At 69.3% G+C, this 226,248-nt stretch carries 198 protein-coding genes, 3 pseudogenes and 1 riboswitch (2 of these 202 running past the window's edge); of the genes and pseudogenes, 98 read left to right on the top strand and 103 right to left on the bottom strand.

Annotated elements, in window-relative coordinates; genetic code table 11:
• A protein-coding gene (locus CLV01_RS27945; RefSeq protein ID WP_099732703.1) for a short-chain fatty acyl-CoA regulator family protein crosses the window boundary here: on the bottom strand, positions 1-1,386 show its 5' portion. The gene continues 27 nt to the left of window position 1, outside the view; the window shows 1,386 of its 1,413 coding nt (coding positions 1-1,386); it begins with the start codon at positions 1,384-1,386; the stop codon falls past the left edge of the window.
• Positions 1,387-1,503: 117 nt separating this feature from the next.
• Between CLV01_RS27945 and CLV01_RS27940 the strand changes: the two genes are divergently transcribed.
• The 3 genes from CLV01_RS27940 (at position 1,504) to acnD (ending at position 5,775) form a co-directional block, all read left to right on the top strand.
• A complete protein-coding gene (locus CLV01_RS27940; RefSeq protein ID WP_012207660.1) occupies positions 1,504-1,902 on the top strand; it encodes an acyl-CoA thioesterase in 399 nt (132 codons plus the stop codon).
• The gene (prpC, locus tag CLV01_RS27935) at positions 1,899-3,086 is read left to right on the top strand and encodes a bifunctional 2-methylcitrate synthase/citrate synthase (RefSeq protein ID WP_099732704.1); all 1,188 of its coding nucleotides are present in this window, start codon (positions 1,899-1,901) and stop codon (positions 3,084-3,086) included. The genes CLV01_RS27940 and prpC overlap by 4 nt, the downstream gene beginning before the upstream one ends.
• Before the next feature lie 61 nt (positions 3,087-3,147).
• Positions 3,148-5,775: a Fe/S-dependent 2-methylisocitrate dehydratase AcnD gene (gene acnD, locus CLV01_RS27930; protein ID WP_099732705.1), complete on the top strand. Its 2,628-nt coding sequence runs from the start codon at positions 3,148-3,150 to the stop codon at positions 5,773-5,775.
• Here the strand turns inward: acnD and CLV01_RS27925 are convergent.
• Positions 5,763-6,677: a LysR family transcriptional regulator gene (locus CLV01_RS27925; protein ID WP_043821638.1), complete on the bottom strand. Its 915-nt coding sequence runs from the start codon at positions 6,675-6,677 to the stop codon at positions 5,763-5,765. The two genes, acnD and CLV01_RS27925, sit on opposite strands and share 13 nt — an antisense overlap.
• Before the next feature lie 144 nt (positions 6,678-6,821).
• Positions 6,822-7,388, bottom strand: a complete 567-nt coding sequence (locus CLV01_RS27920) for a TetR/AcrR family transcriptional regulator (RefSeq protein ID WP_099732706.1) — start codon at positions 7,386-7,388, stop codon at positions 6,822-6,824.
• A gap of 137 nt (positions 7,389-7,525) precedes the next feature.
• Here CLV01_RS27920 and CLV01_RS27915 point away from each other — a divergent pair, with 137 nt between their 5' ends.
• Genes CLV01_RS27915 through CLV01_RS27905 form a run of 3 tightly spaced genes read left to right on the top strand, consistent with a single transcriptional unit; the run spans position 7,526 to position 13,436 of the window.
• The gene (locus CLV01_RS27915) at positions 7,526-8,755 is read left to right on the top strand and encodes an efflux RND transporter periplasmic adaptor subunit (protein WP_099732707.1); all 1,230 of its coding nucleotides are present in this window, start codon (positions 7,526-7,528) and stop codon (positions 8,753-8,755) included.
• Positions 8,756-8,781: 26 nt separating this feature from the next.
• Entirely contained in the window at positions 8,782-11,937 is a 3,156-nt protein-coding gene (locus tag CLV01_RS27910) for a multidrug efflux RND transporter permease subunit (protein ID WP_099732708.1), read from the top strand.
• A 5-nt stretch (positions 11,938-11,942) separates the two neighbouring features.
• Positions 11,943-13,436, top strand: a complete 1,494-nt coding sequence (locus tag CLV01_RS27905) for an efflux transporter outer membrane subunit (protein ID WP_099732709.1) — start codon at positions 11,943-11,945, stop codon at positions 13,434-13,436.
• Positions 13,437-13,460: 24 nt separating this feature from the next.
• On the opposite strand, the gene CLV01_RS27900 is transcribed toward CLV01_RS27905, so the two are convergent.
• From CLV01_RS27900 to CLV01_RS27885, 4 genes and pseudogenes are all read right to left on the bottom strand, one after another.
• Complete coding sequence (locus CLV01_RS27900; RefSeq protein ID WP_225971012.1) at positions 13,461-14,138, bottom strand: glutathione S-transferase family protein; 678 nt, start codon at positions 14,136-14,138, stop codon at positions 13,461-13,463.
• A 58-nt stretch (positions 14,139-14,196) separates the two neighbouring features.
• On the bottom strand, positions 14,197-14,799 hold the full coding sequence (dsbG, locus tag CLV01_RS27895) for a thiol:disulfide interchange protein DsbG (protein WP_099732710.1): 603 nt from the start codon (positions 14,797-14,799) through the stop codon (positions 14,197-14,199).
• 473 nt (positions 14,800-15,272) lie between these two features.
• Positions 15,273-16,399: pseudogene (locus CLV01_RS29855) on the bottom strand (FecR family protein).
• A gap of 18 nt (positions 16,400-16,417) precedes the next feature.
• Positions 16,418-18,181: a methyl-accepting chemotaxis protein gene (locus CLV01_RS27885; protein ID WP_099732712.1), complete on the bottom strand. Its 1,764-nt coding sequence runs from the start codon at positions 18,179-18,181 to the stop codon at positions 16,418-16,420.
• Positions 18,182-18,428: 247 nt separating this feature from the next.
• On the opposite strand from CLV01_RS27885, the gene cobG reads away from it, so the two are divergent.
• From cobG to cobJ, 4 genes are read left to right on the top strand one after another with little or no spacing between them, the layout of a single operon-like run.
• A complete protein-coding gene (gene cobG, locus CLV01_RS27880) occupies positions 18,429-19,679 on the top strand; it encodes a precorrin-3B synthase (RefSeq protein WP_099732713.1) in 1,251 nt (416 codons plus the stop codon).
• Positions 19,679-20,308, top strand: a complete 630-nt coding sequence (locus tag CLV01_RS27875) for a precorrin-8X methylmutase (RefSeq protein WP_013800507.1) — start codon at positions 19,679-19,681, stop codon at positions 20,306-20,308. Before cobG ends, CLV01_RS27875 begins: the two co-directional genes overlap by 1 nt.
• Positions 20,298-21,068, top strand: coding sequence for a precorrin-2 C(20)-methyltransferase (gene cobI / locus CLV01_RS27870; protein ID WP_013800508.1), 771 nt, complete (start codon positions 20,298-20,300; stop codon positions 21,066-21,068). The genes CLV01_RS27875 and cobI overlap by 11 nt, the downstream gene beginning before the upstream one ends.
• Positions 21,062-21,886: a precorrin-3B C(17)-methyltransferase gene (cobJ, locus tag CLV01_RS27865; protein ID WP_099732714.1), complete on the top strand. Its 825-nt coding sequence runs from the start codon at positions 21,062-21,064 to the stop codon at positions 21,884-21,886. The genes cobI and cobJ overlap by 7 nt, the downstream gene beginning before the upstream one ends.
• Here the strand turns inward: cobJ and CLV01_RS27860 are convergent.
• Positions 21,829-22,614, bottom strand: coding sequence for a cobalt-precorrin-6A reductase (locus tag CLV01_RS27860; protein ID WP_099732715.1), 786 nt, complete (start codon positions 22,612-22,614; stop codon positions 21,829-21,831). The two genes, cobJ and CLV01_RS27860, sit on opposite strands and share 58 nt — an antisense overlap.
• Here CLV01_RS27860 and cbiE point away from each other — a divergent pair.
• The 5 genes from cbiE (at position 22,613) to CLV01_RS27835 (ending at position 26,392) form a co-directional block, all read left to right on the top strand.
• Positions 22,613-23,815 (top strand): precorrin-6y C5,15-methyltransferase (decarboxylating) subunit CbiE, encoded by a 1,203-nt coding sequence (cbiE, locus tag CLV01_RS27855; protein ID WP_180288462.1) that lies wholly within the window; start codon positions 22,613-22,615, stop codon positions 23,813-23,815. The genes CLV01_RS27860 and cbiE overlap by 2 nt on opposite strands.
• Positions 23,812-24,309 carry a cobalamin biosynthesis protein gene (locus CLV01_RS27850; RefSeq protein WP_099735035.1) on the top strand — a complete coding sequence of 166 codons (498 nt, stop codon included), beginning with the start codon at positions 23,812-23,814 and terminating at the stop codon, positions 24,307-24,309. The genes cbiE and CLV01_RS27850 overlap by 4 nt, the downstream gene beginning before the upstream one ends.
• Positions 24,306-25,184, top strand: coding sequence for a precorrin-4 C(11)-methyltransferase (cobM, locus tag CLV01_RS27845; protein ID WP_099732716.1), 879 nt, complete (start codon positions 24,306-24,308; stop codon positions 25,182-25,184). Before CLV01_RS27850 ends, cobM begins: the two co-directional genes overlap by 4 nt.
• The gene (gene cobF, locus CLV01_RS27840) at positions 25,181-25,999 is read left to right on the top strand and encodes a precorrin-6A synthase (deacetylating) (protein WP_099732717.1); all 819 of its coding nucleotides are present in this window, start codon (positions 25,181-25,183) and stop codon (positions 25,997-25,999) included. Before cobM ends, cobF begins: the two co-directional genes overlap by 4 nt.
• Before the next feature lie 63 nt (positions 26,000-26,062).
• Positions 26,063-26,392: a DHCW motif cupin fold protein gene (locus tag CLV01_RS27835; protein ID WP_013800515.1), complete on the top strand. Its 330-nt coding sequence runs from the start codon at positions 26,063-26,065 to the stop codon at positions 26,390-26,392.
• A gap of 69 nt (positions 26,393-26,461) precedes the next feature.
• Here CLV01_RS27835 and CLV01_RS27830 read toward each other — a convergent pair whose 3' ends face one another.
• Together CLV01_RS27830 and CLV01_RS27825 are read right to left on the bottom strand one after the other, a co-directional pair.
• Complete coding sequence (locus CLV01_RS27830; RefSeq protein ID WP_099735036.1) at positions 26,462-27,349, bottom strand: N-formylglutamate amidohydrolase; 888 nt, start codon at positions 27,347-27,349, stop codon at positions 26,462-26,464.
• 7 nt (positions 27,350-27,356) lie between these two features.
• Positions 27,357-28,382, bottom strand: a complete 1,026-nt coding sequence (locus CLV01_RS27825; RefSeq protein ID WP_013800517.1) for a Bug family tripartite tricarboxylate transporter substrate binding protein — start codon at positions 28,380-28,382, stop codon at positions 27,357-27,359.
• Positions 28,383-28,518: 136 nt separating this feature from the next.
• Between CLV01_RS27825 and CLV01_RS27820 the strand changes: the two genes are divergently transcribed.
• Positions 28,519-29,457: a LysR substrate-binding domain-containing protein gene (locus CLV01_RS27820; protein WP_013800518.1), complete on the top strand. Its 939-nt coding sequence runs from the start codon at positions 28,519-28,521 to the stop codon at positions 29,455-29,457.
• Between the two features lie 6 nt (positions 29,458-29,463).
• Here CLV01_RS27820 and CLV01_RS27815 read toward each other — a convergent pair whose 3' ends face one another.
• Positions 29,464-30,519, bottom strand: a complete 1,056-nt coding sequence (locus CLV01_RS27815) for an NAD(P)-dependent alcohol dehydrogenase (RefSeq protein ID WP_099732718.1) — start codon at positions 30,517-30,519, stop codon at positions 29,464-29,466.
• A gap of 141 nt (positions 30,520-30,660) precedes the next feature.
• Here CLV01_RS27815 and CLV01_RS27810 point away from each other — a divergent pair, with 141 nt between their 5' ends.
• The 3 genes from CLV01_RS27810 (at position 30,661) to CLV01_RS27800 (ending at position 33,772) form a co-directional block, all read left to right on the top strand.
• Positions 30,661-31,554, top strand: a complete 894-nt coding sequence (locus CLV01_RS27810; protein ID WP_013800520.1) for a LysR family transcriptional regulator — start codon at positions 30,661-30,663, stop codon at positions 31,552-31,554.
• 144 nt (positions 31,555-31,698) lie between these two features.
• Positions 31,699-33,144, top strand: a complete 1,446-nt coding sequence (locus CLV01_RS27805) for a chloride channel protein (protein WP_099732719.1) — start codon at positions 31,699-31,701, stop codon at positions 33,142-33,144.
• A gap of 115 nt (positions 33,145-33,259) precedes the next feature.
• Positions 33,260-33,772 carry an MgtC/SapB family protein gene (locus CLV01_RS27800; protein ID WP_012207634.1) on the top strand — a complete coding sequence of 171 codons (513 nt, stop codon included), beginning with the start codon at positions 33,260-33,262 and terminating at the stop codon, positions 33,770-33,772.
• A 176-nt stretch (positions 33,773-33,948) separates the two neighbouring features.
• Here CLV01_RS27800 and CLV01_RS27795 read toward each other — a convergent pair whose 3' ends face one another.
• The 3 genes from CLV01_RS27795 to CLV01_RS27785 form a co-directional block, all read right to left on the bottom strand.
• Positions 33,949-36,189, bottom strand: coding sequence for a TonB-dependent receptor (locus CLV01_RS27795; protein WP_099732720.1), 2,241 nt, complete (start codon positions 36,187-36,189; stop codon positions 33,949-33,951).
• A 123-nt stretch (positions 36,190-36,312) separates the two neighbouring features.
• On the bottom strand, positions 36,313-36,717 hold the full coding sequence (locus CLV01_RS27790; protein WP_099732721.1) for a hypothetical protein: 405 nt from the start codon (positions 36,715-36,717) through the stop codon (positions 36,313-36,315).
• 27 nt (positions 36,718-36,744) lie between these two features.
• Complete coding sequence (locus tag CLV01_RS27785; protein WP_099732722.1) at positions 36,745-37,407, bottom strand: MSMEG_1061 family FMN-dependent PPOX-type flavoprotein; 663 nt, start codon at positions 37,405-37,407, stop codon at positions 36,745-36,747.
• Between the two features lie 70 nt (positions 37,408-37,477).
• Here CLV01_RS27785 and CLV01_RS27780 point away from each other — a divergent pair, with 70 nt between their 5' ends.
• Positions 37,478-38,311, top strand: a complete 834-nt coding sequence (locus CLV01_RS27780) for an AraC family transcriptional regulator (protein ID WP_099732723.1) — start codon at positions 37,478-37,480, stop codon at positions 38,309-38,311.
• Between the two features lie 34 nt (positions 38,312-38,345).
• Here CLV01_RS27780 and CLV01_RS27775 read toward each other — a convergent pair whose 3' ends face one another.
• Together CLV01_RS27775 and CLV01_RS27770 are read right to left on the bottom strand one after the other, a co-directional pair.
• Positions 38,346-39,038 carry a GntR family transcriptional regulator gene (locus CLV01_RS27775; protein ID WP_043821684.1) on the bottom strand — a complete coding sequence of 231 codons (693 nt, stop codon included), beginning with the start codon at positions 39,036-39,038 and terminating at the stop codon, positions 38,346-38,348.
• 57 nt (positions 39,039-39,095) lie between these two features.
• Positions 39,096-40,874 (bottom strand): IlvD/Edd family dehydratase, encoded by a 1,779-nt coding sequence (locus CLV01_RS27770; RefSeq protein ID WP_099732724.1) that lies wholly within the window; start codon positions 40,872-40,874, stop codon positions 39,096-39,098.
• A 202-nt stretch (positions 40,875-41,076) separates the two neighbouring features.
• Here CLV01_RS27770 and CLV01_RS27765 point away from each other — a divergent pair, with 202 nt between their 5' ends.
• The gene (locus CLV01_RS27765; protein ID WP_099732725.1) at positions 41,077-42,105 is read left to right on the top strand and encodes a Bug family tripartite tricarboxylate transporter substrate binding protein; all 1,029 of its coding nucleotides are present in this window, start codon (positions 41,077-41,079) and stop codon (positions 42,103-42,105) included.
• A gap of 9 nt (positions 42,106-42,114) precedes the next feature.
• On the opposite strand, the gene CLV01_RS27760 is transcribed toward CLV01_RS27765, so the two are convergent.
• The gene (locus CLV01_RS27760; protein ID WP_063328454.1) at positions 42,115-43,383 is read right to left on the bottom strand and encodes an MFS transporter; all 1,269 of its coding nucleotides are present in this window, start codon (positions 43,381-43,383) and stop codon (positions 42,115-42,117) included.
• A 181-nt stretch (positions 43,384-43,564) separates the two neighbouring features.
• Between CLV01_RS27760 and CLV01_RS27755 the strand changes: the two genes are divergently transcribed.
• The 7 genes from CLV01_RS27755 (at position 43,565) to CLV01_RS27725 (ending at position 50,135) form a co-directional block, all read left to right on the top strand.
• Positions 43,565-44,338, top strand: coding sequence for an AraC family transcriptional regulator (locus CLV01_RS27755; protein WP_013800531.1), 774 nt, complete (start codon positions 43,565-43,567; stop codon positions 44,336-44,338).
• 153 nt (positions 44,339-44,491) lie between these two features.
• Positions 44,492-45,433 (top strand): AraC family transcriptional regulator, encoded by a 942-nt coding sequence (locus tag CLV01_RS27750; protein ID WP_099732726.1) that lies wholly within the window; start codon positions 44,492-44,494, stop codon positions 45,431-45,433.
• 130 nt (positions 45,434-45,563) lie between these two features.
• Entirely contained in the window at positions 45,564-46,148 is a 585-nt protein-coding gene (locus CLV01_RS27745; RefSeq protein WP_016448373.1) for a carboxymuconolactone decarboxylase family protein, read from the top strand.
• Positions 46,138-47,235: an acyl-CoA dehydrogenase family protein gene (locus CLV01_RS27740; RefSeq protein ID WP_013800534.1), complete on the top strand. Its 1,098-nt coding sequence runs from the start codon at positions 46,138-46,140 to the stop codon at positions 47,233-47,235. The genes CLV01_RS27745 and CLV01_RS27740 overlap by 11 nt, the downstream gene beginning before the upstream one ends.
• Positions 47,232-48,047, top strand: a complete 816-nt coding sequence (locus tag CLV01_RS27735; protein WP_099732727.1) for an ABC transporter ATP-binding protein — start codon at positions 47,232-47,234, stop codon at positions 48,045-48,047. The genes CLV01_RS27740 and CLV01_RS27735 overlap by 4 nt, the downstream gene beginning before the upstream one ends.
• A 97-nt stretch (positions 48,048-48,144) precedes the next feature.
• Positions 48,145-49,386 (top strand): ABC transporter substrate-binding protein, encoded by a 1,242-nt coding sequence (locus tag CLV01_RS27730; protein WP_047219193.1) that lies wholly within the window; start codon positions 48,145-48,147, stop codon positions 49,384-49,386.
• Positions 49,383-50,135: an ABC transporter permease gene (locus tag CLV01_RS27725; RefSeq protein WP_170962118.1), complete on the top strand. Its 753-nt coding sequence runs from the start codon at positions 49,383-49,385 to the stop codon at positions 50,133-50,135. The genes CLV01_RS27730 and CLV01_RS27725 overlap by 4 nt, the downstream gene beginning before the upstream one ends.
• A 21-nt stretch (positions 50,136-50,156) precedes the next feature.
• Here the strand turns inward: CLV01_RS27725 and CLV01_RS27720 are convergent, their stop codons facing one another.
• Positions 50,157-51,083, bottom strand: coding sequence for a LysR family transcriptional regulator (locus CLV01_RS27720; RefSeq protein WP_099732728.1), 927 nt, complete (start codon positions 51,081-51,083; stop codon positions 50,157-50,159).
• Between the two features lie 165 nt (positions 51,084-51,248).
• Between CLV01_RS27720 and CLV01_RS27715 the strand changes: the two genes are divergently transcribed.
• The 8 genes from CLV01_RS27715 to CLV01_RS27680 all read left to right on the top strand — a co-directional run bounded on the left by CLV01_RS27715 (position 51,249) and on the right by CLV01_RS27680 (position 61,069).
• Positions 51,249-52,265, top strand: coding sequence for a porin (locus CLV01_RS27715; RefSeq protein ID WP_012207617.1), 1,017 nt, complete (start codon positions 51,249-51,251; stop codon positions 52,263-52,265).
• A 36-nt stretch (positions 52,266-52,301) separates the two neighbouring features.
• Complete coding sequence (locus CLV01_RS27710; RefSeq protein ID WP_099735037.1) at positions 52,302-53,279, top strand: Bug family tripartite tricarboxylate transporter substrate binding protein; 978 nt, start codon at positions 52,302-52,304, stop codon at positions 53,277-53,279.
• Positions 53,280-53,290: 11 nt separating this feature from the next.
• Positions 53,291-55,150 (top strand): CocE/NonD family hydrolase, encoded by a 1,860-nt coding sequence (locus CLV01_RS27705; protein WP_099732729.1) that lies wholly within the window; start codon positions 53,291-53,293, stop codon positions 55,148-55,150.
• An 82-nt stretch (positions 55,151-55,232) separates the two neighbouring features.
• Entirely contained in the window at positions 55,233-56,045 is an 813-nt protein-coding gene (locus CLV01_RS27700) for an SDR family NAD(P)-dependent oxidoreductase (protein ID WP_082848312.1), read from the top strand.
• A 109-nt stretch (positions 56,046-56,154) separates the two neighbouring features.
• Positions 56,155-57,831 (top strand): VRR-NUC domain-containing protein, encoded by a 1,677-nt coding sequence (locus CLV01_RS27695; protein ID WP_099732730.1) that lies wholly within the window; start codon positions 56,155-56,157, stop codon positions 57,829-57,831.
• The gene (locus CLV01_RS27690; RefSeq protein ID WP_099732731.1) at positions 57,828-60,191 is read left to right on the top strand and encodes an ATP-dependent DNA helicase; all 2,364 of its coding nucleotides are present in this window, start codon (positions 57,828-57,830) and stop codon (positions 60,189-60,191) included. Before CLV01_RS27695 ends, CLV01_RS27690 begins: the two co-directional genes overlap by 4 nt.
• Before the next feature lie 68 nt (positions 60,192-60,259).
• A complete protein-coding gene (locus CLV01_RS27685; protein WP_099732732.1) occupies positions 60,260-60,613 on the top strand; it encodes an energy transducer TonB in 354 nt (117 codons plus the stop codon).
• A 66-nt stretch (positions 60,614-60,679) separates the two neighbouring features.
• Positions 60,680-61,069: a VOC family protein gene (locus CLV01_RS27680; RefSeq protein ID WP_012207608.1), complete on the top strand. Its 390-nt coding sequence runs from the start codon at positions 60,680-60,682 to the stop codon at positions 61,067-61,069.
• A gap of 33 nt (positions 61,070-61,102) precedes the next feature.
• On the opposite strand, the gene CLV01_RS27675 is transcribed toward CLV01_RS27680, so the two are convergent.
• The gene (locus CLV01_RS27675) at positions 61,103-62,887 is read right to left on the bottom strand and encodes a monovalent cation:proton antiporter-2 (CPA2) family protein (RefSeq protein ID WP_099732733.1); all 1,785 of its coding nucleotides are present in this window, start codon (positions 62,885-62,887) and stop codon (positions 61,103-61,105) included.
• Between the two features lie 145 nt (positions 62,888-63,032).
• On the opposite strand from CLV01_RS27675, the gene CLV01_RS27670 reads away from it, so the two are divergent.
• The 4 genes and pseudogenes from CLV01_RS27670 to CLV01_RS27655 all read left to right on the top strand — a co-directional run bounded on the left by CLV01_RS27670 (position 63,033) and on the right by CLV01_RS27655 (position 66,393).
• Positions 63,033-63,893 carry an ABC transporter ATP-binding protein gene (locus CLV01_RS27670; RefSeq protein ID WP_099732734.1) on the top strand — a complete coding sequence of 287 codons (861 nt, stop codon included), beginning with the start codon at positions 63,033-63,035 and terminating at the stop codon, positions 63,891-63,893.
• Between the two features lie 5 nt (positions 63,894-63,898).
• Positions 63,899-64,768 carry an ABC transporter permease gene (locus CLV01_RS27665; RefSeq protein WP_257221542.1) on the top strand — a complete coding sequence of 290 codons (870 nt, stop codon included), beginning with the start codon at positions 63,899-63,901 and terminating at the stop codon, positions 64,766-64,768.
• 5 nt (positions 64,769-64,773) lie between these two features.
• Positions 64,774-65,587 (top strand): annotated as a pseudogene (locus tag CLV01_RS27660) (ABC transporter permease).
• 335 nt (positions 65,588-65,922) lie between these two features.
• Positions 65,923-66,393, top strand: a complete 471-nt coding sequence (locus tag CLV01_RS27655) for a RidA family protein (RefSeq protein ID WP_012207603.1) — start codon at positions 65,923-65,925, stop codon at positions 66,391-66,393.
• Between the two features lie 23 nt (positions 66,394-66,416).
• Here the strand turns inward: CLV01_RS27655 and CLV01_RS27650 are convergent, their stop codons facing one another.
• The 8 genes from CLV01_RS27650 to CLV01_RS27620 form a co-directional block, all read right to left on the bottom strand.
• A complete protein-coding gene (locus CLV01_RS27650) occupies positions 66,417-66,626 on the bottom strand; it encodes an oxidoreductase-like domain-containing protein (protein WP_012207602.1) in 210 nt (69 codons plus the stop codon).
• Between the two features lie 97 nt (positions 66,627-66,723).
• On the bottom strand, positions 66,724-70,947 hold the full coding sequence (locus tag CLV01_RS27645; RefSeq protein ID WP_257221541.1) for an IPTL-CTERM sorting domain-containing protein: 4,224 nt from the start codon (positions 70,945-70,947) through the stop codon (positions 66,724-66,726).
• Positions 70,948-71,017: 70 nt separating this feature from the next.
• Positions 71,018-71,560 carry a phage tail protein gene (locus CLV01_RS27640; protein WP_099732736.1) on the bottom strand — a complete coding sequence of 181 codons (543 nt, stop codon included), beginning with the start codon at positions 71,558-71,560 and terminating at the stop codon, positions 71,018-71,020.
• 28 nt (positions 71,561-71,588) lie between these two features.
• Positions 71,589-72,089 (bottom strand): phage tail protein, encoded by a 501-nt coding sequence (locus tag CLV01_RS27635; RefSeq protein ID WP_099732737.1) that lies wholly within the window; start codon positions 72,087-72,089, stop codon positions 71,589-71,591.
• An 18-nt stretch (positions 72,090-72,107) separates the two neighbouring features.
• Entirely contained in the window at positions 72,108-72,629 is a 522-nt protein-coding gene (locus CLV01_RS27630; protein WP_099732738.1) for a phage tail protein, read from the bottom strand.
• Positions 72,626-73,093 carry a DUF6916 family protein gene (locus CLV01_RS29765; RefSeq protein WP_257221540.1) on the bottom strand — a complete coding sequence of 156 codons (468 nt, stop codon included), beginning with the start codon at positions 73,091-73,093 and terminating at the stop codon, positions 72,626-72,628. The genes CLV01_RS27630 and CLV01_RS29765 overlap by 4 nt, the downstream gene beginning before the upstream one ends.
• Positions 73,090-73,467, bottom strand: a complete 378-nt coding sequence (locus tag CLV01_RS29760; protein ID WP_257221539.1) for a GNAT family N-acetyltransferase — start codon at positions 73,465-73,467, stop codon at positions 73,090-73,092. The genes CLV01_RS29765 and CLV01_RS29760 overlap by 4 nt, the downstream gene beginning before the upstream one ends.
• A 291-nt stretch (positions 73,468-73,758) precedes the next feature.
• Positions 73,759-74,679, bottom strand: coding sequence for a LysR family transcriptional regulator (locus CLV01_RS27620; protein ID WP_099732740.1), 921 nt, complete (start codon positions 74,677-74,679; stop codon positions 73,759-73,761).
• An 83-nt stretch (positions 74,680-74,762) separates the two neighbouring features.
• Between CLV01_RS27620 and CLV01_RS27615 the strand changes: the two genes are divergently transcribed.
• From CLV01_RS27615 to CLV01_RS27595, 5 genes are all read left to right on the top strand, one after another.
• The gene (locus CLV01_RS27615; RefSeq protein WP_099732741.1) at positions 74,763-76,004 is read left to right on the top strand and encodes an alpha-hydroxy acid oxidase; all 1,242 of its coding nucleotides are present in this window, start codon (positions 74,763-74,765) and stop codon (positions 76,002-76,004) included.
• Between the two features lie 52 nt (positions 76,005-76,056).
• Complete coding sequence (locus CLV01_RS27610; RefSeq protein ID WP_047327856.1) at positions 76,057-76,734, top strand: RraA family protein; 678 nt, start codon at positions 76,057-76,059, stop codon at positions 76,732-76,734.
• Positions 76,734-77,774: a hydroxyacid dehydrogenase gene (locus CLV01_RS27605; RefSeq protein ID WP_099732742.1), complete on the top strand. Its 1,041-nt coding sequence runs from the start codon at positions 76,734-76,736 to the stop codon at positions 77,772-77,774. The genes CLV01_RS27610 and CLV01_RS27605 overlap by 1 nt, the downstream gene beginning before the upstream one ends.
• Before the next feature lie 66 nt (positions 77,775-77,840).
• Positions 77,841-78,836: a tripartite tricarboxylate transporter substrate binding protein gene (locus CLV01_RS27600; protein WP_043824367.1), complete on the top strand. Its 996-nt coding sequence runs from the start codon at positions 77,841-77,843 to the stop codon at positions 78,834-78,836.
• Between the two features lie 44 nt (positions 78,837-78,880).
• Positions 78,881-79,837 carry a Bug family tripartite tricarboxylate transporter substrate binding protein gene (locus CLV01_RS27595; protein WP_099732743.1) on the top strand — a complete coding sequence of 319 codons (957 nt, stop codon included), beginning with the start codon at positions 78,881-78,883 and terminating at the stop codon, positions 79,835-79,837.
• 77 nt (positions 79,838-79,914) lie between these two features.
• On the opposite strand, the gene CLV01_RS27590 is transcribed toward CLV01_RS27595, so the two are convergent.
• The 9 genes from CLV01_RS27590 to CLV01_RS27550 all read right to left on the bottom strand — a co-directional run bounded on the left by CLV01_RS27590 (position 79,915) and on the right by CLV01_RS27550 (position 88,654).
• The gene (locus CLV01_RS27590; RefSeq protein ID WP_232245255.1) at positions 79,915-80,919 is read right to left on the bottom strand and encodes a fimbrial protein; all 1,005 of its coding nucleotides are present in this window, start codon (positions 80,917-80,919) and stop codon (positions 79,915-79,917) included.
• Between the two features lie 285 nt (positions 80,920-81,204).
• Complete coding sequence (locus CLV01_RS27585; RefSeq protein ID WP_099732745.1) at positions 81,205-83,103, bottom strand: family 2A encapsulin nanocompartment cargo protein cysteine desulfurase; 1,899 nt, start codon at positions 83,101-83,103, stop codon at positions 81,205-81,207.
• Between the two features lie 12 nt (positions 83,104-83,115).
• On the bottom strand, positions 83,116-84,048 hold the full coding sequence (locus CLV01_RS27580) for a family 2A encapsulin nanocompartment shell protein (RefSeq protein WP_013800566.1): 933 nt from the start codon (positions 84,046-84,048) through the stop codon (positions 83,116-83,118).
• Between the two features lie 83 nt (positions 84,049-84,131).
• On the bottom strand, positions 84,132-84,404 hold the full coding sequence (locus CLV01_RS27575) for a helix-turn-helix domain-containing protein (protein ID WP_012207587.1): 273 nt from the start codon (positions 84,402-84,404) through the stop codon (positions 84,132-84,134).
• Positions 84,401-85,315, bottom strand: a complete 915-nt coding sequence (gene epsC / locus CLV01_RS27570; RefSeq protein ID WP_013800567.1) for a serine O-acetyltransferase EpsC — start codon at positions 85,313-85,315, stop codon at positions 84,401-84,403. Before epsC ends, CLV01_RS27575 begins: the two co-directional genes overlap by 4 nt.
• Positions 85,316-85,327: 12 nt before the next feature.
• Entirely contained in the window at positions 85,328-85,807 is a 480-nt protein-coding gene (locus tag CLV01_RS27565) for a rhodanese-like domain-containing protein (protein ID WP_099735040.1), read from the bottom strand.
• Positions 85,808-85,956: 149 nt separating this feature from the next.
• Positions 85,957-87,327 (bottom strand): Nramp family divalent metal transporter, encoded by a 1,371-nt coding sequence (locus CLV01_RS27560; RefSeq protein ID WP_099732746.1) that lies wholly within the window; start codon positions 87,325-87,327, stop codon positions 85,957-85,959.
• Between the two features lie 45 nt (positions 87,328-87,372).
• A complete protein-coding gene (locus tag CLV01_RS27555) occupies positions 87,373-87,591 on the bottom strand; it encodes a hypothetical protein (RefSeq protein ID WP_099732747.1) in 219 nt (72 codons plus the stop codon).
• Between the two features lie 91 nt (positions 87,592-87,682).
• Entirely contained in the window at positions 87,683-88,654 is a 972-nt protein-coding gene (locus tag CLV01_RS27550) for a ferritin-like domain-containing protein (RefSeq protein WP_034397170.1), read from the bottom strand.
• Positions 88,655-88,966: 312 nt separating this feature from the next.
• Here CLV01_RS27550 and CLV01_RS27545 point away from each other — a divergent pair, with 312 nt between their 5' ends.
• Positions 88,967-89,530 (top strand): fasciclin domain-containing protein, encoded by a 564-nt coding sequence (locus CLV01_RS27545; RefSeq protein WP_013800571.1) that lies wholly within the window; start codon positions 88,967-88,969, stop codon positions 89,528-89,530.
• A gap of 41 nt (positions 89,531-89,571) precedes the next feature.
• Here CLV01_RS27545 and CLV01_RS27540 read toward each other — a convergent pair whose 3' ends face one another.
• The 4 genes from CLV01_RS27540 to CLV01_RS27525 form a co-directional block, all read right to left on the bottom strand.
• Positions 89,572-90,531: a DMT family transporter gene (locus CLV01_RS27540; RefSeq protein ID WP_099732748.1), complete on the bottom strand. Its 960-nt coding sequence runs from the start codon at positions 90,529-90,531 to the stop codon at positions 89,572-89,574.
• 13 nt (positions 90,532-90,544) lie between these two features.
• Positions 90,545-91,165, bottom strand: coding sequence for a GlxA family transcriptional regulator (locus CLV01_RS27535; protein WP_013800573.1), 621 nt, complete (start codon positions 91,163-91,165; stop codon positions 90,545-90,547).
• 93 nt (positions 91,166-91,258) lie between these two features.
• Positions 91,259-92,062 carry a helix-turn-helix domain-containing protein gene (locus CLV01_RS27530; protein ID WP_099732749.1) on the bottom strand — a complete coding sequence of 268 codons (804 nt, stop codon included), beginning with the start codon at positions 92,060-92,062 and terminating at the stop codon, positions 91,259-91,261.
• Positions 92,063-92,070: 8 nt separating this feature from the next.
• Positions 92,071-92,598 (bottom strand): winged helix-turn-helix transcriptional regulator, encoded by a 528-nt coding sequence (locus CLV01_RS27525; RefSeq protein WP_099732750.1) that lies wholly within the window; start codon positions 92,596-92,598, stop codon positions 92,071-92,073.
• Between the two features lie 159 nt (positions 92,599-92,757).
• On the opposite strand from CLV01_RS27525, the gene CLV01_RS27520 reads away from it, so the two are divergent.
• Positions 92,758-93,564: an SDR family NAD(P)-dependent oxidoreductase gene (locus tag CLV01_RS27520; RefSeq protein WP_013800575.1), complete on the top strand. Its 807-nt coding sequence runs from the start codon at positions 92,758-92,760 to the stop codon at positions 93,562-93,564.
• 71 nt (positions 93,565-93,635) lie between these two features.
• A complete protein-coding gene (locus tag CLV01_RS27515) occupies positions 93,636-94,052 on the top strand; it encodes a tautomerase family protein (protein ID WP_013800576.1) in 417 nt (138 codons plus the stop codon).
• 15 nt (positions 94,053-94,067) lie between these two features.
• Here CLV01_RS27515 and CLV01_RS27510 read toward each other — a convergent pair whose 3' ends face one another.
• A complete protein-coding gene (locus tag CLV01_RS27510; RefSeq protein WP_013800577.1) occupies positions 94,068-95,057 on the bottom strand; it encodes a tripartite tricarboxylate transporter substrate binding protein in 990 nt (329 codons plus the stop codon).
• 234 nt (positions 95,058-95,291) lie between these two features.
• Between CLV01_RS27510 and CLV01_RS27505 the strand changes: the two genes are divergently transcribed.
• Positions 95,292-97,502, top strand: a complete 2,211-nt coding sequence (locus CLV01_RS27505) for a rhodanese-like domain-containing protein (RefSeq protein ID WP_099732751.1) — start codon at positions 95,292-95,294, stop codon at positions 97,500-97,502.
• A gap of 616 nt (positions 97,503-98,118) precedes the next feature.
• Here CLV01_RS27505 and CLV01_RS27500 read toward each other — a convergent pair.
• The 11 genes from CLV01_RS27500 to CLV01_RS27445 form a co-directional block, all read right to left on the bottom strand.
• On the bottom strand, positions 98,119-99,306 hold the full coding sequence (locus CLV01_RS27500; protein WP_099732752.1) for an IS481 family transposase: 1,188 nt from the start codon (positions 99,304-99,306) through the stop codon (positions 98,119-98,121).
• A gap of 332 nt (positions 99,307-99,638) precedes the next feature.
• Positions 99,639-100,862, bottom strand: coding sequence for a cystathionine beta-lyase (gene metC / locus CLV01_RS27490; protein ID WP_099732754.1), 1,224 nt, complete (start codon positions 100,860-100,862; stop codon positions 99,639-99,641).
• Complete coding sequence (locus tag CLV01_RS27485; protein WP_065347971.1) at positions 100,859-101,530, bottom strand: cysteine dioxygenase family protein; 672 nt, start codon at positions 101,528-101,530, stop codon at positions 100,859-100,861. The genes metC and CLV01_RS27485 overlap by 4 nt, the downstream gene beginning before the upstream one ends.
• Positions 101,531-101,555: 25 nt before the next feature.
• Positions 101,556-102,443: an amino acid ABC transporter ATP-binding protein gene (locus tag CLV01_RS27480; protein ID WP_099732755.1), complete on the bottom strand. Its 888-nt coding sequence runs from the start codon at positions 102,441-102,443 to the stop codon at positions 101,556-101,558.
• The gene (locus CLV01_RS27475; RefSeq protein ID WP_099732756.1) at positions 102,430-103,251 is read right to left on the bottom strand and encodes an amino acid ABC transporter permease; all 822 of its coding nucleotides are present in this window, start codon (positions 103,249-103,251) and stop codon (positions 102,430-102,432) included. Before CLV01_RS27475 ends, CLV01_RS27480 begins: the two co-directional genes overlap by 14 nt.
• Entirely contained in the window at positions 103,241-103,990 is a 750-nt protein-coding gene (locus CLV01_RS27470; protein WP_013800583.1) for an amino acid ABC transporter permease, read from the bottom strand. The genes CLV01_RS27475 and CLV01_RS27470 overlap by 11 nt, the downstream gene beginning before the upstream one ends.
• Positions 103,987-105,258, bottom strand: coding sequence for an aminotransferase class I/II-fold pyridoxal phosphate-dependent enzyme (locus CLV01_RS27465; RefSeq protein ID WP_099732757.1), 1,272 nt, complete (start codon positions 105,256-105,258; stop codon positions 103,987-103,989). Before CLV01_RS27465 ends, CLV01_RS27470 begins: the two co-directional genes overlap by 4 nt.
• Entirely contained in the window at positions 105,255-106,790 is a 1,536-nt protein-coding gene (locus CLV01_RS27460; RefSeq protein ID WP_099732758.1) for an FAD-binding oxidoreductase, read from the bottom strand. The genes CLV01_RS27465 and CLV01_RS27460 overlap by 4 nt, the downstream gene beginning before the upstream one ends.
• Positions 106,787-107,605: a transporter substrate-binding domain-containing protein gene (locus tag CLV01_RS27455; RefSeq protein WP_099732759.1), complete on the bottom strand. Its 819-nt coding sequence runs from the start codon at positions 107,603-107,605 to the stop codon at positions 106,787-106,789. Before CLV01_RS27455 ends, CLV01_RS27460 begins: the two co-directional genes overlap by 4 nt.
• Positions 107,602-108,516, bottom strand: a complete 915-nt coding sequence (locus CLV01_RS27450; protein WP_043823910.1) for a transporter substrate-binding domain-containing protein — start codon at positions 108,514-108,516, stop codon at positions 107,602-107,604. The genes CLV01_RS27455 and CLV01_RS27450 overlap by 4 nt, the downstream gene beginning before the upstream one ends.
• 102 nt (positions 108,517-108,618) lie before the next feature.
• The gene (locus CLV01_RS27445; RefSeq protein ID WP_047327838.1) at positions 108,619-109,479 is read right to left on the bottom strand and encodes a transporter substrate-binding domain-containing protein; all 861 of its coding nucleotides are present in this window, start codon (positions 109,477-109,479) and stop codon (positions 108,619-108,621) included.
• 233 nt (positions 109,480-109,712) lie between these two features.
• On the opposite strand from CLV01_RS27445, the gene CLV01_RS27440 reads away from it, so the two are divergent.
• Complete coding sequence (locus CLV01_RS27440; protein WP_099732760.1) at positions 109,713-110,126, top strand: lysozyme inhibitor LprI family protein; 414 nt, start codon at positions 109,713-109,715, stop codon at positions 110,124-110,126.
• A gap of 15 nt (positions 110,127-110,141) precedes the next feature.
• Here CLV01_RS27440 and CLV01_RS27435 read toward each other — a convergent pair whose 3' ends face one another.
• The 7 genes from CLV01_RS27435 to CLV01_RS27405 form a co-directional block, all read right to left on the bottom strand.
• The gene (locus CLV01_RS27435) at positions 110,142-111,335 is read right to left on the bottom strand and encodes a fimbrial protein (RefSeq protein ID WP_257221537.1); all 1,194 of its coding nucleotides are present in this window, start codon (positions 111,333-111,335) and stop codon (positions 110,142-110,144) included.
• Positions 111,336-111,571: 236 nt separating this feature from the next.
• On the bottom strand, positions 111,572-112,540 hold the full coding sequence (locus CLV01_RS27430) for an ADP-ribosylglycohydrolase family protein (protein WP_257221536.1): 969 nt from the start codon (positions 112,538-112,540) through the stop codon (positions 111,572-111,574).
• Positions 112,537-113,118, bottom strand: coding sequence for an NADAR family protein (locus CLV01_RS27425; protein ID WP_043791788.1), 582 nt, complete (start codon positions 113,116-113,118; stop codon positions 112,537-112,539). The genes CLV01_RS27430 and CLV01_RS27425 overlap by 4 nt, the downstream gene beginning before the upstream one ends.
• 28 nt (positions 113,119-113,146) lie before the next feature.
• A complete protein-coding gene (locus CLV01_RS27420; protein ID WP_099732762.1) occupies positions 113,147-113,758 on the bottom strand; it encodes an HAD family hydrolase in 612 nt (203 codons plus the stop codon).
• Positions 113,736-114,320: an RNA 2'-phosphotransferase gene (locus CLV01_RS27415; RefSeq protein WP_099735042.1), complete on the bottom strand. Its 585-nt coding sequence runs from the start codon at positions 114,318-114,320 to the stop codon at positions 113,736-113,738. The genes CLV01_RS27420 and CLV01_RS27415 overlap by 23 nt, the downstream gene beginning before the upstream one ends.
• Before the next feature lie 56 nt (positions 114,321-114,376).
• Entirely contained in the window at positions 114,377-115,309 is a 933-nt protein-coding gene (locus CLV01_RS27410) for a sugar kinase (protein WP_034367930.1), read from the bottom strand.
• Complete coding sequence (locus tag CLV01_RS27405) at positions 115,296-116,369, bottom strand: SPFH domain-containing protein (protein ID WP_034397141.1); 1,074 nt, start codon at positions 116,367-116,369, stop codon at positions 115,296-115,298. The genes CLV01_RS27410 and CLV01_RS27405 overlap by 14 nt, the downstream gene beginning before the upstream one ends.
• Positions 116,370-116,456: 87 nt before the next feature.
• On the opposite strand from CLV01_RS27405, the gene CLV01_RS27400 reads away from it, so the two are divergent.
• Complete coding sequence (locus CLV01_RS27400) at positions 116,457-117,191, top strand: NUDIX hydrolase (RefSeq protein ID WP_099732763.1); 735 nt, start codon at positions 116,457-116,459, stop codon at positions 117,189-117,191.
• Positions 117,192-117,216: 25 nt separating this feature from the next.
• Here the strand turns inward: CLV01_RS27400 and CLV01_RS27395 are convergent, their stop codons facing one another.
• Together CLV01_RS27395 and CLV01_RS27390 are read right to left on the bottom strand one after the other, a co-directional pair.
• Positions 117,217-118,179, bottom strand: coding sequence for a threo-3-hydroxy-L-aspartate ammonia-lyase (locus tag CLV01_RS27395; protein WP_099732764.1), 963 nt, complete (start codon positions 118,177-118,179; stop codon positions 117,217-117,219).
• A gap of 44 nt (positions 118,180-118,223) precedes the next feature.
• On the bottom strand, positions 118,224-118,865 hold the full coding sequence (locus CLV01_RS27390) for a helix-turn-helix transcriptional regulator (protein ID WP_013800599.1): 642 nt from the start codon (positions 118,863-118,865) through the stop codon (positions 118,224-118,226).
• A gap of 66 nt (positions 118,866-118,931) precedes the next feature.
• On the opposite strand from CLV01_RS27390, the gene CLV01_RS27385 reads away from it, so the two are divergent.
• The 11 genes from CLV01_RS27385 (at position 118,932) to CLV01_RS27335 (ending at position 133,574) form a co-directional block, all read left to right on the top strand.
• Positions 118,932-119,423 (top strand): YbaK/prolyl-tRNA synthetase associated domain-containing protein, encoded by a 492-nt coding sequence (locus CLV01_RS27385; protein ID WP_012207551.1) that lies wholly within the window; start codon positions 118,932-118,934, stop codon positions 119,421-119,423.
• 69 nt (positions 119,424-119,492) lie between these two features.
• Positions 119,493-120,374, top strand: coding sequence for a CHAD domain-containing protein (locus tag CLV01_RS27380; protein ID WP_099732765.1), 882 nt, complete (start codon positions 119,493-119,495; stop codon positions 120,372-120,374).
• Positions 120,375-120,412: 38 nt separating this feature from the next.
• Positions 120,413-120,693: riboswitch (cobalamin riboswitch) on the top strand.
• Between the two features lie 129 nt (positions 120,694-120,822).
• On the top strand, positions 120,823-123,063 hold the full coding sequence (locus CLV01_RS27375; protein ID WP_099732766.1) for a TonB-dependent receptor: 2,241 nt from the start codon (positions 120,823-120,825) through the stop codon (positions 123,061-123,063).
• Between the two features lie 10 nt (positions 123,064-123,073).
• Positions 123,074-124,015: an ABC transporter substrate-binding protein gene (locus CLV01_RS27370; protein WP_097201331.1), complete on the top strand. Its 942-nt coding sequence runs from the start codon at positions 123,074-123,076 to the stop codon at positions 124,013-124,015.
• On the top strand, positions 124,012-125,034 hold the full coding sequence (locus CLV01_RS27365; RefSeq protein ID WP_065348091.1) for a FecCD family ABC transporter permease: 1,023 nt from the start codon (positions 124,012-124,014) through the stop codon (positions 125,032-125,034). The genes CLV01_RS27370 and CLV01_RS27365 overlap by 4 nt, the downstream gene beginning before the upstream one ends.
• A gap of 115 nt (positions 125,035-125,149) precedes the next feature.
• Positions 125,150-125,797: an ABC transporter ATP-binding protein gene (locus CLV01_RS27360; protein ID WP_257221534.1), complete on the top strand. Its 648-nt coding sequence runs from the start codon at positions 125,150-125,152 to the stop codon at positions 125,795-125,797.
• Positions 125,798-125,801: 4 nt separating this feature from the next.
• The gene (locus CLV01_RS27355; protein ID WP_099732768.1) at positions 125,802-126,824 is read left to right on the top strand and encodes an LLM class flavin-dependent oxidoreductase; all 1,023 of its coding nucleotides are present in this window, start codon (positions 125,802-125,804) and stop codon (positions 126,822-126,824) included.
• A gap of 27 nt (positions 126,825-126,851) precedes the next feature.
• Positions 126,852-127,901, top strand: a complete 1,050-nt coding sequence (cobW, locus tag CLV01_RS27350) for a cobalamin biosynthesis protein CobW (protein WP_047327818.1) — start codon at positions 126,852-126,854, stop codon at positions 127,899-127,901.
• A 29-nt stretch (positions 127,902-127,930) separates the two neighbouring features.
• Positions 127,931-131,761 (top strand): cobaltochelatase subunit CobN, encoded by a 3,831-nt coding sequence (gene cobN, locus CLV01_RS27345; protein WP_099732769.1) that lies wholly within the window; start codon positions 127,931-127,933, stop codon positions 131,759-131,761.
• Positions 131,758-132,903, top strand: coding sequence for an ATP-binding protein (locus CLV01_RS27340; protein ID WP_099732770.1), 1,146 nt, complete (start codon positions 131,758-131,760; stop codon positions 132,901-132,903). The genes cobN and CLV01_RS27340 overlap by 4 nt, the downstream gene beginning before the upstream one ends.
• Positions 132,904-133,112: 209 nt before the next feature.
• Positions 133,113-133,574 carry a vWA domain-containing protein gene (locus tag CLV01_RS27335; RefSeq protein WP_082848303.1) on the top strand — a complete coding sequence of 154 codons (462 nt, stop codon included), beginning with the start codon at positions 133,113-133,115 and terminating at the stop codon, positions 133,572-133,574.
• 18 nt (positions 133,575-133,592) lie between these two features.
• Here the strand turns inward: CLV01_RS27335 and CLV01_RS27330 are convergent, their stop codons facing one another.
• Both CLV01_RS27330 and CLV01_RS27325 read right to left on the bottom strand, forming a co-directional pair.
• Positions 133,593-134,666, bottom strand: a complete 1,074-nt coding sequence (locus CLV01_RS27330; RefSeq protein WP_013800609.1) for an ATP-binding protein — start codon at positions 134,664-134,666, stop codon at positions 133,593-133,595.
• A 34-nt stretch (positions 134,667-134,700) separates the two neighbouring features.
• Positions 134,701-135,435, bottom strand: a complete 735-nt coding sequence (locus CLV01_RS27325) for a response regulator (RefSeq protein WP_175403331.1) — start codon at positions 135,433-135,435, stop codon at positions 134,701-134,703.
• A 383-nt stretch (positions 135,436-135,818) separates the two neighbouring features.
• On the opposite strand from CLV01_RS27325, the gene CLV01_RS27320 reads away from it, so the two are divergent.
• The 3 genes from CLV01_RS27320 (at position 135,819) to CLV01_RS27315 (ending at position 140,944) form a co-directional block, all read left to right on the top strand.
• Positions 135,819-138,959 (top strand): efflux RND transporter permease subunit, encoded by a 3,141-nt coding sequence (locus CLV01_RS27320; protein ID WP_043823907.1) that lies wholly within the window; start codon positions 135,819-135,821, stop codon positions 138,957-138,959.
• A gap of 3 nt (positions 138,960-138,962) precedes the next feature.
• Positions 138,963-139,169 carry a hypothetical protein gene (locus CLV01_RS29005; RefSeq protein ID WP_143289997.1) on the top strand — a complete coding sequence of 69 codons (207 nt, stop codon included), beginning with the start codon at positions 138,963-138,965 and terminating at the stop codon, positions 139,167-139,169.
• A gap of 149 nt (positions 139,170-139,318) precedes the next feature.
• Positions 139,319-140,944, top strand: a complete 1,626-nt coding sequence (locus CLV01_RS27315) for an ABC-F family ATP-binding cassette domain-containing protein (RefSeq protein ID WP_099732771.1) — start codon at positions 139,319-139,321, stop codon at positions 140,942-140,944.
• On the opposite strand, the gene CLV01_RS27310 is transcribed toward CLV01_RS27315, so the two are convergent.
• Positions 140,941-141,648, bottom strand: a complete 708-nt coding sequence (locus CLV01_RS27310; protein ID WP_099732772.1) for a Crp/Fnr family transcriptional regulator — start codon at positions 141,646-141,648, stop codon at positions 140,941-140,943. The two genes, CLV01_RS27315 and CLV01_RS27310, sit on opposite strands and share 4 nt — an antisense overlap.
• 126 nt (positions 141,649-141,774) lie before the next feature.
• Here CLV01_RS27310 and CLV01_RS27305 point away from each other — a divergent pair, with 126 nt between their 5' ends.
• The 3 genes from CLV01_RS27305 to CLV01_RS27295 all read left to right on the top strand — a co-directional run bounded on the left by CLV01_RS27305 (position 141,775) and on the right by CLV01_RS27295 (position 144,389).
• Complete coding sequence (locus CLV01_RS27305; RefSeq protein ID WP_099732773.1) at positions 141,775-143,436, top strand: adenylate/guanylate cyclase domain-containing protein; 1,662 nt, start codon at positions 141,775-141,777, stop codon at positions 143,434-143,436.
• A gap of 163 nt (positions 143,437-143,599) precedes the next feature.
• Entirely contained in the window at positions 143,600-143,959 is a 360-nt protein-coding gene (locus CLV01_RS27300) for a DUF4148 domain-containing protein (protein ID WP_099732774.1), read from the top strand.
• Positions 143,946-144,389, top strand: a complete 444-nt coding sequence (locus CLV01_RS27295) for a DoxX family protein (RefSeq protein ID WP_227468487.1) — start codon at positions 143,946-143,948, stop codon at positions 144,387-144,389. Before CLV01_RS27300 ends, CLV01_RS27295 begins: the two co-directional genes overlap by 14 nt.
• A 180-nt stretch (positions 144,390-144,569) precedes the next feature.
• On the opposite strand, the gene CLV01_RS27290 is transcribed toward CLV01_RS27295, so the two are convergent.
• The 4 genes from CLV01_RS27290 to CLV01_RS27275 form a co-directional block, all read right to left on the bottom strand.
• Positions 144,570-145,244, bottom strand: coding sequence for a GntR family transcriptional regulator (locus CLV01_RS27290; protein ID WP_012207532.1), 675 nt, complete (start codon positions 145,242-145,244; stop codon positions 144,570-144,572).
• Between the two features lie 71 nt (positions 145,245-145,315).
• Positions 145,316-146,371, bottom strand: coding sequence for a threonine aldolase family protein (locus CLV01_RS27285; protein ID WP_099732775.1), 1,056 nt, complete (start codon positions 146,369-146,371; stop codon positions 145,316-145,318).
• Complete coding sequence (locus CLV01_RS27280; protein WP_180288461.1) at positions 146,372-147,409, bottom strand: tripartite tricarboxylate transporter substrate binding protein; 1,038 nt, start codon at positions 147,407-147,409, stop codon at positions 146,372-146,374.
• 82 nt (positions 147,410-147,491) lie between these two features.
• Positions 147,492-148,658, bottom strand: coding sequence for an ABC transporter substrate-binding protein (locus CLV01_RS27275; protein ID WP_099732777.1), 1,167 nt, complete (start codon positions 148,656-148,658; stop codon positions 147,492-147,494).
• Positions 148,659-149,059: 401 nt separating this feature from the next.
• Between CLV01_RS27275 and CLV01_RS27270 the strand changes: the two genes are divergently transcribed.
• Genes CLV01_RS27270 through CLV01_RS27245 form a run of 6 tightly spaced genes read left to right on the top strand, consistent with a single transcriptional unit; the run spans position 149,060 to position 155,624 of the window.
• Complete coding sequence (locus CLV01_RS27270; protein WP_012207528.1) at positions 149,060-149,809, top strand: DUF969 domain-containing protein; 750 nt, start codon at positions 149,060-149,062, stop codon at positions 149,807-149,809.
• Position 149,810: 1 nt separating this feature from the next.
• A complete protein-coding gene (locus CLV01_RS27265) occupies positions 149,811-150,764 on the top strand; it encodes a DUF979 domain-containing protein (protein ID WP_043825613.1) in 954 nt (317 codons plus the stop codon).
• A gap of 16 nt (positions 150,765-150,780) precedes the next feature.
• Positions 150,781-151,449, top strand: a complete 669-nt coding sequence (pcp, locus tag CLV01_RS27260) for a pyroglutamyl-peptidase I (RefSeq protein ID WP_013800620.1) — start codon at positions 150,781-150,783, stop codon at positions 151,447-151,449.
• 34 nt (positions 151,450-151,483) lie between these two features.
• Positions 151,484-152,242 carry a LamB/YcsF family protein gene (locus CLV01_RS27255; RefSeq protein WP_012207525.1) on the top strand — a complete coding sequence of 253 codons (759 nt, stop codon included), beginning with the start codon at positions 151,484-151,486 and terminating at the stop codon, positions 152,240-152,242.
• Positions 152,243-152,251: 9 nt separating this feature from the next.
• Complete coding sequence (locus tag CLV01_RS27250) at positions 152,252-153,847, top strand: urea amidolyase family protein (protein WP_099732778.1); 1,596 nt, start codon at positions 152,252-152,254, stop codon at positions 153,845-153,847.
• 49 nt (positions 153,848-153,896) lie between these two features.
• Positions 153,897-155,624: an acetyl/propionyl/methylcrotonyl-CoA carboxylase subunit alpha gene (locus CLV01_RS27245; protein WP_099732779.1), complete on the top strand. Its 1,728-nt coding sequence runs from the start codon at positions 153,897-153,899 to the stop codon at positions 155,622-155,624.
• Positions 155,625-156,376: 752 nt separating this feature from the next.
• On the opposite strand, the gene CLV01_RS27240 is transcribed toward CLV01_RS27245, so the two are convergent.
• Positions 156,377-158,287 (bottom strand): bifunctional metallophosphatase/5'-nucleotidase, encoded by a 1,911-nt coding sequence (locus tag CLV01_RS27240; protein ID WP_099732780.1) that lies wholly within the window; start codon positions 158,285-158,287, stop codon positions 156,377-156,379.
• A gap of 148 nt (positions 158,288-158,435) precedes the next feature.
• Between CLV01_RS27240 and CLV01_RS27235 the strand changes: the two genes are divergently transcribed.
• Entirely contained in the window at positions 158,436-160,955 is a 2,520-nt protein-coding gene (locus CLV01_RS27235) for a heavy metal translocating P-type ATPase (RefSeq protein WP_099732781.1), read from the top strand.
• A gap of 155 nt (positions 160,956-161,110) precedes the next feature.
• On the opposite strand, the gene CLV01_RS27230 is transcribed toward CLV01_RS27235, so the two are convergent.
• The 3 genes from CLV01_RS27230 to CLV01_RS29270 all read right to left on the bottom strand — a co-directional run bounded on the left by CLV01_RS27230 (position 161,111) and on the right by CLV01_RS29270 (position 163,099).
• Positions 161,111-161,818 carry a riboflavin synthase subunit alpha gene (locus tag CLV01_RS27230; protein ID WP_097201347.1) on the bottom strand — a complete coding sequence of 236 codons (708 nt, stop codon included), beginning with the start codon at positions 161,816-161,818 and terminating at the stop codon, positions 161,111-161,113.
• A 100-nt stretch (positions 161,819-161,918) separates the two neighbouring features.
• The gene (locus CLV01_RS27225) at positions 161,919-162,794 is read right to left on the bottom strand and encodes a hypothetical protein (protein WP_043823815.1); all 876 of its coding nucleotides are present in this window, start codon (positions 162,792-162,794) and stop codon (positions 161,919-161,921) included.
• 155 nt (positions 162,795-162,949) lie between these two features.
• Entirely contained in the window at positions 162,950-163,099 is a 150-nt protein-coding gene (locus CLV01_RS29270) for a hypothetical protein (protein ID WP_013800628.1), read from the bottom strand.
• 196 nt (positions 163,100-163,295) lie between these two features.
• Between CLV01_RS29270 and CLV01_RS27220 the strand changes: the two genes are divergently transcribed.
• The 3 genes from CLV01_RS27220 (at position 163,296) to CLV01_RS27210 (ending at position 168,757) form a co-directional block, all read left to right on the top strand.
• Positions 163,296-163,979 (top strand): DUF2760 domain-containing protein, encoded by a 684-nt coding sequence (locus CLV01_RS27220; protein WP_016450853.1) that lies wholly within the window; start codon positions 163,296-163,298, stop codon positions 163,977-163,979.
• A gap of 2 nt (positions 163,980-163,981) precedes the next feature.
• Complete coding sequence (locus CLV01_RS27215; protein WP_071956844.1) at positions 163,982-165,847, top strand: Hsp70 family protein; 1,866 nt, start codon at positions 163,982-163,984, stop codon at positions 165,845-165,847.
• A gap of 117 nt (positions 165,848-165,964) precedes the next feature.
• Positions 165,965-168,757, top strand: coding sequence for an Hsp70 family protein (locus tag CLV01_RS27210; RefSeq protein ID WP_257221532.1), 2,793 nt, complete (start codon positions 165,965-165,967; stop codon positions 168,755-168,757).
• Between the two features lie 81 nt (positions 168,758-168,838).
• On the opposite strand, the gene CLV01_RS27205 is transcribed toward CLV01_RS27210, so the two are convergent.
• Positions 168,839-170,791, bottom strand: a complete 1,953-nt coding sequence (locus CLV01_RS27205; RefSeq protein WP_099732783.1) for a trypsin-like serine protease — start codon at positions 170,789-170,791, stop codon at positions 168,839-168,841.
• Between the two features lie 203 nt (positions 170,792-170,994).
• Here CLV01_RS27205 and CLV01_RS27200 point away from each other — a divergent pair, with 203 nt between their 5' ends.
• The gene (locus tag CLV01_RS27200; RefSeq protein WP_012207514.1) at positions 170,995-172,437 is read left to right on the top strand and encodes an NAD-dependent succinate-semialdehyde dehydrogenase; all 1,443 of its coding nucleotides are present in this window, start codon (positions 170,995-170,997) and stop codon (positions 172,435-172,437) included.
• Positions 172,438-172,494: 57 nt separating this feature from the next.
• Here CLV01_RS27200 and CLV01_RS27195 read toward each other — a convergent pair whose 3' ends face one another.
• The 4 genes from CLV01_RS27195 to CLV01_RS27180 all read right to left on the bottom strand — a co-directional run bounded on the left by CLV01_RS27195 (position 172,495) and on the right by CLV01_RS27180 (position 176,794).
• Positions 172,495-173,028: a GNAT family N-acetyltransferase gene (locus CLV01_RS27195; protein ID WP_099732784.1), complete on the bottom strand. Its 534-nt coding sequence runs from the start codon at positions 173,026-173,028 to the stop codon at positions 172,495-172,497.
• An 81-nt stretch (positions 173,029-173,109) separates the two neighbouring features.
• The gene (locus tag CLV01_RS27190; RefSeq protein ID WP_099732785.1) at positions 173,110-175,095 is read right to left on the bottom strand and encodes an FUSC family protein; all 1,986 of its coding nucleotides are present in this window, start codon (positions 175,093-175,095) and stop codon (positions 173,110-173,112) included.
• Positions 175,092-175,553: a MarR family winged helix-turn-helix transcriptional regulator gene (locus tag CLV01_RS27185; RefSeq protein WP_099732786.1), complete on the bottom strand. Its 462-nt coding sequence runs from the start codon at positions 175,551-175,553 to the stop codon at positions 175,092-175,094. The genes CLV01_RS27190 and CLV01_RS27185 overlap by 4 nt, the downstream gene beginning before the upstream one ends.
• Before the next feature lie 155 nt (positions 175,554-175,708).
• Positions 175,709-176,794, bottom strand: a complete 1,086-nt coding sequence (locus CLV01_RS27180; RefSeq protein ID WP_099732787.1) for a YeiH family protein — start codon at positions 176,792-176,794, stop codon at positions 175,709-175,711.
• 132 nt (positions 176,795-176,926) lie between these two features.
• Here CLV01_RS27180 and CLV01_RS27175 point away from each other — a divergent pair, with 132 nt between their 5' ends.
• Positions 176,927-177,832: a LysR family transcriptional regulator gene (locus CLV01_RS27175; RefSeq protein WP_099732788.1), complete on the top strand. Its 906-nt coding sequence runs from the start codon at positions 176,927-176,929 to the stop codon at positions 177,830-177,832.
• A 6-nt stretch (positions 177,833-177,838) separates the two neighbouring features.
• On the opposite strand, the gene CLV01_RS27170 is transcribed toward CLV01_RS27175, so the two are convergent.
• The 3 genes from CLV01_RS27170 to CLV01_RS27160 all read right to left on the bottom strand — a co-directional run bounded on the left by CLV01_RS27170 (position 177,839) and on the right by CLV01_RS27160 (position 183,155).
• On the bottom strand, positions 177,839-178,321 hold the full coding sequence (locus CLV01_RS27170) for a CreA family protein (RefSeq protein ID WP_180288460.1): 483 nt from the start codon (positions 178,319-178,321) through the stop codon (positions 177,839-177,841).
• Position 178,322: 1 nt separating this feature from the next.
• On the bottom strand, positions 178,323-180,896 hold the full coding sequence (gene cphA, locus CLV01_RS27165; protein ID WP_099732789.1) for a cyanophycin synthetase: 2,574 nt from the start codon (positions 180,894-180,896) through the stop codon (positions 178,323-178,325).
• A gap of 66 nt (positions 180,897-180,962) precedes the next feature.
• Positions 180,963-183,155 (bottom strand): cyanophycin synthetase, encoded by a 2,193-nt coding sequence (locus CLV01_RS27160; protein ID WP_099735044.1) that lies wholly within the window; start codon positions 183,153-183,155, stop codon positions 180,963-180,965.
• Positions 183,156-183,373: 218 nt separating this feature from the next.
• On the opposite strand from CLV01_RS27160, the gene CLV01_RS27155 reads away from it, so the two are divergent.
• From CLV01_RS27155 to CLV01_RS27145, 3 genes are all read left to right on the top strand, one after another.
• Positions 183,374-185,668 carry a cyanophycin metabolism-associated ABC transporter gene (locus CLV01_RS27155; protein ID WP_099732790.1) on the top strand — a complete coding sequence of 765 codons (2,295 nt, stop codon included), beginning with the start codon at positions 183,374-183,376 and terminating at the stop codon, positions 185,666-185,668.
• A gap of 3 nt (positions 185,669-185,671) precedes the next feature.
• Complete coding sequence (locus tag CLV01_RS27150; RefSeq protein WP_099732791.1) at positions 185,672-186,175, top strand: cyanophycin metabolism-associated DUF1854 family protein; 504 nt, start codon at positions 185,672-185,674, stop codon at positions 186,173-186,175.
• 155 nt (positions 186,176-186,330) lie between these two features.
• Complete coding sequence (locus CLV01_RS27145; protein ID WP_012207503.1) at positions 186,331-186,765, top strand: hypothetical protein; 435 nt, start codon at positions 186,331-186,333, stop codon at positions 186,763-186,765.
• 24 nt (positions 186,766-186,789) lie between these two features.
• Here CLV01_RS27145 and CLV01_RS27140 read toward each other — a convergent pair whose 3' ends face one another.
• From CLV01_RS27140 to gspG, 16 genes are all read right to left on the bottom strand, one after another.
• On the bottom strand, positions 186,790-187,269 hold the full coding sequence (locus tag CLV01_RS27140; protein WP_013800644.1) for an EF-hand domain-containing protein: 480 nt from the start codon (positions 187,267-187,269) through the stop codon (positions 186,790-186,792).
• A 62-nt stretch (positions 187,270-187,331) separates the two neighbouring features.
• Entirely contained in the window at positions 187,332-188,252 is a 921-nt protein-coding gene (locus tag CLV01_RS27135; RefSeq protein ID WP_013800645.1) for a 5'-nucleotidase, read from the bottom strand.
• A 16-nt stretch (positions 188,253-188,268) separates the two neighbouring features.
• A complete protein-coding gene (gene gspF / locus CLV01_RS27130) occupies positions 188,269-189,495 on the bottom strand; it encodes a type II secretion system inner membrane protein GspF (RefSeq protein WP_013800646.1) in 1,227 nt (408 codons plus the stop codon).
• Positions 189,496-189,639: 144 nt separating this feature from the next.
• Positions 189,640-190,284 (bottom strand): glutathione S-transferase family protein, encoded by a 645-nt coding sequence (locus CLV01_RS27125; protein ID WP_099732792.1) that lies wholly within the window; start codon positions 190,282-190,284, stop codon positions 189,640-189,642.
• Positions 190,285-190,372: 88 nt separating this feature from the next.
• Positions 190,373-191,062 (bottom strand): helix-turn-helix transcriptional regulator, encoded by a 690-nt coding sequence (locus tag CLV01_RS27120; protein WP_013800648.1) that lies wholly within the window; start codon positions 191,060-191,062, stop codon positions 190,373-190,375.
• A 4-nt stretch (positions 191,063-191,066) separates the two neighbouring features.
• Complete coding sequence (locus CLV01_RS27115) at positions 191,067-192,068, bottom strand: LLM class flavin-dependent oxidoreductase (RefSeq protein WP_016448739.1); 1,002 nt, start codon at positions 192,066-192,068, stop codon at positions 191,067-191,069.
• 432 nt (positions 192,069-192,500) lie between these two features.
• The gene (locus CLV01_RS27110; RefSeq protein WP_013800651.1) at positions 192,501-193,862 is read right to left on the bottom strand and encodes a GspE/PulE family protein; all 1,362 of its coding nucleotides are present in this window, start codon (positions 193,860-193,862) and stop codon (positions 192,501-192,503) included.
• Positions 193,863-193,876: 14 nt separating this feature from the next.
• Complete coding sequence (gene gspD, locus CLV01_RS27105) at positions 193,877-196,243, bottom strand: type II secretion system secretin GspD (protein ID WP_063328353.1); 2,367 nt, start codon at positions 196,241-196,243, stop codon at positions 193,877-193,879.
• Between the two features lie 3 nt (positions 196,244-196,246).
• A complete protein-coding gene (gspN, locus tag CLV01_RS27100; RefSeq protein WP_065346788.1) occupies positions 196,247-197,050 on the bottom strand; it encodes a type II secretion system protein N in 804 nt (267 codons plus the stop codon).
• A gap of 2 nt (positions 197,051-197,052) precedes the next feature.
• Positions 197,053-197,613 carry a type II secretion system protein GspM gene (gspM, locus tag CLV01_RS27095; protein ID WP_099732793.1) on the bottom strand — a complete coding sequence of 187 codons (561 nt, stop codon included), beginning with the start codon at positions 197,611-197,613 and terminating at the stop codon, positions 197,053-197,055.
• Positions 197,610-198,854: a type II secretion system protein GspL gene (gspL, locus tag CLV01_RS27090; protein WP_099732794.1), complete on the bottom strand. Its 1,245-nt coding sequence runs from the start codon at positions 198,852-198,854 to the stop codon at positions 197,610-197,612. The genes gspM and gspL overlap by 4 nt, the downstream gene beginning before the upstream one ends.
• Entirely contained in the window at positions 198,787-199,875 is a 1,089-nt protein-coding gene (gene gspK / locus CLV01_RS27085) for a type II secretion system minor pseudopilin GspK (protein ID WP_143344297.1), read from the bottom strand. Before gspK ends, gspL begins: the two co-directional genes overlap by 68 nt.
• The gene (locus CLV01_RS27080; RefSeq protein WP_099732795.1) at positions 199,872-200,579 is read right to left on the bottom strand and encodes a prepilin-type N-terminal cleavage/methylation domain-containing protein; all 708 of its coding nucleotides are present in this window, start codon (positions 200,577-200,579) and stop codon (positions 199,872-199,874) included. The genes gspK and CLV01_RS27080 overlap by 4 nt, the downstream gene beginning before the upstream one ends.
• Positions 200,580-200,978 (bottom strand): type II secretion system minor pseudopilin GspI, encoded by a 399-nt coding sequence (gspI, locus tag CLV01_RS27075; protein ID WP_063328348.1) that lies wholly within the window; start codon positions 200,976-200,978, stop codon positions 200,580-200,582.
• Positions 200,975-201,430, bottom strand: coding sequence for a GspH/FimT family pseudopilin (locus tag CLV01_RS27070; protein ID WP_034397088.1), 456 nt, complete (start codon positions 201,428-201,430; stop codon positions 200,975-200,977). Before CLV01_RS27070 ends, gspI begins: the two co-directional genes overlap by 4 nt.
• 82 nt (positions 201,431-201,512) lie before the next feature.
• Positions 201,513-201,989 carry a type II secretion system major pseudopilin GspG gene (gene gspG, locus CLV01_RS27065; RefSeq protein ID WP_012207486.1) on the bottom strand — a complete coding sequence of 159 codons (477 nt, stop codon included), beginning with the start codon at positions 201,987-201,989 and terminating at the stop codon, positions 201,513-201,515.
• A 22-nt stretch (positions 201,990-202,011) separates the two neighbouring features.
• On the opposite strand from gspG, the gene CLV01_RS27060 reads away from it, so the two are divergent.
• Complete coding sequence (locus CLV01_RS27060; RefSeq protein WP_034397087.1) at positions 202,012-202,485, top strand: type II secretion system protein N; 474 nt, start codon at positions 202,012-202,014, stop codon at positions 202,483-202,485.
• A gap of 6 nt (positions 202,486-202,491) precedes the next feature.
• Here CLV01_RS27060 and CLV01_RS27055 read toward each other — a convergent pair.
• The 3 genes and pseudogenes from CLV01_RS27055 to ilvA all read right to left on the bottom strand — a co-directional run bounded on the left by CLV01_RS27055 (position 202,492) and on the right by ilvA (position 205,486).
• Positions 202,492-203,093 (bottom strand): annotated as a pseudogene (locus CLV01_RS27055) (histidine phosphatase family protein).
• A complete protein-coding gene (locus CLV01_RS27050; protein WP_099732797.1) occupies positions 203,090-203,902 on the bottom strand; it encodes an adenosylcobinamide-GDP ribazoletransferase in 813 nt (270 codons plus the stop codon). Before CLV01_RS27050 ends, CLV01_RS27055 begins: the two are co-directional and overlap by 4 nt.
• Positions 203,903-203,932: 30 nt before the next feature.
• Positions 203,933-205,486 carry a threonine ammonia-lyase, biosynthetic gene (gene ilvA, locus CLV01_RS27045; RefSeq protein ID WP_013800662.1) on the bottom strand — a complete coding sequence of 518 codons (1,554 nt, stop codon included), beginning with the start codon at positions 205,484-205,486 and terminating at the stop codon, positions 203,933-203,935.
• A gap of 366 nt (positions 205,487-205,852) precedes the next feature.
• Between ilvA and CLV01_RS27040 the strand changes: the two genes are divergently transcribed.
• Positions 205,853-206,305, top strand: a complete 453-nt coding sequence (locus tag CLV01_RS27040) for an OsmC family protein (RefSeq protein WP_012207481.1) — start codon at positions 205,853-205,855, stop codon at positions 206,303-206,305.
• A gap of 108 nt (positions 206,306-206,413) precedes the next feature.
• Here CLV01_RS27040 and coq7 read toward each other — a convergent pair whose 3' ends face one another.
• Positions 206,414-207,031, bottom strand: a complete 618-nt coding sequence (gene coq7, locus CLV01_RS27035; protein ID WP_012207480.1) for a 2-polyprenyl-3-methyl-6-methoxy-1,4-benzoquinone monooxygenase — start codon at positions 207,029-207,031, stop codon at positions 206,414-206,416.
• 330 nt (positions 207,032-207,361) lie between these two features.
• Between coq7 and CLV01_RS27030 the strand changes: the two genes are divergently transcribed.
• The 3 genes from CLV01_RS27030 (at position 207,362) to CLV01_RS27020 (ending at position 211,109) form a co-directional block, all read left to right on the top strand.
• Entirely contained in the window at positions 207,362-208,417 is a 1,056-nt protein-coding gene (locus CLV01_RS27030; RefSeq protein WP_099732798.1) for a porin, read from the top strand.
• A 182-nt stretch (positions 208,418-208,599) separates the two neighbouring features.
• A complete protein-coding gene (locus tag CLV01_RS27025; protein WP_099732799.1) occupies positions 208,600-209,748 on the top strand; it encodes a porin in 1,149 nt (382 codons plus the stop codon).
• 134 nt (positions 209,749-209,882) lie between these two features.
• Positions 209,883-211,109: a M20 aminoacylase family protein gene (locus tag CLV01_RS27020; RefSeq protein ID WP_099732800.1), complete on the top strand. Its 1,227-nt coding sequence runs from the start codon at positions 209,883-209,885 to the stop codon at positions 211,107-211,109.
• A gap of 15 nt (positions 211,110-211,124) precedes the next feature.
• On the opposite strand, the gene CLV01_RS27015 is transcribed toward CLV01_RS27020, so the two are convergent.
• Positions 211,125-211,727: a TetR/AcrR family transcriptional regulator gene (locus CLV01_RS27015; protein ID WP_099732801.1), complete on the bottom strand. Its 603-nt coding sequence runs from the start codon at positions 211,725-211,727 to the stop codon at positions 211,125-211,127.
• Between the two features lie 206 nt (positions 211,728-211,933).
• On the opposite strand from CLV01_RS27015, the gene fabF reads away from it, so the two are divergent.
• A complete protein-coding gene (gene fabF, locus CLV01_RS27010; RefSeq protein ID WP_099735045.1) occupies positions 211,934-213,241 on the top strand; it encodes a beta-ketoacyl-ACP synthase II in 1,308 nt (435 codons plus the stop codon).
• 27 nt (positions 213,242-213,268) lie between these two features.
• Here the strand turns inward: fabF and CLV01_RS27005 are convergent, their stop codons facing one another.
• Entirely contained in the window at positions 213,269-214,114 is an 846-nt protein-coding gene (locus tag CLV01_RS27005; protein WP_016448717.1) for a MurR/RpiR family transcriptional regulator, read from the bottom strand.
• Between the two features lie 207 nt (positions 214,115-214,321).
• Here CLV01_RS27005 and tal point away from each other — a divergent pair, with 207 nt between their 5' ends.
• From tal to CLV01_RS26990, 3 genes are all read left to right on the top strand, one after another.
• Positions 214,322-215,275 (top strand): transaldolase, encoded by a 954-nt coding sequence (gene tal, locus CLV01_RS27000; protein WP_012207472.1) that lies wholly within the window; start codon positions 214,322-214,324, stop codon positions 215,273-215,275.
• Positions 215,276-215,279: 4 nt separating this feature from the next.
• A complete protein-coding gene (gene pgi, locus CLV01_RS26995) occupies positions 215,280-216,899 on the top strand; it encodes a glucose-6-phosphate isomerase (RefSeq protein ID WP_099732802.1) in 1,620 nt (539 codons plus the stop codon).
• Positions 216,900-217,130: 231 nt separating this feature from the next.
• Complete coding sequence (locus CLV01_RS26990; protein WP_012207470.1) at positions 217,131-218,030, top strand: transporter substrate-binding domain-containing protein; 900 nt, start codon at positions 217,131-217,133, stop codon at positions 218,028-218,030.
• Here the strand turns inward: CLV01_RS26990 and pdxR are convergent.
• Entirely contained in the window at positions 218,015-219,541 is a 1,527-nt protein-coding gene (gene pdxR / locus CLV01_RS26985) for a MocR-like pyridoxine biosynthesis transcription factor PdxR (protein WP_099732803.1), read from the bottom strand. The genes CLV01_RS26990 and pdxR overlap by 16 nt on opposite strands.
• A 242-nt stretch (positions 219,542-219,783) precedes the next feature.
• Here pdxR and CLV01_RS26980 point away from each other — a divergent pair, with 242 nt between their 5' ends.
• The 6 genes in view from CLV01_RS26980 to CLV01_RS26955 are tightly spaced (at most 19 nt apart) and all read left to right on the top strand, a layout consistent with a single transcriptional unit that may run on beyond the window.
• Positions 219,784-221,379: an ABC transporter substrate-binding protein gene (locus CLV01_RS26980; RefSeq protein WP_099732804.1), complete on the top strand. Its 1,596-nt coding sequence runs from the start codon at positions 219,784-219,786 to the stop codon at positions 221,377-221,379.
• 17 nt (positions 221,380-221,396) lie between these two features.
• Positions 221,397-222,374, top strand: coding sequence for an ABC transporter permease (locus CLV01_RS26975; RefSeq protein ID WP_012207467.1), 978 nt, complete (start codon positions 221,397-221,399; stop codon positions 222,372-222,374).
• A gap of 4 nt (positions 222,375-222,378) precedes the next feature.
• Entirely contained in the window at positions 222,379-223,287 is a 909-nt protein-coding gene (locus tag CLV01_RS26970) for an ABC transporter permease (RefSeq protein ID WP_043790046.1), read from the top strand.
• Positions 223,287-224,315: an ABC transporter ATP-binding protein gene (locus tag CLV01_RS26965; RefSeq protein ID WP_034397073.1), complete on the top strand. Its 1,029-nt coding sequence runs from the start codon at positions 223,287-223,289 to the stop codon at positions 224,313-224,315. The genes CLV01_RS26970 and CLV01_RS26965 overlap by 1 nt, the downstream gene beginning before the upstream one ends.
• Entirely contained in the window at positions 224,312-225,334 is a 1,023-nt protein-coding gene (locus CLV01_RS26960; RefSeq protein WP_016450885.1) for an ABC transporter ATP-binding protein, read from the top strand. Before CLV01_RS26965 ends, CLV01_RS26960 begins: the two co-directional genes overlap by 4 nt.
• Before the next feature lie 19 nt (positions 225,335-225,353).
• Positions 225,354-226,248: the 5' portion of an amidohydrolase gene (locus CLV01_RS26955; protein WP_099735046.1), read on the top strand. 770 nt of this gene lie beyond the right edge of the window; only the first 895 of its 1,665 coding nucleotides appear in the window; it begins with the start codon at positions 225,354-225,356; its stop codon lies off the right edge, out of view.

Raw genomic sequence — 226,248 nt, 5'->3', positions numbered from 1 at the left:
GCGGCTGGCGTTCTCATCCACATGCAGCGCCTTTCCCACATAGGGAAAGGCGCGCTGCGTGCACTGGTCGCGTTCGCAGACCTTGCAGCCCATGCCGATGGGCGTGGCCGATTCCGGATCGCCCAGGTCCAGCCCCTTGGCATAGACCAGGCGCGAGGCATGGCGTATGTCGCAGCCCAGGCCGATGGAGAAGGTCTTGCGCGGCGAACCATAGCCGCGCTGCCCATGCGAGACCGAGCGCGCAATCCACAGGTAGCGCCGCCCGTCGGGCATGCTGGCGAGCTGGCGCAGCACCTGGTCGGGCTGGCCGAAGGCCTCGTACACCGTCCACAGCGGGCAGGTGCCGCCCGTGCGGCTGAAGTGGAAATGCGTGGCCGACTGGCGCTTGGAGATATTGCCCGCGCGGTCCACGCGCACGAAGAAGAAGGGCACGCCCGGCGCGCCCGGCCGCTGCAGGGTGCTCAGGCGGTGGCAGACGGTTTCAAAGCCCACGCCAAAGCGCTGGCCCAGCAGGTCGATGTCGTATCGCAGTTGCTCGGCCGCCTCCAGGAACAGGTCGTAGGGTAGCAGCAGCGCGCCCGCAAAGTAGTTGGCCAGGCCCACGCGGGCCAGCTTGCATGACGCCGGGTCGCCCTGGAAGGCGGCGGTGGCGATCAGCCGGTCCAGCGTATCGCCCATCTCCAGCAAGGCCAGCTGCGTGCCCAGCTGGAAGGCCTGTTGCGCAGGCTCCAGCGCCGAGGACAGCCACAGCGAGCGCGTGGCCGGGTCGAAGCGGCGCTGGCTTTGCCGGGAGTCTTCCGAGCGATGCACCTGCACGCCGTGGCGCTGCTGCAGCCGCCGGACCAGCCAGTCCGCCAGATGGCCCGGGTCCGCGCGCGCCTCGCCGGCCAGGGCCTGGGCCGCGCGGTCCACTTCATCGAAGTAGTTCTGGTGCGCAAAGAAGAAATCGCGCACGGCCTCGAACGGCATGGTGCGCGCCACCGGCATGTCCGAGCGGTCATCGCCCAGCCTGAGCGACATGCTCTCGATGCGCTCCAGGGCTTCCAGATGGCGGCGGTGCAGCGCCATCACCGCACGCCCCAGCGCCGGCATCTGTGCGGCGACTTCCTGCAGCTCGGGCAGGGCAATGGATTCGGGCGCCTCGGCAAGGGCCTCGCGCAGGCCGGCGACCAGGCGCGCTTCCTCGTCCTCCGAGAACTGCTGGATATCGACGCCCAGCGCGCGGTTGAGCTTGAGCAGCACCGACACCGTCAGCGGCCGCTGGTTCTGCTCCAGCTGGTTCAGGTAGCTGGGCGACAGGCCCAGCGTGTGGGCCAGGGCGATCTGGGACAGGCCGTGCTCCGCGCGCAGTTTGCGCAGCTTGACGCCCATGAATGTCTTCTTCATGCCTGTTTCCTCGGATGGCTGTTATTCGCAGAATTCGCAATATCGTGGGATTCGTTTCGCAAGAATTCGCCTTTTCAGCCCTATGGCTGAGCCGCTATTTTGCGTAGATTGCGAAGCATGACAACACCTGCTGGAACCGCCGAGTTGCGCGAACTGGTATTGCCCGCGCTGGCCAACCACCACGGCACGCTGTTCGCGGGCCAGGGCCTGCAGCTCATGGCCAAGGCCGCCTTTCTCGCAGCGCGCAGCCTGGCGCAGCGCGAGGTGGTGATGGCCGCCGTCACCGGCATCGACTTCCTGGCGCCCGTGCCCGTGGGCCACGAGATCGTCCTGCGCGGCTGGGTCAGCCGGGTGGGGCGCAGCTCCATGACGGTCTGCGTCACCGCATCGGCCCAGGCTCCGGGCATTGCCTGCGAGGACGTGCTCAAGGGCCTGTTCGAGATGGTGGCTGTCGACCACAACGGCCTTCCCGCCGCCATTGCCCATTCCTATCTGAACCAGGAGACCCTTCCATGAGTACCACGATCATCGACGCGCCATCTGCGCCAACTGCACCATCTGCGTCCGCATTCAAGCCCAAGAAGTCCGTGGCCCTGTCGGGCGTGACCGCCGGCAACACGGCGCTGTGCACCGTGGGCCGCTCGGGCAACGACCTGCACTATCGCGGCTACGACATCCTGGACATTGCCGAGGTCTGCGAGTTCGAGGAAATCGCCCATCTGCTGGTGCACGGCAAGCTGCCCACGCGCCCCGAACTGCAGGCCTACAAGACCAAATTGCAGGCGCTGCGCGGCCTGCCGGCCAGCGTCAGGCAGGCGCTGGAGCAGCTGCCTGCCGGCGCCCACCCCATGGACGTGATGCGCACCGGCGTCTCGGCCCTGGGCTGCGTGCTGCCCGAAAAGGACGACCACAACCTGGCGGGTGCCCGCGACATTGCCGACCGGCTCATGGCCAGCCTGGGCTCCATGCTGCTGTACTGGTACCACTGGAGCAATTCGGGCCGGCGCATCGAGGTGGAGACCGATGACGACTCCATCGGCGGCCACTTCCTGCACCTGCTGCACGGCCACCGGCCGTCCGAAGGCTGGGTGCGCGCCATGCACACCTCGCTCAACCTCTATGCAGAGCATGAGTTCAACGCCTCCACCTTCACGGCGCGCGTGATCGCGGGCACGGGCAGCGATATGTATTCGTCCATCGCGGGCGCCATCGGCGCGCTGCGCGGGCCCAAGCATGGCGGCGCCAACGAGGTGGCCTTCGAGATCCAGAAGCGCTACGACACGCCCGACGAGGCCGAGGCTGACATCCGCCGCCGCGTCGATGCCAAGGAAGTGGTGATCGGCTTCGGCCACCCGGTCTACACCGTCAGCGACCCGCGCAACGTGGTCATCAAGGGCGTGGCCAAGCGCCTGTCCGACGAGGCCGGAACCACCCGCATGTACGACATTGCTGACCGGCTGGAATCGGTGATGTGGGAGGTCAAGAAGATGTTCCCCAACCTGGACTGGTTCAGTGCCGTCAGCTACCACATGATGGGCGTGCCCACGGCCATGTTCACGCCGCTGTTCGTGATCGCGCGCACCAGCGGCTGGGCAGCCCATGTGATCGAGCAGCGCCAGGACAACAAGATCATCCGCCCCAGCGCCAACTACACGGGGCCGGATGACCAGAAGTTCGTGCCCCTCGATGCGCGCGCCTGAGCCGCAGCTGTCCTGAACCTAGGCGGGCGGGCTGCAGGCCCGCCCGCATTGCATCCGCCCCATGAACCACACTCACAAGAAACCCCTGCCCGGCACCACGCTGCACTACATCGACGCCCGCGCCGCCGTCGATGCCCTCTCGCCCGGCTCCTGGGCACGCCTGCCCTACACCGCCCGCGTCCACGCCGAGAACCTCGTGCGCCGCGCCGATCCCGCGCAGCTGGACGGCTACCTGCTGCAGCTCATCGAGCGCCGCCGCGACATCGACTTTCCCTGGTACCCCGTGCGCGTGGTCTGCCACGACATCCTGGGCCAGACCGCCCTGGTGGACCTGGCCGGCCTGCGCGACGCCATCGCGGCCGAAGGCGGCGACCCGGCCCAGGTCAATCCCGTCGTTCCCGTGCAGCTCATCGTGGACCACTCGCTGGCCGTGGAGTGCGGCGGCTTCGATCCCGATGCCTTTGCGAAGAACCGCGCCATCGAGGACCGCCGCAACGAGGACCGCTTCCACTTCATCGAGTGGACGAAGAAGGCCTTCGCCAACGTGGATGTGATTCCCGCAGGGAACGGGATCATGCACCAGATCAATCTGGAGAAGATGTCCCCCGTGATCACCGTGCAGGATGGCCTGGCCTTCCCGGACACCTGTGTCGGCACCGACTCGCACACGCCCCATGTCGATGCCTTGGGCGTGATCGCCGTGGGCGTGGGCGGGCTGGAGGCCGAGAACGTCATGCTGGGCCGCGCCTGCTGGATGCGCCTGCCCGAGATCGTGGGCGTGCGCCTCACGGGCCGGCGCCAGGCGGGCATCACCGCCACCGACATCGTGCTGGCCCTGACCGAATTCCTGCGCCAGCAAAAAGTTGTCGGGGCCTATGTGGAATTCTTTGGCGAGGGCGCCAACAGCCTGAGCATTGGCGACCGCGCCACCATCTCCAACATGTGCCCCGAATACGGCGCCACGGCGGCCATGTTCTCCATTGATGACCAGACCCTGGCCTACCTGCGCCTGACCGGCCGCGACGAGGCCCAGGTGCGCCTGGTCGAAGCCTATGCGCGCACCGCAGGTTTCTGGAGCGACAGCCTGGCCGATGCCCAGTACGAGCGCCTGCTGCAGTTCGACCTGTCAACCGTGGTGCGCAACATGGCCGGCCCCTCGAATCCGCACCGGCGCCTGCCCACCTCGGCCCTGGCCGAGCGCGGCATTGCCGATGCCGCAAAACTGCAGGCCGCCCGCGCCCAGGAGACGCAAGGCCTGATGCCCGATGGGGCCGTCATCATTGCCGCCATCACCAGCTGCACCAACACCAGCAACCCGCGCAACGTCATCGCCGCCGCCTTGCTGGCGCGCAACGCCAACCGTCTTGGATTGGTGCGCAAGCCCTGGGTCAAGACCTCGCTGGCGCCGGGCTCCAAGGCCGTGGAACTGTATCTGAAGGAGGCCGGGCTGCTCAGCGAGCTGGAGCAGCTGGGCTTTGGCATCGTCGCCTTTGCCTGCACCACCTGCAACGGCATGAGCGGCGCGCTGGACCCCGCCATCCAGCAGGAAATCATCGAGCGCGACCTCTACGCCACGGCCGTGCTCTCGGGCAACCGCAACTTCGACGGGCGCATCCATCCCCAGGCCAAACAAGCCTTCCTGGCCTCGCCGCCGCTGGTCGTGGCCTATGCGCTGGCGGGCACGGTGCGCTTTGACATCGAGCAGGACGTGCTGGGCGTGGTGGACGGGCGCGAGATCCGCCTCAAGGACCTGTGGCCCGCCGACGAGGAGATCGACGCCATCGTTGACCAAGCGGTCAAACCTGCGCAATTCCGCGCCGTCTACGAACCCATGTTCGCCATCCGCAAGGACGATGGAGACAAAGCCTCGCCCCAGTACGACTGGCGCCCCCAGTCCACCTACATCCGCCGCCCGCCGTACTGGGACACCGAAGGCGTGGGCGCGCTGGCGGCCTTCCCGCGAACCCTCACCGGCATGCGGCCGTTGGCCCTGCTGCCCGACAACATCACCACCGACCACCTGTCGCCCTCCAACGCCATCCTGGCCGACAGCGCCGCGGGCGAATACCTGGCGCGCATGGGCCTGCCCGAGGAGGACTTCAACTCCTACGCCACCCACCGCGGCGACCACCTGACGGCCATGCGGGCCACCTTCGCCAACCCGCAGCTGGTCAATGAAATGGCCGTCATCGACGGCGTGCAGCACAAGGGCTCGCTGGCGCGCATCGAGCCCGAAGGCCGCGTGGTGCGCATGTGGGAGGCCATGGAAACCTACCTGAACCGCCGCCAGCCGCTGATCATCATCGCGGGCGCCGACTACGGCCAGGGCTCCAGCCGCGACTGGGCGGCCAAGGGAGTGCGGCTGGCCGGAGTCGAGGCCGTGGTGGCCGAAGGCTTCGAGCGCATCCACCGTACCAACCTCATCGGCATGGGCGTGCTGCCGCTGCAGTTCCTGCCGGGCACCGACCGCAGGACCCTGGCCCTGGACGGAACGGAGATCTATGGCGTGGAAGGCGAGCGCACGCCGGGCACCCAACTCACTCTGGTGATTGAACGAAGAAGCGGCCAGACGCTGCGCGTGGCCGTGACCTGCCGGCTGGACACGGCCGAGGAGGTATCGGTCTACGAGGCGGGCGGCGTGCTGCAGCGCTTTGCCCAGGACTTCCTGGCGCAGGCTCAGGCAGCCTGAGCAGGGAGCGTGCCAGCGGCCAGCGGCTGGCGCGCCAGCTCGATGAAGGCCTGCAGATAGTCGGTCTGCAGGTCCGCCACGCGCGCGCCCAGGAAGATCTGCTTGGCAATGCCCTTGGCGCCCAGGCGCACGGGAACCACGTCCAGCTTGCCCGCGTACTCCTGCACCAGCCAGCGCGGCAGGGCCGCCACGCCCCGGCCGCTGGCCACCATCTGCATCATGATGTCCGTGGTCTCTATGGCCTTCTGGCGGCGCGGCGTGATGCCGGCCGGCATGAGGAACTGGTTGTAGATGTCCAGCCGGTCCATGGGAACGGGATAGGTGATCAGCACCTCGGGCGCGAGCTGGGCGGCTTCCACGAAATCGGCCCCTGCCAGCGCATGCGCGCTGGAGACCACCAGCACCTGCTCGTAGTCGAACACGGGCACGAACTCCAGGCCCGTCTTGAACAGCGGATCGGGCGTGACCAGCAGGTCGATCTCGTAGCCGAACAGCGCGCCGATGCCGCCGAACTGGAATTTCTGCTTCACATCCACATCCACATCGGGCCAGCTCGCCAGATAGGGCGCGACGATCTTGAGCAGCCACTGGTAGCAGGGATGGCACTCCATGCCGATGCGCAGCGCGCCGCGCTCGCCCTGGGCGAACTGGCGCAGCCGCTCCTCGGCCAGGTCCAGCTGGGGCAGCACGCGCTGGGCCACGGCCAGCAGGTACTGGCCGGCCTGCGTCAGGCGCAGGCTGCGGCCTTCGCGCAGCCAGATGTCCGTGCCCAGCTGCTGCTCCAGCTTCTTCATGCTGTGGCTCAGCGCCGACTGCGTCACGCACAGCACACCGGCTGCTGCCGTCAGCGAGCCTTGTTTTTCGACTTCACGGACGATGGCGAGGTGGGTGCGTTCGAGCATTTTGGTGAGAAAAATTCATGGATTTTTGAACTAGAAAAATTCTAGTTCATTGATGCGAATCCATTCCATGGCTGCCTTCATCGATTGAAAGCAGTGCATGACCATCATTCATCACCTCGGTTTCCCCCATCGGCGCCCGGCGTGCTACGCGGCCGGTGCGCTGGGCTGCAGGGCGCCGTGCAGGAAGGACTGCTCCATCACGGCCGCCACGCTGGCCCGCGCAACACGGCCGCGCCGCTCCGCATCCAGCAGGCCCACGGCCATGGAAAGCCACAGCTCGGTCATGGCCGCGGCCGTGATGTCGATGCGGAACACGCCGGCCTGCTGGCCGCGCAGGAAAAAGGCATCCATGGCCGCCACCCATTCGCTCTCTATCTGGCCGACCACCGAGATGTCGGAGCGCCAGAAATACATCAGGAACAGCAGCAGCGTCTGGTGGTCCTGGCAGTGGGCGGTGAGGCGGCGCAGCGCCTCCAGCGGCGCGTGGCGCTCCAGCTCGGCCGCGTGCATGGCGCGCGACAGGGTGTCGGCCGCATGCCCGATGAGCCGGTCTATGAGCTGGTCGCGCGTGGGGCAGAAGCGGTAGAGCGTGGCCTTGCTGATGCCGATGGCGCGTGCCAGCTCCTGCAGATTGGCCTTGGGATCGTCCAGCAGCGCCAGTGCCAGTGCGCCCAGCAGCTTGCCTTCGTCCTCTTGCTTGGTGCTCGTCATCGCTTGTCATGCCTCCTTGGAAAGTGCATGGATTTTATCTGTTGATGTTTTAAAGCATCAAATGAATCGATGTTGACTCATTTGATTCGGATATGTACCATCGCGGCCTTCGTATCGAACTCAATCAGGTTGTGAATATGAGCATGCGTCTGAACAAGCGACGTGGCCTGCCGCTGGCGGCCCTGGTGCTGGCCGCCCTGGCCGCCCTGGCAACGGGCTGCGGCCGCAACGAGGCTCCGGCCGCAGCGGGTGACGCGCTGCCCGTGGTGCAGGCCGTCACCGTGCAGCCCGCGCCGCTGGCCCTGTCCAGCGAGCTGCCGGGCCGTATCGAGCCCGTGCGCGTGGCCGAGGTGCGTGCGCGGGTGGCCGGCATCGTGCTGCGCCGCCATTTCGAGGAAGGTGCCGATGTCCGGGCCGGCCAGGTGCTGTTCCAGATCGACCCGGCGCCCCTGCGCGCCGCCCTGTCCCGCGCCCAGGGCCAGCTGGCCAGCGCCGAGGCGGCCCTGCTCGATGCGCGTGCCGTGGTTGGCCGCAACGCGCCGCTGGTGGCGCAGGAGGCGGTCAGCCGCCAGGACTTCGAGGCCATGCAGGCCCGCCTGCAGGCGGCCCAGGCCGCGCGGCAGTCCGCCCAGGCCGAGGTGCAGGCGGCCGCCTTGAATCTGGAATACGCCACGGTCAGGGCGCCGATCGCGGGCCGCATCGGCCGTGCGCTGGTCACCGAGGGCGCCCTGGTGGGCCAGGGCGAGGCCACGCCCATGGCGCTGGTCCAGCAGCTCGACCCGGTCTATGCCGACTTCCAGCAGCCCGTGGCCGAAGCCCAGCGCCTGCGCGCGGCCCTGGCCGAGGGCCGCCTGGCACAGACGGCGGGCAAGGACGGCACGCCGGTTTCCCTGAAGGTGGACGGCACGGGCCTGCAGCGCACGGGGCAGCTGCTGTTCTCGGATGTGACGGTGGACCGCGGCACCGGCCAGATGGCGCTGCGCGGGCGCTTCGACAACCGCGACGGCATGCTGCTGCCCGGCATGTATGTGCGCGTGACCGTGGGCCAGGGCGTGGACCCTGCCGCCATCCTGGTGCCGCAGCGGGCCGTGCAGCGCAGCACCGACGGGCAGGCCCACGTGCTGGTGGTGGATGGCCAGGACACGCTGCAGATGCGCCCCGTGCAGACCGCGGCCATGCATGGCGCGCAGTGGCAGATCAGCGCAGGCCTCAAGGGCGGCGAGCGCGTGGTGGTGGGCCGCATGGCGGGCCTGCAGCCCGGGGCGCGGGTTCAGGTCACGGCCCTTTCCGATGCCGCGGCCTCCCCTACGGCGGGGCTGTCCGGCACCTTCAGCGCCTCCGGCAGCTCCGCCACGTCCAGCGACTGAGCCGGCGCCTGCCCAAGGAATAGACCATGTCCAAGTTCTTCATCAACCGCCCCAACTTCGCCTGGGTGGTGGCCATCTTCATCATGCTCGCCGGGCTGCTGGCCATACCGGCGCTGCCCGTCTCCCAGTTTCCCAACGTGGCGCCGCCGCAGATCTCGATCACCGCCAACTATCCGGGCGCCTCCGCCACCACGGTGATGGAGTCGGTGACCAGCGTCATCGAGGAGGAGCTCAACGGCACCAAGGGGCTGCTGTACTTCGACTCCTCCAGCGGCTCCACGGGCATGGCCGAGATCACGGCCACCTTCGCCCCGGGCACCGAGCCGGCGCTGGCCCAGGTGGAGGTGCAAAACCGCATCAAGAAGGCCGAGGCGCGCCTGCCCGCGTCCGTGATGCAGATGGGCCTGCAGGTCGAGCAGGCCAGCGCCAACTTCCTGATGATCTACTCGCTGACCTACAAGGACGGCAGCGGCGGCAGCGGCAACAGCGAGGTGGCCCTGTCCGACTACGCCGTGCGCAACATCAACAACGAGATCCGCCGCGTGCCCGGCGTGGGCAAGGTGCAGTTCTTCGCGGCCGATGTGGCCATGCGCGTGTGGGTCGATCCGAACAAGCTGCTGGGCTACGGCCTGTCGGTGGCGGACGTGAACGCGGCCATCGCCGCCCAGAACGCGCAGGTGCCGGCCGGCAGCTTTGGCGCCTCGCCCGCAGGGCCTGGCCAGGAGCTGAGCGCCACCATTGCCGTCAAGGGCACGCTGGCCTCGCCCGAGGAGTTCGGCCAGATCGTGCTGCGTGCCAGGGCCGATGGCTCGGCCGTGCGCCTGGCCGATGTGGCGCGGCTGGAGGTCGGCCAGCTGGACTACAGCTTTTCCTCGCGCGAGGACGGCCGCCAGGGCGTGGCCGCCGCCGTGCAGCTGGCGCCCGGCGCCAACGCCATGCAGACGGCCAAGGCCGTCAAGGCGCGCTTGGCCGAGCTGTCGCAGAACTTCCCTGCCGGCATCCAGTACGCCGTGCCCTATGACACCTCGCGCTTCGTGGAAGTGGCCATCGGCAAGGTCATCCAGACCCTGGTGGAGGCCGTGGCGCTGGTGTTCCTGGTGATGTGGCTGTTCCTGCAGAACCTGCGCTACACGCTGATTCCCACCATCGTCGTGCCCGTCTGCCTGGCCGGCACCCTGGGCGTGATGTATGCGCTGGGCTTTTCGGTGAACATGATGACCATGTTCGGCATGGTGCTGGCCATCGGCATCCTGGTGGACGACGCCATCGTGGTGGTGGAGAACGTGGAGCGCCTCATGGCCGAGGAGGGGCTGTCGCCTCTGGCGGCCACGGTCAAGGCCATGCAGCAGGTCTCGGGCGCCATCGTCGGCATCACCCTGGTGCTGGTGGCGGTGTTCCTGCCGCTGGCCTTCATGAGCGGCTCGGTGGGCGTGATCTACCGGCAGTTCTCGCTGTCGCTGGCCGTGTCCATCCTGTTCTCGGGCCTGCTGGCGCTGACCTTCACGCCGGCGCTGTGCGCCACGCTGCTCAAGCCCGTTGCCAAGGGCCACCACGCCGAGCGCAAGGGCTTCTTCGGCTGGTTCAACCGCCGCTTCGCGGCGCTGACCGAGCGCTTCGACCTGCTCAACCAGCGGCTGGTGCGCCGCGCCGGGCGCTGCATGCTGGTGTATGCCGCCATCGTGGCCGGGCTGGGCGTGGCGTACACGCGCATGCCCGAATCCTTCGTGCCCTACGAGGACATGGGCTACTACATCGTCGGCGTGCAGCTGCCGCCGGGCGCCACCACGGAGCGCACCAAGGCCATGGTCAAGGACATGGAGGACTACATCCAGGGCCGCCCCGCCACGGCCCAGGCCGAGTTCCTGATGGGCTACAGCTTCTCGGGCATGGGGCAGAACGCGGCCCTGGCCTTCGTCACGCTCAAGGACTGGTCGGTGCGCGGCGCCGGGCAGGCGTCGTGGGACGAGGTGCAGGCCTTCAACCAGCGCTTTGCCCGCCTGTCCGACGGCACCGTCATGGCCGTGGACCCGCCGCCCATCGACGGCCTGGGCAACTCCGGCGGCTTTGCGCTGCGCCTGCAGGACCGCGCCAACCTGGGCCGCGAGGCCCTGATCGCCGCGCGCGACCAGCTGCTGGCCAAGGCCAATGCCTCGCCCATCATTGCCTACGCCATGATGGAAAACCTGGAGGATGCGCCCCAGCTGCGGCTGGACATCGACCGGCGCAAGGCGCAGGCCCAGGGCGTGGATTTCAGCGCCATCAACACGGCCCTGTCCACCGCCTACGGCTCGGCCGTGATCAACGAGTTCCCCAACGCGGGCCGCCTGCAGCGCGTGGTGGTGCAGGCCGATGCCCAGGCCCGCGCGCGGCCCGAGGACATCCTGCGCCTGCACGTGCCCAACGCCGGCGGGCAGCAGGTGCCGCTGTCGGCCTTCGCGTCGGTGCGCTGGGAAAGCGGGCCGGTGCAGATCTCGCGCTACAACGGCTATCCGGCCTTCCGGATCTCGGGCGATGCCAGGCCCGGCCACACCACGGGCGAGGCCATGGCCGAGCTGGAACGCATCATGGCCGAGATGCCGCGCGGCATCGGCTATGAGTGGACGGCCCTGTCCTTCCAGGAGAAAGCCGCCGGTGCCCAGGCGCCCAAGCTGTTCGCACTGGCCATCGTGGTGGTGTTCCTGCTGCTGGTGGCCCTGTACGAGAGCTGGAGCATTCCCGCCGCCGTGATGCTGATCGTGCCCATAGGCGCGCTGGGATCGGTGCTGGCCACCTCGGCCGTGGGCCTGTCCAACGACGTGTACTTCAAGGTGGGCCTGATCACCATCATCGGCCTGGCGGCCAAGAACGCCATCCTGATCGTGGAGTTCGCCAGGGACCTGCATGCGCAGGGGCACAGCCTGGCGCAGGCCGCGCTGCAGGCGGCGCGGCTGCGCTTTCGGCCCATCGTCATGACCTCGCTGGCCTTCATCCTGGGTGTGGTGCCGCTGGCGCTGGCCTCGGGCGCGGGCGCCTCCAGCCAGGCCGCCATCGGCTTCGGCGTGATCGGCGGCATGCTGTCGGCCACGCTGCTGGGGGTGGTCTTCGTTCCCGTCTTCTTCGTCTGGGTGCTGTCCCTGTTCCGGCGCAAGGCGCCGGCCGGCACCCCGCCTGCCCTGCAGGCCCCGGCAACCCCCATCGAGTAAGCGCCATGTCCATGCACTTCTTCCCACGCGCCCTGTGTGCGCTGGCCGCCAGCCTGGTGCTGGCGGGCTGCTCCCTCGCCCCGGTCCACCAGCGTCCGCAGGCGCCCATTCCCACGCAGTGGCCGCAGCAGGATGCCGCGCCCGTGCTGTCCTCGTCGGCGGCCACGCTGGACTGGAACAGCTTCATCGCCGACCGCCAACTGCGCCAGCTGGTGGACCTGGCCCAGGCCCACAACCGCGACCTGCGCCAGACCCTGCTCAACGTGGAGGCGGCACGCGCCCTGTACCAGGTGCAGCGGGCCGACCGGCTGCCGGGCGTGGGCCTGCAGGGCGGCGGCACGCGCCAGCGCCTGCCGGGCGACATGAATGCCACGGGCCAGCCCCAGGTGCAGGGCAGCTGGCAGGCCGGCCTGGGGCTGGCCGCCTTCGAGCTGGACCTGTTCGGCCGCGTGCGCAACCTGTCCGAAGCCGCCCTGGGCGAGTACCTGGCCACCGAAGAGGCCGCGCGCGCCGCCCGCATCAGCCTGGGCGCCGAAGTGGTGCAGGCCTACCTGTCCCGCGACGGGGCCCTGCGCCGGCTGCAACTGGCGCAGCGCACGCTGCAAAGCCGTGAATCCTCGCTGCGCCTGACCGCGCAGCGGCGCCAGGCGGGCACGGCCACCGCCCTGGATCACCAGGACGCCCTGGGCCTGGCCGCCCAGGCCCGCGCCGACGTGGAGCGCAGCGAACGCGAGCTGCGCCAGGCCGGCAACGCCCTGCTGCTGCTGACGGGCGTGGAGGATCTGGGGCCGTACCTGTCCGCACGGTCCGCAGGGTCTGCACAGTCGGCAAAGTCGTCCGACCTGCCCATGCTGCTGCAGGATTTGTCAGCCGGCACGCCTTCCGAACTGCTCATCCACCGCCCCGACATCCAGGCGGCCGAGCACCGGCTGCGCGCGCGCAGCGCGGACATTGGTGCGGCGCGCGCGGCCTTCTTCCCGCGCATCTCGCTCACCGGCTTCCTGGGATCGTCCAGCGCCGATCTGTCCGACCTGTTCCGCTCGGGCCAGCGCGCCTGGTCGTTCACTCCCCAGGTCACGCTGCCCCTCTTCGACGGGGGGCGCAACCGCGCCAACCTCGACCTGGCCGTGCTGCGCAAGGACATGGCCGTGGCAGCCTACGAGCAGGCCATCCAGACCGCCTTCCGCGAAGTGGCCGACGCCCTGGCCGCCACCGACACGCTGCGCCGCGAGGAAGCCGCGCGCCTGGCGCTGCGCGACAGCAGCCGCGAAAGCCTGCGGCTGGCGCAGGCCCGTTACCAGGCGGGGGTGGACGACCATCTGCGCTACCTTGACGCACAGCGCAGCGCCTTCGCCAATGAAAGCGCCTACATCGATACCGTGACCCAGCGGCAGTTGGCGCTGGCCCAGCTGTTCCGCGTGCTCGGCGGCAGCTGGACTGCGCCGCCGCCACCACCACCATCACAGTCCCAGCCTGTGGCGGCCGTCCAGCAGCCCTGAGCACCGAGCAGCCCTGAGCCCCGGCTACGCCGCCTCCACCCGCGCGTTGTAGGCCGCCAGGGTCCGCTGCCAGGCGGGCCGGGCCAGGCATCTGTCGCGGTAGGCCACCACGGCGGGGCAGGGCGCGGTCAGCGTGCGGTCCGGGATGCAGGCGAGCACATGCGCCATCAGGATGTCGGCCACCGTGAATTCGTCGGTGGCAATGAAGCGGCGCCCGTCCAGCCAGCGCTCCAGGTTGCCCAGCATGCGATGCGCCCAGCCCACCAGGAATTCGCGGTGCTTGCCGCAGCTGCCATCGGCCGTCCAGTCCAGCACCATCAGGCTGAGCAGCGGCGGCTCCACCGTGTTCATGGCTGCAAAGCACCAGCGCAGCACCTGGGCCTCGCCGGTTGCATCGGAGGGCATCAGCCGGCCGCACTTCCTGGCCAGATGCAGCACGATGGCGGCCGACTCCGAAATCACCTGCCCGTCATCGTCCAGCGCCGGAATCTGCTCGAAGGGACTGAGCCGGCGGTAGGCCTCGGTGTTCAGGTCGTGCGCGGGATGGTCCATGCCCGCGATCTCGAAGGGCAGTTGCATCTCTTCGAGTGCCCACAGCACGCGCAGATCGCGCGTGCGGCCGCGCGCGCCGGCATTGACCCTGGAAAAACCATAGAGCTTGAGCATGGTGGCGTTCTCCGCAGTGGTGATCCTGCCGGCCATGCTACTCGTGGCTGCCGAGGTGTGGGCATCACCTGGCGTCCGGTTCACGGCAGCCCGTTCACAGCGCCCCGAACACCTCGGGCAGGGCCGCATCGCGCGGCATGCCGCCATAGCTCTTGGTGCCGCCCTGGCTGTCGATCACCACGATGCCCGGCGTGCCACGGAAGCCCAGGGACATCATCAGCTTGCGGTGGGCCTCCAGCGTCTTGCGCACGTCGGGGCTGACGCTGAAGGCGGGGGCTATGCCGCCCTGGGCGGACTTCTTCTCGTGCTCCATCAGTGCGGCCGCGCGGTCCGGGGCCTGCAGGATGGCGGCGGCCTTGGCCGGGCTGTCGTCCCGGATCACGCCCACCAGGATGTGGCGCAGCTGCACCTTGCCTGCGTCCACCCAGGGACGCGCGGCCTCCCAGAACTTGTGGCAGTACTTGCAGTTGGGGTCGGTGAAGGTATAGATCACGCGCGGCGCATCGGCCTTGCCGTCGGGCACCCAGTTGGAGGCCTCCAGCTGCGACTGCACGGTGTCGCCCGCCGGCTTGGCGGTCTGGGCCTTGGGCTGGGGGGCCTGGGCCGTGGCAGGGCCTTCTGCGGCCGTGGCCCATCCCGCCGCCAGAAAGAGGCTGGCAGCCATGCCTGCAAAAAGGACGGTGCGTTGAAGATGCATGGGAACTCCTTGAAACGGTTGAATGAATGAGGGTGCGGCGCTGCGCGACAAGGGTGCAGCGCCTGGTGCTGTGGCAACAGCGGCGGACTGTGTGAGTCGGAGTGCATGCGCCGCGTTCCATCGGTCCAGGAAATCGCTTGCGGCAATCTCGCACACGACGGCCGACCGACCACGCGCCGCTGTCGCTGCGTTGCAGCCCATGGGCTTCGCACGCCGCCGATTGTCATTGACACCCTTGCAGATGCTGCGCATCGGCGCTGGGCAGTCGTCATTGCAGACAGCCAGGGCGAGCGGGGCAGGGTGGAGGAGGGCTTGCGCCCGGCGCGGCAGGCAGTCTTGAAAGCGGTAGCGGTCTTGCATGGCAGTCATGGATGGATATGAAACCCACTACCCATGAAGACGCTCCAGCTTTTCAGAACTGCTCCCCTGCGGCCGGATTTTTTTGAAAGCGGGGGCCGGTCCCGCCTGCGTGCTCAAGGCGCAGCGGCAATCTCGGTCTGGCCATCGGGCCCGGCCACCAGAGTGACGGGCAGGATCTGGGCCAGCATGCGTGCGAACTCGGCGGGGCGGCTGGTCTGGTAGGTGCCGCCAATGCGCAGGGCTACCACGGCCGGGTCGTGCACCACCAGGCCGGTCGGCCCGTAGCGCTCCAGCTCGGCCAGGGCGTCGGCCAGGGGCGTGTTCTCGAAGCGGATCAGGCCCTTGCGCCACAGCGCAATGCTGCCGGGTGCCACGGCCGACACCGGACCGAGCACGCCTGCAGGCGACACGCTCAGGGCCTGGCCCGCGACCAGGTCGGCAGGCGTTGCCGCGCCTTGCGCACCGGCCACGTGCACATGGCCTTCCTGCACGGCTACCTGCACGCTGCCCGCCTCCATGCCCGTGGCGCGATAGCGCACGGAAAACCGCGTGCCGCCCACGGTGACGCGCGCCGGGCCGGCCAGCACATGAAAGGGCCTGGCGCTGTCGGGCGCCACGGCAAACAGGATCTGCCCTTGCGTGACGCGCACCTCGCGCCGGTCGCGGTACAGAGTTACCTGCGCCTGGGTATCGGCATCCAGGGATAGTGCGGTGCCATCCGGCAAGGTGATGGTCTTGGCCTGGCCGCGTGGGGTCAGGTGGCTGCTGGTGAAGGTGGGCTGCTGCTGCCACTGGTGCCAGCCCACGCCCACGGCCAGGACCATGGCTACCGTGCAGCACAGGGCCGCCAGGGCAGGGCGCGGCAGCAGGCGGGACCAGCTCCAGCCTTGGCGCTCTTCGGAGGACGGGCGCTGCGGGGCCGGTTCCGGGTGTGCGTGAGGCGCCGACTGCGAGCGCCGGCGTGCCTGCTCCGCGCGCAGGCGCGCCACCTGTTCGGGGGAGTGGACCGCGCTGCCGCCAGGCTCTGGCCCAGGTGGCGCAAGGCAGCCTCGTGCGCCGTGCTGGCTGCCAGCCATTCAGTGAATTCGGCTTCTTCCTCGGCGGTCAGGCCTTGCTCCATGCGCGTATGCCAGTCGGCCGCAGCGAGGTCGATGGGGTTTTGCCCGCGGAAGAACTCTTCCAGTTCGCGCACCTGCGCAGCCTTGTCCAGGGGCGCGGTGCAGGAGCGGTAGCGGCGCATGCGTGCGGATTCCCGGCCTCAGAAGCTGGTCCAGTCCTGCGATTCGGCGGACGGCTTGGCCGCAGCCAGGCGTGCAGGGCTTGCAGGGCGCGCGCCAGCTGCGGGTCGTGCCGGTGCCGGCCTGGCCGGTGCCAGCGCAGATGCCGTGGCCGCGCGGGTGGGCACGGACGCCGGCAGCGGCGCCTGCAAACGCGGCTGCTGTGCCGCGCCGTCCTGGTCGCCCAGGCGGAAGATGGCCACGGCCTGCACCAGGCGCTGGGCCTGGGACTTGAGGCTGGAGGCCGCCGCCGCGCTTTCCTCCACCAGGGCGGCGTTTTGCTGCGTGACCTGGTCCATCTGGCTCATGGCCTGCCCGACCTGGGCCACACCGGCGCTTTGCTCGTCGCTGGCATTGCTGATCTCGCCCATGAGGTCGGTCACGCGCTGTATGGATTGCAGCACCTCGGCCATGGTGGCTCCGGCCTGGTCGGCCAGCTCCGCGCCCTGGCTGACGCGCGTGGCGCTGTCAGTGATGAGCTGCTTGATCTCGCGGGCGGCCTGCGCGCTGCGCTGGGCCAGGGTGCGCACTTCGGCGGCCACCACGGCAAAGCCCTTGCCCTGCTCGCCGGCGCGTGCGGCCTCGACGGCGGCGTTCAGGGCCAGGATGTTTGTCTGGAAGGCGATGGAGTCGATCACGCCCACGATGTCGCCGATCTGGCGCGAGCTGGCATGGATGTCCTGCATGGCGCCCACGACTTCCTGCACCACGGTACCGCCCTTGGCCGCGATCTGGCTGGCGCCGCGCGCGAGCTGGTTGACCTGGCGCGCGTTGTCCGCGTTCTGCTGCACGGTGGAAGACAGCTCGTCCATGGAGGCTGCGGTTTCCTGCAGCGCGCTGGCCTGCTGCTCGGTGCGGCGGCTCAGGTCGGCATTGCCCTTGGCGATCTGCTCGCTGGCCACGGCCACGCTGTCGGCGTTGTTGCGCACATCGCTGACCACGCTGGCCAGGCTCTGGTGCATGGCGTTGAGCGAGGCCTGCACGCTGCCGGCGGGCGCTTCGCTGCGCACCAGTGCGGGGTCGAGGTTGCCGTCGGCGATCTGGCGGGCGACTTCACCGAGCTGGGCAGGCTCGGCCCCCAGCGCGCGTGTCAGGCCTCGCGCGATCAGCCGGCCCATGAGCAGGGCCAGCACGAAGGCGACCGCGCTCACGCCGATCTGCATGTTGCGTTGCTGCACATAGGACTGCGTGGCCTGCTCCACCATGACCTGGGCGTGCTGGCGCGTGAGCTGGCTGTACTCGTCGGTGGCCGCGATCAGCTGGGCCAGCAGCGGCCGGCACTCGCTGTTCATCTTGGCAATGGCCTCGTCCCTTTGCTGGCGCAGCGCCAGCGAAACGATGTCCAGCGCCACCGGGCCGTATCGCTGCTCTATCTGGTCGATGCGGGCGACCAGGGCGCGAGCCTCCTCGCCCACCCCGGGCAAGGCCACCAGGGCCTTGAGCTGGTCCAGGTGGGACTTGACCGCGGCATGGGCGGCGTACACGGCCGTTTTTTCCATGTCCAGATCGGCTGGCGTGTTCACCAGCACCAGGTTGCGCGCCGCGATGGCGCGGCTGTCCACGGCCGCGCGCACCTGCTCGGCCAGATGGGCGCGGGCGTTCACGCCGTCGACGAACTGCGTCAGGTTGCGGTCGGAACCGTCCAGCGCATGAAGGGCAGATACGGAAACCAGTGCGACCAGTAAAGCCAGGGCGGTAAAGGCGGCGTAGAGCTTGGTCTTGACGGTCCAGGTGCGGAGATTCATGGCGCTTTCCAGGTAGGTGGTGCAAGTATCAGTTTCTATCAAAAATAAATGATCAATTTGATAAAACCCTAAGGGTGAATTGTTAAATTTCAACTTGAATTGACAAATTCAGGCTAGATGGGTGTTAGGCGTCACCAGCCCGCTTCCCAAGCGGGCTGGATCAAGAAAGTCCGCATTTCATGAACGCATGCGGGTCTTGCACCTGGGATGCCGGGTGCGCCGGCGCTACAGTCGGGGCCCCTACCCCATGCATACCCCTCCCCACATCCAAGGCTGGTGCCCCGGCGCCTGGCAGCCCATGGCCTCCGGCGATGGGCTGGTGCTGCGCGTGCGCCCGCCGCTGGGCCGCCTGGCGGTGGCCCAGGCGCGGCGGCTGGCGCGCCTGGCCTGGGTGCATGGCAACGGCGCGCTGGAGCTGTCCAGCCGCGCCAATGTGCAGTTGCGCGGCATTGCGCCCGGGCGGCACGCCGCCGTGCTGCGCGCCCTGGCGGCCGTGGGCCTGCTGGACGCCGACGCGGGCCGCGAGCGCCGCCGCAACCTGGTGATCGACCCGCTGTGCCGGCCGCAGGAGTCGGTCCATGCGCTGGGCCAGGCCCTGCAGCAGGTACTGGATGCGGCCGAGGATCTGGCGGGCCTGCCGGCCAAGTTCGGCTGGTCGGTGGAAGGCGCGCCGGGCCGGCTGGCGGGCGTGTCCGCCGATATCCGCCTGCAGCGCACCTCCACCGGCTGGCAGGTGCAGCCCGATGGACGGCAGCAGGCGCTGGCCGTGGCCGATGCCCGCCAGGCCGTGGCCGCAGGCCTGGCGCTGGCGCGCTGGTTTGCCGGTCAGGCCTCCCTTCGCCGCGCCCAGGGCTTGCGGCCCGGGCGCATGGCCGCGGTGGCGGCGCAACTGCAGCCGCCCCCCGGACTGGACTGGGTGGAGACAGAAACCCCGGCCCACGGCGAAGGGCCGGCGCCCGGTGCCGTGCCCGGCGTGGGCTGGCTGCTGGGCGCGCCGCTGGGCCGCTTGCCGGCCGTGGCGCTGGCGCGGCTGCTGCGCGCCTTGCCTGAGCAGGCTTTTTTGCGTGTGACACCCTGGCGCATGCTGCTGGTGGAAGACGAAGACGCAGAAGCTGGCGCCGCCCTGCCCCGCTGGTGGGCGGCTGCAGGGCTGGACAACGCCGCTGACTGGATCACCCACGCCCATGACCCGCGCCTGCGCGTATCCGCCTGTACCGGCGCGCCGGGCTGCACCCAGGCCCTGGGTCCCACGCAGACATTGGCTCTTGAGCTGGCGCCGCAGGTGCCCCACGGCGCGCACCTGCATGTGACCGGATGCGCCAAGGGCTGCGCGCGGCAGGCGCCGGCCACGGTGGTGCTGCGGGCCGAAGGTCAAGACGAGGGCGAAGGCCCTGTCTATTCCGTAGTGCGCCACGGCCGTGCCGGGGATAGGGCGCAGGAGCAGCGGACCCTGGCCTCGGTGCGAGACAATCCGGGATTGCTGTTTTCAAAAGAATAATGCTGCACCGCTACGAAACCGATGGCGCCGAGATCTACCGGCAGTCCTTTGCCACCATCCGCCGCGAGGCGGCGCTGGAACGCTTCACGCCTGTCGAGGAACGCGTGGTGGTGCGCATGATCCACGCCGCCGGCCTGGTGGAGCTGGCCCCGCACGTGGCCTTCTCGCCCGGCATGGCCGAGGCCGCCGCGCAGGCCCTGCAAAACGGCGCGCCCGTGCTGTGCGACGTGCGCATGGTCAGCGAGGGCATCACGCGCTCGCGCCTGCCCGCCGCCAACCCCATCATCTGCACGCTGCAGGACGAGCGCGTGCCCGCGCTGGCCCGTGACATGGGCAACACGCGCAGCGCCGCCGCGCTGGAGCTGTGGCGCCCGCACCTGGCCGGGGCCGTGGTGGCCATCGGCAATGCGCCCACGGCCTTGTTCCACCTGCTCAACATGCTGCAGGACCCGGCCTGCCCCCGGCCGGCCGCCATCATCGGCTGCCCCGTGGGCTTTGTGGGCGCCATGGAATCCAAGCAGGCGCTGATGCAGGACCTGCCCGTTCCCTGCATGGCCGTGCATGGCCGCCTGGGCGGCTCGGCCATCACCGTGGCCGCCATCAACGCACTGGCCAGCCATGTCGAGTAGGCAGCCGCGTCCCAGCCAGGGCGGGCCCGGCATTGTCTGCGTGGGCCTGGGCCCGGGCGACCCCGAGCTCATGAGCGTCAAGGCCGACCGCCTGGTGCGCGGCGCCCGCCAGGTGGCGTTCTTCCGCAAGAAGGGCCGGCCCGGCAAGGCCCGCCAACTGGTGGACGGCCTGCTGGCCCAAGGCGCTGCCGAGCACGCCATGGAATACCCGGTGACCACCGAGCTGCCCGTGGACAGCCCCGCCTATGTGGACCTGCTGGCGCGCTTCTACGACGACTGGTGCCTGCGCCTGGAAGCGCTGGCGCAGACCGGGCAGGTGGTGGTGCTGTGCGAGGGCGACCCCTTCCTCTACGGCTCCTTCATGCATCTCTACACCCGGCTGCGCGAACGCGGCCAGGTGCCGCTGGACGTGGTGCCCGGCATTCCCGGCATGGTGGGCTGCTGGCACGCCACGGGCGAGCCCATCACCTGGGGCGACGATGTGCTCAGCGTGATGACCGGCACCCTGTCGGAAGACGAACTGGTGCGCCGCATGCAGACGGCCGAGGCCCTGGTCGTCATGAAGGTCGGCCGCAACCTGCCGCGCATCCGCCGCGCACTGCAGCGCACGGGCCGGCTTGACGCCGCCTGGCTGGTGCAGAACGGCACCACGGACAGCGAGCAGGTCGCGCGCCTGGGCGATGTGTCCGACGACGCCTGCCCCTATTTCGCCATCGTGCTCGTGCACGGCCAGGGCCGCCGGCCGGAGGCCGCATGGTGAGCGCCGGCCGCCTGACGGTGGTGGGGCTGGGCCCGGGCGCACTGGACCAGATCACGCCCGAAGCCGCAGCCGCCTTGCTCGCGGCCGACGATGTGGTCGGCTACCTGCCCTATGTGTCTCGCGCGCAGGCCCTGCTGGCGCAGGCGGGTCAGGGCCAGGCAGTGGCCTGGCATGCCTCGGACAACCGTGTGGAGCTGGAGCGTGCGCGCCAGGCGCTGGCGCTGGCCGCGCAGGGGCGGCAGGTGGTCGTGGCGTCCTCGGGCGACCCGGGCGTGTTCGCCATGGCGTCGGCCGTGTTTGAGGCCATGGAATCTGCCGATGCGGTGCAGGCCGCCGCCTGGCAGGCGCTCGATATCCAGGTGCTGCCCGGCATCACCGCCATGCTGGCGGCCGCCGCGCGGGCCGGTGCGCCGCTGGGCCATGACTTTTGCTGCATCAATCTCTCGGACAACCTCAAGCCCTGGCCGGTGATCGCGCGGCGCGTGGAACTGGCGGCCGAGGCCGACTTCGCCATGGCTTTCTACAACCCGCGCTCCAAGAGCCGGCCCGAAGGCTTTGTGCGCCTGCTGCAGCTGCTGCGCACCCGCTGCGAGCCGCAGCGCCTGCTGGTGTTCGCGCGCGCCGTGTCCACGCCCGAGGAACACTTGCACGTATGCACGCTGGCCGAGGCCACGCCCGAGATGGCCGACATGCGCACCGTAGTCCTGGTGGGCAACAGCGCCACGCGCCGCGTGGGCCGCTGGGTCTACACGCCACGCCACTACGGCATGGATGGCGGCGCGGGCGGTGCTGTCGGCTCCGTCGGCAGCACGCCATGAGCAATCCAGTGCAGCACCGCAGCCACCGACCCGGTGCGCTGGCGCTGCGGCAGCGCCGGGCGCTGCACCATCACCACGGGCAGGCCCAGGGCGCGTGCGGCATCGAGCTTGCCGCGCGTGGCCTCGCCGCCTGCGTTCTTGGCCACCAGCCATTCGATGCCGTGCGTGCGCAGCAAGGCTTCATCGTCGTCCGCGCTGAAAGGCCCACGCCCCAGAACCACCGTGGTGTGGGGCAGGGGCAGGCTGCCGGGCTCGGGCGCATCGACCAGGCGCAGCAGATAGTGGTGCTGCGGCTGGCCCGCAAAGGCCGCAAGCTGCTTGCGGCCCACGGCCAGAAACACCCGGGCGGCTGCCTGGGGCAGGGCGGCAGCGGCGGCTTGCATGTCGGGCACGTCGATCCAGGCGTCGCCGGCACTGGCCTGCCAGGGCTCGCGCTCCAGCGCCAGCAGCGGCGTGCCGGTGGCGGCGCAGGCCTGGCAGGCATTGCGGCTCATCTGCGCGGCAAACGGGTGGGTGGCATCGACCACATGGCTGATGGCCTGCCCGCGCAGGAATTGCGCCAGGCCCTGCGCGCCGCCAAACCCGCCCACGCGGGTGGGCAGGGGCTGGGCCACGGGCGACTGCGTGACGCCCGCATACGAGAACACGGCGGCAATGCCGGCGCGGTGCAGGGCCTGGGCCAGCTGGCTGGCGCCGCTGGTGCCGCCCAGCAGGAGAACATGGGGCATGACTGATCCCTGGTTGACATTGGTGGGCCTGAACGAAGACGGCCTGGACGGCCTCGCACCCGCCGCGCTGCGCGCGCTGGACGCGGCCGAGACCGTCTTCGGCGGGCCGCGCCACCTGGCGCTGGCCCAGGCCGGCGAGCGTGGACGGCCTTGGCCCGTGCCCTTTGACCTGGCGCCCGTGCTGGCTTGCCGTGGCCGGCCCACGGTGGTGCTGGCGTCGGGCGATCCGTTCTGGTTCGGGGCGGGCGGCAGCCTGGCGGCGCATCTGGCGCCGCAGGAGTGGCGCTGCCACGCCCAACCCTCGACATTTTCGCTGCTGGCGTCCCGCCTGGGCTGGAAGCTGGAAGACACGGTCTGCCTGGGCCTGCACGCCGGCCACGTGGAGCAGCTGCTGCCGCACCTGTCGCCAGGCCGCCAGTCGCTGGTGCTGCTGCGCGATGGCGCCGCCGTGGCCGCACTGGCGGACTGGCTGGTGCAGGAAGGCTGGGGCGACAGCCGCCTGGAGGTCATGGAATCCGTGGGCGGCCCGCGCGAGCGCCGCCGCGCATGGCGCGCCGCCGAAGCCGCCCAGGCCCTGGCCGCCGACCCTGCCTGCGCGCCCGTGGCCGTGGCCGTGCTCGCCCAGGGCGGCGCGGCCCTGCCGCTGGTGCCGGGCCGGCCCAACCACTGGTACGCCAACGACGGCCAGATCACCAAGGCCCCGGCCCGCGCGCTGACCCTGGCGGCTCTTGCGCCGCGCCACGGCGAATGCCTGTGGGATGTGGGCGGCGGCTCGGGCTCGGTGGCCGTGGAGTGGTGCCTGGCCGGTGGCTCGGCCATCAGCCTGGAGCAGCATGCGGCGCGTGCGGACAACATCCGCCACAACGCCCGGCGCTTCGGCCTGCTGGCGCGCCTGCGCGTGGTGCAGGGCGTGGCGCCCGAGGCGCTGGCCGGGCTGCAGGTGCTGGCCCGGCCCCAGGCCGTGTTCGTGGGCGGCGGCTTTGACGCGGCCCTGTTCGAATGCCTGCAGGCCCTCATGCCCGCAGGCTGCCGCCTGGTGGTCAATGCCGTGACGCTGGAGACCGAGGCCCTGCTGGTGCAACTGCAGGCCGAGCACGGCGGCCAGCTGCTGCGGCTGGAGATTTCCAGCGCCGAGCCGCTGGGCCGCATGCGCAGCTGGAAGGCTGCGCGGCCGCTGGTGCAGTGGAGCTGGCAGCGGTGAACCCGGACGAAACCATCCCCCACCGCTGCGGCGTGCTGGGCCTGGGCCTGCACACCGACGCACTGCCCCATGCGCTGCAGGCGCTGTGGCAGCGGGCCCAGGCGCAGCTGCCGGAAAGCGCAGACGCAGGCGCCTGCGCTCCCCAGCCCATCTGCGCCGTGGCCGTGCTGGACACCAAGGCCGGCCATCCGGCGCTGGCCGCCTGGATGGCGGCTGTCGTGCCCACCGCCGTTCTGGTGCGCGTGCCGCCAGGGCAACTGCCCGGGCAGCCCGTGGTCACGCAGTCGCCGCGCATGCTGGCGCGCTATGGCACGGGCAGCGTGGCCGAGGCGGCGGCGCTGGCCGCCGCAGGCCCGCACTCCGCCCTGAGCGTGACCCGCCTGGTCGCGGACGATGGCAGCGCCACCCTGGCCCTGGCCGTGGGCCAGGGCGGACCTCTGAACTGTTGCCTGGCCCACGCCAGCCAGGCCAAGAACCAAGGAGCAACGGCATGACCGTGCATTTCATCGGCGCCGGCCCCGGCGCCGCCGACCTGATCACCGTGCGCGGGCGCGACCTCATGGCGGCCTGCCCGGTCTGCCTGTACGCAGGCTCGCTGATACCGCGCGAGCTGCTGGCGCACTGCCGGCCGGGCGCGCGCATCGTCAACACCGCATCCATGAGCCTGGACGACATCGTGGCCGAGATCCAGGCCGCCGAGGCGCGTGGCGAAGACGTGGCGCGCCTGCACTCGGGCGACCTGTCCGTCTGGTCGGCCATGGGCGAGCAACTGCGCCGCCTGCGCGAGGCCGGCATTGCCTACACCGTCACGCCCGGCGTGCCCTCGTTCGCGGCCGCCGCCGCCACGCTGGGCGCGGAGCTGACCCTGCCCGGCCTGTGCCAGTCCGTGGTGCTGACGCGCACCTCGGGCCGCGCCACGGCCATGCCCGAGGGCGAGAACCTGGCCGCCTTCGCGGCCACGGGCGCCGTGCTGGCCATCCATCTGTCCATCCATGTGGCCGCCAAGGTGCAGTCCGAGCTGCTGCCGCACTACGGCGCCGACTGCCCCGTGGCCATCGTCTGGCGCGCCAGCTGGCCTGACGAAACCGTGGTGCGCACCACGGTCGGCAGCCTGACCGAGGCCGTGGCCACCCACATGGAGCGCACGGCCCTGATCCTGGTGGGCCGCAGCCTGCAGGCCGAGGACTTCGGCGAAAGCCGCCTCTACGCGGCCGACTACGACCGCCGCTACCGCCCGCTGGGCACCGAGCCGCGCTTTCCCGCCACCGATGTGCATGCGAATGCCGCGCTGGATACCGCGAGGGATACCTTGAGGGACACCGTGAGCGACCTCGGGAGCGACATGCCCCTCGGGAACCCCGCCCCATGAGCGCGGCCCTGCCGCCCGTGGCGCTGAGCCTGATCGGCATCGGCACGGGCAACCCCGACCACCTCACGCGCGAAGCCCAGGCCGCCATGCAGGCCGCCGACCTGATCCTGCTGCCGCACAAGGGCGAGGACAAGGCCGAACTCGCCGCCCTGCGCCGCGACCTGTGCGATGCCGTGCTCACTGCGCCCGGCCCGCGCATCGAAGGCTTCGACATGCCCGTGCGCCGCAGCCTGGGCGACGACTACCTGGCCCAGGTCGATGAATGGCATGCGGCCATCACGCGCTGCTGGCAGGCGGCCATCACCCGGTCCCTGGACGAGGGGCAGCAGCCGCGCAGCCCCGGCCAGCCCTTGCAGGTCGCCCTGCTGGTCTGGGGCGACCCGGCGCTGTACGACAGCACGCTGCGCATTGCCGCGCGCATGCAGCCGGCGCCGCACAGCGTGCGCGTGGTGGCGGGCATCAGCTCCATGCAGGTGCTGTGCGCCGCGCATGCGATTGCGCTCAACGGCATAGGCCAGCCCTTCGTGGTGACCACGGGCCGCCAGCTGCGCGAGCAGGGCTGGCCGCCCGGCGTGGACACGGCCGTGGTCATGCTGGACGGGCAGTGCAGCTTCACCGAGCTGCTGGACTCGGACGGCAGCGACATGGACGCCGGCCTGCACATCTGGTGGGGCGCCTACCTGGGCATGGACCGCCAGATGCTGGACAGCGGCCCGCTGGCCGAGGCCGCCCCGCGCATCGCGCAGGCCCGAGCCGCAGCGCGCGAGCGGCATGGCTGGATCATGGACATCTACCTGCTGCGGCGCGGGGGCTGAGGCCGAGGCTGCTGCCGACGCCGGCCCCCACGCTGTGCACCCCCTTCATCAAGGAATCCCGCCATGCAGATGGACAACATCCCCTTCAACACCACCGACTGGGCCGCCGTGGCGCCCACCGAGCATTCGGCCGAGGCCGGCCAGGCGTTCTGGCGCACGCAGAACTTCGGCAACATCCGCGTGCGCACGGTGGAGTACACGCCCGGCTATGTCTCCGACCACTGGTGCACCAAGGGCCATGTGCTGCTGTGCCTGGAAGGCGAGCTGGAGACCGAACTGGCGGACGGCCGCCGCTTCACGCTGACGCCCGGCATGAGCTACCAGGTGGCGGACAACGCCGAGCCGCACCGCTCGCGCTCGCCCAAGGGCGCCAGGCTCTTCGTGGTGGACTGAACCGCCGGACACCGTCGCCACGGCCACTGCAGCGCGCTGCAGTGGCGCACGGCGCGGGATACCAGGGGCTCACGCCTGGACCGTGGAAGGTCGGACTGACGCATGGCTCTCGAAGTACGCCGCCATGGTCTGGAGCAGCCCCGTGAGGTCCTGGCGCACGGCCTCGAAGCCGGCGTTGCGCTCGCGCGTGTCCTCATCCATGTAGATGGGCCGGCGGATCTCGATCTGCATGCTGTGCCGCTGCAGCGCGGGCTGGCCGATCCTGGCGATCAGCTGTACGCCCTTGTAGGGATCGTTGCGCGCCACGGTGTAGCCGCAGCCGCGCAGGTATTCCTCCACCAGGGCGACGAAGGCGGGCTCGCAGGTGCTGCCGTCGCGGTCGCCCAGCACGAAGTCGGCCAGAGGCCGCTCGCTGCGGATCTGCAGCCGCTCATAGGCGTTGTTGGGCATGGAGTGCAGGTTCAGGTGCCAGACCGCGCCAAAGCGCCGGTGCGTGTCCTCCACGGCCTGGGCCAGCGCCTGGTGGTAGGGCTGGTAGCAGCGCGCAATGCGCTGCTGCACCTCGTCCACGGGCAGCAGGCGGTCGTAGATGGGCTGGTTCTTCACGGTGCGCCAGATCAGGCCCGAGCCGATGCGCGTCTTCTCCCCGGGCGACAGTGGCGTGGGCCAGGGCGTGGCCAGCAGGGCCGGGTCTATGTCGTCGAGCGTGCGGTTCAGGTCCAGGTAGCTGCGCGGGAACAGCGCCTCCACCAGGGTGGCGCCGACTGCGGGCGCGGCGCCCCACAGGGCCTCGACATGGGTGTCCTCGGCCGCACGCAGCACGGAGCGCGGCACGGCGTGCCCGAAATCGCCGGGGTAGCGCACACCGCTGTGCGGCGAATCGCACACCAGCGGTATGGCGGCGCCCTCTGGCGGGTGCAGCACGTACAGGGCCTGGTCCTGGAGGGTGTCCTGCATCTTCATCTCACTCCGCGCTGATCTTGGCGACCTTGGCCACGGCGGCGTAGCGCGCCACGGCCTGCTCGATCTGGGTCTGGAACTGTTGCGGCGTGTTGGGGATGAGGGTGGCACCCGCGTCCTCCATCTTCTTGATGAAGTCCGGCTGCTTCATGGCCGCATGGATGGCCTGGTTGAGCCGGCGCACCACCGGCGCCGGCGTGCCTGCCGGCGCGACGATGCCGAACCAGCCGCCATTGCCCATCTGCGGAAAGCCGAGCTCGCCGTAGGTGGGCACGTCGGGCAGGGCGGGGGAGCGCTTGTCCGAGAGCACGGCCAGGGCGCGCAGCCGACCGGCCTGGATGTGGGTGAGGGCCGAGGGCAGGTTGTCCGTGATCGCATCCACCTGGCCGGCCACGGCGTCGTTGAGCGCCATGCCCGATCCCTTGTAGGGAACGTGCAGCAGCTCGATCTTCGCCAGGCTGGAGAAATACTCCACGTTGGCATGGCCCAGCGAGCCCATGCCGGGCGAGGCGAAGGTGATCTTGCCCGGCTCCTTCCTGGCCATGGCCAGCAGCTCGGCCATGGTCCTGGCGGGGAATTTGGCGTTGACGGCCAGCACGCTGGGCACGGTCGCCACGTTGCTGACGGGGGCGAAGTCCTTGACCGGGTCGTACTTGAGGCGGGCGCCGTAGGCGGCGGCGTTGGAGCCGTGCGTGCTCATGGTGGCCATGCCCAGGGTGTAGCCGTCGGGGCGCGACTTGGCCACCTGCTCCATGCCCAGCGAGCCGCCTGCACCGGCGCGGTTTTCCACCACGATGGCCTGGCCCAACTCGCGGGCCGCATATTCGCCGATCAGGCGTGCGGCCAGGTCGGTCGAGCCGCTGGCCGCAAAGGGCACGATGAGGCGGATGGGCCGGTCGGGAAACTCGGCACGGGCCGCCGTGGCGCCCAGCAGGGCGATGCCGGCGATGGCGCCAAGGGCGAGGACGGTGCTGCGGCGTGCACGAAGCGGTGCGCCAAGCGGTGAGCGAAGGGATGTGGGCGTGTTCATGACGACAAAGTGTCGGTGGCATGGCCCGTGCTTCCAAACGACAATTTGGCCGCTAGCATGACTGTTGCGCATGCTCGCACCGGCTTCGGGCGCGCCGTTGTGCTGTCCGTCAATGCCCGTTCAGGGTCTGTATTCCATGCGTCTGCACTCGCCTTCGATGTCCGAGCTTCATGCCTTCGCCACGGCGGCGCGGCTGGGCAGTTTTTCGCGCGCGGCGGCCGAGCTGTGCGTCACCCAGAGCGCGGTCAGCCGTGCCGTGGCACGGCTGGAGCAGCACTACGGCCTGGCGCTGATCAAGCGCAATGCGCATTCCCTGCACCTCACGCCCGTGGGCCGGGAACTGCTGGACGCCGTGCGCGAGCCGCTGGCCGCCATCGAGGAAACCAGCGCCCGCCTGCGCCTGGGCGCGGCCGACAGGCCGCTGAACCTGGCGGTGGTGCCCACCTTGGCCAGCGCCTGGCTGATTCCGCGCCTGCGCGCCTTCCAGCAGCTGCACCCCGGCATCCGCGTGAACTTCGTGCCCTACCGCAAGAGCGAGGATTTCACCGGCCCCACGCCCGACGCCGCCGTGCTCACCGGCCTGGGCCCCGAGGACTGGCCGCACTGCAGCTGCGACTACGTCATCGGCCGCGAGATGGTGCCCATCTGCCACCCGGCGCGCATGGCCCAGCGGCTGGCCCAGGGCGCCTGGCGCAAGCCCGGCGATCTGGCCACCGAGCCGCTGCTCTATCACACCACCGCCCCGGGCAACTGGACGCAGTGGCTGCGCGCGGCCGGCGCCGGCCGCAAGGCGCCGAACCTCGCCACGGCGTTCGATCAGGTGTCCATCCTGATCCAGGCCGTGATTGCGGACATGGGCCTGGCCCTGGTGCAGCGCTGCCTGGTGCGCGAGGAACTGCGGGCCGGCACCGTCGTGGTGCCTTTTGACCTGCCGGTCACGCTGCAGCGCGGCTATTTCCTGTGCGTGCCCGGCGACCGGCGGCCCCGGCCCGGCTTTGCCGAGTTCCGCCGCTGGCTGCTGGACACGGCGGCAGCCGATATCGCCGCCATGGGCATCCACCCGGCCGCCGCCTGAGACCCGTCACGGCGTCATTGCCAGCGTGGCGTTGTCGATCACGAAGCGGTACTTCACATCGCCCTGCAGCATGCGCTCGTAGGCGGCGTTGATCTCGTCGGCGCGGATCATCTCGATATCGGCCACGATGCCGTGCTGGGCGCAGAAATCCAGCATCTCCTGCGTTTCGGGAATGCCGCCGATCATGGAACCGGCCAGGCTGCGGCGCTTCATGATCAGGTTGAAAACCTGGGGCGAGGGATGGGGCGTGGCCGGCGCGCCCACCAGGGCCATGGTGCCGTCGCGCTTGAGCAGGGTGAAGAAGGCGTCCAGATCGTGCGGCGCGGCCACGGTGTTGAGGATGAAGTCCAGGCTCTTGGCGTGCGCCGCCATCTCGGCCGCGTTGCGCGAGACCACCACTTCGTCGGCGCCCAGGGCGCGCGCCGCCTCGCGCTTGGACTCGGAGGTGGTGAAGGCCACCACATGCGCGCCCATGGCGTGGGCCAGCTTGATGCCCATGTGGCCCAGGCCGCCAATGCCCACCACGCCCACCTTGTGGCCCGGCCCCACGCCCCAGTGGCGCAGCGGCGACCAGGTGGTGATGCCCGCGCACAGCAGCGGCGCCACGGCGGCCAGCTGCTCCTCGGGGTGGCGGATGTGCAGCACATAGCGCTCATGCACGACGATGCTCTGCGCGTAGCCGCCCAGCGTGTGGCCGGGCGCATCGGGCGTGGGGCCGTTGTAGGTGCCGACCATGTGGTCGCAATAGTTCTCCAGGCCCTCGTCGCAGTCCGCGCAATGGCGGCAGCTGTCCACGATGCAGCCCACGCCGACCAGATCGCCAGCCTTCACGCCCGACACATGGGCGCCCACGGCCGAGACGCGGCCCACGATCTCGTGGCCCGGCACGCAGGGGTAGAGCGTGCCCGTCCATTCCGAGCGCACCTGGTGGATGTCGGAGTGGCAGACGCCGCAGAAGGCGATCTCGATCTGCACATCGTGGGCGCCCGGTGCGCGGCGCGTGATGTCCAGGGATTGCAGGGGCAGGTCGCCCGCATGGGCTCCATAGGCTTTGACGGTCATGGGGTGTTCCTCGTGGGAGGCCTGGTGGGTGTGGAAAGGGATGCGGGCATTCTTGCCGCCGCCTGCCCTGCTGACTAGCTAATCAATGCTTAATGGGCTTATCAGCACAGCTAATCAATGGATGGCGCTAGGCTTGCAGCCATGGCAAGACGCAACCTCAATGACCTGCTGGCCTTCGTCACCGTGGCGCGCGAGGGCAGCTTCACGCGCGCGGCGGCTGCGCTGGGCGTCACCCAGTCGGCGCTGAGCCAGACCGTGCGAGCGCTGGAGGAGCGGCTGCAGATCCGCCTGCTCACGCGCACCACGCGCAGCGTCTCGCCCACGGCGGCGGGCGAGCGGCTGATGCAGGCCATCGGCCACCGCTTCGACGAGATCGAGGCCGAACTCGACGCCCTGACCGCGCTGCGCGACAAGCCCGGCGGCACGGTGCGCATCACCTGCGGCGACTACATGCTGCAAAGCACCCTGCTGCCCCGGCTGGCGCCGCTGCTGCTCGCCTATCCGGACATCTGCATGGAATTCGACGTGTACTACGGATTCCGCGACATCGTGGCCGAGCGCTTCGACGCCGGCGTGCGCCTGGGCAGCACCATCGACAAGGACATGATCGCCGTGCCCATCGGCCCGCCGCTGCGCATGGCCGTGGTGTCCTCGCCCGGGTATTTCGCGGAGCACGGCATTCCGAAGAATCCGCAGGACCTGATGGCGCACCGCTGCATCAACCAGCGCATGGTGACCTCGGGCGGCCTGTATGTGTGGGAGTTCGAGCGCCGGGGCCGCAAGATGAATGTGCGCGTGGACGGGCCGCTGATCTTCAACACCACCCAGCCCCAGATCGATGCGTCCCTGGCCGGGCTGGGCATCACGCTGCTGCCCGAGGACGAGGTCATGCCCTGGATCCAGAGCGGCCAGCTGCAGCGCGTGTTGGAGGACTGGTGCCCAAGATTCGACGGCCACCACCTGTACTACCCCAGCCGCAGGCAGCCCTCGCCCGCGTTCTCGCTGGTGGTCGATGCGCTGCGCTGGCGCGGCTGAGGCGCCTGGCCATCAACGCAGCGGCGAAGTAGGCATTGCCGCCGGCGACATACGCGGCCGGTCAGCTTGGGCACAATGAACGGCTTTCGCCAAGCCTCTGTCGCGGTCCTTTGACGCGACTCCTTCACGCGATCCCTTCACGCGATGCAGCAAGAACCCGACTTCCTCCACAACCTGAACCAGGAATTCCGGGACGGCAGGCGCTGGCTGGACCGCACCATCGTGCTGGCCTATGCGGCCGCCGCCGGGCTGTGCGTGGTGGCCTTCACGCTGATGGCCGACGCGGGCTTTGAACTCTTCGAGAGCATCTACCACTGGCAGGGCGGCTGGGCCGTTCTGCTGTGGATGCCTGCCGTCACGGCGGGCGCCGTGTGGCTCACGCGGCGCTGGGCGCCGGGCGCGGCGGGGTCGGGCATTCCGCAGGTGATCGCCACGCTGGACCCGGCGCTGGACCCCGCGCAGCGCGGGCGCTTCGTGTCGCTGTGGCTGTCCTTCGCCAAGATGGTCCTGGCCAGCGCGGGCTTTGCGGCGGGGCTGTCGATCGGGCGCGAGGGGCCTTCGGTGCAGGTGGCCGCCGGTGTCATGCACCATGCGCGGCGCTGGTTCGGGCCGCATTCGGGCATCAGCCACCATGCGCTGCTGGTGGCCGGCGGCGCGGCCGGCATTGCGGCGGCCTTCAACGCGCCGCTGGCGGGCGTGGTCTTCGCCATCGAGGAGCTGTCGCGCAAGCTGGAGTCGCGCTCCAGCGGCCTGATCATCGCGGCCATCGTGCTGGCCGGCCTGATGGGCGTGTCGGCCTTCGGCAACCTCAGCTATTTCGGGCGCATCCAGGTGCCCCACCTGACCTGGGACGCGCTGCTGCCCGGCCTGTGCGTGACCCTGGCCTGCGGCGTGCTGGGAGGCCTGTTCGCCAAGCTGCTGGCCGCTTCGCTGACCCGCACGCCCGAGCGGCTCAACCAGCTGCGTGCGCGCTTTCCCATCCGCTTCGCGGCGGCGATCGCGCTGGTGATCGCCGTCATCGGCATGGTCACGGGCGGCGCCACCTTCGGCGCGGGCTCGGAGGCCGTCAAGCACATGCTGGCGGGCCAGGCCGACGTGCCCTCGTTCTACGTCACCCTGAAGTTCATCGCCACCTGGCTGTCGGCCTGGGTGGGCGTGCCGGGCGGCATCTTCGCGCCCTCGCTGTCGATTGGCGCGGGCGTGGGCCACAACGTGGCCGGCCTCATGGGCGCAGACATCGCGCCCGCCCTCATCGCCATGGGCATGGCCGCCTTCCTGGCCGCCGTGACGCAGGCGCCGCTGACGGCCTTCATCATCGTGATGGAGATGGTGGACGGCCACTCCATGGTGCTCAGCCTCATGGCCGCTGCCATGCTGGCCAGCCTGGTCTCGCGCATGCTGGCCCGGCCGCTGTACGAGACGCTGGCCCAGCACATGCTGAGTCTGGTGCCTGCACCTGCTCCCGAGCCTGCACCTGCAACTGAGCCTGCACCGGCCGCCGCGCCGGAACCGGAGCCCGCCAGCGTACCTGCCAGCACCGCAGAGCCGGCTGCACCCCCCAAGGACCAGGACAAGCCCGCAGGCGCCTGAGCCGGGCGCGCTTGGCTGACAGGCAATGGCGAAGGGCGATGGCCTGGGCGCGCTGCACGCCACGCCATGCTCGCTTCCTGAGTCCTGACGCACAACCCGAGGAAAGGAACGCGCCATGTGGGAGGAAGTAACCAGCACCCTGGCCGAGGAATTCTCCAGCCTGCCCGATGCGGCCGAGGTCACGCGCGTCATGGTGCGCCTGCTGCTGGCGGCCCTGCTGGGCGGCATCGTCGGCTACGAGCGAGAACACAAGGGCAAGGCCGCCGGCCTGCGCACCCACATGCTGGTGGCCATGGGCGCGGCGCTGTTCGTGCTGGTGCCCGAGCGCGGTGGCATGGGCATTGCCGACATGAGCCGCGTGATCCAGGGCGTGGTGGCCGGCGTGGGCTTCCTGGGCGCGGGCGCCATCATCAAGCGCCACTCAGAGGAACAGGTGCAGGGCCTGACCACGGCCGCCGGCATCTGGATGACGGCCGCCATCGGCGTGGCCTGCGGCCTGGGGCGCGAGGCCATCGCGCTGCTGGCCACGCTGCTGGCCATCGTCATCCTCGTGATGCTGCCGCACGTGGTCAGTGCGCCGCCCCCGCAGGCGGACGCGGAGCCGGATACCAAGCCGCGCGAGACTTAAGGGCGGGCGGCGGCCTGAAGCCTGGCATTCCGGCTTTGTTCGCTTTTTCCTGATGTTCGTGCCACGTGAACATGGCAAACATCACGAACGCAGCCAGTGAGGCTTGCGAGGCTCTCGCCAACTACCGATAGGCAGTCACCTGCGTGCATGGCATCTCTGGCCATGCACGCATGCCATTAGAAATCCACACTCGCACTCAGCGAGAACGTGCGCGGACCGCCCACCGTCAGGTAGCCCGAACCCGGGTAGCCGCCCACGGAGGCCCAGTAGTTGCGATCCGTCGCGTTGTCCACGCGCAGACGCAGCGTGAGCAGCTTGCCCTGCACTTCGGTCATGTAGCGCACGCCCAGGTCCAGGCGGTTCCATCCGGCCACGCGCAGGGTGTTGACGTCGTTGGCGTAGCTGGCGCCGGTGTGCACCAGGCGGCCGTCCAGCGCCAGGCCGTTGATGCCCGGCACATCCCATTCCACGCCCGCTGTGGCCTGGAAGCGCGGCACGCCGATGACGCGCTTGCCGTCGGTGGTGGCGCGGCCCGTGCTTTGCTGCCTAGCGTCCAGCCAGGTGGCGCCGCCCAGCAGGCGCAGGCCGCGCATGGGTTCGCCGAAGACGTTGAATTCCACGCCCTGGTGACGGTCCTTGCCGGCCGAGGTGAAGAGGTTGCCGTCGATCAGCGAGCGCGGCTTGTCGGTGGAGAAGAAGGCCAGGCCGCCGCCCAGCTTGCCGCCGTCGTACTTGACGCCCACTTCCTTTTGCTTGGTCACGTAGGGCGACATCTGCTGGCCCGCGTTGGCGATGATGGTATCGCCCGACTTGGCCGGCGCCGTGTCGCCCTGGGCCAGTCCCTCGATGTAGTTGCCGTACAGCGATACCTGGGGCGTGAGCTTGAACACCGCGCCCAGCACCGGGCTGGTGCGGCTCTGGTCGTAGGCCGTGCGCACGCCGCCCTGGCTGGTGACGGCGCCGTTGCTGACGAGGCGGTAGCTCACCGAGTCGGTCTCTATCGTCTGGCGGCGCACGCCGGCCGTCACCAGCATGCGGCCGTCCATCAGCGACAGCGTGTCGCCCAGCGCAAAGCTGTTCAGGCGCGTGCCCCGGTTGTAGGCGGGGTTGGACAGGTCGTTGCCCAGGTAGTTGAGCGGCGTGATCGCGTAGTAGCGCGGGTCGTAGAGATTGGTGGCCAGCGTGTTGCTGCCCCCGCCGGTGCTCATGCCGTAGGCGTTGTAGACCTTGAGGTCGAAGGCCGAGTAGCTGGCCACGATCTCATGGCCCACGCTGCCCGTATTCAGGCGTGCGCGCACGCCCAGCTCGCCCGTGCTCACGCGGTCCTTGCGCGCGTTGTCGAAGCGGCTGGTGGTGGCCGCGCCATTGCCGGCCGCCGCCAGCGTGATGTTGGCCAGCGAGTTGTTTTCGGAGCTGCGGCGCAGGCCGTAGGCGGCCCAGGCCGTCACGTTGCTGTTGATGTCCCATTCGCCGCGCAGCGTGCCGAACAGGTCTCGCTCGTCGGAATAGGTCCAGGGCTGGGCCCAGTTGGAGGAAGCATCGGGCGCCGCAGGAATGGCCGCCAGCCCTGCGCCCGGCGTGACATTGGTGCGCGTGCGCTTGAGGCGGTTGTCCTGCCAGCCGATGTCGCCCGACAGGCGCACATTGCGGCTGCGCCAGTCCATGCCCACGGACAGCAGATCGAGCTTGGAGCTTTCCTGGTCGATGGCGGTATCGCCGCCCCGGTGCGCGGCGTTCAGGCGGATGCCCGTGGCCTGGTCGGGGCCGAAGCGCCGGCTCACGTCGGCCGCCACGAAGGCCTGGCCGCCGCTGGCAATGCCTGCCGTCACGCGCGACAGCGGATCGGTGCCCGCGCGCTTGGGCAGCAGGTTGATGTTGCCGCCCAGGCCGCCGCCATTGGGGCTGGCGCCCATCAGAAAGGCCGATGCGCCGCGCAACAGCTCCACGCGCTCGAACAGCTCGGTGGCGATGTACTGGCGCGGCAGCAGGGCATACAGGCCGTTGTAGGCCACGTCGTCCGAGCCCAGCACGAAGCCGCGCACGAAGTAGGACTCCTGGAAATTGCCGAAGCCGCGCGCCACGCGCACGGAAGGATCGTTCTGCAGCACATCGCCCACGCTCTTGGCCTGGCGGTCCTGGATCAGCTCGTTGGTGTAGCTGGTGATGGAGAACGGCGTCTCCATGTTGTCGCGCGTGCCCAGAATCCCGGCCCGCCCGCCGCGCGCCACCTGGCCGCCCGCGTAGGGCCTGGACAGGCCTTCAGCCGACGCATCGGCGCTGGCCTCCACGGTGACGGTGCCCAGCTCGGGCGCGGCCGTTGCCGTGGAAGGGGCAGGTTGGGCCCATGCGGCGCCAGCAGACAAAAGAAGGGCCAGGGCCCCGGCGATCGGGGTCAGCGTGTGGAGGGGGGAGTGCATGGAGAAAACGGGATGAGAATGCGGGATGAGAATGATTCCCAATAATTTTATCGATGCGCCTCCCCCGTATGGAGCTTGTAGGGAGATGTGTCTGTTTGTGCCCACACTCCGCCTGGCCCGCCTTCACGCATGTCCAAGCAGCTCCCACGAGCAGACCTGCGCCTCATCCTCCCCCTGCACGAACGCGACCCGCATGCCCAGTGCCTTGCCCATGCCTTGCACGGCCAGGCGCAGGGCGGCGGGCACGGCGCGGTCGCCCGTGATGACGACCATGCCCCGGCACAGCTGGCGCATGCGTTCGCGGTTGCGCTTGAAGAACAGGGCGCGCTGCTTGCGTTCTTCGTGGCTTTCCTCGGGGTGGTCGCCCGGCAGGTGGTCGGTGAGCAGCACGAAGTGCCGGCCCTGGTCGAGCAGGGATTCGATCTGGGCTTCGGCCGATGCGTCATTGCCGTTGCCTGCGTCTGCAGGTGCCTGCGCTTCGGGTTCGCGCAGGTAGACCAGGGGAAAGCGGGAGGTATCGATCAGCATGTCATGGTTCCTGGGAAAAGCAGGGCATCAGTACAGGTCGTGCCTGACCGCATGGGCGTAGTGGGCGTTGGCCTGCTCCTGTTGCGCGGCATCCATGGCGGGCGCCGTGGCATCGGCCAGCTGCGTGAGGGCGGCCATCATCTGGCCCACGGAGGGCAGGGCGGTGCGGTCCAGCTGGCTTGACGGGCTCCACAGGCCGGAGCGGTGGATGGCCTTGCCGCAGTGCAGCAGCACCTCGTCGACCAGGACCACGGTGGCGGTCTTGGGCGTGCCCCGGCCTTCGCTCAGCTCCTGCAGCAGATGGGGGTCGGTGGAGATGCGGCCGCGCCCGTTGATGCGCAGGAAGATGTCCAGCCCCGGGAACAGGAAGAGCATGGCCAGGCGGTCATCGGCCTGCAGGTTGCGCAGGGATTCGATGCGGTTGTTGCCGGGCCAGTCGGCAAAGGCCACGGTGCGCTCGTCCAGCACCTGCACAAAGCCGGGCGGCCCGCCGCGCGGCGAGGCATCCAGGCCGCTTTCGCCGGCCGTGGCCAGGCAAAAGAAGCTGGCCTGGCGCAGATAGGCCTCGTGGAAGTCGGACAGGCGGTCGCGCACGGCCTTCTGGATTCTTTCTGCAGGGGCGGCGTAGAGCGAGTCCAGGTCGATGGCCGGGCCTGGCGGCTCTGCAAGGGCGGTGTTGTCTGTGTGCATGGCACAAGCGTAAGAACAAAGGCGTTGGCGGCTGTAGACTGGATCAGCCAACAAATAGCTCAAAGACGCCATGCCCGATGCCATTCTTGAACTGGTCAGCCATGTGAACCGTGCCGATGGCCCCGTGCTGATCGCAGCCGTGGGCAGTCAGGACGAGGAGCTGGCCTCCGAGCCGCACCGGCACGCGCGCGGCCAGCTGTTCGGCTCGCTGCGCGGGCTGCTGTCGGTGGGCGTGGAAGACGCGGTATGGGTGGTGCCCGCCATCCATGCCGTGTGGCTGCCGCCGCACCAGCTGCATTCGGGCCGCTCCCATGGTCCCTTCCACGGCTGGAGCGTCTACGTGGCGGAGCCGGCCTGCGCCGACCTGCCGCAGCGGCCCTGCGCCATCCGCACCTCGGGCCTGCTGCGCGAGGCCGTGCTGCGCGCCGCCGGCTGGGGATGGCAGCAAGGCGTGCCCACAACGCAGCCCGTGCAACCAGGCCCTTCGGCGGTCCAGGCCCGCGCCCATGTGATGGCGGTGATCCTGGACGAGATCCGCACCCTGCCCGTGGAGCCCCTGGGCCTGCCCCTGCCCGCCGACCCGCGCCTGCAGCGCATCGCCCGCGCGCTGATCGCCGACCCGGCCGATGCCCGCGACCTGGAGGCCTGGGCACGCTGGGCCGCCGTCAGCTCGCGCACGCTGAGCCGGCGCTTTGTCTCGGAAACCGGCTTCAGCTTCACCGCCTGGCGCCAGCGCGCGCGGCTGATGCGCTCGCTGGAGATGCTGGCCGCCGGCGCGCCGGTAACGAACATCGCGCTGGACCTGGGCTACGCCACGGCCAGCGCCTTCATCGGCTTGTTCCGGCGCACGTTCGGGGAGACGCCTGCAGCGTACCGGGGGAGGCTGGGGACGGCTCGGGACTGAGGGGCTGCACTGCCCGCCCAGCTAAGGACTTCACCTACAACCGCTGCAACTGCGCATTCAGATATGCATCGCGCGAGGGCAGCAGGTGCTCGGCGCACAGGCGGACCAGGGCGTCGCGGTCCTGGGCGCGCAGGGCTTCGATCATTTGCCAGTGTTCCTGGCGTGCGCGCTCGCGGTAGTCGGCCGAGACCAGGGAGGCGAAGCGGATGGGGTGCGTCTGGCGCGCGTATTCGGTGATGGCCTTGTGCAGCGTGTCGTTGCCCGCCAGCGCAAACAGTTCCTGGTGAAAGGCCAGGTTGATGCGGAACACCAGGCGCGCGTTGCCTTCGGCCACGGCGGCGTCGTGCTGCTGCTGGATGGAGGTCAGGCGTTCGAGCCTCTCGGCCGGCACGGGCAGGGGGATCTTTCGGGCGGCCTCCACTTCGAGCATGCCGCGCAGCTCGTACAGCTCCTGCACTTCCTGGGTGGAGAAGGAGCGCACCAGGGCGCCGACGTTCTTGCGGCGCTCGATGAGGCCCATGCGGTCCAGCGCGGCCAGGGCCTCGCGGGCGATGTGGCGCTTGACGTCGAAGCGGGCCATGAGGTCGTCTTCGACCAGGCGTTCGCGCGGGTGCAGCCGGCCGAAGACCACGTCCTCTTCCAGCGCGGCCACCATGGCGCCCAGGGCGTCGGCTGCGGGGGCGGGTTCGGCATCCAGGGAAATCGGCAGTGAGGCGGCAGCGACCATCAAGACAGGCGGTTGGGACAAAAACGCCATTTTGTCCGAATTGACCGCCTGCGCCGACTATTCGCGCGGGCCGGGAATGGTGCCGCGTTCGGTGGCGCAGCGCAGGAAGTCGAAGTCCACGCCCTGGTCGGCCTGGTTCACGGTGGTGAGAAAGAGCTTGCGGTAGCCGCGTTCGGCCGTGGGCTCGGTCACCGGGTGGAGCCGGGCGCGGCGGGCCAGTTCCTCGTCGCTGACCTGCAGCGTGAGCTCGCGCCGCGCCACCGACAGCGTGATGCGGTCGCCGTTGTGCACATGGGCCAGCGGGCCGCCCACGGCCGACTCGGGCGTGACGTGCAGCACGATGGTGCCGAAGGCCGTGCCGCTCATGCGCCCGTCGGAGATGCGCACGATGTCCTTGACGCCCGCGCGGGCCAGCTTGCGCGGGATGGGGATGTAGCCGGCCTCGGGCATGCCGGGCGCACCCTTGGGGCCGATGTTCTTGAGCACGAGGATGTCGTCGGCCGTCACGTCCAGATCGTCGCTGTCGATGCGGCGGGCCAGGTCGGCCGCGTTCTCGAAGACCACGGCGCGGCCTTCATGCTCCATGAGCCGGGGATGGGCGGCCGACTGCTTGATGATGGCGCCGCCCGGCGCCAGGTTGCCCTGCAGCACGGCGATGCCGCCCTGCGGGTAGATGGGGTTGGAGCGCGGGCGCACCACGTCCTGCGCAAAGCCGGGGCCGGCGCGCTCGATCTCTTCGCCCAGCGTGCGGCCGGTGACCGTGAGGGCGTCCAGGTTCAGCAGGGGCTTGAGCTCGCGCAGCAGCGTGGCCATGCCGCCCGCGTGGTGGAAGTCCTCCATGTAGTGATCGCCCGAGGGCTTGAGGTCCAGCAGCACGGGCGTGTCGCGGCCCATGCGGTCCAGGGCCTTGAGGTCGATGTCATAGCCCATGCGCCCCGCGATGGCGGCCAGGTGGACGATGCCGTTGGTGGAGCCGCCAATGGCCAGCAGCACGCGCATGGCGTTTTCGAAGGCGGCGGGCGTGAGGATTTTGTCGATGGTCAGGCGCTCGCGCGCCATGCGCACGGCCTCGGTGCCGGTCTGCTCGGCGATGCGGATGCGGTCGGCCGTGACGGCGGGGGGCGAGGCGCCGCCGGGCACGGTCATGCCCAGCGCCTCGGCAATGCAGGCCATGGTGCTGGCCGTGCCCATGACCGAGCAGGTGCCCACGCTGGCCACCAGCTGGTTGTTCACGTCGGCAATCTCTTCGGCGTCGATCTCCTCGGCGCGGAACTTGCCCCAGTAGCGGCGGCAGTCCGTGCATGCGCCCACGCGCTCGCTGCGGTGCGAGCCGGTGAGCATCGACCCGGTGATCAGCTGGATGGCCGGGATGCCCGCCGAGGCCGCGCCCATCAACTGGGCCGGCACCGTCTTGTCGCAGCCGCCGATGAGCACGACGGCATCCATGGGCTGCGCGCGGATCATCTCCTCGGTGTCCATGGACATGAGGTTGCGCAGGTACATGCTGGTCGGCGCCGAGAAGCTTTCGTGCACCGAGATGGTGGGGAAGTCCATGGGCAAGCCGCCCGCCAGCATGACGCCGCGCTTGACGGCCTCGATCAGCTGGGGTGCGTTGCCGTGGCAGGGGTTGTAGCTGCTGCCCGTGTTGGCAATGCCGATGACGGGGCGCTGCAGCGCCGAGTCCGTATAGCCCGCGCCCTTGATGAAGGCCTTGCGCAGAAACAGCGAAAAGCCGCGGTCGCCGTAGTTGGTCAGGCCCTTGGAGATGCCCGTGGCCGCATCGGCGGGGGCGATGTCATGGCCTGGAGCGCCATCGGGAGTCTTGGGGTCGGTCATGGGTGGGGTGCTTTGCAGAGGGTCTTGGCGGGTCGGAAGGCAGGCGCTGCCTTGTCGAGAGGCAGGATAGCGGCGGATGCCGCAGATTATTATCGTCGTTATCACCTATATTATTAATAATCTATCTGACCAACCATGCAGCCGTGCCCGGTGTGCGTGCCGGGCATGTTTTTCCGACACAAGACAAAAGGAGGAGACACCCATGGTTGTTGCTGCATCCCGCATCCGTCGCATTCATGCGCCCAACCGGCGCGCCGCCCTGGCTGCGGCGCTGCTGGCCTCGCTGGCGCTGGGCTCAGGCCTGTCCACGCCCGCGCTGGCCGACGGCGCCTATCCGGCCCGGCCCATCAAGCTGGTCGTTCCCTACACGCCCGGCGGCGCCACCGACGTGATCGGGCGCGTGGTGGGGCAAAGACTCTCGCTGGCGCTGGGCCAGCCCGTGGTGGTGGAGAACCGGGCGGGCGCGGCCGGCAACCTGGGCGCCGCCGCCGTGGCCAAGGAACGGCCCGATGGCTATACGCTGCTGCTGGGCGCGCTGACCAGCCATTCCATCAACAGCGTGCTCATGGCGTCCACGGCAGGCTTCACCATGGACAAGAGCTTTGCGCCCATTGGCGTGGTGGGCCGCGTGCCGCTGGTGGTGACCGTGGGCCCGTCGGTGAAGGCGGCCAGCCTGGGCGAGTTCATCGCCCTGGCCAAAAGCCGGCCGGCCGGGCTGAACTACGGCTCCTCGGGCAATGGCTCGCCCCAGCATCTGGCGGCCGAGCTGTTCAAGCGGCAGGCCGGCGTGCCGCTGACCCACGTGCCCTACAAGGGCAGCACGCCGGCGCTCAACGATCTGATGGGCAGCCAGGTGGATGTGGTGTTCGACACCCTGCCCGCCACGCAGGGCTTCATCAAGGGCGGCCGCCTGCGCGCCCTGGCCGTGACCACGGCGCAGCGCGTGCCCTCCATTGCCGACATTCCCACCACGGCCGAGGCCGGGCTGTCGGGCTTCGAGGTGACGTCGATGTTCGGCCTGCTGGCGCCTGCGGGCACGCCCGCGCCCATCGTCGCCCGGCTCAGTGGCGCGCTCAAGGAGGTGATGGGGCAGCAGGAAGTGAAGGACGCCCTGGTCGCCCAGGGCGCCATGCCCACCTTCACCACGCCTGCCGAGGCGCGTGCCCAGATCGCCGAGGAGGTGGCGCGCTGGTCCGCCGTGATCCGGCAGGCAGGCATACAGCCGGATTGAGGCTGCGCCTCAGCGTCGCCGGGCCCGCGTTTCCGGCAAAAAGGCCGTTGCCAGCCCCAGCAGTGGCAGGTAAGCCACCAGGCTGTACACCCAGACGATGCCGTGGGTGTCGGCCAGGTTGCCCATGCCGGCGGCCCCCAGGCCGCCGATGCCGAACATGAGGCCGAACATCAGCCCCGAGACCAGGCCCACGCGGCCGGGCACGGCCTCCTGGGCGTAGACCACCAGCGCCGCAAAGGCCGAGGACATGACCAGGCCGATGACGATGGACAGCACGGCCGTCCAGAACAGGTCGGCATGCGGCAGCAGCAGCGCAAACGGCGCCACGCCCAGGAAGGACACCCAGATCACGGCCTTGCGCCCTATGCGGTCGCCCACCGGGCCGCCCGCGAAGGTGCCCGCCGCCACGGCCGCCAGGAAGGCGAACAGGTACAGCTGCGACTGCTGCACGGGCAGGGCAAAGCGCTCGATCAGATAGAAGGTGAAGTAGTTGGCAAAGGCCGCGATGTAGACGAACTTGGCGAACATCAGCACGCAGATCACGGTCACCGCGCGGATGACCTGCGAGCGGTTCAGCGCCGTCAGCGCATGCTGGCCGGCCGCCACCACCTTGGCCGGCGCGTGGTGCAGGCGCCAGTGCGTGATGCGCAGCAGCACCCAGATGGCCAGCAGCGCCACCAGCATGAACCAGGCGATCGCGTGCTGGCCAAACGGAATGACGATGGCCGCCACCATCAGCGGGCCGATGGCCGAGCCCGTGTTGCCGCCCACCTGGAAGGTCGATTGCGCCGTGCCGAATCGCCCGCCCGAGGCCAGCCGCGCCACGCGCGAGGCCTCGGGGTGGAAGGTGGACGAGCCCACGCCGATCAGCGACGCGGCGGCCAGCAGCATGGGGTAGCTGGTGGACAGGGCCAGCAGGCCCACACCCACCAGCGTCACCACCATGCCCAGCGGCAGCAGGTAGGGCTTGGGATGCTTGTCGGTGTACAGGCCGATCCAGGGCTGCAGCAGCGAGGCCGTGACCTGGTAGACCAGGGAGATCCAGCCGATCTGCGCGAAGCTCAGCGAGAACTCCGTCTTGAGCATGGGATAGACGGCCGGCAGCACGGCCTGGATCAGGTCGTTGAGCAGGTGGGCAAAGGCGGCGGCGCCGACGATGCGCAGCAAAAAGCCCTGCGCGGCATGGCTGGGTGCTGGATGGGCGGGCGCCGGATGGGCATGCGTTGCAGGCGCGCCCAGCTCGCCCGGGGCGCCAAGAGTGGTGGTGTTGCTTGTCATGGAGGAAAGGGCCCCGCAGGGCGGCACGGTCAGGGTCCGGCGTTGACGAAGGTCAATGGGCCGTGGGACCGAAGATAGGTGTTTGGTGCCCGTCTGTCTCTCTCTATACTGACTTCAATTGTCGAGATCGGGACAGAGAGCCGCATAGAACCGCATAGAACCGTACAGGACGGGAAGCCCCATGGCCGCAGAACTGCCGCGCATATACCTCAAGTACCACCAGACCGGGCGCCCCATGGCCGCCATGGAGGCCAACTGGGCGCATGGCACCAGCACGGGCTGGCACTCCCACCCGCGCGGCCAGCTGCTGTATGCGATCGAAGGCGTGATGTCCGTGCAGCTGCATTCCGGCTCCTGGCTGGTGCCGCCCAACCGGGGGCTGTGGATAGAGGCCGACGCCGAGCACGATGTGCGCATGTCGGGCGACGTGAAGATGCGCACGGCCTACATCGACGCCTCGGCCTTTGCGGACCTGCCCGCGCGCACCTGCGTGGTCAATGTGTCGCCCCTGCTGCGCGAGCTGGTGGTGGCCGCCGTCGGCGTGCCGCTGGACTATGCCGAAGGCAGCCGCGACGAGCGCCTGATGCACCTGCTGGTCGATGAGCTGCGCGCCGCCGAGGTGCTGCCCCTGCACCTGCCCCTGTCCGCCGATGCGCGGCTGCGCCAGGTCTGCGAGGCCCTGATGCGCGAGCCTGCCGACACCGCCACCGCCGAACACTGGGCGCAGCGCCTGGGCGTGAGCGCCAAGACGCTGCAGCGCCTGTTCGTGAAGGAAACCGGCATGCCCTTCGCCCAGTGGCGCGAGCAGGCGCGGCTGATGTTCGCGCTGGGCCGCATTGCGGCGGGCGAGCGCATCATCGACATCGCCCTCGATTGCGGCTACGCCAGCCAGAGCGCGTTCACGGCCATGTTCAAAAGGCATTTCGGGGTGCCGCCTTCGGGCTTCCAGCGCTGAGGCACGACCGGACCAAGGTCGGGCCGGGCGGCCTTGATGCAGATCCAGATATCGATTGCGGCACAAGCATATGCCCAAAGATTCGTTCCCCCGCGCCTGCATCGTGGCGATACTGGCCGGCCGCATTCCCTCCACTGCCTGGCCTGTACCACCGTGCTACCCGACCCAGTCCCCGACAGCGCGGCCGAAGCGCAGGTCGATCGCGTCATCGACGGCCTGCTCAACGGCCTGCAATGGCGCGCCAGCGTGTTCCATGTGGGGCAGTACTGCGGGCGCTGGCGGGCCTCCACGGCGGGGCGCGCGCGGGCCAGCTTTCACCTGATCCTGGACGGGCGCTGCTGGCTGCACCTGCCGGGCCAGCCCTCGGTGGAGCTGCAGCCGCGCGACGGCGTGTTCCTCTCGCGCGATGTGCCGCATTTCATCTCGCCCTATGCCGACCCGGACATGGCCTGCGCCCCGCAGGCCATGCGTCCCGCCACTGGCGATGCCGGCATCGGAGAGACGGCGCTGGCCTGCGGCTTCTTTACCTTCGAGGGGCCCATGCGCGGCCTGCTGGTCGATGCCTTCCCCGACCACCTGGTGCTGCGTGGCGACGACCATGCGATGAGCGGCGCCTCCATGCTGTTCGACCTGATGCGCGCCGAGGCGCAGCGCACGGGCACCGAGCCCTCGGCCGTGATGGACCGGCTGGTGGGCCTGCTGTTCTTCTACGGCCTGCGCCAGCTGGCGCATGGCGATGCGCGGGCGCGCGGCATCTGGAGCCTGCTGCGCCGGCCGGGCTTTGCGCCGCTGGTGGCCGAGCTGCTGCGCGAGCCGGCCCGCAACTGGAGCGTGGCCGACATGGCCGCGCGCGTGTGCCTGTCGCGCGCCACGTTCTTTCGGCAGTTTGCCGAGGCCTGCGGCCAGCCGCCCCAGCAATTCCTGCTGCTGCTGCGCATGCAGCTGGCCGCGCGCCGGCTGGCCCAGGGCGAGGCCATAGGCCAGGTGGCCGAGGCCGTGGGCTACGAGTCCTACGCGGCCTTCTCGCGTGCCTTCAAGCGCGTGATGGGCGAGCAGCCCGGCGCCTGGCAGCGCGCGCAGGCACGCTGCTGCTGAGCCGCCATCCGGGCCCGCCGCATCTGCCTGCGGGTTGACACGTTCGGGCATAAATCCGCGACGCGGCGGCATTGATGGCAAGGGGGGCGCGGCCGATCATGAAGGCATTCCTTCATTCCTGCAAAGCACCATGGCACGCCTGACCCTGCACACCCCGCAAACCGCTCCTGAAGCCAGCCGCCCCTTCGTGGAGCGCGCCCTGGCCGGCAACGGATTCCTGCCCAACCTGATCGCCATCCTGGCCAACTCGCCCCAGGCGCTGGAGACCTATGTGACCGTGGGCCAGATCAACGCGCGCGCCCAGCTCACGCTGGCCGAGCGCGAGGTGGTGCAGATCACGGCGGCGCGCATCCATGGCTGCGACTTCTGCGTGGCCGGCCACACCAAGCTGGCCTTCAAGCAGGCCGGCCTGACCCAGGCCGAGGTGGTGGCGCTGCAGGACGGCCGCGACACCGGCCAGCCGCGCCTGGACGCCGTGCGCCGCTTTGCCGAAGCCGTGATCGCCACGCGCGGCGCCGTGGCCGACGAGGCCCTGGCCGCCTTCCATGCAGCAGGCCTGAGCGAGCAGCAGGCGCTGGAGGTGGTGCTGGGCATCAGCCTGGCCACGCTGTGCAACTTTGCCAATAGCCTGGCGCAAAGCCCCGTCAACCCGCAGCTGCAGCCCTATCTGCCCGAACAGTTCCGACAACCGCAGGAGAACGCACATGCTGGCTGATTCGCTGCGGCAGTGGCTGGACGCCCATGCCGACTCCCTGGACGAAGGCCCTGCGCATGCGCACGAAGTGCTGCCCCGGCTGGCGCAGCACGGCCTGTTCGGCCTGGGCGTGCCCGTGGCCGAGGGCGGGCAGGGCGGCAGCCTGGGCGATGCGCTGGAGGCCATTGCCGGCGTGGCCGGGCATTCGCTGACGGCGGGCTTCGTGTTCTGGGCGCAGCGCGCCTTTGTCGAATACCTGCTGCAGTCGCCCAACGCGGCGCTGCGTCAGCGCTGGTTGCCGGGCCTGCTGCAAGGCACGCAGGCGGGCGCCACGGGCCTGTCCAACGCCATGAAGTACCTGGGCGGCATCGAGGCCCTGCAGGTCGAGGCCACGCCCGTCGGCGCTGTCGGCGCCGACAGCGCCGACGGCCTTGCACTGCGCGGGCGCGTGCCCTGGGCCACCAACCTGGTGCCGCCGGGTCGCTTCGTGGTGGCCGTCGCCGTCTCGCGCAGCGACGGTGCAAAGCCCTTCGTGGCCGCGCTGCCCGGCGATGCGGCGGGCCTGCAGCGCAGCGCCGACCTGGACCTGATCGCGCTGCGCGGCAGCCATACGGCGGCGCTGTCCATCGAGGGGCTGCAGATCGGCCCGGCCGATGTGATCCATGCCGACGCCAACCATTTCCTGCCGCGCGTGCGGCCCGCCTTCATGGGCCTGCAGTTGGGGCTGTGCATCGGGCTGGCGCGCGCCTCGCTGGCGGCGGCCTCGGCCCGTGCCGGCGCCGGGCGCGATGTGCTGGGCGGCCCGCTGCAGCAGCAGCGCCACGCGCTGGAACTGGCCACGGCCACGCTGCATGCGGGCCTGTCCGACGGGCGTTTTCTTGACCGACCTCAAGCCCTGTTCCGCCTGCGCCTGGAATTGAACGACATCGTGCAGCAGTCCCTGCAGCTGGAACTGCACGCCAGCGGCGGGCGCGCTTATCATCGCGACCAGCCGCTGGGATTCGCGCGCCGTTGGCGCGAGGCGGCCTTCATCCCCATCGTGACGCCCAGCGTCACGCAGCTACAGGGTGCGCTGGCTGGCGCGGCCCTGGCAACCACCAGTTCATGACCCAGACGGAAGCTTTCTCCCCTGACGCTCCCGCGCCCGTGCTGCAGGCACGCGGCGCGGGCTTTGGCTATGCGCCCGGCAAGGCCGTGTTCGAGGACATCTCCCTGAGCATTGCCCCGCGCGAGATCGTCTGCCTGCTCGGCGGCAGCGGCTGCGGCAAGTCCTCGCTGCTGCGCGTGCTCGGCGGCCTGGAGTCGCCGGACGGCGGCGCCTGGAGCCGGGGCGAGCTCCAGTTCCTCAGCCAGCCGCTGACCGCGCCGCACCCGCGCGCGGGCTTTGTCTTTCAGCAACCCAGCCTGCTGCCCTGGCTGGACGCGCGGCGCAACGTGGGCTTCGGCCTGGACTTCGAGCGCCAGCCGAAGCTGGAGGCCGAGGCCCGCCGCCAGCGCGTGGAGCAGGCGCTGCAGGCCGTGGGCCTGGGCGGCAGCGGCGCGCTTTACCCCTCGCAGCTGTCGGGCGGCATGGCCCAGCGCGTGGCCCTGGCGCGCGCCCTGGCGCGCGAGCCGCAGCTGCTGCTGGCCGACGAGCCGTTCTCGGCCCTGGACGCCATCACGCGCGCCGAGATGCAGGAGCTGATGGTGGACGTGGTCCACCGCTGGCACACGGCGGCGCTGCTGGTCACGCATGACATCGACGAGGCCATCCTCGTGGGCGACCGCATCCTGCTGATGGGCGGGCGGCCCGGCCACATCGTGCGCGAATGGCGCGTGGACATAGCGCGCCCGCGCGAGGACCAGGCCGCCGCCGTGACCGCGCTGCGGCTGGACATCCTCTCGGCCCTGCACGGCGTGCGCCATGCGGCCCAGGCCTGATCCGGCTCGCCTGCCTGCCTGCCTGCCTGCCCGCTCGCTCGCCTGCCGATCCGCCATTTCTTCGACTTCAACCATGCTCTTCTGAAAGGTCTTTCGCATGAGCTTCCAGGACCACCCTTCCTACACCCACATCTGCGCCTCGTCGGACTGCGGCTGCGGCCTCACGCGGCGCGACATGCTGCGCCTGGGCGCGCTGGCCACGGCCTCGGTGGCCGCGCCGCTGCTGGCCGCAGGCGATGCGCGCGCCCAGGCCTTCAAGGGCGATGACCAGCCCGTGAAGATCGGCTATCTGCCCATCACCGACGCCACGCCGCTGCTGGTGGCCCACGGCAACGGCCTGTTCGAGGCCGAAGGCCTCAAGGCCGAGGCGCCGCGCCTGTTCCGCTCCTGGGCCCAGATCGTCGAGGCCTTCGTCTCGGGCCAGGTCAACGTCATCCACCTGCTCACGCCCTCCACGCTGTGGGTGCGCTACGGCGCCAAGTTCCCCGCCAAGATCGTGGCCTGGAACCACGTCAACGGCTCGGGCCTGACCGTGCTGCCCGAGATCCAGAAGGTGCAGGACCTGGGCGGCAAGACCGTGGCGATCCCGTTCTGGTACTCCATCCACAACATCCTGCTGCAGGACGTGCTGCGCAAGGCCGGTCTCACGGCCGTGACGCGGGCGCGCGGCGGCGCCATTGCGGCCAACGAGGTCAACCTCGTCGTGCTGGCACCGGCCGAAATGGTCTCGGCCCTGGCCGGCAAGTCGATTGCGGGCTTCATCGTGGCCGAGCCCTTCAACGCCGCCGCCGAGATCGCGGGCGTGGGCAAGATGCTGCGCTTCTCGGGCGATGTCTGGAAGGACCACGCCTGTTGCGTCACCTTCCTGGCCGAGCGCGATATCGCCGACAAGCCCGAATGGGCGCAGCGCGTGACCAATGCCGTGGTCAAGGCCCAGCTGTGGACGCGCGACAACCGCCTGGCCGCCGCGCGCCTGCTGTCGAGCACCGGCGAGCGCCGCTACACGCCCCATCCGCAGCAGACGCTGTCCAAGGTGCTGGCCGCCACCGACTACGCCAGCTACGAGGCCAGCGGCGTGGTCGTCAACAAGGGCTGGCACCAGCGGCGCATCGACTTCCAGCCCTATCCCTATCCCTCGTACACCGAGCAGCTGGTGCGCGCCATCAAGGCCACCAAGGTCGAGGGCGACACGCGCTTCCTCGACAAGCTGGAGCCCAAGTTCGCGGCCACCGACCTGGTGGACGACCGCTTCGTGCGCAAGGCCATCCAGGCCGTGGGCGGCCCGCAGGTCTTCGGCATTCCGGCCGATTTCTCGCGCCGTGAAACCATCGTGGTGTGAGCCAGGTGTTGCGACGTATTGGATTGCCGCTGCTGGGCGCGGCCCTGGTCCTGGCCCTGTGGTGGGTGGGCGGCGCGCTGCTGGCGCGCAGCACGCCCGTGGCTGCGGCCTTCGCGCCCTGGCCTTCGCTGCAGGCGCTGGGCCAGCTGCTGACGGGCGCCGACATCTGGATGCACACCCTGCTGAGCCTGCAGCGCGTGGCCGTGGGCCTGCTGCTGGCCTTCGTGGTCGGCGTGCCGCTGGGTGTGCTGGTGGGCCTGTCGCGCGGGTTCTCGCAGGCGTTCTCGCCCGTGTTCCAGTTTCTGCGCATGATCTCGCCGCTGTCGTGGATGCCCATTGCCGTGATGGTGCTGGGCGTGGGCGACGCGCCCGTGTACTTCCTGCTGGCCTTCGCCGCCGTCTGGCCCATCCTGCTGAGCACGGCGGCCGGCGTGGCCCAGCTGGACCGCAACTGGCTGCTGCTGGCGCGCAGCCTGTCGGCCACGCGCACCGAGACCGTGCTGCGCGTGGTGCTGCCCGGCATCACGGCCCAGATCCTCACGGGCGTGCGCCTGGCCATCGGCATCATCTGGATCGTGCTGGTGCCCGCAGAAATGCTGGGCGTATCGGCCGGCCTGGGCTACTTCATCCTCGACACGCGCGACCGCCTGGCCTACTCGGAGCTGATGGCCGCCGTGGTGCTGATCGGCGCCCTGGGCTATGCGCTGGACCATGCGGCGCGCTGGCTGCACCAGCGCTGGATGCACTGAGCGGCCGGCATCACCGGGGCATCAGGCCTTCGGCATGTCGTCCACCGGGGCGGCATGCCCGGTGGCCACGATGGCCTGGACCAGCAGGGCGATCAGCGTGTCCTGCAGCGGCGACGGCACCGACGCCTCCAGCGAGGCAATGGCCAGCTGGTAGCGGATGCGCGGCCTGAACGGGCGGCTGGACAGGGCGCCGGGCTGGCAGTAGCTGGCCAGCAGGCCGTTGACCATGGACACGCCCAGGCCCTGCGCCACATGGGCGCAGGCCTCGCCCACGGAATGCACCTCCACGGCCACGCGCGGCTGCACGCGCGCATGGCGAAAGGCCATGTCGATCTCCTGGCGGATCTCGCGCTGGCGGCCCAGCAGGATCAGCGGGGCGTCCACCAGATCTGACGGCGTCACCTCGTCCAGCGCCTGCAGCGCATGGCCTTTGGGCATGATGCAGACGGCCTCGGACTCCAGGCAGGCCCGCGTGCGCAGGCCGGGCATGGTCATGGGCAGGCGCACCAGGCCGATGTCGGCGTCGCGGCTCAGCAGGGCCCGCTCGGTCTCGGTATAGGAGCCCGACAGCACTTCCAGCACCACGTCGGGATGCGCCTGCATGAACTGGTGGGCAATGGCCGGCATCAGCGAGGTGGCCAGGGTGCCGGGCACGGCCACCTTGAGCAGCCGGCGCTTGAAGCCGCCCAGCCGCAACTGCTCGGCATGGCGGCGAAAGCACTGGGCCGAATCCATGAGCACCTGGGCGTCGTGCAGCAGGGCCTCGGCCTCCTGCGTGGGCACCAGGCGGCCTTTTTCGCGGATGAAAAGCCGCAGGCCCAGGTCCTGCTCCAGCTGGGCCAGCAGGCGGCTGATGCCGGGCTGGGACAGCCCCAGGCGCTCGGCCGCACCCGTGGTGGAGCCGCTGAGCATGATGGCCTGGAAGGCTTCGAGTTGCTTGAAATTCATGGGTTGTACAGGCGGTGCTTGCATGATGGCAGCGTGGCCGGGGGCGCGCACGGCGCATCACGAATCGCATAGGGTAATACGCGTCCGTCATACCGTTGTGGTGGATGCGGGGGCTCCTGAGAATCGGCGGCGTCAGAACACGCACAACACAAGGAGCAAGATTCCATGAAGGCCCTGCCAAGCATTGCCGCCGTCTGCAGCCTGTCCATCGCGGCCCTGGGCCACCCGATTGCGCATGCGCAGGACATGCAGGTCTACGGCCAGATCCGGCTGACCGTGAACCACCTCAAGACCGGCAATGCCGGCTCCACCATGGAAGAGCGCGACAACGCCTCGCGCCTGGGCTTTCGCGGCAAGGAGGAGCTGGGCGGCGGCCTGCAGGCGCTGTTCGGCATGGAGATGGGGCTGGATGCGGACACGGGCTCGCTGACCACGCCGGCCTTTCGCAACAGCTACGTGGCACTGCGCGGCAGCCTGGGCACGGTGGCCCTGGGCCGGCTGGACTCGGCCAATCCCACAGGCTCGCCGCTGTACTCGCAGGTCACGGGCATCACCTCGTTCGCGGCCAATGACGCCGGGGCCACGGCCATCGGCACCTCCATGCTCAATGCGCGCAACCGCACCTCCAACTCGCTGGGCTACCAAAGCCCGTCGTGGGGCGGCACGGTGTTCCGTGCGCGCTACTACCTGCGCGGCGATGCCAAGGCCCCAGGGCTGGAGGACGACGCCAGATCGCTGGACCTGGGCCTGAGCTACGCCGCAGGCCCGTGGACGGCCGGCCTGGGCTACGCCAAGGACACGCGCGCCGGGGGCCTGCTGGCCAACGAGTTCGACAGCAAATGGCAGATGGGCCTGCGCTACAGCTTTGGTGCCATCGAGCCCTATGTGCTGCTGGGCCGCGACCGCTTCAACCACAAGCCCGGCGTCTCGCGCGCCGACGTGGACTACTGGATGCTTGGCACGCGGCTGCGCCATGGCGCACACGCCGTGGTGCTCAACCTGATGCAGCGCGACGTGCAGACCTCGCTGACCGGCAAGCGCAGGCGCCAGCAGCTGGCCTATACCTATGCGCTGTCCAAGCGCACCGAACTGCAGGCCTTCGTGGACCACGACGGCGTGGACTCCAGCCGCCCCAACGTGGCCGTGCGCGCCATCGGCGCGGGCGTGCGCCATGACTTCTGACCGTCCTGCACACCCGCATCAAGAATGGAGATTCCCATGACCCACTTCCAACGCTTCCTGTCCATGGCTTTCCTGGCACTGGGCCTTGCGCTGGGCCTGGCGCCCTTGCCCGGCCATGCGGCCGAATTCCCGGAAAAGCCCGTGCGCATCGTCGTGCCATTCCCCGCCGGTGCCGCAGCCGATGCCGCCATGCGCGTGGTGGCCCGCAAGATGTCCGAGCTGTGGCGCCAGCCCGTGGTCATCGACAACCGCCCCGGCGTGCATGGCTTCCAGCTGGTGTCTTCCGCGCCGGCCGATGGCTACACCCTGCTGCTGGGCGCGGGCTCGGGCATGGTGACGGCGCCGCTGCTGTCCAGCAAGCTGTCCTACAACCCCTCGCGCGACTTCGTGCCCGTGGGGCGGGTGCTGATCAACGTGCCCATCCTCACCACGCACCCCAGCCTCAATGTGAGCACCGTGCAGGAGCTGGTGGCGCTGGCGCGCAAGAACCCCGGTGCGCTGAACTACAGCTCCAGCGGCAACGGCACGCCAGGCCATCTGTCCATGGAAATGTTCCAGGCCGCCACGGGCACGCGCATGCTGCAGATTCCCTACAAGGGCGGCGCGCCCGCCGTCAACGAACTGGTGGGCGGCCATGTGCAGCTGGGCATCAATGCCGTGCCCAGCGTGGTGCTGCAGATCAAGGCCGGCAAGCTCACGCCGCTGGCCGTGGCCAGCGCCACGCGCTCGCGCGCGCTGCCGCAGGTGCCCACCATGGCCGAGGCGGGCGTCAAGGACTTCGAATACGACATCTGGTATGCGCTGTTCGCGCCCACCGGCACGCCGCCTGCGGTGGTGGCCAAGGTCAATGCCGCGCTGGTGCGCTCGCTGCAGGACCGTGAAGTGGCCAAGTCTCTGGAGGCACAGGGCGCCGAGCCCGCGCCCACCACGCCCCAGGAGCTGGCGCGCTTCATGCAGGAAGACACGGCGCGCTGGGCCAAGCTGGTCAAGGAACGCAACCTCAAGCTCGACTGAGCGCCAGCAGCATGAGCAACACATCAATCACCCACCTGGGCGGCGTGGTCCGCCACAGCCTCGTCGTGCCCATGCGCGACGGCGTGCGCCTGGCCACCGACCTGTATCTGCCCGAGAACCTCGGCCCCCACCATCCCGGCCCGCTGCCCGTGCTGCTGGAGCGCACGCCCTACGGCAAGAACGAGGAAACGCGCCGCGAGCGCAGCGCGGCCAACCTCCTTCCCATGCGCCGGGGCGAGGTGGCGGCCCGCTTTGCGCGCGAAGGCTATGCCGTGGTCGTGCAGGACTGCCGGGGCCGCTTCGGCTCCGAAGGCCAGTTCACCAAATACCTGGGCGAGGCCCACGATGGCGCCGACACCCTGCAATGGATCATGGAGCAGCCCTGGTGCAACGGCAGCGTGGGCACCTACGGCCTGTCCTACGCCGCGCACACGCAGACTGCGCTGGCCACGCAAAGGCCGCCGGGCCTCAAGGCCATGTTCCTGGAATGCGGCGGCTTTGCGAATGCCTACCGGGGCGGCATACGCCACGGCGGTGCCTTCGAGCTGAAGCAGGCCGTCTGGGCCCTGCGCAATGCGCGCAGCGGCAGCAACCACCTGGAGCCCGCAGCGCGCCAGGCGCTGGAGCAGGCCGACATCGGCCAGTGGTGCCTGCGCCTGCCCTGGTCGCGCGGCGACTCGCCGCTGCAGTGGGCGCCCGAGTACGAGGACTACCTGTTCAGCCAGTGGGAGCGCGGCAGCTTTGACGACTACTGGCGCCAGCCCGAGCTGTACGCCGCCGGCCACTACGGCGCCTTCGACGGCCTGGCCGTGATGCTGATGTGCGGCTGGTGGGACCCATATGCGCAGACCACCACGGACAACTACCTGGGCCTGTCGCGCGGCGATGGCCGGGTCCGCATGGTGCTGGGCCCCTGGACCCATGGCGAGCGCAGCGTCCCGCATGCGGGCGATGTGGATTTCGGGCCCGATGCCGTGCTCGACGGCGCACTGGCCGACGACTACGTGGCCATGCGCCTGGCCTGGTTCGACCACTGGCTCAAGGGCCGGCCCATGCCCGCGCGCCAGCAAGCCGCCGTGCGCTACTTCCGCATGGGCGGCGGATCGGGCGCGCGCACGGCCCAGGGCCGGCTGGACCACGGCGGGGCCTGGCGCAGCGCCGACCACTGGCCCGTGCCCGGCACGCAGCCCACGGCCTGGCACCTGCACGCCGACGGCAGGCTGGCCCGCGAGCCCGCGCCGCAGCCGGGCGTGCGCAGCTACCGCTTCGACCCGGCCTGCCCCGTGCCCACCCTGGGCGGCTCCATCACCTCGGGCGAGCCGCTGATGTTCGCAGGCGCCTACGACCAGGTCACGCACGAGAGCACCTTCGCCGCCCGCCCGCCCTACGGCCCGCTGTCCGAGCGTGGCGACGTGCTGGTGTTCCAGACCGAGCCGCTGCAGCAAGACCTGGAGGTCACGGGCACCATCACCATCGAGCTGCAGGTGTCCTCGTCCGCGCCCGACACGGACTTCACCGCCAAGCTCATCGACCAGTACCCGCCCAGCGCCGACCATCCGCAGGGCTATGCGATGAACATCACCGACGGCATCCTGCGCTGCCGCTACCGCAACTCATGGGAGCAGCCCGAGCTGATGGCGCCCGGCGAGGTGGTGGCCATCACCATCGAGCCCATGCCCACCTCCAACCTGTTCCGCAAGGGCCACCGCATCCGCCTGGACATCTCCAGCAGCAACTTCCCGCGTTTCGACGTGAACCCCAACACCGGCGCGCCCGAGGGCAGTGCGGGGCCCAGGCAGGTGGCGGTCAACAGCGTGCACCTGGGAGGCTGCCATGCCTCGCGCATCGTGCTGCCGGTGGTGGCGGTCTAGGCGGAGAGCACACGCGTTTGGCTGCCTGGCATGTTTCGCAATTTGGTTGTACCATGCAACCAAATTGCGAAGGAACATCGCCATGGACATGCAGCAGCGTCAGTTGGAACTGGCCGGCCCCCTGCCGGCCCTTGCACCATCGGGGCGGCTTCGGGGGCGTGTCTGCCTGGTGGTGGGCGCCACCAGCGGCATAGGCCGGGCCACCGCCCTGCGCATGGCCGAGGAGGGCGCCGCCGCCGTGGTGGTCACGGGGCGCCGCCGTGAGCTGGGCCTGGAGCTGGAGCAGGAAATCCGGCAGCGAGGGGCAGACGGCCTTTTCCTGGCCTGCGATGCAACGCGGCAGGAGGACATGGCGGCGGTGGTGGAGCAGGCCGTGGCGCGCTTCGGGCGGCTGGACGCGGCCTTCAACAATGCGGGCTTCCAGGAGCGGCGTGCCGCGCTGGCCGAGCAGGATGATGCGGTCTTCTCCCAGGTCTTCGATACGAATGTGCGTGCGGTCTTCCACGCCATGCGCCATGAACTGGCGGCCATGCTGGCCACGGGCGGCGGCACCATCGTGAACAACACCAGCGTCAGCGGCATACGCAATCCCAACCCGGGCCTGTCACTGTACGGCGCCTCCAAGGCTGCGGCCCTGTCGCTGACCCGCGCCGCCGCCATGGAGTACGCGCCGCGCGGCATCCGCATCAATGCCGTTGCCCCTGGCCGCGTGGTCACGGACATGATGCTGGGCTCGGGCATTGCCGACATGCATGCCGTGGCGGCGGGCCTGCCGCTGCGCCGCATGGGCCATCCGCAGGAGGTGGCCACGGCCGTCGTCTGGCTGATGTCGGACGAGGCGGCCTTTGTGGTCGGTCACTGCCTGGCGACCGATGGCGGCTTCCTGGCCGGATGAGCCTGCCCGGGGCAAGTCCGTTGCGCGAAGTGAGCACTACCGGGTTTGATATGATGACTGTATAAAGATACAGTTTTCGAGCGGCCTGGCTGCCCGATCTGCCAGGCCCATGCTCCCTCCCCACCGCTTCTACTACCTGCACAACTTCCAGCGCGCGCTGGACTGGATTGGCCAGCGTTACGGCGATCTGCTGGACGCGCCCGAGCAGGCATTCCTCACCCGTTTCACGCAGCTGCCCCAGCCCTCGCAGGCGCTGATGGTGCGTTTGCTGATGCGGCGCGGGCCGTGGTTTCGGGCCGGCAAGCTGGTGTACGAAGAGATCCCCGGCATTGCCGAGGCAGCCGCGCCCCTGCTGGAGCTGGGCTGGCTGGATGCGGGCCACCCCATGGCGCTGGAGGAGCTGTTTGCGCTGCACACCAAGCCCGAGCTGCTGCAGCTGTTCGCAGGCTCACACGTTCACTCAGGCCTGCGCAAGGCCGAGCTTTTGCAGGCCCTGCAGCCCCTGCATGAGGCGCCCAGGCCCTATGCGCAATGGCAGCCCCAGGGCGTCGGAGCCGGCGAAGCCGCCTGGCGCGTGATGGTGGGTGCGCTGTGCGAGCGCTTTCGGCTGATGTTCTTCGGCAATCTCTACCAGGACTGGTCGGAATTCGTGCTGGCCGACCTGGGCGTGTTCCGCTACGAGGCCGTGGCCTTCGATGCGGCGTCGCGGGCCTTCCAGTCGCGTGCCGATGTCGATGGCTACCTGGCCCTGCAGGCCTGCCGCGCGGCGCTGGATGAGGGCGTGGAGATCGATGCGCTGCTGCAGCAGGTGGTCGGTTGCGCCAGCGGCAATGCCTGGCTGGAGCAGCGCCGCGCCAAGGTGCTGCTGCGCATAGGCCAGGCCTGCGAGCGTATGCAGGACTGGGAGCGTGCCGAGCAGGCCTATGCGCAAAGCCGCTACCCCGGCGCCCGCCACCGGCGCATGCGTGTGTACGAGCGCATGGAGCGCTTTGCCGATGCCATGGCGCTGGCCCAGGCCGCCCAGGCCCAGCCCGAGAGCGACGAGGAGCTGCAGCGCGTGGCGCGCATGCTGCCGCGCCTGCGCCGCAGCCTGGGGCAGGGCGCGCGCGGGCGTGCGGCGGCGCTGGCGCCCGTGGTGGCGCAGATGCGCATGGACGTGGAGCTGGAGCTGCCGGCGCGGCCCGCATCGGTCGAATACGTGCTGCGCGACCATTGGCACAGCGACGCCGCGCCGGTGTTCTACGTGGAGAACGCGCTCATCAACTCGCTGTTCGGCCTGCTGTGCTGGCCGGCCATCTTCGCGCCGCTGCCGGGCGCCTTCTTCCACCCGTTCCAGAGCGGCCCGGCCGACCTGTCCGCGCCCGACTTCGTGCAGCGCCGCGCAGCCTTGTTCGAGGAATGCCTGGCGCATCTGGACGATGGCAGCTGGCGCGAGGTCATCGTGCAGCGCCATGCCGACAAGCAGGGCCTGCAGTCGCCCTTCGTGTTCTGGGGCACGCTGAGCGCGCCGCTGCTGGCGCTGGCGCTGGACTGCATTCCGGCCGCCCACCTCAAGCTGTTCTTTGCGCGGCTGCTGCGCGACGTGCAGGCCAACCGCACGGGCTTTCCCGATCTGGTGCGTTTCTGGCCGGCCGAGCGCCGCTACGAACTGGTCGAGGCCAAGGCCCCCGGCGACAAGCTGCAGGACAACCAGATCCGCTGGCTGCAGTACTGTGCCGAGCACGGCATTCCCGTGCGCGTGTGCCATGTGCAGTGGCGCGGCCAGCCGCTGGGAGAGGCCGCGTGAGCTACACCGTGGCCGTGCGCGCGCTGTGCGAGTTCACGGCACGCGCGGGCGACCTGGACCTGCGCTTCACGCCCGCGCCCAGCGCGCTGGAGGGCATGGCCGGCCACAGCCTGGTGCAGTCGCGCAGGGGCAAGGACTACGAGACCGAGATCAGCCTGGCCGGTGAATACGGCGACCTGCGCGTGCGCGGCCGCGCCGACGGCTTCGACCCCCAGGCCGGCCAGCTGGAGGAAATCAAGACCTACCGGGGCCAGATCGAGGGCGTGCGCGCCCACCACCGGGCACTGCACTGGGCCCAGGCGCGCATCTACGCCCATCTGCTGTGCCAGGCGCGCGGCCTGCAGCGGCTGCGCGTGGCCCTGGTGTATTTCAACGTGGGCAACTCGGAGGAAACCGTGCTGGTGCAGGAGGAAGACGCGGCCACGCTGCGCGCCTTCTTCGAGCAGCAATGCGCGCTGTTCCTGGACTGGGCGCGCAGCGAGGCCGCCCACCGCGCGGCGCGCGAGGCGGCGCTGGCCGCGCTGCGCTTTCCCATGCAGGGCTTTCGCGCGGGCCAGCGCGAGCTGGCCGTGGCCGTCTACCGCGTGGCGCGCGCGCAGCAGGGCGGCCAGTGCCTGATGGCGCAGGCGCCCACGGGCATCGGCAAGACGCTGGGCACCATCTTCCCCATGCTCAAGGCCATGCCGGACCAGGGCCTGGACCGCCTGTTCTTCCTCACGGCCAAGGGCACGGGCCATGGCCTGGCGCTGCAGGCGCTGGCCAGCGTGAACCGGCAGATTGCCGAGCAGCATCCGCCCTTGCCTGAGGAGCCGGATGCGCCACAACCGCTGCCCTCGCCACCCGCACCGCCCGCACCGCCCGCAAGGCTGCGCGTACTCGCCATCCTGGCGCGCGACAAGGCCTGCGAGCACCCCGACAAGGCCTGCCACGGCGACTCCTGCCCGCTGGCGCGCGGCTTCTTCGACCGGCTGCCCGCCGCGCGCGCCGCCGCGCTGCAGCAGGCGCCCTGGGACCCGCCCGCCGTGCGTGCCGTGGCGCTTGCGCACGACATCTGCCCCTACTACCTGTCCCAGGAACTGGTGCGCTGGAGCGATGTGGTCGTGGCCGACTACCACTACTTCTACGACAGCGCCGCCATGCTGTACGCGCTCACCCAGGCCCAGCAATGGAAGGTGGGCGTGCTGGTGGACGAGGCCCACAACCTGCTCGAGCGCGCGCGCCGCATGTACACGGCCGAGCTGTCGCAGTTCGCCCTGGCCGCCGCCCGCAAGTCGGCCACCGGTGCCGTGCGCAAGGCGCTGGACCGGCTCAGCCGCAGCTGGAGCGCGCTGAACAGGGAGCAGACCGCCAGCTACCAGGCCCATGAGGAAGTGCCCGCAGGCCTGCTGGGCGCCGTGCAGCGTGCCGTTGCCGCCATCGCCGACGCCAATGCCGACAGCCCCATGCTGCCCGGCGACCCGGTGCTGGACTTCTACTGGGAAGCGCTGCAGTTCATGGCGCTGGCCGAGCAGTTCGGCGGCCATGCGCTGTTCGATGTCCACCTGCTGCCCGGGCGTTCAGGGCCCCGTCGCGCGCCGGCCTCCACGCTGTGCATACGCTGCGTGGTGCCCGCGCCCCACCTGGCGGCACGCCATGCGGCGGCCCATGCCTCGGTGCTGTTCTCGGGCACGCTGAGCCCGCCGCACTTCTACCGCGACATCCTGGGCCTGCCCGAAGGCACGCACTGGCTGGAGGCCGACTCGCCCTTCCAGGCCGACCAGCTCGATGTGCAGGTGGCCGGCCACATCTCCACGCGCTACCGGGACCGCGACCGTTCGCTGCGGCCCATCGCCGATCTCGTGGCCGCGCAGTACGCGCGCCGGCCCGGCAACTACCTGTGCTTTTTCAGCAGCTTCGACTACCTGCAGCGCGTGGCCGAATGCCTGCAGCGCGCCCATCCCGATCTGCCGGTCTGGCTGCAGACCCCGTCCATGGACGAGGAGGGTCGCGCGGCCTTCCTGGCCCGCTTCACCGAAGCCGGGCAGGGCGTGGGCTTTGCCGTGCTGGGCGGTGCGTTCTCCGAGGGCGTGGACCTGCCCGGCGAGCGCCTCATCGGCGCCTTCGTGGCCACGCTGGGCCTGCCCCAGGTCAATCCCGTGAACGAAGAGATGAAGCGCGCTATGGATCGCCAGTTCGGCGCGGACAAGGGCTATGACTACAGCTATCTCTACCCGGGCCTGCGCAAGGTGGTCCAGGCCGCAGGCCGCGTCATCCGCAGCGAGCGCGACCGCGGCGTGGTCTTTCTCATCGACGACCGCTATCGGCGCGGCGAGGTGCAGGCGCTGCTGCCGCGCTGGTGGCGGGTGGAGGGCATGCGATGATCCGGGCCCGCACCAGTCCGCGACTGACATCCCCACCCCCATCCCGTCCCCATCCAGGAGCCTTCCGAATGCCCCGCATGCGCTGCGCCATCCTTGCATTGACCCTGGGCCTGCTGGCCGGTGGCCCGGCTGCGGCAGGCGTGGTGCAGCCTGTGCCCGACAGGCAGGCCAGCGAGAACAAGATGCCGGCCTATCCCAAGGAAGCCAGGCGGCTGGAGCAGGAAGGCAAGGTGGTGCTGCGGGTTCTGGTGGGCGCCAGCGGAAAGGCACTGGCCGTGGATGTGGCAGACAGCAGCGGCTATCCTCTGCTCGACCAGGAGGCGCTGGACGCCGTGCGGACGTGGCGCTTTATCCCCGGCACGCGCGACGGCGTGCCGGACAGCATGTGGACGCGCGTGCCCGTCACCTTCCTGCTGAAATAGCGGCATGCCGGTGGTGGCAGGTTTGTACCCGGTGCGTGCCCTGCGCAGCGACACAAGGAGCATTCCATGAAGATCGTCATCACCAGCGTGCTCGTCGACGACCAGGACAAGGCCCTGGCCTTCTACCGCGACGTGCTCGGCTTCGTTCTCAAGCACGACATTCCCATGGGCGGCGATGCGCGCTGGCTCACCCTGACATCGCCCGGCGATGCCGATGGCGTGGAGCTGCTGCTGGAGCCCGACATGCACCCGGCCGCCAGGCCGTTCAAGACCGCCCTGCATGCCGACGGCGTGCCGGCCACCTTCTTCGGCGTGGACGACGTGCAGGCCGAGTACGAGCGCCTGAGCGCGGCCGGCGTGCGCTTCACCAGGCCGCCGACGCATCTGGGGCCGGTCACGATTGCGGTGTTCGACGACACCTGCGGCAATCTCATACAGATCAACCAGCGGCATTGAGCGGGGCCTGCGGCCCCTGCGGCCCTTGCGCGCTCAGTCCCTGGCGGTGGGCTTGTCGTGCCGGGGCGGATCGATGCGTTCGATATTGCCCAGCAGCAGTGCGCGCCCCGCAAAGTTGCCGCCGGCGGTCTCCAGCGCAAAGCGCTCGGTGTCGCGGCCGCGCACTTCGGCCTCCAGCGTCTTGGCCTCGTCCTCGGTGGCGCCCAGGGCCAGCACGGCATGGCGGCCCATGAGCAGGGCGGACTCGAAGCTCTCGCGCACGACATGGTCGGCGTCCTTCTGGATGAGCTCCAGCGCGTGCTCGCGGTCATAGGCGCGCACGATGAGGCGGGCGTGCGGGCATTCGTGGCGCACGTTCTCCACGATGCGCGTGGCGGCGGCCTTGCTGTCCACGCAGACCAGGATGGCGCTGGCATGGCTGGCGCCGGCCGCATGCAGGATGTCGGCGCGCGCGCCGTCGCCGAAGTAGACCTTGAAGCCGTAGGGCTCGGCGTTGCGGATCACGTCGGGGTCGTTGTCGATGATGGACAGCTTGGCGCCACGGGCCAGCGGCCCCTGGCTGGCGATCTGGCCCACGCGGCCGAAGCCGATGACCAGCACGTTGCCGCGCAGGTCCTGCGGCGCCTCCACGCCGTCCAGCGACACGGCCTCGGCGCCTGCCAGGCGCTTGTGCAGCACCACCACCAGCGGCGTGATGGCCATGGACAGCACGACGATGGCCGTCATGTTGGCATGCACCTCGGGGTCGAGCACGCCGAGCTTGAGCGCCTCGGCAAACAGCACGAAGGCGAACTCCCCGCCCTGGGCCATGAGGATGGCGCGGTCCAGCGCATCGGCATGGCTGCTGCGTGCCACGCGGGCCACGGCATAGATGCACAGCGCCTTGCCCAGCATCAGCGCCACCACGCCCATGCCCACGATGCGCCAGTTCAGCGCCACCACCTCCAGGTTCAGCGCCATGCCCACGCCCAGGAAGAACAGGCCCAGCAGCAGGCCGCGGAAGGGCTCCACATCGGCCTCCAGCTGGTGGCGGAACGAGGATTCGGACAGCAGCACGCCCGCCACGAAGGCGCCCATGGCCATGGACAGGCCGCCCATCTCCATCAGCAAGGCGGCGCCCAGCACCACCAGCAGCGCGGCGGCCGTCATCACCTCGCGCGCCTTGGCCTTGGCCAGGATGCGGAACAGCGGGTTCAGCAGCCACAGGCCCGCGCCCACCAGCGCGCCCAGTGACAGCAGGGCCACGCCCGCGCGTTGCCACAGGGGCGAAGTCGCCACGGGCGCCGCATCGGCCGGAGCAAGAAAGGCCACGGCGGCCAGCAACGGCACGATGAGCAGGTCCTCGAACAGCAGGATGGAGACGATGCGCTGGCCGCGCGGCGCCAGGATGTCGCCACGCTCGGCCAGCACCTGCATGACGATGGCCGTGGAGGTCAGCACGAAGCCCGCGCCGCTCACGAAGGCCACCTGCCACGGAAAGCCGAAGGCCATGCCCACGCCCGTGAGCAGCAGCGCGCACACCACCACCTGCAGGCTGCCCAGCCCGAAGATCTGGCCGCGCAGGTCCCACAGGTGCGAAGGCTTCATCTCCAGCCCGATGACGAAGAGGAACATCACCACGCCCAGCTCGGCCACGTGCAGGATGGTCTGCGCGTCCGTCACCAGGCCCAGCCCGTAGGGGCCTATGGCCAGCCCGGCCGCCAGGTAGCCGAGCACGGCGCCCAGGCCCAGCCGCTTGAACAGCGGCACGGCCACCACGGCGGCCCCCAGCAGCGTGACGATTCCTACGAGCTGGCTTGCATTGCCTTCAGCTGCCATGTTGTGTTTCCTTTGTGCGTGCGTGCGTGCGTGCGGCAAGGCGGATTTCCATCCGCGAATTTGCGCGCAGGATAGCAAAGCCCGGTCCTGTGTAGAATCGCGCCCCCTCTGTGCCCCCTCTGCGCTTACCTCACCGCCCAGCGCCATGCCCCAGATCCTCGTCCACGACCTCCGCAAGACCTACCGCATCCATGAACGCGACCCCGGCGTGATGGGCGCGCTGCGCGCGCTGGTGCGCCCGCGCCACCGCACGGTGCAGGCGTTGGATGGCGTGTCGTTTGCGCTGGAGCGTGGCGAGCTGCTGGGCTTCATCGGCCCCAACGGCGCGGGCAAGTCCACCACCATCAAGATTCTGTCGGGCATCCTGCGGCCCGATGGCGGGCGCGTGGAGGTGGACGGGCGCGACCCCTTCGCCGACCGCCAGCGCCATGTGGGCCGCATCGGCGTGGTCTTCGGACAGCGCTCGCAGCTGTGGTGGGACCTGCCCGTGGGCGACGGCTTCAACCTGCTGCGCGACCTGTACCGCGTCGATCCGCTGCGCTTTGCGCGCACCCGCGACGAGCTGGTGGCCATGCTGAGCCTGGAGCGCTTGCTGGACCAGCCCGTGCGCCAGCTGTCCCTGGGCCAGCGCATGCGCGCCGAGATCGCCGCTGCCCTGCTGCACGAGCCCGAGATCCTGTTCCTGGACGAACCCACCATCGGCCTGGACGCACCCTCCAAGCTGGCCGTGCGCGAGTTCGTCCTGCGCGCCAACCGCGAGCGCGGCACCACGGTGCTGCTGACCACGCATGACATGCACGACATCGAGGCGCTGGCGCGGCGCGTCATCGTCATCGGCCATGGCCGCGTGCTGGCCGACTGCGCGGTCGATGCGCTGCGGGCCCAGGTGGTGGCGGCGCAGCGCGATGGCATGGGTGAAGGCCAAGGCGAGGGCGAGGGGCAGGACATGGCCATCGAGGCCGTGATCGCCCGCTTCTACGCCATGCATGGTGCCTCGGAGGTCTGAGCGCCATGGGATCGCACCAGCGCCTGCACCGCATGCACCGCCTGCAACACCTGCTGCGCCCCTACAAGGCCGCCTTCGCCTCGCGCTTTCTGCTGATGCTGCAGTACCGCACGGCCGCCTACGCGGGCTTTGCCACGCAGTGCTGGTGGGGCGCCATCAAGACCATGGTGCTGGCGGCGTTCTACGGCAGCGCCTCGGCATCGGCCGGCGCGCCGATTTCGCTGGAGCACGCCATCACCTACACCTGGGTGGCGCAGGGCCTGTTCGCGCTGCTGCCCTGGAGCGGCGACCCCGACGTGGCCCTGGCCGTGCGCACGGGCGCCGTTGCCTATGACCGGCTGCGGCCCGTGGATGCCTATGCGCTGTGGTTCGTGCGCTCGGCTGGCTGGATCGCCGCGCGCGTGCTGCCGCGCGTGGCGCTGATGGTGGCGTTTGCAGGGCTGGCCCTGCCGCTGATGGGGCTGGGCGACTGGGGCTGGCAGCCGCCGGCCGGCTGGGCCGCAGGCCTGGGCTTTGCCGCGTCCATGCTGCTGGCGCTGCTGCTGTCCACGGCACTGGTCATGCTGCTGAATGTTGCCGCTGCCGCCGCGCTCAATGAAAAAGGCATCAACACGCTGGCCGCGCCCGTGGTCATCGTGCTGTCGGGCAACCTGCTGCCGCTGGCGCTGATGCCCGATGCCTGGCAGACCGCGCTGCTGCTGCAGCCGCTGGCCGGCGTGATGGACATCCCTGCGCGCATCTATTTCGGCCAGATGGCCGGTGCGCAGATGCTGGCCTGCCTGGCGCTGCAAGCCCTGTGGATTGCCGTGATCGTGGCCCTGGGCCGCGCGGCCATGGCGCGCACCATGCGCGGCCTCGAAGTGCAGGGCGGGTGAGCGCCATGGCCAAGCACAAAGGATCGCTGTCCATGTTCCTGCGCCTGGCGCTGGCCTCGCTGGGCGGGCAGGCGCGCTACCCGGCCTCGGCGCTGATGCTGACCCTGGGCCAGTTCCTGGTCACGGGCATCGAGGTCATCGCCGTCTGGGCGCTGTTCCACCGTTTTGGCGAGGTGCAGGGCTGGCGCATCGGCGAAGTGGCCGTGTTCTATGGCCTGGTGAACTGCATGTTCGCCCTGGCCGATGCGCTGGGCCGGGGCTTCGACGTGCTGGGCACGCAGTTCCTGCGCACGGGCGCCTTCGACCGCCTGCTGCTGCGTCCGCGCCCCGTGTGGCTGCAGCTCATGGCCATGACGTGCGCATCAGCCGCCTGGGCCGCCTGCTGCAGGGCCTGCTGGTGCTGGGCTTTGCCACGACCCAGGGCGCCGTGGCGTGGACGCCCCAGGCCGTCGCCGTGGCGCTGTTCGCCGTGGCTGGCGGCGTGGCGCTGTTCCTGGGCATCCTGGTGCTGCAGGGCGCGCTCTCGTTCTGGACCGTGGAAAGCCTGGAAGCCGTCAATGTGCTGAGCTACGGCAGCGTCGAGGCCGCCCAGTACCCCCTGGCCCTGTACGCGCAGTGGTTCCGCCGCCTGCTGACCTTCGCCGTGCCGCTGGCCTGCGTGGCCTATTACCCGGCGCTGGCCGTGCTGGGCAAGCCCGACCCGCTGGGCGCGCCGGCCTGGCTGGGCTGGGTCTCGCCGCTGGCCGGCTTTGCCTTCCTCTGGCTGGCCTCGGGCGCCTGGCGCATGGGGTGAGGCACTACGCGTCCACGGGCAGTTGAAGCCGCCGCAGGCGCCGGTGCACCACAGGCTCTAGAGCGTGTTATGCACTTTTAAGTACCCGCGTTGGTTCTGCGCGCTGGTGATCGCAAGGCGCAGTGCGCCGCCAAGGCTCATGCCTTGGCAAGCGCTGCAACGCCGCGAGCGCCTGCGCGCAGAGCCAACCCTTCGGGAAAGCCGGGAAAGGGGCCCGGCCCTTCGTTGCAGCCCGCTTGCGGTGTGGCAACCGCGGCGCGTGCTACGCCTCGTTCCGGGCCCCTTTCCCGGCTTTCGCGGGCACGTAAAAGTGCATAACACGCTCTAGACTGCGCGCTTGCCTTACTCCGGACACCAGACCATGACAGCAGATGAACGCTTCGCCCAGGCCGCCCTCGAGCTCGGCCACCGCTTCGATGGCGAGATCAAGATAGGCGGCAACTACAGCCCCGTCGTGCGCGACGGCCAGCAGCTGTTCGTCAGCGGGCAGATTCCCCGCGTGGGCGATGAAGTGCTCTATGTGGGGACGGTCGGCGCCGGGATCGACCTGGCATCGGCCAGAACGGCCGCCGCCATCTGCGCCATGCGGGCCCTGGCCTTCGTGCAGCGCGCGGCCGGCTCGCTCGATGCCGTGCGCGCCGTTGCACGCATCACCGTCTATGTGCGCTCGGCGCCCGATTTCACCCAGCAAAGCGAGGTGGCCGATGGCGCCTCCGACCTCATCGCCCGGGTGCTGGGCCCCGTGGGTGCCCACACGCGCACTTCGGTGGGCGTGCTGCAGCTGCCCAAGGGCGCGGCCGTGGAGCTGGACCTGATCGCCCGCGTGGACTGATCGCGCTACCCCTATCCCTACTCCTATCCCTGGCCCGCTGGCGTTTCGTTGCGAGCCTTCCAGGCCCGCAGCGCCTGGCGGTACTCGTCCATGGCCAGGTCATAGCTGTCGAAGATGCAGGGGTCGCAGCCATTGCCGCAGCAGGCGTCCAGGTCGGGCTGCTCGGGCGGCTGGGGCATGGGGTCGGCGGAGGCGGCGGAATCTGCGGAAACGGGAATCGGCGCGGTGGTCATGGGGGCGATTGTCTCGCGCCACGGGGCTTTCTGTAGAGCACCAAAAGCAAACCCGCGCTGCCGACATGCAGCAGCGCGGGTTGCTTGTTGACGCGTCTTACCGTCCGGTACGCTGCCTGCGCGCCATGCCCATGAAGCCGGCGGCTCCCGCCATCAGCGACAGCAGCAGCAGGCCCCAGCGGTCCAGCGTGGGGATGCTCTGCGCTCCTGCGGGGGCTCCAGGCAGGGCCAGGATGACGGGATCGACGAACTCGCCGTTGACCGTCTTGTCGTCATCGCGCAGGCCGCCGTCCACGATGGTGTAGCTGACCTGGTTGCCACTGATGGTGGGCGTGAAGGGCTGCCACTTGGGCGTTGCGGTGGCGTCGTACTTCATCAGCTGCGCGTTGGCGGGCACGGGGGACGTGAAGGTGAGGGTCACGGTCAGCGTGCTGCTGGGGGCGCACTGCTTGGCCGTGAAGTCCACGGCGGCCTGCGGGTAGGCAAAGGCCGCCGGCAGCGGGCCCAGCGAGCCGGCCACGGCAGAAGGCGAGGTGAAGTTGGCCGCAGTCAGCGTGCAGGTGGGGCTGCTGTTGGCAATGCCCAGATCCACACCCGAGCCCGAGGCGCTTTGCCTGGCCTCGCGCGTCACCGTCACCACATAGGTTTTCTTGGTCGTGCCGTCCTGCGCCGTGACTTCGATGGACACGGTATTGCTGCCCACATTCAGCGCCACCGGGGTGGAAGCCGCTGCGCCGTTGACCAGGATCGTGGCGCCCGCATCGGCTGCGGTGGCCGTCACTGTGACGGTGCTGCTGCTGTTGGGCACGGTGGCCGTGTAGGCCAGGGTGCCTGCACCAAAGCCCGGTGCGAGCGTGCCGCTGCTCAGTGCCAGGGCGCTGAGGTCGGCGTTGGTGGAGTTCACCACCAGGGTGTAGCTGGTGCTGCCCGAGGTGAACGGAGCACCCGTGCCCGTGGAGGAGTCCGTGGCCGTGATGGTGAAGGTGAAGCTTCCCGCCGCGGTGGGCGTGCCGCTCAGAACACCGGTGCTGGCGTTGAACGTCATTCCGGTCGGCAGCGTGCCGCTGCTGGCGTAGGTGTAGGGCGCCGTGCCTCCGCTGGCAGTGAAGGTTTGCCCTGCATAGGCCGTGTTCAGCCTGGCAGCCGGCAGCGTGGAAGCTGCGGGCGTCAGCACCACCGTGGCTGCCGCCACGCTGCCACTGTAGGTGCGCTGGCCGCTGATGCTGCTGCTGTCGGTCGCCTGCACCGTGAAGCTGAAGGCCCCGGCCGCCGTGGGCGTGCCGCTGATCACCCCGGCGGACGACAGCGACAGGCCTGTGGGCAGCGTGCTGCCGCCGGCCATTGCAAAGGTGTAGGGCGTTGCGCCGCCGCTGGCGGTCAGGGTCTCGCTGAACGAGACACCTACCTTGGGCGTGCCGGCCAGCGTCGCGGGCGTCACCGTGATGGCCACATAGGTGAACTGGTCGGCCGCGCCGGTGGCGCTGGTGCCACCAGTCGTTGTGACGCGCACATCGACCGTGCCCGCCGATCCTGCAGGCGCCGTGGCCGTGATCTGCGTGGCGCTGTTGACCGTGAAGCCCGTGGCTGCCGTGCCGCCGAAGGTCACGGCCGTGGCGCCGGTGAAGTTCGTGCCGGTCAGGGTGACCGTGGTGCCACCAATCGAAGAACCGCTTGCGGGCGAGACGGAAGTCACCGTGGGTGCGGGCACATAGGTGAACTGGTCGGCCGCGCTGGTGGCGCTGGTACCTCCTGCGGTGGTGATGCGCACGTCTACCGTGCCCGTGCCGGCAGGCGCGGTGGCCGTGATCTGCGTGGCGCTGTTGACCGTGAAGCCCGTGGCGGCCGTGGCGCCGAAGGTCACGGCCGTGGCGCCGGACAGGTTGGTGCCGGTCAGGGTCACCGTGGTGCCGCCCGCTTGTGGGCCGCTGGTGGGCGAGATGGAGGTCACCGTGGGCGCAGGCACATAGGTGAACTGGTCGGCCGCGCTGGTGGCGCTTGTACCGCCCGCGGTGGTGATGCGCACATCTACCGTGCCCGTGCCGGCAGGCGCTGTGGCCGTGATCTGCGTGGCGCTGTTGACCGTGAAGCCCGTGGCGGCCGTGGCGCCGAAGGTCACGGCCGTGGCGCCGCCCAGGTTGGTGCCTGTCAGGGTCACCGTGGTGCCGCCTGCCTGCGGGCCGCTGGTGGGCGAGATGGACGTCACCGTGGGCGTGGCCACGTAGGTGAACTGGTCTGCCGCGCCGGTGGCGCTGGTGCCGCCAGTCGTGGTGACGCGCACATCGACCGTGCCCGGCGACCCTGCAGGCGCGGTGGCCGTGATCTGCGTGGCGCTGTTGACCGTGAAGCCCGTGGCGGCCGTGCCGCCGAAGGTCACGGCCGTGGCGCCGGAGAGGTTGGTGCCGGTGATGACCACCGAGGTTCCTCCTGCGGCTGGCCCTGCCGTGGGCGAGACGGAAGTCACCGTGGGCGCGGCCACGTAGGTGAACTGGTCGGCCGCACTGGTGGCGCTGGTGCCGCCTACCGTGGTGACCCGCACGTCGATCGTGCCCGCTGCGTGGGCAGGCGCGGTGGTTGTGATCTGCGTGGCGCTGTTGACCGTGAAGCCTGTGGCGGCCGTGGCGCCGAAGGTCACGGCAGTGGTGCCGGAGAAGTTGGTGCCGGTGATGGTCACCGTGGTGCCCCCACTGGTCGGGCCGCTGGTGGGCGAGATGGAAGTCACCGTGGGCGCTGACACATAGGTGAACTGATCGGCTGCGCTGGTGGCACTGGTGCCGCCCACCGTGGTCACCGTCACATCGACCGTGCCAGCGCTGCCCGCGGGCGCAGTGGCTGTGATCTGGGTGTTGCTGTTGATGGTGTAGGTGGCGGTCGCGGCGCCGAAGCGCACGGCGCCGGTGCCAGGTGCTGCGGCGAAGCCGGTACCGGTGATGGTCACCGTGGTGCCGCCACCTGTGGGGCCTGCCGTGGGCGAGATGGAGGTGACCGACGGTGCCGCCACATAGGTGAACTGGTCAGCGGCAACGGTGGGACTGGTGCCGACGGAGTTGCTGACGCGGATGTCCACCGTGCCCGTTCCGGGCGGCGCCGTGGCCGTGATGCTGGTGGCGCTGTTGACCGTGAAGCCGGTCGCTGCCGAGGCGCCGAAGTTCACGCCCGTGGTGCCGATGAAGTTCGTGCCCGTGATGGTGACCGCCGTGCCGCCCGCCTGAGGGCCTGCCGTGGGCGCGATGCTGGTGATCGTGGGCGTTGCCAGGTAGCTGAATTGATCGGCCCCGCTGATGGCGCTGGTGCCGCCCGTCGTTGTGACGCGCACATCGACCGTGCCTGTACCCGCAGGCGAGGTGGCGGTGATCTGGGTGGCGCTGTTGACGACATAGCTGGCGGTTGTCGCGCCGAATAGCACGGCGGTGGCGCCGGACAGGTTGGTGCCGGTGATGACCACGCTGGTGCCGCCTGCCTGCGGGCCAAAGTTGGGCGAGACGGATGCCACCGTGGGCGCGGGCAGATAGGTGAACTGATTGGCTGCGGCAGTGACGCTGGTGCCGCCTGCCGTCGTGACGGTCACGTTCACCGTGCCCGATCCTGCCGGTGCCGTGGCCGTGATCTGGGTGGCGCTGTCGACCGTGAAGCTGGTCGCCGGCGTGCCGCCGAAGCTCACGGCGGTCACGATGGGGCTGTCGATCACGTTGGTGAAGTTGGCTCCGATGATGGTGACTGGATATCCACCAGCGGCCAGGCCGCTCGTGGGCGACAGCGCCGTCGCCGTGGGTGTGGCTGGGGGGAAGGGATCAACGGCCAGATCGTCGAAGGCGAAGTTGCCGCCTTCGCCAACCGTGGCGTCGTTGGATACCCGTACTTCGTCCACATCCGCCAGCGCGCTCAGATCGATAGGGATGAATTGCTGCGTCATGGGAAACGTCTTGGTGACGGTCACGCTGGCACCGGACACGGGGCTGCCGCCGCGATAGCCCGCGAGTGTGAACTGGGTCATTGAGCCGTAGGCATGGATGCGCACCCGTGCGAGGCTGAAGCGGTCCGTGCCATTGGCCGCCTTGATGATGGCGTTGCCGTCAAGGGTGGCGGAGGTGATGGCGTCGCCGGACGTGGTGATTCCCGGGGTGCCTGCCTGCAGGTCCGCTGCAGCGAAATAAGACCACTGGCCGGTGAAGCGAAGCCCGTTGTAGTCCGGGGCAACATCCGAGAAGGCGCCAGGCGTGGCGCTGCTCCCGAAGCCGATGATGGCCGAGTCCACTGCGGCATGGGCTGGAGCCGCCAGTGCCATCACCAACCCTATGAACCACGCAAACCACATGGACAGCATGCGTGAAGCGGACTTGGGCCTGGGGGGTGGTTGGTGGGCATGGCGGGCAATGGCTGGAGGTGGAAGAACGTCAGGGCCTGACGGGGAATTCGCCGTCCAGGCAGATGCAGAAATTCAGCGCCAGAACGGGTTGCATATTGCTGTGGGCCTGGTTGCCGCCGACGGGCAGCAGCGCTGTCGGCGCCATGGCCGAAGTGGCAGCTCCCGCTGCATAGGTGGGCCTGGCGCTGCCCCGGGGCGGTACGCCTTGCATGCCCTGTGCCAGCAAGTTGCCGCTGGGGGTGGCCGCCGTGGCGCCGGCGCCCTGGGCGCTGATGCCGTGGCTGTGCGCCGGTATCTGCGCAAGGGTCAGCGTTTCGGTGGCTGTGCCCATGGTTTCACCGATGTCGCGGAAGCTCAGTCCAGGTCCCGTGCCGGCGCCCATGGCGGCCTTGCCCTGCAGATTGGGCAGCATGAAATTGGTGGTTCCGTTACCGCCGAACCGGCTTCCGATGACCGCAAAAAGCGCTGCATTCTGCTGTACCTGTATGGTCTGGCCTGCGCAAAAGGCCCAGTTGACAGGAGCGAAGGAGAAGCCGAATGCGCGGACCTCGCCGTAGAAGGGATCTGCCATATGGATGTTTCCTTGTGGGGAGGCTTGTTCAGTTGCGGGGCGGGAAGATCCCGGAGCTGGCGATGCACCAGTTGATGACCAGCGAGGGCTGCATGTTCTGATGAGGCTGGCTGCCGCCGCTGATGTCCACGGCGGTGGCAGCCATGAAGGAATTGGTGGGCGCGCCATAGGCAGACAGGCCATTGGCGGCCTCGGCCATCACATTGCCGCCGGGGACATTGGTGGTGGCCACCGCAGCGCTGGACAGCAGCTGGTGGGTGTGCTGGGGCATCTGGCTGGGGGTCAGCGTGACGTTTTCCGTACCGTCGATCAAGCCGAGCACAACGCCGCCGCCGTATCCAATGGGCGCGCGACCACGCAGATCGGGCAGGCCGAAGTTCGTCGAGCCATTGCCGCCGTATCGGGTGCCCAGCAGCGCAAACAAGGCCTGGTTCGTACTGATCGGCAGAATCGCTCCGTTGCACAGCAGCCAGCCCCTTGGGACCTGGCCAAAGGCGAATGCGCGGATCTCTCCGAGAAAGGGGTCCATGAAATGCTCCTGTCCGTGCTATGTGAAGCTGGGGAAGTTGCCCAAGAGGCAGATGATGTAGATCAGCACCAGGCTGGGCATGACGTTGTTGTGCGGCTGCCCGCCGCCGACGATCTGCACCGAGCTGGGTCCCAGGGTGGCGGCAGTCGTGGCGGGTGAGGGGGCGTAGAGGTTGAACCCCGTGACGGCTGCCGGTACCTGCTGTTGCGGCTTGCTGGTGCTGGCGGCGCCGGCCGCCGAGAACGGGTGGGTGTGCCCGGGCAACTGGCTGATGTTCAGCGTTACGTCTTCCGCACCCATCTGCTGGCCCAGAACGCGGTTGCTCCCGCCCGGCAACTGGCCTTGGCCAATAGGAAGTCGGCCCTGCAGGTTGGGCAGTGCGAAGTTGGTGACGCCATCGCCGCCATAGGTGGTACCCAGCAGCACGAAGAGTGCTTCGTTCTCGCTGATGGCAACCAGCCTGCCGTCGCACAATGCCCAGTTCTGGGGGGCAAAGTTGCCCGCAAAAAGACGGATTTCTCCAATATATGCCTCGCTCATGGCGTCTCCTCCTCCTTGATCGACGTGTTCATGCGTGTGATGAGTGCCTGGTAGCTGGTTTGCCCCGGCTCCGCATCCACGACGGGCCCCAGGAACAGAGCAAAGCGTCCCAGGCGTTCGTGGGAAAGCAGGTAGGTGTCGTGGGTCGGGCGGCTGATGTCAGGCCCCTTGAAGCGCAGCGAGCAGCGCGAGGCGAGCAATCCCTGCGTGACCGTGGCCTTTTCCAGGCGCAGCGCCACGGGCGCGGCACCGGGGAGCTGCAACGCGAAATCGGTGCCGACCAGGCCGGTGAAATCCTCAAGGCTGGGCATGCGCGCAGGCTGTGGCGCGCGGCGCATATACCAGTACACGCCGCGATCGGCCTCGGTGGCAAAGCCCAGGCGCTGGTAGTGACCGAGGATGGGGTTGTTCTTCTCCACATGCAGGCCCAGGTCAATGCCCAGGGCATCTGACTCATCCGTCAAAGCCTGCAGCAACTGCCGCCCACGCCCTGGCGACGATGCCTGGGAAGCAGGGCGATATCCACCACGCGGATTTCCTGCGGGCTGCGGTCCACATACAGCCGGCCCGCTATCTCGCCATCGCGCAGCACCAGATCGAAACTGGGGTTGGCGTAGGCCGTCGAATACTGGGTGTGCTGCGCCATGAACTGCTGGCGAATGAAGGCATTCCATTGCTCCTCGGGCCAGCCGAATTGTTCGCGCTCCTGCTCGCGTGTGGAGGCGAAGATGGCCAGGAGAGCGGCTTCGTCGCCGGAACCAATGGGTTGAAGCGCCAGCGCACCGCAGGATTCGGGGTGAGGGCTGCGGAGACTGGTATTTGCAGGCGCAGTGCTCATGAATGGAAATCGACTGGAGACGCAGGAGTTCCAGTCGTGAATAATTGAAAAGAGTTGTTAAATCATAGGCAGTTTTTGCAAAGGATTGTCAAATTTCTTTGAGAAAGGATTTTCAGTATGCCAAGAAATCCATGCGGAAGATGAGTGCTTCCATAGGGAAATATCTGAATCGATTGATATTTGAAATTGACAATGCCCTATCAATGCATTGATGTTGTTTATTGTTGATATTGATTGTTCATTCAAATACTACAGGATTGCCATTTTGAATATCCCTGAAATCAGTGATATTCAACTTAAACAGCGCGGCGCCGGGAAATCGATCACGCTGCGGATGATCTCGCGCATTTCCGTGATCAGCGGCCGGGCATCGTCGCGGCGCCATTGCACGGTGTAGGTCAGCGGGGCCAGCGCGCTGTGCTTTGCGGCCTCGGCGCTGCCGTCCAGCACGCGCAGGCGGCCGCGTTCCTGCAGGGCCAGGGCCCATTGCTCGGGCATGTAGGTGAAGCCCAGGCCGTCCACCACCATGCCCACCACGGCGCCCCAGCTGTTGCAGGAAAGGCGCCGCTCCACGGCCAGGCCGTGGCGGCCCAGCCAGTCGTCCAGCGTGCGCGTGGCGCCCGAGCCGGTGGGCAGGGCGATCAGCAGTTGCTCGCGCACCAGGCGCCGGGGCAGGCCGGTGCCGGCGCGGGCGATGAAGTCGTCGCTGGCGGCCCAGACAAAGCGCACCTGGGCGACCTGCTCGAAGGCCAGGCTGCTGCGCGAGGACGGCCCGGCAATGACCACGCAGTCCAGCTCGCCATCGACGATGCGCTGCTCCAGCACCTGGCCGATGTCGGTGTGGGGCTCCAGCTGCAGGTCGGGGTGCAGCTCGGCCACCCGCTGCACCAGCCGGGGCAGCCAGGTCAGGCCGCTGAGCTCACCAAAGCCGATGCGGCAGCGGCCCTGCAGGCCCACGCTGCGGCCCGCCGCCTCGCGCAGCTGGGCGGCGCCGTGCAGCAGCTCGCGGATGCGCGGCAGCAGCTGCTCGCCCTGGGGCGTGAGTTCGGCGGCGCGGCCGCTGCGGTCGAACAGCTGCACTCCCAGCGAAGCCTCCAGCTCCGCAATGCGCTTGGACAGCGATGAGACCGACAGGTGCACGCGGTCGGCGGCGACGGTGAAGTTCAGGCAGGTGGCGGCCCAGTAGAAGGCTTCGAGCTGTTTGAGGGTCATGGCGACATTCTTCCAAAATCGAAATATCGATTCCTATTTATTTCGCTTTTCTTTGCAGGTTGGCCCTTCTACATTGGCCGGCAATGCCTGCCAACACCGTCCCCTCCACCACCGCCACCGCTTCCGCAACTGCTGCACCAGCCCCTGCCCGGCCGCCGCGCCGCCTGCGCCAGGTGCTGTCGCTCGATGATTTCGAGCGGCTGGCGCGGCGGCATCTGCCGCGCCCCATCCATGCCTACATCAGCGGCGCGGTGGAGGACAACGCCTCGCTGGCGGACAACCGCCGCGCCTTTGCCGAGCTGGCCTTCGTGCCGCGCGCGCTGGTGGGCGTGGCGCAGCGCGACCCCTCCTTCGAGCTGTTTGGCCGCCGCTACGGCGCGCCCTTCGGCGTGGCGCCCATGGGCATTGCCGCGCTGTCGGCCTACCGGGGCGATCTGGTGCTGGCCCAGGCCGCACAGCAGGCGGGCGTGCCGGCCATCATGAGCGGTTCCTCGCTGATCCGGCTGGAGGAGGTGATGGCGGCCGCGCCCCACACCTGGTTCCAGGCCTACCTGCCGGGTGATCAGGGCCAGATCGATGCGCTGCTGGACCGCGTGGCCGCCGCCGGCGTGCAGACCCTGGTGATCACGGTGGACACGCCCGTGGCCGCCAACCGCGAAAACAATGTGCGCGCCGGCTTTTCCACGCCGCTGCGGCCCGGGCCAAGCCTGGCCTGGCAGGGCATCAGCCACCCGCGCTGGCTGTTCGGCAGCTTTCTCAAGACCCTGTGGCGCCACGGCATGCCGCATTTCGAGAACAACTATGCGCACCGGGGCGCGCCCATCCTGTCGGCCAGCGTGATGCGTGATTTCTCGGACCGCTCGCACCTGGCCTGGCCGCATCTGGCCGCCATCCGCCAGCGCTGGCAGGGGCAGCTCGTGGTCAAGGGCATTCTTTCGGCCCCAGACGCCGTGCTGGCGCGCGACCACGGGGCCGATGGCCTCATCGTCTCCAACCACGGCGGGCGCCAGCTCGATGGTGCCGTGGCACCGCTGCGCGTGCTGCCCGGCATCGTGCGCGCCGTGCCCGGCCTGCCGGTGATGCTGGACAGCGGCGTGCGCCGGGGCACCGACGTGCTCAAGGCCCTGGCCCTGGGCGCGCGCTGCGTCTTCGTGGGCCGGCCCTTCAACTACGCGGCCTCGGTGGCCGGGCCGGCGGGCGTGACCCACGCCATGGCCCTGCTGCGCGAGGAGGTGCTGCGCGACATGGCCATGCTGGGCGCCACGCGCCTGGACCAAGTCACGCCGGCCTGCGTGCGCCATGCGCAGGCCTGGGATGCGTTCTGAGCGGCAAGACAACGGTATCGACACAGACACAGACACAGACGGAGACACAGCAGTGAGCAAGATTCCCGGATTCCATATCCACGCCCGGCCCGAGGCCGCCCTTGGCGATGCGCTGCTGCAGCGCTATCGCGGCTTTCCGGTCGCCAATGTCAGCGACGCCATGAGCCGCACCACGGGCACCTCGGCGCTGCGGCCCTTCCATCGCCGCCAGGGGCCGCTGGTGGGCCGTGCGCTGACCGTGCGCACGCGGCCCGGCGACAACCTCATGGTGCACCAGGCCATCGACATCTGCGGCCCCGGCGACGTGATCGTGGTGGACGCGGGCGGCGCCGGGCCCAACGCCATCATTGGCGAGATCATGCTGGCGCTGATGATGGCGCGCGGCGCGGCCGGCATCGTCATCGACGGGCTGATCCGCGACAGCGACACCATCGGCCAGCACGGCCTGCCCGTGTATGCGCGCGGCGTCTCGCACCGTGGTCCCTACAAGGACGGCCCCGGCGAGCTGCATGTGCCCGTGAGCATCGACGGCATGGTCGTCCACCCGGGCGACCTGGTGCTGGGCGACGGCGACGGCCTGCTGGCCGTGCCCGCCGCCGAGGCCGCCGCCATTGCCGACCGCGTGGAGGCCATACAGCGCGACGAGGCCGACGTGCTCGCCGCCATTGCCGCAGGCCGCGCCGACCGCTCCTGGGTGGCGCGCACCCTGGCCGCCAAGGGGGTGCTGTGATGGACCATCGCGTTGTCCGTTTCGACTACTGGCTGGATGCAGCCTTTGACCGCATCGTCTCGGCCGCGCCTGGCGTGCAACTGATCACCTGCCGGCGCGAGGGCGACGATGCCGCCGCCTGGCAGGCCCTGGCGGGCGCCCAGGTCTACCAGATCACGGCCGCCAAGGACGAGCTGCCGCGCCACTGGTTCGCCACGGCGGACCTGCTGGCGCGCTGCCCCGATCTGCTGGCCGTGTCCTCCAGCGGCTCGGGCTGCGACACCATCGACATCGAGGCCTGCACGCGCGCCGGCGTGGCCGTGATGAACCAGTCGGGCGGCAACGCGGATTCGGTGGCCGAGATGGCCATCGGCCTGATGCTGTCCGTGCTGCGCCGCATCAACGAATCCGACCGCCTGCTGCGCGCCCCGGGCCGGGGCTTCAGCCGGGAAGACGTCATGGGCCACGAGCTGCGCGGCCGCACCCTGGGCCTGGTCGGCGTGGGCGAGGCCGGCAGCCGCGTCGCGGCCCTGGGCCGGGCCTTCGGCATGCAGGTGATCGGCTGCGACCCGGCCTATGACGCGGCCGGCCTGGCGGCGCGCGGGGCAGAGGCCGTCGGCTTCGACGAACTGCTGCAGCGCGCGGACATCGTCTCCCTGCACTGCCCGCGCGATGCCTCCACGCTGGGGCTCATGGACGCTGCTGCCTTTGCGGCCATGAAGCCGGGCGCCGTTTTCGTGAGCACGGCGCGTGGCGGTATCCATGACGAGGCCGCCCTGCACGCCGCCCTGGCCAGCGGCCACCTGGCCGGCGCCGGGCTCGATGTCTGGGACCAGGAGCCGCCGCCCGCCTCCCATCCGCTGCTGGCCCTGCCCCAGGTGGTGGCCACCTTCCACACCGCCGGTGTCACGCACGAGGCCCGGCGCAACAACGCCGAGCTGGCCGCCACCCAGATCGTGCAACTGCTGGCCAATGGCCAGCGGCCCGCACGCCTGGTCAATCCCGAGGTCTGGCCGCATGCGCGCGAGCGCATCGCCAGGGCCTTGGACCCGTCCCGTTGAGCCGCTTCCTTCACCATGACTAAAAAGCCTCTCAGACCACTGCAAGAGGCGACCCAGGAGACAAAGATGACACAGCAAGCAAGGCGCGCATTGTGCGCAGGCCTGGCCGCCGCCTGCATGGCGCTGCCGGCCCTGGCCCAGGCCCAGACTCAGGGCGAGGCCCCCTATCCCTCGCGCAACATCGAGATGATCGTGGCCTACGGGCCCGGCGGCGGCACCGACCTGGTGGCGCGGCTGCTGGCCCGCCATCTGGAAAAGAAGCTGGGCGGCAGCGTGGTCGTGCTCAACCGCCCCGGCGCAGGCGGCGGCATCGGCTTTGGCGAACTGGCGCGGGCCAAGCCGGATGGCTACACCATCGGCTTCATCAACACGCCCAACGTGCTGACCATCCCCATCGAGCGCAAGAGCAGCTTCCACTGGAGCCAGTACGACCTGCTGGGCAACCTGGTGGACGACCCGGGGGGCTTTGCCATCCACAACAGCAACGCCATCACCACGCTGGCCGGCCTGGCCGCCTACGCCCGGGCCAACCCCGGCGCCGTGACCGTGGGCACCACGGGCACGGGCTCGGACGACCACCTGGCCATGCTGCTGTTCGCCAAGGCCACGGGCACGCAGCTCACCCATGTGCCCTACAAGGGCGCGGGCGAGGTGCGCGCCGCCGCCACGGGCCAGCAGATCACCATCGGCGCCATCAACGTGGGCGAGGTGCTGGCCTACCAGAAGGGCGGCACTCCCATCCGCCTGCTGGGCCAGATGTCGGCCGCGCGCAGCTCGCTGGCGCCGCAGGTGCCTACGTTCAAGGAGCAGGGCATTGATATCGAGCTGGCGTCCCTGCGCGGCCTGGCCGCGCCCAAGGGCTTGCCCGAAGGCGTGCGCAAAAAGCTGGTCGATGCCGTGGCCGCCATCGCGGCCGACCCGCAGTTCAGGCAGCAGGCCGAGGCCATGTACGCGCCGCTGCGCTACCTGGCGCCGCCCGCCTACGCGGCCGAACTGGAGCGCACCGAGGCCGGCTTTCGCAAGCTCTGGACCGAGATGCCCTGGCAGGACGGAAAGCCCTGAAGGCCATGCCCATGCCAACCTTTGAATTCACAAGGACGACCGCCATGCACTGTCTGCCGCGCCGCAGCCTGGCTGCGCTGGCCCTGTGCGCCCTGGCCCTGCCGGCCCTGGCGCAAGGCCCCATCACCCTCATCGTGGGCTGGCCCGCAGGCGGCCCTTCCGACAACGTGGCGCGGCTGGCGGCCACGCGCATGAGCGAGGCCCTCGGCCAGCCCATCACCATAGACAACCGGGCCGGCGCGGGCGGCAACCTGGGCAGCGACGCGGCGGCCCGCGCAAGGCCCGATGGCAACACCATCATGCTGGCCACCGTGGCCTCGCACGGCCTGAACTCCGCGCTCTATGCCAAGCTCAACCACGACCCGCTCAAGGACTTCGCGCCCATCGGCATGATCACCACCTCGCCCAGCGTGCTGCTGGTGCCCGTGGCCTCGCCGCTGCGCTCGGTCAACGATCTGCTGGAGGCGGCGCGCGCCAAGCCGGGCCAGCTCAACTACGGCTCGGGCGGCGTGGGCTCCAGCCAGCATCTGGCGGGCGCCAGCTTCAAGCAGCTCACGGGCGTGGATGTCACCCACATACCCTACAAGGGCACGGCCCCGGCCATGACCGACCTGATGGCGGGCCGCGTGGACTTCGTGCTCACCACCGGTGCCATCCCCTTCATCCGCTCAGGCAAGCTGCGCGCCCTGGCCGTGGCCTCGCGCCAGCGCCTGCCGGCCCTGCCCGATGTGCCCACGTTCGAGGAAGCAGGCGTCAAGGGCTTCTACACCGACTCCTGGTACGGGCTGGTTGCCCCGGCCGGCACGCCGCGTGCGGCGCTGGAGCGCCTGAACGGCGCACTGGCCACGGCGCTGCGCAATTCCGAGGTGCAAAAGCAGTTCATCGACCAAGGCTCGCTGCCCGTCAAGCCCATGGACGTGGACGCGTTCTGGCGCTTCGTGCGCGAGCAGATGCCCGTGGCGGCCGAGCAGGTGCGGGTGTCGGGGGCCAGAGCCGAGTGAGCGCAGCCGGGGGCGGCCGCGCAGGATCGGCACGGGTGCCTGCACAGCCGCAATGCAGCCAGCGTGTCACTGGCAGGTCACTGGTAGTTGAGCGTGAAGGTGGCCCGTCCGTTGGCCAGGCCCGTGGTGACGGAGGGCTGGGTCTGGACATAGCGCGCCGTCAATGGAATCACGTGGTTGCTGGTGTTTGGGGTGATGATGCCCGCCTGCCACTGGTTGGGATTGCCGAAGTTGGCGGAGTCCTCGCCGTAGCTGATGACCTTGTCGCTGCTGCGGATCTGGATGCCGATGCCGGCAGCCCCTCCGGTCACCGTCAGCACATCGGAGCGGTTGGCGGCATCGTTGGCATCCGTGAGCGTGACGAACGGGCGCAGGGTGGAATTGGCATCGCCCCCGGTGCAGATCAGTTCCAGATCGAATGGCTGGGGCGCGGAGGTAGCGCCTATCCCGTTGAACTGCGACCTGTTGATTCGCTGCAGGTTCACGGCGATGTTGCTTGTCTTCACCCGGCAACTGGCGCCTGTGCGCACCACGGTGCTGCCGGCCGCCATCACGGACCAGATATTGCAAAGGCTATTGCAGTCAAACCGGGCGGTTGCATAGCTGCTGACGCTGAAAGTGCCCGATTGAACGGCGCCTGTCTTGATGAGTTGGAGCCATATGGTTTGCTCATGTACATCATCCTTTTGCCATCCCGTGGCTCCTGAATTGTTGGATTGAGTGGTGATGGACATGGTTTTGCCATTGGGGAAATTCCTGGCTTTCCATGTGGCACGCCAACGGATTCCTATTCCGCGCAAAGATGTGGAGTAGATATCGCCGTCCAGCGTAGTGGGGTTCATGATTTGGGGCCATATTTCTGAAGATGGCCCCGAAAGCACACTGTAGGAAATTGTGTCGAGAGTGGATTTGAACATGGGCGATTCCCATAGCACTGATCCATTCATGATATTTCCTGCGGGAACGTTGATGATTTCCGGTAATTGGACGATGGATACTGCCGGTGTAAACATGCCTCCATGAATGGAGCTTACAGAAAAGCAAAGCGTTGCCGGAATGAGAAAATATCTGATTTTTTTCATATGAATGAAACCGGAAACGATGCAGGAGAGTTTGATGGGCGTGCTCCAAAGTCTATTCCTATGATTTATGAAAATCCATAGGATCATTCTTATTTTGGCAATGCTTTTTCATGACTCCAATGCCGTGTTCCGTCCGCTGCTGTGGCGCGGCATGGCCACCGGGGCCGGCCTGCGGCACACCTGGCGCAAGCGGCGCCAACGACGTGGCGGCCGCCTGGGCAGGGTCGCCTGGGCACGGCCACCACGGGCGACGCCTTTGCAAGACGCCTGGGCTGAGCCGGTGGCTCAACCCCGCCTGCGCGCCGCCAGCCCCTGCACCACGGCCGCCAGCCGGTCGATTTCCTCGGTGGTGTTGTAGAAGGCCAGCGAGGGCCGCACCGTGGTCTCCACGCCGAAGCGCCGCAGGATGGGCTGGGCGCAGTGGTGGCCGGTGCGCACGGCGATGCCTTCGGCGTTGAGCGCCTCGCCCACCTCGGCCGTGGTCCAGCCCTTGAGCACGAAGGACAGCACGCTGGCCTTGTCGGCTGCCGTGCCGATCAGGCGCAGGCCGGGGATGGGCGCCAGCGCCTGCGTGCCGTACTGCAGCAGATCGTGCTCGTAGCGCGCGATGCGCTCCATGCCCAGGGCCTGCACGTAGTCGATGGCGGCGCCCAGGCCCACGGCGTCGGCAATGTTGCCTGTGCCGGCCTCGAAGGTGTTGGGCAGGGGCTGGTAGACGGTTTTCTCGAAGGTCACGTCGGCAATCATGTTGCCGCCGCCCTGCCAGGGCGGCATGTCCTCCAGCACCTCGCGCCGTCCCCAGACCACGCCGATGCCCGTGGGCCCGAAGACCTTGTGGCCCGAGAACACGAAGAAGTCCGCACTGATGGCCTGCACGTCCACGGCCATGTGCGAGACCGACTGCGCGCCATCGACCAGGGCCCGGGCGCCCGCCTGGTGGGCCAGCTCCACGATCTGCTGCACGGGCACGACCGTGCCCAGCGCGTTGGAGACCTGGGTGACGGAGACGATCTTGGTGCGCGGGTTCAGCAGCTTGCGGTATTCATCGATGAGCACCTGGCCCGAGTCGTCCACCGGGATCACGCGGATCTTCGCGCCCTTGGCGGCCGCCAGCTGCTGCCAGGGCACGATGTTGGCGTGGTGCTCCAGGTGGGAGACGATGATCTCGTCGCCCTCGCCCACATGCTGCCAGCCCCAGCTCTTGGCCACGAGGTTGATGGCCTCGGTGGTGCCGCGCACGAAGATGACCTCGTTCACGTCGGGCGCGTTGATGAAGCGGCGCACGCGCTCGCGCGCGCCCTCGTAGGCGTCGGTGGCGCGGGCAGCGAGTTCATGGGCCGCGCGGTGGATGTTGGAGTTCTCGTGCTCGTAGAAGTGGCGGATGCGCTCTATCACCGCGCGCGGCTTGTGCGTGGTGGCCGCGTTGTCCAGCCAGGCCAGGGGCCGGCCGTTGACGCGCTCGGACAGAATGGGAAAGTCCCGGCGCACGGCATGCACGTCGAAGGGCGCCTGCACGCCGGCCGCTCCATGCCTTGCCCCGTGCGAAGCCTGCTGGCGCTGCAGCGGATGAGCCGGCGTGGTGTAGCCGGCGGGCAGCACCACGGGATCGACAAAGTAAAAGCGCGGCTCGGCCGAAGGCACGGTGGACGCTATGCCGGGCCCTTCGGTGGGCACGCCGATGCGCGGCACGGCGGGTGACGCAGGTGCAGCAGGTGCCGTGAACGGGAGCGCGGCCAGCGCATCCAGCGGATCGCCCTGGCGCTGGGGCACGCCCAGCACCTGCGATCCCAGGCGCGGCTCGTAGGCGGGCAGGGCGCTCACGACATGGTCGGGCACGCCGTTGCCGGCCTGGGCATGGGGCAGCAGCGCGGGCGCGCGGTGGGCCAGCGAGGCCAGCGGCGCGGGCGAGGCCGGCAGCAGGTTGCTGCCCGGCGCCACGCCCTGCGGGATGGGCGTGCCCGGCACGCCGGGACCCAGGCCCGCGGGGCTGGCCAGCGGCGAGCCGGGCGGCGCCACGTTCACGGGGGCCTGCACGCCAGCAGGCAGGCCGGGAAGACCCGGAAGACCCGGCAGGGCAGGAGCCGATCCCGGTGCGGCGGAGAACAGGGCGTTGGCCATGCGCGCCAGCGCCTCGGGGTCGAAGGGCGCCTGGGGCGCCACGGAGGTGATTGCAGACACGGTCAACGCCCGGCCTCTTTACTTGTAGGTGTCGGGATAGTCGTGGTACTTGCCGATCTCGACATCGTCGAGCACGGCCAGCGCGTCGGGCGTGAGCACGGCCAGCGAGCAGTACAGCGAGATCAGGTAGGACGCGATGGCATGGTTGTTGATGCCCATGAAGCGCACCGACAGGCCCGGGCTCTGCTCGCCCGGCAGGCCGGGCTGGTACAGGCCGACCACGCCCTGGCGCTTGTCGCCCACGCGCAGCAGCAGGATCTTGCTCTTGCCATCGGCCACGGGCACCTTGTCCGAGGGGATCAGCGGAATGCCGCGCCAGGTGATGAACTGCGAGCCGAACAGGCTGACCGTGGGCGGCGGCGTGCCGCGGCGCGTGGCCTCGCGGCCGAAGGCGGCAATGGCCAGCGGATGGGTCAGGAAGAAGGCGGGCTCCTTCCAGACCTTGGTCAGCAGCTCGTCCAGGTCGTCGGGCGTGGGCGCGCCGGTCAGCGGGAAGATGCGCTGCTCGTCCGTGACCTGGGCCAGCAGGCCGTAGTCGGGGTTGTTGATCAGCTCGCTTTCCTGGTTCTCCTTGATGGTCTCGATGGTCAGGCGCAGCTGTTCCTTGATCTGGTCATGCGGGCTGCTGTAGAGGTCGGAGATGCGCGTGTGCACATCCAGGATGGTGGAGACGGCGTTGAGGAAGTACTCGCGCGGCTGCTCCTCGTAGTCCACATAGGTGCGCGGCAGCTGGTTGTCTTCCTGCTTGGCCGTGCAGGTGACCTTGATGGCCTCCGGGTTCTTGACGCGGTTGAGGCGGTAGATGCCGGCCTCCACCGGCGACCATTGCAGCAGGTGCGTCAGCCAGCGCGGGCTGATGGTCGAAAGCTGGGGAACGGTTTTGGTTGCGTTGGCCAGTTGCCGCGCGGCGTTGTCGCCTAGCGCGGTCGTGCCGCCCACTGTTGCCGACATGTGCAGACTCCGTGATCAGTTCAGGAAAAATGGAAGGGGAAGGAGGGGAAACAGGGCCAGTGTCCCGGCCCGCGCACATGTCTTCAACATGCTATAGCCGCCAAGCGCAGGCCGCGCACCAGCTGGTCGTGGGCCACGGTTTCGCCGCGCATGACCAGGGCCGAGGGCTGCACGCCCAGAGAGACGGCCAGCTTCTCCACGGTCAGCAGCGAGGCGATGACGCGGCCGCGCTCTATCTCTCCCACGTAGGAGCGGTTCAGGTCCGAGTGCTCGGCCAGCCGCTCCTGCGACCAGCCATGGGCCTCGCGCGCCTGGCGCACGGCAATGCCGAAGCTGGTGACAAGACGGGTGCTCATAGGGCCACCTCCCGGGGCTGCTGCGCGTGCTCGCGCGCGTGGGCCTGGGTGACATGGGCGCCGGGCGGCACGTCCTCGGTCACCCAGACATTGCCGCCGATGACGGCGCCGCGCCCCAGCGTGACGCGGCCCAGGATGGTGGCGCCCGCGTAGATGACCACGTCGTCCTCCACCACCGGATGGCGCGCCAGGCCCTTGCGCAGGTGGCCGTGCTCATCGGTGGGAAAGCGCTTGGCGCCCAGGGTGACGGCCTGGTACAGCCGCACGCGCTCGCCGATCACGGCGGTCTCGCCGATCACCACGCCCGTGCCGTGGTCCATGAAAAAGCCCCGCCCGATCTTCGCGCCCGGGTGGATGTCGATGCCCGTCTGCGCATGCGACAGCTCGGCCACGATGCGCGCCAGCAGCGGCTGCTCCAGCAGGTACAGCTGGTGGGCCAGGCGGTGGTGGATCATGGCCAGCACGCCCGGATAGCACAGCAGCACCTCGTCCACGCTGCGCGCGGCGGGATCGCCCTGGAAGGCGGCCAGCACATCGCTGTCGAGCAGGCGGCGGATCTGGGGCAGGGACTCGGCAAAGGCGCGTGCGATGTCCAGCGCCATGGCGTCGGCGCCCGCTGCCGTGTGGGGCGCGGACAGGCGCAGCTCCAGCCGTATCTGGCCCAGCAGCGCATGCAGGGCCGAGTCCAGCTGGTGGGCCACGAAGATGTCCTCGCTTTCCTGGCGCAGGTCGTGCGGGCCCAGGCGCATGGGAAACAGGGCTGCCTTGAGCTGGTCGATGAGGGTGGAAAGCGCGTCGCGCGAGGGAAACTCGCGTGCCCCGGGCTCCTGGGTGCGGCCGTGCGCCTCGCGCCATTCGCGGCGCGCCGCATGCAGGTTCTGGGTGAGTCCGGCAATGTCGAAACTGGCCATCTGCGTGCTCCTTCAGTCTTGAATCCAGGGCAGGCCGTGGAAGCGCCAGCCGTCGTTTTTGCCGCGCTGCTGACGCGCGTCGATCTCGCCCTCGAAGCCTTCGAGCACGTTGAACACATGGGCGAATCCGGCCTGGGCCGCCGCCTGGGCCGCCAGCACCGAGCGCTTGCCGCTGCGGCACAGCAGCAGGGCCACGGCCTCCTTGCCGCCGTGCGGGGCCAGGCGCGCTTCCAGCTCGCGGGCAAAGCGCGGGTTGCGCGTCAGCGCCGTGCCCGTGGCCCAGGGCACGTGCAGGGTGCCCTGCACCTGGCCGACGAACTTGCGTTCCTCGGCCGTGCGCACATCGACCAGCACGGCCTGGCCGGCCTGCACCAGCGCCCAGGCCACGGGCGGGCGCACGCCGCCTGCGTGGCCCAGCCCCTGTGCGCGGGCGTGTTCCTGCGCCTCTTCCAGAGCCTGGGGCAGGGTGGTTTCCAAAGTGAGGGCTGTCATGTCGTCGTCCTTGCGGAGAATTCGCGGGTTGGTGGCTATGGGCACCAATCTAAGAACTTCGCGGCAAGCCACCAACGAACAAGAGCGGCGTTTGATAGAAGCAAAACGTCTATGAAGGCGCCGCGTGGCGCCATGCCCGGTTCGGGCGATCAGGCCGTCAGCAGCCGCTGCAGCATCCACAGGTTCAGCGACACCACCAGGGCCGCGCAGCCCCACAGCACCGCCGACATCCTGGGGCCAAAGGCCAGCTCGCCCAGCGCCTTGCGCCGCGTGGTGAACAGCAGCAGCGGCACGATGGCAAACGGCAATTGCAGGCTCAGCACCACCTGGCTGAACACCAGCAGGGCGCTGGCGCCGGTGCTGCCGTACCAGGCGGTGGCCACCACGGCGGGCACGATGGCGATGCAGCGCGTCAGCAGGGCGCGCAGCGCGGGCGACAGGCGGATCTGCAAGAAGCCTTCCATCACGATCTGCCCGGCCAGCGTGCCCGTGACCGAAGAACTCAGCCCCGAGGCCAGCAGCGCCACGCCGAACACCGCGCTGGCGATGCCCACGCCCAGCAGCGGCGACAGCAGGTGGTAGGCGTCCGACAGCTCGGTCACCGGCGCCTGGCCGGGCCGGTTGAACGCGCCGGCCGCCACCACCAAAATGGCGGCGTTCACGAACAGCGCCAGCCCCAGCGCCACCGTGGAGTCCAGCGTGGCCAGGCGGATGGCCTGGCGCGTGCCCTGGGGCGTGGTGTCATGCCGGCGTGTCTGCACGATGGACGAATGCAGGTAGAGGTTGTGCGGCATCACCGTGGCCCCCACGATGCCCACGGCCAGGTACAGCATCTGCGGATTGGCCACGATCTCCATGCCCGGCAGCAGGCCGCGCAGCACGGCCGCCACGGGCGGCTGCAGCCACACCAGCTGGGCGGCAAAGCACAGGCCGATCACGGCCACCAGGGCGATCACCACCGACTCCAGGCAGCGAAAGCCCCGGCTTTGCAGCGCCAGGATCAGCATCACATCCACCACCGTGATGCACACCCCGGCCACCAGCGGCAGGCCGAACAGCAGGTTCAGGCCGATGGCCATGCCCAGCACCTCGGCCAGGTTGCAGGCCACGATGGCGATCTCGCAGAAGAACCACAGCACCAGGTTGATGCGCGGGGAAAACTGCGCGCGGCAGGCCTGGGCCAGGTCCCGCCCGCTGGCCAGGCCCAGGCGCACGGCCGCCGCCTGGAACAGCATGGCCATCAGGTTGGAGGCAAAGATCACCGCCAGCAGCGAGTAGCCGAACTGCGATCCGCCCGCGATGGAGGTGGCCCAGTTGCCCGGGTCCATGTAGCCCACGGCCACCATGTAGCCGGGGCCGGCGAACGCCAGCACGCGGCGCGCGTTGTCCGAGCGGCTGTCGCCGCGCGGCACGGCGATGCTGCGATGCACCTGCGGCAGGCTGGGCGTGCCCGCGTGGCCGTGGTCCGGCTCGATGGCGCCGAAGCGGCCCTGTTCAGCCGCAAGCACGGTGTCGTTCATGGGGGCCTTTCCGCCGGCGGGGGCACGCGGTTGCAGGGGGGATGCCTATCGGGCCATCGGCACCAGGCCGCTGGCGGGCGCAATGGCTGCGGCGGCGGGTGCGGCATCAGTGCCTGCGCCGCGCCACAGCGCCACGAGATCTCCGGTCACGATGACCGCGCCGGCCAGCACAATCAGGCTGCCCACGCAGCGGCGCGCCACGGTGGCAGGTTTCAGGCGCCGCAGCGTGCTGGGGGCGGATGAGGAAGGCAGAAGGGACATCATGGCAACTCCTTGGCAGGGGAACGCTTGTCTCGGGCCAGCCCCGGGGAAGCCCGCCTGCCCCGGCCGGTGCGGGGCAGGCGGGCGGTCCGCGTCAGGCGTAGGCGCTGCTCATCACCAGCGAGCCGTTCACGCCGGCCGGGAAGAACCCGCCCTTGGTCGCCGTGTCCTTGGTCAGGTACACGATGTTCAGCACGTCGCCCGGCGAGCGGCTGAAAGCGATGCCGTTGGCATCCAGCGGCACGATGTTGGACGTGGTGGCGTCCCCCGTGATGCCCTGGTCCACGTCGGTGGAGCCATCCAGGCTGTCGCGCGCATCCGAGATGGCGCCGGCCGCCGTGCGCAGCGCGGGCGTGGCCAGGCCCTTGGCGTACAGCACCGTGCGCACCAGGCCTGCGTGGTAGGCCTCGGCGGCCAGGATGCCGGCGGCTGCCTCCAGATAGGTCTTGTTGGTGATCAGCGGCGATGCGCCCTTGTAGGCGGTGACGCCCACGTCCTCGAAGATGAAGGCCCCCAGCAGGAAGTTCTCGTCACTCGCATAGGGATCGAAGGCCGTGCCCGCGCCCACCAGCCCGGCCGCTCGCGCGGCCACCGAGAAGGCGCCGTTCGGGTCGGTTCCGCCGATGTCGATCTGCGGCTGCGCCACCGCGGCCGAGCCCAGCGCCGCGCGCAGGAAGGCCACGTGGGCGATCTCGTCCTGGGCGATCTCCTTGGCGTACTGCGCCACCACGGGGTCCTTGAAGGCCACGGCACGGCCGCCCGTGATGGCCCCCTGCGTGCCCACGCCCGACTGCAGGTTGGCGGGCAGGCCGGTGCCGAACACCGCGTAGTGATAGAACTGCGACTCCAGATACTCCAGGTTGAGGGCGAAGTTCAGGATCTCCGCATCCGTGGGCCCGTTGGCCTGCGCATTCGCATCGCCCCCGCCACCGCCGCAGGCGGACAGGATCACCCCGCCCGCCATGCCCACGGCCACGCCGCTGGTCTTGCGGAAGAACTGGCGCCTGTCCTCCAGCTTCTTGGCACGTTTTTGCAAAACCCCGATCAACACTGATTCGTCGGACATGATGGTTCCTCTCGGTTCGCGGCAGGCGCGAACGGTCAACGTGAAGAATGCGCCTCCGGCCGAAAGCACACGGGTGTGGCGAAAGCGCGTTCCACTGAAGAGGTGGCCACCTGCTCCAGGGGAATGGAATGCGTCCCCGCTATCCGGCAGTACGCAGGCCGCGCAGGTCTGGATGTGCCGCAATTGAAAGCGCAGGTAACGGTTTGCGGATGCAGCCGTTTCTTTTTCTTTTTTGAATCCAGACCCCGCTGCGCTGCGTATCCAGATCAGCCGGAATCGTTCGGCTTGTCATCAACCCGCTAGGAGCATTCCATGGTCTCGATTCAAAACACCCGCAAGCTGGCCTCGTTCGGCCTGGCCATCGTGATGTCGGCTGCCTCCGTGGCCGCCATGGCCGATGTGATGGTGGGCGGCGCACCCATGCTGCCGTCCAAGGACATCATCGACAACGCCGTCAACTCCAAGGACCACACCACCCTGGTCGCAGCCGTCAAGGCGGCGGGCCTGGTCGATACGCTCAAGGGCCCGGGTCCGTTCACCGTGTTCGCGCCCACCAATGCCGCCTTCGAGGCCCTGCCCGCAGGCACGGTGGACACCCTGCTCAAGCCCGAGAACAAGGGCACGCTGACCACCGTGCTGACCTACCACGTGGTGGCCGGCAAGTGGGATGCGGCGGCGCTGTCCAAGATGATCAAGGACGGCAAGGGCATGGCCAGCATCAAGACCGTCAGCGGCGGCACGCTGGTGGCCAAGTCCAGCGGCTCCAAGATCATGCTGACCGATGAAAAGGGCGGCACGGCCACGGTGACCATTCCCGACGTCTACCAGTCCAACGGCGTGATCCACGTGATCGACAAGGTGCTGCTGCCCAAGTGAGCGGCACCGGCAGCGAGCGGGCCGGCCACTGACCGCCGTGGTCAGTGGCCGGAGCCTTGCGCCTTCGCCATGCGCCTTGCGGGCGCTCCGCCAGAGGGCGCACCGCCGGAGGGCGCCCCCCCATAGGTCGATCCCGCATAGATGGCCGCCAGCGTCAGCGCCATGCCGGCCAGCGCCATCGGCGTGGGCCGGGCGGTGAAGAACAGCACGTCGATGGCATAGGTGCCTATGGGTTCGGCCAGCAGGATGAGGCCGGCCAGCGAGGCCTTCACATGCGGCACGGCCGTGCTCACCATGAGCCAGGCCACGCCCTGCACCAGCAGGCCGTACAGCAGCAGCGTGCCGAAATCGGCCGCACTGGCAATGGCCAGCGATTCGCCCTCCAGCCACGCGGCCGCCAGCAGGCAGGGCGCGGCGGCGGCGCACAGCACGGCCATGTTGACGGCCGGATGCGTGGCGTGCGGCGGGGTCTGCCCCTTCTTGATGAAGACCACGCACAGCGCATAGGCCGCCGCCGATGCCAGGCCGAGGGCCACGCCCAGCCAGTGCTCGGACGCCGAATCCGGGCCTGTGGCCACGGGCAGGCCCGCACCCGACACCATGAGGATGCCGGTGGCCGCCAGCACCAGCGCCACGAAGTAGACGACCGTGATCCGCTCGCGGAACACCGCCCAGGCCAGCCCCGCCAGAAAGAACGACTGGCAGTTGGTCAGGATGGCGCCCAGGCCCGGCCCCACCATGCGTATGCTTTTGTGCCACCAGTACAGGTCCAGCGCCAGCGCGGCGCCGGCCAGGCAGGCGTACAGCAGGGCCTGGCGCGTCATGCGCCAGCGCAGGCCCCGCCACAGGGCATAGCCGGCCAGCCCCAGGCCGCCCAGCAGCATGCGATAAAAGCCCATGGCGCTGGTGCCCATGCTGCTGAAAGCCACGGCCACGCCGGACAGGCTCAGGATCAGCCCGCCCACGGCCAGCAGCGCCAGGTAGCTTGTCTTTCCGTTCATGCGCCTGGCCCCGTCACGCTTGCCGGTCGGCGGCATCGCGCCGCCGGTATTCGAGCTGGCGCGCCGTCTCGGCCGCGATCTCCGCGCCCAGCAGGCGCTCCACCAGGTGCAGGGCCATGTCGATGCCCGCCGCAAACCCGCCCGAGGTGACGATGGCGCCCTCATCGATCCACAGCCTGTCGGCGCTCACGCGGGCAGCCGGCGCAATGGCGCGCAGGTCTTCCGTGTCCTCGAAGTGCGTGGTGGCCTCGCGCTGGTCCAGGAGCCCTGCCCGCCCCAGCAGGAAGGAGCCCACGCAGACGGAGCCCGTCACCTCGCTGCTGCCGGCCACCTGCCGCAGCCAGGCGGCGACCTCGGGTGCGGCCAGTTCGGCCTGCAGGGCGCCGCCGGCCACGATCACCAGGTCCAGCGGGGGATGGTCCTGCAGGCTGGCCTGTGCCTGTATGCCCACGCCTTCGCGCGTGCGCACGGCGGCGCCGCTGCGGCTGATCACCACGGGCTGAAACGGGGGAGAGGCCGCCAGCCCGCGCCGCACGGCCACGCGCGCGGCCACGTCGAACACCTGCAAAGGCCCTGCAAACTCCAGCAGCACCACGCCATCAAAGACGAAAAATCCAACGGTCCGGGTCTTCATCCACCACTCCTGTCTGTCGAGGAGTGGCAGCTTAGGCAGGCCGCAGCGCGCGGTCTTGGACGGAATTGATCAGGCCGGGCCGCTCAAGGCCGCTCAAGGCCGCATGGCCTGGCGGTACTGCGAAGGCGCCACGCCATGCGCGCGGCGGAACCAGTTGGAGAAATGGCTCTGGTCGTAGAAGCCCAGCGACAGTGCCACCTCGCTCAGCGCCAGCGTGCCGCGCAGCAGGCCGCGGGCGCTTTCGGCGCGGCGGGCCTGGTGGTAGGCATGGGGCGTGATGCCGTAGCGGCGGCTGAAGCTGCGGATGGCGTGCTCGGGACTGAGCCCGCAGACGGCGGCCAGCCGCGCGGCGCCCAGCTCCTGGTCCGCATGGGCGTCGATGAACTCGCGCAGCAGCGCCGCGCTGGTGCCATCGGGCGCATGCGGCCGGCCGGGGCTGTGCACCACGCGGCGCAGCAACGCCAGCAGGGCCTCGTCGGCGGCCAGGCCGTCCTGCGGGCCTTGCAGCAACTGCCGGGCGCAGGCCCGGGTCTGCGGGTCGCGCAGGCTGACGGCGTCGAACCAGCCATCGTGCACGCCCAGCAGCGCGTGCATGCGGGCGGGCTCGACGTGCAGCATGTCGTAGGTCCAGCCCTGCTCGCCGCCCGGGCGCCCGTCGTGGATCTCGCCGGCGTTGAACAGCGCGATATCGCCACCCGTGAACTCGCGCTCGGCGCCCCGGCTCCAGCACAGCTCGCGCCCGCCGTGGATGACGGCAATGCCCATGGTGTCGTGGAAGTGGCGCGGATAGCGGTGCTGCACGGCATGGCCGCTGAGAATCTCCACGCCGCCCAGCGCGCAGTGGCGGCGGTAGGTCAGGGCGCGTTGCGGGCGCTTGCCGGGTAGGGGCGCGGCCATGGCCGGTCTCAATCCGCGCCGGGGGCCGTTGCCGGCGTCCTGGCCTGCGCGGCCAGCTTGGACAGCCGCCAGCGCGTCAGGTCGTCCGCGCCGGGGCCGGCCTCCACGCGCAGCTCGGAAAAAGGCACGCTGCGGCCCGATTCCTCCTCCACCAGCGCCAGCCGCAGGGGCGTGCCCGATTGCGCACGCACAAAGCGCATGGGCGGCTGGGCCTGCTGCTGCAGGCGCCACCGGTCGCCGACCTGGGCCAGCGCCTGGATCACCAGGGACAGGTCGCGGCCCTTGGGCGTGAGCAGGTACTCGTAGCGGTCCGGGCCGCTTTGGTAGAGGCGGCGCTCGACCAGGCCGGTCTGCTCCAGCTGGCGCAGGCGGTCGGTCAGCGTGGCGTTGGTGATGTCCGTGGACTTTCTCAGGTCGTCATAGCGGCTCAGGCCCAGCATCAGGTCGCGCAGCACCAGCATGGCCCAGCGGTCGCCTACGGCCTCCAGCGCGGTGGCGATCGAGCAGGCCATGCCCTCGAAGCTCTTGGATCGCATGGGGTTCCCTTGTGTGTTCGCGGTTGTCGCAGGCCTGGAGTGTCTCAGCAAAACGCAAGCCCGGCCCGCAAAGGTGGATTGCGTGCTTGTAACTCTAATGATTGGAGTTTATATTTGGAGCCACTATCAACCACGGCTTTTCAAGCAAGGACCTCCTTCATGAGCACGCATCAAGGCACCGCCATCGTCACTGGCGCCTCATCCGGCATTGGCGCCGTCTACGCAGACCGCCTGGCCGCCAGGGGCCATTCCCTGATCCTGGTGGCCCGCCGCGAGGACCGGCTGCAGGCGCTGGCGCAGCGCCTGCGCAGCGCGCATGGCCGCGAGGTCGAGGTGGTGGCCGCCGACCTGGCCGACGCCGCCGGCCTGCAGCGCGTGGCGGCGCTGCTGTCGGGTGAGCGTGACATCCGCATGCTGGTGAACTGCGCCGGCCTGGGCGCCCTGGGCCCGGCCGCCCAGGTGGATGCGGGCGAGGTCGATCGCATGGTCATGGTCAACATCCATGCGCTGACGCGGCTGTCGCTGGCGGCGGCGCGGCTGTTCGCCACGCGCGGCCGGGGCACGCTGATCAACATCGGCTCCATCCTGGCCGTGATGCCGGTGCCGGGCGCCTCCAGCTACGGCGCCTCCAAGGCCTATGTGCTGAACTTCACGCGCTCGCTGCAGGCCGAGCTCGCTTCCAGCGGCGTCATGGTGCAGGCGGTGATGCCCAGCCTGGTGCACTCCGAATTCTTCGGCGGCAAGCCCGCGCCGTTTCCCGAGCACCTGTTCATGTCGCCCGAGGCCTTGGTGGATACGGCTCTGGTCGCACTCGATCAGGGCGAGGCCATCTGCTTTCCCACGCTGGGCAGCACGACCGCCTGGCTGGACTTTGACCAATCGCGCGCCAATCTCGTCAAGGCGCTGACGCTCAGCGGCGTGCCGGCAGCGCGCTACCAGGGCGCGGATGCAGGCCAGCCCGCCTGACGCCTGACGGCCCGCCGCGTCGCCACCCCGGATTTCCCGAAACCCCTTCTTTTTTGCACCTGGAGAAAACCATGCCCCTGTGGAAGATCTACCACCCCGAAAACGCCTTCAGCGATGAAGACAAACAGGCCATCGCCCAGCGCATCACGGCCGTCTACGGCGACCTGCCGCGCTTTTACGTGGGCGTGGTGTTCGAGGCCGTCGCGCGCACTTCGTTCTTCATCGGCGGCGAGCCTGCGGATGATTTCGTGCGCATCTCCGTGGACCACATCGCGCGGCAGATACGCGACGAGGAGACCAAGACACGGTTCCTCGAAGGCGTGCGGCGGCAGCTGTCCCCCTTCATTGCCGACCGTGGCCTGCGCTGGGAGATGCATGTGGACGAGACGCCCTTCAGCCTCTGGAGCATCCAGGGCCTGCGCCCGCCCGTGCCAGGCACGCCCGAGGGGGAGAAGTGGCGCCTGGACAATCGGCCCTCTCCCCTCTGAGAGCCTGCCTGCACCTCAGCGCAGCGACAGCCCCGCCGACTGGATCGCGCGGGCGTAGCGCGGGCGCTCGCTTTGCAGGCTCTGGCCCAGGTCGGCCGGGGAGCCGCCCGCCACCTTGAAGCCCATGTGCTCCAGCTGGGCGCGCACATCGGGGGCCTGCAGCACGGTCTGCAGGTCGCGGTTGATCTTGGCGACGATGGGCGCGGGCGTGCCGGCCGGCGCGAAGTAGCCCTGCCAGCTTTCCACCGAGAAGCCGGGCACGCCGGCCTCGGCCATGGTGGGTACCTGGGGCAGGGCGTCGGAGCGGTAGGGCGTGGTCACGGCCAGGGCGCGCAGCTTGCCGGCGCGCACGTACTCGGTCACGGCGGCCAGCGTGATCAGCGTGGCGTCGGTATGGCCGCCCAGCACGTCCAGCGAGGCTGGGCCACCGCCCGGGTAGGGGATGTAGTTGACCTTGGCGCCCGTCTCCTGCGTGAGGATTTCATGCGCCACATGGGCAATGCCGCCATTGCCGGGCAGGCCCAGGCTGATGCTTTGCGGCTTGGCCTTGGCGCGCGCCAGGTAGTCGCCCAGCGTGTTCAGGCCCGTGCCGGGGTTGACCACCAGCACCTGCGGATTGACCACGGCCTTGATGATGGGCGTGAAGGCCTTTTGCGTGTCGTAGGGCAGCTGGGCGAACAGCAGGCCGTTGAGCGTGAGGCCCTCGCCCTGCTGCAGCAGGGTGTAGCCGTCGGGCGCGGCCTTGGCCACCTTGGCCGCGCCGATGGTGCCGCTGGCCCCGGCCACGTTCTCCACCACCACCGACTGGCCCCACAGCGCGGCCAGCTTGTCGGCCAGCGTGCGCGTGAGCTTGTCGGCGCTGCCCCCGGGCGCCACGGGCACGATGATGCGCACCGGCTTGTTCGGAAAGCTGTCGGCCGAGGCCAGGGCCGCCGGCGCGTGCAGGGCCAGGGCGGAGAACAGGGGAAGCAGCAGTGCGCGCAGCGCAGACGGGGTGCGGATCATGGGAGTGCCGGAGTGCAGAGAGTCGATGCCCGCAGTCTGGGAGGCTCCTGGCGCGGCGTGAACTAAGCATTGCGGCTATGCATATGCGGCTGCCGCACAACGTGCGTCACGCTTGCGCCACGCATGCGCGCGCAGTGCCCAAAGCTCATATCCATATCTGCAATGCGTCGTTGGCGCCAGGGCGGGAGAGGCCTAACTTCGTGTCCTCCCGCGAACGTCCTCCCAGGCACTCCCATGACACAGACCCATCTCTCCATCGACTTCAGCGGCAGCGACGTGGCCAGCCGCCGCGCGGCCGCCATCACCGGCTTCATCGCCACGGCCCGGCGCCTGCTCCCCGATCCCGAACGGGCCACGCCCGAGCAACTGCAGGCCGTGGCCCGCGAGCTGGAGGCGCTGGGCCTGCAGCGCGAACTGTTCCCGCATGCGCACTTCCCCGTCTCGGCCAGCAACCCGGCCCAGGTCTACCGGCTGGGCGAAGACCTGGGCGGGCGCTATGCGCTGTACCTGTCCACCGGCCTGCCGGGCAAGTCCCAGCCGCCGCATGACCACACCACCTGGGCCATCATCGCGGGCGTCGAAGGCGTGGAGCGCAACGTGTTCTTCACACGCGGCAAGACCGACGACCCGCTGCGCGACACCCTGGCGGTGGGGCGCAGCGTCGATGTGGGCAGCGGAACCTCGGTGGTGCTCACGCCCACCGACGTGCACACCATCGAGCTGATCGGCGAGGAACCCGGCCTGCACCTGCATTTCTACGGGCGCGGCCTGGAGCGCATGCCCGAGCGCGTGGTCTTCGAGAGCCTGGAAGGCGGCAGCTTCCGTACCTTCGGCCCGCCCAAGTCGATTCGCCATGCGCTGGTCACACCGGCCGCTCTCCGGCAGGCCCTGGCCGACGGCGAGGAAATCGCCGTGCTCGACGTGCGCGAGGCCGGTGTCTTCGCGCACCGCCACATCCTGTTCGCGGCGCCCGCCCCGGCCTGGCGGCTGGAGCAGCTCATCGACCGCCTGGTGCCGCGCCGGGGCACGCGCATCGTGCTGGTGGATGGAGACGGCACGCTGGCCCATGAAGCTGCCGCCAAGCTCGTGCGCCTGGGCTGGCCCAATGTCTCCGTGCTCGAAGGCGGCACCGAAGGCTGGGCGGCCGAGGGGCTGGAAATCTTCAGCGGCACCAACGTGCCCAGCAAGGCCTTCGGCGAAGTCATCGAGCATGAAAAGCACACGCCCTGGATCACCTCGGACGAACTGGGCGCGCGCGTGCAGCGCGGCGACAACATCGTCGTCGTCGACAGCCGCACGCCCGAGGAATTCGCGGCCTTCAGCCTGCCCTTTGCCCTGAGCGTGCCGGGGGCCGAACTGGTCTACCGCATCGGCGAAATCGCCCCGGACCCGCAAACCCTGGTCGTCGTCAACTGCGCGGGCCGCACGCGCTCCATCGTGGGCGCGCAGACCCTGATCGACGCCGGCATCCCCAACCAGGTCGTCTCGCTGCGCAACGGCACCATGGACTGGCTGCTCACCGGCCGCAGGCTGGCCCATGGCCGCCGCACCCCGCTGCCCGAGCCCGGCGCCGTCGCCCTGGCCACCGCCCGCGAACGCGCAGCCAGCGTGGCACAGCGCGCGGGCGTGCAATCCATTGATGCGGCCGAACTGGCCCGCTTCGAGTCCGAAGCCACCGAACGCACGCTCTACCGCTTCGACGTGCGCACCCGCGAGGAATACCAGGCCGGCCACCTGCCCGGCTGGCGCTGGGCGCCGGGCGGCCAGCTCGTGCAGGCCACCGACGAATACGCGGCCACGCGCGGCGCACGCATCGTGCTGGCCGACTGGGACGGCGTGCGCGCCCTCACCACCGGCGCCTGGCTGGCCCAGCTGGGCTGGGAAGTCTTCACCTACGTTCCGCCCGCGCTGGCCACCCTGGAGATCGGCGCCGAACCCGTGCGCGTGCTAGCCTCCCACGCGCCTGCGCCCCAGCTGTCCGTGCAGCAGGCGCAGGAACTGCTGGGCGAAGGCCGCGCCATCGTCTTCGACGTGGACAGCCGGCCCGCCTTCGAGAAGCAGCACATCGCCGGTGCGCGCTTTGCCGTGCCTGATCGTCTGCCCTCCTTCGTGCAGGCCCTGCCGCCAGCGCAGGTCGTGGTGCTCACCTCGCCGGACGGCGTGCTGGCGCGCAGCGTGGCGGCCGAACTGGCTGCGCGCACGGGGCGCGATGTGCGTTCCGTCGTCGGTGGCACTTCTGCCTGGGCTGCTGCCGGGCTGCCATTGGGGCAAGGTGATGCTGATGTGCTGACGGGGGATGATGATCAGTGGTACAGCCCTTATGCGCATCGGGATCTGGGGTTGAGGGATGCGGGGTTTCGGGCTTATCTGGATTGGGAGTTGGGGTTGGTGGGGCAGTTGGAGAGGGATGGGTGGGCTGCTGAGATTCGGCTGGTGCCTGTCTGAGTTGCTTTTTTTGTCCCTGCCGGGTGGTTGTTTTTCGAGGCCGGGTCTCGGCCCGGCAGCCGACCTACTTTCTTGCCGCGCGGCAAGAAAGTAGGCAAAGAAGCGCGCCCCGCACTGCCCACGACCCTTCGCTTCGCTGCGGGCGACCTGCGTTGGGCGGGATGCGGGGTGCGCCGTGAAACTCGTTACGCGCTGCGCGCTTCACTCAAACATCACGGCGAGCTAGACAACGAAGCAGCCCTGTCCTTCGGCAGGGCTGCCACCCCGCATCCCGCCCAACGCAGGCGTGGGCAGAAGGGGGGAGGCTGGGGAACAGCCAACAGCCGGCGCCATCACTGCGTTCGGCTTCAAACCAAGGGCCGAGCGAAGCGAAGGCCCGCACCACCTCCCCGTATGTCAGCGCCTGCGGCGTGGTGGTTGCGGGGTTGCAGTCCTGCCGAAGGACAGGACTGCTTCGTCATCTGACTCGCCGTGATGTTTGAACGTAGCGCGCAGCGCGAAGAGAGTTTCACGGCGAACCCCGCAACCGCCACGACGCAGGTTGCCCCGCAGCGAAGCGAAGGGGTCGCGGACATCCGGGTCGTGTACGTGTCAAGGACATGGGTAACAACTCAGCTCACAGACATGGGTAACACTTCAGGCTCACATAGTCCTTCTGGGGTCCTCGCACATCCTCTTCGTTGAAGCAGCCCAGTCGCACCGGCCCCAGATACACATCCCACTGGCCAGCGGCCACCTCCTGCATCCCGATCCACTGCCCCGCCAGCAGGTAGCCGATGTAGACCCGCAGCGCTCGCCAGTAAATCAGGCCGTTGTGGCTGACTCGAACTCGTTCCCAATGCTTCGGGTACTGCAGCTCGGGTAGCTTTGAGGGGTATGGCCTGGCCGAGTCGCTGTAGTGCTGGGCCGGCATGCTTTGCTGCAAGGCCTCATGCGGGCGCTGCTGGTTGTAGTGCTCCACAAAGGCATCGAGCTGCATCTGCAATGCCGCTTTGTCCGCCGCAGGCTCTTTGCCCAGGGCATGCTTGAGCGTGCGGTGCATCCGCTCGTGGCGACCGTTTTGCTGTGGCTTGCCCCTCTCGATGCGCTCCGGCCTGATGCCCAGCCTTATCCACCATATCGCCAGGCGTGACAGGCCCGCCACGCCAGTAGTCGCGAACGGCGGACCGTTGTCACTGCGTATGCGCTCGGGCAGTCCGTATTGCCGAAACACCTGTTCAAAGCTGCGTTTGGCATCCTCGTAGTTGGGGCTGTCGTAGACATGCACGGCCAGCAAATAGCGGCTGGCGTGGTCCATGATGGTCAATGGATAGCACCAGTGACCATCGGCTGTCTTGAACTGGCCTTTGTAGTCTGCACTCCACACCCCATTGGGCTGCTTGCTCGTTCGCAAGGGCTGGGCCGTAGGCACCGAGCGTCTGCGTACACGCCTGCTGCAAACAAGCCCCTCAGCCTTCAGCACGTTGTAGATGGTGGTTTTGCTGGGTGTCTCCTGTGGGCCCCAACGCTGCAGGAGCAAAGCGTGCAGCTTCTTGGGCCCCATCTGTGACCTTTGCTGCGTGCGCAGCTCAATGATGGCCCGGCGCTGTGCATAGCTGATCGCCTGATTGTTCCCGTGGGGCCTGCGACTGCGTTCTTGCAATCCATCCATGCCCAGTTGGCGGTAACGCTCAACCCACTTGTAGGCCGTCTTGCGGCTGATGCCGTAGCGCCTGCACAGCTCGCTCAGCGGCACGCCACTGCGCAGATGGTCGGCTATGAAGAGCAGTTTCTCGTCCATGGGTGCGCACTCCTTCCAGGGCATGGTGATCGCTCCTTGGCTGCTGTTGGCTACAGCTGCCAAGCTTGGATCTGTTACCCATGTCCTTGTACTGATGTGTCACCTATGAGTGTGAGTCGTACCGTCGCCTTTTCTTGGCCTACGTTCTTTTGGCGAAGCAAAAGAAGGTAGGTCGGCCGCCGGGCCGAGACCCGGCCTCGAAAAGAAACCCCCCGGCAGGGCCAGAACCAGCAAGCGCAGCAACACGCAGCAAACGCAGCGCACGCAGCAAACGCAGCGCACGCAGCAAACGCAGCAAACGCAGCAAACGCAGCAAACGCAGCAAACGCAGCAAACGCAGCAGCGCCCAAAAAATCTCAGGCAGCCAGCCTGAACCGCTCCACCACCCCCCCAAACCCCCTCTCCAGATCCGCAATCAAATCCAAAGGATCCTCCAGCCCCACATGCAGCCGCACCACAGGCGCAGTCCCCGTCCACACACTGTGCTCCCGCAGCCTCTCAGGCTGCGCCACCAGCGCCAGGCTCTCGTACCCGCCCCAGGAAGCCCCCTGCGCAAACTGCCGCAACGAGTCAACGAACACGGCGCCGGCACCGGCGTCCACCCCTTCGGCAAACGCGAATGACACCAGCCCACTGGCCCCGCTGAAGTCACGCTTCCACAGCGCATGGCCGGGATCGGAGGGCAGGGCCGGGTAGAAGACGCGGCCGACCTGGGGCTGATGCTCCAGCCACTGGGCGATTTCGGTGGCGTGGCGCTGGTGCTGGGCCAGGCGCACGGGCAGGGTGCGCAGGCCGCGCAGTGCCAGGTAGGCGTCGTCGGCGCCTATGGTCAGGCCCAGGGCCTCGTAGGCGGTGGATATCTTTTTGGACAGCGCGGGGCCGTCGGTGATGACGATGCCCTGCATCACGTCGGAGTGGCCGGCGATGTACTTGGTCGCGGCCTGGATGGAGAGGTTGGCGCCGTGCTCCAGGGGCTGGTAGAACCAGCCGCCGCTCCAGGTGTTGTCGGTGGCCACGGCAATGCCGTGCTGGCGCGCCACGGCGGCCAGGGCGGGCAGGTCCAGCACCTCGTAGAGCAGGGAGCTGGGCGATTCCAGGTAGACCAGGCGGGTGTTGGGGCGGATCTTGCTGGCCAGATCGTCGCGCGAGGGCGAGAAGTACTCCAGCGTGATGCCCAGGCGTTGCAGCAAGGTGGCGTCCACGCGGCGCACGGGAGAGTAGACGCTGTCGGCCACCAGGGCATGGTCGCCGGGTGAGAGCAGGGCGATGAGCACCAGGGTGATGGCGGACAGGCCCGAGGGCGTGAGAAAGGCGCGGTGCCCGCCCTCCAGCGCGACCACGGCGTCTTCCAGCGCGCGGTGCGTGTCCAGGCCGTGGCGGCCGTAGGAGGCCACGCGCTCGCCGGCCTCGCGGCGGTGGTGCAGGTCGGCGTAGGCGGCGCTGTCGGCAAAGCGCACGGTGCTGGTGCGCACCACGGGCACGTTGACGGGGCCGGAGCCGCCCTGCAGCGGCGGCGTGCCTGCGTGCAGCAGGCGGGTCGACGGGCCCAGGGGCCGTTGCTTGTCTTGGGGGATGCTCATGCCACGGCCTCGCTGGGACGGAAGTAGGCGGCGTTGTAGTTCTTGACTTCGCCGGTGTCGGGGTCGATGGCCACGCGGCCGCTCAGGGTTTCCAGCGGTTGGCCGTAGAGATGGAAGTGCAGCGTGGGCTGCTCGCCCACGACGGCAATGCTGTGGATGTCATCGGGCAGGAAGGCGATGGAGGCACCGGGCTGCACGGTGAATTCGCGCGCCAGGTGGATGCTGGCGCGTGCGGGGTCGCTGCGGTCGTCCGTGCGCTCGTAGAGGCGGTTGAGCTCCTGGCCTTCGACGGCAACGATCACGGCCCAGGTCGTGTGGTTGTGCGGCGCCGTGGTCTTGCCGGGGTTGATGGAGTTCAGGTACAGGGCCAGGCCCGCATCGCCATCGGCCGGGTTGAGGCGGTAGCGCGTGGAGGCGCCCACGCCTTCGGTCTGCGCGGGCGGGGGAAAGTCCGCGCGGCTGAACAAGGCCTTGTGCGCGGCCAGCTGCTCCAGGCGTGCGGTGATGGCCGACAGGGTGCTGCGGTCGGGCGCGCCGGCCTGCAGCAGCTGGCGCACGTCGGCCAGGGCGGCGTCCACGGCCTGGCGGCGCCGGGCGGCGGCGTCTGTATGGGTGCCTGTATCTGCGCCTGTGCCGGCCGGGGTTTCAGTCGTTGTTTCTGCGGTCATGGGATGTGCTCCTGGAGGTGGGGGATCAAAGGGCAAAGCGCAGGCTGTTGAAGGGCAGCGGCGCTGTGGCCGGTGTGGCCGGGGCGGCTGGCGCAGCCCTGGGCCGGGCGCCATCGCCCAGGGCGCGCTGCAGGAATTCGCGCGTGCGCTCGCTGCGCGGGCTGCCGAAGATCTGGGCGGCCGGGCCGTGCTCGACGATGCGGCCGGCCTCGGTGAAATACACCTGGTCGCTGACCTCTTCGGCAAAGCGCATTTCGTGCGTGACCAGCACGCAGGTCATGCCGTCCCTGACCAGGTCGCGGATCACGGTCAGCACCTCGCCCACGGTCTCGGGGTCCAGGGCCGAGGTCACTTCGTCGAACAGGATCAGCTCGGGCCGCATGGCCAGGGCGCGCGCAATGGCCACGCGCTGCTGCTGGCCGCCGGACAGCTCGCCGGGGTAGGCGGATTCCTTGTGGTCCAGGCGCACCTTCTGCAGCAGGGCGCGGGCCTCGCGCTCGGCCGTGGCGCGGTCGCGGCCGACCACGCGCGTGGGGGCGATGACCAGGTTCTCCAGCACCGACAGATGGGGGAACAGGTTGTACTGCTGGAAGACGAAGCCCACGCGCTTGCGCAGGGCGATCAGCTCGGCCTCGGTGCGCAGCTGGTCCACGCGCGTGCCCGCCACCGAGATGGCGCCGCGCTGGGGCCGCAGCAGGCCGGTGATGCAGCGCAGGATGGTGGACTTGCCCGAGCCCGAGGGCCCGATGATGGTCACCGCCTCGCCGCGCCGCACCTGCACGTCGATGCCCTTGAGCACCTGGTTGTCGCCAAAGGACAGGTGCACATCCTGCAGTTGGACCAGTGCGGGCGCCGTGCCTGCGGGGGCATCGGCCGTGGCGAGTTGGGAGAGAAAGGAGTCAGTGGCGTTCATGGCGTCGCTCCAGGCTGCGCGTGGCGCGCGCAATGGGATAGCAATAGGCAAAGAAAAGAGCGAGCAGCGTGAAGTACACAAGGATGGTGAAGTCCGTGCGTGCCACGGTGTTGCTGGCGATCTGGGCGGTGTCCACCACGTCGTGCACGCCCACCAGCGAGGCCAGCGAGGTGCTCATGGTGATGCTGGCGTAGAGGTTCATCCACGGCGGCAGCATGCGGCGCACGCACTGCGGCAGCACGATGAGGCGGAAGATCTCGCTGCGGCGAAAGGCCAGCGACTGGGCCGCCTCCCACTGCGCGCTGGGAATGGACTGGATGGCGCCCCGGAAGATCTCGGCCACGTTGGCGCTGGTGGGCAGGGCCAGGCCCAGCACCACCTTGACCCAGTCGGGGAACGGAAAGGTCCAGCCCACCAGCTTCAGCTCGAACGGGAACACATAGGTGGTGAAGTAGATGAGCACTAGGATGGGCGCATTGCGAAACAGCTGCACATACCAGCGCACGCCGGTGCGCACGGCCGGCGTGGGCGACAGCGACAGGGCGCCCAGCACCAGGCCGGCCACGGTGCCGATGGCCACGGCCAGCACGCTGATCTCGATGTTGACCAGGAGGCCGCGCAGCAGCGCGGGCAGCCATTTCCACAGGTGCACGAAGGCGGGCGGGGCGCTGTCCGTGGCGGCCCAGCAGGCGCACAGGGCCAGCAGTGCGGCGCCTGCGATCAGCCAGGGGTTGCGCGCCGCGCGCAGCAGGGCGGCAGGCAGCGGGCGGGGCGCGGCGCCGGTGTTCAAGGTGGCTTCATTGGCCATAGCCGGGCATCCTCAGGTGTTGTTCCAGCCAGCGGCCCGCCAGGCTGACCAGCCAGGTCAGCAGGCCGAACCACAGCAGGATGAGCAGCAGCAGCTCCAGCACGTTGTCGCGCTGGGACCAGATCATGATGGACTCGTAGGTCACGTCGCCCACGGCGATGGCCGAGGCCACGGCCGTCATCTTCACCAGGTCCACCAGGTTGTTGGTCAGCGAGGGCAGGGCAAAGCGCACGGCCAGCGGCAGCTGCACGCGCACCAGCAGCTGGCGCTGCGAAAAGCCCAGCGAGCGTGCCGCCTCCAGCGTGGTGGCGGGCACGGCCTCGATGCCGGCGCGCAGCGCCTCGGCATGGAACACGCCCTTGTGCAGCGAGACCACGATCACCACCCAGACAAAGGGCGTGAGCGGGTTGTTGCCCGCGCCCCAGTCGCGCAGCTGCTGGGTGATCAGCATGTTGAGCACCAGGAAGGCGCAGTACAACTGCACCAGCGTGGGTGTGTTGCGCGTGACCTCCACAAAGGCGCGCGCAGGCCGTGCCAGCCAGGCGCGGCCCGAGGTCAGGGCCGCCGCCAGCGCCACGCCGGCCGCCAGGCTGCCGGCAATGGTCAGCAGGGCCAGCTGCACGGTCACGAACATGCCGCGCACAAAGGCCTGGCGCTCGGCCACGTCCAGCACGAAGGCGTAGTTCAGGCCCAGGCCCTTGAGCGCTTGCACGCCCTGGGCAAGCAGGCTGTCGTTCATGGCACGGCCTCCAGGGCGGCCGGCTGTGCATGCGCTTGCGCTTGCGCAGCGGGGTCTTTCAGCGCGGCCACGGCGCGTGCGATGCGGGCCGTGGCCTCGGCCAGCACCTCGTCGCTGGCGGCGGTGGAGATGCGGAAGTAGGGCGACAGGCCGTAGGCCCCGCCATCCACGGCAGCCACGCCTTCGGACTCCAGCAGCCATTCGGTCAGGTCAGTGTCGCTGGCGATGGGCTGGCCGTCCGGGCGCAGGTGGCCTATCAGCGCGCCGCAGTGCACAAAGGCAAAGAACGATCCGCCCGGCGGCAGCAGGGCCAGGCCCGGCACCTGGTCCAGCGCCTGGGTGACCCGTTGCGCGCGCCGCGCATAGGCGTTGCGGGCCTGCTGCACAAAGCTCTGGTCGGGCGACTGCAGCGCCGCCGCGGCTGCGGCCTGGGCCACGGAATTGGGGCCTGACGAGGCCTGCGACTGGATCACCACCATGGCCTGCACCAGCGCGGCCGGGCCTGCGCCCCAGCCGATGCGCCAGCCGGTCATGGCATAGGTCTTGGAGACGCCGTTGACCAGCAGCGTGCGCTCGCGCAGGTCGGGGGCCACGGCCAGCCAGTGCGCGGGGGCCTGGGGCGTGAACCAGATGTGCTCGTACAGCTCGTCCAGCAGCACCAGCACCTGCGGATGAAGGCGCAGCACCTGGGCCAGGGCGGCCAGTTCCTCGCGGCTGTAGACGGCGCCCGAGGGGTTGCCCGGCGTGTTCAGCACCAGCCAGCGCGTGCGCGGCGTGATGGCGGCCTGCAGCGCGGCCGGCGTGAGCTTGAAGCCCTGCTCAATGCCGCAGTCCACGATGACCGGCGTGCCGTCGTTCACGCGCACGATGTCGGGAAACGAAGGCCAGTACGGCGCGGGCACGATGACCTCGTCACCCGCGTCCAGCGTGGCCGCCAGCGCGTTGTAGATCACCTGCTTGCCGCCGTTGCTGACGATGATCTGCCCGGCGTCGAAGTCCAGGCCGTTCTCGCGCCGGTACTTGGCGCTGATGGCCTGGCGCAGCGCGGCCGTGCCGGGCGTGGGCGTGTACTTGGTTTCGCCCCGGGCCAGGGCCGCGATGGCGGCCTGCTTGATGGGCTCGGGCGTGTCGAAATCGGGCTCGCCTGTGGTCAGCGCAATGATGTCGCGGCCCTGGCGGGCCAGGGCCGTGGCCCGCGCGCTGGCCGCGGCATTGGGCGAGAGCCTGACGCGCTGCACGCGCTGCGAAAGGGGAAAGGGCGTGGTCATGGCGTGGGGCCTTCCTGGAATGCGGCGGCTGGCGTTGGAGAAACCTGCGGCAAGTCGTGCGGGAAATCGTCCGGCAGGGCTTGCAGCACCTTGCCGGGATTGAGCAGGCCCAGCGGGTCGAAGGCCTGCTTGAGACGCCGCATGAGCTGCAGCTCCACGGCGCTCTTGTAGCGGGGCAGCAGGTCGCGCTTGGTCTGGCCCACGCCGTGCTCGGCGCTGATGGAGCCGCCATGGGCGTGCACGCTGTCGTGCACCACCTCGTGGATGGCGTCTTCCTGGGCAAACAGCTGCGCGGGCGTGCTGTCCGGCGCGTGCGACACGTTGTAGTGCAGGTTGCCGTCGCCCAGGTGCCCGAAGGCCACGGGCCGCACGGCGCCAAAGCGCGCCTGCAGCAGCGCGGCCGTGGCCGCGAGAAAGTCGGGGATGCGCGAGATGGGCACCGACACGTCGTGCTTGATGTTGCGGCCGTCGCGCCGCTGGGCCTCGCCCAGGGCCTGGTCGCGCAGCCGCCACACGGCCTGGCTTTGCTGCAGGCTCTCGGCAATGGCGGCATCGGTGACCAGGCCGTCCTCGAAGGCCTGGCCCACCACGCACTCGAAGCGCTGGCGCGCATGGTCCTCGCCCTCGCTGTCGGACAGCTCGATCAGCGCAAACCAGGGCGCGTTGAGCGCCAGCGGTATCGGTTGCTCGGGCACATGGCGGGCTATCAGGCCCAGGGCCGTGTCCGACATCAGCTCGAACGCCGTCAGGCTGGCGCCGAAGCCCGCCCGCGCCTGGCTGAGGAAGGCCACCGCATCGCGTATGCAGCCAAAGGCCAGCAGGGCCGTGTGCTGGGCGCGGGGCAGCGGATGCAGGCGCAGCGTGGCCGCCGTGATGATGCCCAGCGTGCCTTCGCTGCCCACGTACAGGTCGCGCAGCGCATAGCCGGTGTTGTCCTTGCGCAGCCCGCGCAGGCCGTCCCAGATGTCGCCCTCGGCCGTCACCACTTCCAGGCCCAGCACCAGCTCGCGCGCGTTGCCGTAGCGCAGCACCTGGGTGCCGCCCGCGTTGGTGGACAGGTTGCCGCCAATGGTGCAGCTGCCCTCGGAACCCAGGCTGAGGGGAAACAGCCGGTCCGCATCGCGCGCTGCCTGCTGCACATGGGCCAGCACGGCGCCGGCTTCCACGGTCAGGGTGTCGTTGTCGGTGTCGATGGCGCGCACGCGGTTCAGGCGCGCCAGCGACAGCAGCACGGCGTGGCCCGAGGCGTCGGGCGTGGCGCCGCCCATCAGCCCGGTGTTGCCGCCCTGGGCCACGATGGGCGTGCGGTGGGCGCGGCACAGGCGCACCAGCTGCGCCACCTGGGCCGTGTCGGCAGGCCGTGCCACGGCCAGGGCCTGGCCCGTGAGGCGGCCATGCTGGTCGGTCAGGTAGCCGGCCGCATCGGCACCCGTGAGCACATGGGCGTCGCCCAGGGCGTGACGCAGCGCGGTGATGAGGTCGGCGGGGCCGGTGATGTGGCCGCTGGTGCTGGTGCTGGTGTGGGTGCTCATGCGGGCGCCTTCCTGAACTTGTCGTGCAGCTGGTGCAGCAGCGGCGTGGGCGTCATGCCGTTGCGCTGCTCCACCTCGATCAGCCAGCCCGTTCGATGCCAGTCCTGCACGATGCGGTCGATGGCCGCCTGCGTGTCGGACTCGCCCTTGCGCAGCCAGATCACCGAGGGCGAGGGAATGATGTCTGCGGGCGAGACGATCTCGTAGTCCTTCCAGTCCGCATTGCTGGCCACGAGTTCGCGCAGCGTGGGGCTGACATGCACGGCGGCCGCGCAGTTGCCGCCCTTGAGGGCCAGCAGCGACTCGGGCTGGCCCCGGAAGGCCTTGATCTGGGCGCCGTATTTATCGGCCAGCGGCTTGGTGAAATTGCTGCCCTGCGACACGCACACGGGCTTGCCGCGCAGGTCGTCCCACTGGCGCACGCCGCTGCCCTTCTTGGCGATGGCGGCGCCGCCGACTTCCTCGAACGGCGTGGGCACGAAGGACAGGATCTCGCTGCGCTCCTGCGTCCACTGCATGTTGGCGATCAGGATGTCCACCTTGCCCTGCTGCAGGAACTGCACGCGGTTGGACGGCTGGACCTGCACGGTCTCCACCCCCACGCCCAGGCCCTTGGCCACGCCTTCGGACAGCTGCACGTTGTAGCCCACGTGCCTTTGCGTGACGGGGTCGATGGTGCCGAACGGCGGCCCCGAAAGCATCACCCCCACCACGATCTTGCCGCGCTGCTTGATGCGGTCCAGCGTGGCGTCGGCATGGGCTGCCAGGGCCGTGAGGGCGAGCAGGGCCGCCAGTGCGGTGCGAGTCGGCTTCATGGCTTGGCTCCCTTGACGGCGGCCTGGGTTGCCTGCGCATCGGCTTGTGCTGCCGCATACACCGCGAAGTCGTAGGGCGCGCGGTCGAACTGGCCCTTCAGCGCGCGTTCGTGGCGCTCGGCGATCCAGGTGTCGGGCACGCCGCTGGCGCGGGCCACCTTGAGCAGGAAGCCCGTGCGGTGCCAGTCCTGGATGGCCTTGTCCACGAAAGCCTGGGTGTCGGCCTCGCCGCGGCGCGTCCACACCACGGTGGGCGAGGGAATCAACTGGTCCTGCGTGCCCAGCTCGAAGTCCTTCCACTCGGCTGCATTCGGGCCGGTGAGCTTTTCATAGAGCGCGGGCTGGATATGGACCGAAGCCGCGCAGGTGCCGCCCTTGAGCGCCAGCAGCGACTCGGGAATGCCCCGCAGGCCCTTGACCACGGCGCCATAGCTCTCGGCCAGGGGCTTGGCGAAGTTGCTGCCCTGCGACACGCAGGCCACCTTGCCGCGCAGGTCTTCCCAGCGCTTGATGCCGCTGGCCTTGGCCACCAGGGCGCCGCCGCCGATCAGGTCATAGGGCGTGGGCGCGAACGAGAGGATCTCGCTGCGCTCCTGCGTCCATTGGATGTTGGCGATCAACAGGTCCACCTTGCCGCTTTGCAGGAACTGCACGCGCGTGGAGGCGGTCACGGGAACCGTCTCCAGTGGCACGCCCAGGCGGCGCGCGATGTCGGCGGCCAGCTCGGTCTGGTAGCCGCCGGTCTTGCCGGTGGCGGGGTCCAGCACGCCGAACGGCGGGCTGGCGCCATCAATGCCCACGGACAGCTTGCCGCGTTGCTTGATCTTGTCCAGCGTGGCATCGGCGTGGGCGGCGCCGGCGCCCAGCAGCAGGGCCAGGGCGGCGGCAAGGGGGGGAAGAAGGCGGGGCATGCGTGAATCCATCAGGGAACGGAAGGCCCGGCCCCGTCCTGCGGGGCCTGGGCCTGGGTGGTCGGAAAAAAAGCAGGGGTGGACCGCCGTGGCGGTCGGCGGTCAGCTGGCGGACTTGAACTTGGCCTGCAGCTCGGGCAGCAGCGGGTTGGCCGGCTCGATGCCCACGCGCTTTTCGGCGGCGATCAGCCAGCCCGTGCGGTGCCAGTCCTGCACCACCTTGTCCACGGCGGCGATGGTGTCGGCCTCGCCCTTGCGGGTCCAGACCACGGAAGGCGCGGGCAGCACCTCGCCGGCGATGGGGGCCGAGTACTGCGCCCATTCGGGGTTGCTGCGCAGCAGCGGATAGATCAGCGTGCTGTCATGCACGGCGGCCACGCAGTTGCCGCCCTTGAGCGCCAGCAGCGAGTCCGACGAGCTCTTGTAGCCATGCACCTGGGCGCCGTACTCGCTGGCCAGCGGCTTGGCAAAGCTGCTGCCCTGGGACACGCACACGGGCTTGCCGCGCAGGTCTTCCCACTTGGCGATGCCGCTGCCCTTGCGCACGGCGGCAATGCCGCCCACGCGGTAGAAGGGCGTGGGCGCGTAGCCCAGGGTCTCGGCACGGTCGGGGTTCAGCTCCATGGAGGCGATCAGCAGATCCACCTTGCCGGCCTGCAGAAACTGCACGCGCGTGGCGGTCTGCACCTGGACCAGCTCGGCCTCCACGCCCAGGCCCTTGGCCAGGGCGCGTGCCAGCTCGGGGTTCCAGCCCACCAGCTGCTGGGTGGACGGGTCGATGGAGCCGAAGGGCCCGCCATTGACCAGCACGCCAATGGTGACCTTGCCGCGCTGCTTGATTTTGTCCAGCGTGGCATCGGCCCGGGCCTGGGTGCAGGCCAGGGCCAGCGCGGCGGCGATGAAGGTCAGGGATGCGGAAAGGGTGGCGCGGGGCTGGCGGCGCAGGGTGGGGCTTGTGTGCATGGCGGGAGCGGGGGAGCGGGGAATAACAGGGCCAACGAAAGATGCGTACGCCTGCATCTTCTGGCCGCCCTTGACCCACGGCAACAAAGCTTTGGGAGCATGTTTATGCACTTTGCGTCGCTGCATCAGGGTGATCACCAGGGGAATGTGGGCCCGAGGCAGGGCGGGTCGATGGTGTAATCGCGACGGCCGGGGTGCTGCACCCACCGGCACCTCCCAGCGAGCCCTCTTCCATGCACCAAGCCCTAGCGTCCCTACTCGCCCCTCTCGCCTGCGCCGCCCTGCTGTGTGCCAGCCCCGTGGCCTGGGCCGCCAATCCCACCAGCTCGGGCAATTGCGAGGAAAGCTACACCAACATGTCCGAGGTGCGCGCCTGCCTGCACGAGCAGAACGTGGCCATGGTCAAGGCCGCCTACGTCTCGCTGTCGCTCAAGCTCAAGGCCCGCATGCCCCAGGCGTCGGAAGAGCTGGAAGTGGCGCAGAGGAACTGGGTGCAGTACGCACGCAGTGCCTGTGAGTTCCTCTCTGAATTCAATTCCGCCAGCTTTGCCAAGGACGATGCGCGCGCCAACTGCTGGAGCGACTTCGCCCGCGCCCGCACCAAGCAGCTCAAGTCCTGGGAAATGCAGCTGGACAAGAAGCCCTGAGGGTGGGGACTCTGCTCACTGGTAGTTCAGCGTGAAGGTGGCCCTGCCGTTGGCCTGCCCCGTCGTGACTGCCGCAGCGGTCTGCACGTATTTGGCAGTCAGCGGGATCTTGAACTGGGCAACGCCCTGGACGATGGTTCCCGCACTCCATTGGTTGGTGTTGCCAGGCACGTTGGAGTCGGGGCCGTAGCCGAGAGCGGTGCCATCCTTCAGTATCTGTATGCCTATTCCGGTGGCAACCGGCTTGCCGTCTGGCGCGGTCTGGCTCAAGGTCAGGACGGTGCTCTGATTGCTGGTGTCATTGGCATCGGTGAGCGTGATGTGGGGGCGCAGAACGCTTTCGGGCGCGCCGCCCTTGCATTCCAGCGTGATGTCGAAGTGCTGGGGGACGGAGGTGGACTGGAGGCCCGTGAAACGCAGGATGGGCACAGCGCCCATGGGTACGGAGATGGTCGAGGCGGCCACCGAGCAGGAGGGACCGACCACCACCCTGGTGCGGCCGGACAGGTTGACGTTTCCTGCGGTGCAGCTGGGGCACTGGAATCGCATCTCGACGTTCATCCCGGAGCCCGTTAGCGTGCCAGCGGAAACGTTGCCGGTTTTCACCAGCTCGATCCAGACATCCTGGGGATGTGAACTGACATTCCAGAAATAACCCAGCGCGCCCGAATGATTTTCTGATTCGGTGGTAATGGGCATGGTTCTGCCACTGGGAGCGTTGGGGCCTCGCCATGTGGCCCACCAGCGGATTCCAATGCCGGGAATATTGGTGCTGTAGACATTATTGTATCCGGGCGTCTTGTTTCCGGATTGAACATTGGCGGCTACAACGGCGTTGGAAACATCGTACTCGAATGCCGTGTTCAGCACTGCTCGAAGATTAAATACGGTTGCCGTAGACTTCCATAGCGTAGATCCGTTGGAGTAATTTCCGGGTACTGTTATTTCCTCGGGCAGTGAGATGCTGGAGCTGGTGGGGGAGAATACGCCACCGGCAAAGGCATTGGTGTTCATCGTTGCCGCTGAAAAGGCGATGAAAAATGGAAGGGCGATCAATGCAAGGCGGCGTACTTGCGAGAAAAATGAGGGAATGAAAGAAAAATGCATGATACTGATTCGCTCCATTGCTGAAGTATGATTCTCGAAAATATCACGCAATAGTTTTATTGAACTTTTGAGTGAATAATGAGGGGCTGGAAATGAAAGCATCGAATCATTCGATGGGTGGCCTCTTTAGTATTTCGCACTCTACGCCGAAGATATGAGGTGATGCAATCAGACTGCTCTGATAATGGAGCGTGGCTCAGTCAAAAGCCGACCATGCACGCCATTCGCAAAGAGCAAGGCCCGAGTGTCACGGAGCCCGGGTGCGTGGGAGGTCGCGCAGACAAGCCTGGTCCAGTCCGCTCGCGGACCCGGCGGCTGTCGTGAGCGCGCCAGGCCGCTCAGTTGCTGAGAGGTGCGGTCGGAGAAGCGTCACTGGCACCTCTGGCGGCTTGCCAGAGCGCATCGGCCAGGGCTGTGATCTCAGGGGCCAGGTGCAGGCGTTCCAGCCAGCGGTCCGCAATGCCGCTGGCGCCGTGGAGGGCTCCTGCCAACTGGCCCGTGATGGCTGCCGTGGTGTCGGCGTCATCGCCCAGGTTGGCTGCCTGCAGTACCGCGCTTTCAAAGCTGTCATGCCTCGCAAAGCACCACAGGGCCGCCTCCAGGCTGTCCACCACGTAGCCGCTGCCGCGTATCTGTGCGGCCGGCTTGTCGCGATATTCGCCACGGGCAATCTCCCGCAGGCGTGGGCTGGCGCAGTCTTGCAGAACGCCGCCCAGGTCCAGAACCTGCGACCGGGGCAGTCCCTGCAGTGCCCGGCACAGCGCCACGGCGAACAGGCGGCAGGCCTGCAGGCATTCAGGTGCCGCGTGGGTGGTGCGTGAGCTGAGTTCAGCCATGCGCTGCACCAGGTCCTCGTCGGGGCCGAAGAACATGGGCACGGGCGCCAGCCGCATCAGGGAGCCGTTGCCGGCCTGGTCCGGGTCGGGCGACCCGGACAGCGGATCGCCGGTGGCCAGGAAGCGCTGGATGGCCGCCCTGGTGGCCATGCCGATGTCAAAGCAGTTGCCGGTGGAACTCCAGTACCCCCATTCGTACCAGTTGGCATAGCGCGTCATCTGGTCGTGCGGGTCGCAGCCGCCGCGCTGGAGCAGGCTTTCGGCCAGGCACAGGGCCATGGAGGTGTCGTCGGTCCACTTGCCTGCGGGCAGCGAGAACGGGCCGCCGCCGACCATGTCGGTCAGCGGCGCAAAGCTGCCGCGCGGCTGGAATTCCAGCGTCGTTCCCACGGCATCGCCACAGGCCAGGCCCAGCAGGGCACCACGGTATCGGTCCAGCGTGTCCATGGCCATGCCTGTGCTCGCGCTCATGGTCGGTCAGGAGCGGTGCTGCGCAGCCGCGCGCGCACCTGCATGAGGGCAAAGCCCAGCAGGTTCAGGCCCTGCCAGCGCGCGGGGTCGGTGGCGCGCACATCGTCGGCGGCCAGGCCGATGCCCCAGATGGCGTCCACGGGGCTGGCCTCCACCAGCACGCGGTCGCCCGTGTTCAGCAGATAGCGGGCCAGGGCCGGGTTCTGGGAGAACTTGGCCTGGTTGGCGCGCACCACGATGCCCATGCGCGCGGCCACCCAGGCCGCTTCATCGAAGCCCTGGATGCCACGCCCCAGCTTCTTGGCCTCGCCCGGCGTGCGGCAGCGCACGATGGCCGCGTGCGCCGCCTCGTCGCCAAACAGCCGTGCCTTGCCCGCCATCATGAAATGCTCGGCCGTGGGGTAGTGCTGGCCATCGACCTCGAAGCCCGCCTCGAACCACTGGCTCATGCAGGTCTTGCCGATGGAGCCATCGGCCGCAGGCTGGTGGCCCCAGAACGGCAGGAAGCGCGGGGTGAGACCCTGGGCCATGGCGTGCTGGAGGTCTTGCAGGGAGGCGATGTGGTCTGTCGTAGTCATGGGCTGTCTCGTTGCCGTATGTGCCGTTTCAGGAATGCGATGGAGCTTGCTGCAGCCACCACTGGCTGAAGGCCATCAAATCTGCGTGCTGCGAGTGGGCGTGGACCAGGTCCGGCCCGGTGTTGGGCGTGCCGTTCGGGCCACGGCACACCAGGGCCGCGTGAATGCCCGGGCCAATGTCCCGGAGGTAGGGCAGATAGTCGTCCACGAAGGCGACCGGGCCGAGCCGCTGCAGGGCGTCTGCCTTGGGGCTGCGCAGGCCGGTGGTCCGGCCCGTGGCGATCACGCGGTCGATGGGAAAGCCGAGGTCGCGCAGGTTGCCCAGGCGGGCCTGCTCGAAGCGCGCCGCCAGGGCCGTCACGCAGACCAGTTCGTAGCCGGCGCCCTGCAGGTCGTGGCAGGCCTGCAAGGCATTGCCCAGCGCGGGAATGCTGCGCCAGAAGTCGTCGTCCATGCAGGCCCTGAACTGTTGCAGGCGCTCACCGTCCAGCGCCTGCACGGCCCAGCGGTCCATGGCCCAGTAGGCATGGGGGTCGGCCTCGGCGGGGCGCTGGCCGAACGCGCGCTCCCAGGCATCGGCATAGGCGCTGTTGTAGTCCAGCAGCACGCCATCGGCGTCAAGGGCAATGATGGGTTTCATCGTGTTCCTCTTCGGCCAGCACGCGCAGGTAGTGCGGTGCCACGCTGTCCGTGAGCCAGACGCCGTTGTCCGAGCGGTAGAACAGGCAGGCATCGGCATGCATGCGCGCCGCATCGATCTCCAGCAGCACCAACCGGCCATAGCGCTGGCCCACGGAGCGGGCCGTGGCCAGGTTGTCGGTCAGGTGCACGTGGTGGCGGTTGCGCCGGTCCAGGCCGGTGCCCAGGATGGAGTCCAGAAAGCGCGTGGCCGTGCCATGGTAGAGGCGCTGCGGCGGCACGCTGGCCTGCAGGCCCAGGTCGATCTGCACGGAATGCCCCTGGCTGGCGCGGATGCGCAGGCCGTCGGCGCTGATGGCAAAGCGCTGCTTGGGGCAGCTTTGCACCACCTCCATCAGCAGTGCGGGCGAGATGTTGCGGCCGGCCGCCTGGGCGCCGCGCAGCAATGCGTCTATGGAGACCCAGCCCTGGGCGTCCAGTGCGAGTCCGGCGCGGCCGGGGTTGTGGCGCAGGACCAGGCTCATGAATTTGCTGGTCGATGTCAGTGTGTTCTTGTTGTTCATACGGTCCATTTCCATGGATTTTCTTGTTGTGTTGATGATTGTCCGTGCTTCGGGCTTCACACCACCAGGCAGCCCTGCCGGTCCGACAGGCCGATGGTGGCCTGCATGCCCGCCGTGAACTGCAGGTAGTCGGCCTCCATGCCGTCCGAGAAGATGACGCCATGGTCGGGCATGCGCGAGCGCAGGGTCAGCGGCTGGCCGGCGGTGACCTGGCCGTAGACCAGTTCGGCCGTGGAGGAGCGGCTGGGAAAGGGCTCGCGCACGGCGAAGTCCAGGCGCGGCGCATCCCAGGCGAAGGGCTGGTAATCGAAGTCGGTGGACGCGCCGCGCACGGCGCGGGCAATGCCCATCGATCCCGTGACGATGCTCTTGATCCAGGCGGACGAGCCCAGCCCCGTGGCGACGATGAGGCCGGAGGACGATTGGGATTCGCGCCGGTCGCCCAGCGCGATGTCGTACAGGGCCGAAGTATGGCTGCGCGGGCCGATGAACAGGTCGTTGGCGGCGCGCAGCACCTGGCCGTCGCTCAGGCGTGCTTCGGCCAGGGTGACGGCGCGCGTGGGGCGGCGGTTGGCGGCCACGTCGCCCAGCAGGGCGGCCAGGTCGGCGGGGGCGAAGGGCAGCAGCAGGCCGTCCCAGCGCGCGGGCTCGGGGTTGACGCCGATGAGCGGCTGGCCGTCCAGGTATTTCATGGTGTTGGCCACCATGCCGTCCTGGCCCAGTGCCACCACGATGTCGTCGGCGCCGAAGACGAAGTTGGGCACCAGGGCGCGGTCCACGATCTGGTAGCGGCCGCGTGCCTCTAGCGCCTGCACCACGGCCTGCAGGGCGGCGGCGTAGGCGGCGCTTTCGCGCAGGTAGTCGCCGAAGTCGGCGCCCAGGTGCTCGATGTAGAAGCGCGCCTGGGACAGCGTGTGGTACCTGGCCACCAGCTCATCGAGCCGCGTGCGCCGCACCACCAGCACGGTCTTGCGTTCATTGGCGTTCACGGCGGCTCCTTGCGGGTTCGGGATCGGCCACGGCAGCTGCATGGCCTGCACCGGCTCCCATGAGCGACTGCAGCAGCTCGGGCGAGACGTTGAGCTGGCCGATGCGCTCGGCCTTCTCGGCAATGCCGCCAAAGGCCTGGGCGATGAGCTGGCCCGGCTGCATGCCCACGGCGGCCAGCGATTGCACGATGCGCGGATCGGCCTTTTCCAGGGCCTGCATGACGGCGCCCACGCGGTAGGCCTCGGCCTCGGCCAGGGTACGGCTGTTGGCGGCCTGGCCTTCGACGAAGTCGCGGCGGCTGGTCTCCAGCGCCACGTCGGCAGACATCTGTTCGGCGCGCAGTTCGTTTTCCTTGCGCATCTGGGCGGCCTTGGCTTCCAGCTGGGCCTCGCGGATCTGGCGCTTTTTCTTTTCCACGGCCACGTCGGTATCGAGCTCGTTCTGGCGGATGGCGCGCTCGTTTTCCACGGCAGCCATGCGGCGGGCATAGACGGCATCGTCCGCGGCCTTGAGGTTGGATTCGCGCGCCTCGGCCTCCAGCGCGCGGGCGATGTCGGGCGTGGGTTTGACGGCCATGACCGAGACGCCCAGGATTTCCAGCCCCAGCGCCTCGATCTCGGGCTGGGCGGCCAGCTCCTGCTGGGCCGTGCGCGCAATGAGCGCCGAGGAGCGCAGCGCCTGCTTGAGCTCCAGCGCCTGCACGGCCTGCTGGATGATGACCTCGGCCTGCATGGTCACGCGGTCGCCCAGGCGCTGCGGGTCTTCGGACATGTATTTCTGGCCGTCGCGCGCCAGGGAGAAGTCCATCAGCGTGGCGGTCTGGCGCGGTGTGCTGATGCGGTAGGTGACCTGGCCCTGCACGGTGACGCTCTGGAAGTCGGCCGTCACCAGCTCCAGCATGAAGTGGCAGTCCTGGCTGCCCACGGGCACCGCGACCAGGGTGGTGGTGGGCGCGTAGTAGAAGAAGGACTGGCCCGCACCCTCGCGCACCACCTTGCCGGCGCGGAACTGCATGAGGTGGACCGTGGGTTGGGACTTGATGAAACGGATGCCGAACATGGTGCTTCTCCTTTAAGTTGCTCTGTGCAACTTGTATGGGTTGCATAGTGCAACTTAAAATTCGGCACGTCAAGCACAATCCATCCCATGGCTGAAAAAAATTCCCCATCCCCGCAGGGCGCGCTGGACTTCCCGCGCCCGTTCACCACGGTGGACGTGGTCATCTTCACGGTGGCAGACGATGCCCTGCAGGTGCTGCTGGTGCAGCGCCCCACGGCGGGCAGCGAGCCCTTCCCGGGGCTGTGGGCGCTGCCCGGCGGCTTTGTGGATGTGCGCCAGGACGCGGACCTGCTGGCCTGCGCGCGGCGCAAGCTGCTGGACAAGACGGGCGTGGACAGCCCCTACCTGGAGCAGCTGGGAAGCTGGGGCGGCGCGGCGCGCGACCCGCGTGGCTGGTCGGCCACGCATGTGTATTTCGCGCTGATCCCGGGGCACGACCTGATCCTGGCCAAGGGCGCGAATGCGGCCGATGTGTCGTGGTTTGCCGTCGATGAACTGCTGCGCGAGCCTGCGCTGGCCTTCGACCACGGCGAGATCCTGCGCGCAGCGGTGGAGCGGCTGCGGAGCAAGGTGGAATACACCTCGCTGCCGGCCTTTCTGCTGCCCGAGCCCTTCACGCTGCCACAGCTGCAGCAGGCCTACGAAGTGGTGCTGGGCCGCCCTGTGGACAAGAGCGGTTTTCGCACGCGCATGATGGCGGCCGGCTTTCTGGTCGAGGCCGGCCAGGTGGAGGGCACGTCACGCCGCCCGGCCATGGGCTACCGCCTGGCCGACCGCAGCGCGCCCGTGGTGTTTCCGCGCACTTTCAGCCCGCGCGGGTGAGGGCGGCCTTCGATCAGGACCAGGATCAGGCGCCCAGCAGGCTGCAAAAGCGCTGCATGTCCACATTGCCGCCGCTGAGGATGATGCCCACGCGCTGGCCGCGCAGCTCTTCGCCTTTCTGGCGCGCGGCGGCCAGGCCCAGGCAGCCGGTGGGCTCGACCACGAGCTTCATGCGCGTGGCCAGGAAGCCCATGGCATCGACCAGCTCGGCATCGCTGGCGGTGAGGATGTCGGTCACGTCGCGCTGGATGATGGGGAAGGTGATGCCGCCCAGGTGCTGGGTCTGGGCGCCGTCGGCAATGGTCTTGGGCGTTTCGATGTGGACGATGCGGCCCGCGCGCAGCGACTGCTGGCCGTCGTTGCCGGCCTCTGGCTCCACGCCGTAGAGCGCGCAGTCGGGGCTGAGCGCACGCGTGGACAGGGCGGTGCCCGACAGCAGGCCGCCGCCGCCTAGCGGCACGAAGAGGGCGTCCAGCGGGCCGGTTTCCTCGAACAGTTCCTTGGCGGCCGTGCCCTGGCCGGCCAGCACGTCGGCATGGTCGTAGGGCGGGATCAGGGTCAGGCCGTGGCGCTCGGCCAGGTCGCGGCCGATCTGCTCGCGGTCTTCGGTATAGCGGTCGTAGACCACCACCTGGCCGCCATAGCCCTTGGTGGCCGCCACCTTGGCGGCGGGCGCGTCATGCGGCATGACGATGGTGGCGGGGATCTCCAGCAGCCGCGCTGCCAGGGCGATGGCCTGGGCGTGGTTGCCCGAGGAAAACGCCACCACGCCGGCCTTGCGCTGCGCCGGGCTGAAGCGAGACAGGGCGTTGAAAGCACCGCGGAACTTGAAGGCGCCCATGCGCTGCAGGTTCTCGCACTTGAGAAAGACGCGGGCGCCCAGCGCATCGTCCAGCGTGCGCGAGGTGAGCACGGGCGTGCGGTGGGCATGGCCCTGGATGCGTTGGGCCGCTGCGGCCACGTCGTCATAGGTGGGAAGGCTTGTCATCGGTACGGGAGAGAAGGGGTTGCAGATCGGCGGGGTGCCGGGAGCTACTTGGCGTAGCTGTAGACCGTGGCGCGCGACACGCCCAGGTGGGCGGCAATGGTCTCCATGGAGCGGCGCACATCGAGCAGGCCGGCGCCCTTGAGTTCGCGAACCAGGGCGCGGCGCTCCTCGGGCTTGAGGGCGCGCGGCGTGGTCGCCAGGCGGGCCGCGAACTGGTCGATGCGGGCACGCACCGTGTCGGCGCCTGCGCCGGCGCCCGTGGGGTCCAGCATTTCGCGCGCGGGGGTGTCGCCGCTGACGGCGGCAAAGCGGTTGAGCATGCCCTGGAAGCCCTGGAACATCGTCAGGTCCACATTCATGCACAGCGCGGCGATGTAGCGGCCCTCGGAGTCGCGGATGCCGATGGACGTGCTCTTGGCCTGGCGGCCATCGGCGAACTGGTTGGGGTAGTTGGCGATGACCTGCTCGTAGCCGGGGTCGAGGATGCGGGCCAGGCCCAGCTCCGTCGCGCCCTGGCCCACTTCGCGGCCCGACAGGTTGTTGTGGATGGCCAGCACCGCATGGGACGGGTCGAGCAGGTCATGCACCACCACCTCGCAGAACGGGGCAAAGGTCTGGCCCAGGCCTTCGGCGATCTGGGCCAACTGGTCCAGAAGCTGGCGCTGTTCAGGGGTTCGTTGGGTCATATTGGACATTTTGTTTTGAATTGGACAAAATGTCAAAATCCAGACGACTTCTCTGCGCTTTCCACCATGTTCGACACCCTTGTAGACCTGCTGCAATCCCAGGGCGCGCGTTTTCGCGTGCTGGAACATCCGGCCGAAGGCCGCTCCGACCTGGTCGCCGAAATCCGGGGCACCGCCCCCGGCCAGGGCGCCAAGGCCATGCTCTGCAAGAGCCGCGATGCGGCCGGTGCGGGCGATCCCCAGCTGTTCCTGGCCGTGCTGCCCGGCGACCGCAAGCTGGACTTCAAGCGCCTGGCCCAGGCCGTGGGCGTGCGCAAGGCCACGCTGGCCTCGCCCGAGGAGGCCCAGGCCGCCACGGGCTGCGTGATGGGATCGGTGCCGCCGTTCTCCTTCAACCCGCAGGTGCGCCTGGTGGTGGACCCGGCCCTGGTCGAGCGCTTTGGCGAGATCGCCTTCAACGCGGGCCGGCTGGACCGCTCCATCGTGCTGGACTCGGCCGACTATGTGCGCATTGCCCGGCCCGCGCTGCACAGCCTGAGCGGGGAGGGCGCCGATTGACCATGGATTGACCCTGGCGCGGGGCTGCGCCCACAATCGTCGGCAACGTACACATCTCCTTGCCTGACCATGTCCACCCCTGCGAAGCAGCACCCTGACCGGCCCGATGCGGCCGGCTTTGTGCGTGCGGCGCTGACTGCTGCCCTGGCCCAGGTGCAGTCGCATCTGGCGGTTTTGGAGGGCGGTGGCAGCGATGCCGAGACCATCCACCAGCTGCGCGTGGCCTTGCGGCGCCTGCGCACCGTGCTGCGTGAGTGCGCAGGGCTGGCGCCTGGCATGCGCGCCGAATGGGATGAACCCCTGGCCCAGGCCTTTGCGCAGCTGGGCATGCTGCGCGATGCCGATACGTTGGCCGATGTGGTGCGCCCGCTGCTGCAGGCCGCCCATGCGCCCCTGTGCGAGTGGCAGGCGCCGCAGGCCGTGCAGGCGGATGCAGCCGCTGCCGTGCGCGAGCCGCCATTCCTGCACGCGCTGGCCGAGATCCAGGCGCTGGCGCAGGCGCCGCAGGCAGAGCCATCGGCCCGTTTTGCCCACCTGTCCGCCGCAGGCACGCGCAAGTACCTGGCACGGCGGCTGGCGCGCCTGCACCGCCAGGTGCTGCGCGACGGCCTGCACTTCGACCGCCTGCCGCTGGCGCAGCAGCACCGCGTGCGCAAGCGGCTCAAGCGCCTGCGCTACCTGGCGGACTTTGCCCGGGAATTCGCGCCCGGAATGTGGCCCGGCAAAAAGGGCCGGTGCTTTGCCGAGGCGCTGGTGCCCGCCCAGGACGCGCTGGGCCTGCACAACGACATGGCCGTGGCGGCCGAGCATTTTCGTGACGAGGCCGCCACGGATCCGCGCGCCTGGTTCGCCGCCGGCTACCTGCAGGCCCGCCTGGCCACCAGCGCGCGCAGCAGCCGCCGCGCGCTGCGGGCGCTGGCCCGGGTGCCGGGCTTCTGGGCTGGGCGATAATCCGCCGCTGGCGCACCGCCGCAGCCCCTGGGCCGTGGCGGTGCGCTGTTGCTGAAGGTGCCCCATGCCGTTCACCGGCCAGGGGTTCAACGGGAAGCAGGTGCGCGATGCCATCGAGGTGGCCGCTCGCAATGCCTGCGCTGCCCCCGCAACGGTCAGCGGAATACAACTCCCCACGCGGACGCCCCACAAACCACGCGCCGCAAGCCACTGTGTCCTTCTCGGGCATGGGAAGGCGGGGATGCCTGCCGCAGCGCGCCCACCCTGCGCGCCGCAGCGTTCCGCAAGCCCGGATACCGGCCTTCTGCATTGCTTTCGGACGCCGCGGGAGTGCGCCTGTCCGGTCCGGCCCCAGCCTGCGCTGCCGTGGCCGGCTCCGGCGTGCGCGCTGTGCGGCGTGGTTCAGACGATAGGCCCCGCGGGTGAGTGGGGCAGTTGGGTTCAACGCATGCGCTTCGCTTCCTCGGCCGCCGATTCCTCCGGCCTTCTCTCTGTTCTCCCTCTTGTCTCCAGCCTGCGGCCCGTAGCGGCCGCCGTCCTGCTGGCCAGCTGCGCTGCAGCGGCCGGCGCCGCGCAGGAGCCGGCCTCGGGCCGATCCACGGACTCCGCCGACGATGCGCTGGACGCCGTCTTCGTGACCGCCACCGCGCGGCCCGAGGTGCGCAGCCGCATCGCGGGCACCACGCAGACCATCGACCGCGAGGCCATAGAGCGCTCCAGCGCGCGCTCGGTCACCGACCTGCTGGCCGAGAACGCCGTGGGCTTTCTCAGCGAATGGACGGCGGCCCAGACCTCGATGAACCTGCGCGGCGCCTCCACCGACGGCCAGGGGCGCGACTTCCGCAGCCAGGTGCTGGTGCTGGTCAACGGCCGGCGCGCGGGCACGGCCAACCTGTCCAAGCTCAGCCCCTCGGATGTGGAGCGCATCGAGATCGTGCGCGGCCCGTCCTCTGTGATCTATGGCAGCCAGGCCATGGGCGGGGTGGTCAACATCATCATGAAAACCGGGGCGACGGCGCCCGGCACGCGTGCCCAGGTTCAGGCCGGTTCATGGGACCTGTGGCGCACCGATGCGCAGACGGCCGGCGCCAATGACCGCTTCGACTGGTACTTCGGCGTGAGCGCAGGCGGGCGCGGCGACTACGAGTCGGGCGACGGCGGCACGCGCATGGAGAACACGGGCTGGAAGCGGCGCGGCGCCAGCGGCGCCCTGGGCTGGCAGCTGCACGAGCTGCACCGCGTGGAGCTGCAGCTGCGCACGGACGGCATCTACAACGCGGGCTTTCGCGGATCGGGCGCCAACATCTACAGCCGCGACAACCGCAGCAACCGCTCGCTGGACCTGACCTACGAAGGTGCACTGCCCGGCCAGCGCCTGAGCTGGACGACCCACCTCTACAGCCTGGTCGATACCGATGAGTTCAACTGGGCATCGCCCGTGATCCGCTCGGGCAACAGCGCGGTGCCCGGCACGGCGCGCGACTACAACCACCGCCAGCTGGACGCCACGGGCCTGCGCTTTCAGCCGCGCCTGCGTGTCAGCCAGACCAATGACCTGCTGATGGGCTTTGACTGGGAGCGCAGCAAGCTGCGCTCCGATCGCCTGCGCGTGGCCATGCCGGGCGGCCCGGCGGGCCAGGTCGCGCCCTACGACAACAACCAGACCGAGCAGGTGCACGCGCTGTACTTCGAGGACGCGCAGACCCTGTTCGACGACCGCCTGACCCTGCGTGCCGGCCTGCGCAAGACCTGGGGCACGACGCGTTTCGACGAGACGCCCAACCTGGCCCTGGCCCAGGCCAGCACGCGCGACTACGACAACCACACCTGGTCGGCCGGCGCCACCTGGAAGGCCACGGACCGGCTCACGCTGCGCGCTGCGGCCTCCACGGGTTTCCGCGCGCCCACGGCCACGGAGCTGGCTTCGGACTTCACGGCCGTCGGCGGTGGCCGCACCTTCGGCAACCCCAACCTCAAGCCCGAGACCAGCCGCCAGATCGAGGTCGGCGCCGCGCTGCAGCAGCCCGGCTGGCGCGTGGATGCGGCCCTGTTCCAGAACACCATCAGCGACCGCATCATCACCGTCTCGCGCGGGGCCACGACCAATACCTCGGACTACGCCAACAACGCGGCCGACATCGTGGCGCGCGGCCTGGAAATGCAGGCCGACATGGACCTGGCGCGGGCGCTGAACCTGACGGGCCACCAGCTCAAGGCCTGGGCTGGCGGCTACTACCACTTCAGCATGCGGGACAAGGGATCGCCAGCGTCGGCCAATACCGACAAGGTGCAGCGCATGTACCGCTATGAGGCCTCGGCCGGCGTGCGCTACGGCCAGGGCAGCGGGCGGCTGCAGGGCGACTGGAGCCTGCAGCTGTCCACGCTGCTGCGCGGTCCCATGTGGTACGACACGGAAGAGGCGCTGCTCATCCCGCAGGGCGAGCCCAGCAGCACCTTCATCCACCGCAAGGGCGCCTTCACCATCTGGAACCTGCGTGCCGACTACCGCGTGTCGCGCGGCGTCAAGCTGTTCGCAGCCGTTAACAACCTGTTCGACCTGAACCGCCATCCCATCTTCATCGCGCTGGACCGCGCGCCCTGCATCGCCAACCCGGCGTACCAGAACGGCGGCTGCGGAACGTCGATGGCCGGGCGCGAACTCATGGTCGGCCTCCAGGCAGAGTTTTGAGGACCATGGCATGAGGCAATCCAGCACCACGCGCCGCCAGTTGTTGCGCCAGGGCGCGGCGGCGGCCCTGGCCTGCGGCCTGCCCGCGGCCTGGGCCGACACCGTCGCTGCAGGCGGTCCGGTGGTGCTGCAGGATGCGCTGGGCCGGCGCGTGGAGATTGCCGCGCCGCCGCAGCGCATCGTCTCCATCTTTGCCTCCAATACCGAGCTGGTGGCCGCGCTGGGCCTGCTGGACCGCGTGGTGGGCGTGGAGGATTTCACGCGCTTTCCACCGGGCGTGGAGCGCATTCCCAAGGTGGGCGGGCGGCTGGGGTTCTCGGTGGACGCCGTGGTGGCACGCCAGCCGGACCTGGTCATCGTCACGCCCGCGCGCCAGGCGGCGCACCAGCTGGTCGATCCCATGGAGCGCATCGGCGTGCCGGTGATGGTGCTGCTCAGCCGCTCGCTGGCCGAGGTGATGGACAACCTGCGCCTGGTGGCCCGCGCCACGGGCGTGCAGGCGCGCGGCCAGGCGCTGGCCCTGGCGCAGGAAGCGCGGCTGCTGCGCGTGGACCGGCAGGTGGCCGGCCAGCCCCGGCCGCGCGCTCTCATGGTCACGGGCCGGCTGGGCAACGGCATGCTGCTGGCGGCACGCCCTGGCACCTATACCGGCGAGGCCATGGTGCGCGCGGGCGCCGCGTTCGCGCTGGACGGCCTGGGCACCGTGCCCCAGGTCTCGCCCGAAGCCGTGCTGGCCGCCGACCCCGACGTGCTGCTGTTCGCAGGCACGCAGGAGGCCATGCAGGACCTGATCGGCCAGCGCGGCTGGCGCGACCTGCGTGCCGTGCGCGGCGGCCGGGCCACCACGGTGGCGCGCGCCGAGTTCCTGATTCCCGGGCCGCGCACCTTTGGCGGCGTGGAAAAGCTCTCGCGCTGGCTGCACCCTGCGGCCTGGGCCGGGGAGGCCGCATGAATTCCCTTTCACATCCACCTGCGTGGCGCCCCTGGGCCGGTGCGGTCCTGCTGCTGCTGGCCAGCTTGCTGATCGCCGCCTGCGCAGGCCACCAGTGGGCCAGCCCGGCCGACCTGCTGGCCGCGCTGGGCGGCGAAGACAGCCTGCGCAGCCGGCTGCTGCTGCAGTGGCGCGTGCCGCGCGTGCTGGCAGCCGCCCTGGTGGGCGCGCTGCTGGGCCTGTCGGGCGCCATCTTCCAGGGCGTGTTCCGCAATCCGCTGGCCGAGCCCTATCTGCTGGGCGCCTCGGGCGGCGCGGCGCTGGGGGCGACTGTCGCCCTGCTGGTTCCCATGCATCTATTGTTCGGCCTGCCCCAGGCCTGGACGCTGCCCGTGCTGGCCTTTGCGGGCGCCTGGGGTTCGACCATGCTGGTGCTGGCCGTCTCGCGCGTGGCCGGTGCCACCGATGCGGCCGGCATGCTGCTGGCCGGCGTGGCGCTGGCGGCCGTGCTGGGCGCGCTGCGCTCGTTCCTGATGCTGGCGCTGTCCGATGAGACGGTGAGCCTGCAGGTGGTGCTCAGCTGGGTGCTGGGCGGCATACAGACGCCGTCCTGGAGCGGCCTGGGCCTGCTGGCCGGTGCCTCCCTGGCCTGCCTGGCCGGGGCCATGGCGCTGGCGCGCGGGCTGGACCTGCTGGGCCTGGGTGCCGATGCGGCCCAGGGCTTCGGCCTGGACGTGGCGCGCTTCACGCCGCTGGCCGTGCTGGCCGGCTCGCTGGTGGTGGCCGTGGCCGTGGCCTATGGCGGGCTGGTGGCCTTCGTGGGCCTGGCTGCGCCGCACATCGCGCGCTGGATGGCGGGACCGCTGCACCGCGCGGCCCTGCCGGCGTCGGCGCTCACGGGCGCCATCATCGTCACGCTGGCCGATGCCATTGCGCGCAGCGTGCTGCCGCCGGCCGAGATCCCGCTGGGCCTGGTCACGGCCGTGGCCGGCGGGCCCTTTTTCATCGTGCTGCTGGCGCGCAGGCTGAGGTCCGCATGAACGATCAAGCCATGGACGACGCCGTGCCACGCCTGCAAGCCCGGTCCCTCACGCTGCGCCATCGTGGCCGCAGCGTGCTGGACGCCGTCTCGCTGCAGCTGCCCCCTGCGGCGCCGTGGCCCTGGTGGGGCCCAATGGCGCGGGCAAGTCCAGCCTGCTGTCCCTGCTGGCGGGGCTGCAGGCGCCTGCATCCGGCAGCGTGCTGCTGGACGGGCAAGACATTGCAACCCTGCCCGTGGCCGAGCGCGCACGCCGCGTGGGCTACATGCCGCAGCGCTTTGCGCCGCACTGGGACCTGACGCTGGCCGAGCTCATGCACATGCGGCTGGCGGGCCGGGGTGATGTCGAGGCGGCCATTGCAGGCGCCGGGCTGCAGGATTTCACGCGCAGGCGCTGGTCCACGCTGTCGGGCGGCGAGCAGGCGCGTGCCCTGCTGGCCACCGTGCTGGCCATCGACCCGCCCGTGCTGCTGGCCGACGAGCCCGGCGCCGCGCTGGACGTGCGCCACCGCCTGGCCCTGGTGCAGGCGCTGGCGCAGCGCGGGCGCGAGCGGCTGGTGCTGGTGGTCATGCATGACCTGGACCTGGCGCTGGCGCACTTCGGGCGCGTCATCGTGCTGGACCAGGGGCGCATTGCGCTCGATGGAGCCCCTGCCGAGCTGCTGCATGCGCCGGGGCTGGATGCCGTGTTCGGCGTGGATTTCGAGCGCATCGACGCACCTCCGCAAACCTTGCTGCGCGCGCGGCTGAAACAGGAGAACTGACCCCATGCGCATCGATCTGGCCGGCTGGACGCGCGACGCCACGCGCGGCGACCACCGTGCATTCCTGGCGCTGTTCGAGCGCGCCGAGCGCCTGGGTTTCCAGGGCGTGTGGTTCAACGAATTCCGCGTGCCCGATACCGCCTGGCCCTATCCCTCGCCCCTGTTGCTGGCCGCCGCCGTGCTGGCGCGCACCGAGCGGCTGCGCGTGGGCACCTCGGTGCTGGTGCTGCCGCTGCACCATCCGCTGATGCTGGCCGAGGAGATTGCCCAGCTGGACCTGCAAAGCGCCGGCCGCATCGACGTGGGCGTGGGCCGGGGCACGGAGCCGGCCGCGCTGCGCGCCCTGCAGATCGATGCGGACTGCACGCGCGAACGCTTCGAGCAGTCCTGCCGCATCCTGGTGGAGGCGCTGTCCGGCAGGCCCATCGCAGCGGGGCAGGGGCCGTGGCGCTTCGAGGACCGGCCCGCCCTGCCTTCGACCGTGCAGCGTCCGCATCCTCCCTTGTATGTGGCCGGCTCCACGGCTGAGACCCTGGGCTTTGCCTTCGATCAGAATCTGCCCCTGCTGCTGAGCCTGGAGCCGCCCGAAGGCACGCAGCTGGAGCGCCTGGAGGCCGCTGCACGAGAGCGCGGGCGCGATGCCGCCGCGCTGCGTGCGCGCTCATCGCTGGCGCGCTATGTCTGCATCGGTGCCGATGAGGCCGCCGTGCAGGCCCAGCTGGCCACGCTGTGGCCGCAGCTGTACCAGCGGCGCGTGTACTTTGCGGGCAAGCGCGGCGTGCCGGCCGACCAGGTGCTGCCCATCGATGTGCCGCGCGTGCTGGCCGAGCAATTCATCCATGGCACGCCCGAACAGTGCCATGCGCAGATCACCGCCTTGCGCGAGCGCACGGGCATTGGCCAGCTGCGCTGCGTCTTCAACGCCAACGGCCTGTGGAGCGATGCCCAGGCCCTCGCCGGCATGGAACTGTTTGCGCAGGAGGTTCTCCCTTCATTGCGCAGCGCCGTGCCTTTCGCCACCGTCTGACTTCCTCTTTTTTCTGGAGAACCTTCCATGCAAACCGCCAAGATTCCCGCCACCATCGTCACCGGCTTCCTGGGCAGCGGCAAGACCACGCTGCTGCGCCACATCCTGGACAACGCGGGCGGCCGGCGCATTGCCGTCATCGTCAACGAGTTCGGCGAGCTGGGCATCGACGGCGAGATCCTCAAGGGCTGCGGCATCGGCTGCGACGACGACGGCAACGAGCGCGAAGGCGCGCTGTACGAGCTGGCCAACGGCTGCATGTGCTGCACGGTGCAGGAAGAGTTCTTCCCCGTGATGCGCGCGCTGGCCGAGCGCCGCGACCAGATCGACGCCGTGATCATCGAGACCTCGGGCCTGGCCCTGCCCAAGCCCCTGGTCCAGGCCTTCCAGTGGCCCGAGATCGCCAACGTGTTCACCGTGGACGCGGTGGTCACCGTGGTGGATACGCCGGCGGCCGCCAGCGGCCAGTTCGCCGCCAATCCCCAGGCCGTGGACGAGCTGCGCCGTGCCGACCCCAACCTGGACCATGAATCGCCGCTGCACGAACTCTTCGAGGACCAGCTGGGCGCGGCCGACCTGGTGGTGCTCAACAAGACCGACCTGGCCGATGCCGAGGCCCTGGCGCGCGTGACCGCCCTGGTGCGCGAGGAGCTGCCGCCCGAGGTCAAGATCGTGCAATCGTCCCAGGGCCGCCTGCCGCTGGACGTGGTGCTGGGCCTGGCCAAGGCGGCCGAGACCACCATCGACCAGCGAGTGAGCCACCATGACCACGACGAGGACCATGACCACGACGACTTCGACTCCTACGTGATCGACCTGCCCGCCGTGGACCGCGACCGCCTGCTGGCCGCGCTGGAGACGCTGGTGGAGCAGCACAGCATCCTGCGCGTCAAGGGCTTTGCCGAGATCCCGGGCAAGCCCATGCGCTGGCTGCTGCAGGGCGTGGGCCGCCGCTTCGACCACCACTTCGACCGCGCCTGGCGCGAGGGCGAGGCACGCGGCACGCGCCTGGTGTTCATCGGGCAAGACCTTGACGAAGCAGCGCTGCGCAAGGGCCTGGAGAATGTGGCCGCCTGACCTTCCGATTCCGCACTGAAACCTGTTCCATGCACCTGCTGTCCACGCGCCCCGGCGGCTTTGTCGAGGACGAGAGCATCGTCACCCGCCTCGACCAGACGCCGGCCGACATCGTCATCCTGAGCTCGGCCGACACCACGCTGGCCCTGCTGTCCTCGGCCGTGGCCGCGCTTGCCGGGGCGTCGGCGGACTTTCCCTCGGTGCGGCTGGCCAATCTGCTGTACCTGCGCCAGCCGGCCTCGCTGGACCTGTATGTGGACGAGGTGCTGCGCCATGCGCGCGTGGTCATCGTGGACCACCTGGGCTCGGAATCGGCCTGGCCCTACGGCATCGAGCAGATCGGCTCGCTGGCGCGCCGCAAGGGCCAGCGCCTGGCCATGTTCTCGGGTGACCTGCAGGAAGACCCGCACCTGCTGGCGCGCAGCACGCTGCCGGCCGCCGCCTGCCGCCAGCTGTGGCAGTACCTGCGCTCGGGCGGCGCGGCCAATGCGCGCGAATTCCTCAAGGCCACCGTCTACCACGGGCTGGACCGGGGCGATGCGCCGCTGCCGCCGCGCACCCTGCCGCAGGCGGCTGTCCACGTTCCCCCGGCGCTCTTCGCTGCCAGGAGCCATGCCCAGGTCCAGGCCCAGGTCCATGCCCATGACGTGGCCGGCATCGACGACCTGCAGCGCGCCTGGACGCCGGGCGCGCCCACGGTGGCCCTGGTGTTCTACCGCTCCCACCTGCTGGCGGGCAACACGGCGGCCTTCGACGCCATGGCCCTGTCGCTGCAGCAGCGCGGCATGAACCCGCTGCCCGTGGCGCTGGACTCGCTCAAGGACCCGCTGTGCCTGGCCACGCTGCGCCAGCTCTGCGAAGACCATGCCGTGCAGCTGGTGCTCAACACCACGGCGTTCTCGGCCCTGGAATCGGGCACGGCCCTGGCTGGCGATGCGCCCGTGCTGCAGGTGATCGCCAGCGGCGGCAACCGCGAGGACTGGTGGGCCGACAGCCAGGGCCTGCGCCCGCGCGACATCGCCATGCAGGTGGTGCTGCCCGAGATGGATGGCCGCATCATCACGCGCGCCATCAGCTTCAAGGGCCTGTCCCACCGCTGCGCCTTCACCCAGGCCGACGTGGTGGCCTACCAGCCCGAGCCCGACCGCGTGGACTTCGTGGCCGACCTGGCCTGGCGCTGGTGCCGCCTGCGCAGCCTGCCCGCGCGCGACAAGCGCCTGGCCCTGGTGCTGGCCAACTATCCGGGCAGCGAAGGCCGCATCGGCAGCGGCGTGGGGCTGGATACGCCGGCCTCGGTGATCGCCATCCTGCAGCACCTGGCGGCCGAAGGGCATGAGCTGGGCGACCCCGCGCAGCTGCCCGCCGATGGCCAGGCGCTGATGCACACCCTGCAGCAGGGCATTGCCAACGACCCGGCCCAGTGGCCGCTGCGCCCGGCCTGGCAAAGCTATGCGCTGGACGAGTACCTGGCGCGCCTGGCCGCGCTGCCGGACGGCATGGCCGACGCCATCACGGCGCGCTGGGGCGCGCCCGAGGCCGACCCGCTGCTGCGCCAGGGCCGATTCATGATCGCGGGCCTGCGCCTGGGCCATGTCTTTGTCGGCATACAGCCGGCGCGTGCATTGGTCGGTAAAGGCATGGGCGCGCAGGACTATGCGAGCTACCACGATGCCGAACTGGTGCCGCCCCACGGCTACCTGGCCTTCTACTTCTGGCTGCGCGACCGCTTTGCCGTGGACGCCATGGTCCACGTGGGCAAGCATGGCAACCTCGAATGGCTGCCGGGCAAGAGCCTGGCGCTGTCGGGCGCGTGCTGGCCCGATGCCATCCTGGGCCCGCTGCCGCACCTGTACCCCTTCATCGTCAACGATCCCGGCGAAGGCGCCCAGGCCAAGCGCCGCAGCCAGGCCGTGATCATCGACCACCTGATGCCGCCGCTGACGCGCGCCGAAAACCACGGCCCGCTGCAGGACCTGGAGCGCCTGGTGGACGAGTACTACGACGCGTTGCTGGTCGATGCGCGGCGCGGCGCGCTGCTGCGCCGCCAGATCCTGGACATCGTGCGCCGCCAGCACCTGGACCAGGAGCTGGACCTGGCGCCCGGTGCCGCGCAGGACGACGATGCCGTGCTCGAACGCATAGACGCCTACCTGTGCGAGCTCAAGGAAACCCAGATCCGCGACGGCCTGCATGTCTTCGGCGCCTCGCCGCAAGGGCGCCAGCGCCGCGACACGCTGCTGGCGCTGGCGCGTTTTCCGTCGGACGAAGGCCAGGGCCTGATACAGGCGCTGGCCGCCGACCTGCTGGACAGCCCCGGGTTCGACCCGCTGCGCATGGAGCCCGCACGCCCCTGGGCCGGCGCGCGCCCCGCCGCACTGCAGGCCGTGAGCGACGAGCCCTGGCGCCATGAAGGCGACACGCGCGAGCGCCTGGAGCTGCTGGCCCAGCAACTGCTGGAAGGTGAGGCCCCGGCCGGTGACTGGCCGCAGACGCGCGCCGCGCTGGAACAGGTGCATGCCGTACTGGCGCCCGCGCTGGACGCCTGCGGCGGCGAGGAACTGCGCCAGCTGCTGCGCGGCCTGCAGGGCCGCTTCGTGCCGCCCGGGCCCAGCGGATCGCCCTCGCGCGGGCGGCCCGACGTGCTGCCCACGGGGCGCAATTTCTACACGCTGGACACGCGCGCCATTCCCACCCAGGCTGCCTGGGAGCTGGGCCAGCAGGCCACGCTCAGGCTGCTGGAGCGCTATCTGCAGGAGCATGGCGAGTACCCGCGCACCCTGGGCCTGTCGGTCTGGGGCACGGCCACCATGCGCACGGGCGGCGACGACATCGCCCAGGCCTTTGCGCTGATCGGGGTGCGCCCCAAATGGGCGCCCGGCAGCCAGCGCGTGGTGGACTTCGAGGTGGTGCCGCGCGTGGGCATGGGCCGGCCGCGCGTGGATGTGACGCTGCGCATCTCGGGCTTTTTCCGCGATGCCTTCCCGGGCGCCGTGCAGATGTTCGACGCGGCCGTGCAGGCCGTGGCCGCGCTGGACGAGGACGCCGAGGACAACCCCATACGCGCGCGCATCCTGGCCGAGGCCGAGCAGCTGCAGGCGCAGGGCATGGACGCCGTGCAGGCCCGCCTGCAGGCCGGCTGGCGCGTGTTCGGCGCGCCGCCCGGCCACTATGGATCGGGCCTGGGCGGACTGTTCCAGAGCGGTGATTGGCAGGGCGATGCCGACCTGGCCCAGGCCTACCTGGGCTGGAGCCAGCACGCCTACGGCCAGGACGCCGAGGGCGTGCCCGCAGGCGATGCGCTGCGCCGCCGCCTGGGCGAGCTCGACGTGGTGGCCCACAACCAGGACAGCCGCGAGCACGACATCCTCGACTCGGGCGACTACTTCCAGTTCCAGGGCGGCATGGCCTCGGCCGTGCGCCACCTCTCGGGCCGCCAGCCCGCGCTCTACCATGGCGACCACGCCAACCCGGCCCAGCCGCGCGTGCGCTCGCTCAAGGAAGAGATTGCGCGCGTGGTGCGCTCGCGCGTCACCAATCCCAAGTGGATGGACGGCGCCAAGCGCCACGGCTACAAGGGCGCCTTCGAGATGGCGGCCACGGTGGACTATCTCTTCGGCTTCGACGCCACCACGCAGCAGGTGGGCGACCACCAGTACGCCCTGGTGGCCGACGCCTATGTGCTGGATGCGGCCACGCGCGACTTTCTCGTGCAGCACAATCCGCAGGCCCTGCGCGACATGCTGGAGCGCCTGCTCGAAGCCATGCAGCGCGGCCTGTGGGAGCAGCCCGGCGACTATCGCCAGCAGCTGGAAGACCTGCTGCTGGAACATGAAAACCATCTCGAAGGACTGCGCGGATGACCGCCTCCCCTGACCTGGGCAGCGGCGCCCAGCCCGCGCTGCCGCCGCTGTTTCCCTTTGCCGCCATCGCGGGCCAGCCCCTGCTGTGCCAGGCGCTGCTGCTGGCCGCCATCGACCCGCAACTGGGCGGCGTGCTGATCGAGGGGCCGCGCGGCACGGCCAAGTCCACGGCCGCGCGCGCGCTGGCCGAGCTCATCGATGCCGCGCCCTTCGTCACGCTGCCGCTGGGCGCCTCGCTGGAGCATCTGGCCGGCTCGCTGGACCTGGGCCAGGCCATGGCCGGCCATGCACTCAAATTCGCGCCCGGCCTGCTGGCGCGCGCCCATGGCGGCGTGCTCTATGTGGACGAGATCAACCTGCTGCCCGATGCCCTGGTCGATGTGCTGCTGGATGCCGCCGCCAGCGGCGTCAACGTGGTCGAGCGCGACGGCATCTCGCACCGCCACGCGGCGCGCTTCGTGCTGGTGGGCACCATGAACCCCGAGGAAGGCCAGCTGCGCCCGCAGCTGCTGGACCGCCTGGGCCTGTGCGTGCGCCTGGCCAATGTGGAGGATGCGGCCCAGCGCCAGGCCATCGTGCGCGCGCGGCTGCTGTTCGATGCCGACCCGGCCGCCTTCCGCGCCCGCCATGCAGACGCCCAGGCCGCGCTGGCAGCCCAGCTGCGCACGGCACGCGAGCGCCTGCAGCCGGCCGGCGCGCTGCCCTGGTCCGACGCGGTGCTGCAGGCCGCAGGCGCGCTGTGCATTGCCGCCCAGGTGGACGGCCTGCGCGCCGACCTGGTGCTCCTGCGCGCCGCCCGCGCCTGGGCCGCCTGGCTGGGCGATGCCGAGGTCACGCCCGACCATGTGCAGGCCGTGGCCGAGCTGGTGCTGGTGCACCGCCGCAAGCCGGGGGCGCCGCAGCCGCAGCAGCCGCAGCAGCCATCCCCACAGCAGGCGCCATCGAATCCGCCTTCGCAGTCGCCGGCACAAAGCCGGCCGCCTGCGGAATCCACGGCCAACGGCGCAGGCGACAGCCCGCCCTCCGAGGCCGACTGGGGCGCCATGCCGCCCGAGCCCGTGGGCCTGCTGCGTGTCGCCGTGCCCTCATTGCTGGCCCGCGAGGCCGCAAAGGCGGGAGCGCCCGCCACAAAAAAAGCCTGAGCCCCCGCGGCCCCGCGCCACAGGCAAGGGCTGCGGGGGCGGGCCAGCAGGCCGCCAGCCAGCCCCGGCTGGCCCAGGCGCAAGGCGGGCAGGCCACCGGCAGCTGGGACTGGCCGCGCACGCTGGCCGCGCGCGGCGCCCAGGCGCTGGCGCCCGAACATCTGCAGCGCCGCCGTGAGCCGCCGCAGGCCACGCGGCTGCATTGCTTTGTGCTCGATTGCTCGGCCTCCATGGCCGGCAGCGGCGCACTGGCGCGGGCCAAGGGCGTGCTGCTGTCGCTGATGGAAGAGGCCTACCGCCGCCGCGAGCAGGTGGCGCTGATCTGCTTTGCGGGCACGCGCGTGGAATTGCGCCTGCCGCCGCGCAAGGCTGCGGCCTGGAATGACGACTGGATCGCTCCCATTGGCGGGGGCGGCGGCACGCCGCTGCAGGCGGCCGTGGAACAGGCGGGCCAGTTGCTGCAGCGCCATTGCGGCGCAGACGCCTCCTGCCAGGGCTGGCTGTGGCTGCTTACCGACGGCCGCACGCGCGAGCGGCCTGCGCGGCCTGCGGCGGCGCAGGAGGCGGGCATCGTGGACTTTGAATCGGGCCGCGTGCGCCTGGGCCGGGCCGCTGCGCTGGCCGCCGCCTGGGACGCACGCCATGTGCGGGCCGATGATTTCGCAGGCTGATCTGCGGCTCTGACGAGGTCAGGCCGGCCAGCTCAGCTCGAACAGCGCGCCGCCACGCTCGCCCGGCAGGCACTGCGCCCGCCCGCCATGGGCCTGGGCAATGGCCTGCACCACGGCCAGGCCCAGTCCGCTGCCGTTGCCTGCTCCCACGCTGGCATTCCTTCGGCTGCGGGCGCCTTCACCGCGCTGGAAAGCGTCGAAGATGCGCGGCGCAAGGTCGGCCGCCACGCCGGGGCCGCTGTCTTCCACGCGCACGGTGCACAGGCCGTGGCGCACGCGCGCGGCCACCAGCAGCGGGCCCGGCTGGGCATATTGCATGGCGTTTTCCAGCAGGGCCAGCAGGGCCTGGCGTATGCGCACGGGGTCGCAGACCACGGGCTGGTCGTCGAGCTCCATCGCCAGCTGCAGGCCCGCCTGCTCCAGCGCCGGTCCCACGGCCAGGGCCACCGAGCGCACCTCGCCGGCCAGGCAGGTCTGGCGCAGCTGCAGTTGCAGATGGCCGTTTTCCTGCAGGCCCAGCAGGCGCAGGTCGTCGATCAGGCGGGTCAGCCCCTCGACCTGGGTCATCAGGCTGGCCAGCATGTCCTTGCTGGGCAGGAAGACGCCATCGGACAGGCCCTGCAGCCGCCCGCTGAGGATGGTCACGGGCGTGCGCAGCTCATGGGCGATGGCCGCGCTCCAGAAGGCGCGCTCCTGCGCCATGCCTTCCAGGCGCCGGGCCAGGCTGTTGAAGTCGTGCACCAGCTGCGCGGCCTCGTGCAGCGCGCTGTCGTCCGTGCTGGCGCGCGCCGACAGGTCGCCCTCGGCCAGCTGGCGCAGGCTGATGGCCACCGAGTCCAGCGAGGGCAGGATGCGCCGCGACAGCCGCGTGGCCACGAAGATGGCGATCAGCATGGCCACCACCAGGGTCAGCAGCACCCAGGCCAGCTCCACGCTGGAGGGCATCCAGCCGTCGGAGACACTGGCCGGGTGAAAGGTCAGCAGCAGCGCATAGAAGGCGTACGAGCCCAGCACGCACAGCACCACCACGGCCAGCGTGACGGCCGACATGGTCAGCACCACCTGCCGGCGCAGCCCGGCCGCTGCGCTCATGACGGCACTCCCCGGCCTGCGGCCTGTGCGGCGCTCATGGGTCCATCCCCAGCCGGTAGCCCACGCTGCGCACGCTGTCGGGCATGCCCTGCAGGCCCAGGCCTTCGAGTTTCTTGCGCAGCTTGCTGATGTGGCTGTCCACGGTGCGCTCCAGCGTGTGGCCTTCGGGCAGGCAGCTCAGCAGCAGCTCGGCGCGGCTGAACACGCGTCGGGGCGAACGCACCAGGCTGGCCAGCAGGTTGAATTCGGTCACGGTGAGTTCGGGCACATGCGTGGCGCCCTGCACCTGCACGCTGACCTCGCGGCTGTCCAGGTCCACGCGAAAGGGGCCGGCCTGCAGCAGCTTGGTATCGCGGCGCTGGGCCTGGCCGCAGCGGCGCAGCACGGCCTGCACGCGCGCCACGACCTCGGCCGCGTTGAAGGGCTTGCCCACGTAGTCGTCCGCGCCAATGCGCAGGCCGATGAGCTTGTCCACGTCCTGGTTGAGGGCGGTGAGCATGATGACGGGCGTGTCGCCGCGCCGGCGGATTTCGGACAGCACCTGCCAGCCGTCGAGGCGTGGCATCTGCACGTCGAGAAGAACGAGATCGGGTTTCAAGTGGTGGTGCAGTTCAAGGGCCTGCTGGCCATCGGCGGCATGCACGGTGCGCAGGTCGCTGCGGGCCAGGTAGGCGCACAGGATGTCTGCGATCTCGGGCTCGTCCTCGGCGACGAGGATGAGCGATGTCGATGGCTGGAAAGGCAAGGGCTGGGCAATGATAGAAGCCATTTTGGGGTCGCGGCGGGGGCTGTGTTCATCTCCATCGTTCTTCCACATTTCCCGGGCCGAAATGCCATCGAAAGAACGCAAGCTGTTTCCCTGTGCCGCCGCAATTGGCCGGCATGCGAAACAAATCCCTGAATATGAAGTCACAGCGGCAATGCCGTATGAGCGGGTGGGAGAGCTGTTAGCTTTGCAGCGGCTCCATGGATGAATGGCCCTGGCGGCAACACGCCGCAGGCCGAAGCCGCACCGGCAGGAGTTTCCTCCATCCCCATGCCTCCTGGCAATCTGGATTTGCATCCGGATGGCCCCTCAGATGTGTCGGCGCCAGGCGCCGTATTTTTTCCGCAGCGCGCCCTGGCGTGCATTGAAAACCAGACCTCGCGTCCATGCCACAGTTCTTCATTCACCGGCCCGTCTTTGCCTGGGTCATCGCGTTGTTCATCGTGCTGCTGGGCGTGCTTGCCATTCCGCAATTGCCGATCTCGCGCTATCCCACGGTGGCGCCGCCCACGGTGAGCCTGTATGCCACCTATCCGGGCGCCACGCCCAAGACGCTCAATGACTCCGTGGTCTCGCTGATCGAGCGCGAGCTGTCCAGCGTCCGCCACCTGCTGTACTTCGAGTCCTCGGTGGACACCTCGGGCTCGGCCGAGATCAAGGCCACCTTCAAGCCCGGCACCAACCCCGAGCTGGCCCAGGTGGATGTGCAAAACCGCATCAAGGCCGTGGAGCCGCGCCTGCCGCAGGCCGTGCGCCAGAACGGCCTGCAGGTGGAGTCGGCCACGTCGAGCTTTCTGCTGCTGGTGGGCCTGATCTCGCCGGGCGGCGAGTTCGACGAGCTGGCACTCAATGACTACATGGCGCGCAATATCGTCGAGGAGCTGCGGCGCATCGAGGGCGTGGGCCGCGTGCAGCTGTTCGGCACCGAGCGCGCCATGCGCGTCTGGGTCGATCCGGCCAAGCTGATCTCCTACGGGCTGTCCATGGGCGACCTCACCCAGGCCATCCAGCAGCAGAACATGCAGATCGCCCCGGGCCGTGTGGGCGATGCGCCCATCGCCCCGGGCCAGCGCGTGACCACGCCGCTCACCGTGCAGGGCCAGCTGACCTCGCCCGAGCAGTTCGCGGCCATCGTGCTGCGCGCCCATGCCGACGGCTCCCGCCTGGTGCTGGGCGACGTGGCGCGCGTGGAGCTGGGTGCGCAGTCCTATGCCTTCTCCAACCGCGAGGATGGCAAGCCCGCCACCAGCGCCGCCGTGCAGCTGTCGCCGGGCGCCAATGCCGTGCGCACGGCCGCCGCCGTGCAAAAGCGCATGGCCGAGCTGGCCTCCATCCTGCCGAGGGGCATGGAGCACACCATCTCGTTCAATACCGCGCCCTTCGTCAAGATCTCCATCGAGAAGGTGGTGCAGACCCTGGTCGAGGCCATGGTGCTGGTCTTCCTGGTGATGTACCTGTTCCTGCAGAACCTGCGCTACACGCTGATCCCGGCCATCGTGGCGCCCGTGGCGCTGCTGGGCACCTTCGCCGTGATGCTGGTGGCGGGCTTTTCCATCAACGTGCTGACCATGTTCGGCATGGTGCTGGCCATCGGCATCATCGTGGACGACGCCATCGTCGTGGTCGAGAACGTGGAGCGCCTCATGGCCGAGGAAGGCCTGTCGCCGCGCGATGCCACGCTCAAGGCCATGAAGGAGATCACGGGCGCCATCATCGGCATCACCCTGGTGCTGACGGCGGTGTTCATTCCCATGGCGTTCGCCAGCGGATCGGTGGGCGTGATCTACCAGCAGTTCACGCTGTCCATGGCCGTGTCCATCCTGTTCTCGGCCTTCCTGGCCCTGAGCCTGACACCGGCGCTGTGCGCCACCTTGCTCAAGCCGGTGGCGGCGGGCCACCATGAGAAGAAGGGCTTCTTCGGCTGGTTCAACCGCGGCTTCGAGCGGCTGACGAACCGCTACGAGGCCCATGTCACGGGCCTGGTCCGGCGCACGGGCCGCATGATGCTGCTGTTCGCGGCCATCGTGGCCATCCTGGTGTTTGCGCTGCGCCAGCTGCCCTCGGCCTTTCTGCCCGAGGAGGACCAGGGCTACTTCATGGCGTCCATCCAGCTGCCGGCCGATGCCACGGCCGAGCGCACGCTGGACGTGGTCAAGCGCTATGAGGAGCATGTGGCGCAGCGCCCCGGCATCGCCTCCAGCATCTCGGTGCTGGGCTTCAGCTTCGCGGGCTCGGGCCCGAACGCGGCCATGGCCTTCACCACGCTCAAGGACTGGGACCAGCGCAACGGCGCCACGGCGGGCGAGGAGGTCTCGCTCGCGCAAAAGGCCATGGAGCATGCGCCCGAGGGCGCCATCATGGTGCTGCAGCCCCCGGCCATCGACGAGCTGGGCACCTCCTCGGGCTTCACCATGTACCTGCAGGACCGCACGGGCCAGGGCCATGCCGCGCTCAAGTCGGCCACCGACCAGTTGCTGGCGCTGGCCGGCAGCAGCAGCGTGCTGGGCTCGGCCTACCAGGACAGCCTGCCTTCGGGCACCAGCGTGCGGCTGGAGATCGACCGCCAGAAGGCCCAGGCCCTGGGCGTGGGCTTTGCCGCCATCAGCGAGACGCTGTCCACGGCCATGGGCTCGCTGTACGTCAACGACTTCCCCAACGCCGGACGCATGCAGCAGGTCATCGTGCAGGCCGACGCGCCCGCGCGCATGCAGGTCGATGACGTGCTCCGGCTGAACGTGCGCAATGCCTCGGGCGGCATGGTGCCGCTGGCCGAGTTCGCCACGCCAGTGTGGTCGGAGACGCCGCTGCAGCTGGTGCGCTACCAGGGCTTCCTGGCGTCGCGCATCTCGGGCACGCCTGCGCCCGGCACGTCCAGCGGCGCGGCCATGGCCGAGATGGAGCGGCTGGCGGCCCAGCTGCCGCCCGGCTTTGCCGTGGCCTGGACCGGCCAGTCGCTGCAGGAGCGCCAGTCGGCCGCGCAGGCGCCGCTGCTCATGGCCCTGTCCATGCTGGTGGTCTTCCTGGTGCTGGCCGCGCTGTACGAGAGCTGGTCCATCCCGCTGTCGGTGATGCTGGTCGTGCCCCTGGGCCTGCTGGGCGCCGTGGCGGCCGTGCTGCTGCGCGGCATGCCCAACGATGTGTTCTTCAAGGTGGGGCTGATTACCATCATCGGCCTGTCGGCCAAGAACGCCATCCTGATCGTGGAGTTCGCCAAGCAACTGCGCGAGGAAGGCCAGGACCTGCGCGAGGCCGCCATCAAGGCCGCACGCCTGCGGCTGCGGCCCATCCTCATGACCTCGCTGGCCTTTGCGCTGGGCGTGGTGCCGCTGATGCTGGCATCGGGCGCCAGCGCCGAGACCCAGCACGCCATCGGCACGGGCGTGTTCGGCGGCATGGTCAGCGGCACGGTGCTGGCCGTGTTCTTCGTGCCCGTCTTCTTCGTCTTCGTCCTTGAATGGCAGCGGCGCATCGCCGGGCCGCGCGGCAGCGCGCGCCGGCCGCCGCCTGCTGCCGACCCCGGAACCTGAACCATGCCTTTCTGGATCGCGCTCAACGCCCTGTGCTTTCAGGGCCGCCCGCCGGCACAGTCTTTGAATCCCTGTGCGCCACCGGCGCCTGCGAACCCGGCCCGGCAGACCGGCTCCGCCGGCTCCACCGGTTCCGGGCCGCCAGCGGAGCAGGCCGGCGCCTTCGCACGCGGCGCCGGTGCCACGGTGGCCGGCACGAACGGCCCATGATTTCTATAATGGCGGTTTCGTTCGCCATTGCAGGAGGTATTCGTCCCATGCGCCATTGATGCTGCCGCTGTCCCAGCGGCCCGCTTTTCCCGACCCTGCCCACCGCACGCGCAATGCATGCAAAGCGGCAAGGAACTGCGTTGGCATCCATGAACTGCGATATGACGAATACCACGATCACGCTCGACGGCGTTTCCTGCGTGCTGCCCGATGGCAGCCCCCTTTTCTCCGATCTTTCCGAAACCCTGGACCACCGCCGCACCGGCCTGGTGGGCCGCAACGGCGTGGGCAAGTCGCGGCTGGCGCGCATCCTGGCCGGGCTGGATGCGCCCTCGCAGGGCCGCTGCCTGCGCTCGGGGCAGGTGCTGTACCTGACCCAGCGCACGGACTGGCATGACCAGCCTTCGGTGGCGGCGCTGGCCGGGCTGCAGCCCGCGCTGGAGGCGCTGGCGCGCATCGAGGGCGGCAGCTGCGATGCCCGGGACTTCGAGCGGCTGGCCGACCGCTGGGATCTGCGCCAGCGCCTGCAGGCCCAGCTGGAGCTGGCGGGCCTGGGCCATCTGCGTGCCGATACGCCGGGCCACGCCCTCAGCGGCGGCGAGGCCATGCGCGTGGCCCTGGCGGGCGCGCTGCTGTCGGGCGCCGACCATCTGGTGCTGGACGAGCCCAGCAACCACCTGGACCGCGAAAGCCGCCAGGCCCTGGCCGCGCAACTGCAGCGCTGGCCCGGTGGCCTGGTCGTGGTCAGCCATGACCGCAGTCTGCTGCAGGGCATGGAACGCATCGTGGAGCTGTCACCGCAGGGGCTTCGCAGCTACGGCGGCGGCTACGCCTTCTATGCCGAAGCCAAGGCGCGCGAGATGGCCTCGGCGGTGCAACTGCTGGAGCAGCGCAAGCTGGAGCGGCGCCGCGAAACGCAGCAGCTGCGCGAGCAGCACGAGCGCCAGCAGCGCCGTGAGGCGCGCGGCCGCCGCCAGGGCCAGGAGGCCAACCAGGCGCGCATTCTGCTGGACCGGCAAAAGGAGCGCAGCGAGGCTTCGGCCGGCCGCCTGCGCCGCCAGCATGCAGACACGCGCGAGGCGCTGGACCAGCGCGTGCGCGAAGCGGCGCGCCAGATCGACCTGCAGGCCGGCATCCGCATGCAGGCGCCGCCACCGGCCGGTGCTCCCTGCGACGTGGTGGCGCTGCTGGACGATGTGCTGCTGCCGTTTTCGTTGTCCACGGGGCCGCGCCTGAACCTGTCTCTGTACGGCGGCCAGCGCCTGGCCGTGACCGGTCCCAACGGCTGCGGCAAGACGCGCCTGCTGGATGTGCTGTCGGGCCGCCTTGCGCCCCAGGCGGGCGAGGTGCGCCGCATGCAGGCCTGTGCCTACCTGGACCAGCGCCTGTCCCTGTTGCAGCCCGGGCGCACGGTGATGGAACAGTTGCAGGACGCCTGCCCAGGCACCCCCGTGGATGTGCTGCGCACGCGCCTGGCCTGGCTCGGGCTGGCGGCCCGGCAGGTGGAGCAGCCCGCGGGCCGGCTCAGCGGCGGCGAGCAGCTCAAGGCTGCCCTGGCCTGCGCGCTGCATGCCGAGCCGCCCGCGCCCCTGCTCCTGCTGGACGAGCCCTGCAACCACCTGGACCTGCCTTCCCTGCAGGCGCTGGAGGCCATGCTGCGCGGCTACGCCGGCACGCTGGTCGTGGTCTCGCATGACGAGGATTTTCTGCAGGCCATCGGGCTGACCGACCGCCTGGTGTGGTCGCCGCAGGGCTGGCGAATGGAGCCCGCCTAGCTTTGCTGGGCTATCAGCGCCTGCAGTGCGTTCACGTCGGTCACCAGCAGCGCCTGGCGCCCCTCCTTGCGCAGCAGGCCGCGCCGGGTGAGGGCGCCCAGCTCGCGCGTGACCTGCTCGCGGTTGGTGCTGATCTTGCTGGCCAGCACCGAGTGCGAAGGCACGGGGCTGATGAGGGCCGTGTGCTCGGGCGAGACGCCCGCCTCCCGCGCCAGGCGCAGCAGTTCCATGTGCAGGCGCGTGGGCACGCCCAGGGTGCTCAGCTCCATGACGCGGTCGGTCAGCCGCCGCACCAGGCCGGCCAGGCCTTCCATCATGCGCAGGGCAACGGCGGGCTCGCGCGCCAGCAGGGCCAGGAAGTCCTGGCGCGAGAGGCTGGCCAGCAGCGAGGATTCCAGGGTGACCACATCGGTGGAGCGTGCCTGGCCGTCAATGGCAGCCAGGTCGCCGAAGTGCTCGCCGGGCCCGTAGTCGCGGAAGCTGACCTCGCGCCCGCCCGGCGAATAGGTGGTGATGCGCACGCGCCCGCTGACCAGGAAGAACACGTCGCTGCCCGTGGAGCGGCGGCTGAACACGGGCTGGCGGGCCTGCAGAGGGCGCCATTCGCAGTCGGCGGCGATGCGGTCCAGGCTGGCGCTGCCCAGGCCCTCGAACAGGGCGATGCCGCGCAGGGCGAAACTGGAGGGCTGGGTGGGGTGGGCCATGGAACCAATAGCGGGCGTAAGGTACAAAGATTCTGGATCGGCCAGGCCCGGCCTAAGTTCCTTCAAGCTGCCGTTCTTGCGGTCTTCTCCTGTCTTCTTCCGCCGTCGGGCGCATCATCGCTTTCCATGGCCCGTGTCCCTCATCCGGCTCTGCCGGCTCTGCCGTCCCTGCGCAGCCTCCACTGGTCCACCGGCCTGGTGCTGTGGACCTATGCGGCGCTGCACCTGTTCAATCACGCCCTGGGCCTGGTCTCGCTGGGCACGGCCGAGGCCGTGCGCGAGCTGGTCCACGGCGTGTGGCGATCCCTGCCCGGCAGCCTGCTGCTCTATGGCGCGCTGGCCGCGCACATGGGGCTGGCGCTGCAGGCGCTGGCGCGGCGGCGCAGCCTGCGCATGCCGGCGCTGGAGGCCGTGCGGCTGCTGCTGGGACTGGGCCTGCCGCTGCTGCTGGCCCTGCACGTGCCGGCCACGCGGCTGGCACAGGAGGCCTGGGGCGTGGACCCCTCGTATGCGCGCATCGTGCGTTCTTCCTGGAATCCGTCCAGCATGGCCATCCAGCTGCTGCTGATGACGGCCGCCTGGACCCATGGCTGCATGGGCCTGCACATGGCCCTGCGTGCGCGCGGCTGGTGGCGGCGGTGGCAGCCGCTGCTGCTCACGGCCGCCGTGCTGCTGCCCGTGCTGGCGGCGCTGGGCATCGTCTCCATGGCGCGCGAGATCGCGGCGGCCGGCCTGCCAGCGCCGGCCGTCCCCTCGCCCGAGGCATCGCAGTGGCTGCGCGCGCTGACGACCGGGCTGCGCCAGGGCTGGCTGGCCTGTCTGGCCGCGCTGCTGGCCGGCCCCTGGCTGTGGCGGCGCATGCGCCTGCGCGGCGCCCGCCAGGTGCTGCTGCACTATCCGGGCCGCACCGTGCAGGTGGCCCAGGGCATGAGCGTGCTCGAAGCCAGCCGCGAGCATGGCATTGCCCATTTGTCGCTGTGCGGCGGCAGGGCGCGTTGCTCCACCTGCCGGGTGCGCGTGTCCGGCCCGGCGGCCCACCTGCCTGCGCCGGGGCGGGACGAGCGCCTCACGCTGGAGCGCGTGGGCGCGCCGCAGGACGTGCGGCTGGCCTGCCAGCTGCGGCCCACGGGCGATGTGCAGGTGGCGCCGCTGTTCCGCTCGCCGGCAGCCGCCCAGGCCGGGCGGGGTGACGAGCAGCGCGAAGTCCGCGAAGTGCGCGCGGTGGCCATCCTGTTCGTGGACCTGCGCCGCTGGTCGGGCCTGGCCGAGCGGCAATGGCCCGTGGACCTGTCCTGGGTGCTGGACCAGTATTTCGAGCGCGTGGGCCAGGCCGTGCACGACAGCGGCGGCATGGCCAACCAGTTCATCGGCGACAGCGTGATGGCCATCTTCGGCCTGGACACCGACCTGGACACGGCCTGCCGCCAGGCCGTGCAGGCCAGTGCCCTCATCGACCGGCGCATGCAGGAATGGAGCCACACCTTCGAGGCGCAGTTCGGCCAGCCGGTGGATTTCGGCATGGGCCTGCATGCGGGGCGCGCCGCCGTGGGGCGCGTGGGCTTCGAGCACACCACCACCTTCACGGCCGTGGGCGAGGTGGTCAACACGGCCAGCCGCCTGCAGGAATACACCAAGAGCGCCCAGGCGCGGCTGGTGCTGTCGCTGGAGGTGGCGCGCCGCGCGGGCGTGGCCGATGGCCTGGGCGAAGTCCGGCAGGTGCAGGTGCGCGGGCGCTCCGAGCCCTTGCAGGCCCTGCATGTGGCGCGGCCCGGCCTGCAGTGGCCGTGAGCGTGGATGGTGGGCGTGGACGATGAGCGTAGACAGTGAGCGCGGGAACCGGAGAGTTTGCGCAAAGCTGTGCGTTTAGGCACTGACGTGCAGGCGGGCGAAGACGAGACTGCAGCCATGCAGAACGCAATCACGCGCTGCAGGATTTGACAAAGGATTCGCCATGAAGCACGCAAAGACCCTCTTCGCCATCGTTTCCCTTTCCTCCGCCTTGTGGTCGGGCATGGCCTCGGCCGCACCGGCCGCCACGGTATCTGCAGAAACCTGGTTTGGCGCCGAGCCCGTCGCCTCCGGCCCCGCGCTGTCGCGCGCCGAAGTGCAGGCCGACCTGGCCCTGTGGAACCGCGCCGGCCTCAACGTCTACCGCGAGTCCGACGTGAACCACTGGGATGCCGACTACCAGCAGCGCCTGGCCCGGTACCAGCGCATGCGCAGCGGCCCCGAGTACCTGGCCGAAGTGCAGCGCCTGGGCGGCTCGGTGAAGGCGGCCGAAGGCCAGGGTTCCGGCCGTGTCCCGGGCTGATGCGATGACGCGCGCCGCCACGCATCGCGCTGCCCACGCCGCAGCATCGCCCTGGGCCGACTTCGCACCGCTGCTGGCCCGGGTGCTGCTGAGCCTGCTGTTCATCTACAGCGGCATCGGCAAGCTGATGGGGCCGGAGGGCACCATGGCCTATATCGCCAAGGCGGGCCTGCCGCTGCCCATGCTGTCGTATGCCATGGCGCTGGTGGTGGAGCTGGGCGTGGCCACGGCCCTGCTGCTGGGCTGGCGCACCCGCGAGGCCGCGGCCGTGATGGCCGTGTTCAGCGTCATGTCGGCGCTGATGTTCCACAACCAGTTCGGCGACAAGGGCCAACTGGTGCAGTTCCTGAAGAACCTGGCGATCGCCGGGGGATTCGTGCAACTGATGCTGGCGCCCGTGGCGCGCTGGAGCCTGGACGCGCGGCGTTGAATGCGAGCCAGTGTTGTGCGCTGAACACTGCCAATGAAACCGGCACTGCCCAAAGCCGGGGACACCGAGGAAGGGCCTACGCCGGCCGCGCCGCCCCGCCCCGAGGGTGTCGTCCCCCTCCCTTGCGAAGCAAGTAGAGAGGGGGAAGCGGCGTCAGCCGCTCAGGGGGTGCCGCCTGTTTCACACCTTGATGCCTTTTTCAGCAAGGCGGCGGGCGTAGGCGGCCAGGATCAGCCGCTCCGAATGCACCAGGTAGTCATTGAGCGCGGCAGCGGCCTCGGCCGGCTTGCCGTCCTCGAACTGCTGCAGGATGCGCGCATTCATGTCCACATAGGGGGCATGCAGGAAGTGCGGGTCGCGCAGCAGGCCGAAGGCCAGCCGCAGCTCGGCCAGCAGGTGCTCGAACATGGTGTCCAGGCGCTCGCTGTCGGCCAGTTGCACCACGGCCTTGTGGAAACTCATGTTGGCCGTGCCCACGCCGGACCAGTCCTGGGCCTCGCGGTGGCGCTGGGCCGCTTCCACGGCTTCGCGCATCAGGCTGCGAGCCGGGTGCATGGGATAGGCCTGGGCCAGCGCCTGGCACTCCACCATGCGGCGCACGCGGTAGATGTCGATGATGGAGGCAATGCTGGGCGCCGCCACCGACACGCCCTTGTTGGGCTCGTGCACCAGCAGCCCCTCCTTGGTCAGCAGCCGGAAGGCCTCGCGCAGCGTGTTGCGCGAGATCTGCAGGCTTTCGCTGAGTGAGGCCTCCGACAGCTTTTGCCCGGGCTCCCAGGCACCATCGATGAGCTTGCTGCGCAGCTGCTCGGTCACGCGGTCGGTCAGGTTGAGGATATCGGTGCTGCGGGTCATGGTGATGGGGGATGCAAGGGTCGATGGGCAGTGTAGCCAGGGCTGGCACTCCTGCCGGCCTCGCGCGGTGCTCAGTTGTCGTGGTGCAGCCGCGTGAAGGTCTGCAGGGCTCTGTCCACGGCCTCGTCGTCAATGTGGCGGTGCGTGACCAGGCGCAGCAGGCCCGCGCTGCCCGTGCGCACCAGCACGCCGGCTTCGGCCAGGCGTGCCTCCCAAAGGCGCGCATCGGCCGCGCTGGTGCCTACGCGCACCTGCACGATGTTGGTCTGCGGCAGTTCGGCCGCGCACCATGCCGGGTGGATGGCGCGCAGGCCCTGGTGCAGGCGGCGGGCGCGTGCGTGGTCCTCGGCCAGGCGATCGACCATGTGCTCCAGCGCCACCAGGCCCGCCGCCGCGATCACGCCGGCCTGGCGCATGGTGCCGCCCAGCATGCGCCGTATGCCGCGCGCCCGCGCGATGAAGTCGGCCGGGCCCATGAGCACCGAGCCCACCGGAGCCGACAGGCCCTTGGACAGGCAGACGGTGACCGAGTCCGTGTGCGCGGCGATCTCGCGGCAGGACAGGCCCAGTGCCACGGCGGCATTGAACAGGCGCGCGCCATCGGTATGCACGGGCACGCCATGGCGGGCGGCCAGGGCATGCAGGGCCGCCAGCGACTCGGGCGCCGCGACGCTGCCGCCCCGTGCGTTGTGGGTGTTCTCCACGGCCACGAGGGCGCTGGGGCAGCGCGCGGATGCCGAGGTGTCCAGCGCCGCTTCCAGCGCGGGCAGGGCGATCAGGCCGCCGTCGCCGGGCAGGCTGCGGTAGTGCATGCCGGTCAGGCCCGCGGCTGCGCGCTCGGCGTTCAGCAGATGGCTGCCGGCCTCGGCCAACACCTCGCCGGGCATGCGGCCATGGGCGAGCACGGCCACGAGGTTGCCCATGGTGCCGCTGGCCACGAACAGGCCTGCGGCCTTGCCAAAGCGCTGGGCCGCCGTCTCTTCGAGCGCACGCACCGTCGGGTCGCCGTCCAGGCCGTCGTCGCCCAGCGGGGCGCAGGCCATGGCTTCGAGCATCTGCGGCGTGGGGCGCGTGACGGTGTCGCTGCGCAGGTCAACGGCGTCGTGGTGATGGTGCAGGGAGGGCATTCAGTCCGCCTTGATGTTGCGTTCCTTGATGACGCGGGCCCAGCGTGCGGCGTCGGTCTCCATCTGGGCGCCGAACTCCGCCGCAGTGCGGGGCGTCAGTTCCAGCCCCAGGGACTGCAGCTTGGCCTGGAGCGCGGGCGTGGCCATGGCGCGGGCCACGGCATCGTGCAGCGCGGTCTGTATGCCGGGGGGCAACCGGGCAGGCGCCAGCAGGCCGAACCAGTGCAGCACGGTGAGGCCGCGCACGCCGCTTTCGGCCATCGTGGGCACCTGGGGCAGGGCCGGCGAGCGCTGGGCACCGGTGGTGGCCAGGGCGCGCAGCGCGCCGCTTTTGATATGGGGGATCACGGTGGGGGCCGAGGAGAACATGCTCTCGGTATGGCCGGCCACCACGTCGGCGACGGCCTGGCCCGAGCCCTTGTAGGGAATGTGGGTGATGAAGGTGTCCGTCTGCTGCTTGAACAGCTCGCCTGCCAGATGCGTGGCCGTGCCCGTGCCGCCCGAGGCGAAGTTGATCTGGCCGGGCCGTGCCTTGGCCATCGCGATGTATTCCTTCACGCTCTGCGCCTTGAGCTTGGGGTTGACGGCCAGCACCAGCGGCGAGGAGCCGATCAGGGCCACGGGCGTGAAGTCCTTGAGCGCGTCGTACGGTGTCTTGTAGAGACTGGGCGTGATGGTGTGCGGCATGTCGGCCAGGAGCAGCGTGTAGCCGTCGGGCGCGGCGCGTGCCACCAGCTCGGCGCCCAGCATGGCCGAGGCGCCGGGCTTGTTGTCCACGACCACGGGCTGGCCCAGTTCGCGCGACAGCTCCGTGCCCAGCGCACGGGCGATGTTGTCCGAGCCGCCTCCGGCCGTGTAGGGCACGACGATGCGCACGGGCTGTGCGGGCCATTTCTGCGCCAGGGCAAGGCCGGGCAGGGCAGCCGCTGCCAGGATGAGCAGGCGGCGCTGCAGGCCCCGGTGCGAAGCGGGATGTGCAGCAGGATGAAAAGAGGGGTGCAAGGCGGGGCGCGGAAGTGGGTGACGTTCGGCAGGCATGGCGAAGGGTCCTTGGTGCAGCGACAGGAAGAAACGATGGGCCGATCCGCCAGCGGCCTGGCCCGCAAGCCACCCGCCTTCATCAACCGATGAAGCGCCCCGCATTGCCCAGCACGCCCAGGTCGATGAAGCTGGAGCCGACATGGGGCGCCTGGCCGCTGTAGTCAATGACGAAGCCGCCCATGTCCCAGTTGCGGATGCCGGCCAGCGCCGAGCGCAGCCTGGCCTGGCTGGGGTCGCGGCCTGCGCGTTCCAGGCCCTCGGCCAGCACGCGTGTGTTCACATAGGCTTCCAGCGTGCCCAGCGAGAACTCCTGCTGCCCGTGGGCGCGCATGGCGGCCTGATAGTCGCGCACCACCTGCAGCTTGGCCTGGTGGGGCGCGGGAACGACCATGGTCAGGGCAATGCCCCGGGCGTCCTCGCCCAGCGGCTTGAGGCTGTCGTTGGGCAGGGTCACGCTCAGGCCGGTGAGCAGCACGCCGGGCGCGCTCTTGCGCAGGCCGCGCACCAGATCGACCGACACCGTGCCAGCCGTGGCCAGCAGCACGGCCGAGGGGTGGGCCGCTTCCACTTTGTTCAACACATCGGCCAGATTCTTGCCATCGGTGGCGATGGCCGCCTGCACGGCGGGTGCCATCTTCTCGGCCTCCAGGGCGTGCGTGGCGTCCTCCAGCATTTCGCGGCCGTAGGCGTTGTCCAGGTAGACGATGCCAATGCCCTTGAGCCCCATGCCCGCAAGGCGCTGGACCAGGCGGCGGACCTCGGTGGTGTAGCTGGCGCGCACATGGAAGACGTTGCGCGATGCCTTGCGCAGCGACGAGGCGCCCGTGAAGGGCGCCACATAGGGAACGCCGGCTTCCTCGATCAGCGGGATGACGGCGGCGTTGTTGGGCGTGCCCACGCAGGACAGCAGGGCAAAGGCCGTGCCCTTGGAGAGCATCTGCCGCACGTTGTCGGCCGTGCGCTGGGGCACGTAGCCGTCGTCAACCATCTGCAGCTGCAGCGTGCGGCCCTGGATGCCGCCACGCGCGTTGATCTGCGCCATGGCCGCTTCCGTGCCCAGCTTGATGTCGGTGCCGAAACCGGCCAGCGGTCCGCTCATGGCGGCCGAGCAGCCGATGGTGATGGTCTTGGCGGACAGGCCTGCCTCATCGGCGAAGGCATTGCGCACGAAGGCCGGCGCCAGCGCGGGAACCGCTGCGATGGCTGCAGCACGGGGAAGCAGGGAAACAAGTTGACGGCGTTGCATGGATTCAGAGCTCGGACAAAAGGGATGGGAGCAGGAAGGTGCCATTCACGCCGACTGCCACGCGTGCGCCGCAGGCCGGGAGGGCGGCCCATTGTAGGAGGCGGCCTCGTCACAGGCGATATCGGGGCAGGGGCATTGTTGTGTTAATGCCTTCTATGGATGTTCAATACACGATAGTTTTTGACATTTGAAAACCCTGTGCGTGCTCAATCCTTGGGCAACGATATGCGGGTTTGTACTATCAGCATGCGCTGATTGTCTTATTCACAATTCGTTTCTGTAAGACAAATTCTTTGTTTTGTTGAACAAAACCAGGTTGGCAGCGCACTCCACGCCACCGGGTTGGGCCTGCGGGGCGGCTTGACGGCCGCTCCGCACCGGGGTGTGAAGGGGGAATCAACATGCTGACTGACGTCAATCTCTGGCCGCTTATCGGAGTGGCCATCATCGTTGCGGGCTTCGTGCTGCGCTTCAATCCCATGCTGGTCGTGATCGTCACGGCCATCGGCACGGCACTGGCGGCGGGCTTCCCCGTCGACAAGGTGCTGGCCACCATTGGCACGGGCTTCATCAAGACGCGCAACCTGCCGCTGATCATCCTGCTGCCGCTGGCCGTGATCGGCCTGCTGGAGCGCCATGGCCTGCGCCAGCACGCGCAGAACTGGATCAGCTCCATCAAGTCGGCCACCGCAGGCCGCCTGCTCATCGTCTACCTGGCCGCCCGCCAGCTGACGGCTGCCGTGGGCCTGACCAGCCTGGGCGGGCATCCGCAGATGGTGCGCCCGCTGCTGGCGCCCATGGCCGAAGGTGCGACCCAGTCGCGCTTCGGCATCCTGCCCGCCAAGGTGCGCGACAAGCTGCGCGCCTACTCGGCCGCCACGGACAACGTGGGCCTGTTCTTCGGCGAGGACATCTTCGTGGCCTTCGGCGCCATCGTGCTGATGACCACCTTCCTGAAGGAAGCCGGCATCGAGGTCGAGCCCATCCACGTCGCGCTGTGGGGCATTCCCACGGCGATCTGCGCCTTCGTGATCCATGCCTGGCGCCTGCGCCGCCTGGACCGCATGCTGGAGCGCGAACTGGCCCAGTACAAGGCCGGTGTCGAGGCCGACGCAGCCAACGCCAACGCCACCCAAGCCAAGGGAGCCTGAAATGACGCTGACCATCCAACACCTGTACTACCTGGTCGGCTTCGTCCTGGCCGTCACGGCCGTGATGACGCTGCGCGATGCCAGCAACCCCAAGCGCTGGTCCAGCGGCCTGTTCTGGGCGCTGTATGCAGCCGTCTTCCTGGTGGGCAATGAACTGCCGCCCGTGGTCGTGGGCGTGATCGCCGTGGCCATGGCCCTGATCGCCGGCTTCGGCGGCGTTGGCAGCGGTCGCCATGCGCCGCGCAGCGATGCCGAATACCTGGCCAGCGCCAAGCGCCTGGGCAACAAGCTGTTCGCACCGGCGCTGGCGATTCCTCTGATCACCATGGTGGGCACGCTCAGCGCCTCGCACCTGGTCTTCGGCGGCACGCCCCTGCTGGACCCCAAGGCCACCACGCTGGTGAGCCTGGGCGTGGGCTGCGTGCTGGCGCTGGGCCTGGCCTGCTGGCTGACCCGCGAGACGCCGGCCCAGGGCATGCGCGAATCGCGCCGCCTGACCGATGCGCTGGGCTGGGCCCTGGTGCTGCCCCAGATGCTGGGCATGCTGGGCCTGGTGTTCTCGGACGCCGGCGTGGGCAAGGCCGTGGCCTATGTGACCACCACCTATATCAACATGGACATCCGCTTCGTGGCCGTGGCCGTCTACGTGCTGGGCATGGCGCTGTTCACCGTGGTCATGGGCAATGGCTTCGCGGCCTTCCCCGTGATGACGGGCGGCGTGGGCGTGCCCATCCTGGTCGGCGTCTACCATGGCGACCCGGCCGTGATGGCGGCCATCGGCATGCTCTCGGGCTACTGCGGCACCCTGCTGACACCCATGGCGGCCAACTTCAACCTGGTGCCCGCCGCGCTGCTGGAGATCGACAAGAATGCCGTGATCCGCGCCCAGGTGCCCACGGCCCTGGCCCTGCTGACCGCCAATGTCTTCCTGCTGTACTTCCTGATGTTCCGCTGATGAGCGGACCCCTGCCATGACCGATTCCACTTCCCCGCGCATCCTGGTGACCGGCTTCGAGCCGTTCGAGCAGGACCCTGTCAATCCCTCGTGGGAAGTGGCGCGTGCCCTGCATGGCGAGACCGTGGCCGGCGCCACCGTCCACGGCCTGCAGCTGCGCTGCGTGTTCGGCGAGTCGCTGCGCCAGCTGCAGGAGGCGCTGGCGCAGTTGCAGCCGGTGCTGGTCATCAGCCTGGGCCTGGCCGGCGGCCGCAGCGAGTTCACGCCCGAGCGCGTGGCCATCAATATCGACGACGCCCGCATTCCCGACCATGCGGCGCGCCAGCCCGTGGACCAGGTGGTGATCCCGGGCGCGCCCGCCGCGTACTTTTCCACGCTGCCCATCAAGGCCGTGGTGCACAACCTGCGCGCGCGCGGCATTCCGTCTTCCGTGTCCAACACGGCGGGCACCTTTGTCTGCAACCACGTGTTTTTCGCGCTCATGCACTGGCTGGCCCAGGGCAAGGCGGCGCCGGGCGCGCGTGGCGGCTTCATCCACGTGCCGGCCTTGCCCGAGCAGGCAGCGCGCAAGCCGGGCATGCCCAGCATGTGCCTGGCCGACCAGGTGGCTGCCGTGCGCGAGACCATTCGCACGGCCCTGACCGTGACCCAGGATCTGAAGGAAAACGCCGGCCAGCTGCACTGAGAGCCTGTGCACCGAGTCCGGCGAGGAGAGAACGATGAAAATTGACCTGAACAGTGATCTTGGCGAGAGCCTGGGCGGATGGCGCATGGGCGACGACGCCGCCATGCTCGACATCGTCAGCAGCGCCAACGTGGCCTGCGGATTCCATGCCGGCGACCCGGCAGGCATCCTGGAGACGCTCAAGGCCGCCCGCGAGCGCGGCGCCATGGTGGGCGCCCATGTGTCCTATCCCGACCTCGTCGGCTTCGGCCGGCGCAACATGGATGTGGCCAGCGCCGACCTGGTGGCCGGCGTCATCTACCAGATCGGTGCGCTGCAGGGCCTGGCCCGCGTGGCCGGCACCGAGGTGCGCTACGTCAAGCCGCACGGCGCGCTCTACAACACCATCGCCCACGACAGGCGCCAGGCCACCGACGTGATCACGGCCATGCGCGCCATCGACCCCAGCCTGGTGCTGGTGGCGCTGGCCGGCTCGCCGCTGATCGACTGGGCGCGCGATGCGGGCCTGACCGTGGTGGCCGAGGCCTTTGCCGACCGCGGCTACACGCCCGAGGGCACCCTGGTCTCGCGCCGCGATCCGGGCGCCGTGCTGCACGATGTGGACCAGATCGCCGCGCGCATGCTGTCCCTGGTGCGCGACGGCGTGGTCGAGGCCGTCGATGGCAGCCTGGTGCGCATTGCCGCCGACTCCATCTGCGTGCACGGCGACAGCCCCGGTGCCGTGGCCATTGCACGCCACCTGCGCGAACGTTTCGAGCAGGAGGGCGTGCGCATTTCCTCCTTCGTGGGCTGAGGGCACACCATGCGTTTTCTACCCGTCAACCGGCAGGCCCTGATGGTGGAGCTGGCCGATCTCGATGAAACCCTGGCCCTGCTGGGCTCGCTGCAGCGCGAGCCCATCGATGGCGTGCAGGAGCTGGTGCCGGCCGCGCGCACCGTGCTCGTGCAGTTCGCTCCCGCCAGGCTGGGCGTGGCCGAGCTGGTGCGCCGCATTGCCGCGCGCGACCTGGGCCAGCGTGCCGAGCGCAGCAATGTGCTGGTCGAGATTCCCGTGCACTACGACGGCGAGGACCTGGGCGATGTGGCGCAGCTGCTGGGCATCACGCCCGAGGAAGTCGTGCGCCGCCACACGGGCAGCGAGTACGCCGTGGCCTTCACGGGCTTCGCGCCCGGCTTTGCCTACCTCAGCGGGGGCGATCCGATCTTCAACGTGCCGCGCCGCACCACGCCGCGCACGCGCGTACCGGCCGGCTCGGTGGCGCTGGGCGGCACGTTCAGCGCCGTCTATCCCCAGGCCAGCCCGGGCGGCTGGCAACTGATAGGCCGCACTTCGGCCCGCATGTGGGACCTGGCGCGCGAGCTGCCCGCGCTGCTGCAGCCCGGCTACCGCGTGCGCTTTGTCGATGCGGCCGGCATGGCACAGGTGGATGAGGCGCCCGCGCCCGCCGTGGCGCAGGCCGTGCCGCATGAAGGCAACGCGCTGCGCGTCAAGGCCACGGGCCTGATGACGCTGTTCCAGGACCGGGGCCGCCTGGGCCAGGCCGGGCAGGGCGTCTCTGCCTCGGGCGCCATGGACCAGGCAGCCTTCAAGGCCGCCAACCGCCTGGTCGGCAATGCCAGCGACCTGGCCGTGCTGGAGACCGTGGGCGGTGGCCTGTCGCTGCAAAGCCAGGGCGAGACCGTGGTCGCCATCACGGGCGCCGATGCGCCCCTGACCGTGACCACCGGGTCCGGCCAGCGCTGGAGCGTGCCGCGCTACCAGGCCGTGGCCCTGGCCGATGGCGACCAGTTGACCGTGGGCCAGCCCGTGGCCGGCGCGCGCTGCTATGTGGCCGTGCGCGGCGGCTTCGCCGTCACGCCCGTGCTGGGCAGCGCCTGCACCGACACCCTGGCGAATGTCGGCCCTGCCGCCCTGGCCGTGGGCCAGGTCCTGCCTGTTCGGCCTGCGGACCGCAAGGCCGTGGCCGCACCCGAGCTGCCGCCCGAGTCCCTGCCCACCACCGGGCAGGACGTGGTGCTGGACGTGGAGCTGGGCCCGCGCACCGACTGGTTCACGCCCGAGGCCGTGGCCCTGCTGGCCGCGCAGCGCTGGCAGGTCACGCCGCAATCGAACCGCGTGGGCCTGCGCGTGGCGGGCGAGCAGCCCCTGGCGCGCGCCGTGGCCGGCGAGCTGCCCAGCGAAGGCACGCCGCTGGGCGCCATCCAGGTGCCCCCCAGCGGCCAGCCCGTGCTGTTCCTGGCCGACCATCCGCTGACGGGCGGCTATCCCGTCATCGGCTGCGTGGCGCCGCACCACCTCGATCTGGCCGGCCAGATTCCCGTGGGCGCCTGGATCCGCTTCAACCCCATCCGCGCCTTCGAGGAATACACCCCCGGCGCGCAAGGCTCCAAGAACTGAACGCGGGGAGCGCCCGGTGGCGCCTGCCCGCAACTGAAAGAAGCTGATCATGAAAAAAGTCCTGATTGCCAACCGTGGCGAGATTGCCGTCCGCATCGCCCGCGCCTGCGCCGACTACGGCGTGAAATCCGTGGCCGTCTACGCCGATGCCGACATCGACGCCCTGCACGTGCGCATGGCCGACGAGGCCTATGGCCTGGACGGCGAGCGCCCGGCCGACACCTACCTGAACATCGCCAAGCTCATCGCCATCGCGCACAAGAGCGGCGCCGACGCCGTGCACCCCGGCTACGGCTTCCTGTCCGAAAGCGAAGCCTTTGCGCGCGCCGTGCTGGATGCGGGCCTGCGCTGGATCGGCCCCACGCCTGAGACCATCGCCAAGCTGGGCGACAAGGTCGAGGCGCGCAAGATCGCCCTGCAGGTCGGCGCTCCCCTGGTGGCCGGCACGCCCGACCCCGTCAAGGATGCCGGCGAAGTGCTGGCCTTTGCCCAGCAGCACGGCCTGCCCATCATCATCAAGGCCGCCTTCGGCGGCGGCGGGCGCGGCATGAAGATCGCGTGGCGCATGGACGAGGTGGAGGAACTCTTTCACTCGGCCGTGCGCGAGGCCGTCACCGCCTTCGGCCGCGGCGAATGTTTTGTCGAGCAATTCCTGGACCGCCCCCGCCACATCGAGGCCCAGGTGCTGGCCGACACCCACGGCAACGTGGTCGTGCTGGGCACGCGCGACTGCTCGCTGCAGCGGCGCAACCAGAAGCTGGTGGAAGAGGCCCCGGCGCCCTTCCTCAGCGACGAGCAGCGCGCCCGCATCCACAGCTCCGCACGCGACATCTGCGCGGCGGCCGGCTACGTCAGTGCGGGCACGGTGGAATTCCTGTTGAGCCAGACAGGCGCCATCTCCTTCCTCGAAGTCAACACGCGCCTGCAGGTCGAGCACCCCGTGACCGAGCAGACCACGGGCGTGGACCTGGTGATCGAGCAACTGCGCGTGGCCGACGGCCTGCCCCTGTCCATCACCGAAACCCCGGCGCCGCTGGGCCACTCCATCGAATTTCGCATCAACGCCGAAGACGTGGGCCGGGGCTTCCTGCCCACGCCCGGCCCCGTGGTGCGGTTCGACCCGCCCTCGGGCCCCGGCGTGCGCCTGGATACGGGCGTGCAGACAGGCTCGGTCGTGCCCGGCAGCTTCGACTCGCTGATGGCCAAGCTCATCGTCAGCGGCGCCACGCGCGAACAGGCCCTGGCCCGCGCACGCCGCGCGCTGGCCGAGTTCCGCATCGAAGGCCTGTCCTCCGTCCTGCCCTTCCACCGCGCCGTCATCGGCCATGCCGACTTCGTGGGCAACGACGGCTTCAAGGTCCACACGCGCTGGATCGAATCCGACTTCGCCGAACCCCTGGCCGCCGCCGTGCGCGCCGAGCCGCTGCCCGACGCCAGCCTGGTGCGCTGCGCGGTCGAGATCGACGGGCGCCGGGTGTCGCTGGGCCTGCCTGCGGTGCTGCTGCAGGGGCTGGCATCGGCTGGCGGCGGTGGGGCTGCCGCGCCGGCTGCCGAATCTGCCGTGGACCCCGCTGCCGTCACCTCACCCATTGCAGGGAACCTGCATGCGTGGAAGGTGGCCGATGGCGACACCGTTCAGGAGGGCGATGTGATTGCCGTCATGGAGGCCATGAAGATGGAGATGCAGGTGACTGCGCATCGCAGCGGGGTGGTTGCGTTGGTGGCTGAGGCGGGGAAGGCGCAGGTGCTGGGGGCTGTGATTGCTCGGATTGGCTGATTTCTGTTTGACCGGTTTTTGATTTTGTTGTGCCTCTGGGGGCAGAGGCCGGGTCTCGCCCCGGCAGGCGACCCACTTTCTTATCGCGCGATAAGAAAGTGGGCAAAGAAGCGCGCCCCAAACTGCCCACGACCCCTTCGCTTCGCTACGGGGCGACCTGCGTTGGGCGGGATGCGGGGTGTGCCGCAGAACTCGCTGCGCGCTGGCGCGCTTCGCTCAAACAACTGCGGCAAGTCAGATGACGAAGCAAGCCTGTCCTTCGGCAGGCTTGCCACCCCGCATCCCGCCCAACGCAGGCGTGGGCAGAAGGGGGGAGGCTGGGGAACAGCCAACAGCCAAAAATGCAAAACAGCCGACGCGCCATCGCTGCGCTCGGCTGTTTTTTTTCAATTGGGCCGAGCGCAGCGACGGCCCGAAAAAACTCCCCCGTATGTCAGCGCCTGCGGCGTGGTGGTTGCGGGGTTGCAGTCCTGCCGAAGGACAGGACTGCTTCGTGATCTGACTCGCTGCGGTTGTCTGAGCGGAGTTCACGCAGTGAACGCAGCGAGTTCCGCAGCGAACCCCGCAACCGCCACGACGCAGGTTGCCCCGCAGCGAAGCGAAGGGGTCGCGGACATCCGGGTCGCCTTTTCTTGGCCTACCTTCTTTTGGCGAAGCAAAAGAAGGTAGGTCGGCCGCCGGGCCGAGACCCGGCCTCGAAAAACAACTCCCCGGCAGGGAACAAAACAGATCCCTGAACCCATCAGGAAGACTCAGCGCCCACCCTGAAAACTACGCGTGCTGTACAGATCCGCCGGCAGCCGCGACAGCAGCGGCAGACCAGACACCGCATCCACCGGCTGCCTCTCGATGTAGTTGAAGAACACATCGGAATCGAGCACGCCAATGTCCAGACGGCGCGCATCAGGCACGGCCGCCAGCGTCTTGTAGCCATCGCCACCCGTGGCATTGAAGCTCAGCACGAACAGCTTGTACGTGCGCGCCGTATCCAGCGGCTTCCACGTCTTGCTCGCGTTGTCATACACCTCGATGCCCGACACGCGCTGGCCGGCCGCCGCTGCCGCATTCACGTCAAAGCGCAGGCCGCCCGTGTAGGGGTAGGGGCCGGTCGTGCCGCTGGGGCCGTAGACGGCCTGCAGGCCGTCCTCGAGCATGCCCTTGACTTCCGTGCCGGTGATGTCCAGGCGGAACAGCTTGTTGCCGAAGGGCAGGACCTGGATGACCTGGGCGGCCGTGGTCTGGCCCAGCAGCGGGATGCGCACGCCGCCGCCGCTTTGCAGGGTGATGTCGGCGCCGCCGTAGTGGCGGTTGGCTTCTTCCAGGTAGGCCTGGGCCACGAGCTGCTGGATGTCGCCGCCGCGCACGCTCACGCTGCCTTCGGAATTGCAGGCGGCGCTGGACTGGCTGTAGTTCATGGTGCCGACGCCGCCGGGCACGCGGCGCGAGCACAGTTCCTGGGGCACGGTGGCGACCTGCTTGAGGTTGAACTGGGCGACCTTGTCCTTGAAGGGCTGCAGCGCGGCCGTGGCCTTGGCCGAGGGCGTGGTCACGCGCAGCACGCCGGTGGCGGCGGCGCTGGCCTTGAGGGCGGTCTTTTGCGCATCGGTGGCGGCCTTGCCGGCGATGGTGAAGCTGTCGCCGATCAGCACATGGGGCGTGCCCGTGCACTGGGTGACGCGGCCGTCGGCGTCGAACTGGACCTTGAGGTCGCCGACGACCTGGGCGTACTCCCAGGCCTGGACCACGCAGACGGGGCTGCCGTCCTTGTCGGCCAGGCGCGTGGGGTAGGCGCCGCCGGGCGTGCCCACGCCGGTGGTGTTGAGCACGTCGGGGCCGAGCAGGGTGTGCGAGTCGCCGCCCACGACCACGTCCACGCCGCTGAGCTTGGGCACGATCTGGCGGTCGTACTCATAGCCCACATGGCTCATGACGATGATCTTGTTGATGCCCTTGGCGCGCAGCGCGTCGATTTCGCGCTGGGCCGCCGTGGCCTCGTCCTCGAAGGTGGTGTCGGCATCGGGGCTGGACGATGCCTTGGTCTTGCCCGCAATGGTCAGGCCGACGATGCCGATCTTCTGGCCGCCGCGCTCCACCACGGTGGAGGGGTTCACATAGCCGGGCGCCTTGGCCGCGTTCAGGGCCGAGTTGGCGCCAAAGCGCACGTTGGCGCTGAGCACGGGCGTCTTGCAGGTGCCGGCGCGCAGGCGGTCCAGGAAGGACTTGAGGCCGCTGTCGCCCTTGTCGAACTCGTGGTTGCCCAGCGTGAAGGCGTCAAAGCAGACGGTGTTCATGAGCGCGGCATCGGCTTCGCCGTCGGCGCCTGCGCGGTTGAAGTACAGCGTGCCGGTGAGCGCGTCGCCGGCGTGCAGCTTGAGCACGTTGGGCGACTGCGCGGCCAGCTCCTCGATGGCCTGGGTCACGCGCGCAAAGCCTGCGGCGTCCACGGCCACGGCTTCGGCCTTGCCCGTGCCGGCGTCCAGCTGCAGGGTCTTGCTCTTGGACTCCAGCGTGGAGTGGTGATCGTTGATGTGCAGAATGCGCAGCTCCAGCGGCTGGCCTGCGGGCGTGTCGTTGCCGGAGCCGCCGCAACCGGCGATCAGGGCGGAGGCAGCCAGGGCCACGGCCAGCGGGCGCAGGGCGGGGCGATGGGAGGTCAAGGACATGAACGGGTTCTCTCTGTATCGGTTTGTCACGGCCGCCGATGCTGGGCAAGGCTGATGACACGGCGATGAAATCGCTTTGCAGGGGGCTTGACCTTGACATGGTGGCAATCTCTAAAGTGCCTGCATGCGAGAACAAAGGAGTCAGGCAATGAATGCATCGACCAAGGCCGGCATGGCCATAGACCTGCCCGTTCAGGGCATGACCTGCGCCTCCTGCGTGGGGCGTGTGGAACGCGCGCTCAAGAAGCTGCCGGGCGTGCAGGAGGCCGTGGTCAACCTGGCCACCGAAAAGGCCAGCATCCGCTTCGAGGGCGCGGCCGATCTGCCGGCCGCCATTTCCGCCATCGAGAAGGCCGGCTACGAAGTGCCCCAGTCCAGCGTGGAACTGGAGGTGGAGGGCATGACCTGCGCCTCCTGCGTGGGCCGCGTGGAGCGGGCGCTGAAAAAGGTGGAGGGCGTGCAATCGGCCAGCGTGAACCTGGCCACCGAACGTGCAGTGGTGACGCTGGCTGGCAGTGCAGATGTGGCGGCCCTTGTGGCAGCTGTGCACAAGGCCGGGTACGAAGCGCGTCCGCTGGGCGCCAGCGCGAACCCGGCCAGTGAAGGCGGCGCTGCGCAGTCGCCGGCCGAAGACGGCACGGAGCAGCGCCAGGCGCGCGAGCGGGCCTCGCTCAAGCGCTCGCTGATCGTGGCCACGGTGTTTGCGCTGCCGGTGTTCGTGCTGGAGATGGGCGGCCACATGGTGCCGGCCTTCCACCACTGGGTGGGGCAGGCCATCGGCACCCAGAACAGCTGGTATCTGCAGTGCCTGCTGTCGGCCATCGTGCTGTTCGGGCCGGGCCTGCGCTTCTTCCAGAAAGGCATTCCCGCGCTGCTGCGCGGCGCGCCCGACATGAATTCGCTGGTGGCCGTGGGCACCTCGGCGGCGTTCGCCTATTCGCTGGTGGCCACCTTCGTGCCGCAGTGGCTGCCGGCCGGCACGGTGAATGTGTATTACGAGGCGGCGGCCGTGATCGTGGCGCTGATTCTGCTGGGCCGCTTCATGGAGGCGCGCGCCAAGGGCAATACCTCGGAGGCCATCCGCCGCCTGGTGCGACTGCAGGCCAAGACGGCGCGCGTGCGCAAGGACGGCGCCGTGCAGGAAGTGGACATCGCCGCCGTGCGTGCGGGCGACACCATCGAGGTGCGGCCCGGCGAGCGCATTCCCGTCGATGGCGAGGTCATCGAGGGCAGCAGCTTCGTCGATGAATCCATGATCAGCGGCGAGCCCGTGCCGGTCGAGAAAACCCCGGGTGCCGAACTGGTCGGCGGCACGGTGAACCAGAACGGCGCGCTGGCCTTTCGCGCCACCAAGGTGGGCGCGGACACGCTGCTGGCGCAGATCATCCGCATGGTCGAGCAGGCCCAGGGCTCCAAGCTGCCCATACAGGCGCTGGTGGACCAGGTCACCATGTGGTTCGTGCCGGCCGTGATGGCCGTGGCCCTGCTGACCTTCGGCGCCTGGCTGGCCTGGGGGCCGTCGCCCGCACTGAGCTTTGCGCTGGTCAATGCCGTGGCCGTGCTCATCATCGCCTGCCCCTGCGCCATGGGCCTGGCCACGCCCACCTCCATCATGGTGGGCACGGGCCGGGCCGCGCAGATGGGCGTGCTGCTGCGCAAGGGCGAGGCCCTGCAGACCCTCAAGGACTCCCGCGTGGTGGCCGTGGACAAGACCGGCACGCTGACGCGAGGCCGCCCCGAGCTGACCGACCTGGTGCTGGCCCCCGGCTTCGAGGGCGAGCGCAGCCGCGTGCTGGCGCTGGTGGCGGCCGTGGAAGACCGCTCCGAGCACCCGATTGCACGCGCCATCGTGGATGCTGCCAAGGCCGAGGATCTGCCGCTGGGCGCCGTGGATCGCTTTGAATCGGTGACAGGCTTTGGTGTGCGCGCCCAGGTGGACGGTGTGCGCGTGGAGATCGGTGCCGACCGCTTCATGCGCGAATTGGGCCTGCAGGTGGACACGCTGGCAGACGAGGCCGCGCGCCTGGGCGACGAAGGCAAGACGCCGCTGTATGCCGCGGTGGACGGACGCCTGGCCGCCATGATCGCCGTGGCCGATCCCATCAAGGACAGCACGCCGGCCGCCATTGCCGCGCTGCACGCCTTGGGCCTGAAGGTGGCCATGATCACCGGCGACAACCGCCGCACGGCCGAGGCCATTGCGCGCCAGCTGGGCATCGACGAGGTGGTGGCAGAGGTGCTGCCCGGCGGCAAGGTCGATGCCGTCAAGCGCCTGAAGGCCGAACACGGCACGCTGGCCTATGTGGGCGACGGCATCAACGACGCGCCGGCCCTGGCCGAGGCCGATGTGGGCCTGGCCATCGGCACGGGCACGGACATCGCCATCGAGGCGGCTGACGTGGTGCTGATGTCAGGCGACCTGGGCGGCGTGCCCAATGCGATTGCGCTGTCCAAGGCCACCATGGCCAACATCCGCCAGAACCTGTTCTGGGCCTTTGCCTACAACGTGGCACTGATCCCCGTGGCCGCGGGCCTGCTGTACCCCGTCAACGGCACGCTGCTGTCGCCCGTGTTCGCGGCCGGGGCCATGGCGCTGTCCAGCGTCTTCGTGCTCAGCAACGCGCTGCGCCTGCGGCGTTTCAGTCCGCCGCTGGCGGCGGGGCGTTGAGCAACTGGACGGTATTTGTCCCTTTTTGCACTGCGCAAGATCCGTAGCTTGTGAGACTGGCACGACCCAACTCAGGGACACCGAGGAAGGGCCGCCCCGCACCGAGGGTGTCGTCCCCCTCCCGCGAAGCGAGAGAGGGGAAGGCGCGTAGCGACTCAGGGGGTGCCTAGTTTTGGGACTTCGATGAAGTCGTCCAGGCTCAGGCCTTTTTCCTTGAGCAGGGCTTCAAGCACGGGCTGCAGGCGGCCCAGGCTTTGCTGCACGGTCTCGCGCACCGTGTCCACCACGACCTGGGTGCTGCGGTCGATCTCCACATTGAGCAGGTCGCCCACGCCCTTGGACTCGAACACGGTCATGCGGCGCGTCTCGGGGATCAGCCAGACCTCGAACCAGCCCGCCTGGCGGTCCACCTCGGACACCGTGAGGCTGGCGCCGTTGATGGCGATGTAGCCCTTGGCGAACACGTAGTGGCGAAAGCCCTCGGGAATGCCGAAGCGGATGCGGTGGTTGGTGTCGCTGGAGGCCACTTCCAGCACGGGCGAGGTGAAATCCACATGGCCCGACAGCGGATGGCCGCCGATCTCGGCACCATCCTTTGCCGCGCGTTCCACATTGACGCGCCCGCCCACGGCATAGCCGCCCAGCGTGGTGATGTTCAGGCTTTGCAGCATCACGTCGAACGTGGCGCGCGTGGGCGAGAGGATCTCGGTCACCGTCAGGCACACGCCGTCGGTGGAGACGCTGGCGCCGATGGCCAGGTCCTGGCAGAAGCCTTCGGGAAAGTCGAGGGTGAAGGTGCGCAGGCCGTTCTGGTCGCGCAGCGCGGCAATGCTTGCCACGGCCTGGATGATGCCGGTGAACACGATGTGGGATTCCTTGGAGCCGCCCGTGCGGCGGCGAAGCGGGTATTTTGCATCGCGGCGCTGCGCTGCGGGGGCGCAGGCCGGCGTGTCCCTGCGGGCATCAGGCCGGTGCTGCTGCCTCTTCCCACCAGCCGCTGAGCAGGGCTGGGGGCCGCTGCGCCGCATGCACCCAGGCACAGGACGGCCAGGCATCCTGCTGCACGTTCATGCCCGCGTAGATGCCGTAGCCGGGGCCGGCCGCGATCTCGCCTTCGGCATGCAGGGTCTCGCCCGCGCGGATGCTGCAGGCCGCACGGATGTCGCCCAGCGCACGCATGCCCCAGTCCACCTCGATGTGGCTGCCGCCTTCCACGTCGGCGCCAGCGTACAGGCCGTGGCCCAGCTCGATCAGGCCGCTGGCGCGGATGCTGCCGCCCGCGCGCAGGCCCTTGCCGCAGCGGATGGCGCCCTGCACCTCGATGTCCTGGCCGGCCTGTGCCCCTCCGCCCAGGCGCAGGTCGGCGCCGCAACGCAGCTCCCAGCCGGCGCGCACGTCCTCGGCGCGCAGTTCCTCGTGCACGTCCACGCTCCAGGCGGCCTTGACCAGGCCGCCGGCCTGCAGTGGGCCGCTGCAGAAGATGGCGCCGCCGCTGTGCAGGTCCTGGCCGGCCTCGATGCGGCCGGCGTGGATGCCGGCGCCGGCCTGCAGCGTGCGACCCACGGCCAGCAGGCCGGGCACGCGCAGCTCGCCATGCACGACGACGCTGCCCGCGAACACCAGGGCATCGGCCTCCAGGTGATCGACCTCCAGCACGGCGTCGGTGGGGCCGAACTGGTTCATGAGCCAGCGCGCATCCTCGACGCGGCCATCGCCCACCAGGGCGTCGAGCACGCGCTGGTAGTCGTTGCCGTCATGGCGGTTGCGCACGAACCAGCGAAAGCCCGCCGCGCAGGGGCTTTTGGCACGCAGAAAGTTTTGGGAGAGTTCCATGTCCATCATCGGCTCCGGGGTCAAGGCGGCTGCGCCATGCGGCGGCGCGGCCGAAAAGGCGTGCAGGCCAGGGAGATGCGGGGCGTGGGCCGGCAGCTCCTGGCATGCGCTTCGCATGCGGGATTCGCTGCGGGGGCCGTGCGGGAAGCTGGGGGTGGACCTCAGGCTTTCCGCACGGCGGCGGAAAGCAGGGCCGTGAAGCCGCACAGGCTGATGAAGGCCGTGGGCACGCCGTGCACGCGCTGCGGCCGCTGCGCGCGCAAGGCGGTGCAGCGGGTCGGGGCGTGGCGGAAAAGGCGTGTATGGGCCATGGACAGGGGCAGGAGCAGCCGCGATTATGCCGCGAGGCCATTTGCGCACGGGGGCATGGGGCCGTGTACAGGACGGGGCTTCGTTGCTTTGGGTAACATCACGGACCCTGCGGGCGCCCGGTGGAGGACCATCGGCGCCCGGTTGCCCTGCTGCGCGGCGATCGGCCCGGCAGGGTCCTCTCGCCAAGAGAAGCCCATGAATTCCAAGACTCCCCCCTCGTTCCTGAGCCGCATCGCCATCGCGATCGGCAGTTTCTTCGCCATCCTCGGCAACGGCCGCCTGGCCGCCGATGTGTCCCGCCTGCGCGACGGCGAGCCGCTGGCCGCCGACGTGCCGCCGCCCGCACCCAAGGAGGTGCGCGTGGAGGTGCCCGTGGACCGGATCGTCGAGGTCCGCGTCGAGGTGCCTGTCGAGAAGGTGGTCGAGAAAGTGGTTGAAAAGCGTGTCGAGGTGCCGGTCGAGAAGATCGTCGAAAAGACCGTCGTGGAGCCGGCCGCACCCGCTGGCACCGCCGCCCTGCAGTTGCTGGGCCTGCTGCAGCGCGAGGCGCGCTTCGTGGACTTCGTGCAGGAAGACGTGGCCGGCTATGCCGACGCCGAGATCGGCGCCGCAGCGCGCGTGGTGCACGAAGGCTGCCGCAAGGTGCTGCGCGAGCATTTCAGCATCGCCCCCGTGCGTGCCGAGGCCGAAGGCAGCCGCGTCACGCTGGCCGCAGGCTTTGATGCCGCCGCCGTGCGCCTGACGGGCAACGTGGTCGGCCAGGCACCCTTCACGGGCACGCTGGGCCACCGCGGCTGGCGCGTGGACGATGTCCGCCTGCCCCAGCTCACCGATCACAAGGCTGCCGCCATCGTGGCCCAGGCCGAGGTGGAGCTGTGAGCATGGACCAGTCCCGTCAATCCTCCCAGGCGCGCTACAGCATCGGCATCGACCTGGGCACCACGCATTGCGCGCTCTCCTATGTGGACCGCCAGGCCAGCGATGGCGAGAAGGTGGAGCAGGGCGTGCTGGACATTCCCCAGCTCACCGGCCCCTCCAGCGTGGAGGCGCGCCCGCTGCTGCCGTCCTTCCTTTACCTGCCGCATGAAAGCGAGCTGACTGCGGCCGACATGGCCCTGCCCTGGGGCGCCAGCCAGGACTTCGTGGTGGGCGAGTTCGCGCGATCGCGCGGCGCGGCCACGCCGATCCGGCTGGTCTCCAGCGCCAAGAGCTGGCTGTGCCATCCGGGCGTGGACCGCCGCTCGCCCCTGCTGCCGGCCGATGCGCCCGAGGAGGTGCACCGCGTCTCGCCCCTGACCGCCTCCATCCGCTATCTGTCGCACCTGCGTTGGGCCTGGGAGCAGGCCCATCCCGAGGCGCCGTTCGACGCCCAGGATGTGACGGTGACCATTCCCGCATCGTTCGACCCGGCCGCGCGCGAGCTGACGGCCGAGGCCTGCCGCGCCGCGGGCTTTCAGAAGCTCACACTGCTGGAGGAACCCCAGGCTGCGCTGTACAGCTGGATCCAGGCCAGCGGCGGCCAGTGGCGCAAGCAGGTGCAAAGCGGCGAGATCATCCTCGTCGTGGACGTGGGCGGCGGCACCACCGACCTGTCGCTGATCGCCGTGCTGGAAAAGGACGGCGGCCTGGAGCTGCAGCGCGTGGCCGTGGGCGAGCACATCCTGCTGGGCGGCGACAACATGGACCTGGCCCTGGCCTACGGCGTGGCGCGCAAGCTGGCCCAGGAGGGCAAGCAGCTCGACGCCTGGCAGACCCGCGCCCTGGCCCATGGCTGCCGCCAGGCCAAGGAGCAACTGCTGGCCGACGCCTCGCTGCAGTCCGTGCCCGTGGTCGTGCCCAGCCGGGGCAGCAAGCTCATCGGCGGCAGCATCCGCACCGAGGTCACGCGTGACGAGGTGCTGCAGATGCTGGTGGAAGGCTTCTTCCCGCGCGCAGCCGTCTCCGACAAGCCCCAGACCCGCGCGCGCGCCGCGCTGACCCAGCTGGGCCTGCCGTATGCGCAGGACGCGGCCGTCACGCGCCATCTGGCGGCCTTCCTCTCGCGCCAGGCCGGCGCCACCGAGCAGATCGAAGGCCTCAAGGGCACGCAGCCCGAGGGCGCGTCCTTCCTGCATCCCTCGGCCATCCTGTTCAACGGCGGCGTGCTCAAGGCGCCGCAGATCGAGCAGCGCATCCTGGAAGTCGTCAACGGCTGGCTGGCCGGCGAGGGCGCGCAACCCGCGCGCCTGCTGGATGGCGCCAACCTGGACCTGGCCGTGGCGCGCGGCGCCGCCTACTTCGGCCATGTGGCGGCTGCGGGCCGTGGCGTGCGCATCCGTGGCGGCACGGCGCAGAGCTATTACGTGGGCGTGGAAAGCAACATGCCCGCCATCCCCGGCATGGAGCCGCCTATCTCTGCCCTGTGCCTGGCGCCCTTCGGCATGGAAGAGGGCACCGAGGTGGCGCTGGACACCCAGGAATTCGGCCTGGTCGTGGGCGAGCCCGTGCGCCTGCGCTTTTTCGGCTCCTCCGTGCGCCGCGCCGACCAGGTCGGCACCGTGCTGGACTTCTGGGGCCCAGAGGAACTGGTCGAGCTGCAGGAAATCGAGGCCCACCTGCCCGCCGAAGGCCGTGCGCCCGGCGAGATCGTGCCCGTCACCCTGCATGCACGCGTGACCGACATCGGCACGCTGGAGCTCAACGCCGTGCCCGTGGGTGGCGAAGAACGTTGGAAGGTGGAGTTCGACGTGCGGGCCGATGTAGCGTAGCCCGCCCCGGCGGCAGGCCCGGTCCGGGCCGCGCACCGTGCCCTGTATGACTGCCGATATGCCTGATACTGCCGCCCCCGCCTCCGCCGCCCCTTCGGTCCCGACGCCGCCCACATCGTGGGCATCGACCTGGGCACCAGCCACACCGTGGTGGCGCATGTGCCCGTGGGCGGCACGGCGGCCGACATCGCCTTGCTGCCCGTGGCGCAGCGCGTCTCGGCCAGCGAGGTCGCGGCCCAGGTGCTGCTGCCCTCGGCGCGCTACCAGGCGGCGCCCGGCGAACTGGGCGATGCCTGGCAGCAGCCTTGGACTGCTCTGGGCGCGGATGCGCAAGCGCCCGCCGTCAACGGCCGCTGGGCGCGTGACCTGGGCGCGGCCGTGCCGTCGCGCCTGGTGGCCAGCGCCAAAAGCTGGCTCTCGCATGCGGGCGTGGACCGCACGGCGGCCATCCTGCCCTGGGGCGCGCCTGAAGAGGTGGCCCGGCTGTCTCCGCTGCAGGCCTCGGCCAGCTACCTGGACCATGTCCGGCAGGCCTGGGACCGCACGCACCCCGGCGCGCCGCTGCGGGATCAACTGGTCGTGCTGACCGTGCCAGCCTCGTTCGACGAAGGCGCGCGCGCACTGACGCTGGAGGCCGCGCAGCTGGCCGGCCTGCCTGCAGTGCAATTGCTGGAGGAACCCAAGGCCGCCTTCCACGACTGGCTGGTGCTGCAGGGCGAGCATCTGGCGGCCGAGCTGGCGCACTGCCGCCTGGTGCTGGTGGTGGATGTGGGCGGCGGCACCACCGACCTGACCCTGATCCGCGTGCAGCCCGCTGAAGCTGGAGGCCTGCCCGTGCTGACACGCACGGCCGTGGGCGAGCACCTGATGCTGGGCGGCGACAACATGGACCTGGCGCTGGCCCATCGGCTGGAGCCGCAGTTCGCCCCGCCCGGCGAGCGCCTGCCCGCCGCACGCTTCGCCCAACTGGTGCAGCGCTGCCGCATGGCCAAGGAACAGTTGCTGGCCGACGATGCGCCCGAGTCCGTGGCCGTGACCCTGCTGGGCGGCGGATCGAAGCTGCTGGCGCAGACGCGCACGGCCACGCTGCGCCGCGACGAGGTGCGCGAGGCCGTGGTCGAAGGCTTCATGCCGCTGGCCGGCCTGCAGGATCTGCCCACCCGGCGCCAGGGCGCTTTGCGCGGCCTGGGCCTGCCCTATCCTGCCGATGCGGCGATCACGCGGCACCTGGCGCAGTTCCTCGCGCAGCACGCGGCTGGGGAACTGCCCGATGCGGTCCTGCTCAATGGCGGCGTCTTCCACGCCCATGCGCTGGCCCAGCGGCTGGTGGCGCAGCTGCAGGCCTGGCGCGGCCAGCCGCTGCGCCTGCTGCACAACCCGCATCCCGACTGGGCCGTGGCACGCGGCGCAGCGGCGCATGGCCTGGCCATGCATGTCCAGAGCCGTCCGCCTGAGGATCTGCCGGAATCGGAAGATGCCCGGACGGTGCCAGCCCCGGTACCGCGCATTGGCGGTGGCTCGCCGCGCAGCTACTGGCTGGTCCTGCCCGAGAAGGCGGGTGCCGCACCACAGGGCATCTGCCTGCTGCCGCGCGGCACGGAAGAGGGCGTGCGTATCGTGCTCTCCGGCCGGCGCTTTGCGCTGCGCCTGGGCCAGGCCGTGCGCTTTTCCCTGGTGGCCAACAGCCTGGCGGCGGCGCCTGCGCAGGCCGGCCGCATCGCGGCGCTCGACGGCGAGGGCTGGGTCGAGCTGCCCGCCCTGTCCACCGTGCTGCCTGCGCCCGAGGGCCGGGACAAGGCCCAGGTCGAGGTGCAACTGCAGGCCTGCATGACCGAGGTCGGCACGCTGGAGGTGCGCTGCGTGGCCGCCGACGATGCACAGCGCCAGTGGCTGCTGCCGTTCAGCGTGCGCGGTGCGCTGGCCGCAGATGCGCAGGACAGCGGCGATCGTTCTGCCCGGCAGGGCCGGCTGGCCGACGCCGTGGCCCTGATCGAGCGCATCTTCGGCAGCCAGGCCCAGGAGGTGACGGCCAAGGAGGTCCGCCAGCTGCGCCAGTCGCTGGAGCGACGGCTGGGCCCGCGCGAGGACTGGGACCTGCCGCTGCTGCGCGCACTGTTCGACGCCTTGCTGGCCCGCGCCAGGCGCCGCCGCCGCACGGCCGAGCACGAGCGCGTCTGGCTGAACCTGGCAGGCTGGTGCCTGCGGCCCGGCGTGGGCGCCGAGCTGGACGGCTGGCGCATGCAGCAGGTCTGGCAACTGCATGGCCAGGGCCTGGGCCATGGCGGCGAGGCGGCCAACCGCACCGAATGGTGGGTGTTCTGGCGCCGCGTGGCCGCGGGCCTGGACGAGGCCCGGCAGATGGAGCTGCTGGAAGAGGTTGCCGGCCACATGCAAAAGGCCGTGCAGCAGTCCACGCAGCGCAGCCAGGGGAAATCCGCCCATGGCAGCTACGACGACATGCTGCGCCTGTTCGCCGCCATGGAGGCCGTGCCCTGGCAGTACCGCCAGGAAATGGGCCAGTGGATGCTGCAGCGGCTGAAACACCCCGGTGAATCCGTCCAGACCTGGTGGGCCATAGGCCGGCTGGCCGCGCGCATGCCGCTGGCCGCCAACGCCCACCGCGTGATGCCGCCCGAGGCTGCGCAGGAGTTCCTGGACGCCACCCTGGCCCAGGACTGGCGCCGCAATGAAACCGCCATGTTCGCCGCCGTGCAGATGGCCCGCATGACGGGCGACCGTGCGCTGGACCTGTCCGATGCCCAGCGCGCCCTGGTGCTGGAGCGATTGCGCGGCGCCGGTGCACCGCAGCGCTGGATCGACCTGGTGGAACAGGTCCAGCAGATGGACGCCCAGGATGCGAAGCGCAGCTTTGGGGATAGCCTGCCGCCGGGGCTGGTGCTGGTGGGGTGAGTGTGGTTGTTCAAAAAGAAGGCCCCGCACTGCGGGGCCTTCTTTTTGGGGAGGCACTGCAGCAAGTGCAGTGCGCTGTGCTTACTGCGAGTTCCAGACGTAGTAGGCGACACCTTCGTACTTGAAAACGGGATAGCTGGCGATCACGAAATCACGTTCGGCCGCGTTGACGGTGTAGAAATGCGCGCCTGTCTGCAGGTTGAAGAAGCGGAACATGGGCACGGTGCCATTGCCGGCAGCCGTCTGTGCGTACCAGGACGTGCCCTCGCTCTTGAAGCTGGGGTAGGTTGCGATCACGTAGTCACGTTCAGGCTGGCTGATGGTGAAGAAGTGTGCACCGGAGGCCGTGTTGAAGAAACGAAATACCGGGTTCAGGCCCTGCTGCGGCTGGGTGGACGCATAGAAGGCCACGTTCTCGTATTGGAAGGCCGGGTAGGTTGCCACCACGTAATCGCGCTCGGAGGCGCTGGCCGTATAGAAGTGCGCGCCGGTCTGGCGGTTGAAGAAGCGGTAGATGGCGGTGCGGGCCTGTCCCGTGCCAGTGTCGACGCCGCCCGTGCCCGTGTCTGCAGCAAGCCACTTCTGCACATTGGGGAAGAGTAGATCAAAGCGCCCATAGATCGAGTTGCCGCCCGTGCGCGAGCAGGTCTGGTCATCGCCTCCATAGAGTGTGCCGACCAGCAGGCCATTCAGGAACAGGCCAGAGCCGCTGCTGCCCGGCTGCGTCAGCCCCTGGTCCCAGTTCACGCTGAGGTAGCCGCCATCGCGGTACCGGCAGGTCATGGTGGCATCGCTGGAGGGTTCGCAGGCCAAGGAGCGGTCATAGGTGCCGAAGCTGATCTTCTGCAGGTCGCCACGCGGGTGGTGTATGCCTACCACCTTGGCGCCACTGGTCAGGGCCTGGGTGGACCAGCCGGCAAAGACGGCGCCTGCAGGGGCGGCTTCGTTGAGCCGCAGCAAGCTGCCGTCATAGGTGGCTGTGGCGTACAGCAGGGTGGCGCCGTTGCGCAGCGTGCGCGAGGCCGACGACAGCGTGCGGCTGCCGCACGAGGGCGTGCGGTAGAACCACGAAGTCTCCAGCGTGGAGGCCACGGTCTGGGTGCTGATGCAATGGTTGGCCGTGATGAAGTAGGGCGTGCCGGAGCCTGCCTTGTCGTTGATCAGCGTGCCCGAGCACACATAGCCCTGGCCGTTCTGGACATAGAACATGCGCGCCACGGCGTTGCGCTGCGCGCTGTAGGCGTCATAGCAGGTGGAGTCCAGGTGGCATGACAGGGACTCGTTGAGCTGGGCCGAGAACACGTTCTCGCCCTCCAGCGGCAGCGACAGGTTCTCGTACACGTGCATGACGCGCGGAATGGCCAGTCGCAGCGCATCGGCGGGCGTGCCGGGCGGCAGGTCGATCTCCAGGGTGACCTCGTCACCGCCGCTGTCGGGCGTCCACCAGGTGCGGCCATCGGCGCTGGCATCGCCTGCGTCCTTGTTGGCCTGCAGCAGCTGCAGCACGCGCTGGCCCGAAATTTCATAGGCGCCGGCGCGGTCGCCCTGGGCATAGATGCGCAGCAGGGCGCTGCCGGGCAACTGCTCGATTTCCACGCCCAGGCGAATGCCGTAGGCACCTTCGGAGCGCACGCTGACTGCGGCAATCAGCCCGCCGTCGGCCGAGGTCTGCCATTGCAGTTGCCCGCCCAGGGCCTGGGTGGTGGCGGTCTGGCTGCTGGGGCGCTGTGCGCCCACCTGCAGGGCGCCGCCCACAGCGGCCGAGGCGGCTCGCACATCCTTCCAGGTGCCCAGTTCCACGCGCAGCGGCGTGGGGGTGACGGCTGCGGGGGAAGACATGCTGCGTGAAGCCAGGAACTCCCGAGGCGTATCCTGCGGCTGGACGCGCGAGTCCACGCTCATGCGGGGTATGAACTGCGGCGCGTCGCTGGCCGGCGCCTGCCCCCATGCCAGCCCCAGGCTGCCGGCCAGGGCGAGCGCCAGCGCGACGCTGCGCAAACCCCTGCGCGCAGTGGTGTCGAAAAGATCGGTCATGAGCTCCCTCTCAACGGATTGGTGGATATTGCGAAACCCGGGCATTTTAGGTGTTGTGTGCGTGACATCCCGGTGACGGCACCGCCGTCCGGCGCTTCCTAGAATGGTCGCTGCGCTGCAGCGGCAGCCGGGTGCGGACACTGCGAGGACCGTGCCTGCCCCACACATCTGCCCCCTGTCATCTACCAAGGATCTGATCCAGCATGAGCCATTCCTACTCCGACACCCAACTCCTGATCGACGGCCAATGGCAGGACGCCGCCAGCGGCAGGAAGATTCCCGTGCGCAACCCGGCCAGCGGCGAAGTCATCGGCCATGTGGCCCATGCCGACGTGGCCGACCTGGACCGTGCGCTGGCCGCAGCGCAGCGCGGTTTCGAGGTCTGGCGCAATGTCTCCGCCCATGAGCGCGGCGCCGCCATGCGCCGTGCCGCCGCCCTGCTCAAGGAGCGCGCCGACGAGATCGCCGCGCTCCTGACGCAGGAGCAGGGCAAGCCCGTGGCCGAGGCCAAGGGCGAAATCCTGGCCGGCGTGGGCATCATCGAATGGTTTGCCGACGAGGCGCTGCGCGTGTACGGCCGCATCGTGCCCTCGCGCCGCCCCGAGGTGCAGCAGCTGGTGATCAAGGAGCCCGTGGGCCCCGTGGCCGCCTTCACGCCCTGGAACTTCCCCGTCAACCAGATCGTGCGCAAGATCGGCGCGGCGCTGGCCACGGGCTGCTCCTTCCTGTGCAAGGCGCCCGAGGAAACGCCAGCTGCGCCCGCAGCCCTTTTCAAGTGCTTTGTCGATGCCGGCGTGCCGGCCGGCGTGGTGGGCCTGGTGTTCGGTGATCCGGCCCAGATTTCCTCCTACCTGATCGCCCATCCCGTGATCCGCAAGGTCACGTTCACCGGCTCCACCGCAGTGGGCAAGCAGCTGGCGGCGCTGGCCGGCCAGCACATGAAGCGCTCGACCATGGAGCTGGGCGGCCACGCGCCGGTCATCGTGGCCGAGGATGCCGACGTGGCCCTGGCCGTGAAGGCCGCAGGCGCGTCCAAGTTCCGCAACGCGGGCCAGGTCTGCATCTCGCCCACGCGCTTTCTGGTGCACAACAGCGTGCGCGAGGAATTCACGCGCGCCATGGTCGCCCATGCCGAAGGCCTCAAGGTCGGCGATGGCCTGGTCCAGGGCACGCAGATGGGCCCGCTGGCCAATCCGCGCCGCGTCACGGCGCTGTCCCATCTGATCGAGGATGCGCAAAAGCAGGGCGCCAAGCTGCTCACGGGCGGTGCCTCGCTGGGCGGCGCGGGCAACTTCTTCGCTCCCACGGTGCTGGGCGACGTGCCGTTGAGCGCCGAGATCTTCAACCAGGAGCCCTTCGGCCCCGTGGCCGCCATCCGCGGCTTTGACGATCTGGGCGAGGCCATTGCCGAGGCCAACCGCCTGTCCTACGGCCTGGCGGCCTATGCGTTCACGCGCTCCATCAAGACGGCCCACCAGCTGGCCCAGCAGGTCGAGACCGGCATGCTGTGGATCAACCAGCCGGCCGTGGCCTCGGCCGAGATGCCGTTCGGCGGCGTCAAGGATTCGGGCTATGGCTCCGAAGGCGGCCCCGAGGCGCTGGAGGCCTATCTGGTCGCCAAGGCCGTGTCGATCGCGGCGGTGTAAGACAGGCATCTGCCCCATGGACAAGGCCGTCCCACTCGCGTGGGACGGCCTTTGTTTTCATGGGGCGGCAACGCCCGACGTGGCGACCCCTGGTATGCGGTAGACGACGAGCACGTACTTTGAAAGGCTCTGGCGCTCAACCTCCACGCCACCCAGCCCCTGGGCAATGCGCCGGCTGGCGGTATTGGGCTCGGCCACCGGATAGCGCAAGGACTGTGGCGCAAAGGTCGCTCGGGCCCATGCTGCCAGCGCGGCCACGGCTTCGCGGCCGTAGCCCTGGCCATGTGCGTCCTCGCGTATCCAGATCCCGAGTTCGGGCTCGGCGTCGCGCGCGCGGTGCAGGCCCAGCAGGCCGGTGAATCGGCCTGACGTGCGCTCGCGCAGCGCGAAGTTGAAGTCCGTGCCGGCCGCGATCTCCTGCAGCCATCCGCGCCAGACAGCCTCGAACTCGGCAGGCGTCGACGCCGGCTCGAAGGACAGGTAGCGCGTCAGCGTGGGCGTGATGCAGGCAAATGCCTCATCGGCATCGGCGGCAGTGAAGGGGCGCAGCGCCAGGCGCTGTGAGGTGATGGTGGTGTCGCTCCACGACATGGATGCTTTCCTTGCAACAGGGGGACAGAGAGCGTGGGGCGCTGCCGGCCTGGGCAGGCCATTCTGGCATGGGTCCGTGCTTCAGCCGGCGTTGCGGAAGAAGGCTTCGTGCTGCGCGATCTCGTGCGCGGCATGGTGCAGCTGGCGGGCCTGGTCGGGATGGCGTTCGGCCACGCGCTGCGCCAGCGCGCGCAAAAGCGGCGGGCACTGGCCGGGCGCCTGCTGCAGCCGCTGCAGGCGCAGCAGCGCGGCGCGTACGGCGCGGGCGGTGCCGTCGCCCAGGGCCGCTTCCCCGGACAGCTGGTGCAGCGCCTGGATGGCGCGGCCCACATGCAGGGCGGCCAGGCCGCACTCCGCTGCCTGCGCACCCAGCTGCCCTCCGGCCTGCTCCGACATGCGCACCAGGCGCAGCAGCCGGTGGTACAGGCGGGCGCGCCAGATGCGGCCATCGCGCGCATGGCCCGGCGTGGCGGCCATGTCCTGCAGCTCGTGGACCATCATGGAGCGCAGGCTTTGCAGCCGGCCCTGCAGCGTGACCGGCAGGATGAAACGGTAGGCCGCCCAGCCAGCCAGCGGCCCGGACACCACGGCCAGCCCCAGGGCCAGCGCATGTCCGAAGCTGGCCGTCTGCGGGTAGTGGGGCTGCAGCAGGAGCAGCAGCACCATGTTGCAGTCATAGCCCGAGAGCGCGGTGCGCTGGTGCGAGAACAGCAGTGCGCCCACGTAGACAAAGGGCAGCATCAGCCACACCAGGCCCGCCTGGCTGCCGGCGAACGGCCAGACCAGCCACTGGCAGGCCAGGGCCACCAGCACGCCCAGGGCCTGGCCCAGGGTCACATGGCGCATGGTGGCCGAAGGGTTCTCGAAGCCCGAGAACACGGTCAGCATGATGGACATGCCCAGCAGCATGTAGGCACCGCCGCTCCAGCCCGTCACCACCCACAGCAGGCCCACGATGGCGATGGCCGCGCTGGCGCGCAGCATGGCGCGGCGCGCGCCCAGCCAGTCGCTGTGCAGCACCACCGGCCATTGGCGGGCGCGGTGGCCGGGCGGCAGGGCCACGTCATGGGTGGCGGCCAGGTGGGCCTGCAGCGCAAAGCCCATCGGGGCCAGCATGTCGGCTGCACCGGGCCAGGCCACAGCGGCCTCGCGTGCGCGCACCAGGGCCGCCGCGGCCTCGTGCAATTGCACGCGGGTCTCCAGCGCCACGGCGGCTTCGCGCAGCGCCTGCGCGGCGGCCAGGGCCTGCGCCTCGCCAAAGGCCGCAGGCGGCTCCTGCGACGGTGCATCGCGCAGCCACAGCAGGGCCGAGATCTGGGCATTCATGAGCCGGCGCAGCGCGTGCACGGCCTCGCGGGAGCGCTGCGAACCGGCGGCGTGCGGGTCCAGCCCCTCCTCGATCACCGCCATGGCCAGCAGGCGGGCAGCGATCTCCTGCGAGCCCAGGGACGAACGGCCGCGCGCCTGCAGGCTGCCGGCCAGATCGCGCAGCAGTTGCGCGAACAGCTGGCGCACCTCGGCATTGCCGGGAATGCCGCTGCCCTTGGGCGTGAACAGCCAGCCCACGAGCAGGGCTGCGAACACGCCGGTCAGCGCCGTGAACAGCCGGTCCCAGCCCAGGGCGAAGACCTGGTCGGGGTGGGCAAAGTCCAGCAGCGCGACCATGGCCGCCGAATAGCCGGACAGCATGGTGCCGTAGGCCACGAAGCTGCGCTGCAGATTGCCCACGCCCGCGCACAGGCCCAGCCACACGGCCAGGCCCAGCACCAGCCACAGCAGGTTTCCCTGGGCCAGCAACACCAGGCCCACGCCCACGGCCGTGCCGGCCACGGTGCCTGCGACCCGGAAAAAGCTTTTTTCGAGCAGTTGCCCGCGCAGCGGCTGGGATGCGGCCCAGGTGGCCATGGCAGCCCACTGCGGATGCTCCAGCCCCAGCTGCCAGGCAGCCAGCAGCGCCAGGCAGGCGGCAAAGGCCGTGCGCAGGTGCTGGCGCAGGCGCACGGGGTCGAAGCCCCAGCGGACCGAGGCCTGCAGCAGGCGGCCATAGGCATCGTGGAGGGCGTTCATGGCGAGCCTTCCGTGCGCAGCGTGGCCATGCGCGCCTGGATCTTGGCCATGCCGGCCAGCATGGCCTCGACCTCGGCATCGTCCAGGTCCTGCAGCATGGCCAGCTCGGCCTGCAGCATGGTGGCGCGCACGCGGTCCACGGCGCCGTTGCCTTCATCGGTCAGGAAGATGCGCTTGCTGCGCCGGTCGCCGGGGTCGGCGCGGCGTTCCACCCAGCCGTGGCCTTCCAGAATATCGAGCAGGCGCACCAGGCTGGAGCCGTCCAGTCCCACGCGCTCGGCCAGTTCCTTTTGCGTGACGCCGTCGCCCCAGGCGCGCAGGTGGATCAGCGGCGCCCAGGTGGCATCGGTCAGGCCGTCGGCCAGCAGTTGCTCCTCGACCTGGCGGCGCCACTGGCGTACCAGGGTGACCATGAGAAAGCCGAGGCGGGCGCGGGGAGGGGCAGAGGCAAAGGACATGCCTCGATTATCTTTGCAATGCAATTAATTTGCATTGCAAATTAATTGTTTCTGCATTTGATTTAAGGGTATTCCCTTGTTCGGGGGCGGGCAGTCCATGAAAAAGGCCCTGCAAGACGATGCTTTGCAGGGCCGGTCGATGAATGCGGACAGCTTCAGAGCAGGCCGGGCACCCAGCGGTTGAAGAGCAGGCCCGCCACCAGAAGCCATGCGAACAGCAAGGCGGCCAGCAGCAGGGGCTTCGTGCCTGCGGCACGCACGGCGCGGACATGGGTGGTCAGGCCCAGGGCCGCCATGGCCACGGCCAGCAGCGCGTTGTCCAGCTGCACGCCCACCTGCACCACGGCGGCAGGCAGCACGCCCAGGGAGTTCACGCCGGCCATGGCGACGAAGCCCAGCGCGAACCACGGAATGGTGATGCGGCGCGACTGGCCGTCGCTCACCTGGCTGCTGCGGTTGCCGCGCGCCACCGCCATGGACAGCAGCAGCAGGAAGGGGGCTAGCATCATCACGCGCACCATCTTGGAGATCACGGCCACGTCGGCGGCTTCGGGGGCAATGGCTTCGCCGGCGGCCACGACCTGGGCCACCTCGTGCACGGTGGAGCCCACGTACAGGCCGTACTGCGCGGGCGACATGTCCAGCCAGCCGTGGGCGGCGTTCCAGTGGAACAGCGCGGGGTAGAGGAAGGTGCCCACGGTGCCGAAGACCACCACGGTGGCCACGGCCACGGCCACGTCTTCGGCGCGGCCCTTGATCACGGGTTCGGTGGCCAGCACGGCAGCGGCGCCGCAGATGGAGCTGCCGGCGCCGATCAGCACCGTGGTGCGCGCATCCAGCCCGAAGACGCGGCGGCCCAGCCACTGCGCCAGCAAGAAGGTGCTGCCCAGCACCAGGGCATCGACCACCACGCCGGCCATGCCCACATGGCCTATGTCCTGGAAGGTCAGCCGCAGGCCGTAGAGCACGATGCCCGCGCGCAGCAGGCGCTGCTTGGCCAGGCCTACGCCGGCATGGCAGCTGGGCGCCAGGCGCGGATAGACGGTGTTGCCGATGACCAGGCCGATGCAGATGGCCAGCGTCAGTGCACTCAGGCCCGAGCCGGCCAGCAGGGGCTGGCGTGCGCCCCAGGTGGCGGCTGCGGCAATGGCGCCGGCCAGCAGCAGGCCGGGCGCAAGCTCGGTCAACTGGCGCAGCCAGCCGGACGGATGGGAGGGGCGTGGGAGGGATGTGGTGTTCATGGTGCCTGCGCGCCGCGTCAGGAGCGCGGTGCATGGGAGGCACTTTAGATTTCTTGGCTATATTCGTATAACGAATAGTTTTTGTAGCACCAACCGGGGAAACAGGTTGATGCCTCGTCCAGACTGCACGCCATGCTGCATCTCACCCTGCGCCAACTTGAAATCTTCTGCGCCGTCGCCCAGGCGGGCTCCACCGTGGCCGCGGCCGATGCCGTGGCCCTGTCGCAGTCGGCCACCAGCGCCGCGCTGCAGCAGCTGGAGCAGGCCATGGGCGCCCAGCTGTTCGAGCGCGTGGGCCGGCGGCTGGCGCTCAACGACGCGGGCCGCGCCCTGCTGCCCGAGGCACTGGCGCTGCTGGAGCAGGCCAGGGGCATAGAGCAGGCGTTTTCGGTGCGGGCCGCCAGCCTGCCCGTGCGTCTGCGCGTGGCAGCCAGCACCACCATAGGCACCTATGCGCTGCCGGCCGTGCTCGCGCACCTGGCGCGCAGCCATCCGCACCTGAGCGTGGACCTGCAGATCGCCAACACGCGCGAGGTGGGCCAGGCCGTGGAATCGCTGGACGTGGACCTGGGCCTGATCGAGGGCACCAGCCACTGGCCCGGGCTGGAGGTCGAGCCCTGGATGCGCGACGAACTCGTCATCGTGGCTGCAGCACAGGACCCGCTGGTGCAGGCTGCGGGCCAGCGCCCGCTGGGCGTGGCCGCCTTGCGCGGTGCGGGCTGGCTGCTGCGCGAGCCGGGCTCGGGCACGCGCGAGATGGTGGAGCATGCCTTGCTGCCGCATCTGCACCAGTTGCCGGCCGCCGCCACGCTGGGCAGTTCGGAGGCGATTGCGCGCTGCGTGGCCCAGGGCCTGGGCATCAGTTGCCTGTCGCGCGTGCTGGTGCAGGCCCTGGTCGCCTCGGGAGAGCTGGCCGTGCTGCCGACCACGCTGCCGCGCATGTGGCGGGATTTCTCGCTGGTGCAGCGGGCGGGCAAGCGCCGCTCGCCGGCGCTGGCGGCCTTTGTGCAGGCCTGCCGCCAACACGCCCAGGACTGAGGCGGGTTATTTGCCCAGCGGAATCGGCGTGCTGCGCGGCACGGGCACTGCCGTGACGCTGTTTTGCGGCGAGCCTTCGATCACGCGGTCCGAGTAGGTCATGTAGACCAGGGTGTTGCGCTGCGCATCGACCATGCGCACCACGCGCAGGCGCTTGAACAGCAGCGAGATGCGTTCGGTGAACACCTCGTCCTGCTGCTTGAGCGGCGCAGGGATCTGGATGGGGCCGGTCTGCACGCAGCTGATCGAGGCTTCGGCGCGGTCCTCGGCCAGGCCCAGGCCGCCCTTGATGCCGCCGGTCTTGGCGCGCGAGACATAGCAGGTCACGCCCGCCACCTTGGGATCGTCATAGGCATCGACCACGATCTTGTGGTCCGGGCCTATGAACTTGAACACCGTGTCCACCGCGCCCACCTGCTCGGCGCGCGCACCGCAGGCGCCCAGCAGCAGCGTGGACAGGGCGGCCGTGAGCAAGGCCCGGCTGTTCATGTCAGGCCTCGCCCGCCACATGGCGGCGCAGGTGTTCGAGGGCTTCTTCCACCTGGTCCACCAGCACCAGACACAGGTCGCCGGGCGTCAGCCGCGCCAGCGCGTGGTCGATGGCGTTGAACTCACCCTGGATCTGGGTCACGTAGTCGGTGCGCGGTGCGCCTTGCAGGCCTTGCTGCAGCAGGGCCAGGACTTCACCGTCGGCGCGGCCGCGCTGGCAGGCATCCTGGTAGAGGATGACGTCGTCGAAGGCCTTGCCCAGGATCTGGGTCTGTTCGGTGATGTCCTGGTCGCGGCGGTCGCCCGCGCCGCTGATGACCACGCTGCGGCGCTGCGCGGGCATGGCGTCCACGGCCTGGACCAGGGCGCGGATGGCGTCGGGGTTGTGGCCGTAGTCGGCGATCAGTGTGGCGCCACGGTAGTCCATGACGTTGAAGCGGCCCGGCGCGTTGTCGCTGTCGTTGACGAAGCCGGCCAGCCCGCGGCGGATGGTCTGCCAGGGCATGCCCACGCCCCAGGCGGCGGCGATGGAGGCCATGACGTTCTCCACCTGGAAGCTGATGGTGCCGTTGCGCGTGATGGGGATCTCGCGCAGCGCGATGGTCTCGCGCCAAGAGCTCTCGGCCGCGACGATGCTGTCGCCGTCCACGTAGACCACGCGGTTGCCCTGGGCACGGTGCGTGGCCATCACGGGGTGGTGGCGGTCGGCCGCGAAATAGATGACCTTGCCCGGCGAGGTGGAGGCCATGGCGGCGACCAGCGGATCGGCCGCATTGAGCACGGCATAGCCGTCGGTGGCCACGTTCTGCACGATGACGCGCTTGAGCACGGCCACGTCTTCCACCGTGGTGATGTAGTTCAGGCCCAGGTGGTCGCCCGCGCCCACGTTGGTGACCACGGCCACCTGGCAGCGGTCGAAGCCCAGGCCTTCGCGCAGGATGCCACCGCGTGCGCATTCGAGCACGGCCGCATCGGTCTCGGGGTGGGCCAGGGCGTTGCGCGCGCTGCGCGGGCCCGAGCAGTCGCCGCTGTCGATCTGGCGGCCGTTGACGTAGACGCCGTCCGTGTTCGTCATGGCCGTGCGCCAGCCATGCGAGGTGAACAGGTGGGCGATCAGGCGCGTGGTCGTGGTCTTGCCGTTGGTGCCGGTGACGGCCACCAGCGGGATGCGGCCGTCCTGGCCCGGCGCGAACAGCTCATCGACCATGGGCACGCCCACGTTGCGGGGCTTGCCGAAGGACGGCGCCAGGTGCATGCGCAGGCCCGGTGCGGCGTTGACTTCGACGATGCCGCCGTTTTGCTCTTCCAGCGGGCGCAGCATGGTCTCGCAGACCACGTCCACGCCGCAGATGTGCAGGCCGATGGTCTGGGCGGCCTCCACGGCGCGCGCGGCGATGTCGGGGTGCACGTCGTCCGTCACATCGGTGGCGCTGCCGCCGGTGGACAGGTTGGCGTTGTTGCGCAGCACCACGCGCTGGCCCTGGGCCGGCACGGATTCGGGCGTGAGCCCTTCGGTGGCGATGCGCGCGATGGCGATGTCGTCCAGGCGGATCTTGGTCAGCGCCGTGCCGTGGCCCGAGCCGCGGCGCGGGTCCTGGTTGACCAGCTCGACCAGCTCGCGGATGGTGTGCTGGCCGTCGCCCAGCACCTGGGGCGGCTCGCGGCGCGCAGCGGCCACCAACTGGCCGCCAACCACCAGCAGGCGGAAGTCATGGCCGGGCAGGAAGCGCTCGACCATGATGTCGTCGCCGAATTCCGAGGCGGTGGCGAAGGCGGCCTTGAGCTGCTCGTGCGTGGTGATGTTGACCACCACGCCCTTGCCCTGGTTGCCGTCCTGGGGCTTGACCACCACGGGCAGGCCCACTTCCTGGGCCACGAGCCAGGCTTCTTCCACGTCCTTGACGGGGCGGCCCAGCGGCACGGGCACGCCGGCGGCGTGCAGCAGGCGCTTGGTCAGGTCCTTGTCCTGGGCGATGGACTCGGCCACGGCGCTGGTCTGGTCCAGCTCGGCGGCCTGGATGCGGCGCGCCTTGGAGCCCCAGCCCAGCTGTACCAGCGAGCCCGAGGTCAGGCGGCGGATGGGAATGCCACGCGCCACGGCCGCATCGACGATGGAGCCGGTGGAGGGTCCGATGCGCTCGTCCTCGTCGAGTTCGCGCAGCTGGGCGACCACCTTGTCGGCGTCGAAGGGCGTGTCGGCCAGGGCCGACTGCAGCAGCTCGCCGGCCTGTTCCATGGCCAGGCGGCCGACGGCCTCTTCGGTGTACTCCACCACCACCTGGTAGGTGCCGGTCTCCACGGTTTCATGCGTGCGGCTGAAGGTCACCGGGCAGCCGGCCTGGGCCTGCAGCGACAGGGCTGCGACTTCCAGCACCTGGGCCAGCGACAGGCGCTGGTCGGCGCCGTGCGGCTGCAGCGTGCCGATCTTGGGGAAGCGCGCGCGCAGCCGGTCCTCGAAGCCGGGCAGGGCCGAGTAGTCGCACTCGCCGGGCTCGCATTGCACGATGGCTTCGATGGCGGTGCTGCGGGTCCAGAGATTGGGGCCGCGCAGGGCTCGGATGCGGGTGATCTGCATAGTGTCTTCTTTCGGAGGGCAGGCCCGCGTCGCCGGGCCTGCCTGCATGTCATCGTGTGGTCGGGCTCAGGCGGCGGTGGCTGCGGCGGCCGGCGTGTAGTCGAAGGTCTTGATGCCGGCGACGATGAGGTCGGGGGCAATGTCCATGGACCACGCGGCGGCAATGGCGGCCAGCAGGGCCGGCGTGTCCGGGCGCAGGCCGCCGGGCAGGCTCAGTGCGTCCAGCGTGCCCAGCACGCGCTCGGCAGCGCCCGTGGCCAGGATCACCTGGTTGCCGCGCACGAAGACGGCGCGGCCTTCGCTCTCGGAACGGTGGGCCGCGACCACGGGGCTGTCTGCCTGCATCGAATAGAACAGCACTTCGCCGTCGCACAGGCGGGCCAGGTCGGCCACCTGTTCGATGTCGGCATTGAGGACGCCCGCGCCTTCGTCCAGCACCACGTCGATCTGGGTGCGCATCACGCGCGTCATCTGCGACTGCTCGTGCACGTCATGGTCAGGCAACTGCTCGAAGCCGTCCATGTCGGTGACCACGCCGACCAGGCAGCGGTCGTAGGCCAGGCCTTCCTCCAGGATGGAGCGGGCCGTGGTCTGGATGACGGCGGCCTGGGCCAGGCGGTTGGTCAGCAGGCGGTGGGCACCGGCCCAATTGGCGGTGTTGGTCTTCTGGGTCTGGCGGTTGGACAGGAACATGCCCTCGCTGCTGGCCACGCCCGTGAGCTTGCCCGACAGCTGCAGCAGCCAGCCCACCAGGCGGGCCGTGAAGCCGTTGTTGCGCGTGCCGGCAATGCCCACCAGGGGGATGCGGCCTGCGCCCGTTCCCTCTTCGGTGCGCGGGAACAGGTGGTCGGCGATGGCCATGCCCACGGGGCGCGGCGCGCCGCTGGTGGGCTTCAGGTGCATCAGCAGGCCGGGGCCGGCGTTGACTTCGAGGATGGCGCCGCCCTGCTCCTTCATGGGGCGCGAGACGTCCTGCAGGATCATGTCCATGCCCGCGATGTCCAGGCCCACGATCTTGGCGGCCAGCGTGGCCATGTAGGCCACTTCGGGGTGGACCTCATCCGTGCAGTCGATGGCCATGTTGCCGTTGCGCTGCAGCAGCACGCTGGTGCCCTGGGCGGGAATGGTGTCGGGCGTGACGTCCTGGCGCTTGAGCTCCAGCTTCACGGCCGGGGCTTCGAGGTTGATCCAGTCCAGCGGGTATTCCTGCTCGGGGCCGCGGCGCGGGTCCTGGTTGACCACGGCGACCAGCTCGCGCAGCGTGGACTTGCCGTTGCCGGCCACGCTCACGGTCTCGCCACGGCAGGCCGCCACGACCTTGCCGCCCACCACCAGGATGCGGTGCTCGGTGCCGTCGATGAAGCGCTCGACGATCACGTCGGAGCCTTCGGGCTGGGCCAGCGCAAAGGCGGTCTTGATGTCGGCCTCGTCGCGCAGGTCCAGCGTCACGCCACGCGCGTGGTTGCCGTCCGAGGGCTTGACGGTGACGGGAAAGCCGATGTCCTGCGCCACTTCCCAGGCTTCTTCGGGGCTGTTGACGATCTGGCCTTCGGGCACAGGCACGCCGCAGGCGGCCAGCAGGCGCTTGGTGAAGTCCTTGTCCTGGGCAATGCCTTCGGCAATGGCGCTGGTCTGGTCGCTCTCGGCGGTCCAGATGCGGCGCTGCGCGGCGCCATAGCCGAGCTGCACGAGGTTGCCGTCATTGAGGCGGATGTGGGGAATGCGGCGCTCGCCTGCAGCATCGACGATGCAGCCCGTGCTCGGGCCCAGGTAGCGGTCGTTGATCTCGGTCTTGATGGCCTTGACGGCGGCCTTCAGGTCGAAGGGCTCGTCGTTGATGGCGGCCATGATCAGCCGGTGGCCGTAGGCCAGGGCCGTGCGCGCCACGGTTTCCTCGGGGCAGCGGAAGACCATGCGGTAGATGCCGCGCTGGGAAATCTCGCGCGTCTGGCCGAACTCGGCCGGCATGCCCGCCAGGTTCAGCAGCTCGATGATGATGTGCTCCAGCACATGGCCGCACCAGGTGCCGCCTTCCAGGCGCTGGATGAAGCCGCCGCGCTCGCCCACGCCGCAGTGGTGCTCGATCAGGTCGGGCAGCCAGGCCGTCAGGCGCTCGTTGAAACCGTCAAGCTTGTTCGAGGGATAGTCCTCCAGCTCACCAAGATCCAGCCAGACCTCCAGCACGGGACGGTAGGTCCAGACGCTGGGTCCACGCAGGTAGGTGGTGCGCAAGAGTTGGATGTCTTTGAATTTCGCCATGTCGATCAACGGGTAAGCGTGAGCGACGACCCGGGTGCGGATCGCCGGAGAATGGGAGAGGATTGTGCGCTCAGAAAGCCCATGCGCAGTGCTGTCAGCCTAAACCAGGGTTGGCGCGTTGAGCAGGGTATGCCGTGCAAAGCGCGGGATATCCACCGGGGAGCTGCGGTTGCCCGCATGACACCAGGAGCCGCCAGGGGCGGGAAAAACAACTCAACATGCAAGAACACCATTCTGTGGACGTTTCGGCCTTCCTTGCCAGCCCCCGCGGGGCTGGGCTGCGAGCCAGGCTCGCTTCCAATGAAAACGTGCTGGCCCTCGTCCCGGTTGACCTGACCCTCGATATGCGCTTCGGCGAAGGCTGGGTTGTGCTGACCAACCAGCGGCTCCTCGCCTGTGATCCTGCAGATCAGCAGTGGAGTGAGTGGACACTATCCATTGATCAGAATCTGCGCACGCTGGACCACGGCGGCGTGGGCAACCTCGAACTGCACGGCCCTGCGGCGCGGCTGGCGCTGTGGCGCTTCACGCTGCGCCATCAGGCGGCCGTGCTGCGCCTGCTGCAGCAGTTCGACCATGAGCGCGAGCGCCTGGCGCGCGGCGAGGACTTTGCCGAGCCCGAGGACGACGTGCCCCGCTGCCCGGCCTGCCAGGCCGAACTGCCGCCCGAGGCCGACGAATGCCCGGCCTGCGCGCGCCAGCAGGGCCCGCAGACCTCCACCTGGGTGCTGCTGCGCCTGTGGCGCTTTGCCCATCCCTACCGGCACCAGCTGCTGCTGGGCTTTCTGCTGACCCTGGCCTCCACGGGCGCCACCCTGGTGGCGCCCTACCTGACGATTCCCATCGTGGACAAGATCCTGATCCCGTTCCAGAACGGGCAGCAGATCGACAGCAGTCTCGTGGTCTTCTACCTGAGCGGGCTGCTTGCGGCGGCGCTGGTGGCCTGGGGCCTGGGCTGGGCGCGCACCTTCGTGCTGGCCAAGGTCTCCGAGCGCATTGGCTCGGACTTGCGCACCACCACCTACAACCACCTGCTGACTCTGTCGCTGGACTACTACGGCAGCAAGCGCACGGGCGACCTGATGGCGCGCATCGGGGCGGAAACAGATCGCATCAATTTGTTTCTATCCTTGAATGCACTGGATTTCGCCACCGACGTGCTGATGATCGTGATGACCTCGGTCATCCTGTTCTCCATCAATCCGTGGCTGGCCCTGGTCACCCTGGTGCCGCTGCCCTTCATCGCCTGGATGATCCACCTGGTGCGCGACCGCCTGCGCACGGGTTTCGAGAAGATCGACCGCGTCTGGTCCGAAGTGACCAATGTGCTGGCCGACACCATCCCCGGCATCCGCGTGGTCAAGGCCTTCGCCCAGGAAAAGCGCGAGGCCGACCGCTTCGCCCAGGCCAATCTGGTCAACCTGCAGGCCAACGACAAGGTCAACAAGACCTGGTCGCTGTTCACGCCCACGGTGACGCTGCTGACCGAGATCGGCCTGCTCGTGGTCTGGGGCTTCGGCATCTGGCTGGTGGCTGGCGGCCAGATCACGGTCGGTATCCTGACGGCCTTCATCGCCTACATCGGCCGTTTCTACAGCCGCCTGGACTCGATGAGCCGCATCGTCTCGGTCACGCAGAAGGCGGCGGCCGGAGCCAAGCGCATCTTCGACATCCTCGACCACGTGAGCAACGTGCCCGACCCGGTCAACCCGGTCAAGCTGCCGCGCGTGCAGGGCGCCATCACGCTGGACAACCTGAGCTTCCGCTACGGCAGCCGCGCCGTGATCAAGAACCTGGATCTGCAGATTCGCCCGGGTGAAATGATCGGCCTGGTCGGTCACAGCGGCTCGGGCAAGAGCACCCTGGTCAACCTGATCAGCCGTTTCTATGACGTGAGCGAGGGCTCCATTCAGCTCGACGGCGTGGACATCCGCAGGCTCAAGGTCTCGGACTTCCGCAGCAACATCGGTCTGGTGCTGCAGGAGCCCTTCCTGTTCTTCGGCACCATTGCCGAGAACATCGCCTACGGCAAGCCCGATGCCACGCGCGAGGAAATCGTGGCGGCGGCCCGCGCTGCCCACGCCCATGAATTCATCCTGCGCCTGCCGCACGGCTACGACTCCCTGGTGGGCGAGCGCGGCCAGGGCCTGTCGGGCGGCGAGCGCCAGCGCATCTCCATTGCGCGCGCACTGCTGATCGACCCGCGCATCCTGATCCTGGACGAGGCCACCTCGGCCGTGGACACCGAGACCGAGAAGGAAATCCAGAAGGCGCTGGACAATCTGGTGCAGGGCCGCACGACGATTGCCATTGCCCACCGCCTGTCCACGCTGCGCAAGGCCGACCGCCTCGTGGTCATGGACCGGGGCGAGATCGTGGAAGTGGGTCCGCACGACGAGCTGATGGAAAAGCAGGGCGCCTACTGGCGCCTGTACCAGGCCCAGGCGCGGCGCGCCGAAGAGGATGCCCAGGCCGCAGGCCTGACCCTGGCCGCAACCACCATCGAGGAATAAGCCATGTCCAACGCCCAACATTCCGCTGCCGCCGCCGATCTGAGCGGTGTGCGCATGGAGCGCAACGCCCATGGCCGCCTGGTGCTGATCCTGGCCGACGGCACGCGCCACGAATCCGTGGTGCCCGTGCGCGCCTTTCCCATTGCCGCGCCGCTGGAAGGCCTGTCCCTGGTCTCCGTCGATGGCAAGGAGGCGCTGTGGGTGGACCACATGGACCATCTGCCGGCGCAGGCCCGCACGCTGATCGAGGAAGACCTGGCCGTGCGCGAGTTCGTGCCCGTCATCCAGCGCATCCACAAGGTATCCGGCTTTTCCACGCCCAGCACCTGGGACCTGGAGACCGACCGGGGGCCCGTGCAGCTCGTGCTCAAGGCCGAGGAGGACATCCGGCGCCTGTCGGGCCGCACGCATCTGATGATCACCAGCCAGGACGGCGTGCAGTTCAGCGTGCCCGACAGCACGGCGCTGGACCGCACCTCGCGCAAGCTGCTGGAGCGCTTCCTCTAGCGCCTGGTTGGGGTGAATAAGGGGTTTACCCTTGGTTTGAGGCAGGCCGAAGCGTCTTTCAAAAAAAGCGCTTCAGTTCTTTCAGCTTCTGTCGATGATGAGGCGACGGCGGGAAATTCCCGCCCACAGCACACATCCAGCAAGAGGGTCGAGCCATGCCAATTCCACCTGTTGACCGATCACCCATACCGTGGCGCCCGCAAAGCGCCGATCTGTACTCCACCGGTGCGTCGGGCGCGGTGCCCGTGCGTCCTGTGAACGCCACCAACGCCGTCGAATCCACGGACCGCATCGGCGAGGGCCGGGTGGTGCGCGATCCTGAAAAGCCGTCCGTGGTGGACCAGGAAAACCGCGACTGGACGCTGGCCGAGGAGATCAAGCAGAAGGAAGAGGTCGAGGAGCCGCCCAAGGAGCCGATCTCCAAGCAGCTCATCGAGTTCATCCAGTCCATGTGGCGTGCCAGCGCCATGGCGGTGGAGCAGGCCCAGGAGGTCAGCAAGGCCGACGATGTGGCCCGCAACAAGATGCAGGTGCGCGACGAACCGTTGACCTATTCGGAACCCAAGGTCAAGCGTACCGGCGGTCTTTGAGTGTCAGGGGCCGGGCAAGAAGGCTCAGTCCTTTGAGCCTTCGCCTTCCTTCTTGTCCCTGGCAGCGGGTGCGGCTGCAGCATGCTCGGCTGCCGCACGCTCGGCGGCCTTTGCCTCTTCGGCCTGCGCCTTGGCCTTTGCCTTGTCGCGTTCGGCGCGGTACTTGACGGCAAAGGCCTGCACCTCCGCATAGGAGACGTAGCCGTCCTTGTCGGTGTCGGCCTCGTCGAAGGCCGCCGACAGGCGCGGGAACAGCGCCACTTCGGCACGGCTGAGCTTGCCGTCCTTGTTGAAGTCCAGCATCTTGAATTCGCGCTGGGCCTTGATCTCCCCCTTGGTCAGCGGCGCCGGGCTGGCCGTTGCCTGCTCGGTGGCTGCGTTTTCTGCCGCCTGCGCGCGCGCGGCGGGCAGCATGAAGGCGCTGGTCAGCAGCACGACGACGGCGGCCTGCAGCAGCGGTGGCCGGCGCAGCAGGGCAGAGCGATTCATGAGGGGAAAATGCATGGGCTTTATTTGGGCACGGAACCGGCATTTGCAAGCACGGCCGGCCCGCCCTTTGCAATTGTTTACTTCGGCGGATCGGTGTCCGGATTGGAGATGCCGCTGCTCACATGGCCTGCCGGCACATGGCGCGCGGCCGAGTTGACGTGGCCGGTCTGGTCGTCGAAGAAGAAGTCCGGCTCGAACTCGCGCAGGAACGGGCCCTTTTCCAGGCCGCCGAGGAACATGGCCTCGTCCACCGCAATGCCCCATTCCAGCAGCGTGCGGATGGCACGCTCGTGCGCCGGTGCGCTGCGCGCCGTCACCAGGGCCGTGCGAATGCGCATGGTCTGGGACGAGTCCGCCTGCTGCTGCAGCCGGTGAAGCGCCACCAGCAGCGGCTTGAACGGCCCTTCCGCCAGCGGCGTGGCAGCATGGGAGACCTCGTGGCGCAGAAAGGCCGGCAGCCCGCCTTGCTGGTAGACGCGTTCGGCCTCGTCGGAGAACAGCACGGCATCGCCGTCGAACGCGATGCGCACCTCCTGCGGGTAGCGGTCGCCTGCGGGCGTGGAATCGACCATCACGCGCGCGGCAGGAAAGCCGATGGACAGCGCCCTGCGCACATCGACCTCGTTGGCCGATAGAAACAGGTGGGCGCCCAGCGGCCGCAGGTAGGAAAACGGATCGCGCCCGCGCGTGAACACGCCGCGCTCTATGTGCATGTCGGCCGCCTTGGCAGAGGCAAAAACCCGCATGCCGCTGGCCGGGTCGTTGCGCGACAGCATCATCACCTCCACGCGCTGCACCTCGGGCGTATTGAAGGCCAGCAGCTTGCGCACCAGCGGGAAGGCGATGCCCGGGCGTGCGGGCTGGTGCACCAGGTCCAGCTGGCGGCGCATGTAGGCCTGCTCGTCACCGGCGTCGAACAGCCGGTTCTCCTCCTCGAAGTCGAACAGCGCCCGCGAGGAGATGGCGACGACCAGCTTGTCTTGCAGGGTCACGGACATGGCTTGGCGGTTTTCGCTATTTGACGAACTGGTTGAGCTGGATGATGGGCATGAGCACGGCCAGCACGATCAGGGCCACGACCATGCCCATGGCCACGATCAGCAGCGGCTCCAGGATGGTGGCCAGGTGCATGGCACGGCGCTGCACCTCGGTGGACAGCTGGTTGGCGGCGCGCTGCAGCATCACGGGCAGCTGGCCGGTCTGCTCGCCCAGGCGGGCGAACATGGAGATCAGGCCCGGGAAGCGCTTTTTCTGCGCCAGGGCCGAGGCCAGCGGCGCGCCCTCGCGCACCAGGGCCAGCGCGTCCATGGCGTCGGCACGCAGCGCGCGGTTGCCCAGCGTTTCGGCGGCGGCCTGCAAGGCCTTGAGAATGGGCACGCCCGCGCCCGCCAGCATGGCCAGCGTGCCGGCAAAGCGTGCCGCGTTGTAGTTGCGCGCCAGCCGGCCGATCAGCGGCAGGCGCAGCCACCAGGCGTCGAAGCGCTCGCGCAGCACGGGGTTCTTCATGGACAGTCGGAATCCCACGGCGCCCAGCACCAGGGCGACCAGCGCGGCCCAGCCATAGCTGCGCACGAAGTCGCTGAGCGCCAGCATGGCCACGGTGAGCCAGGGCAGGGCGCGCTTGGTGCCGGCGAACACGCTGGCCACCTGGGGCACCACGTAGCTGACCAGGAACAGCACGATGACAATGGCCACCAGGGTCACGATGGCCGGGTACAGGGCTGCGCCAATGAGCTTGGACTGCAGGGCCTGGCGCGATTCCAGGTCGTCGGCCAGCCGCTCCAGCACCGGGCCCAGGCTGCCGCTGGCCTCGCCGGCGCCGATCACGGCGCAGTAGATGTCGGAGAACTCGCGCGGGTGCTGGGCCAGGGCGCGGGCAAAGGTGGAGCCCGCGTTGACCTCGGCGCGCAGCGCGGCCACGAGGTGGTGCTGGCGCGGGTCGTCGGCTTCTTCGGACAGCGCGGCCAGGGCGCGCTCTATGGGCAGGCCTGACCCGACCAGCCCCGCCATCTGGCGCGTCCACACGGTGAGCCCTGTGGAGCCAAGGACGGGACGGGTCAGCCAGCGCGAGGCGCCGCCCTGGGGGCCGGACGCGGAACCCGAGGCCACGATCTCCACGGCCATGGGCACCAGGGCCTGGGCCCGCAGCTGGCTGCGCGCGGCGCGCGCGTTGTCGGCTTCGATCGTGCCCTTGCGGGTCTGACCTTGTGCATCCAGGGCTTCGAAGGAAAAGGCAGGCATGCGCGGCGGGAGTCGGGAAGGGCTGGGGAAGGGATGGCGTCCAGGAAACGCCAGGCGGCGATCCAACCCCCGATGGTAGCCGCTGCCGGTGACGGCTGGATGGCGAGGCCGCCGCCGCGGTCGGCGGCAGCCCCTGCCTGGTCCTTATGCCGGCTGGGCCGCGAGGTCCGCTTCGTTGAGCTGGATGGAGCGCAGCGAGGCCGGGCGTTCCATCAGCGGCTGGCCGTAGTCGCTGAACTCGGGCAGCGCGGGCAGCAGCTTCATCATCGTGCCCCAGCGCAGGTAGCTGGCCATGAGCACGTCGGCCGCGGTGAACTGGTCGCCGCACAGGTAGCGCCTGCCGGCCACGGCCTGGCGCAGCGTCTGCACCACGTCGTCATAGCGGCCATAGCCGGCGGACATGGCCTGGTCGGCCGTCTGCTGCTCCAGGTGGCCCTGGCTCTTGGCAGTCATCAAGGCGTCGACGGGGCCGGCCAGGAAGAACATCCAGCGTTGGTAGACGCCGCGCAGCGGGCTGTCCACGGCCGGCGCGAGCCTTCGTTCGGGGAAGATGTCGGCCAGATAGGCAAGGATGGCGGCCTGTTCGGTGATCACGGTCTCGCCGTGCACCAGCGCGGGGACCTTGCCCATGGGATTGATGGCCAGGTAGTCGGCAGCCTTCATGGTGCTGCCGTATTCCAACCGCACGGGCTCATAGCGGGCGCCGCATTCCTCCAGCATCCAGCGCGCGATGACGGCGCGCGAGCGGGGGTGGAAGTAAAAGCGCAGCGGCTTGATCGAGTCGTTCATGAAGGCTCCCAGTGGTTTGAATGCATGGCGAGAAGGCCATGGGAGCGACTGTAGGAGGCCATGCTGACAGTTTTTGTCAGCAGTGTTGTCAGCGGACCGTGTAGCCCAGTTGCCGCGACCAGCGTTCGATCAGGCCGCTGCGGTGGTCGGGATAGCGTTCCTGCAGATCGGTGACGGAGCGCACGCGGTCGGCGCGGAAATGGCGGAAGTCCTGGCGCAGTTCGCACCAGGCCGCAAGAATGCGCCGCTGATCGAAGAAAGCCATGGCAAAAGGCCAGATCTGGCGCTCGGTCGGCTGGCCCTTCTCATCCGTGTAGTGCAGCAGCACCCGGTGCTGGCGCCGTATCGCCAGGCGAAGCGCGGTCTGCCAGGGCTCGGTCACGGATTCGTGGCAGATGGGCGGCACCAGCAGGCCGCTGGTGTCCACCTCGATGCGCAGCTCCAGCGGCAGCGCGCTGCGTATGCGGTCCAGCGCGGCGGTGGCGGCCTGGGCGAGCTCGGGGTCGGCCTGGCGGCTGGCCCAGCGCGCGCCCAGCAGCAGGGCTTCCAGCTCATCGGGCGTGAACATCAGCGGCGGCAGCAGAAAGCCGGGCCGCATCTCATAGCCCACGCCCGGGTCGCCCGCAATCGCTGCACCCTGCTCGCGCAGGGTGGCAATGTCGCGGTAGAGGGTGCGCAGGCTCACGTCCAGCTGCCGGGCCAGCACCGGCCCGGCCTGGGGCAGGCGCGCGCGGCGCAGCAGGTCGATCAGTTGCAGCAGCCGGGCGGAGCGGCTCATGCCTTCAGCGGCCCATGACGCCGGCCGTGATCTCCAGCGAGCGCAGGCGCAGGTCGCGGTCATACACGTCGCTGACCAGGATCAGCTCGTCGGCCTCGGTGTCGGCCTGCAGCTTCTGCAGGCGCGTGCGCACCTTGTCCGGGCCGCCGATGGAGGCCACTGCCAGGAAGTCGCCGATGGCGCGGCGCTCCTGCTCGCCGAGCTGGGCCGCATAGTTCTCGATGGGGCGCGGCAGCAGTCCGCGCCGGCCCGTGATGATGCCCAGCACGCGCTGGTAGGTGCTGCTGGCCAGGTACTCGGCCTCGTCATCGGTGGGCGCGGCGATCACGGGGGCGCCGACGATCACATAGGGCTTGGCCAGTTGGGCCGACGGCTTGAACAGGCTGCGGTACAGCTGCACGGCCTGGTAGAGCATGCGCGGCGCGAAGTGCGAGGCAAAGGCGTAGGGCAGGCCCAGGTGGGCGGCCAGCTGGGCCGAGAACAGGCTGGAGCCCAGCAGCCAGATCGGCACGTTGGTGCCCGCGCCGGGCGTGGCCACCAGCTTTTGATCGGGCGTGGCCGGGGCCAGCAGGCGCTGCAGCTCCATCACGTCGCGCGGGAAGTCTTCCTCGGTCTCGACGCGGTCGCGGCGCAGGGCGCGCATGGTGGCGCCATCGGTGCCGGGCGCACGGCCCAGGCCCAGGTCGATGCGGCCCGGGTACAGCTCGGCCAGCGTGCCGAAGGCTTCGGCCACCACCAGCGGGGCATGGTTGGGCAGCATGATGCCGCCCGAGCCCACGCGGATCTTCGAGGTGCCGCCCGCGATGTGGCCGATCAGCACGGCCGTGGCCGAGCTGGCGATGCCGGGCATGTTGTGGTGCTCGGCCAGCCAGTAGCGCTCGAATCCCAGTGCCTCGGCCTTGCGGGCCGTGGCCAGCGCAATGTCCAGGGCCTCGGCGACGGTGCCGCCTTCGCGCACGGCCACGAGGTCGAGCATGGACAGACGGACTTCATTGAATGATGTCATGGCAGGTTCCAACTTCCAGTTCACGGTGGGTGGGGGCGGCGCGGGCCTTGCCGCGCCAGGGCATTCCTGGTGCGCGTTCGCGCACTCAGTTTCTTCTGGACATTTCCCGTGCGCAGGTGATGCCCAGCACCACGCACCAGACCAGGGGAGGATGGCAGCCGCCAGATGGTTCTCGCCCTGCTGGATGGCCAGCCAGGACAGCGGCAGCGCCACCAGCGCCGACAGGCGGATGACGCGGCGCAGCTGGCTGGTGGACAGCCGGGACTTGAACCACCACAGGGCGATGTAGCTGATCAGGCTCAGCGTGGCGACCCACAGGAACAGGTCGCCGCCATAGGGAGCGCTCCAGGCGCGTAGGGATTCCAACATGCCGACCATTGTGGCAAACGGGGATGCCCCGTGCTGCGCAGGGTCGGGCGTGGCCGCCTGCGCCTAGTCGCGCGTGACGCGCAGCACTTCCTCGGGCGTGGTGATGCCCTCGCGTACCAGCCGCTCGCCATCGTCGCGCATCAGGCGCATGCCCGAGGCCAGCGCGGTGTCGCGGATCTCGGCCTCGCTGGCCTGGCGGTGGATCTGCGCGCGGATGGTGTCGTCCACCACCAGCATCTCGAAGATGCCGGTGCGCCCTCGGTAGCCGCTGGGCTCGGTGGTGTCGATCTTGCGCACCAGGCGCTGTGCCAGCACGCCCAGCAGGGAGGAAGACAGCAGGAACGGCTCCACGCCCATGTCGATCAGGCGGGTGACGGCGCTGGATGCGTCGTTGGTGTGCAGCGTGGCCAGCACCAGGTGGCCCGTCAGCGAGGCCTGGATGGCGATCTGCGCGGTCTCGAAGTCGCGGATTTCGCCGATCATGATCACGTCCGGGTCCTGGCGCAGGATGGCGCGCAGGGCCTTGGCGAAGGTCAGCTCGATCTTGGCGTTGACCTGCGTCTGCCCCACGCCGGCCAGCTCGTACTCGATGGGGTCTTCCACCGTCATGATGTTGCTGTGGCTGGCGTCCATGCGCGACAGCGCCGCGTACAGCGTGGTGGTCTTGCCCGAGCCCGTGGGGCCGGTGACCAGCACGATGCCGTGGGGCTGCGCCGTCATGTGGGTGAACCGCCTCAGCGTCTCGCCCTGCATGCCCACGGCCTCCAGGCTGAGCTTGCTCTCGCTCTTGTCCAGCAGGCGCAGCACGGCGCGCTCGCCATGGGCGCTGGGCAGGGTGGAGACGCGCACGTCGATGGCGCGCGTACCCAGGCGCAGGCTGATGCGGCCGTCCTGGGGCAGCCGCTTTTCGGCGATGTCCAGGTCGGCCATGATTTTCAGGCGCGAGATCAGCGCCGCGTGCAGGGCCCGGTTGGGCTGCACGACCTCGCGCAGGTCGCCGTCCACGCGAAAGCGCACGCTGGAGTGGCGCTCGTAGGGCTCGATGTGGATGTCGCTGGCGCCGTCGCGCGCGGCCTGCGTGAGCAGGGCGTTGAGCATGCGGATGATGGGCGCGTCGTCCGCAGTCTCCAGCAAGTCCTCGACGGCGGGCAGCTCCTGCATCATGCGCGAGAGGTCGGCGTCGGACTCGACCTCGCTGACCACCAGGGCCGCGCTGGACTCGCCCTGCGAATAGGCGGCGCTGATGCGGTGCGCCAGCGTGCCCGCGTCCAGCATCTGCCAGCGCTGCACCGCATGCTTGCGCTGGACTTCGGACAGGGCCTGCCAGTCGGGCGAGGGGCCGTGCCAGAGCAGGGGCTCGTGGCCGTCGTCCTCGATCAGCAGCTGGCTGGTGCGCGCAAACGAATAGGGCAGGGGATAGCGCATGGGGCCTTCCTGCCTCAGAGCGCGCCGGGGGCTGCCGGCACGGCGGGAGCGGCGGGCTGCGGCTGGGTGAAGTCGATCAGCTCGGGCTTTGCGCCCGGCACGTTGACGATGGCGGCCGGGTTGGTGAACGAGCCGGGGTCCGGCTGCGGCGTCAGCGTGGGCAGCACGGGCGCGGCATTGACCGAGCGCAGCAGTGCACTGGGCTCGGGCTGCAGGCTCTGTTGCTGCGCGCGGATGGCTTCGTAGCGCTCGGAAGAGACCTGATTGGTCGCAGTCGCATCGCGCATCACCACGGGGCGCAGGAAGACCATCAGGTTGGTCTTGTTGCGCTTGCGGTTGGTGTTGCGGAACAGGTTGCCGACCACGGGGATGTCGCCCAGCAGAGGCACCCGGTCCTCGGCCTGGGAGTAGTTGTCGTCGATCAGGCCGCCGAGCACGACGATGTTGCCGTCCTCGACCAGCACGTTGGACTCGATGGAGCGCTTGTTGGTGGTCAGGCCGTTGGTGTCCTTGCGCGTGGACTCGTCCACCGAGGAGACCTCCTGGAACACGGCCAGCTTCACCGTGCCGTTCTCGTTGATCTGCGGGCGCACGCGCAGCATCAGGCCCACGTCCTTGCGCTCCACCGTGGTGAACGGGTTGACCGTGCCGCCCGTGGAGTTGCTGGCGTAGGAGCCCGTGACCATGGGCACGTTCTGGCCCACGATGATGCGCGCCTCCTCGTTGTCCAGCGTCATCAGGTTGGGCGTGGACAGGATGTTGGCGTCACCGCTGTTTTGCAGGAAGTTGGCCAGAAAGCCCAGAGTGTCCTTGCCGTTGACGCGCTGCGTGAAGCCGAGGTTGGTGCCCCTCAGGCTGGTCAGCGTGTCGCCCGTGATGGCGCTGCCGTCGAGGCCTCCATCCTTGACCAGGCCGAGCAGGTTCAGGATGTTGGCGCCCGCCACGTTGGAGTTCGTGCCCAGGGTGCCGATCACGCGGCCGTTGTTGCTGAGCATGGCCTGCCACTGGATGCCGAACTGGGCCAGCCGGTTGTCCTTGATTTCGACGATCAGGCTTTCGATCAGCACCTGGGCGCGGCGGCCGTCGAGCTTGTCGATCACGGCGCGCAGTTGGCGATAGACGGGCGGCGGGGCCGTGATGATCAGTGAATTGGTCGAAGGATCGGCCTGGATCATGCCGCCCGTGGAGGGTTGCTGGGCCACGCCCAGCGCGCCGCCCCCGCCGCCGCTGCCCAGGCCCGAGGACGAGCCCATGCCCATGGATGCCGTGCCGCTGGAGTCGCGCGAGACCACGGGCTGCGAGGTGGGAATGGAGGACATGCCGCCACCCTGCGGCGTGGTGCCGCCCGCACCGGGCTGGCCGCTGGCCGTGCCCGCGGCCGTGGCCTGGGCGCCTATGGCCGCGCGCAAGGTGGCTGCCAGCGCCACGGCGTCGGCGTTCTTGAGGTAGACCACGTGGATGTTGCCCTGGTCGCCGCCGCCGTTCATGGCGGGCTGGTCCAGCCGCGCGATCAGCGAGCGCACCTGGGCCAGGCGTGCGGGGTTGGCCGCGCGCAGCACGATGGAGTTGCTGCGCGGCTCGGCCATCAGCGAGGTCTTGAAGGCGTTGTCGCTCTGGCCCGGAATATTGGCGCCGCCGGCGGTCACGGTGAGGCCGCCGGGGCTGGCCGTGCCGCCTTCGATCAGGCGCGAAACCAGGGCCACCATATCGGTGGCCACGGCATGGCGCAGGGGAATGATTTCGACATCGGTGGCGTTGGACACATCCATGGTCGCCACGATGCGCGAGATGCGCTGCAGGTTGTCTGCGTAGTCGGTGATGACCAGCGAGTTGTTGCCCGGGTTGACGTTGATGGTGTTGTTGGGGCTGATCAGCGGGCGCAGCACGGGAACCAGGTTGGCCGCGTTCTCGTAGTTGAGCTTGAAGATCTGGGTGACGATCTGGCTGCCCGCGCTGCTGCGGCTCGCGCCCACGGCCACTTCGCTGGCCTGCAGCTTGGCGTCGGCTTCAGGGATGACCTTGTACAGGCCGGCCGATTCGACAATGGTGAAGCCCTGCAGGCGCAGCGCGGCCAGGAACTGCTGGTAGGCGGTGGCAGGCGGCACGGGCCTGTCGGTCAGCAGCGTGATCTGGCCCTTGACGCGCGGATCGACCACCACGTTGCGATTGGTGATGGCGCCGATGGCGCGCGAGACGGCCTCGATGTCGGCGCCCGAGAAATTCAGTGTCACAGGTTCGCCGGGGCGCAGGCTGGGCGTGGCGCCGGCCGGTGCATTGGTCTGCTGGGCCTGGGCGGTGCCAGCGGTGCAGGCCAGCATGGCGCTGACGGCCAGCGTGTGCAGGGTGTTGCGCCAGAACGGGGTCGTGTGCTGCTGAGTCATGGATCAACCAAAGGAAATGATGGACCGGGGCCCCTGGCGCCGTCCCAGAATGTTGAGCAGGTTGGACAGCGCGGTTTCGCGCTCCGGGCTGGCCGAGGCCTCGCCCTGGAAATGCAGCCGCTGGCCCACCCATTGGCCCTGGCCGCTCAGGCGCAGGTCGCCGGTCAGGGTACTGAGCTGCAGCTGCGGGCTGTCGCCCCCGAGGATGTCCAGCCGGTAGCTGCCCAGCGGGCGCAGCGGTGACAGGCGTGAGGATACGGCCAGCGCCTCCAGGCGCGTGCTGCCTTCGCTGCGCCAGCGGCCCGATTGCCACAGCAGCTGCAGTTGCAGGGCCTGCGTGGCCAGCCGCAGCTGGCCTTGCAGGTCCACCGTGTTCCAGGGCGTGCCCAGACCGGACAGCAGGGAGGCAGGCCAGCGCGTGTCGCTGTCATGCACCACGGCGCTCAGGCCCTGCCAGCGGGGCAGCAGGTCCAGCACCACGGGAGTGGGTGTGCAGCATTCGCTGCGCAGTTGTATGCGGGCGCCGTCCAGGCGCGGGCGCAGCGTCCATTCCAGCCGTGTGGGCAGGGCCGTGCGGTCGCGGCTGCCGGCGCCTCCGGTGAAGACCAGGGAGGCCGAGCCATTCCACAGCGTGCCGCGCGGCTGCTGCAGCAGCACCTGGCCTTGCGTGGCCGAATCCACGCCGCGCGCCAGCCAGGCAGCGGGCGCCCAGACGACGGTGGTGGCCACCAGGCCGCACAGGGCACCGGCCAGCGCCCAGCCGCGCGGTGCGCGCAGGGCCGGCTGGGAGCGGGGCTTGCGTTGCATGCTCAAGGCGCCCGCGACGGATCGACGGGCAGGTCCAGCACCAGGCTGCCATCCCAGCGCACGGCATCGGCACCGCCTGCCGCGCCGGAGGCGGCGGCAGTGCTTGCAGATGCACTGCGGGCCAGCTTCATCTCGGCCGGAACGGCGTGGGTGTTGCTGCGGACCTGGGCCAGCCAGCGCGCCAGCGCGGCGGCGGGTGCGGCCTTGAGCGTGATCTGTGCGCGGTCGCCCATCCAGTTCAATTGGGCGGAGGCGCCCAGTTCGGCGGACAGCGAGCTTTGCAGCAGCGCCTTGGCATCGCCGACCACGGGGCGTGCGTTGCCGCGCAACTGCTCGGCCTCGGCCTGCAACAGCTGCATCTGGCGCAACTGGCGGTCGGCCTGGGCATGGCGTTCGGGCGCGGTGCGCAGGCTGTGCAGGGCGGGGGCCAGGGCCACCCACCACAGCAGGGCCAGTGCCACCACGCCACCGGCCAGCAGGGTCATGTTCTGTTCACGCGGCGCCAGGGCATTCCAGCGCGCGCGCAGGGGTGCCAGGCTTTGGCGGGATGCGCGCATGTTCATGGCCGGGCCTCCTGGGCAAGCAGCAGGTCGGCGCCGTCGCGCTGCAGTCGCAGGCCGCTGCCGGCCAGATGTTGTTGTGCCTGCTCCAGTGCCTCGGCCTCCAGGGAGACGCCCTTGAGGCGCAGCTGCCGGTCCTGATAGTCCATGGCCTGGGGCAACTGTCCAGCGGGCAGGGCCCGGGATGCGGCGGCCAGCAGGGGCTCCAGGTCGCCCTGCGTCAGCGCGCCGGCGGTCTGGCGCAGCGTGGCGACTTCGCGCTGCATTTGAACGGGCGCGTCGACGATGACGGGCACGCGGGGGAAGCTGGTGGCCAGCGTGGAGCGCACCTGGACCTGCTTGGCCGCGATGGCGCGGTTCTCGGTCCAGGCCCAGGCATTGAGGCCCACTACCTGGGCCAGCAGAGCGAGCACGGCGCCCCAGCGCGCGGCCTCCCATTGCGGCGCGCGCAGAAAGCTTTGCCAGCCGTCGAGCATGCGCCGCCGTGTGCGGCTGCCGCCGCCCAGATCCAGGTCGAACTGGGCCAGATCCCAGCTTTGTGCGCGGGCCGCCAGGCCGCGCTGAGCATCCGTCAGCAGGCTGACGGGGCGCTGCAGAGCCTCGGCGGCACGGGCCAGCGCCGGGTCCGCCTGGATCGGGGTGTCAGGGGGCAGGGCCTGCAGCAGGGCTGCCAGCATGGCGGGGTCGGCACTGTCGGTGCGCAGCGGCAGGCAGGCCAGCGAGTCCATGCCCTGCGGGGCGGTGCTCAGGCCGGTGGCCAGCAGCCAGGCCGATTCGGGTGAGCCCACGGCCCAGAGCTGGGGCGTGGCCTGGGGCGGACATTCCGGCACGATGCGGCCCACGGGCCGCCCTGCGGATTCCAGGGCCTGAAGGTGGGCATGGAGCCAGGCCTTGTTGCAGGCGGCAACCCAGCAGGGCTCGCCTGCGCGTGCCTGCGGCTGCAGGGCCAGGTGCAATTGGGAGGGCTCGTCGAGCAGACGCTCTTCCAGCAGCCCGTCGAGCACGGCGCGCAGGCGCACATGTCCGCGCCGGCTTCCCGTAGGCACGCCATGGGGGAGGCTGACCAGATGCCAGGACAAGGCCTGGTGCGGCACCACGGCAACCGTCTGGCCGGTGCGGCCAGGATCGGGCAGCAGGCCTGCGGCGGCGTGGCCATGCCGGTCGGCGCGCAGGCCGTCACTGCTGAGTGCGTAGGCGTATTCGCCAGCGGGGCCCGCAGGCAGATGAAGAATCAAGGTGCTCATGGGCGGAAGCGGGCATTGTAGGGGGCGAGTGTGACAGCCATCTGTCATGGCGCGGGAGCTTCGGGCAATCCCCAGTCCCCCTCTCACGCCAGATGGTAGTGACTGTCATGTTGTTGCGACGCAACATGGAGCGTTCGCTGGCCACGATCTCGCCCAGGCGCATGCGGCCACGCGCCTCGAAGAAGCTGGTGGCCACCGACAGGTTCTGTCCTTCGAATTTCTGCGGCAGGCCCAGCGCGTTGGAGGCATCGGCCAGGCTGCGCAGCGGGCGCGATGCGCGCAGCTGCACCAGCTGGCTGGCCTGGGACCAGGTCAGGTCCTCCACGCTGGCCCAGATGACTTCGGCGCTGGCGGTGTTGAGGTTGACGGGCGTGTTCTCGGGCAGCAGGGTGATGTAGGGCTCCAGGCGCGCGACGACCTCGGGCGGCAGGCCCAGCCAGCCGAACTGGCGCAGCGTGCGCGGCATCAGTAACTGCGCGCCCTCGCCAGGGGTGGCGGCTGCGCGCAGGGCCTGGACGATCTGCGTGGCATAGGCAGGGGGCAGGTTCAGGCGCTCCAGCAGGCGGGACAGCGGGCGCAGGGTTTCGGGCTTGTCGGGGGCGCTCAGCAGGTTGCGCAGGTTCAGGCGCGACTGCAGGTCGATGATCTGGCCCGAGAGAAAGGCGTCCTGCATGTCGGCCATGCCGTCATCGACCTGGCTGACGTTGTTCTGCGCCGCCAGGAAGGTGGACAGGCGCGCCTCCTGCAGCGGCACGGCCCAGGGTTCGGCCAGATGGTCCACCTGCAGGCTGGTGCGCGCATCCTCGGCCAGCACCACGCGCGACCAGTCCAGCGCACCTAGCAGGATCCAGGCGGCCTGCATGCGGTTGCGCTCGGCGGTCTCGACCTCCACGCTGCGCCACTGCTGCCACAGCGCGGTGGCGGCGAACGTGGCCACCAGGGTCACCGTGAGCATGGCGGCCAGCAGAGCCACGCCACGGTGGCGGCGGCGGCCGGGCAGGGGGCGGGGTGCGCGCATCATGATCGGCTGTTGGAGCGCAAGGGGTTGACCCAGTCCATGGTGACGCGGCCAGGAATGGCGCTGTCGGGCGGCAGGGTCAGTTCGACGCGGATGCCGTCGGGAATCGTGGGCAGCTGCGCGCTGCTGTTGGTGCCGCCGGACGGCGGGTTGACCGTGCCCGTGCCGTTGTCCGAGCCGCTGGACTGCGGATTGCTCCAGGCGTTGTCGCGGTAGTAGTACAGGCGCCATTGGTCCAGGGGCATCAGCATGGTTTCGCGCCGGCGCTGGTCGTCCGAGGGGTTGCGCCCCCATTGCGATCCCTGGTTCCAAGCATCGCGCCACTGTGCGCGCGTGCGCAGCGGCGGCGACTGCCAGCGCAGCCACTGGTCGCGCCCGGCCGTCTGGCGGCGCGCCCAGGCGACGACCACGGCGCCGTCGTCCACGGCGGCGCTGCTCTTGCGGGTCATGCGCAGCACCTGCCCGTCCCAGTCGATGACCTGCGTGTTTTCAAGCGGCATCAGCGCTTCGAGGTCGGCATTCCATTGGGCGATGACGGTCTGCAGCACCATCTGCTGCTCGTTGCGGGCGCGAATGGTCTCCTGCGAGCGCACCATGCTGTCCAGCCCGCGCCAGCTCACCAGGGCCAGCAGGGCCATGACGGCGATGGCCACCATCAGCTCCACCAGGGTGAAGCCGTGCGTGCGGGAAGGGTGGCGCAAGCGCATTCAGAAGCGTCCCACGATGGTGGATACGCGCAGCACGGGATGCTCTGCCGTGACCACCAGGGCATCGACACGGCGGAAGCTGGGATTGGGCGTGGGCCGCACGCTGAGCCGGACCTGCAGTTGCCGGCCGCCCTGCTCGCAGGTCAGGCTGTTGTCGCCCACGGGCGGCATCTGGCGCGACAGGCGCATGCGTACCAGCTCGTTTTGCGCACACAACTGGGCCAGCAGCACCTCGGACTGGCGCTCGGCATTGAGCGTCAGGGCCGATGTGGCCTGCAGACCGGCCATGAGCGCAATGCCCACGATGCCCAGGGCCACCAGCACCTCGATCAGCGTGAAGCCGCGTGCCGGGCGCCTGGGGGCACCATGCTTTCGGCGCGGTCCGTGGAGGGCTGTCATGGCAGGGACTGCACGGCAAAGGGGCGCAGTCCATCCGTGGCCACGCGCAGCGGCGGGCTGGTGGAGTCGCGCAGCGTCAGCGTGACGGACTGGGGCGGAATCAGTGGCTCGGGGCCCAGCACCAGCGGCGTGGCCGGCTGCGCCTGCACACCGGGCTGCAGCCATTGGGAAGGTAATTGCGCGCTGGCCGGCAGTCCCTCGAAGCGAAAGCCCTGCGGCATGGGCCGCCAGCGCACGGGTACGCCGTTGGCACGGGCCTGGGCGCGGGCCGACTCCAGCAGCGCGGCCAGGCGTTCGGCCTCGCGCTCCAGCTGTGCCTGTCCGCTGTCGCGCAGCGACAGGCTCACGCCTGCGGCGGCAATCGCCATGATGCTGATGACGACCATCAGCTCCAGCAGGGTGAAGCCGCGCGAAGGGGTGGACAGGGAGGAGGGAGCGGTCTGGCGGGGCATGAGAGCAGGCAGGCCCGCCGGGAGCGCGGGCCTGTGGTGCGGTGCGGCGCGGCCCCTGCGGGCCGTCGCCCGGGCCATCGACTTATTGCCAGCTGCCGATGTCGGCATCCTTGCCCTCTCCGCCGGCCTGGCCGTCGGCGCCAAAGGACATGATGTCGATGGGGCCCTTGATGCCTGGATTCAGGTACTGGTAGGGGCGGCCCCAGGGATCGTTGGGCAGCTTTTCCAGATAGGGCTTCCAGTTGTTGGGCAGCGGTCCGCTCGTGGGGCGGACGATCAGCGCCTGCAGGCCCTGCTCCGCCGTGGGGTAGCGCTGGTTGTCCAGGCGATAGAGCTTGAGCGCCTGGGAGATGTTGGTGATGTCGGTGCGTGCAGCCGTGACGCGGGCATCGTCGGCGCGGTCCAGCACATTGGGCACGATTAGGGCCGCCAGCACGCCGATGATGACCAGGACCACCATCAGCTCGATCAGCGTGAAGCCGCGCTGGACGGCAGTGCGCAGGGCAGGCAACGGACGGCGGGGAAGGCTGGTCATGGAACGGTGCAGCAAATTGGACATATCGCTCCATCATAATCGCGCGATGGTGACACTTTCATTGAACCGCGGCCAGGCCCGGACCTGGCATGTCAAGGCGGCCACATTCGTGCTCTGGCTGCTGGCTGCCGGCGTCGTGGCTTTCTGGGCCATGCGCCTGGGCAACGGTGGCGCGGGAGCGCCCGTGCCACCCGCGCCCGCCGAGCCCTTGCAGGTCGATGCGCCCGCGCTGGCTCAGGCGCTGGGAGGCGTGGCAGCCGCGCAGGGCGCCGTCGCCCCCGCTGCAGCGCCTGTGGTCTCGCGCTATGCGCTGGTCGGTGTGCTGGCCGGGCGCGACAGCGGCGGCGGCGCGGCGGTCATCGCCGTGGGCAACCAGCCGGCCAAGCCCTTCCGCGTGGGGCGCGCCGTGGAGGACGGCGTGGTGCTGCAGTCGGTGTCGGGCCGCGAGGCGCGCCTGGGGCCCAGGGTCGATGGCCCGGCTTCCATCACGCTGCAGATTCCCCTGCCCGACAAGCGCTGATCCCGGTCAACGCGGCAACGGCAGGTCCAGCGCCAGCCAGCCGCCAAAGTCAGGCGCGGGCAGCGTCCATTGGGCCGCCTGGGGCAGGGCGCTGCCTTCGCGCATCAGCCATTGCACGCAGCGCGCCACGCCGGCATGGGTGATCCAGACGGTGTCGCGTGCGGCGCCATCGCCCACCGAACCCCTGCTCGCCTGCTGCAAGGCCTCATCCACCCTGCGCAGCATGGTCGCCAGGGACTCTCCCCGGCCCGGCGCGTGCCCGGCAAGGTCTGCCGCCCAGGCATCGATGGCGCCGCGGTCCAGCGCATCCCAGGGCTGGCCTTCCCACTCGCCGAAATCCATCTCCAGCAGGCGGCTGTCCGCCGCCGATGCCAGGCCGGGCCGCAGTGCCTGCAGGGCCCGGGCCAATTGACGGCATCGGCGCAGGGGCGAATGCGCCAGCAGGCAATCCGCAGGCAGGGCGAGGTGCAGGGCCTGCGCCGCATCGGCCGTGGCCTGGGCGTCGGCTTGCATGTCGAGTCGGCCATAGCAGATGCCGGGCGCCACCAGGGGCGGGCATGGCGTACCAGCCAAAGGCGTGGTGCCGGGTTGGCGCAGATGGAGTTCATTGCACGCGCACCAGTACGGCGGCAGCCCCCAGCAGCATGGCCAGTTCACAGACCTGCTGGGCAGCGCCCAGGCAATCCCCCGTCATGCCGCCCAGCCGGCGGCGCAGCCAGCGCACCATGGCGGCCGTGGCCAGGGCACCGGGCAGTACCAGGCCGATGGCGAGCGGCAGGCCCCCCAGCCAGCCTGTCAGCGCCAGGGCGGGCAGGCACCAGAGGGTTGCCGCGACCAGGCCCCTGGCAGCCAATGGCCGACCCGCGGCGTGCAAGGCCTTGGAGTGGGTGGCCTGGCCCACATAGGGAAGGCATTGCATGAGGGCCAGCGGCGCCATGCGCGACAGCACATGGATGCTGCACAGCAGCAAGGCCGCCCATTGCATGTTGATGTCGACCAGCAGCGCGACCAGGGATAGCTTGGCCAGCAGCGCCATCACCAGGGCCATGGCGCCGTAGGCTCCCAGGCGCGAATCCTTCATGATTTCCAGCGCGCGCTCGGGCGGGACAAAGCCGCCCAGGCCGTCGGCCACATCGGCCAATCCGTCTTCGTGCAGTCCCCCAGTCAGCCACAGCGTGGCCACGGTGGAAAGAACGGCGGCAACCAGCGGCATCCAGGGGCTGGGCGCCAGCAGCCAGCCTGTTGCCGCCAGGCACGCTGCGCCCCATGCGCCCACCAGCCAGCCGATGCCGGGCAGATGGGCAACGCTGGCGTGCTGCAGCTGGGGGCTCCAGCCAGCCCAGGCGGCCAGCCGCCCCGTGACCGGGATGCGGCTGAAGAACTGGACGGCCAGGACAAAGTGGCGAAGCGGCTGCATGGGCGTGTCAGTGCCGGCCCGCCAGGTCCGTCACTTGAGGAAAAGCTGGTAGGCCGGGTTGGCGGTTTCCTCGACCCAGGGGTAGCCAAGATTGCTCAGGAAGGCGTCGAATTTCTTGCCATCCTTGGCGGGCACCTGCATGCCGACCAGGATGCGGCCGTAGTCGGCGCCCTGGTTGCGGTAGTGGAACAGCGAGATGTTCCAGGTCGGCGCCATCAGGCTGAGGAACTTGAACAATGCGCCGGGGCGCTCGGGGAAGACGAAGCGCAGCAGGCGTTCTTCCTGCGCCAGCGGCGAATGGCCGCCGACCATGTGGCGCAGATGCTCCTTGGCCATGTCGTCGAAGGTCAGGTCCAGCGCCTCGAAGCCCTGCTTCTCGAAGTTCCTGGCGATCTTCTCGGACTCGCCGCGTGCCGCCGTGGTCAGGCCCACGAAGACATGGGCCTTGTTCTCGTGGCTGATGCGGTAGTTGAATTCGGTCACGTTGCGCGGGCCGCCGGGCAGCTTGCCCACCGCTTCGCAAAAGCGCTTGAAGCTGCCGCGCTCCTCGGGGATGGTCACGGCGAAAAGGGCCTCGCGCTCCTCGCCCACCTCGGCCCGCTCGGCCACGAAGCGCAGCCGGTCGAAGTTCATGTTGGCGCCGCACAGGATGGCGGCATAGGTCTCGCCCTTGGTCTTGTGCTTGGCAACGTACTGCTTGATGGCCGCCACGGCCAGGGCGCCGGACGGCTCGACGATGGAGCGCGTGTCCACGAAGATGTCCTTGATCGCGGCGCAGACGGCATCGGTATCGACCACCACGTAGTCGTCCACCAGGCCCTGGGCGATGCGGAAGGTCTCCTCGCCCACCAGCTTGACGGCCGTGCCGTCGGCGAACAGGCCCACGTCGGCCAGCTCCACGCGGTGGCCGGCGCGCACGGACTGCAGCATGGCGTCCGAATCCTTGGTGTGCACGCCGATCACCTTCACGTCGGGGCGCACGGCCTTGATGTAGTTGGCCACGCCCGAGATCAGGCCGCCGCCGCCGATGGCGACAAAGACCGCGTCCAGGCGCGGGCTGCCCAGCTTTTGGAGCTGGCTCAGCATTTCCATGGCAATCGTGCCCTGGCCGGCGATCACGTAGGGATCGTCGAAGGGGTGCACAAAGGTCAGGCCCTTTTCCTTTTGCAGCTTGACGGCGTGCTTGTAGGCGTCGGAATAGCTTTCGCCGGCCAGTTCCACCTCGCCGCCCAGCGCCTGCACCGCATCGATCTTGACCTGGGGCGTGGTGGTCGGCATCACGATCACGGCACGGCAGCCGAGCTTGCGTGCGCCCAGGGCCACGCCTTGCGCATGGTTGCCGGCCGAGGCGCAGATCACGCCCTTTTCCAGCTGCTCGGCCGACAGGTGCGCCATCTTGTTATAGGCGCCGCGCAGTTTGAAGCTGAACACCGGCTGCTGGTCCTCGCGCTTGAGCAGCACCTTGTTGTGCAGGCGGCGGCTCAGCGCCTTGGCGGGCTCCAGGTCCGACTCCACGGCCACGTCATAGACGCGCGCGGTAAGGATCTTGGTCAGGTAGTCGGCAGGGGTCAGGGGGTGGTTCATCGTCGGCGAAAGGCTGGAGAGCAGCAGGCCGGGAGGCGGCCCGTCGGTGTCAGGCGGCCATCATAGGCGCTTGTGAATCATGCTGCAGTGCAGCGTCCTGCACAGGCCGGGAGCGACGAAACCAAAAAAAAGCCCCAGGCTGTAAAGCCGGGGGCTGAATCCACCAATAGAGGAGGTGGAGGAGACAACTGGTGCGATGCAGAGCGAAGTTGGTTCACAATCTGCAGTCCATCTGGAGGGGTGTCCGGGTTAACCCTTCAGATAACGCTTGGGTGCATTGTATGCACGGCAGGTGCTGCGTTGCAACAAAATCAGGGTTTTTGTGTAGTTGATGCAAAATAGCAACAGTTTTTTGAGGACGCAACAATGGAATGCACAGTGAGTTGGACAGGCGGCACGACCGGCATGCGCTCGGGCATGGGCTTCGTGGCGGAAACGGGCAGCGGCCACGTGGTCAATATGGATGGGGCGCCGGATGCGGCCAACCCCGCCAACGGAGGGCAGAACCAGGCACCCCGCCCCATGGAGATGCTGCTGGCCGGCGCCGGTGGCTGCACGGCCTATGACGTGGTGCTGATCCTCAAGCGCGGCAGGCATGCCGTCAAAGGCTGCAGCGTCAAGCTCACCTCGGAGCGCGCCGATGCGGACCCCAAGGTGTTCACCAAGATCCACATGCAGTTCACCGTCAGCGGCACGGGTCTGCCCACGGGTGCTGTGGAACGTGCCATTGCCATGAGCCATGACAAATACTGCTCGGCCACCATCATGCTGGGCAAGACGGCCGAGATCACCACGGGATTCGACATCGTCGAGGCCTGATGCCGCCGATGGCTGGGCTGGCACCTCGGCGCGGCCCTCCTGAAATGAAGAAAGCGGGCAAGGCCCGCTTTTTTTGGATGGAATGCTGCTTCAGATGTTTCTGAAGGTTCAGATGCGGTGGGCAGTTGTCGTCATCACCTTGGCTGCCAGGCGCATCAAGGCGCGGGCAGGGGGCGGCAATTGCAGGGCACCGGCTTCGCGCGCAGCGGCGGCATGGCGTTCCTCGTCATCCTTCATGCGGGCCACCACGGCCAGCGAGGCGCGGTCTTCCTCGGGCAACAGGCCCAGATGGGATTCCAGATGGGCGGACACCTGCTCCTCCGTCTCCACCACAAACCCCAGGCTGGCCGCGTCGCTGATCTTGGCGGCCACCACACCGATGGCGAAGGCGCCGGCAAACCACAGCGGGTTCAGCAGGCTGGGCCGGTCGCCCAGGGCGTTGAGCCGGTCGCGGGTCCATGCCAGGTGGTCGGTCTCCTCGCGCGCCGCCTCCAGCAGGTGCTCGCGCAGCACCATGTCGCGCGTCACCATGGCCTGGGCGTTGTACAGCGCCTGGGCGCAGACCTCTCCGACGTGATTGACGCGCATCAAGGCGCCCGACAGCCGACGCTGTGCCTCGGTCAGCTCTCCCTCCGCGATGCCGGCGGCCGGGGAGCGTTCGGCGGCGGAAGGCTGTGCAAACAGGGTGCGAAGCGCCGCATCGGCGGCAGTCAGTATCTTGTCCATGGGCGGTCCCTAGAGCGGAAAATCTTGGCAAATTCAGGGTCTGAACGGTACACCAGGACGCCATGCCCTCTCTTTGTGCAAGCGCAACAAGGCCGGCGCGATGTTCGGGTTGGGCCTGATTGTGTTGGCTTGCAGGTTTGTTGCGGCAGTGCAACGAAAAACGGGGGTAATGCCCGTTTGTGGGTGAATTTCTTTGCATGGGCAGCGGTGGTCTGGTGCAATAGGCCCTAACTTCCCCACCAGGAGGTTGGCGCGGGAAACCGGTGGAGCATCAGGCCAAGCCTCTCTTCCTCACGACCGGCGCCCTTCTAAACCTTGGAGTAACTCGTAATGAAAAAATCTCTGATTGCCCTGGCAGTGCTGGCTGCTTCCGGCGCCGCAATGGCTCAATCCTCCGTGACCCTGTTCGGTATCGTGGACACCAACGTTGCCTACGTGAACAAGGACGCAGCTGGCGACAGCCGTTACGGCCTGGGCACCAGCGGCGCTTCCACGAGCCGTCTGGGCCTGCGCGGCACGGAAGACCTGGGTGGTGGTCTGAAGGCTGGCTTCTGGCTGGAAGGCGAAATCTTCGGTGACGATGGCAACGCCAGCGGCTTCAACTTCAAGCGTCGTTCCACCGTGAGCCTGTCGGGCAACTTCGGTGAAGTGCGCCTGGGCCGTGACCAAGTCCCGACCTTCCAAAAGCTGACCTCCTACGACCTGTTCAGCGCCACCGGTATCGGCCAATTCATGGGCTTCCGTAACTGGGCAGCTGGCACAAGCGCCGACGACAACGGCATCCGCGCTAACAACCTGATCTCGTACTACACCCCCAACTTCGGCGGTTTCAATGCCGGCTTTGGCTACGCTTTCGACGAAAAGCAAACCGTCGGTACTGCTGACAGCGTCGGCCGTTACATCGGCGGTTACGTTGCATACGACAACGGCCCCCTGAGCGCCAGCCTGGGCCTGGCCCAGCAAAAGACTGCCGTTGGCGGCCTGGCTACCGACCGTGACGAAATCACCCTGGGTGCTTCGTACAACTTCGGCGTTGCCAAGCTGAGCGGCCTGCTGCAACAGACCAAGTTCAAGCGTGACATCGGCGGCGACATCAAGACCAACTCCTACATGCTGGGCGCTTCGGCTCCCGTCGGCGGCGTGGGCGAAGTCAAGCTGCAATACGCTCTGTACGACCAAAAGGCCATCGACTCCAAGGCTCACCAGATCACTCTGGGCTATGTCCACAACCTGTCCAAGCGCACCGCTCTGTACGGCAACCTGGCATTCCTGAAGAACAAGGATGCTTCGACCCTGGGCCTGCAAGCCAAGGGCGTGTACGCTGGTGGCGTGCAAGCTGGCGAAAGCCAGACTGGCGTGCAAGTCGGCATTCGCCACGCTTTCTAATGAACGGCTGGCGTAAGCCAGTTGCCATTTGAAGCAAAAAAGAGCCAGTCTTCGGACTGGCTCTTTTGTTTTGTGCTAGGGAAAGACCTGTGTTGTGCTTGTGCCAACGGTGACGAGGCGGGAAAAGCGTTTCTAGAATGAAATTTCCACCAACCAATCGTTAACAAGAGAGAGACAACACAATGAATTCTTCATTCGTGAAAAAGAGCGTGGCACTGGCGGTGTTGGCAGCAACGGCACCCTTGGCAGCATTCGCCCAGCAAAGCAGCGTGCAGCTGTACGGCATCGTCGATGCCGGCGTGCGCCACACCACCAATGAAGGCCCGACCAAGAGCGGCAAGACCCAGATGATCGGCGGCGGCATGTCGCAAAGCCGCTGGGGCATCAACATCACCGAGGACCTGGGTGGCGGTCTGGCAGCGATTGCCAACCTGGAGGCCCGTTTCCTCACCGACACCGGCGAGCAGGCTGCGGCCAGCTACTTTCAGCAATCCTGGGTGGGCCTGCGCAGCAAGAGCTTTGGCCAGGTTACCCTGGGCCGCCAGTACAACCTGCTGTTCGACCTGGTGACTTCCACCTATGCCTCTTTCCCATATTCGCCGTACATGGAGGCCTACAAGCCTGAAATCGGCATGTCCATGGGCGCGCGCGCCAGCAACATGGTCAAGTACCTGGCCGAGTTCGGCCCCGTGCGCGGCGCCCTGCAGTATTCGTTCGACGAGAACAACACCTTCGACAAGGTGGGCACCGGCGTGAGCCCTGGTGGCGCCATCAAGACGGCTGGCGGCTATCTGCGTTATTCGCAAAGCGGCATCTCCGCAGGCGCCGGCTACCTGGGCACCACGCTGCCGGCCGGCACCAAGGTCGATGCCTATACCCTGGGCGGCTCCTACCGCGTGGGCCCCTGGTACGTCAACCTGGGCTACGGCCTGAACAAGCGCAAGGATGCGTTCCCAGCTGCAGCGGCAGGCGGTGGATTCGACCAGGCCATCCTCAACTCCTTCTGGACGGGCTCGTCCAACGGCGGCTTCGTGGCCGGCGACGCCAACAAGCGCCAGATGTACAAGATGGGCTTCGGCTACCAGATCACGCCCCAGATCAATGTGGGCGCGCATTACTACCATGCCAAGCAGTCGGGCTCGGGCACGGGTAATTTCAATGGCAAGGCAGACTTCCTGGTGGCGGTGGTCGACTACGCCTTCTCCAAGCGTACCGATGCCTATGTGGCCCTGGACCACACCAAGACCAGCGGCGGCTCGGGCGTGATGCTGGACGCCAATGGCGCCACCAAGCGCACGGGCTTCACCGTCGGCCTGCGCCATCGCTTCTGAGCACGCGGCGTCTGCGCAACGAATGGCCTCCTTCGGGAGGCCTTTTTGTTTCCTGTCGATGGGCTGACGGTGGGCGGGCGCGATTTCCTGCGTTAAGGTAATGCGCAGGCCAACGAAGCGAAAGAACCAAGGCTATGGAAGCCACTCGATACAAGGCAGGCGGTCGGGCCTTTGCCCAGATCGCCCAGTACCACCCGGAGCTGACGGCGCTGCGCCGCGAGCTGCATGCGCATCCGGAGCTGGGATTCGAGGAGCGCTTCACGGCGGCGCGCGTCAAGGAGGCCTTGCGCCAGTGCGGTGTGGACGAGATCCATGAAGGCGTGGGCACCACGGGCCTGGTGGCCGTGATCCGCGGGCAGGGCCACAGTTCGGGCGCCATGGTGGGCCTGCGTGCCGACATGGACGCACTGCCCATGGTCGAGCACAACGAATTTCCCTGGAAGTCCGGCAAGCAGGGGCTGATGCACGGCTGCGGGCATGACGGCCATACGACCATGCTGGTGGGCGCCGCCCGCTACCTGGCCGCGACGCGGCGCTTCGATGGCTCGGCCGTGCTGGTCTTTCAGCCCGCCGAAGAAGGGCGCGGTGGCGCGCGGGCCATGATTGCCGATGGTCTGTTCGATCGCTTTCCGATGCAGGCCGTGTACGCCATGCACAACTGGCCCGCCATGCGCGCCGGCACCGTCGGTATCAACATGGGCGCGATGATGGCGGCGGCCGACCGCATCACCATCGAGATCACGGGGCGCGGCGGCCACGGCGCGCATCCCTACCAGACGGTGGATGTGGTGCTGGCGGCCGCGCACATCACCACGGCCGTGCAGAGCATCGTTTCGCGCAATGTGCGCGCCATCGACAGTGCCGTCATCAGCCTGTGCGCCGTGCAGGCCGGGGACCTGGGCGCCTTCAGCGTGATGCCGGGCACGGCAACGCTGGTAGGAACCGTGCGGACCTTCGACCCCGCCGTGCAGGACCGTGTCGAGCAGCGCCTGCAGGAGTTGTGCAGTGCGGTGGCGCTGGGGCTGGGTGCCACGGCCAAGGTCAACTACGAGCGCATCTATCCCGCCACCATCAACTCCCCCACGGAGGCCGCCTTTGCTGCCGAGGTGGCCCAGTCGCTGGTGGGGGTGGAGAACCTGGACCGGCAGCTGGAACCCAGCATGGGGGCCGAGGACTTTTCGTTCATGCTGCAGCACAAGCCCGGTGCCTACCTGCGCCTGGGGCAATCCACGGGCGCCCAGCCCGGGGTGCCGCTGCACAGCAGCCGGTATGACTTCAATGACGAGGTGCTGCCGCTGGGCGCTGCCCTGCACGCCAGCCTGATCGAGCAGGCCATGCCGCTGCATTCGCAGGACGTATAGCGCAGGCGGCGCGGGTCAACGGGCCTGGCTCTCGGGCGCAAGAAGGTGGGCCTGCACCGTTTTCAGAATCTCGTCGGACAAGGCTGGATTGGCCGCGACCGTGGCGCGTGCCAGGACCAGGGCGCCCACCATGCTGCTGAGCATGGCCATGGCCTGGGCGCGCTGTGTGGCATCGGGTGCCTGATCGTCGCCAAGTGTGCCTATCACGCGCGCAAATCTGCCGATGTTGCGTTCCACCCCTTCGGCGAACACCGCTGAAAGATCGCCGCCTGCCCGGGCCACGTCCACGGCCAGTGCTGCGGCGGGGCAGCCCTCGCCGGGGCTGTCGCGGTGCTGTGGCGACAGATAGGACTGCACGCGCGCGGCAAGGCTACCGGCCTGTTCACTCTGCAGGCCGTCCAGCGGCGCGATGGACCAGTCGAAGGCGCGTGCGCAGGCCTCGCGCACCAGCGCATCCTTGGATTCGAAGTGGCGATAGAGCCCGCCGTGCGTGAGCCCCGCGCCGCGCGTCACCTCGGCAACGCCGACGCCGTCCAGCCCGTGCTCGCGGTACAGCCGCGCGGCGGCTTCGAGGATGTCCTGCCGGTTCTGCGCGGCCTGGGCTTTCGTGACTTTCATGTGCGCTGTCCAATGATTGTGGTCGTTATCAAAACACGTTTATGATGACGGCCATCATCATAAATCAGCCCCTGCCATGGCCTGTGCGCCATGTTCTGCAGGGGCTGTGCACTCTACAGGGAAGAACCGATGAATGCCTGTTCACTTCTGCGCAGCCTGCTGCCTGGGACCGCTCCGACCTCCGCACGGTGTGCCAGGAGCGGCTCATGAATACGGCCCATACGGTCCATACGGCGGCCCACCTGCCTCGCCGCGTGGTCATCACGGGCATGGGCATGGTCTCGCCGCTGGGGCGGGGCACTGAATTGGCCTGGCGCCGGCTGCTGTCCGGCGCATCGGGCCTGAGCCGGCTGCCCGAGGATCTGGCGCCCGATGTGCCGGGCCAGGTGGCAGGCCAGGTGCCCGACCTGGCCCGGGACCCGGAAGGCGGCTGGGACATCGATGCCGTGGTCTCGCCCAAGGACCAGCGCAAGATGGACCGCTTCATTCCACTGGCGCTGGACGCTTCGGACCAGGCCCTGGCCCAGGCCGGCTGGCAGCCGGCCAGCGAGCAGGAGCGCACGCGCACGGCCTGCATCATTGCCTCGGGCATCGGCGGGTTTGGCGCCATTGCCCAGGCCGTGCGCACCACGGACAGCCGGGGGGTGTCGCGCCTGTCGCCCTTCACCGTGCCGTCTTTCCTGGTCAATCTCGCGGCCGGGCATGTGTCGATACGCCATGGACTCAAGGGCCCGCTGGGTGCGCCGGTTACCGCCTGCGCAGCCAGTGTTCAGGCGGTGGGCGACGGCCTGCGCATGATCCGTTCGGGCGAGGCCGATGTGGCGCTGTGCGGCGGCGCCGAGGCAGCCATCGACCGCGTGAGCCTGGGCGCGTTCGCGGCGGCCAAGGCCCTTTCCACGGGATACAACGACCGCCCCGAAGAGGCCTCGCGCCCCTTCGACACAGGCCGTAACGGCTTTGTCATGGGCGAGGGCGCGGGCGCCCTGGTGCTGGAGGGGCTGGACCACGCCCTGGCGCGCGGCGCCGTGCCGCTGGCCGAAGTCGTGGGCTACGGCACCAGCGCCGATGCCTATCACATCACCTCGGGCCCGGAGGATGGCGACGGCGCGCGCCGCAGCATGGCGCAGGCGCTGGCCATGGCCGGACTGTCGCCGGATCAGCTGCAGTACCTCAATGCCCACGCCACCTCCACGCCCGTGGGCGACCGGGGCGAGCTGGCGGCCATGCGCTCCCTGTTTGGCGAGGGCAGCGGCGTGGCGATCAGCTCCACCAAGTCGGCCACGGGCCATTTGCTGGGCGCGGCGGGCGCGGTGGCGGCCATCTTCACGGTGCTGGCGCTGCGCGACCAGATGGCGCCGGCCACGCGCAATCTCGTGGAGCCCGATCCCCTGGCCCAGGGGCTGGACCTGATCGCCGGCGCGGCCAGGCCCTGGGCCATGGAGCATGCCCTGGTCAACGGTTTCGGCTTTGGTGGCGTCAACGCCTCGCTGGTGCTCAGGCGCTGGCAGGGCTGAACGAGGCGGGTGGGCCTGGGGCCGGTGCTACGTGTAGCGCTTGGCCCGCAGGTTGTTCTTCATCTGCTCCAGCGCAGGCTGCAGGGCCGGGCCGATGCGCAGCGCCACGCAGGTGGCCAGCACATCGATGACCAGCAGGTGCAGCAGGCGCGACACCATGGGGCTGTAGCGGTCGTAGCCCTCGGGATGGTCGGCGGCCAGATGGATGTGGCAGGCCGAGGCCAGGGGCGAGCCGCTGGCGGTGATGGCAATCGTGGTGGCGCCGTTCTTGCGCGCGATGTCGGCGGCGTCCATCAGGTCGCGGGTGCGGCCCGAGTTGGAAATGATCACCGCGCAGTCGCCGGGTCCCAGCAGGGTGGCGCTCATCACCTGCATGTGGCCGTCGCTGGTGGCCAGGCTGGTCACGCCCAGGCGAAAGAACTTGTGCTGCGCGTCCTGCGCCACGATGCCCGAGTTGCCTGCGCCGTAGAACTCGATGCGCCGGCCTGTCTGCCAGGTCGAGGCGATGGCCTGCGCCGCCTGCTCTATGGCCGTGGTGCTGGCGGCATTGCGGTATTGCAGGAAGGCGGCCACGGCGTTGTCCACCACCTTGACCATCACGTCGCTGGTCTTGTCGTCGGTGTCCACGCTGCGGTGGATGAAGGGCACGCCCTCGCTGACGCTGCCGGCCAGCTTGAGCTTGAAGTCGGCCAGGCCGTCGTAGCCCATGCTGCGGCAAAAGCGCACCACCGTCGGCTTGCTGACATGGGCGCGCTCGGCCAGTTCGCGCACCGGCTGCCGTGCGAAGGCCCGTGGATCGGCCAGCACCAGGCGGGCCACGCGTTGTTCGGCGGGAGCAAGCGAGGGCAGCGAGGCGGTGATGCGGTCCAGCATTAGGCGGTGGGCGTTGTTCTATGGGTGAAGGGAAGCGGTTGCCGCAAGGCAGGTCCAGCGCGCATTTTGCATGAGCGGCAGCCTTCGCTTACTTTCCTGACGCCGATGCAAACCATGCGCGCGCATACACTCGGAGGATTTGCCGGTACAACCGCACCGCCCTGGTGCGATGCCGCCCTCGCCAGGCTCCCGCCCAAAGGATGTTCCATGAACCAGCTTGATGCGCTTCGACAGTACACGACCGTGGTGGCCGATACCGGCGACTTCCACCAACTGGCCCAGTTCCAGCCGCGGGATGCGACCACCAATCCCTCGCTCATCCTCAAGGCGGTGCAAAAGCCCGAGTACGCACCGCTGATGCGTGCCACCGTGGCCCAGTACAAGGGCCGCAGCCTCGACGAGGTCATGGACCGCATGCTGGTGCGCTTCGGCTGCGAGATCCTGAACACCATTCCGGGCCGCGTCTCCACCGAAGTCGATGCGCGCCTGTCCTTCAATACCTCGGCCACCGTGGCGCGTGCCGAGCGCCTGATCGAGCTGTACCAGGCCGAAGGCGTGCACATCGATCGCGTGCTCATCAAGATCGCCTCCACCTGGGAAGGCATCGAGGCGGCGCGCCAGCTGGAGCTGCGCGGCATCCACACCAACCTCACGCTGCTGTTCTCGTTCTGCCAGGCAGTGGCCTGCGGACAGGCCAAGGTGCAGCTGATCTCTCCCTTCGTGGGCCGCATCTACGACTGGTACAAGAAGCAGGCCGGCGCCCAGTGGGACGAGGCCGCCATGGCCGGCGCCAACGACCCCGGCGTGCGTTCCGTGCGTGCCATCTACGAGCACTACAAGCACTTCGGCATCGCCACCGAGGTCATGGGCGCGAGCTTTCGCAACACGGGCCAGATCGTGGCACTGGCCGGCTGTGACCTGTTGACCATCGCCCCCGAACTGCTGGCCCAGCTGGGCGCCAGCGATGCGCCGCTGTCGCGCGCCCTGGACCCCGAGGCGGCGCGGACCCTGGAGCTCGATCCCGTGCACTACGACGAGGCCGGGTTCCGCCTGGCCCTCAACGAAGACGCCATGGGCACCGAAAAGCTGGCAGAAGGCATTCGCGCCTTTGCTGCCGACACGCGCAAGCTCGAAGCATTGATGCAGCAGGCCGCAGACTGATTGGATGAAGACCTTGCCCGTTCTGTGCAATACCTTGCCGGCATGGCCGGCACTTGAAAGCCATTTCCACGAAGACATCCAGACCCTGGATCTGCGCCAGGCCTTTGCCGCGGACGCGGGCCGGCTGGAGGCGCTGAGCCAGCAGGCGCCCCATGTCTTTGCCGACCTGTCCAAGAACCTCTGGACCGAGCGCACCGAAGAGCTGCTGCGCGAGCTGGCGCAGCAGGCCGGCGTGCTGGCCCAGCGCGACGCCATGCTGGCCGGCGAGCCCGTCAACTGCACCGAGGGCCGTGCCGTCATGCACTGGCTGCTGCGCATGCCGCGCGACGGCGGCCAGCTGCGCCACTGCGCCACCGTGCAGCAGTGGCAGCCGGCCATGCACGAGGCGCTGGGCCAGGTGCACGAGACGCTGGACGCCATGCTGGCCCTGGCCGAGCAGGTGCGTGGCGACGAGGGCATCACCGACATCGTGAACATCGGCATCGGCGGCTCGCACCTGGGCCCCGAAGTGGTGGTCAATGCGCTGGAGGACTGGGTCGATGCGGGCAAGAATTTCCATTTCGTCTCCAACGTCGATGGCCATGAGCTCGGCCATGTGCTGCGCCGCGTGCGCCCGCACAGCACGCTGTTCCTGATCGCCTCCAAATCCTTCACCACGGCCGAGACCATGCTCAACGCGCACTCGGCGCGCCGGTGGTTCCTGGAGCAGGGCGGCAGCGAGGACCCGCAGGCCGCGTGCTCCATCGACCGGCACTTCGTGGCGCTCACCACCAATGTGCAGGCCGCAGCCGACTTCGGCATCCGCCGCACGCTGGGATTCTGGGACTGGGTGGGCGGCCGTTTTTCGCTGTGGTCGGCCATCGGCCTGCCCGTGGCCATCGCCATTGGCGCGGCGCAGTTCCGTGCGCTGCTGGGTGGCGCCCATGCCATGGATGCGCATTTCTTTTCCTCCGGCGTGGAGGGCAACCTGCCGCTGCGCCTGGGCCTGCTGGACGTCTGGTACCGCGATTTCTGCGGCTTCTCCAGCCGCTGCATTGCCCCCTACAGCCATGGCCTGCGGCGGCTGACCGCCTACCTGCAGCAGCTGGAGATGGAGAGCAACGGCAAGGGCGTGACGCGCGACGGGCAGACACTGCCCGTGCGCACGGCGCCCGTGATCTGGGGCGAGCCCGGCACCAATGGCCAGCATGCCTTCTTCCAGATGCTGCACCAGGGCCAGGACGTGATTCCCGTGGAGTTCATCGCGCTGCGCGACGGCGGCAAATACCTGGGCGCACACCACCAGAGCCTGGTCGTCAACGCCATTGCCCAGGCCCAGGCCCTGATGGAGGGGCGCCACGGCGAAGGGGCAGAGCGCCATTGCGCGGGCAACCGGCCCAGCAGCTTCCTGCTGCTGCAGCAGCTGGACCCGGCATCGCTGGGCGCACTGATCGCGCTGTACGAGCACCGTGTCTTTTCCGCAGGTGCGGTCTGGGGCATCAACAGCTTCGACCAATGGGGCGTGGAGCTGGGCAAGCACCTGGCGCGCCAGCTGCATGCGCGCCAGGACAGTGGCGACTGGCAGGGCGTCGATGCCTCGACGCAGGGCCTCATGCACCGGCTTGCGGCAGGGTCGGCCGGCTGACCGGGCGCGGCGGGCCTGGGGCCACCGCGGCGCACCATCAGGGTGCCGGGTCATGTGGGTGGAGCATGACCTTCTTCCATTTCATCGTTATGCACAGGCGCCTGATTGCTCGATAGTTGATGCAATCGCCTTGACGGCGGCCCTGCCTGGAGGCAGCCGGCGACGGCGGCACGGCAGGGTGGAGGCGCAGCGCGCCTTCGGACCTGCAACAACTATCCAAGGAGACCCTCGATGCGATTCGTACTGGCCCATGTGGCGATGGCATGTGTGGTGGCGGCAACTGGCGCTGCCCATGCACAGGAGGCGGCCGGCACGCTGGACAAGATCCAGAGCACAGGCAAGGTGGTGATGGGCGTGCGCGAAAGCTCGGCGCCCATGGCCTATGCCTTCGGGACCACGCAGAAGTACGTGGGCTACCACGTGGAGCTGTGCGAGAAGGTGCTGGCCCAGATCGTGCCCAAGGCCAAGATCGAGTACATGGCCCTGACCTCGCAGAACACCATGCCCCTGGTGCAGAACGGCACCGTGGACATCGGCTGCGGCCCGACCACGAACAACCTCGCTCGCCAAAAGCAGGTGGCCTTTGCCGTGACCACCTACGTGAGCCAGGTGCGCATGGCCGTGCGTGCCGACTCGGGCATCACCTCCTTCAAGCAGCTCGACGGCAAGCCCGTGGCGGCCTCGGCCGGCACGACCGCCGTGCAGCTGCTGCGCAAGTACGGGCGCGACAATGGCGTGAACCTGCCCACCTCGCTGGGCAAGGACCATTTCGAGAGCTTTCTGATGCTCGAATCGGGCCGTGCCGATGCCTTCGTGCTGGACGACAACCTGCTGGCCGGCGTCATCGCCAACTCCAAGAACCCTGCAGGCTTCAAGATCGTGGGCGAGGTGCTGGGCTCCGAGCCCATCGCCATCCTGTTCCGCCGCGATGACCCCGCCTTCAAGAAGGCCGTGGACGACGTGCTGGTGGGCATGATGGCCTCGGGCGAAGTGGCGAAGATCTATGACAAGTGGTTCGTGCAGCCCATTCCGCCCAAGAATGCCCCGCTGAACCTGCCCATGAGCGACCTGCTCAAGCAGCTGCTGCAAAAGCCCAACGACAAGCCGCTGGAATCCTACGCGCAGCAGTGATTGCGGGCTGAGTCCAGCTCCATCACCGCCCGTGCCAGCGCCTGGATGCCGGCATCGATCTGATCGAGGGCAATGGAGGACAGGCGCAGCCGGAAAAAGGGGCAGGGCTGGCGCGGCGTCGCAAAGAACGCGCTGCCTGCCTCGATCAGCACGCCGTGGCGGCGCGCCACGGCGGCCAGCGCATCGGCGTCCAGCCACGCCGGTGCCTGCACCCACAGCGACGCGCCGCCCTGGGGCTGGCGGAAGATGAAATCCGGCAGGTGCGCGCGCAGCGAGCGGTCCACCTGCGCCACGCGTTCCAGCATGGCCTGGTTCACGCGGCGCGCATGGGCCTCATGGTGGCCCAGCGACAGGAACAGCGCATAGGCGTGCTGCAGAAAGGCGCTGGGGTGGCGCACCATGGCATGGCGCAGCACGCGCAACTCGTCGATCAGCGCGCGCGGCGCAACGATGTAGCCCAGCCGCAGCGCGGGCGACAGGCTCTTGGACAGCGAACCCACATAGATCACACGCCCGCCCTTGTCCAGGCTCTTGAGCGCGGGCATGGGCGTGCCCTGGTAGAGGTTCTCGGCCTCGTAGTCGTCCTCGATGATCACGAAATCGCCCTGCTCGGCGCGGCGCAGCAGTTGCTCGCGCCGCTGCAGGCTCAGCGTCACGGTGGTGGGGCTCTGGTGCGAGGGCGTGACGAACAGGTAGTCCAGCGGCGGCAGGCCATCGACCACCACGCCTTCCTCGTCCACGGCCACGGGCACCCAGTGGGGGCGGCGCAGCGAAAAGGTGTTGCGCGCATGCGGGTGGCCGGGCTCCTCGAAGCCCAGCCGCTGCGAGGGGGCCAGCAGCGCGTCGGCCAGCAGGTAGAAGGCCTGCTGCGCGCCCACGGTGACCAGGATCTCTTCCTTGAGCGCGAACACGCCGCGCCGGGGCAGCAGGCGCAGGCGGATCTGCTCGATCAGGTCGGGCACATCGTCGGTCTCGAAGTCCGGCGTCCAGTGCGGCAACTGGGCGCGCGCCAGGCTGCGCGTGCAGCATTCCCGGAAGCCTTCGGTGGGAAACAGCGCGGGATCGTGCATGCCGTAGACGAAGGGGTAGGGGTACTCGCGCCACTGCAGCGGCTTGGACAGCGTGTGCCTGTCCGTCAGCGAGCGCAGCACGCGTGCAGACCAGTCCGGTGCGGGCTCCCCGGGACTTGTCGCAGGCAGGGCCACGGCGCCGTCCACACCAGCCAGGCGCGAATCCCGGGCCACGAACACGCCGCTGCGCGGGCGGGCCTCGAGAAAGCCTTCATCCACCAGCTGCTCGTAGACCGTGGTCACGGTATTGCGCGACACCTCCAGCAGGCGCGACAGCTCGCGCGAGGGCGGCATGGCCGCGCCGGGCGGCAGGCGGCCTTCGAGGATGGGCTGGACCAGGGCCAGGCGCAGGCGGTCCTTCAGGGGAAGGCCGGGCTGCTCGGGCAGCGCGAACAGGCGGGCCCACTGGTGGCGTGGGTCTGTGGCGGAAGGGGTGCTCATGGCGCAACGGAGGCAATCGGGGGGCGTTCTTGGCGCGGCCGGGCAGAGGGCGCGCGGTCGGCGCCATGTTGCGGTGCGGGTGCTGGCAAGTAAAGGTTTGGGCCGGCCGACGCGGGTAAACACCGGGCCTCTGGCTCCTACGTTTGGACGGCTGTGGCCCCCGCGGCCCGCGCCCTTGTTGCGTATTCTGGATTGAAGGCAGCGAGCCGCGCGGCCTGGCGATCCAACGAGGGAGACAGTCCATGCACACCATCACTTTCCGACGCCGCGCCCTGGCGGCCCTGGCCCTGGCCGGCGCGCTGGCGGGCCTGGCGGCCACGCCGCTGCAGGCCCAGGAGCCGCAGCGCGGCGGCACCCTGATCGTGGGCAGCACCCAGGTGCCACGGCACCTGAACGGCGCCGTGCAATCGGGCATTGCCACGGCCATGCCTTCCACCCAGCTGTTCGCCAGCCCGCTGCGCTTCGATGACCAGTGGAAGCCCCAGCCCTACCTGGCCGAATCCTGGAAGCTGGCCGAGGACGGCAAGTCGCTGACCCTGAACCTGCGCAGGAATGCCGTGTTCCACGACGGCAAGCCCATCACCTCGGCCGACGTGGCCTTCTCCATCATGGCCATCAAGGCCAACCACCCGTTCCAGACCATGCTGGGGCCCGTGGAGAAGGTGGACACGCCCGACCCCTACACGGCCATCATCCGCATGAACGCGCCGCATCCGGCCATCTTGCTGGCCATGAGCCCGGCGCTGGCGCCCATACTGCCCAGGCACATCTATGGCGATGGTGCCGACCTCAAGACCCATGCGCGCAACAGCGCCGACGTGGTGGGCTCGGGGCCGTTCAAGCTGACCGAGTTCCGCGCGGGCCAGCGCATCGTGATGGAGCGCTTCGACAAGTTCTTCCTGCCCGGCCGGCCCTACCTGGACAAGCTGGTCTTCAACATCGTGCCCGACTCCTCCAGCCTGCTGCTGAGCCTGGAGCGCGGCGACGTGCAGATGGTGCCCTACCTGCAGGCCTCCATCGACCTGAAGCGCCTGTCCACCAATCCCCAGATCACGCTGACCGGCAAGGGCTTCGAGGGCATAGGCTCGATCAACTGGCTGGCCATCAACACCGACAGGAAGCCGCTGGACGATGTGCGCGTGCGCAAGGCCATTGCGCATGCCATCGACAAGAACTTCATCACCAAGGCGCTGATGGGCGGCTTCGCCACCGTGGCCGACGGCCCCATCGTGGCGGCCAGCCCCTTTGCCTCGGCCGACCTGGTGCGCTATCCGCTGGACCTCAAGAAGTCGGCCGCTCTGCTGGACGAGGCCGGCCTCAAGCCCGGGGCCAACGGAGAGCGCTTCAAGATCACCATCGACTACCTGCCGGGCACGGACGAGCAGCAAAAGAACGTGGCCGAGTACGTGCGTGCCCAGCTCAAGAAGGTCGGCATCGCCGTCGATGTACGGGCCTCGGCTGATTTCCCGGCCTGGGCCCGGCGCCTGGCCACGCATGACTTCGACCTGTCCATGGACATCGTCTTCAACTGGGGTGATCCGGTCATCGGCGTGCACCGCAGCTACCTGTCCACCAACATCAAGCCCGTGGTCTGGACCAACACCCAGTCCTACCGCAATCCCAAGGTGGACGAGCTGCTGAACACGGCCAGCAGCACGCTGGACACGGCCGAGCGCAAGAAGCTCTATGCGGCCTTCCAGAAGACCGTGACCGACGAGCTGCCGGTGATCTTCATCAACAACTCGCCCTATCACACGGCCGCGCGCAAGAACGTGGGCAACCTGCCGACCACGGTCTGGGGGCCGGCCTCGCCCTACGACGAGATCTTTCTGAAGTAGTCGGGGAGGTGCAGTCCATGGCTTTTCTTCGCACACTCCTCAAGCGGCTGCTGCAGGGCCTGGCGCTGGTGCTGGCCGTGGTGGTGCTGAACTTCATGCTGGTGCATGCGGCGCCCGGCGATCCCGTGGAGACCATTGCCGGCGCCAGCGGCGGCATGGAGCCCGAGCTCATGGCCGAGCTGCGCACACGCTACGGGCTGGACCGGCCGCTGCCCGTGCAGCTGGGCATCTACCTGGCGCGCGTGGCCAGTGGTGATCTGGGCTACTCCTACTTCTTCAACCTGCCGGTGGCGCAGATGATTGCCGAGCGCGTGCCCGCCACCTTGCTGCTGGTGCTGGCCGCCGTGCTCACGGCCTTCGTGGTGGGCACGCTGCTGGGCGTGCTGTCCTCGCGCCGGCCCAACGGCCTGCTGTCGCAGTGCATCACCGTGCTGTCCCTGGTGGGCTTTGCGGCGCCCGTGTTCTGGACCGGCATGCTGCTGGTGCTGGCCTTTGCCTCCTGGTGGCCCGTGCTGCCGGTGTCGGGCATGCGCTCGGCCGATGCCGCAGGCGGCGCAGGCCTTGCCGACCTGCTGGACGTGGCCCGGCACCTGGTGCTGCCCGCGCTGACACTGGCCCTGGTCTACCTGGCGCAGTACAGCCGGCTGTCGCGCTCGTCCATGCTGGACGTGCTGGGCGCCGACTACATCCGCACGGCGCGCGCCAAGGGACTGGCCGAGCATGTGGTGCTCTACCGCCATGCGCTGCGCAACGCGCTGCTGCCCGTGGTGACCATGCTGGGCCTGCAGTTCGGCAACGTCATGGCCGGCGCCATCATCGTGGAGACGGTCTTCAACTGGCCGGGCCTGGGCCGGCTCGCCTTCGACTCGGTGCTGCGGCGCGACTACCCGACCATCCTGGGCGTGCTGCTGTTCTCCTCCATCGTCGTGGTCGTGATGAACCTCGTCACCGACCTGTGCTACCGGCTGATCGATCCCCGCATCAAGGCGGCCTGAGACCATGAATGCCATCACACCACCTTCCGTGTCCGTGCCGAGCGTCGCCGCGCCGCAGGCCGCAGCCCATGCCGAGCACCCGGCGCGCGAAGCGCTGCGCATGTTCCTGCGCAACCCCTCGGCCATTGCCGGCATGGCCATGCTGCTCATCGTGCTGCTGGTGGCCATCGCCGGCCCCTGGATCTGGCCTGCGGACCCGTTCGAGATCCGCACCATGCCGCTGAGCCCGCCGTTCAGCGAGGAGGCCTGGCTGGGCAGCGACCAGCTGGGGCGCGACGTGCTCACGGGCATCATCCACGGCGGCCGCGCCACGCTGATGGTGGGCGCCTTCGCGGCTTTGCTGTCGGTGTGCATCGGCGTGACGCTGGGGGCGATGGCCGGCTACTACGGCGGCCGCGTCGATGCGCTGCTGATGCGCGTGACCGAGTTCTTCCAGGTGCTGCCTGCGCTGCTGTTCGCCATGGTGGTGGTCACGCTGTTCTCGCCCTCGCTGGTGACGGTCACGCTGGCCATCGGCAGCGTCAGCTGGCCGGCCACGGCGCGGTTGACGCGGGCCGAGTTCATGCGCATCCGCCAGCTTGAATTCGTGCGCGCGGAGAGCGCCATCGGCGCGCGCCACGGCCGCATCATCTGGAAGGTGATCCTGCCCAATGCGCTGCCGCCGCTGGTGGTGTCGGCCACGCTGGCCGTGGGCGCCGCCATCCTGTTCGAGGCCGGCCTGTCCTTCCTGGGCCTGGGCGACCCCAACCAGATGAGCTGGGGCCTGATGATCGGGTCGGCCCGCCAGTACCTGCTGTCGTGCTGGTGGGCCGTGGCCTTTCCCGGTGCCGCCATCTTCGTCACCGTGCTGGCCGTCAGCCTGATCGGCGACGGCCTCAACGATGCACTCAACCCCAAGCTGAGGGAGCGCTGATGGACACCGACACCCCCCTGCTGCAAGTCAGCGGCCTGCGCGTGGCCTTCCAGGGCCGGCGCGGCCAGGCCACGGTGCTCAACGGCGTGGATTTCGATCTGCGCGCGGGCGAGACCCTGTGCGTGGTCGGCGAATCCGGCTGCGGCAAGAGCATGACGGCGCTGGCGCTGCTGCGCCTCATTCCCTCGCCTCCGGGCCGCATCACGGGCGGGCAGGTGCGCTTCCAGGGCGAGGACCTTGTGGCCGCCGGCGAGGCCCATATGCGCCAGGTGCGCGGCAACCGCATCTCCATGATCTTCCAGGAGCCGATGACCTCGCTGAACCCGGTGCTCACCGTGGGCGAGCAGATCGCCGAGCCGCTGCGCCTGCACGCCGGCCTGGATGCGGCCGCCGCGCGCCAGCGCGCCGTGGAAATGCTCCGGCAGGTCGGCATCCCCGCGCCCGAGCGGCGCGTGCACGAGTACCCGCACCAGCTGTCGGGCGGCATGCGCCAGCGCGTGATGATCGCCATGGCCCTGGCGTGCCGGCCCGACATCCTGATCGCCGACGAGCCCACCACGGCGCTGGACGTGACCGTGCAGGCGCAGATCTTCGACCTGCTGCGCGAGCTGCAGCGCGACAAGGGCACGGCCATCGTGCTGATCACGCACGACATGGGGGCCGTGGCCGAGATGGCGGACCGCGTCATGGTCATGTATGCGGGCCGCGTGATCGAGCAGGGCCGCTGCGAGCAGGTGCTGTCGGCGCCCGCCCATCCGTACACGCGCGGCCTGATCGCCTGCCTGCCCGAGCTGGGCAGCAGCCAGGCAGGCGGGCGCACCGAGCTGCCCGAGATCCCCGGCGTCGTGCCCTCGATCTGGGAGTTGGGCAGCGGCTGCGCCTTTCGTGCGCGCTGCCGCGAGGCCCAGCCGCGCTGCGCCAGCGAGGCGCCGCCGCTGACCGCGCTGGATGATCCATCCCACGGCGTGGCCTGCTGGCTGCACGCTCCCGCTTCCCGCATCCGCGCCCATACGGAGGCCCTGGCATGAACGCACGCATGGACGATACCCTCTTGCAGGTGGACGATCTCCAGGTCCACTTTCCGCGCCCGGGCAAGGGCCTGTTCGGCAGGCCCGAAGTGGTCAAGGCCGTGGACGGCGTGTCCTTCAGCCTGCGGCGCGGCAGCACGCTGGCCGTGGTGGGCGAGTCGGGATCGGGCAAGACGACCACGGCGCTGGCCGTGATGCGCCTGGCGCCCGTGACGGCGGGCCGCATGCAGCTGGGCGATACCGACCTGGGCGGCCTGTCGGGTGAGGCCCTGCGCCAGGCGAGGCGGCGCATGCAGATCGTGTTCCAGGACCCGTTTTCCTCGCTGAATCCTCGCCAGCGCGCGGGCGATGCGGTGCGCGCTCCGCTGGACCTGATGGACGTGGGCACGCCGGCCGAGCGCGAGGCGCGCGTGGCCGAGCTGTTCACCCAGGTCGGCCTGCGGCCCGAACAGCGCCAGCTGTTCCCGCACCAGTTCTCGGGCGGCCAGCGCCAGCGCATCAACATCGCGCGCGCCCTGGCCACGCGGCCCGAACTTGTGGTCTGCGACGAACCCGTGTCGGCGCTGGACATCGCCATCCGCGCCCAGATCCTCAACCTCCTGGCACGGCTGCAGCGCGAGCTGGGCCTGAGCTACCTGTTCATCTCGCACGACATGGCCGTGGTCGAGCACATCTGCGACGACATCGCCGTCATGTACCTGGGCCAGATCGTGGAGCGCGCACCGCGCCAGGCTTTCTTCGCGCGGCCGCTGCATCCCTACAGCGTGGCCCTGATGTCGGCCGTGCCCACGGTGCGCGGCGGGCGCGAGCGCGCGGCGCGGCGCATCCGGCTGGCCGGCGACCCGCCCAGTCCCATCGACCCGCCTGCGGGCTGCCGCTTCGCCGGGCGCTGCCCCGTGGCCGTGCCTGCGTGCTCGGCCGAGGCGCCACCGCTGCGCGAAGCCGCCCCCGGCCACTGGGTGCGCTGCATCCGCGTGGACCACATCGATGGCGTGCCGCGCGCGCCGCTGGCCCTTTGAACCCGGAGCACCCGCCACCATGAGCATCACCGTCTACGCCGCCCGCAAGATCATCACCATGAACCCCATGCAGCCCGAGGCCACGCACGTGGCCGTGCGCGACGGGCGCATCCTCGCGGTCGGGGACCTGGCGCGCTGCACGGCCTGGGGCGAGTGCCGCATCGACGAGCGCTTTGCCGACCAGGTGCTGCTGCCCGGCCTGGTCGAGGGCCACTGCCACCTCAAGGAAGGCAGCATGTGGGACTGGACATACACGGGCTGGTTCGACCGGCGCGACCCCGATGGAAAGACCTGGCCCGGCCTGCGCTCCATGGATGCCGTGGTGGACCGCCTGGCCGAGGTGGCGGCGCGCATGGATGCGCAGGGCCTGCCGCCCGGACAGCCGCTGATCGCCTGGGGGTTCGATCCCATCTACTTTGGCGGCGAGCGCATGACGGTGGAGCACCTGGACCGGGCCGCCGCAGGCCGTCCCGTCGTGATCTCGCACGCCAACGGCCATCTGATGAACGTCAACAGCGCCATGCTGCGCCTGGCCGAGATCACGCGCGACAACGAGGTCGAGGGCGTGGTGCGCTTTGCGCCCGGCCACGCCCTGGCCGGCGAGCCCACGGGCGAGCTGCAGGAGCCGGCCGCCATGTTCCTGGTGCTGCGCAAGATCGGCAACGCCGGGCTGCTGGCGCCCATGACCGAGGCCGGTGTGCGCTCCTTCGCCCGCCTGGCCTGCCGCCAGGGCGTGACCACGGCCACCGACCTGGTCAACAGGCTGGGCGAGCAGGACTGCCGCGTGCTGGAGGCCGCGCTGGCCGATGACCAGGTGCCCATCCGCATCCTGCCCGCCTTCCAGGCGTTTCACGGCACCCATGGCGCCGAGGCCGGTGCCGAGCATGTGCGCGCGCTCATGGCGCGCAACACCG

Origin of the sequence: Delftia sp. 60, assembly GCF_002754395.1 — a bacterium.
Classification (GTDB): domain Bacteria; phylum Pseudomonadota; class Gammaproteobacteria; order Burkholderiales; family Burkholderiaceae_C; genus Comamonas; species Comamonas acidovorans.
Note: the sequence above shows the minus strand (reverse complement) of the source record. Positions and strands in the feature narration are given on the sequence as shown.

Coding starts and splice junctions, on each gene's coding strand:
- CLV01_RS27940 (WP_012207660.1), top strand. CDS start 1,504: ATGACAACACCTGCTGGAACCGCCGAGTTGCGCGAACTGGTATTGCCC.
- prpC (WP_099732704.1), top strand. CDS start 1,899: ATGAGTACCACGATCATCGACGCGCCATCTGCGCCAACTGCACCATCT.
- acnD (WP_099732705.1), top strand. CDS start 3,148: ATGAACCACACTCACAAGAAACCCCTGCCCGGCACCACGCTGCACTAC.
- CLV01_RS27925 (WP_043821638.1), bottom strand. CDS start 6,677: ATGCTCGAACGCACCCACCTCGCCATCGTCCGTGAAGTCGAAAAACAA.
- CLV01_RS27920 (WP_099732706.1), bottom strand. CDS start 7,388: ATGACGAGCACCAAGCAAGAGGACGAAGGCAAGCTGCTGGGCGCACTG.
- CLV01_RS27915 (WP_099732707.1), top strand. CDS start 7,526: ATGAGCATGCGTCTGAACAAGCGACGTGGCCTGCCGCTGGCGGCCCTG.
- CLV01_RS27910 (WP_099732708.1), top strand. CDS start 8,782: ATGTCCAAGTTCTTCATCAACCGCCCCAACTTCGCCTGGGTGGTGGCC.
- CLV01_RS27905 (WP_099732709.1), top strand. CDS start 11,943: ATGTCCATGCACTTCTTCCCACGCGCCCTGTGTGCGCTGGCCGCCAGC.
- CLV01_RS27900 (WP_225971012.1), bottom strand. CDS start 14,138: ATGGCCGGCAGGATCACCACTGCGGAGAACGCCACCATGCTCAAGCTC.
- dsbG (WP_099732710.1), bottom strand. CDS start 14,799: ATGCATCTTCAACGCACCGTCCTTTTTGCAGGCATGGCTGCCAGCCTC.
- CLV01_RS27885 (WP_099732712.1), bottom strand. CDS start 18,181: ATGAATCTCCGCACCTGGACCGTCAAGACCAAGCTCTACGCCGCCTTT.
- cobG (WP_099732713.1), top strand. CDS start 18,429: ATGCATACCCCTCCCCACATCCAAGGCTGGTGCCCCGGCGCCTGGCAG.
- CLV01_RS27875 (WP_013800507.1), top strand. CDS start 19,679: ATGCTGCACCGCTACGAAACCGATGGCGCCGAGATCTACCGGCAGTCC.
- cobI (WP_013800508.1), top strand. CDS start 20,298: ATGTCGAGTAGGCAGCCGCGTCCCAGCCAGGGCGGGCCCGGCATTGTC.
- cobJ (WP_099732714.1), top strand. CDS start 21,062: ATGGTGAGCGCCGGCCGCCTGACGGTGGTGGGGCTGGGCCCGGGCGCA.
- cbiE (WP_180288462.1), top strand. CDS start 22,613: ATGACTGATCCCTGGTTGACATTGGTGGGCCTGAACGAAGACGGCCTG.
- CLV01_RS27860 (WP_099732715.1), bottom strand. CDS start 22,614: ATGCCCCATGTTCTCCTGCTGGGCGGCACCAGCGGCGCCAGCCAGCTG.
- cobM (WP_099732716.1), top strand. CDS start 24,306: ATGACCGTGCATTTCATCGGCGCCGGCCCCGGCGCCGCCGACCTGATC.
- cobF (WP_099732717.1), top strand. CDS start 25,181: ATGAGCGCGGCCCTGCCGCCCGTGGCGCTGAGCCTGATCGGCATCGGC.
- CLV01_RS27835 (WP_013800515.1), top strand. CDS start 26,063: ATGCAGATGGACAACATCCCCTTCAACACCACCGACTGGGCCGCCGTG.
- CLV01_RS27830 (WP_099735036.1), bottom strand. CDS start 27,349: ATGCAGGACACCCTCCAGGACCAGGCCCTGTACGTGCTGCACCCGCCA.
- CLV01_RS27825 (WP_013800517.1), bottom strand. CDS start 28,382: ATGAACACGCCCACATCCCTTCGCTCACCGCTTGGCGCACCGCTTCGT.
- CLV01_RS27820 (WP_013800518.1), top strand. CDS start 28,519: ATGCGTCTGCACTCGCCTTCGATGTCCGAGCTTCATGCCTTCGCCACG.
- CLV01_RS27815 (WP_099732718.1), bottom strand. CDS start 30,519: ATGACCGTCAAAGCCTATGGAGCCCATGCGGGCGACCTGCCCCTGCAA.
- CLV01_RS27810 (WP_013800520.1), top strand. CDS start 30,661: ATGGCAAGACGCAACCTCAATGACCTGCTGGCCTTCGTCACCGTGGCG.
- CLV01_RS27805 (WP_099732719.1), top strand. CDS start 31,699: ATGCAGCAAGAACCCGACTTCCTCCACAACCTGAACCAGGAATTCCGG.
- CLV01_RS27800 (WP_012207634.1), top strand. CDS start 33,260: ATGTGGGAGGAAGTAACCAGCACCCTGGCCGAGGAATTCTCCAGCCTG.
- CLV01_RS27795 (WP_099732720.1), bottom strand. CDS start 36,189: ATGCACTCCCCCCTCCACACGCTGACCCCGATCGCCGGGGCCCTGGCC.
- CLV01_RS27790 (WP_099732721.1), bottom strand. CDS start 36,717: ATGCTGATCGATACCTCCCGCTTTCCCCTGGTCTACCTGCGCGAACCC.
- CLV01_RS27785 (WP_099732722.1), bottom strand. CDS start 37,407: ATGCACACAGACAACACCGCCCTTGCAGAGCCGCCAGGCCCGGCCATC.
- CLV01_RS27780 (WP_099732723.1), top strand. CDS start 37,478: ATGCCCGATGCCATTCTTGAACTGGTCAGCCATGTGAACCGTGCCGAT.
- CLV01_RS27775 (WP_043821684.1), bottom strand. CDS start 39,038: ATGGTCGCTGCCGCCTCACTGCCGATTTCCCTGGATGCCGAACCCGCC.
- CLV01_RS27770 (WP_099732724.1), bottom strand. CDS start 40,874: ATGACCGACCCCAAGACTCCCGATGGCGCTCCAGGCCATGACATCGCC.
- CLV01_RS27765 (WP_099732725.1), top strand. CDS start 41,077: ATGGTTGTTGCTGCATCCCGCATCCGTCGCATTCATGCGCCCAACCGG.
- CLV01_RS27760 (WP_063328454.1), bottom strand. CDS start 43,383: ATGACAAGCAACACCACCACTCTTGGCGCCCCGGGCGAGCTGGGCGCG.
- CLV01_RS27755 (WP_013800531.1), top strand. CDS start 43,565: ATGGCCGCAGAACTGCCGCGCATATACCTCAAGTACCACCAGACCGGG.
- CLV01_RS27745 (WP_016448373.1), top strand. CDS start 45,564: ATGGCACGCCTGACCCTGCACACCCCGCAAACCGCTCCTGAAGCCAGC.
- CLV01_RS27740 (WP_013800534.1), top strand. CDS start 46,138: ATGCTGGCTGATTCGCTGCGGCAGTGGCTGGACGCCCATGCCGACTCC.
- CLV01_RS27735 (WP_099732727.1), top strand. CDS start 47,232: ATGACCCAGACGGAAGCTTTCTCCCCTGACGCTCCCGCGCCCGTGCTG.
- CLV01_RS27730 (WP_047219193.1), top strand. CDS start 48,145: ATGAGCTTCCAGGACCACCCTTCCTACACCCACATCTGCGCCTCGTCG.
- CLV01_RS27720 (WP_099732728.1), bottom strand. CDS start 51,083: ATGAATTTCAAGCAACTCGAAGCCTTCCAGGCCATCATGCTCAGCGGC.
- CLV01_RS27715 (WP_012207617.1), top strand. CDS start 51,249: ATGAAGGCCCTGCCAAGCATTGCCGCCGTCTGCAGCCTGTCCATCGCG.
- CLV01_RS27710 (WP_099735037.1), top strand. CDS start 52,302: ATGACCCACTTCCAACGCTTCCTGTCCATGGCTTTCCTGGCACTGGGC.
- CLV01_RS27705 (WP_099732729.1), top strand. CDS start 53,291: ATGAGCAACACATCAATCACCCACCTGGGCGGCGTGGTCCGCCACAGC.
- CLV01_RS27700 (WP_082848312.1), top strand. CDS start 55,233: ATGGACATGCAGCAGCGTCAGTTGGAACTGGCCGGCCCCCTGCCGGCC.
- CLV01_RS27695 (WP_099732730.1), top strand. CDS start 56,155: ATGCTCCCTCCCCACCGCTTCTACTACCTGCACAACTTCCAGCGCGCG.
- CLV01_RS27685 (WP_099732732.1), top strand. CDS start 60,260: ATGCCCCGCATGCGCTGCGCCATCCTTGCATTGACCCTGGGCCTGCTG.
- CLV01_RS27680 (WP_012207608.1), top strand. CDS start 60,680: ATGAAGATCGTCATCACCAGCGTGCTCGTCGACGACCAGGACAAGGCC.
- CLV01_RS27675 (WP_099732733.1), bottom strand. CDS start 62,887: ATGGCAGCTGAAGGCAATGCAAGCCAGCTCGTAGGAATCGTCACGCTG.
- CLV01_RS27670 (WP_099732734.1), top strand. CDS start 63,033: ATGCCCCAGATCCTCGTCCACGACCTCCGCAAGACCTACCGCATCCAT.
- CLV01_RS27665 (WP_257221542.1), top strand. CDS start 63,899: ATGGGATCGCACCAGCGCCTGCACCGCATGCACCGCCTGCAACACCTG.
- CLV01_RS27655 (WP_012207603.1), top strand. CDS start 65,923: ATGACAGCAGATGAACGCTTCGCCCAGGCCGCCCTCGAGCTCGGCCAC.
- CLV01_RS27650 (WP_012207602.1), bottom strand. CDS start 66,626: ATGACCACCGCGCCGATTCCCGTTTCCGCAGATTCCGCCGCCTCCGCC.
- CLV01_RS27645 (WP_257221541.1), bottom strand. CDS start 70,947: ATGCTGTCCATGTGGTTTGCGTGGTTCATAGGGTTGGTGATGGCACTG.
- CLV01_RS27640 (WP_099732736.1), bottom strand. CDS start 71,560: ATGGCAGATCCCTTCTACGGCGAGGTCCGCGCATTCGGCTTCTCCTTC.
- CLV01_RS27635 (WP_099732737.1), bottom strand. CDS start 72,089: ATGGACCCCTTTCTCGGAGAGATCCGCGCATTCGCCTTTGGCCAGGTC.
- CLV01_RS27630 (WP_099732738.1), bottom strand. CDS start 72,629: ATGAGCGAGGCATATATTGGAGAAATCCGTCTTTTTGCGGGCAACTTT.
- CLV01_RS29760 (WP_257221539.1), bottom strand. CDS start 73,467: ATGAGCACTGCGCCTGCAAATACCAGTCTCCGCAGCCCTCACCCCGAA.
- CLV01_RS27620 (WP_099732740.1), bottom strand. CDS start 74,679: ATGACCCTCAAACAGCTCGAAGCCTTCTACTGGGCCGCCACCTGCCTG.
- CLV01_RS27615 (WP_099732741.1), top strand. CDS start 74,763: ATGCCTGCCAACACCGTCCCCTCCACCACCGCCACCGCTTCCGCAACT.
- CLV01_RS27605 (WP_099732742.1), top strand. CDS start 76,734: ATGGACCATCGCGTTGTCCGTTTCGACTACTGGCTGGATGCAGCCTTT.
- CLV01_RS27600 (WP_043824367.1), top strand. CDS start 77,841: ATGACACAGCAAGCAAGGCGCGCATTGTGCGCAGGCCTGGCCGCCGCC.
- CLV01_RS27595 (WP_099732743.1), top strand. CDS start 78,881: ATGCACTGTCTGCCGCGCCGCAGCCTGGCTGCGCTGGCCCTGTGCGCC.
- CLV01_RS27590 (WP_232245255.1), bottom strand. CDS start 80,919: ATGAAAAAAATCAGATATTTTCTCATTCCGGCAACGCTTTGCTTTTCT.
- CLV01_RS27580 (WP_013800566.1), bottom strand. CDS start 84,048: ATGTCGGCAACAGTGGGCGGCACGACCGCGCTAGGCGACAACGCCGCG.
- CLV01_RS27575 (WP_012207587.1), bottom strand. CDS start 84,404: ATGAGCACCCGTCTTGTCACCAGCTTCGGCATTGCCGTGCGCCAGGCG.
- epsC (WP_013800567.1), bottom strand. CDS start 85,315: ATGGCCAGTTTCGACATTGCCGGACTCACCCAGAACCTGCATGCGGCG.
- CLV01_RS27565 (WP_099735040.1), bottom strand. CDS start 85,807: ATGACAGCCCTCACTTTGGAAACCACCCTGCCCCAGGCTCTGGAAGAG.
- CLV01_RS27560 (WP_099732746.1), bottom strand. CDS start 87,327: ATGAACGACACCGTGCTTGCGGCTGAACAGGGCCGCTTCGGCGCCATC.
- CLV01_RS27555 (WP_099732747.1), bottom strand. CDS start 87,591: ATGATGTCCCTTCTGCCTTCCTCATCCGCCCCCAGCACGCTGCGGCGC.
- CLV01_RS27550 (WP_034397170.1), bottom strand. CDS start 88,654: ATGTCCGACGAATCAGTGTTGATCGGGGTTTTGCAAAAACGTGCCAAG.
- CLV01_RS27545 (WP_013800571.1), top strand. CDS start 88,967: ATGGTCTCGATTCAAAACACCCGCAAGCTGGCCTCGTTCGGCCTGGCC.
- CLV01_RS27540 (WP_099732748.1), bottom strand. CDS start 90,531: ATGAACGGAAAGACAAGCTACCTGGCGCTGCTGGCCGTGGGCGGGCTG.
- CLV01_RS27535 (WP_013800573.1), bottom strand. CDS start 91,165: ATGAAGACCCGGACCGTTGGATTTTTCGTCTTTGATGGCGTGGTGCTG.
- CLV01_RS27530 (WP_099732749.1), bottom strand. CDS start 92,062: ATGGCCGCGCCCCTACCCGGCAAGCGCCCGCAACGCGCCCTGACCTAC.
- CLV01_RS27525 (WP_099732750.1), bottom strand. CDS start 92,598: ATGCGATCCAAGAGCTTCGAGGGCATGGCCTGCTCGATCGCCACCGCG.
- CLV01_RS27520 (WP_013800575.1), top strand. CDS start 92,758: ATGAGCACGCATCAAGGCACCGCCATCGTCACTGGCGCCTCATCCGGC.
- CLV01_RS27515 (WP_013800576.1), top strand. CDS start 93,636: ATGCCCCTGTGGAAGATCTACCACCCCGAAAACGCCTTCAGCGATGAA.
- CLV01_RS27510 (WP_013800577.1), bottom strand. CDS start 95,057: ATGATCCGCACCCCGTCTGCGCTGCGCGCACTGCTGCTTCCCCTGTTC.
- CLV01_RS27505 (WP_099732751.1), top strand. CDS start 95,292: ATGACACAGACCCATCTCTCCATCGACTTCAGCGGCAGCGACGTGGCC.
- CLV01_RS27500 (WP_099732752.1), bottom strand. CDS start 99,306: ATGCCCTGGAAGGAGTGCGCACCCATGGACGAGAAACTGCTCTTCATA.
- metC (WP_099732754.1), bottom strand. CDS start 100,862: ATGAGCATCCCCCAAGACAAGCAACGGCCCCTGGGCCCGTCGACCCGC.
- CLV01_RS27485 (WP_065347971.1), bottom strand. CDS start 101,530: ATGACCGCAGAAACAACGACTGAAACCCCGGCCGGCACAGGCGCAGAT.
- CLV01_RS27480 (WP_099732755.1), bottom strand. CDS start 102,443: ATGAACGCCACTGACTCCTTTCTCTCCCAACTCGCCACGGCCGATGCC.
- CLV01_RS27475 (WP_099732756.1), bottom strand. CDS start 103,251: ATGGCCAATGAAGCCACCTTGAACACCGGCGCCGCGCCCCGCCCGCTG.
- CLV01_RS27470 (WP_013800583.1), bottom strand. CDS start 103,990: ATGAACGACAGCCTGCTTGCCCAGGGCGTGCAAGCGCTCAAGGGCCTG.
- CLV01_RS27465 (WP_099732757.1), bottom strand. CDS start 105,258: ATGACCACGCCCTTTCCCCTTTCGCAGCGCGTGCAGCGCGTCAGGCTC.
- CLV01_RS27460 (WP_099732758.1), bottom strand. CDS start 106,790: ATGAGCACCCACACCAGCACCAGCACCAGCGGCCACATCACCGGCCCC.
- CLV01_RS27455 (WP_099732759.1), bottom strand. CDS start 107,605: ATGAAGCCGACTCGCACCGCACTGGCGGCCCTGCTCGCCCTCACGGCC.
- CLV01_RS27450 (WP_043823910.1), bottom strand. CDS start 108,516: ATGCCCCGCCTTCTTCCCCCCCTTGCCGCCGCCCTGGCCCTGCTGCTG.
- CLV01_RS27445 (WP_047327838.1), bottom strand. CDS start 109,479: ATGCACACAAGCCCCACCCTGCGCCGCCAGCCCCGCGCCACCCTTTCC.
- CLV01_RS27440 (WP_099732760.1), top strand. CDS start 109,713: ATGCACCAAGCCCTAGCGTCCCTACTCGCCCCTCTCGCCTGCGCCGCC.
- CLV01_RS27435 (WP_257221537.1), bottom strand. CDS start 111,335: ATGCTTTCATTTCCAGCCCCTCATTATTCACTCAAAAGTTCAATAAAA.
- CLV01_RS27430 (WP_257221536.1), bottom strand. CDS start 112,540: ATGAGCGCGAGCACAGGCATGGCCATGGACACGCTGGACCGATACCGT.
- CLV01_RS27425 (WP_043791788.1), bottom strand. CDS start 113,118: ATGACTACGACAGACCACATCGCCTCCCTGCAAGACCTCCAGCACGCC.
- CLV01_RS27420 (WP_099732762.1), bottom strand. CDS start 113,758: ATGAAACCCATCATTGCCCTTGACGCCGATGGCGTGCTGCTGGACTAC.
- CLV01_RS27415 (WP_099735042.1), bottom strand. CDS start 114,320: ATGAACAACAAGAACACACTGACATCGACCAGCAAATTCATGAGCCTG.
- CLV01_RS27405 (WP_034397141.1), bottom strand. CDS start 116,369: ATGTTCGGCATCCGTTTCATCAAGTCCCAACCCACGGTCCACCTCATG.
- CLV01_RS27400 (WP_099732763.1), top strand. CDS start 116,457: ATGGCTGAAAAAAATTCCCCATCCCCGCAGGGCGCGCTGGACTTCCCG.
- CLV01_RS27395 (WP_099732764.1), bottom strand. CDS start 118,179: ATGACAAGCCTTCCCACCTATGACGACGTGGCCGCAGCGGCCCAACGC.
- CLV01_RS27390 (WP_013800599.1), bottom strand. CDS start 118,865: ATGACCCAACGAACCCCTGAACAGCGCCAGCTTCTGGACCAGTTGGCC.
- CLV01_RS27385 (WP_012207551.1), top strand. CDS start 118,932: ATGTTCGACACCCTTGTAGACCTGCTGCAATCCCAGGGCGCGCGTTTT.
- CLV01_RS27380 (WP_099732765.1), top strand. CDS start 119,493: ATGTCCACCCCTGCGAAGCAGCACCCTGACCGGCCCGATGCGGCCGGC.
- CLV01_RS27375 (WP_099732766.1), top strand. CDS start 120,823: ATGCGCTTCGCTTCCTCGGCCGCCGATTCCTCCGGCCTTCTCTCTGTT.
- CLV01_RS27370 (WP_097201331.1), top strand. CDS start 123,074: ATGAGGCAATCCAGCACCACGCGCCGCCAGTTGTTGCGCCAGGGCGCG.
- CLV01_RS27365 (WP_065348091.1), top strand. CDS start 124,012: ATGAATTCCCTTTCACATCCACCTGCGTGGCGCCCCTGGGCCGGTGCG.
- CLV01_RS27355 (WP_099732768.1), top strand. CDS start 125,802: ATGCGCATCGATCTGGCCGGCTGGACGCGCGACGCCACGCGCGGCGAC.
- cobW (WP_047327818.1), top strand. CDS start 126,852: ATGCAAACCGCCAAGATTCCCGCCACCATCGTCACCGGCTTCCTGGGC.
- cobN (WP_099732769.1), top strand. CDS start 127,931: ATGCACCTGCTGTCCACGCGCCCCGGCGGCTTTGTCGAGGACGAGAGC.
- CLV01_RS27340 (WP_099732770.1), top strand. CDS start 131,758: ATGACCGCCTCCCCTGACCTGGGCAGCGGCGCCCAGCCCGCGCTGCCG.
- CLV01_RS27330 (WP_013800609.1), bottom strand. CDS start 134,666: ATGAGCGCAGCGGCCGGGCTGCGCCGGCAGGTGGTGCTGACCATGTCG.
- CLV01_RS27325 (WP_175403331.1), bottom strand. CDS start 135,435: ATGGCTTCTATCATTGCCCAGCCCTTGCCTTTCCAGCCATCGACATCG.
- CLV01_RS27320 (WP_043823907.1), top strand. CDS start 135,819: ATGCCACAGTTCTTCATTCACCGGCCCGTCTTTGCCTGGGTCATCGCG.
- CLV01_RS29005 (WP_143289997.1), top strand. CDS start 138,963: ATGCCTTTCTGGATCGCGCTCAACGCCCTGTGCTTTCAGGGCCGCCCG.
- CLV01_RS27315 (WP_099732771.1), top strand. CDS start 139,319: ATGAACTGCGATATGACGAATACCACGATCACGCTCGACGGCGTTTCC.
- CLV01_RS27310 (WP_099732772.1), bottom strand. CDS start 141,648: ATGGCCCACCCCACCCAGCCCTCCAGTTTCGCCCTGCGCGGCATCGCC.
- CLV01_RS27305 (WP_099732773.1), top strand. CDS start 141,775: ATGGCCCGTGTCCCTCATCCGGCTCTGCCGGCTCTGCCGTCCCTGCGC.
- CLV01_RS27300 (WP_099732774.1), top strand. CDS start 143,600: ATGAAGCACGCAAAGACCCTCTTCGCCATCGTTTCCCTTTCCTCCGCC.
- CLV01_RS27290 (WP_012207532.1), bottom strand. CDS start 145,244: ATGACCCGCAGCACCGATATCCTCAACCTGACCGACCGCGTGACCGAG.
- CLV01_RS27285 (WP_099732775.1), bottom strand. CDS start 146,371: ATGCCCTCCCTGCACCATCACCACGACGCCGTTGACCTGCGCAGCGAC.
- CLV01_RS27280 (WP_180288461.1), bottom strand. CDS start 147,409: ATGCCTGCCGAACGTCACCCACTTCCGCGCCCCGCCTTGCACCCCTCT.
- CLV01_RS27275 (WP_099732777.1), bottom strand. CDS start 148,658: ATGCAACGCCGTCAACTTGTTTCCCTGCTTCCCCGTGCTGCAGCCATC.
- CLV01_RS27270 (WP_012207528.1), top strand. CDS start 149,060: ATGCTGACTGACGTCAATCTCTGGCCGCTTATCGGAGTGGCCATCATC.
- CLV01_RS27265 (WP_043825613.1), top strand. CDS start 149,811: ATGACGCTGACCATCCAACACCTGTACTACCTGGTCGGCTTCGTCCTG.
- pcp (WP_013800620.1), top strand. CDS start 150,781: ATGACCGATTCCACTTCCCCGCGCATCCTGGTGACCGGCTTCGAGCCG.
- CLV01_RS27255 (WP_012207525.1), top strand. CDS start 151,484: ATGAAAATTGACCTGAACAGTGATCTTGGCGAGAGCCTGGGCGGATGG.
- CLV01_RS27250 (WP_099732778.1), top strand. CDS start 152,252: ATGCGTTTTCTACCCGTCAACCGGCAGGCCCTGATGGTGGAGCTGGCC.
- CLV01_RS27245 (WP_099732779.1), top strand. CDS start 153,897: ATGAAAAAAGTCCTGATTGCCAACCGTGGCGAGATTGCCGTCCGCATC.
- CLV01_RS27240 (WP_099732780.1), bottom strand. CDS start 158,287: ATGTCCTTGACCTCCCATCGCCCCGCCCTGCGCCCGCTGGCCGTGGCC.
- CLV01_RS27235 (WP_099732781.1), top strand. CDS start 158,436: ATGAATGCATCGACCAAGGCCGGCATGGCCATAGACCTGCCCGTTCAG.
- CLV01_RS27225 (WP_043823815.1), bottom strand. CDS start 162,794: ATGGACATGGAACTCTCCCAAAACTTTCTGCGTGCCAAAAGCCCCTGC.
- CLV01_RS29270 (WP_013800628.1), bottom strand. CDS start 163,099: ATGGCCCATACACGCCTTTTCCGCCACGCCCCGACCCGCTGCACCGCC.
- CLV01_RS27220 (WP_016450853.1), top strand. CDS start 163,296: ATGAATTCCAAGACTCCCCCCTCGTTCCTGAGCCGCATCGCCATCGCG.
- CLV01_RS27215 (WP_071956844.1), top strand. CDS start 163,982: ATGGACCAGTCCCGTCAATCCTCCCAGGCGCGCTACAGCATCGGCATC.
- CLV01_RS27205 (WP_099732783.1), bottom strand. CDS start 170,791: ATGACCGATCTTTTCGACACCACTGCGCGCAGGGGTTTGCGCAGCGTC.
- CLV01_RS27200 (WP_012207514.1), top strand. CDS start 170,995: ATGAGCCATTCCTACTCCGACACCCAACTCCTGATCGACGGCCAATGG.
- CLV01_RS27195 (WP_099732784.1), bottom strand. CDS start 173,028: ATGTCGTGGAGCGACACCACCATCACCTCACAGCGCCTGGCGCTGCGC.
- CLV01_RS27190 (WP_099732785.1), bottom strand. CDS start 175,095: ATGAACGCCCTCCACGATGCCTATGGCCGCCTGCTGCAGGCCTCGGTC.
- CLV01_RS27185 (WP_099732786.1), bottom strand. CDS start 175,553: ATGTCCTTTGCCTCTGCCCCTCCCCGCGCCCGCCTCGGCTTTCTCATG.
- CLV01_RS27180 (WP_099732787.1), bottom strand. CDS start 176,794: ATGAACACCACATCCCTCCCACGCCCCTCCCATCCGTCCGGCTGGCTG.
- CLV01_RS27175 (WP_099732788.1), top strand. CDS start 176,927: ATGCTGCATCTCACCCTGCGCCAACTTGAAATCTTCTGCGCCGTCGCC.
- CLV01_RS27170 (WP_180288460.1), bottom strand. CDS start 178,321: ATGAACAGCCGGGCCTTGCTCACGGCCGCCCTGTCCACGCTGCTGCTG.
- cphA (WP_099732789.1), bottom strand. CDS start 180,896: ATGCAGATCACCCGCATCCGAGCCCTGCGCGGCCCCAATCTCTGGACC.
- CLV01_RS27160 (WP_099735044.1), bottom strand. CDS start 183,155: ATGGCGAAATTCAAAGACATCCAACTCTTGCGCACCACCTACCTGCGT.
- CLV01_RS27155 (WP_099732790.1), top strand. CDS start 183,374: ATGCAAGAACACCATTCTGTGGACGTTTCGGCCTTCCTTGCCAGCCCC.
- CLV01_RS27150 (WP_099732791.1), top strand. CDS start 185,672: ATGTCCAACGCCCAACATTCCGCTGCCGCCGCCGATCTGAGCGGTGTG.
- CLV01_RS27145 (WP_012207503.1), top strand. CDS start 186,331: ATGCCAATTCCACCTGTTGACCGATCACCCATACCGTGGCGCCCGCAA.
- CLV01_RS27140 (WP_013800644.1), bottom strand. CDS start 187,269: ATGCATTTTCCCCTCATGAATCGCTCTGCCCTGCTGCGCCGGCCACCG.
- CLV01_RS27135 (WP_013800645.1), bottom strand. CDS start 188,252: ATGTCCGTGACCCTGCAAGACAAGCTGGTCGTCGCCATCTCCTCGCGG.
- gspF (WP_013800646.1), bottom strand. CDS start 189,495: ATGCCTGCCTTTTCCTTCGAAGCCCTGGATGCACAAGGTCAGACCCGC.
- CLV01_RS27125 (WP_099732792.1), bottom strand. CDS start 190,284: ATGAACGACTCGATCAAGCCGCTGCGCTTTTACTTCCACCCCCGCTCG.
- CLV01_RS27120 (WP_013800648.1), bottom strand. CDS start 191,062: ATGAGCCGCTCCGCCCGGCTGCTGCAACTGATCGACCTGCTGCGCCGC.
- CLV01_RS27115 (WP_016448739.1), bottom strand. CDS start 192,068: ATGACATCATTCAATGAAGTCCGTCTGTCCATGCTCGACCTCGTGGCC.
- CLV01_RS27110 (WP_013800651.1), bottom strand. CDS start 193,862: ATGCGCTATCCCCTGCCCTATTCGTTTGCGCGCACCAGCCAGCTGCTG.
- gspD (WP_063328353.1), bottom strand. CDS start 196,243: ATGACTCAGCAGCACACGACCCCGTTCTGGCGCAACACCCTGCACACG.
- gspN (WP_065346788.1), bottom strand. CDS start 197,050: ATGCAACGCAAGCCCCGCTCCCAGCCGGCCCTGCGCGCACCGCGCGGC.
- gspM (WP_099732793.1), bottom strand. CDS start 197,613: ATGAACATGCGCGCATCCCGCCAAAGCCTGGCACCCCTGCGCGCGCGC.
- gspL (WP_099732794.1), bottom strand. CDS start 198,854: ATGAGCACCTTGATTCTTCATCTGCCTGCGGGCCCCGCTGGCGAATAC.
- gspK (WP_143344297.1), bottom strand. CDS start 199,875: ATGATGCGCGCACCCCGCCCCCTGCCCGGCCGCCGCCGCCACCGTGGC.
- CLV01_RS27080 (WP_099732795.1), bottom strand. CDS start 200,579: ATGCGCTTGCGCCACCCTTCCCGCACGCACGGCTTCACCCTGGTGGAG.
- gspI (WP_063328348.1), bottom strand. CDS start 200,978: ATGACAGCCCTCCACGGACCGCGCCGAAAGCATGGTGCCCCCAGGCGC.
- CLV01_RS27070 (WP_034397088.1), bottom strand. CDS start 201,430: ATGCCCCGCCAGACCGCTCCCTCCTCCCTGTCCACCCCTTCGCGCGGC.
- gspG (WP_012207486.1), bottom strand. CDS start 201,989: ATGTCCAATTTGCTGCACCGTTCCATGACCAGCCTTCCCCGCCGTCCG.
- CLV01_RS27060 (WP_034397087.1), top strand. CDS start 202,012: ATGGTGACACTTTCATTGAACCGCGGCCAGGCCCGGACCTGGCATGTC.
- CLV01_RS27050 (WP_099732797.1), bottom strand. CDS start 203,902: ATGCAGCCGCTTCGCCACTTTGTCCTGGCCGTCCAGTTCTTCAGCCGC.
- ilvA (WP_013800662.1), bottom strand. CDS start 205,486: ATGAACCACCCCCTGACCCCTGCCGACTACCTGACCAAGATCCTTACC.
- CLV01_RS27040 (WP_012207481.1), top strand. CDS start 205,853: ATGGAATGCACAGTGAGTTGGACAGGCGGCACGACCGGCATGCGCTCG.
- coq7 (WP_012207480.1), bottom strand. CDS start 207,031: ATGGACAAGATACTGACTGCCGCCGATGCGGCGCTTCGCACCCTGTTT.
- CLV01_RS27030 (WP_099732798.1), top strand. CDS start 207,362: ATGAAAAAATCTCTGATTGCCCTGGCAGTGCTGGCTGCTTCCGGCGCC.
- CLV01_RS27025 (WP_099732799.1), top strand. CDS start 208,600: ATGAATTCTTCATTCGTGAAAAAGAGCGTGGCACTGGCGGTGTTGGCA.
- CLV01_RS27020 (WP_099732800.1), top strand. CDS start 209,883: ATGGAAGCCACTCGATACAAGGCAGGCGGTCGGGCCTTTGCCCAGATC.
- CLV01_RS27015 (WP_099732801.1), bottom strand. CDS start 211,727: ATGAAAGTCACGAAAGCCCAGGCCGCGCAGAACCGGCAGGACATCCTC.
- fabF (WP_099735045.1), top strand. CDS start 211,934: ATGAATACGGCCCATACGGTCCATACGGCGGCCCACCTGCCTCGCCGC.
- CLV01_RS27005 (WP_016448717.1), bottom strand. CDS start 214,114: ATGCTGGACCGCATCACCGCCTCGCTGCCCTCGCTTGCTCCCGCCGAA.
- tal (WP_012207472.1), top strand. CDS start 214,322: ATGAACCAGCTTGATGCGCTTCGACAGTACACGACCGTGGTGGCCGAT.
- pgi (WP_099732802.1), top strand. CDS start 215,280: ATGAAGACCTTGCCCGTTCTGTGCAATACCTTGCCGGCATGGCCGGCA.
- CLV01_RS26990 (WP_012207470.1), top strand. CDS start 217,131: ATGCGATTCGTACTGGCCCATGTGGCGATGGCATGTGTGGTGGCGGCA.
- pdxR (WP_099732803.1), bottom strand. CDS start 219,541: ATGAGCACCCCTTCCGCCACAGACCCACGCCACCAGTGGGCCCGCCTG.
- CLV01_RS26980 (WP_099732804.1), top strand. CDS start 219,784: ATGCACACCATCACTTTCCGACGCCGCGCCCTGGCGGCCCTGGCCCTG.
- CLV01_RS26975 (WP_012207467.1), top strand. CDS start 221,397: ATGGCTTTTCTTCGCACACTCCTCAAGCGGCTGCTGCAGGGCCTGGCG.
- CLV01_RS26970 (WP_043790046.1), top strand. CDS start 222,379: ATGAATGCCATCACACCACCTTCCGTGTCCGTGCCGAGCGTCGCCGCG.
- CLV01_RS26965 (WP_034397073.1), top strand. CDS start 223,287: ATGGACACCGACACCCCCCTGCTGCAAGTCAGCGGCCTGCGCGTGGCC.
- CLV01_RS26960 (WP_016450885.1), top strand. CDS start 224,312: ATGAACGCACGCATGGACGATACCCTCTTGCAGGTGGACGATCTCCAG.